General features: G+C 64.9%; 211 protein-coding genes, 2 pseudogenes and 1 riboswitch (2 of these 214 only partly in view). Of the genes and pseudogenes, 107 read left to right on the plus strand and 106 right to left on the minus strand.

The features are described from left to right. Window positions 1–205, minus strand: the 5' portion of a protein-coding gene (locus QCE63_RS30230; RefSeq protein WP_309838194.1) for an alpha/beta hydrolase. The gene continues 614 nt to the left of window position 1, outside the view; only the first 205 of its 819 coding nucleotides appear in the window; its start codon is at window positions 203–205; its stop codon lies beyond the left edge, outside the window. 218 nt (window positions 206–423) lie between these two features. Between QCE63_RS30230 and QCE63_RS30235 the strand changes: the two genes are divergently transcribed. The 3 genes from QCE63_RS30235 to QCE63_RS30245 all read left to right on the plus strand — a co-directional run bounded on the left by QCE63_RS30235 (window position 424) and on the right by QCE63_RS30245 (window position 2,210). Next, window positions 424–1,434 (plus strand): LysR family transcriptional regulator, encoded by a 1,011-nt coding sequence (locus QCE63_RS30235; RefSeq protein WP_404990208.1) that lies wholly within the window; start codon window positions 424–426, stop codon window positions 1,432–1,434. 243 nt (window positions 1,435–1,677) lie between these two features. Next, on the plus strand, window positions 1,678–2,028 hold the full coding sequence (locus QCE63_RS30240) for a DUF4148 domain-containing protein (protein ID WP_309838195.1): 351 nt from the start codon (window positions 1,678–1,680) through the stop codon (window positions 2,026–2,028). Window positions 2,029–2,060: 32 nt separating this feature from the next. Then, entirely contained in the window at window positions 2,061–2,210 is a 150-nt protein-coding gene (locus QCE63_RS30245) for a hypothetical protein (protein WP_309838196.1), read from the plus strand. Between the two features lie 49 nt (window positions 2,211–2,259). On the opposite strand, the gene QCE63_RS30250 is transcribed toward QCE63_RS30245, so the two are convergent. Continuing rightward, window positions 2,260–4,782, minus strand: coding sequence for an adenosylcobalamin-dependent ribonucleoside-diphosphate reductase (locus tag QCE63_RS30250; RefSeq protein WP_309838197.1), 2,523 nt, complete (start codon window positions 4,780–4,782; stop codon window positions 2,260–2,262). A 161-nt stretch (window positions 4,783–4,943) separates the two neighbouring features. On the opposite strand from QCE63_RS30250, the gene mobB reads away from it, so the two are divergent. Then, window positions 4,944–5,468: a molybdopterin-guanine dinucleotide biosynthesis protein B gene (mobB, locus tag QCE63_RS30255; protein WP_309838198.1), complete on the plus strand. Its 525-nt coding sequence runs from the start codon at window positions 4,944–4,946 to the stop codon at window positions 5,466–5,468. Here mobB and QCE63_RS30260 read toward each other — a convergent pair. Beyond that, window positions 5,465–5,665 (minus strand): DUF2783 domain-containing protein, encoded by a 201-nt coding sequence (locus tag QCE63_RS30260; RefSeq protein WP_309838199.1) that lies wholly within the window; start codon window positions 5,663–5,665, stop codon window positions 5,465–5,467. The two genes, mobB and QCE63_RS30260, sit on opposite strands and share 4 nt — an antisense overlap. An 8-nt stretch (window positions 5,666–5,673) precedes the next feature. Further along, window positions 5,674–7,352 (minus strand): annotated as a pseudogene (locus QCE63_RS30265) (FAD-dependent oxidoreductase). Between the two features lie 250 nt (window positions 7,353–7,602). Between QCE63_RS30265 and QCE63_RS30270 the strand changes: the two are divergent. Beyond that, window positions 7,603–7,818: a YXWGXW repeat-containing protein gene (locus QCE63_RS30270; RefSeq protein ID WP_309838200.1), complete on the plus strand. Its 216-nt coding sequence runs from the start codon at window positions 7,603–7,605 to the stop codon at window positions 7,816–7,818. Window positions 7,819–7,860: 42 nt separating this feature from the next. Here the strand turns inward: QCE63_RS30270 and QCE63_RS30275 are convergent, their stop codons facing one another. Both QCE63_RS30275 and QCE63_RS30280 read right to left on the minus strand, forming a co-directional pair. Next, window positions 7,861–8,643: an IclR family transcriptional regulator gene (locus tag QCE63_RS30275; RefSeq protein ID WP_309838201.1), complete on the minus strand. Its 783-nt coding sequence runs from the start codon at window positions 8,641–8,643 to the stop codon at window positions 7,861–7,863. A 56-nt stretch (window positions 8,644–8,699) separates the two neighbouring features. Next, a complete protein-coding gene (locus QCE63_RS30280) occupies window positions 8,700–9,206 on the minus strand; it encodes a cupin domain-containing protein (protein ID WP_309838202.1) in 507 nt (168 codons plus the stop codon). A gap of 143 nt (window positions 9,207–9,349) precedes the next feature. On the opposite strand from QCE63_RS30280, the gene QCE63_RS30285 reads away from it, so the two are divergent. Then, window positions 9,350–10,081 (plus strand): ABC transporter substrate-binding protein, encoded by a 732-nt coding sequence (locus tag QCE63_RS30285; RefSeq protein ID WP_309838203.1) that lies wholly within the window; start codon window positions 9,350–9,352, stop codon window positions 10,079–10,081. A 23-nt stretch (window positions 10,082–10,104) separates the two neighbouring features. Continuing rightward, the gene (locus QCE63_RS30290) at window positions 10,105–10,545 is read left to right on the plus strand and encodes a GNAT family N-acetyltransferase (RefSeq protein ID WP_309838204.1); all 441 of its coding nucleotides are present in this window, start codon (window positions 10,105–10,107) and stop codon (window positions 10,543–10,545) included. Between the two features lie 186 nt (window positions 10,546–10,731). Here QCE63_RS30290 and QCE63_RS30295 read toward each other — a convergent pair whose 3' ends face one another. Together QCE63_RS30295 and QCE63_RS30300 are read right to left on the minus strand one after the other, a co-directional pair. Further along, window positions 10,732–12,474, minus strand: a complete 1,743-nt coding sequence (locus QCE63_RS30295; protein WP_309838205.1) for a hypothetical protein — start codon at window positions 12,472–12,474, stop codon at window positions 10,732–10,734. Between the two features lie 673 nt (window positions 12,475–13,147). After that, window positions 13,148–13,837, minus strand: coding sequence for a DJ-1/PfpI family protein (locus QCE63_RS30300; protein ID WP_309838206.1), 690 nt, complete (start codon window positions 13,835–13,837; stop codon window positions 13,148–13,150). 133 nt (window positions 13,838–13,970) lie between these two features. Here QCE63_RS30300 and QCE63_RS30305 point away from each other — a divergent pair, with 133 nt between their 5' ends. Then, a complete protein-coding gene (locus QCE63_RS30305; protein ID WP_309838207.1) occupies window positions 13,971–14,969 on the plus strand; it encodes a helix-turn-helix domain-containing protein in 999 nt (332 codons plus the stop codon). A gap of 171 nt (window positions 14,970–15,140) precedes the next feature. Further along, window positions 15,141–18,062 carry an EAL domain-containing protein gene (locus QCE63_RS30310; protein ID WP_309838208.1) on the plus strand — a complete coding sequence of 974 codons (2,922 nt, stop codon included), beginning with the start codon at window positions 15,141–15,143 and terminating at the stop codon, window positions 18,060–18,062. Here the strand turns inward: QCE63_RS30310 and QCE63_RS30315 are convergent. Next, window positions 18,059–18,295: a hypothetical protein gene (locus tag QCE63_RS30315; RefSeq protein WP_309838209.1), complete on the minus strand. Its 237-nt coding sequence runs from the start codon at window positions 18,293–18,295 to the stop codon at window positions 18,059–18,061. The two genes, QCE63_RS30310 and QCE63_RS30315, sit on opposite strands and share 4 nt — an antisense overlap. Window positions 18,296–18,418: 123 nt before the next feature. Here QCE63_RS30315 and QCE63_RS30320 point away from each other — a divergent pair, with 123 nt between their 5' ends. Further along, a complete protein-coding gene (locus QCE63_RS30320; RefSeq protein WP_309838210.1) occupies window positions 18,419–18,652 on the plus strand; it encodes a DUF2795 domain-containing protein in 234 nt (77 codons plus the stop codon). 425 nt (window positions 18,653–19,077) lie between these two features. Then, window positions 19,078–19,152: a pyrroloquinoline quinone precursor peptide PqqA gene (gene pqqA / locus QCE63_RS30325; RefSeq protein WP_008353049.1), complete on the plus strand. Its 75-nt coding sequence runs from the start codon at window positions 19,078–19,080 to the stop codon at window positions 19,150–19,152. Between the two features lie 69 nt (window positions 19,153–19,221). Here pqqA and QCE63_RS30330 read toward each other — a convergent pair whose 3' ends face one another. The 9 genes from QCE63_RS30330 to QCE63_RS30370 form a co-directional block, all read right to left on the minus strand. After that, a complete protein-coding gene (locus QCE63_RS30330) occupies window positions 19,222–19,455 on the minus strand; it encodes a hypothetical protein (RefSeq protein ID WP_309838211.1) in 234 nt (77 codons plus the stop codon). Between the two features lie 81 nt (window positions 19,456–19,536). Continuing rightward, on the minus strand, window positions 19,537–20,955 hold the full coding sequence (locus QCE63_RS30335) for an aspartate aminotransferase family protein (protein WP_309838212.1): 1,419 nt from the start codon (window positions 20,953–20,955) through the stop codon (window positions 19,537–19,539). A gap of 37 nt (window positions 20,956–20,992) precedes the next feature. Continuing rightward, window positions 20,993–22,471 carry an NAD-dependent succinate-semialdehyde dehydrogenase gene (locus QCE63_RS30340; RefSeq protein ID WP_309838213.1) on the minus strand — a complete coding sequence of 493 codons (1,479 nt, stop codon included), beginning with the start codon at window positions 22,469–22,471 and terminating at the stop codon, window positions 20,993–20,995. 163 nt (window positions 22,472–22,634) lie between these two features. After that, complete coding sequence (locus QCE63_RS30345; protein WP_309838214.1) at window positions 22,635–23,117, minus strand: Lrp/AsnC family transcriptional regulator; 483 nt, start codon at window positions 23,115–23,117, stop codon at window positions 22,635–22,637. Next, window positions 23,114–24,142, minus strand: coding sequence for a N(2)-acetyl-L-2,4-diaminobutanoate deacetylase DoeB (gene doeB / locus QCE63_RS30350; protein ID WP_309838215.1), 1,029 nt, complete (start codon window positions 24,140–24,142; stop codon window positions 23,114–23,116). The genes QCE63_RS30345 and doeB overlap by 4 nt, the downstream gene beginning before the upstream one ends. 3 nt (window positions 24,143–24,145) lie before the next feature. Further along, entirely contained in the window at window positions 24,146–25,363 is a 1,218-nt protein-coding gene (gene doeA, locus QCE63_RS30355; protein WP_309838216.1) for an ectoine hydrolase DoeA, read from the minus strand. 11 nt (window positions 25,364–25,374) lie between these two features. Next, a complete protein-coding gene (locus QCE63_RS30360; protein ID WP_309838217.1) occupies window positions 25,375–26,379 on the minus strand; it encodes a cyclodeaminase in 1,005 nt (334 codons plus the stop codon). 3 nt (window positions 26,380–26,382) lie between these two features. Beyond that, window positions 26,383–27,348: a hydroxyectoine utilization dehydratase EutB gene (gene eutB / locus QCE63_RS30365; protein ID WP_309838218.1), complete on the minus strand. Its 966-nt coding sequence runs from the start codon at window positions 27,346–27,348 to the stop codon at window positions 26,383–26,385. Window positions 27,349–27,427: 79 nt separating this feature from the next. Beyond that, the gene (locus QCE63_RS30370; protein WP_309838219.1) at window positions 27,428–28,825 is read right to left on the minus strand and encodes a PLP-dependent aminotransferase family protein; all 1,398 of its coding nucleotides are present in this window, start codon (window positions 28,823–28,825) and stop codon (window positions 27,428–27,430) included. 243 nt (window positions 28,826–29,068) lie between these two features. On the opposite strand from QCE63_RS30370, the gene ehuB reads away from it, so the two are divergent. The 6 genes from ehuB to QCE63_RS30400 all read left to right on the plus strand — a co-directional run bounded on the left by ehuB (window position 29,069) and on the right by QCE63_RS30400 (window position 34,254). Next, on the plus strand, window positions 29,069–29,923 hold the full coding sequence (gene ehuB, locus QCE63_RS30375) for an ectoine/hydroxyectoine ABC transporter substrate-binding protein EhuB (protein WP_309838220.1): 855 nt from the start codon (window positions 29,069–29,071) through the stop codon (window positions 29,921–29,923). 61 nt (window positions 29,924–29,984) lie between these two features. Beyond that, window positions 29,985–30,677, plus strand: a complete 693-nt coding sequence (ehuC, locus tag QCE63_RS30380; RefSeq protein WP_309838221.1) for an ectoine/hydroxyectoine ABC transporter permease subunit EhuC — start codon at window positions 29,985–29,987, stop codon at window positions 30,675–30,677. Next, window positions 30,674–31,342 (plus strand): ectoine/hydroxyectoine ABC transporter permease subunit EhuD, encoded by a 669-nt coding sequence (ehuD, locus tag QCE63_RS30385; protein ID WP_309838222.1) that lies wholly within the window; start codon window positions 30,674–30,676, stop codon window positions 31,340–31,342. The genes ehuC and ehuD overlap by 4 nt, the downstream gene beginning before the upstream one ends. 26 nt (window positions 31,343–31,368) lie before the next feature. Beyond that, window positions 31,369–32,193, plus strand: coding sequence for an ectoine/hydroxyectoine ABC transporter ATP-binding protein EhuA (ehuA, locus tag QCE63_RS30390; protein WP_309838223.1), 825 nt, complete (start codon window positions 31,369–31,371; stop codon window positions 32,191–32,193). Window positions 32,194–32,274: 81 nt separating this feature from the next. Further along, on the plus strand, window positions 32,275–33,837 hold the full coding sequence (locus QCE63_RS30395; protein WP_309838224.1) for an FAD-dependent oxidoreductase: 1,563 nt from the start codon (window positions 32,275–32,277) through the stop codon (window positions 33,835–33,837). 27 nt (window positions 33,838–33,864) lie between these two features. Then, the gene (locus tag QCE63_RS30400) at window positions 33,865–34,254 is read left to right on the plus strand and encodes a DUF3175 domain-containing protein (RefSeq protein WP_309838225.1); all 390 of its coding nucleotides are present in this window, start codon (window positions 33,865–33,867) and stop codon (window positions 34,252–34,254) included. Between the two features lie 44 nt (window positions 34,255–34,298). Here the strand turns inward: QCE63_RS30400 and QCE63_RS30405 are convergent, their stop codons facing one another. Then, on the minus strand, window positions 34,299–34,466 hold the full coding sequence (locus QCE63_RS30405) for a hypothetical protein (RefSeq protein WP_309838226.1): 168 nt from the start codon (window positions 34,464–34,466) through the stop codon (window positions 34,299–34,301). Window positions 34,467–34,630: 164 nt separating this feature from the next. On the opposite strand from QCE63_RS30405, the gene QCE63_RS30410 reads away from it, so the two are divergent. From QCE63_RS30410 to QCE63_RS30420, 3 genes are all read left to right on the plus strand, one after another. After that, window positions 34,631–34,798 carry a hypothetical protein gene (locus QCE63_RS30410; RefSeq protein ID WP_309838227.1) on the plus strand — a complete coding sequence of 56 codons (168 nt, stop codon included), beginning with the start codon at window positions 34,631–34,633 and terminating at the stop codon, window positions 34,796–34,798. 89 nt (window positions 34,799–34,887) lie between these two features. After that, window positions 34,888–36,165, plus strand: coding sequence for a sorbosone dehydrogenase family protein (locus QCE63_RS30415; RefSeq protein WP_309839339.1), 1,278 nt, complete (start codon window positions 34,888–34,890; stop codon window positions 36,163–36,165). Next, the gene (locus tag QCE63_RS30420) at window positions 36,166–36,645 is read left to right on the plus strand and encodes a hypothetical protein (protein ID WP_309838228.1); all 480 of its coding nucleotides are present in this window, start codon (window positions 36,166–36,168) and stop codon (window positions 36,643–36,645) included. It begins immediately after the preceding gene. A gap of 13 nt (window positions 36,646–36,658) precedes the next feature. On the opposite strand, the gene QCE63_RS30425 is transcribed toward QCE63_RS30420, so the two are convergent. Both QCE63_RS30425 and QCE63_RS30430 read right to left on the minus strand, forming a co-directional pair. Next, the gene (locus QCE63_RS30425; RefSeq protein ID WP_309838229.1) at window positions 36,659–38,872 is read right to left on the minus strand and encodes an ATP-binding protein; all 2,214 of its coding nucleotides are present in this window, start codon (window positions 38,870–38,872) and stop codon (window positions 36,659–36,661) included. Window positions 38,873–39,041: 169 nt separating this feature from the next. After that, a complete protein-coding gene (locus tag QCE63_RS30430) occupies window positions 39,042–40,244 on the minus strand; it encodes an ammonium transporter (RefSeq protein ID WP_309838230.1) in 1,203 nt (400 codons plus the stop codon). Window positions 40,245–40,559: 315 nt separating this feature from the next. On the opposite strand from QCE63_RS30430, the gene QCE63_RS30435 reads away from it, so the two are divergent. Then, window positions 40,560–41,210, plus strand: a complete 651-nt coding sequence (locus QCE63_RS30435; protein ID WP_309838231.1) for a phosphoribosyltransferase — start codon at window positions 40,560–40,562, stop codon at window positions 41,208–41,210. Here the strand turns inward: QCE63_RS30435 and mdeB are convergent. Then, window positions 41,207–43,921, minus strand: coding sequence for an alpha-ketoglutarate dehydrogenase (gene mdeB / locus QCE63_RS30440; RefSeq protein WP_309838232.1), 2,715 nt, complete (start codon window positions 43,919–43,921; stop codon window positions 41,207–41,209). The genes QCE63_RS30435 and mdeB overlap by 4 nt on opposite strands. A gap of 158 nt (window positions 43,922–44,079) precedes the next feature. Here mdeB and QCE63_RS30445 point away from each other — a divergent pair, with 158 nt between their 5' ends. After that, a complete protein-coding gene (locus QCE63_RS30445; protein WP_309839340.1) occupies window positions 44,080–44,604 on the plus strand; it encodes an Lrp/AsnC family transcriptional regulator in 525 nt (174 codons plus the stop codon). A gap of 153 nt (window positions 44,605–44,757) precedes the next feature. Next, entirely contained in the window at window positions 44,758–45,570 is an 813-nt protein-coding gene (locus QCE63_RS30450) for a mechanosensitive ion channel family protein (RefSeq protein ID WP_309838233.1), read from the plus strand. Window positions 45,571–45,588: 18 nt separating this feature from the next. Here the strand turns inward: QCE63_RS30450 and QCE63_RS30455 are convergent, their stop codons facing one another. Further along, window positions 45,589–46,491 (minus strand): LysR family transcriptional regulator, encoded by a 903-nt coding sequence (locus QCE63_RS30455; RefSeq protein ID WP_309839342.1) that lies wholly within the window; start codon window positions 46,489–46,491, stop codon window positions 45,589–45,591. A gap of 168 nt (window positions 46,492–46,659) precedes the next feature. Further along, window positions 46,660–47,424 (minus strand): ParA family protein, encoded by a 765-nt coding sequence (locus tag QCE63_RS30460; protein WP_309838234.1) that lies wholly within the window; start codon window positions 47,422–47,424, stop codon window positions 46,660–46,662. 155 nt (window positions 47,425–47,579) lie between these two features. On the opposite strand from QCE63_RS30460, the gene QCE63_RS30465 reads away from it, so the two are divergent. After that, entirely contained in the window at window positions 47,580–48,464 is an 885-nt protein-coding gene (locus QCE63_RS30465; protein WP_404990209.1) for a phosphorylase, read from the plus strand. 54 nt (window positions 48,465–48,518) lie between these two features. Beyond that, entirely contained in the window at window positions 48,519–49,556 is a 1,038-nt protein-coding gene (locus tag QCE63_RS30470) for a trypsin-like peptidase domain-containing protein (protein WP_309838235.1), read from the plus strand. Between the two features lie 48 nt (window positions 49,557–49,604). Here the strand turns inward: QCE63_RS30470 and QCE63_RS30475 are convergent, their stop codons facing one another. From QCE63_RS30475 to QCE63_RS30485, 3 genes are all read right to left on the minus strand, one after another. Beyond that, window positions 49,605–49,895 (minus strand): hypothetical protein, encoded by a 291-nt coding sequence (locus QCE63_RS30475; RefSeq protein ID WP_309838236.1) that lies wholly within the window; start codon window positions 49,893–49,895, stop codon window positions 49,605–49,607. 193 nt (window positions 49,896–50,088) lie between these two features. Next, a complete protein-coding gene (locus QCE63_RS30480; RefSeq protein WP_309838237.1) occupies window positions 50,089–50,310 on the minus strand; it encodes a hypothetical protein in 222 nt (73 codons plus the stop codon). 54 nt (window positions 50,311–50,364) lie between these two features. Beyond that, window positions 50,365–50,739, minus strand: coding sequence for a hypothetical protein (locus QCE63_RS30485; protein ID WP_309838238.1), 375 nt, complete (start codon window positions 50,737–50,739; stop codon window positions 50,365–50,367). 262 nt (window positions 50,740–51,001) lie between these two features. Between QCE63_RS30485 and QCE63_RS30490 the strand changes: the two genes are divergently transcribed. Next, entirely contained in the window at window positions 51,002–51,436 is a 435-nt protein-coding gene (locus QCE63_RS30490) for a hypothetical protein (protein ID WP_309838239.1), read from the plus strand. Between the two features lie 5 nt (window positions 51,437–51,441). Here the strand turns inward: QCE63_RS30490 and QCE63_RS30495 are convergent, their stop codons facing one another. From QCE63_RS30495 to QCE63_RS30525, 7 genes are all read right to left on the minus strand, one after another. Further along, window positions 51,442–51,642 carry a hypothetical protein gene (locus QCE63_RS30495; RefSeq protein ID WP_309838240.1) on the minus strand — a complete coding sequence of 67 codons (201 nt, stop codon included), beginning with the start codon at window positions 51,640–51,642 and terminating at the stop codon, window positions 51,442–51,444. Window positions 51,643–51,751: 109 nt separating this feature from the next. Continuing rightward, the gene (locus QCE63_RS30500) at window positions 51,752–52,126 is read right to left on the minus strand and encodes a fimbrial protein (RefSeq protein ID WP_309838241.1); all 375 of its coding nucleotides are present in this window, start codon (window positions 52,124–52,126) and stop codon (window positions 51,752–51,754) included. An 18-nt stretch (window positions 52,127–52,144) separates the two neighbouring features. Continuing rightward, on the minus strand, window positions 52,145–52,759 hold the full coding sequence (locus tag QCE63_RS30505; protein WP_309838242.1) for a hypothetical protein: 615 nt from the start codon (window positions 52,757–52,759) through the stop codon (window positions 52,145–52,147). Between the two features lie 38 nt (window positions 52,760–52,797). Beyond that, a complete protein-coding gene (locus tag QCE63_RS30510; RefSeq protein ID WP_309838243.1) occupies window positions 52,798–53,757 on the minus strand; it encodes a fimbrial protein in 960 nt (319 codons plus the stop codon). Window positions 53,758–54,160: 403 nt separating this feature from the next. Continuing rightward, complete coding sequence (locus QCE63_RS30515; protein WP_309838244.1) at window positions 54,161–56,713, minus strand: fimbria/pilus outer membrane usher protein; 2,553 nt, start codon at window positions 56,711–56,713, stop codon at window positions 54,161–54,163. 198 nt (window positions 56,714–56,911) lie between these two features. Next, on the minus strand, window positions 56,912–57,658 hold the full coding sequence (locus tag QCE63_RS30520) for a fimbria/pilus periplasmic chaperone (RefSeq protein WP_309838245.1): 747 nt from the start codon (window positions 57,656–57,658) through the stop codon (window positions 56,912–56,914). An 89-nt stretch (window positions 57,659–57,747) separates the two neighbouring features. Then, window positions 57,748–58,317 (minus strand): fimbrial protein, encoded by a 570-nt coding sequence (locus QCE63_RS30525; protein ID WP_309838246.1) that lies wholly within the window; start codon window positions 58,315–58,317, stop codon window positions 57,748–57,750. 459 nt (window positions 58,318–58,776) lie between these two features. On the opposite strand from QCE63_RS30525, the gene QCE63_RS30530 reads away from it, so the two are divergent. Then, a complete protein-coding gene (locus QCE63_RS30530) occupies window positions 58,777–59,718 on the plus strand; it encodes a DMT family transporter (RefSeq protein WP_309838247.1) in 942 nt (313 codons plus the stop codon). Window positions 59,719–59,749: 31 nt separating this feature from the next. Here QCE63_RS30530 and QCE63_RS30535 read toward each other — a convergent pair whose 3' ends face one another. Further along, a complete protein-coding gene (locus tag QCE63_RS30535; RefSeq protein WP_309839346.1) occupies window positions 59,750–60,058 on the minus strand; it encodes an XRE family transcriptional regulator in 309 nt (102 codons plus the stop codon). Window positions 60,059–60,633: 575 nt separating this feature from the next. On the opposite strand from QCE63_RS30535, the gene phaP reads away from it, so the two are divergent. After that, a complete protein-coding gene (phaP, locus tag QCE63_RS30540; RefSeq protein ID WP_309838248.1) occupies window positions 60,634–61,200 on the plus strand; it encodes a TIGR01841 family phasin in 567 nt (188 codons plus the stop codon). A 100-nt stretch (window positions 61,201–61,300) separates the two neighbouring features. Here phaP and QCE63_RS30545 read toward each other — a convergent pair whose 3' ends face one another. Together QCE63_RS30545 and QCE63_RS30550 are read right to left on the minus strand one after the other, a co-directional pair. Further along, window positions 61,301–61,669 carry a DOPA 4,5-dioxygenase family protein gene (locus tag QCE63_RS30545; protein ID WP_309838249.1) on the minus strand — a complete coding sequence of 123 codons (369 nt, stop codon included), beginning with the start codon at window positions 61,667–61,669 and terminating at the stop codon, window positions 61,301–61,303. Window positions 61,670–61,746: 77 nt separating this feature from the next. Further along, window positions 61,747–61,872 carry a hypothetical protein gene (locus tag QCE63_RS30550; RefSeq protein WP_309838250.1) on the minus strand — a complete coding sequence of 42 codons (126 nt, stop codon included), beginning with the start codon at window positions 61,870–61,872 and terminating at the stop codon, window positions 61,747–61,749. Between the two features lie 151 nt (window positions 61,873–62,023). Between QCE63_RS30550 and QCE63_RS30555 the strand changes: the two genes are divergently transcribed. From QCE63_RS30555 to QCE63_RS30575, 5 genes are all read left to right on the plus strand, one after another. Then, window positions 62,024–63,439: a PLP-dependent aminotransferase family protein gene (locus QCE63_RS30555; protein ID WP_309838251.1), complete on the plus strand. Its 1,416-nt coding sequence runs from the start codon at window positions 62,024–62,026 to the stop codon at window positions 63,437–63,439. 31 nt (window positions 63,440–63,470) lie between these two features. After that, a complete protein-coding gene (locus tag QCE63_RS30560) occupies window positions 63,471–65,810 on the plus strand; it encodes an ATP-dependent DNA helicase (RefSeq protein WP_309838252.1) in 2,340 nt (779 codons plus the stop codon). Window positions 65,811–65,904: 94 nt separating this feature from the next. Beyond that, the gene (locus QCE63_RS30565; protein ID WP_309838253.1) at window positions 65,905–66,408 is read left to right on the plus strand and encodes a hemerythrin domain-containing protein; all 504 of its coding nucleotides are present in this window, start codon (window positions 65,905–65,907) and stop codon (window positions 66,406–66,408) included. An 88-nt stretch (window positions 66,409–66,496) separates the two neighbouring features. After that, window positions 66,497–67,228, plus strand: coding sequence for a 2OG-Fe(II) oxygenase (locus tag QCE63_RS30570; protein WP_309838254.1), 732 nt, complete (start codon window positions 66,497–66,499; stop codon window positions 67,226–67,228). 191 nt (window positions 67,229–67,419) lie between these two features. Then, entirely contained in the window at window positions 67,420–68,637 is a 1,218-nt protein-coding gene (locus tag QCE63_RS30575) for a Fic family protein (protein WP_309838255.1), read from the plus strand. A 42-nt stretch (window positions 68,638–68,679) separates the two neighbouring features. Here QCE63_RS30575 and ribA read toward each other — a convergent pair whose 3' ends face one another. Continuing rightward, entirely contained in the window at window positions 68,680–69,348 is a 669-nt protein-coding gene (gene ribA / locus QCE63_RS30580; RefSeq protein ID WP_309838256.1) for a GTP cyclohydrolase II, read from the minus strand. 169 nt (window positions 69,349–69,517) lie between these two features. Next, the gene (locus tag QCE63_RS30585; RefSeq protein ID WP_404990210.1) at window positions 69,518–70,330 is read right to left on the minus strand and encodes an NADPH-dependent F420 reductase; all 813 of its coding nucleotides are present in this window, start codon (window positions 70,328–70,330) and stop codon (window positions 69,518–69,520) included. A 97-nt stretch (window positions 70,331–70,427) separates the two neighbouring features. Here QCE63_RS30585 and ahpC point away from each other — a divergent pair, with 97 nt between their 5' ends. Together ahpC and ahpF are read left to right on the plus strand one after the other, a co-directional pair. Further along, window positions 70,428–70,991 carry an alkyl hydroperoxide reductase subunit C gene (gene ahpC / locus QCE63_RS30590; protein ID WP_309838259.1) on the plus strand — a complete coding sequence of 188 codons (564 nt, stop codon included), beginning with the start codon at window positions 70,428–70,430 and terminating at the stop codon, window positions 70,989–70,991. 142 nt (window positions 70,992–71,133) lie between these two features. Next, complete coding sequence (ahpF, locus tag QCE63_RS30595) at window positions 71,134–72,720, plus strand: alkyl hydroperoxide reductase subunit F (protein WP_309838261.1); 1,587 nt, start codon at window positions 71,134–71,136, stop codon at window positions 72,718–72,720. A gap of 95 nt (window positions 72,721–72,815) precedes the next feature. On the opposite strand, the gene QCE63_RS30600 is transcribed toward ahpF, so the two are convergent. Beyond that, a complete protein-coding gene (locus tag QCE63_RS30600) occupies window positions 72,816–74,051 on the minus strand; it encodes a HAMP domain-containing sensor histidine kinase (RefSeq protein ID WP_309838262.1) in 1,236 nt (411 codons plus the stop codon). 319 nt (window positions 74,052–74,370) lie between these two features. Between QCE63_RS30600 and tam the strand changes: the two genes are divergently transcribed. Beyond that, window positions 74,371–75,150 (plus strand): trans-aconitate 2-methyltransferase, encoded by a 780-nt coding sequence (gene tam, locus QCE63_RS30605; RefSeq protein ID WP_309838263.1) that lies wholly within the window; start codon window positions 74,371–74,373, stop codon window positions 75,148–75,150. 12 nt (window positions 75,151–75,162) lie between these two features. Here tam and QCE63_RS30610 read toward each other — a convergent pair whose 3' ends face one another. Continuing rightward, window positions 75,163–76,098, minus strand: a complete 936-nt coding sequence (locus tag QCE63_RS30610) for a LysR family transcriptional regulator (RefSeq protein ID WP_309820628.1) — start codon at window positions 76,096–76,098, stop codon at window positions 75,163–75,165. A gap of 181 nt (window positions 76,099–76,279) precedes the next feature. Here QCE63_RS30610 and QCE63_RS30615 point away from each other — a divergent pair, with 181 nt between their 5' ends. The 4 genes from QCE63_RS30615 (at window position 76,280) to QCE63_RS30630 (ending at window position 83,299) form a co-directional block, all read left to right on the plus strand. Further along, complete coding sequence (locus QCE63_RS30615; protein WP_309838264.1) at window positions 76,280–77,863, plus strand: aldehyde dehydrogenase (NADP(+)); 1,584 nt, start codon at window positions 76,280–76,282, stop codon at window positions 77,861–77,863. A 786-nt stretch (window positions 77,864–78,649) separates the two neighbouring features. Beyond that, window positions 78,650–80,701, plus strand: coding sequence for a zinc ribbon domain-containing protein (locus QCE63_RS30620; RefSeq protein ID WP_309838265.1), 2,052 nt, complete (start codon window positions 78,650–78,652; stop codon window positions 80,699–80,701). Between the two features lie 375 nt (window positions 80,702–81,076). Continuing rightward, on the plus strand, window positions 81,077–82,225 hold the full coding sequence (locus tag QCE63_RS30625) for a TAXI family TRAP transporter solute-binding subunit (RefSeq protein ID WP_309838266.1): 1,149 nt from the start codon (window positions 81,077–81,079) through the stop codon (window positions 82,223–82,225). Window positions 82,226–82,516: 291 nt separating this feature from the next. Next, entirely contained in the window at window positions 82,517–83,299 is a 783-nt protein-coding gene (locus tag QCE63_RS30630; protein WP_309838268.1) for a hypothetical protein, read from the plus strand. Here QCE63_RS30630 and QCE63_RS30635 read toward each other — a convergent pair. From QCE63_RS30635 to QCE63_RS30645, 3 genes are read right to left on the minus strand one after another with little or no spacing between them, the layout of a single operon-like run. Further along, on the minus strand, window positions 83,283–84,746 hold the full coding sequence (locus QCE63_RS30635) for a PLP-dependent aminotransferase family protein (RefSeq protein WP_309838269.1): 1,464 nt from the start codon (window positions 84,744–84,746) through the stop codon (window positions 83,283–83,285). The two genes, QCE63_RS30630 and QCE63_RS30635, sit on opposite strands and share 17 nt — an antisense overlap. A gap of 58 nt (window positions 84,747–84,804) precedes the next feature. Continuing rightward, window positions 84,805–85,065: a helix-turn-helix domain-containing protein gene (locus tag QCE63_RS30640; RefSeq protein ID WP_309838270.1), complete on the minus strand. Its 261-nt coding sequence runs from the start codon at window positions 85,063–85,065 to the stop codon at window positions 84,805–84,807. Then, complete coding sequence (locus tag QCE63_RS30645; protein ID WP_309838271.1) at window positions 85,062–86,501, minus strand: PLP-dependent aminotransferase family protein; 1,440 nt, start codon at window positions 86,499–86,501, stop codon at window positions 85,062–85,064. Before QCE63_RS30645 ends, QCE63_RS30640 begins: the two co-directional genes overlap by 4 nt. A 160-nt stretch (window positions 86,502–86,661) precedes the next feature. Between QCE63_RS30645 and QCE63_RS30650 the strand changes: the two genes are divergently transcribed. Both QCE63_RS30650 and QCE63_RS30655 read left to right on the plus strand, forming a co-directional pair. Then, entirely contained in the window at window positions 86,662–88,980 is a 2,319-nt protein-coding gene (locus QCE63_RS30650) for an FdhF/YdeP family oxidoreductase (RefSeq protein ID WP_309838272.1), read from the plus strand. A 56-nt stretch (window positions 88,981–89,036) separates the two neighbouring features. After that, the gene (locus QCE63_RS30655; protein WP_309838273.1) at window positions 89,037–89,198 is read left to right on the plus strand and encodes a hypothetical protein; all 162 of its coding nucleotides are present in this window, start codon (window positions 89,037–89,039) and stop codon (window positions 89,196–89,198) included. Between the two features lie 160 nt (window positions 89,199–89,358). Here QCE63_RS30655 and QCE63_RS30660 read toward each other — a convergent pair whose 3' ends face one another. The 3 genes from QCE63_RS30660 to QCE63_RS30670 form a co-directional block, all read right to left on the minus strand. After that, window positions 89,359–92,097: an MGH1-like glycoside hydrolase domain-containing protein gene (locus tag QCE63_RS30660; RefSeq protein ID WP_309838275.1), complete on the minus strand. Its 2,739-nt coding sequence runs from the start codon at window positions 92,095–92,097 to the stop codon at window positions 89,359–89,361. 209 nt (window positions 92,098–92,306) lie between these two features. Beyond that, window positions 92,307–94,262, minus strand: a complete 1,956-nt coding sequence (locus tag QCE63_RS30665; RefSeq protein WP_309838276.1) for an amylo-alpha-1,6-glucosidase — start codon at window positions 94,260–94,262, stop codon at window positions 92,307–92,309. After that, on the minus strand, window positions 94,259–94,744 hold the full coding sequence (locus QCE63_RS30670; RefSeq protein WP_309838277.1) for a nuclear transport factor 2 family protein: 486 nt from the start codon (window positions 94,742–94,744) through the stop codon (window positions 94,259–94,261). Before QCE63_RS30670 ends, QCE63_RS30665 begins: the two co-directional genes overlap by 4 nt. 231 nt (window positions 94,745–94,975) lie before the next feature. Between QCE63_RS30670 and QCE63_RS30675 the strand changes: the two genes are divergently transcribed. After that, on the plus strand, window positions 94,976–96,112 hold the full coding sequence (locus tag QCE63_RS30675; protein ID WP_309838278.1) for a hypothetical protein: 1,137 nt from the start codon (window positions 94,976–94,978) through the stop codon (window positions 96,110–96,112). Between the two features lie 41 nt (window positions 96,113–96,153). Here QCE63_RS30675 and QCE63_RS30680 read toward each other — a convergent pair whose 3' ends face one another. The 6 genes from QCE63_RS30680 to QCE63_RS30705 all read right to left on the minus strand — a co-directional run bounded on the left by QCE63_RS30680 (window position 96,154) and on the right by QCE63_RS30705 (window position 106,855). Continuing rightward, the gene (locus tag QCE63_RS30680; RefSeq protein ID WP_309838279.1) at window positions 96,154–97,395 is read right to left on the minus strand and encodes a DUF445 domain-containing protein; all 1,242 of its coding nucleotides are present in this window, start codon (window positions 97,393–97,395) and stop codon (window positions 96,154–96,156) included. Window positions 97,396–97,442: 47 nt separating this feature from the next. After that, window positions 97,443–97,862 carry an ACT domain-containing protein gene (locus QCE63_RS30685; RefSeq protein WP_309838281.1) on the minus strand — a complete coding sequence of 140 codons (420 nt, stop codon included), beginning with the start codon at window positions 97,860–97,862 and terminating at the stop codon, window positions 97,443–97,445. Beyond that, window positions 97,852–103,683: an excinuclease ABC subunit UvrA gene (uvrA, locus tag QCE63_RS30690; RefSeq protein ID WP_309838282.1), complete on the minus strand. Its 5,832-nt coding sequence runs from the start codon at window positions 103,681–103,683 to the stop codon at window positions 97,852–97,854. The genes QCE63_RS30685 and uvrA overlap by 11 nt, the downstream gene beginning before the upstream one ends. Window positions 103,684–103,859: 176 nt before the next feature. Continuing rightward, a complete protein-coding gene (locus QCE63_RS30695; protein ID WP_309838283.1) occupies window positions 103,860–104,750 on the minus strand; it encodes an alpha/beta hydrolase in 891 nt (296 codons plus the stop codon). Between the two features lie 204 nt (window positions 104,751–104,954). Then, window positions 104,955–106,082 (minus strand): M14 family metallopeptidase, encoded by a 1,128-nt coding sequence (locus tag QCE63_RS30700; protein WP_309838284.1) that lies wholly within the window; start codon window positions 106,080–106,082, stop codon window positions 104,955–104,957. A gap of 2 nt (window positions 106,083–106,084) precedes the next feature. Next, window positions 106,085–106,855, minus strand: a complete 771-nt coding sequence (locus tag QCE63_RS30705) for a transporter substrate-binding domain-containing protein (RefSeq protein ID WP_309838285.1) — start codon at window positions 106,853–106,855, stop codon at window positions 106,085–106,087. Between the two features lie 118 nt (window positions 106,856–106,973). Between QCE63_RS30705 and QCE63_RS30710 the strand changes: the two genes are divergently transcribed. Beyond that, window positions 106,974–107,906 (plus strand): LysR substrate-binding domain-containing protein, encoded by a 933-nt coding sequence (locus QCE63_RS30710; protein ID WP_309838286.1) that lies wholly within the window; start codon window positions 106,974–106,976, stop codon window positions 107,904–107,906. Here QCE63_RS30710 and QCE63_RS30715 read toward each other — a convergent pair. Next, the gene (locus tag QCE63_RS30715) at window positions 107,891–108,394 is read right to left on the minus strand and encodes a DUF6496 domain-containing protein (RefSeq protein ID WP_309838287.1); all 504 of its coding nucleotides are present in this window, start codon (window positions 108,392–108,394) and stop codon (window positions 107,891–107,893) included. The genes QCE63_RS30710 and QCE63_RS30715 overlap by 16 nt on opposite strands. A 430-nt stretch (window positions 108,395–108,824) precedes the next feature. Between QCE63_RS30715 and QCE63_RS30720 the strand changes: the two genes are divergently transcribed. From QCE63_RS30720 to QCE63_RS30780, 13 genes are all read left to right on the plus strand, one after another. After that, window positions 108,825–109,007, plus strand: a complete 183-nt coding sequence (locus QCE63_RS30720; protein WP_309838288.1) for a Flp family type IVb pilin — start codon at window positions 108,825–108,827, stop codon at window positions 109,005–109,007. A gap of 95 nt (window positions 109,008–109,102) precedes the next feature. Then, window positions 109,103–109,612 (plus strand): prepilin peptidase, encoded by a 510-nt coding sequence (locus QCE63_RS30725; RefSeq protein WP_309838289.1) that lies wholly within the window; start codon window positions 109,103–109,105, stop codon window positions 109,610–109,612. A 12-nt stretch (window positions 109,613–109,624) separates the two neighbouring features. Further along, window positions 109,625–110,578 carry a Flp pilus assembly protein CpaB gene (gene cpaB / locus QCE63_RS30730; protein WP_309838291.1) on the plus strand — a complete coding sequence of 318 codons (954 nt, stop codon included), beginning with the start codon at window positions 109,625–109,627 and terminating at the stop codon, window positions 110,576–110,578. Between the two features lie 46 nt (window positions 110,579–110,624). Further along, the gene (locus tag QCE63_RS30735; protein ID WP_404990211.1) at window positions 110,625–112,100 is read left to right on the plus strand and encodes a type II and III secretion system protein family protein; all 1,476 of its coding nucleotides are present in this window, start codon (window positions 110,625–110,627) and stop codon (window positions 112,098–112,100) included. Between the two features lie 7 nt (window positions 112,101–112,107). Further along, a complete protein-coding gene (locus QCE63_RS30740) occupies window positions 112,108–112,482 on the plus strand; it encodes a CpaD family pilus assembly lipoprotein (protein ID WP_309838292.1) in 375 nt (124 codons plus the stop codon). Between the two features lie 37 nt (window positions 112,483–112,519). After that, the gene (locus QCE63_RS30745) at window positions 112,520–113,737 is read left to right on the plus strand and encodes an AAA family ATPase (RefSeq protein WP_309838294.1); all 1,218 of its coding nucleotides are present in this window, start codon (window positions 112,520–112,522) and stop codon (window positions 113,735–113,737) included. After that, the gene (locus tag QCE63_RS30750) at window positions 113,737–115,140 is read left to right on the plus strand and encodes a CpaF family protein (protein ID WP_309838295.1); all 1,404 of its coding nucleotides are present in this window, start codon (window positions 113,737–113,739) and stop codon (window positions 115,138–115,140) included. Before QCE63_RS30745 ends, QCE63_RS30750 begins: the two co-directional genes overlap by 1 nt. Continuing rightward, window positions 115,137–116,111, plus strand: a complete 975-nt coding sequence (locus QCE63_RS30755) for a type II secretion system F family protein (protein WP_309838297.1) — start codon at window positions 115,137–115,139, stop codon at window positions 116,109–116,111. The genes QCE63_RS30750 and QCE63_RS30755 overlap by 4 nt, the downstream gene beginning before the upstream one ends. After that, window positions 116,108–117,070 carry a type II secretion system F family protein gene (locus tag QCE63_RS30760; RefSeq protein WP_309838299.1) on the plus strand — a complete coding sequence of 321 codons (963 nt, stop codon included), beginning with the start codon at window positions 116,108–116,110 and terminating at the stop codon, window positions 117,068–117,070. The genes QCE63_RS30755 and QCE63_RS30760 overlap by 4 nt, the downstream gene beginning before the upstream one ends. Then, entirely contained in the window at window positions 117,067–117,954 is an 888-nt protein-coding gene (locus tag QCE63_RS30765; RefSeq protein WP_309838301.1) for a tetratricopeptide repeat protein, read from the plus strand. The genes QCE63_RS30760 and QCE63_RS30765 overlap by 4 nt, the downstream gene beginning before the upstream one ends. Next, window positions 117,951–118,424, plus strand: coding sequence for a pilus assembly protein (locus QCE63_RS30770; protein ID WP_309838302.1), 474 nt, complete (start codon window positions 117,951–117,953; stop codon window positions 118,422–118,424). Before QCE63_RS30765 ends, QCE63_RS30770 begins: the two co-directional genes overlap by 4 nt. Next, the gene (locus tag QCE63_RS30775) at window positions 118,421–119,077 is read left to right on the plus strand and encodes a TadE/TadG family type IV pilus assembly protein (protein ID WP_309838304.1); all 657 of its coding nucleotides are present in this window, start codon (window positions 118,421–118,423) and stop codon (window positions 119,075–119,077) included. The genes QCE63_RS30770 and QCE63_RS30775 overlap by 4 nt, the downstream gene beginning before the upstream one ends. Window positions 119,078–119,100: 23 nt before the next feature. Next, entirely contained in the window at window positions 119,101–120,939 is a 1,839-nt protein-coding gene (locus QCE63_RS30780) for a VWA domain-containing protein (RefSeq protein WP_309838305.1), read from the plus strand. A 4-nt stretch (window positions 120,940–120,943) separates the two neighbouring features. Here the strand turns inward: QCE63_RS30780 and QCE63_RS30785 are convergent, their stop codons facing one another. After that, window positions 120,944–121,387 (minus strand): low affinity iron permease family protein, encoded by a 444-nt coding sequence (locus QCE63_RS30785; protein ID WP_309838306.1) that lies wholly within the window; start codon window positions 121,385–121,387, stop codon window positions 120,944–120,946. 59 nt (window positions 121,388–121,446) lie between these two features. On the opposite strand from QCE63_RS30785, the gene QCE63_RS30790 reads away from it, so the two are divergent. Next, on the plus strand, window positions 121,447–122,019 hold the full coding sequence (locus QCE63_RS30790) for a DNA-3-methyladenine glycosylase (protein ID WP_309838308.1): 573 nt from the start codon (window positions 121,447–121,449) through the stop codon (window positions 122,017–122,019). Window positions 122,020–122,023: 4 nt separating this feature from the next. Here QCE63_RS30790 and QCE63_RS30795 read toward each other — a convergent pair whose 3' ends face one another. Genes QCE63_RS30795 through QCE63_RS30810 form a run of 4 tightly spaced genes read right to left on the minus strand, consistent with a single transcriptional unit; the run spans window position 122,024 to window position 126,630 of the window. After that, window positions 122,024–123,235: an ABC transporter substrate-binding protein gene (locus QCE63_RS30795; RefSeq protein WP_309838309.1), complete on the minus strand. Its 1,212-nt coding sequence runs from the start codon at window positions 123,233–123,235 to the stop codon at window positions 122,024–122,026. 43 nt (window positions 123,236–123,278) lie between these two features. Further along, a complete protein-coding gene (locus QCE63_RS30800) occupies window positions 123,279–123,992 on the minus strand; it encodes an ABC transporter ATP-binding protein (protein ID WP_309839350.1) in 714 nt (237 codons plus the stop codon). Next, the gene (locus QCE63_RS30805) at window positions 123,983–124,753 is read right to left on the minus strand and encodes an ABC transporter ATP-binding protein (protein WP_309838310.1); all 771 of its coding nucleotides are present in this window, start codon (window positions 124,751–124,753) and stop codon (window positions 123,983–123,985) included. Before QCE63_RS30805 ends, QCE63_RS30800 begins: the two co-directional genes overlap by 10 nt. Next, entirely contained in the window at window positions 124,750–126,630 is a 1,881-nt protein-coding gene (locus tag QCE63_RS30810) for an ABC transporter permease (RefSeq protein ID WP_309838311.1), read from the minus strand. Before QCE63_RS30810 ends, QCE63_RS30805 begins: the two co-directional genes overlap by 4 nt. Before the next feature lie 209 nt (window positions 126,631–126,839). On the opposite strand from QCE63_RS30810, the gene QCE63_RS30815 reads away from it, so the two are divergent. From QCE63_RS30815 to QCE63_RS30825, 3 genes are all read left to right on the plus strand, one after another. After that, entirely contained in the window at window positions 126,840–127,034 is a 195-nt protein-coding gene (locus QCE63_RS30815; protein ID WP_309838312.1) for a hypothetical protein, read from the plus strand. 132 nt (window positions 127,035–127,166) lie between these two features. Beyond that, complete coding sequence (locus tag QCE63_RS30820) at window positions 127,167–128,498, plus strand: glutamine synthetase family protein (RefSeq protein ID WP_309838313.1); 1,332 nt, start codon at window positions 127,167–127,169, stop codon at window positions 128,496–128,498. A gap of 17 nt (window positions 128,499–128,515) precedes the next feature. Next, entirely contained in the window at window positions 128,516–129,892 is a 1,377-nt protein-coding gene (locus QCE63_RS30825) for an aspartate aminotransferase family protein (RefSeq protein WP_309838314.1), read from the plus strand. Here the strand turns inward: QCE63_RS30825 and QCE63_RS30830 are convergent. Together QCE63_RS30830 and QCE63_RS30835 are read right to left on the minus strand one after the other, a co-directional pair. Further along, window positions 129,876–130,772, minus strand: a complete 897-nt coding sequence (locus tag QCE63_RS30830; RefSeq protein WP_309838318.1) for a LysR substrate-binding domain-containing protein — start codon at window positions 130,770–130,772, stop codon at window positions 129,876–129,878. The genes QCE63_RS30825 and QCE63_RS30830 overlap by 17 nt on opposite strands. A gap of 65 nt (window positions 130,773–130,837) precedes the next feature. After that, a complete protein-coding gene (locus tag QCE63_RS30835; protein ID WP_309838320.1) occupies window positions 130,838–131,791 on the minus strand; it encodes a 2-hydroxyacid dehydrogenase in 954 nt (317 codons plus the stop codon). Between the two features lie 318 nt (window positions 131,792–132,109). Here QCE63_RS30835 and QCE63_RS30840 point away from each other — a divergent pair, with 318 nt between their 5' ends. After that, window positions 132,110–133,492 (plus strand): MFS transporter, encoded by a 1,383-nt coding sequence (locus QCE63_RS30840; protein WP_309838321.1) that lies wholly within the window; start codon window positions 132,110–132,112, stop codon window positions 133,490–133,492. 25 nt (window positions 133,493–133,517) lie between these two features. Here the strand turns inward: QCE63_RS30840 and QCE63_RS30845 are convergent, their stop codons facing one another. Beyond that, a complete protein-coding gene (locus QCE63_RS30845; protein WP_309838324.1) occupies window positions 133,518–134,153 on the minus strand; it encodes a TetR/AcrR family transcriptional regulator in 636 nt (211 codons plus the stop codon). Between QCE63_RS30845 and QCE63_RS30850 the strand changes: the two genes are divergently transcribed. From QCE63_RS30850 to folE, 4 genes are all read left to right on the plus strand, one after another. Beyond that, window positions 134,128–134,724, plus strand: a complete 597-nt coding sequence (locus tag QCE63_RS30850; protein WP_309838326.1) for a nuclear transport factor 2 family protein — start codon at window positions 134,128–134,130, stop codon at window positions 134,722–134,724. The genes QCE63_RS30845 and QCE63_RS30850 overlap by 26 nt on opposite strands. 14 nt (window positions 134,725–134,738) lie before the next feature. Further along, entirely contained in the window at window positions 134,739–135,191 is a 453-nt protein-coding gene (locus QCE63_RS30855; RefSeq protein WP_309838327.1) for a VOC family protein, read from the plus strand. 63 nt (window positions 135,192–135,254) lie between these two features. Continuing rightward, on the plus strand, window positions 135,255–135,458 hold the full coding sequence (locus QCE63_RS30860; RefSeq protein WP_309838329.1) for a hypothetical protein: 204 nt from the start codon (window positions 135,255–135,257) through the stop codon (window positions 135,456–135,458). 95 nt (window positions 135,459–135,553) lie between these two features. Continuing rightward, window positions 135,554–136,207: a GTP cyclohydrolase I FolE gene (folE, locus tag QCE63_RS30865; protein ID WP_309838331.1), complete on the plus strand. Its 654-nt coding sequence runs from the start codon at window positions 135,554–135,556 to the stop codon at window positions 136,205–136,207. Between the two features lie 74 nt (window positions 136,208–136,281). Here folE and epsC read toward each other — a convergent pair whose 3' ends face one another. Both epsC and QCE63_RS30875 read right to left on the minus strand, forming a co-directional pair. Next, a complete protein-coding gene (gene epsC / locus QCE63_RS30870) occupies window positions 136,282–137,274 on the minus strand; it encodes a serine O-acetyltransferase EpsC (protein WP_309838332.1) in 993 nt (330 codons plus the stop codon). A 143-nt stretch (window positions 137,275–137,417) separates the two neighbouring features. Continuing rightward, complete coding sequence (locus QCE63_RS30875) at window positions 137,418–137,651, minus strand: hypothetical protein (RefSeq protein WP_309820740.1); 234 nt, start codon at window positions 137,649–137,651, stop codon at window positions 137,418–137,420. A gap of 281 nt (window positions 137,652–137,932) precedes the next feature. Between QCE63_RS30875 and QCE63_RS30880 the strand changes: the two genes are divergently transcribed. Beyond that, a complete protein-coding gene (locus QCE63_RS30880) occupies window positions 137,933–138,553 on the plus strand; it encodes a DUF3005 domain-containing protein (RefSeq protein ID WP_309838335.1) in 621 nt (206 codons plus the stop codon). A gap of 65 nt (window positions 138,554–138,618) precedes the next feature. Here QCE63_RS30880 and QCE63_RS30885 read toward each other — a convergent pair whose 3' ends face one another. Continuing rightward, window positions 138,619–138,768 (minus strand): hypothetical protein, encoded by a 150-nt coding sequence (locus QCE63_RS30885; RefSeq protein WP_309838337.1) that lies wholly within the window; start codon window positions 138,766–138,768, stop codon window positions 138,619–138,621. A gap of 166 nt (window positions 138,769–138,934) precedes the next feature. Between QCE63_RS30885 and QCE63_RS30890 the strand changes: the two genes are divergently transcribed. From QCE63_RS30890 to QCE63_RS30900, 3 genes are all read left to right on the plus strand, one after another. Continuing rightward, window positions 138,935–139,390 (plus strand): hypothetical protein, encoded by a 456-nt coding sequence (locus tag QCE63_RS30890; protein WP_309838338.1) that lies wholly within the window; start codon window positions 138,935–138,937, stop codon window positions 139,388–139,390. Between the two features lie 121 nt (window positions 139,391–139,511). Beyond that, complete coding sequence (locus QCE63_RS30895) at window positions 139,512–140,114, plus strand: short chain dehydrogenase (protein ID WP_309839351.1); 603 nt, start codon at window positions 139,512–139,514, stop codon at window positions 140,112–140,114. Between the two features lie 89 nt (window positions 140,115–140,203). After that, window positions 140,204–140,629 (plus strand): GNAT family N-acetyltransferase, encoded by a 426-nt coding sequence (locus QCE63_RS30900; protein ID WP_309838340.1) that lies wholly within the window; start codon window positions 140,204–140,206, stop codon window positions 140,627–140,629. A 6-nt stretch (window positions 140,630–140,635) separates the two neighbouring features. Here QCE63_RS30900 and QCE63_RS30905 read toward each other — a convergent pair whose 3' ends face one another. From QCE63_RS30905 to QCE63_RS30925, 5 genes and pseudogenes are all read right to left on the minus strand, one after another. Then, a complete protein-coding gene (locus QCE63_RS30905) occupies window positions 140,636–141,574 on the minus strand; it encodes an SMP-30/gluconolactonase/LRE family protein (RefSeq protein ID WP_309838341.1) in 939 nt (312 codons plus the stop codon). A 38-nt stretch (window positions 141,575–141,612) separates the two neighbouring features. Continuing rightward, window positions 141,613–142,953: a type II toxin-antitoxin system HipA family toxin gene (locus tag QCE63_RS30910; RefSeq protein ID WP_309838343.1), complete on the minus strand. Its 1,341-nt coding sequence runs from the start codon at window positions 142,951–142,953 to the stop codon at window positions 141,613–141,615. Then, window positions 142,953–143,216: a helix-turn-helix transcriptional regulator gene (locus QCE63_RS30915; RefSeq protein ID WP_309838344.1), complete on the minus strand. Its 264-nt coding sequence runs from the start codon at window positions 143,214–143,216 to the stop codon at window positions 142,953–142,955. The genes QCE63_RS30910 and QCE63_RS30915 overlap by 1 nt, the downstream gene beginning before the upstream one ends. 129 nt (window positions 143,217–143,345) lie before the next feature. After that, window positions 143,346–144,919 (minus strand): annotated as a pseudogene (locus QCE63_RS30920) (aldehyde dehydrogenase (NADP(+))). Between the two features lie 346 nt (window positions 144,920–145,265). Next, window positions 145,266–146,795: an MFS transporter gene (locus QCE63_RS30925; protein ID WP_309839353.1), complete on the minus strand. Its 1,530-nt coding sequence runs from the start codon at window positions 146,793–146,795 to the stop codon at window positions 145,266–145,268. 277 nt (window positions 146,796–147,072) lie between these two features. Between QCE63_RS30925 and QCE63_RS30930 the strand changes: the two genes are divergently transcribed. The 3 genes from QCE63_RS30930 to QCE63_RS30940 all read left to right on the plus strand — a co-directional run bounded on the left by QCE63_RS30930 (window position 147,073) and on the right by QCE63_RS30940 (window position 149,793). Then, window positions 147,073–147,546, plus strand: coding sequence for a universal stress protein (locus QCE63_RS30930; RefSeq protein ID WP_309838346.1), 474 nt, complete (start codon window positions 147,073–147,075; stop codon window positions 147,544–147,546). 102 nt (window positions 147,547–147,648) lie between these two features. Further along, a complete protein-coding gene (locus QCE63_RS30935) occupies window positions 147,649–148,368 on the plus strand; it encodes a helix-turn-helix domain-containing protein (RefSeq protein WP_309838348.1) in 720 nt (239 codons plus the stop codon). A gap of 138 nt (window positions 148,369–148,506) precedes the next feature. After that, complete coding sequence (locus QCE63_RS30940) at window positions 148,507–149,793, plus strand: SUMF1/EgtB/PvdO family nonheme iron enzyme (RefSeq protein WP_309838350.1); 1,287 nt, start codon at window positions 148,507–148,509, stop codon at window positions 149,791–149,793. Between the two features lie 12 nt (window positions 149,794–149,805). Here QCE63_RS30940 and QCE63_RS30945 read toward each other — a convergent pair whose 3' ends face one another. Together QCE63_RS30945 and QCE63_RS30950 are read right to left on the minus strand one after the other, a co-directional pair. Beyond that, window positions 149,806–150,489 carry a response regulator gene (locus tag QCE63_RS30945; RefSeq protein WP_309838351.1) on the minus strand — a complete coding sequence of 228 codons (684 nt, stop codon included), beginning with the start codon at window positions 150,487–150,489 and terminating at the stop codon, window positions 149,806–149,808. Next, window positions 150,486–151,925 carry an ATP-binding protein gene (locus QCE63_RS30950; protein WP_309838352.1) on the minus strand — a complete coding sequence of 480 codons (1,440 nt, stop codon included), beginning with the start codon at window positions 151,923–151,925 and terminating at the stop codon, window positions 150,486–150,488. The genes QCE63_RS30945 and QCE63_RS30950 overlap by 4 nt, the downstream gene beginning before the upstream one ends. Window positions 151,926–152,054: 129 nt before the next feature. On the opposite strand from QCE63_RS30950, the gene QCE63_RS30955 reads away from it, so the two are divergent. Genes QCE63_RS30955 through QCE63_RS30965 form a run of 3 tightly spaced genes read left to right on the plus strand, consistent with a single transcriptional unit; the run spans window position 152,055 to window position 157,873 of the window. Next, a complete protein-coding gene (locus QCE63_RS30955; protein ID WP_309838354.1) occupies window positions 152,055–153,242 on the plus strand; it encodes an efflux RND transporter periplasmic adaptor subunit in 1,188 nt (395 codons plus the stop codon). Between the two features lie 12 nt (window positions 153,243–153,254). After that, window positions 153,255–156,416, plus strand: coding sequence for an efflux RND transporter permease subunit (locus tag QCE63_RS30960; RefSeq protein WP_309838356.1), 3,162 nt, complete (start codon window positions 153,255–153,257; stop codon window positions 156,414–156,416). Next, complete coding sequence (locus QCE63_RS30965; protein WP_309838358.1) at window positions 156,413–157,873, plus strand: efflux transporter outer membrane subunit; 1,461 nt, start codon at window positions 156,413–156,415, stop codon at window positions 157,871–157,873. Before QCE63_RS30960 ends, QCE63_RS30965 begins: the two co-directional genes overlap by 4 nt. Window positions 157,874–157,879: 6 nt before the next feature. Here the strand turns inward: QCE63_RS30965 and QCE63_RS30970 are convergent, their stop codons facing one another. The 3 genes from QCE63_RS30970 to QCE63_RS30980 all read right to left on the minus strand — a co-directional run bounded on the left by QCE63_RS30970 (window position 157,880) and on the right by QCE63_RS30980 (window position 161,306). Beyond that, window positions 157,880–158,824, minus strand: a complete 945-nt coding sequence (locus QCE63_RS30970; protein ID WP_309838360.1) for a helix-turn-helix domain-containing protein — start codon at window positions 158,822–158,824, stop codon at window positions 157,880–157,882. 177 nt (window positions 158,825–159,001) lie between these two features. Beyond that, a complete protein-coding gene (locus QCE63_RS30975) occupies window positions 159,002–159,988 on the minus strand; it encodes a protocatechuate 3,4-dioxygenase (protein ID WP_309838362.1) in 987 nt (328 codons plus the stop codon). 37 nt (window positions 159,989–160,025) lie between these two features. Beyond that, entirely contained in the window at window positions 160,026–161,306 is a 1,281-nt protein-coding gene (locus QCE63_RS30980) for an MFS transporter (RefSeq protein ID WP_309838364.1), read from the minus strand. 346 nt (window positions 161,307–161,652) lie between these two features. Here QCE63_RS30980 and QCE63_RS30985 point away from each other — a divergent pair, with 346 nt between their 5' ends. The 3 genes from QCE63_RS30985 (at window position 161,653) to QCE63_RS30995 (ending at window position 165,577) form a co-directional block, all read left to right on the plus strand. Next, window positions 161,653–163,485, plus strand: a complete 1,833-nt coding sequence (locus tag QCE63_RS30985) for a sulfatase-like hydrolase/transferase (protein ID WP_309838366.1) — start codon at window positions 161,653–161,655, stop codon at window positions 163,483–163,485. Window positions 163,486–163,726: 241 nt separating this feature from the next. Then, the gene (locus QCE63_RS30990) at window positions 163,727–165,163 is read left to right on the plus strand and encodes a methylenetetrahydrofolate reductase C-terminal domain-containing protein (protein WP_309838368.1); all 1,437 of its coding nucleotides are present in this window, start codon (window positions 163,727–163,729) and stop codon (window positions 165,161–165,163) included. A 3-nt stretch (window positions 165,164–165,166) separates the two neighbouring features. Further along, complete coding sequence (locus QCE63_RS30995) at window positions 165,167–165,577, plus strand: cupin domain-containing protein (protein WP_309838370.1); 411 nt, start codon at window positions 165,167–165,169, stop codon at window positions 165,575–165,577. Window positions 165,578–165,596: 19 nt separating this feature from the next. On the opposite strand, the gene QCE63_RS31000 is transcribed toward QCE63_RS30995, so the two are convergent. The 6 genes from QCE63_RS31000 to QCE63_RS31025 form a co-directional block, all read right to left on the minus strand. After that, window positions 165,597–166,478, minus strand: coding sequence for a LysR family transcriptional regulator (locus tag QCE63_RS31000; RefSeq protein WP_309839355.1), 882 nt, complete (start codon window positions 166,476–166,478; stop codon window positions 165,597–165,599). 119 nt (window positions 166,479–166,597) lie between these two features. After that, window positions 166,598–166,993 (minus strand): dihydroneopterin aldolase, encoded by a 396-nt coding sequence (locus QCE63_RS31005; RefSeq protein WP_309838372.1) that lies wholly within the window; start codon window positions 166,991–166,993, stop codon window positions 166,598–166,600. Next, complete coding sequence (locus tag QCE63_RS31010; protein WP_309838374.1) at window positions 166,986–167,849, minus strand: bifunctional methylenetetrahydrofolate dehydrogenase/methenyltetrahydrofolate cyclohydrolase FolD; 864 nt, start codon at window positions 167,847–167,849, stop codon at window positions 166,986–166,988. Before QCE63_RS31010 ends, QCE63_RS31005 begins: the two co-directional genes overlap by 8 nt. A gap of 7 nt (window positions 167,850–167,856) precedes the next feature. Further along, window positions 167,857–168,714, minus strand: coding sequence for a formyltetrahydrofolate deformylase (gene purU, locus QCE63_RS31015; RefSeq protein WP_309839358.1), 858 nt, complete (start codon window positions 168,712–168,714; stop codon window positions 167,857–167,859). Between the two features lie 77 nt (window positions 168,715–168,791). Continuing rightward, window positions 168,792–170,159 carry a hypothetical protein gene (locus QCE63_RS31020; protein WP_309838376.1) on the minus strand — a complete coding sequence of 456 codons (1,368 nt, stop codon included), beginning with the start codon at window positions 170,157–170,159 and terminating at the stop codon, window positions 168,792–168,794. A 210-nt stretch (window positions 170,160–170,369) separates the two neighbouring features. Further along, window positions 170,370–170,642: a hypothetical protein gene (locus QCE63_RS31025; RefSeq protein WP_309838377.1), complete on the minus strand. Its 273-nt coding sequence runs from the start codon at window positions 170,640–170,642 to the stop codon at window positions 170,370–170,372. A 295-nt stretch (window positions 170,643–170,937) separates the two neighbouring features. Here QCE63_RS31025 and QCE63_RS31030 point away from each other — a divergent pair, with 295 nt between their 5' ends. Continuing rightward, the gene (locus QCE63_RS31030) at window positions 170,938–171,963 is read left to right on the plus strand and encodes a porin (RefSeq protein ID WP_309838379.1); all 1,026 of its coding nucleotides are present in this window, start codon (window positions 170,938–170,940) and stop codon (window positions 171,961–171,963) included. A 39-nt stretch (window positions 171,964–172,002) separates the two neighbouring features. Here the strand turns inward: QCE63_RS31030 and QCE63_RS31035 are convergent, their stop codons facing one another. Continuing rightward, a complete protein-coding gene (locus QCE63_RS31035; protein ID WP_309838380.1) occupies window positions 172,003–172,857 on the minus strand; it encodes an NAD(P)-dependent oxidoreductase in 855 nt (284 codons plus the stop codon). 86 nt (window positions 172,858–172,943) lie between these two features. Here QCE63_RS31035 and QCE63_RS31040 point away from each other — a divergent pair, with 86 nt between their 5' ends. Beyond that, window positions 172,944–173,543 (plus strand): TetR/AcrR family transcriptional regulator, encoded by a 600-nt coding sequence (locus tag QCE63_RS31040; protein ID WP_309838381.1) that lies wholly within the window; start codon window positions 172,944–172,946, stop codon window positions 173,541–173,543. A gap of 17 nt (window positions 173,544–173,560) precedes the next feature. Here QCE63_RS31040 and QCE63_RS31045 read toward each other — a convergent pair whose 3' ends face one another. Then, window positions 173,561–174,349, minus strand: a complete 789-nt coding sequence (locus QCE63_RS31045; protein ID WP_309838383.1) for an alpha/beta hydrolase — start codon at window positions 174,347–174,349, stop codon at window positions 173,561–173,563. A 112-nt stretch (window positions 174,350–174,461) separates the two neighbouring features. Between QCE63_RS31045 and QCE63_RS31050 the strand changes: the two genes are divergently transcribed. Then, window positions 174,462–175,358 carry a LysR family transcriptional regulator gene (locus QCE63_RS31050; RefSeq protein WP_309838385.1) on the plus strand — a complete coding sequence of 299 codons (897 nt, stop codon included), beginning with the start codon at window positions 174,462–174,464 and terminating at the stop codon, window positions 175,356–175,358. A 3-nt stretch (window positions 175,359–175,361) separates the two neighbouring features. Here QCE63_RS31050 and QCE63_RS31055 read toward each other — a convergent pair whose 3' ends face one another. Beyond that, window positions 175,362–176,270 (minus strand): LysR family transcriptional regulator, encoded by a 909-nt coding sequence (locus QCE63_RS31055; protein WP_309838387.1) that lies wholly within the window; start codon window positions 176,268–176,270, stop codon window positions 175,362–175,364. A 121-nt stretch (window positions 176,271–176,391) separates the two neighbouring features. Here QCE63_RS31055 and QCE63_RS31060 point away from each other — a divergent pair, with 121 nt between their 5' ends. The 3 genes from QCE63_RS31060 to QCE63_RS31070 are packed head-to-tail and all read left to right on the plus strand — an operon-like array spanning window position 176,392 to window position 180,197. Further along, on the plus strand, window positions 176,392–177,819 hold the full coding sequence (locus QCE63_RS31060; protein WP_309838389.1) for a M20 family metallopeptidase: 1,428 nt from the start codon (window positions 176,392–176,394) through the stop codon (window positions 177,817–177,819). A gap of 9 nt (window positions 177,820–177,828) precedes the next feature. Next, window positions 177,829–179,121 (plus strand): MFS transporter, encoded by a 1,293-nt coding sequence (locus tag QCE63_RS31065; RefSeq protein WP_309838391.1) that lies wholly within the window; start codon window positions 177,829–177,831, stop codon window positions 179,119–179,121. 20 nt (window positions 179,122–179,141) lie between these two features. Beyond that, window positions 179,142–180,197 carry a serine hydrolase gene (locus QCE63_RS31070; protein ID WP_309838393.1) on the plus strand — a complete coding sequence of 352 codons (1,056 nt, stop codon included), beginning with the start codon at window positions 179,142–179,144 and terminating at the stop codon, window positions 180,195–180,197. Window positions 180,198–180,201: 4 nt separating this feature from the next. Here QCE63_RS31070 and QCE63_RS31075 read toward each other — a convergent pair whose 3' ends face one another. The 3 genes from QCE63_RS31075 to QCE63_RS31085 all read right to left on the minus strand — a co-directional run bounded on the left by QCE63_RS31075 (window position 180,202) and on the right by QCE63_RS31085 (window position 184,823). Then, entirely contained in the window at window positions 180,202–182,259 is a 2,058-nt protein-coding gene (locus tag QCE63_RS31075) for an ATP-binding protein (RefSeq protein ID WP_309838395.1), read from the minus strand. 201 nt (window positions 182,260–182,460) lie between these two features. After that, a complete protein-coding gene (locus QCE63_RS31080) occupies window positions 182,461–183,426 on the minus strand; it encodes a 2-hydroxyacid dehydrogenase (RefSeq protein WP_309838397.1) in 966 nt (321 codons plus the stop codon). 41 nt (window positions 183,427–183,467) lie between these two features. After that, window positions 183,468–184,823: an MFS transporter gene (locus QCE63_RS31085; RefSeq protein ID WP_309838399.1), complete on the minus strand. Its 1,356-nt coding sequence runs from the start codon at window positions 184,821–184,823 to the stop codon at window positions 183,468–183,470. Between the two features lie 131 nt (window positions 184,824–184,954). Here QCE63_RS31085 and QCE63_RS31090 point away from each other — a divergent pair, with 131 nt between their 5' ends. After that, on the plus strand, window positions 184,955–186,106 hold the full coding sequence (locus tag QCE63_RS31090; RefSeq protein WP_309838401.1) for a citrate synthase family protein: 1,152 nt from the start codon (window positions 184,955–184,957) through the stop codon (window positions 186,104–186,106). Between the two features lie 86 nt (window positions 186,107–186,192). On the opposite strand, the gene QCE63_RS31095 is transcribed toward QCE63_RS31090, so the two are convergent. The 4 genes from QCE63_RS31095 to QCE63_RS31110 all read right to left on the minus strand — a co-directional run bounded on the left by QCE63_RS31095 (window position 186,193) and on the right by QCE63_RS31110 (window position 191,435). Then, the gene (locus tag QCE63_RS31095) at window positions 186,193–188,328 is read right to left on the minus strand and encodes a TonB-dependent siderophore receptor (protein ID WP_309838403.1); all 2,136 of its coding nucleotides are present in this window, start codon (window positions 188,326–188,328) and stop codon (window positions 186,193–186,195) included. 352 nt (window positions 188,329–188,680) lie between these two features. Beyond that, complete coding sequence (locus QCE63_RS31100; RefSeq protein WP_309838405.1) at window positions 188,681–189,901, minus strand: PepSY-associated TM helix domain-containing protein; 1,221 nt, start codon at window positions 189,899–189,901, stop codon at window positions 188,681–188,683. Between the two features lie 181 nt (window positions 189,902–190,082). Continuing rightward, complete coding sequence (locus QCE63_RS31105) at window positions 190,083–190,457, minus strand: H-NS histone family protein (RefSeq protein WP_309838408.1); 375 nt, start codon at window positions 190,455–190,457, stop codon at window positions 190,083–190,085. Window positions 190,458–190,562: 105 nt separating this feature from the next. After that, window positions 190,563–191,435, minus strand: coding sequence for a LysR family transcriptional regulator (locus QCE63_RS31110; protein ID WP_309838410.1), 873 nt, complete (start codon window positions 191,433–191,435; stop codon window positions 190,563–190,565). Between the two features lie 136 nt (window positions 191,436–191,571). On the opposite strand from QCE63_RS31110, the gene QCE63_RS31115 reads away from it, so the two are divergent. Continuing rightward, complete coding sequence (locus QCE63_RS31115; RefSeq protein WP_309838413.1) at window positions 191,572–192,816, plus strand: MFS transporter; 1,245 nt, start codon at window positions 191,572–191,574, stop codon at window positions 192,814–192,816. A 10-nt stretch (window positions 192,817–192,826) separates the two neighbouring features. On the opposite strand, the gene QCE63_RS31120 is transcribed toward QCE63_RS31115, so the two are convergent. Next, the gene (locus tag QCE63_RS31120; protein WP_309838415.1) at window positions 192,827–193,318 is read right to left on the minus strand and encodes a YbaK/prolyl-tRNA synthetase associated domain-containing protein; all 492 of its coding nucleotides are present in this window, start codon (window positions 193,316–193,318) and stop codon (window positions 192,827–192,829) included. After that, window positions 193,318–194,286: a threo-3-hydroxy-L-aspartate ammonia-lyase gene (locus QCE63_RS31125; RefSeq protein WP_309838417.1), complete on the minus strand. Its 969-nt coding sequence runs from the start codon at window positions 194,284–194,286 to the stop codon at window positions 193,318–193,320. Before QCE63_RS31125 ends, QCE63_RS31120 begins: the two co-directional genes overlap by 1 nt. Window positions 194,287–194,474: 188 nt before the next feature. On the opposite strand from QCE63_RS31125, the gene QCE63_RS31130 reads away from it, so the two are divergent. Next, window positions 194,475–195,107, plus strand: coding sequence for a PAS domain-containing protein (locus QCE63_RS31130; RefSeq protein ID WP_309838420.1), 633 nt, complete (start codon window positions 194,475–194,477; stop codon window positions 195,105–195,107). Between the two features lie 14 nt (window positions 195,108–195,121). Here the strand turns inward: QCE63_RS31130 and QCE63_RS31135 are convergent, their stop codons facing one another. Next, window positions 195,122–196,006: an NAD(P)H-binding protein gene (locus tag QCE63_RS31135; protein WP_309838422.1), complete on the minus strand. Its 885-nt coding sequence runs from the start codon at window positions 196,004–196,006 to the stop codon at window positions 195,122–195,124. Window positions 196,007–196,111: 105 nt separating this feature from the next. On the opposite strand from QCE63_RS31135, the gene QCE63_RS31140 reads away from it, so the two are divergent. Next, window positions 196,112–196,531 (plus strand): helix-turn-helix domain-containing protein, encoded by a 420-nt coding sequence (locus QCE63_RS31140; RefSeq protein WP_309838425.1) that lies wholly within the window; start codon window positions 196,112–196,114, stop codon window positions 196,529–196,531. Between the two features lie 7 nt (window positions 196,532–196,538). Here the strand turns inward: QCE63_RS31140 and crcB are convergent, their stop codons facing one another. Then, window positions 196,539–196,931: a fluoride efflux transporter CrcB gene (gene crcB / locus QCE63_RS31145; RefSeq protein WP_309838426.1), complete on the minus strand. Its 393-nt coding sequence runs from the start codon at window positions 196,929–196,931 to the stop codon at window positions 196,539–196,541. Window positions 196,932–196,988: 57 nt separating this feature from the next. Beyond that, window positions 196,989–197,050, minus strand: a riboswitch (Fluoride riboswitch). Between the two features lie 208 nt (window positions 197,051–197,258). Between crcB and QCE63_RS31150 the strand changes: the two genes are divergently transcribed. Then, complete coding sequence (locus QCE63_RS31150; protein WP_309838428.1) at window positions 197,259–198,170, plus strand: sterol desaturase family protein; 912 nt, start codon at window positions 197,259–197,261, stop codon at window positions 198,168–198,170. Between the two features lie 85 nt (window positions 198,171–198,255). Here QCE63_RS31150 and QCE63_RS31155 read toward each other — a convergent pair whose 3' ends face one another. Beyond that, window positions 198,256–198,456, minus strand: a complete 201-nt coding sequence (locus QCE63_RS31155) for a hypothetical protein (RefSeq protein WP_309838429.1) — start codon at window positions 198,454–198,456, stop codon at window positions 198,256–198,258. Window positions 198,457–198,730: 274 nt separating this feature from the next. Then, window positions 198,731–200,233 carry an MFS transporter gene (locus QCE63_RS31160; protein ID WP_309838431.1) on the minus strand — a complete coding sequence of 501 codons (1,503 nt, stop codon included), beginning with the start codon at window positions 200,231–200,233 and terminating at the stop codon, window positions 198,731–198,733. A gap of 167 nt (window positions 200,234–200,400) precedes the next feature. On the opposite strand from QCE63_RS31160, the gene QCE63_RS31165 reads away from it, so the two are divergent. Next, window positions 200,401–200,892 carry a hypothetical protein gene (locus QCE63_RS31165; RefSeq protein WP_309838433.1) on the plus strand — a complete coding sequence of 164 codons (492 nt, stop codon included), beginning with the start codon at window positions 200,401–200,403 and terminating at the stop codon, window positions 200,890–200,892. A 29-nt stretch (window positions 200,893–200,921) separates the two neighbouring features. Then, on the plus strand, window positions 200,922–201,548 hold the full coding sequence (locus QCE63_RS31170) for a superoxide dismutase (RefSeq protein WP_309838435.1): 627 nt from the start codon (window positions 200,922–200,924) through the stop codon (window positions 201,546–201,548). A 40-nt stretch (window positions 201,549–201,588) separates the two neighbouring features. Here the strand turns inward: QCE63_RS31170 and QCE63_RS31175 are convergent, their stop codons facing one another. Both QCE63_RS31175 and QCE63_RS31180 read right to left on the minus strand, forming a co-directional pair. Then, a complete protein-coding gene (locus QCE63_RS31175; RefSeq protein WP_309838437.1) occupies window positions 201,589–202,089 on the minus strand; it encodes a hypothetical protein in 501 nt (166 codons plus the stop codon). A 112-nt stretch (window positions 202,090–202,201) separates the two neighbouring features. Next, the gene (locus QCE63_RS31180) at window positions 202,202–202,825 is read right to left on the minus strand and encodes a TetR/AcrR family transcriptional regulator (RefSeq protein ID WP_309838439.1); all 624 of its coding nucleotides are present in this window, start codon (window positions 202,823–202,825) and stop codon (window positions 202,202–202,204) included. Window positions 202,826–203,141: 316 nt separating this feature from the next. Here QCE63_RS31180 and QCE63_RS31185 point away from each other — a divergent pair, with 316 nt between their 5' ends. The 4 genes from QCE63_RS31185 to QCE63_RS31200 all read left to right on the plus strand — a co-directional run bounded on the left by QCE63_RS31185 (window position 203,142) and on the right by QCE63_RS31200 (window position 210,478). Next, window positions 203,142–204,221 (plus strand): efflux RND transporter periplasmic adaptor subunit, encoded by a 1,080-nt coding sequence (locus QCE63_RS31185; RefSeq protein WP_404990234.1) that lies wholly within the window; start codon window positions 203,142–203,144, stop codon window positions 204,219–204,221. After that, entirely contained in the window at window positions 204,218–207,349 is a 3,132-nt protein-coding gene (locus tag QCE63_RS31190) for an efflux RND transporter permease subunit (RefSeq protein WP_309838441.1), read from the plus strand. The genes QCE63_RS31185 and QCE63_RS31190 overlap by 4 nt, the downstream gene beginning before the upstream one ends. After that, entirely contained in the window at window positions 207,346–208,815 is a 1,470-nt protein-coding gene (locus QCE63_RS31195) for an efflux transporter outer membrane subunit (protein ID WP_309838444.1), read from the plus strand. Before QCE63_RS31190 ends, QCE63_RS31195 begins: the two co-directional genes overlap by 4 nt. Window positions 208,816–208,903: 88 nt before the next feature. After that, complete coding sequence (locus QCE63_RS31200) at window positions 208,904–210,478, plus strand: methyl-accepting chemotaxis protein (RefSeq protein WP_309838446.1); 1,575 nt, start codon at window positions 208,904–208,906, stop codon at window positions 210,476–210,478. Here QCE63_RS31200 and QCE63_RS31205 read toward each other — a convergent pair. Beyond that, complete coding sequence (locus QCE63_RS31205; protein ID WP_309838448.1) at window positions 210,475–211,794, minus strand: chloride channel protein; 1,320 nt, start codon at window positions 211,792–211,794, stop codon at window positions 210,475–210,477. The two genes, QCE63_RS31200 and QCE63_RS31205, sit on opposite strands and share 4 nt — an antisense overlap. A gap of 166 nt (window positions 211,795–211,960) precedes the next feature. Here QCE63_RS31205 and QCE63_RS31210 point away from each other — a divergent pair, with 166 nt between their 5' ends. After that, complete coding sequence (locus tag QCE63_RS31210) at window positions 211,961–212,467, plus strand: AraC family transcriptional regulator (protein WP_309838450.1); 507 nt, start codon at window positions 211,961–211,963, stop codon at window positions 212,465–212,467. After that, complete coding sequence (locus QCE63_RS31215; RefSeq protein WP_309838452.1) at window positions 212,464–212,880, plus strand: VOC family protein; 417 nt, start codon at window positions 212,464–212,466, stop codon at window positions 212,878–212,880. The genes QCE63_RS31210 and QCE63_RS31215 overlap by 4 nt, the downstream gene beginning before the upstream one ends. Before the next feature lie 16 nt (window positions 212,881–212,896). Here the strand turns inward: QCE63_RS31215 and QCE63_RS31220 are convergent, their stop codons facing one another. Together QCE63_RS31220 and QCE63_RS31225 are read right to left on the minus strand one after the other, a co-directional pair. Continuing rightward, window positions 212,897–213,907, minus strand: a complete 1,011-nt coding sequence (locus tag QCE63_RS31220; RefSeq protein ID WP_309838454.1) for a sulfate ABC transporter substrate-binding protein — start codon at window positions 213,905–213,907, stop codon at window positions 212,897–212,899. A gap of 90 nt (window positions 213,908–213,997) precedes the next feature. Further along, window positions 213,998–214,630 (minus strand): alpha/beta hydrolase, encoded by a 633-nt coding sequence (locus QCE63_RS31225; protein ID WP_309838455.1) that lies wholly within the window; start codon window positions 214,628–214,630, stop codon window positions 213,998–214,000. 178 nt (window positions 214,631–214,808) lie between these two features. Here QCE63_RS31225 and QCE63_RS31230 point away from each other — a divergent pair, with 178 nt between their 5' ends. Then, window positions 214,809–215,588, plus strand: a complete 780-nt coding sequence (locus QCE63_RS31230; protein WP_309838456.1) for a GntR family transcriptional regulator — start codon at window positions 214,809–214,811, stop codon at window positions 215,586–215,588. 9 nt (window positions 215,589–215,597) lie between these two features. On the opposite strand, the gene QCE63_RS31235 is transcribed toward QCE63_RS31230, so the two are convergent. Both QCE63_RS31235 and ilvD read right to left on the minus strand, forming a co-directional pair. Further along, complete coding sequence (locus QCE63_RS31235) at window positions 215,598–217,412, minus strand: ATP-dependent DNA helicase RecQ (protein ID WP_309838458.1); 1,815 nt, start codon at window positions 217,410–217,412, stop codon at window positions 215,598–215,600. 160 nt (window positions 217,413–217,572) lie between these two features. Further along, on the minus strand, window positions 217,573–219,432 hold the full coding sequence (gene ilvD, locus QCE63_RS31240; protein WP_309838459.1) for a dihydroxy-acid dehydratase: 1,860 nt from the start codon (window positions 219,430–219,432) through the stop codon (window positions 217,573–217,575). A gap of 309 nt (window positions 219,433–219,741) precedes the next feature. Here ilvD and QCE63_RS31245 point away from each other — a divergent pair, with 309 nt between their 5' ends. The 3 genes from QCE63_RS31245 to QCE63_RS31255 are packed head-to-tail and all read left to right on the plus strand — an operon-like array spanning window position 219,742 to window position 222,697. Then, window positions 219,742–220,872, plus strand: coding sequence for a hybrid-cluster NAD(P)-dependent oxidoreductase (locus QCE63_RS31245; protein WP_309838461.1), 1,131 nt, complete (start codon window positions 219,742–219,744; stop codon window positions 220,870–220,872). 45 nt (window positions 220,873–220,917) lie between these two features. Next, window positions 220,918–222,102, plus strand: coding sequence for a Xaa-Pro peptidase family protein (locus QCE63_RS31250; protein ID WP_309838463.1), 1,185 nt, complete (start codon window positions 220,918–220,920; stop codon window positions 222,100–222,102). Between the two features lie 4 nt (window positions 222,103–222,106). Further along, window positions 222,107–222,697, plus strand: coding sequence for a dimethylsulfoniopropionate lyase (locus QCE63_RS31255; protein WP_309838464.1), 591 nt, complete (start codon window positions 222,107–222,109; stop codon window positions 222,695–222,697). 13 nt (window positions 222,698–222,710) lie between these two features. Here the strand turns inward: QCE63_RS31255 and QCE63_RS31260 are convergent, their stop codons facing one another. Continuing rightward, complete coding sequence (locus QCE63_RS31260) at window positions 222,711–223,997, minus strand: diguanylate cyclase (RefSeq protein WP_309838467.1); 1,287 nt, start codon at window positions 223,995–223,997, stop codon at window positions 222,711–222,713. A 409-nt stretch (window positions 223,998–224,406) separates the two neighbouring features. Here QCE63_RS31260 and QCE63_RS31265 point away from each other — a divergent pair, with 409 nt between their 5' ends. Both QCE63_RS31265 and QCE63_RS31270 read left to right on the plus strand, forming a co-directional pair. Further along, window positions 224,407–224,610 (plus strand): cold-shock protein, encoded by a 204-nt coding sequence (locus QCE63_RS31265; RefSeq protein ID WP_309821213.1) that lies wholly within the window; start codon window positions 224,407–224,409, stop codon window positions 224,608–224,610. A 44-nt stretch (window positions 224,611–224,654) separates the two neighbouring features. Next, window positions 224,655–225,041, plus strand: coding sequence for a hypothetical protein (locus QCE63_RS31270; RefSeq protein WP_309838469.1), 387 nt, complete (start codon window positions 224,655–224,657; stop codon window positions 225,039–225,041). Window positions 225,042–225,072: 31 nt separating this feature from the next. On the opposite strand, the gene QCE63_RS31275 is transcribed toward QCE63_RS31270, so the two are convergent. After that, on the minus strand, window positions 225,073–226,059 hold the full coding sequence (locus QCE63_RS31275; RefSeq protein ID WP_309838471.1) for a LysR family transcriptional regulator: 987 nt from the start codon (window positions 226,057–226,059) through the stop codon (window positions 225,073–225,075). 256 nt (window positions 226,060–226,315) lie between these two features. Between QCE63_RS31275 and QCE63_RS31280 the strand changes: the two genes are divergently transcribed. The 3 genes in view from QCE63_RS31280 to QCE63_RS31290 are tightly spaced (each overlapping or abutting the next) and all read left to right on the plus strand, a layout consistent with a single transcriptional unit that may run on beyond the window. Beyond that, window positions 226,316–227,059 carry an ABC transporter permease gene (locus QCE63_RS31280; RefSeq protein WP_404986073.1) on the plus strand — a complete coding sequence of 248 codons (744 nt, stop codon included), beginning with the start codon at window positions 226,316–226,318 and terminating at the stop codon, window positions 227,057–227,059. Then, window positions 227,056–228,243 carry an ABC transporter ATP-binding protein gene (locus tag QCE63_RS31285; RefSeq protein WP_309838473.1) on the plus strand — a complete coding sequence of 396 codons (1,188 nt, stop codon included), beginning with the start codon at window positions 227,056–227,058 and terminating at the stop codon, window positions 228,241–228,243. The genes QCE63_RS31280 and QCE63_RS31285 overlap by 4 nt, the downstream gene beginning before the upstream one ends. Then, window positions 228,240–228,304, plus strand: the 5' portion of a protein-coding gene (locus tag QCE63_RS31290) for an ABC transporter permease (RefSeq protein WP_309838475.1). The gene runs 652 nt beyond the window's last position; only the first 65 of its 717 coding nucleotides appear in the window; its start codon is at window positions 228,240–228,242; its stop codon lies beyond the right edge, outside the window. The genes QCE63_RS31285 and QCE63_RS31290 overlap by 4 nt, the downstream gene beginning before the upstream one ends.

The raw sequence follows: 228,304 nt of genomic DNA on the forward strand, positions 1-228,304 counted from the left end.
GGGCAATGGTCGCAGCGGCGATGTCCGCATCGTCCAGCGTGCCGCCGATGAAACCGCCGCCGTGAAAATAGAGCACGATGGGCACAACCGTCCCATCCGATGCCGGGCGATAGCTGCGCACCGTGATGGGCTGCACGTGTCCCGTGATGCGCACATCCTCGATGCACAGCCGGGGGCTCGACTCCAGTTCCAACAGTGTTGCCATGGTTATTCGTAGTGCGGGGCCCGTGCTGCAAGGCCTGCGCGCATAAGTTGCGATGCTGCGAATTTTGGGGGCCGCGCCTTTCTGGATAAATGCCTATAATCCGGCAACACAATTCGGTCGCCCCGAACAATCGTGGTTATCCCTTGCGATTATTCGACCGGTCTTTCTTTGGCGTCCGCTTAATTCATGGCGGCGCAAAGCATTCAAGGTGAGAGAACATGGATCGGCTTCAAGCAATGCAGGTCTTCACTCGAGTCGTCGACACCAACAGCTTTTCCCGCGCCGCGGACACGCTCAATCTGCCGCGCGCCTCGGTCACGACGATCATCCAGAACCTCGAAGCGCATCTGAACGTGCGCCTGCTCCAGCGCACCACGCGCAGGCTCAATCTCACGCCCGACGGCGCCGCGTACTACGAGCGTTGCGTGCGCATCCTCGCGGACATCGAGGAAGCCGAAGGTTCTTTCTCGAACAACGGCAAGGGTCCGCACGGCAAATTGCGCGTGGACATGCCGGGCGCGATAGGGCGTCTCATCGTGATGCCGCAGCTATGTGATTTCCATACGCGTTATCCGGACATCGAGCTGATGATGGGATTCGGCGACAAGCCGGTCGATCTGATTCAGGAAGGCGTCGATTGCGTGATTCGCGTGGGCACGCTGCAGGATTCGAGTCTCGTGGCGCGGCGCATCGGCGTGTTCCAGGGCGTGACCGTGGCCGCGCCCCAGTATCTCGAACGGCACGGCACGCCCAGGACCATCGACGATCTGCAGGACCACACCGCCGTCAATTATTTTTCGAGCCGCACGGGCCGCGTGATGGACATGGACTTCGTCGTCGACGATAAGACCATTGAAGTGAAGATGCGCGGCATGATCGCGGTGAACGATGCCGAGGCCTATCTCAGCTGCGGCCTGAAGGGCGTGGGCATTATCCAGGTGCCGCGCTTCATGGCGCTGCCGCATCTGCGCGCGGGTGAACTCATCGAAGTGCTGCCGCAGTGGAATCCGCTGCCGATGCCGATTTCCGCCGTGTATCCGCATAACCGGCATCTGTCGCCGAAGGTGCGCGTGTTCGTCGACTGGGCGGCCGAGTTGTTCGAGCGCTGCCCGCTTCTGCAAGGGCAGAAGGACGCGGAAGACCGCTGCCTGCCGACGAGCACCGCATCGCCGAAGGTCGTGCGTCATGGCACGCCGGAAGTCGCCGGTACTGAAGATGTGGTTGCATAGCTAATCAATTTGCTGACCGGCGCGGCGCCTATCGCTTCGATAGGCGTCGCTCAACACCCCCGCTCAAGCCCGCCCCACAAGCCTCAGCGCGATTGTTCACCGGATTCGATAAATCTTTTCGTCGATCCGGCATTTATCCCCGCCCCGCTGTCCGACTAAATTGTCCTGAACGCAACGTGCCTCAGGCGCAGATTGCAATCCGCAATTGCCCGCACGCTGCATCGGAACGAAGGAGTCGCAAGCATGAAACAGCTCATCACGGGGTTCTCTCTGGCCGCCATCTCCGCAGTCGTCACGACGACCGCATTCGCGGAGGGCGGCCAGGGCATCGGGCGCGCAGGCACCTATCAGATGTCCACGCAAGTTCAGCAAAGCGCGAGCGAAACACCCAAGACACGCGCGCAAGTGCGCGCCGAACTCGTCGCCGCCTATTCGAACGGCTCCCTCCCCGCATTGAACCGCAATAGCTATCCGGACCGCAGCATGCTCGGCGATGCCATCGCCGCGCAGAACGCGCAGGCCGAAGCGCATAACCGCGAGATCGTCGAGTACGCCAACGGGTCGTCGGCGCGTGGCGCCGTGACGGCGCGCTGAGCGCATCGGCATTAAGGAATCACGAGGTCATCATGTTCGAAAACACATCACTCGATCAATTCTCGGCTCTGGAAGAGCTCTCGGCCGTGACGCCGGTCTGGCGTCCTTTCGTGGACCACAGCGCGCGTGAGCAGGCTGTCTCGCAGGACTCGCAGCCGCGCTCGGCGGAATGCGCACACTGAGCCCAAACAAGCGGGCGCGATGTTCGCGCCCGCTTCCTTCAACCGCTTCTTAACCGCACGCGCCGATTTCTCCGCACGACGTGCAGAAGTCGCAACCGTCCTTGCGAATCACCGCATTGGCACCGCACGTCGGGCATTTGCGGCCGTGCATCTGGGGAAGACCATGAGGATCGATCTCGCCTGGCGCGACAGCCTCGGTTACTTCTTCGCGCTCATCAGCTATGGCTACCGCATGCGGCGCGTCATCGGGGCGTTTGCGCGCAAGCGCGCGCGACGGTACTTGCTCGCCTTCTGCGTCGAGAAATCCGCGACGATGAAGAATCTGCTGGATCGCATACGCTAGCGCTGCAACTTCCGAGTCATGCCAGCGCGGACTGCGATGACCGTCGAGCCGTTCGACATCGCCCAGACGCACCTGGCCGCGATCCCACGACACCTTGCGCATGTCCTGCAAGGTACGCGCCGCGAAGCCGCCGCGTGCGGCCAGTGACAGCGAGCGCATGGTCGCGGTGATCCACTGCTGCGACTCGTCGCGCTGCCCTGACGGAATGAAGAACTCGATGGGCCGCTCGATGGTGACGTCCTCACCGCCGACGCGTCCCGTCACCTCGATGAACGACACCGCGAGATAGAGCGACTTCTTGCCGGCTTGCGTCAGGTACTCGACCTTCTCGATGATCGCGGGCAATGCGCCCTTCGGCCGATGATCGATTGCAATGCGCAGCGGATCGAGATCGAGTTCGGGGTCGGCAGAATCGCTCGGTGTTTCCGCCGGTGTCACCGAAAGCACGGCGCCGAGCGTCTCGTTAGGCCGATACGTCGCCAGCCCTTTCAGCCCGCGCCGCCACGCTTCGAAATAGAGATCCTGGAACTTGTCGAACGGATAGTCGGCGGGCACGTTGACGGTCTTCGAGATCGACGTGTCCACGAACGGCTGGACCGCCGTCATCATTTCCATGTGATCCTGCGCAGACATGTCGAGTGCGCTGACAAAGTAGCCGGGCAAGGCGTTCACATCGCCGCCCATCTCGCGATACAGGCGATAGGCATGATCTTCGACAGCGAAGGTCTGCCGTGAGCCGTCGGCCATGCGCTTGGTGCGCTGATAGGTCCAGGAGAACGCGGGCTCGATGCCGTTCGACGCATTGTCCGCGAAGGCGAGGCTCACCGTGCCGGTCGGCGCAATCGACAGCAGATGGCTGTTGCGGATGCCATGCTCGCGGATCGCGCGCTTGATGTCGTCGGGCAGGCGCGACGCGAACGTGCCGTCTTCCAGGTAGCGCTTCGCGTCGAAGAGCGGAAACGCGCCCCGCTCGCGAGCGAGTTCCACGGAAGCGCGATACGCCTCGTCACGCATGGTGCGCGCAACCCGTTCCGCGAAGTCGCGCCCTTCTTGCTTGTCGTAGCGCAGGCCGAGCATGACGAGCGTATCGCCCAGGCCCGTGAAGCCCACGCCGATGCGCCGTTTCGCTTCCGCTTCGCGCGCCTGTTCGTCGAGCGGCCAGAGCGTCACGTCGAGCACGTCGTCGAGGAAACGCACTTGCGTGCGGGTCGTGCGGGCAAGTCCGTCCCAGTCGAACGCGGGTGTGCCACCGCGCATCTGCGCGAACGGTTCGCGCACGAAGCGCGTGAGGTTGAGCGGTCCGAGGTTGCAGCAACCGTAGGCGGGCAAGGGCTGTTCGCCGCAGGGATTGGTCGCGCGGATCGCTTCGATGGCGCGCAGGTTGTTGTCGTCGTTCATGCGCGACATGAACACGACGCCGGGTTCCGCGACATCGTAGGTGGAACGCATGATCGTGTTCCACACGTCGCGGGCGCGCACCTCGCGATACACCCACAGGCCGTCGTCACGCTGCCGCATGTCTTCCGCCGCGCGCTGGGCCGGCGATGGCTCGGCCTTGTGCACGAGCTCCCAGGCGGCGTCGTCGGCGACGGCCTGCATGAATTCATCCGTCACCGCGACCGACACATTGAAGTTGTTCCAGCGCCCTTTCGTGTGCTTTGCCGCGATGAATTCCAGCAGGTCGGGATGCGAGCAGTCGAGAATGCCCATCTGCGCGCCGCGCCGAGCGCCCGCGCTTTCGACCGTGCGGCACGAGGCGTCGAATACGTCGATGTAGCTGCACGGCCCCGACGCCGCCGAGCCGGTGGAGTGCACTCGCGCGCCACGCGGACGGATGGCCGAGAAGTTATAGCCGACGCCGCCGCCGCGCCGCATCGTCTCGGCGGCCTGCAACAACGCGACGTAGATGCCCGGCAGACCATTGCTATCGACGCCCTGAATCGCGTCGCCCACCGGTTGCACGAAACAATTGATCAGCGTCGCGTCGATGCCCGCGCCCGCCGCGCTCATGATGCGTCCCGCGCCGAGCGCGCCGCGCCTGAAGTTGTCGACGAACTCCGCCTCGATCTTCGCGCGCAGTTCCTTCGGCTCGGCAAGCGCGACACCTCGCGCCACGCGCCGGTGAATATCGTCCACGTGCGTCTCGTCGCCTTTTGCATACTTCTCGAGCATCACGTCAATGGAAAACTGCTGCGGTGCGAGAGCGGTGCTGGGATTGTCTTCGGCCATGTCGGATCCTGTGTGTGCTGGGCGGTTCGCGCGTGGGCGAGGCATGCGTCACGCGCATCGGCTGAACGTGCCGCAAAAGCGATGCCCGACGATAGCGCGAAATCACCCTGCCCGCCATCGAGCCGTTACACTCCGGGGATCTCATCAGCCGATCACTTCGCATGATTACGCGTCATCCGCCGCTCTTCGGCATCGCGGGCCGCTCGGGCCAGGGCAAGACCACGCTGATTGAAGGGCTGCTGCCGTGGATGCGCGCGCACGGTCTCGTGGTCAACGTCATCAAGCACAGTCATCATTCGATTGAACTCGAACCGCCCGGCAAGGACAGCGCGCGTTTTCGCCGCGCGGGCGCGGGCGAAGTGCTGATCGCATCGCCGTTTCGTTATGCCATCGTGCGGGAGCTGCATGACGCGGATGAACCGCCGCTCGCCGAGCTTGCGGCGCGACTCTCGGATGCGGACCTCGTGATCGTCGAAGGATTCGCGCGCGAGCCCATTCCACGGCTCGAAGTGGTGCGGCCTTCCACGGGCCGCGAACCACTCTACAAAACCGATGTCGCCCTCCTGGCCATCGCCACTGATGCGCCCGACGCCATCGAATCGACCCTGCCGATGCTCGATCTGAATGACATCGCGAGCATTGGCGCATTCATCTGCGAGACCATCGGCTTGACACCGGAACGCTAGCGCCCGGCGATGCCGCGACGCGCCATCGCCAGCGCTTCCTTCAGGACTTCGCCATCGCCGATGTGATTCGCCAGCAGCAGGATGAGCCGTGCGTTGAGCATCTGGCTTGCTTCGTCCGGGAGGCCGTCGTGTGTCTCGATGAGGCGCTCATAGAACGCATCGTGATCCGCGATATTCAGTTCGAGATTGAGCTTCATGCGCGTCGTCATCCGTTGCAGGTTGCGCGGTCGAGCGCGGCCGTCACGCGGGCGGCATCGAAGCGACGCCAGCGTGCGCACACGTGTTGGTCGGGACGCAGCAGATAGAAAGTGCCTGGCTGTGCGTCAAAACGATGTGCAACCATGCCTTCGACATCTTCCACCACCGTCACGCCTTCGACGCTGCACGCCATGCCTCGCGGCACCACGAGCAGCAGACGTACCGGCAGCCTTCCGCGCTGCAGCGCCGCGAGGCTCTGCAAGCAGGCGTCGGGACCATGGTTGAGGCCGCAGAAGTAAAGCCCCGCAAACGCGCCGCCGTGCGTCTGCGCAAGCAGCCATGCCGGATGGCCATCGACCTGTACGGGCGCGTCCGCACACGGCGCGCCGGGCACCATGGCGCTGTCGAACGCGTCATCGGCGTCATCGGGCCTGTTCAACGGCGATTCACGCAGCACCGCCGGCACGGACAGCCGCCCGCTGTTCGCCAGGCGACGCGCGAACGGACAGTCCTTCGCGAGTTCCAGCGTCGCGTCACGAAACAGCCGCGAGACCGCGCTCTTGGGCGTGATGAAGTCGGTGGCGCGGGTCGAGTTGAGGATGTTTTCGTCGGCGGCGTACTCGCGCTCGGAGGCGTAGGTATCGAGCAAAGTATGCGGTGCAGCGCCCTTCAGGACGAGCGCGAGTTTCCACACAAGATTGTCCGCGTCCTGCACGCCGCTGTTCGCGCCGCGTGCGCCGAACGGCGACACGCCATGCGCCGCATCGCCCGCGAAGATCACGCGGCCATGCCTGAAATGCTCCATCCTCGAGCAGGAAAATGTGTAGACGCTGACCCACTCCAGCTCGAACTCGGCGTCTTCGCCAAGCAGCGCCCGCACCCTGGGAATCACGCGCTCAGGCGCTTTCTCCGCCACCGGATCGGCATCCCAGCCCAGTTGAAAATCGATGCGCCAGATGTCGTCCGGCTGACGATGCAGCAACACCGACTGGTTACGATGAAACGGCGGATCGAACCAGAACCAGCGCTCGGTGAGGAACGGCGCTTTCATCTTCACATCGGCGATCAGAAATCGATCCTTGAAGGTGCGGCCCTGACTGTCGAGGCGCAATGCATGACGCATCGCGCTGCGCGAGCCGTCCGCCGCGACCACGTATTGAGCCTTCAGAAGGTAAGCGCCATCCGGCGTATCGACGCGCAACTCGACGTGATCGTCATGTGCGTCACGCCGGACACGCTGCTCTTCCAGCGCAAGTCCAGGTTGTCGAGTCGTGTCGCCCGTTCGGCAAGAAAGCCTTCAACGTAGTATTGCTGCAGGTTGATGAAGGCCGGCCGTGCATGACCGGTTTCGGGTAACAGATTGAAGGTATAGACCAGGTCCTCGTGCAGGAACACCTTGCCGACGTTCCAGCTCACGCCTTTCTCCATCATCCGGTCGCCGCAGCCCAGGCGGTCGAAGATCTCCAGCGTGCGCTTCGCGAAGCAGATAGCGCGCGAGCCCGTCGAGACGGTGTCGTCGTTATCGATCAGCACAGTGCGCACGCCTTGTTGAGCGAGATCGACGGCCGTCGCCAGGCCGACCGGACCGGCGCCGATTACAGCCACCGGATACGGCTTGGACGCGGGTGCATCGTGATCGGGCGCGCGTTGGTATTCAAAACGCAAAGTGCCGGAATTCGCGGGCATTGAATCGTCTCCATCGGCAGACCTTCGCACTGTCGAGCATTTTCTTGGCGGTTCATTATTGTAGAACTCGTTTTATATTATTGAATTTACGTTTACCCGCACCTATGGGCTGGGCGCACGCGGGCGATATTCAGCTCACGCTTACATTCATTTACACCCACGTGCGACGGGTTTGTCCTCGCCCGACGTTCAACAGGAACTCCGGCCGCGAGATCGCCGGTTCTGTTGCATGAATCAAGGGAGACAAGAAATGAAGACGAAGGCTTCGATATTGCTGGCCGGTGCGATCGCGTCGGGTGTGTTGCTCTCGGGCTGCGTGGTCGAACCTGCGCGGCCGCCCGAGCCAGCGCCGGTGGCCGAAGTGATGCCGCCGCCGCCGGCGCAGGGCTATCGGTGGGTGAAGGGGCACTACCGCTGGGAAGGCAACCACTGGGCGTGGGTGCCGGGGCATTGGCGTCCGGTCTGACGCGCGTTGCGTTCAGTCGCGTTCAGTTGCGCTGAGTTGCATTCAGGCGGCGACGAAGCCCAGCATCTTCGACACGCGTCGCGCACAATCGCGCAGCGCGTGAGCGATGTCGCTGTCCCACGCGCCGTCGAACGAGCCGCTCGGCCCGATCGCCGTGATCGCGAGCACGATATGACGGGCGCGATCGAACACCGGCGCGCTCATGGCGCTGATGCCGGCAACGGGTTCGTCGAAGGCCCGCGCGATGCCGCGTTCGCGCACTTCGGTCAGCATTGCATCGATTTGCCCGCGCGTGTAGTCGCGCCGCTGCGCGCCGATCTGCAAGGCCCCGGCCCGCTCGATGGCCACCAGCGCATCCACCGTCGAGGGCGGCAGCCAGGCGGCGAAGACGCGGCCGGTTGCGGTCTGCAATAGCGACATCACGGTGCCGGTGCGCATGGTCACGTGGATCGGCACGCTGGCCTGCTGGATATGGACGATGGTCGGTCCATAGCTGCCGGCGCTGGCGAGCGCGACCGTATGTTCCACGGGCGGCCGCATGTTCGCCACTTCGGCGATCGCGACGCGCACCGGATCGACGCGTTGCAGGCTGATGAGTCCCATCTGCAACGCGAATGGTCCCAGCTCATAACGGCCGGTGGCGGGATCCTGCTGGATCAGGCCGAGGTTGCCGTAGGACACGAGGTACGGATGTGCCTTCGCCGATGACATGCCCGCCTTCTTCGCGAGATCGCCCAGCAGCATGGGCCCGCCATGATCCACCAGCGCGCGCAGCAGCGCGCCGCCTACTTCAATCGATTGAATCCCGCGGCGCACTCCGCTCATGCCGGCCCTCGTTCAGATAGTCGAGATGCGCGATGATAACCGCACGCACAGGCGCGTCAATTCGGTCCGAGACGTGCGATCAGTTCGCGGTGTTGCGGATAGCGGGCTTCGAGAGCGCCCGCCTCGGCCAGTTCGAACTCGCTGAACTCAAAACCTGGTGCAACCGTGCAGCCGACGAGCGCCGCGCCGTCCGCATCGCGGCACTCGGCCGCGAACCAGTCGCCGGCTGCGACCACGGCCTGGAATGCCGCGTCCGGATGCAGCACCGCGTTGCCGAGACGATGGGTGGTCAGCACGCCGTGTTCATCGACGACGTGGACATCGACAGGATCGCCTGCATAGAAATGCCAGACTTCGTCGGAACGAATGCGATGCCACGCGGAATGCGCGCCATCGCAGAGCAGGAAGTAAATCGCGGTGGACGCCGAGCGTGGCTGTGACTCGCGATCGCGCGTTACGTTGCCCGCCGCGCGATAGGTCTCGCGGAAATAGCCGCCGTCGGGATGGGGTTCGAGTTGAAGACGTCGAATCCATTCACGCGGGTCGATGCGGTCATGCTGCATGGGGGTTCCTTTGTCCTTGCGTTTTGCGTTTTGCGTTTTGCGTTTTGCGTTTTGCCAGCGCGGTCGCGGTTCGCGTATTCTGCATGCAAACGACCGTCTCGTTCGAGTCCTCTCTTTCTTCACCTCCTTGAACTGCCGCCACCATGACCTTGTCCTCATCGCTGCTGAACGCTCTCGCCCCGACCGGCACGCTGCGCGCGTCGATCAATCTCGGCAATCCGATCCTCGCGCATCGCACGGAAGGCAGCGAGCCGGGCGGCGTGTCCGTCGACATCGCGCGCGAACTCGCATCGCGTCTCGGCGTGCCCGCGGCGTTTACGTCGTTCGACCGGGCGGCGGAGTCCGTCGAGGCCGTCACGAACGAAGCCGTCGACGTCGGCTTCTTCGCGATCGATCCGCTGCGCGGCGCAGGCATTGCGTTCACGGCGGCCTATGTGTTGATCGAAGGCTGCTATCTGGTGCGCGAGGACTCGCCGATCACACGCAACGATGAGGTGGATCGCGAAGGCAACCGGATCCTGGTCGGCAAGGCCAGCGCCTACGATCTGTTCCTCACGCGCGAGATCAAGCATGCGCAGCTGGTGCGCACGGCGTTGTCGCAAACCGTGGTCGAAGAGTTCCTGCGCGATGATCTCGAAGTCGCGGCCGGCGTCAAGCAGCAACTGCAAGCCGATTCCGCCCGCCACCCGGGCGTGCGTCTGCTGGACGGCCGCTTCATGGTGATCCAGCAGGCCATGGGCTTGCCGAAGAACCGCGGCGACGAAGCCTTAGCCTTCCTGCGCGGCTTCGTGGAGGACATCAAGCGCTCGGGATTCGTCGCCGCCGCGCTGGAGCGGCATGGCATCGAGGGCGCGTCGGTGGCGCCGGCCGCCTGAACGCGTTCCTGCGCGAGCCGCTCATGCAACAGGGCGATCAGGGCAAGATCACGCTCGCCGTGACCGACTGGATCGACGCCACGTTCGAACAGGATGTCTCGGGCGGGCTTGCGGCATTCAATCGCACGCAGCTTGGACCGAGCCGGCAACGCGATCTCGCGGTGTCGCTGTATCGCGGCGACGATTTCATCGGCGGACTCGCGGGCTACACCGCGTGGGACTGGCTCTTCGTGAAATGGCTGTGGATACGCGAAGACGCCCGCGGCCTGGGCTGCGGGACGCGCGCGCTCGAAGCCGCTGAGAGCGAGGCGCGGAAACGCGGCTGCCGTGCCGCCTGGCTCGACACGATCAATCCCGCGGCGCGCGCGCTCTACGCACGCTGTGGTTATGCTCCGTTTGGCGAGATCGCAGATTTTCATGCGGGGCACGCACGGTACTTTCTGCAGAAGCGGTTTTCGGCGTGAGGGCTTCGCCTGACCGCGAAGCAACTCCGCGCAGGTTGGTGGTATTTTTCATCACCTATGCGGAATGCCATTTTTCGCCTTGAATAACAATGGCGCCCTTCAGAATCGAACGGCGCCAACCAGCTGATTTTGAGGTCAAGCCTTTCTGTTCAGTCTGCAGAAGTCAAGGCGAGCACCCGACTCAGATCATCGATATGCCGCCACGGTCGAAGAAAACTCATTCATAGCCCGAACAGCATCGAATTTATCCGGGATTCCCATCGGAATCCCGTAGTCGGCTGTGTAGCGATTCGGCGTCGAATAATACGGAATCGCATTTCCAGCCATGATAGTAGCTAGTGGACGATAGCCTTGGTTATAGGATTTGCTCTCGCCGCCATGTTGCAGGCCCATGTTATGACCGAGCTCGTGACGCATGACCGTCGTTCCACAATTGATGGATCCAGTCGCTATCATATTAAATGCATCCGCTCGTAGCCAGGCCAGACCGCAGCCATCTTCCGTCCCTTCATAGTAGATTCCATCTGCTTTCATACCATCTCTCCAACCCTGAACAGTCGGATCGCTACGTAGATCGCGTAGAGGATCGATCAAGGCCTTCCATTCGGGCTTTGCCGTCACTTCTTTAATCCCGCAACAACGGTAACGAAAGTTGGCGCCGGAATTTTCCAATGCCTGATTTGTCAGCGTAAATCCCTCGATGAGGCGAATGCGCATGGTATCCGCGCCCAGGCGAGCCGCGGCCTTATCGCTGTAAAGTAGCAGGAGATCGATCGTGATGGTTTCCCTGACCCACGTGCCCTGTGGATCTACCTTGAAAGCTACGGATTCTCCGTTGGAAACCACGTAGCTCGTTCCATTCGCCAATACTGAAAAACTCAGTTCGGCTTGACTCTGCACGATGACGCGAGTCCCCATCTGTTGCGCCGAAGGTAGTTGCAGTGTCGGCTGCCAACTCGCACTGGAAAAATTGATTATCGTTCGGGGTCGACTCAAATCTGAAAGTTTGCCGCCTACGATGTCTCCTGCCTGAATGATCGTGTCTGGTGAATGCATCAATTGCCAGGTCTTGTTCTCGTCGATAAAGAAGAAATCATACTGTTCGCCGGTGTGAAGCTTCATGATCCCAGGCATGTTGACGTTTGACGGATCGATAACTGCTGTATAAAGCGCCGACGACTTGATCGATATCTTGTCGCGATTACCGGCCACATCGGGAAGGCGGACACGTTCAATCCAGTTTCCGTCTGAAAAGCAGATGCGGGTAGTCTGCGAAGTTGGCGGCGGGATCTGAAGGTTCAGGCTAGCCGCATTGAGCGTCCTGACCGGCGCAGAGTCAATGACCCAACCATTGAAACTAGCCAAAAACTTGAATACATACTCATCGCCGGTTTTGATTTGCGTCGTGCTCGCGTACAGCATGTGAAGATCGCTCACTTTTGCGGAGTAGGTCGCACGCGAGCGAATGACGATGTATGCCTGATCGACAGCCTTCTCGGGTAGTTTTATTTGCGGCACCCAGTTGGCATCTGCCATTGCGTAAAATGTGAAAGTGCCTGGCTGCTCCGGAATCGTGTCGCCTACTTCTCGCGGCGAGAAGTAACTGACACCCGTTCCGCTGATGGACCATTTTTTCATCGCCTGCATGTATTGAAATTTGTACTCGCAACCGCCGGCGATGGTCAGCGAGTCTATTGGAAGATCCACATAAGCAACATCCAGTTCGGCGGAATACGTCGCCGACGAGCGAATCACGACCTGATCTCCGGCGCCTGGCTGCAGCGGCAATGTGATGTTTTTAGTCCAATTTCCGTCCGAAAGGACAAAAATCAATTCGCTGTATCCCGATGGCAGGTTTCCACTACCGAGTTGGTTGGGACTGGTCACAATTATTTTCTCGTTCATCTTCACACCGTTTTGTATATGCATGCGGACACAAAAATGCCGCTTCTCTTCGCGCCACGCAGATCGCCTTGATAAAATAAAAATACAATCCTGAAATCCTTCGCATGAATCGAGTCTTGATTTACTGAAACACACAAAGGACGATTTAAATTAAATTCAACGCAGCGTGAAAACCATAGTTCCGCGCTGAAGATTGGCGACGGAGACACGGAAGATTTATTTTCTACCCCATAGATTCCTCAGCCCACGCCTCCCATATATCATCGATCGTCTTTCATTGAACATTTATGATTTGATTTATTCCATCTCACCCATTTAAGGCGCATTTGATAAAAATGGGCATCGTCATTCAGCCAGGTAAATAAAGTGGGGAATTTCGCCCCCCTAAAAAGAGACTGAAGCGAGTCACACCAGGGGCTTCCATCTATATAAGGGATGCGAGTAACCGCTCGTTCCGGGATCGTGGTAACGACGCCGCATCGCGATAAGGACTTGCTGGCATCGCTCGATGACATGCGCAGCACGATCACGGGAGGGAAAGGAGCAGTGCGCACAGGGCGCGACCGCTGTGACATCGAAGAATTTCGGTCGATTCAGCCGCTCAGATCTGAGCAAGCGTCCAGCAATCCAACAGAAAGGCGAAAGTCCCGCTTTGCATTACGCACGCAGGACTCCATCTGGCATTACGCATGTTGCATTACGTATTCATTTTCAGACGATCTACCACTCGTGCGACGATCGCGCTCCGCGCCGCCAGCGACGGCGCGGAGCGCTGGCGCACTCGCTCCAGCACTGAAGCGGGCGCCAGTGCGGGATCGCCGGCGTCGAACGGTGGTGCCGGCGCGTACTCCAGTTGCAGTTGAATGGCCTGGGCCTCGCTTTCGCCGACCAGCTCGGCAACGAGCGTCAGCGCGAAATCGATACCCGCCGTGACGCCGCCGCCCGTGAACAGATTGCCGTCGCGCACCACGCGCGCCTGCACCGGAACCGCGCCCAATTCCGCCAGCAGCGCGTGATAAGCCCAGTGCGTAGTCGCGCGCTTGCCGCGCAACAAACCCGCCGCACCGAGCACGAGCGAGCCCGTGCAAACCGAAGTCACATAGCGCGCGTTAGCCGCCTGGGTCCGGATGAAGCCAAGCGTTGCCTCGTCTTCCATCAGATCGCCGACACCAGCCCCGCCTGGAATACAGATCACGTCGAGCGGCGGGCAATCATCGAAGGTCGTGTCGGGCGTCAGGATCATCCCCGCGCTCGACGTCACCGGCTCCCGCGTCTTCGCGATGAGATGAACCCGGGCGTCGGCGATCTGCGCGAACACGTCGTATGGGCCGGTCATGTCGAGTTGCTGCACGCGCGGAAACAGCAGCAGGCCAAAGTTGAGCGTCATCGTGATCTCCTTGGGAGTAAGCCTTTCGAGTATCGAATGAGTCGATGGTATGCTTCCTCAATTTGGCGGAAATGACATATCCCCCACTTTTTACGCCAGACAGTCGCACGGACTTTGGTATATCGAACGCAAAATGCCTCATCCCACCGCTCATATAGTCGACATCCTCGCGTTCCCCGACGTCCAGTTGCTCGACGTCGCCGGCCCGCTCCAGGTGTTCGCCACCGCGAACGATCTGACCCGGGCAGCCGGTCTGCCGCCGCCCTACCTGCCACGCGTGGTCGCCCGGGAAGGCACCGTGAGCGCATCGGCTGGACTCGGATTGGTCGCCTGCCCGCTTCCGCCAGCGGATCAACCCTGCAACACACTGATCGTCGCGGGCGGCTGGGGCGTGCATGAAGCGGCGCGTGACCCGCAGCTCGTCGAGTGGGTAGGAACCCGCTCCATGCATGCGCGCCGCACGGCTTCCGTATGCACCGGCGCATTCCTGCTGGCCGCCGCCGGTCTGCTCGACGCGCGCCGGGCTGTCACCCACTGGACGCGCTGCGCGGAACTCGCCGCGCGCTTTCCCGCAGTGCATGTAGAAGCCGATCCGATCTTTATCCGTGACGGCGACATCTGGACCTCGGCAGGCATAACGGCCGGCATCGACCTGGCGCTTGCGCTGGTCGAGGAGGATCTCGGACGGGCAATGGCGCTCGACGTTGCCCGGCATCTGGTCGTATTCCTCAAGCGCCCCGGCGGACAGGCGCAATTCAGCACCGCGCTGTCTCTCCAGCGCGCAGGCGACCGCTTCGGCGAACTGCATGCCTGGATCGCCGAACATCTCGCCTCCGACCTGACCGTGAGCGTGCTCGCGGAACGCGTGGGCATGAGCGAACGCAGCTTCGTCCGCCACTACCGCGCCCAGACCGGCATGACGCCCGCGCGCGCTATCGAACGCATGCGGCTCGAAGCGGCGCGCAGCTTGCTGGGCGATACGCGCCTCTCCGTCAAGCGCGTCGCCGCGCGCTGCGGCTTCGGCTCGGAGGAAACCATGAGGCGTGGTTTTTTGCGTGCACTTGGCGTACCGCCGCAGACGTATCGGGACAGATTTACCGGCTCCGAGGGCGCGCAGGCCGAGCATTCGTAACGGATTCCTGTGCCGCGGCTTTTTTTGCTTTGCCTACTCAAGCCTGTATGCTCGATGCCGTTAGCACTAAAAGTACGTTTGCTTGATACGCGCGGCCTGAGCGCGGCGCGCGGGCACATGTCGCTGAACGAGAACCGCCCGTCGCGGGCGGCACCAGGGCCTGGAGCGCCGATGACCGTGTTACCCGCGTACGACGTGCAGGAAGGTTGTGCGAGCGCCTTCGCCGCAGCCACCGCAACGGCAAGGGAAAAAAACAATTTGGCAAGCGCCGCGCCGTCGATCGAATTCCTGCTGCGTCATTTCGCTGCGTCGGGCTGCCCGCAGCAATGGGCCTGGTATCGCGCGGGTGAGCAATTGCATCTCGAGCGGCGCGGAGACACTCCTCCATCCGAAGGCCAATGCTGGCCGCACAGCCTCCCCGAGGACCGTCTCGCCGAATGTTGCACGACGCATGACTGGCATGCATGGCCCACCGGAAGGGGTGAAAGCGTATTGGGCTGGCTGCTCGCCCCGGCTGCACTGCGTGATGACGCGCGTCTCGCCGAACTCGCACGCACGCTCGGCGAGCGGGTCCAGGCCGACGTGCTCGCCCGCGCCCAACTCACTCAGCGTGTGCTCTATGAGATTGCCAATCTGGCAAGCTCGGTATCCGAGCGCGCCGACTTCCTGCGCGGCGTGCATGAACGGCTCGCCACCCTGATTGACGCCGAGAACTTCTATCTCGCGCTGTATGACCGCAAGACCGGCAAGATCACGTATCCGTACTACGTCGATGTGATCGACACTGACGTGGTTGCTGCCGAGAACTACGACATCCTGAATCCGGCACGCCTCTCGATGACCGGGCAAGTGCTGACCAGCGCCCAGCCCTTGTTCATCACCACCGAAGACATCTGCACCGCGGAACGCGAAGGCCGCTTCTACTGCATCGGCGACCGTCCCGAGTTCTGGATGGGCGCGCCGCTCAAGAATGCTTCCGATGAAGTCTTCGGCATGCTGGCGATGCAGGTCTACGACGTCTCGCGCATCTATACCGCCGAAGACCGAGCGCTGTTCCTCGTGGTCGCACGGCACGTCGCCATGGCGCTCGACCGGATCCTGCATCGCGCCGATCTCGAAGAGCAGGTCGCGCGACGCACCTCCGAACTCTCCAAGCTCAACGCCGCGTTGCGTCACGGCATTGCGGAGCGCGAGCGGTCCGAACACTTGCAGGCGGCGCTTTATCAGATCGCGGAGCTGTCGAGCCGGCCCGGCGACACGATGGAGTTCTTTCGCAGCCTGCACGGCATCGTTGGCGAGCTGCTCTACGCCCGCAACTTCTACATCGCGCTGTTCGAAACCGACACGGGCGAGGTGTCATTCCCGTATTACGTCGATGAGATCGTGCAGGAGCGCCCTGCTCCGCGACGCGGGCAGCGTGGCTTGACCGAATACGTGATCCGCGAGCGGCGCGCCCGCCTCATCGATCATCAGGAAGCACGGCGACTCATCGAAGATGGCGCGTTCGAGATCGAGCATAGCGAAGTGCGGCTGCGCTCGTGGCTCGGCATTCCACTCTTCGACGGCGATGTCGTGCGCGGCGTGCTGGCCGTGCAAAGCTATTCCCCGCTCGTGCGTTATTCGCTGCGCGATCAGGAGCTGCTCACGTTCGTCTCGCGCCACATCGACACCGCGCTCTCGCGCCGTCGCGACGCCGAAGCGCTGCACGCCGCCAATCTCGAACTGGAAGCGCGCGTGCAGGCGCGCACGCGCGAACTCGACGACGTCAACGCGCGCCTGCTCTACGAGAACTCGCATGATTCATTGACTGGCCTTCCGAACCGCAGCCATCTGATGCACAAGCTGCGTTTTGCATGGACCGAGTATCAGAGCCACGCCAATGACCTCTCGGTGATGTTCATCGACCTGGACCGCTTCAAGGTCGTGAACGACAGCCTGGGCCATCACTTCGGCGACATGTTGCTGGTGCAGGCCGCAGCCCGTTTGCGCGATTGCCTGCGCCCCGGCGATCTGCTGGCGCGGCTGGGCGGCGATGAGTTCGCCGTGCTCTCGCCGGATGCGCCGGTGCGCGAGGCCGTCGCCATCGCGAAGCGCATTCTCGCCGCCTTCGACCTGCCGTTTCACATCGAAGAGCACGTGGTGTTCTCGTCGTGCAGCATCGGCATCGTGAGTGCGGACGGCGAATTCCACACCGAGCCCGCCGACCTTCTGCGCGACGCCGATACTGCGATGTACCGCGTCAAGAACGCGGGTCGCGATAGCTTCGTCGTGTTCAATCAGGAACTGCGCCGGCAGGTATCGGATCAGGTGGAACGGGAAGGCGCGCTGCGCAACGCGATCAAGCGCGATGACGAACTACTGCCTTATTTCCAGCCTATCGTCGATGTAAAGAGTGGCGAGGTGGTCGCGCTCGAAGCGCTGATCCGCTGGCAGCAACCGGACGGCCGTATCGTGGCGCCTGGGGAGTTCCTGCCATCGGTGGAGGGCCTGAGGCTCATCGGACGGCTCGATCTCTACATGCTCGAACGCGTCGCGGCCATTCTCTCCCATGCAAGCTTCGCGCACTGGCCGCCCGTGCATGTGAACTGTTCCAGCTACAGCATGACGCGCCCGGAATTCGCCGACGACGTCCTCGCGCTGCTGCGGCGCTATCGTGTGTCGCCGTCGCGCATGTGTCTCGAACTGACGGAAGGCGCACTCGTCGCCGAACCGGATCTCGCACGACGCACGATGCAGCGGCTGGCGGACAATGGCATGTCCGTCGTGCTCGATGATTTCGGCGCGGGTTTCTCGTCCTTGAGCTACGTCCACCAGTATCAATTCACCGGCCTCAAGATCGACAAGTCGTTCATTCTCGAATTGACCGAAAGTCCGCGCAGTCGCGCGATTGTTCGGGCGATCGTGCGCATGGCGGAATCGCTCGATCTGACGCTTGTGGCTGAGGGCGTTGAAGACGCGGCAACCCTCGCCGTGCTGCGCGACATGGGCGCCGCGCAGGCGCAGGGCTACTTCTTTGACAAACCCATGCCACTCCAGGCGCTCACGCGCGCATCGCTCGCACCGCGCTCAACGACCATCAGCGCCACGCTTTAAGGCATGCCGCCAAGCGACGGCGAAATGATGCTGCCCGGTTCACCCTGCGGCTCGCCGCTCACCTCATGCACTACCCGTGTCTTCACGGGCGCATGATTCATCGCACACGTTTCGACTGAATCGTTCAACAGGCACTGCTGGAAGGCATCGGCCCTGATCTTTGCGTCGAACGAATAAATGGTGTCTTCTATCTTTACCTCGGTATCCGAGAGGCGCTCTGCTGTGATGGTCATGGTGCCGATTCCTTGTCACGGTTGATTCCCTTCTTCGACAAGCATCAAGCGCTCCCGCCAGACGCGCAAGACGGGAACGGCTGTTGCTGAACCATAAGAGAGCGATAAACAAGGAGGTGAACCATGGCACAGCATCCGGCGCATGCGCAGAATTATCGGCATCCCGATGAACCGCGCCCCGACGAAATCGAGCGCGCATTGAAAGGCGCAGCCTATCCACTGAGCAAGGAAAAATTGCTGACGCTCGCGAAAAGCAATGGCGCCGACGGCGAAGTCATGGCCGTTCTCACGCGGATGAACGACCGCAACTTCGACAGCGCGGATGCGGTCATGCGCGAGGCCATGCGCGTCGAATGATCGTTCCTGCGGCAATGCAAAGCGTTGGCGACAGGCTTTCAGACCTGGCCGCAGCGTGGCGTCGCATCGAGGAAACCGTAATCGCACAGAATCAGCAGTAGGAACCGCCGCGCACGCCAGGCGGCAATAATCTGAGCAATGTCGACGAGACGAGATAGACAGGGTAATCCCGCAGCCGGGCGAAACGCTTGTGAACGCACCTGACAAATCGGGCACGACGCCTGAAAATTCCGGAAATCGCCCTCGCCCTCTATAAAAAATTTAAATGGACGCTCGGGCAAATTCCAATCGTTTCACCCTGAAAGTCGCGTTAGCATCAAGAGTGCGTCGATTGGGGTGCGCGGCTATGCACGGCGCTCGGCAAGAGTGGAACCGCGCAATGGCCCCGGCATCCGCCGGGCCAGTCCATTGCACAAGGAGGCTCTATGAAGTGGGAAACACCGAGTTTCACCGATATGCGCTTCGGCTTTGAAATCACGATGTACATCGCCACGCGTTAAGTCGGAACCCGAATGACAAAACGGCCACGCAAGTGGCCGTTTTGCTTTGATGCCATCGATACGACAGACTTACTTTCGCGGTATCGATTCGGTATGCCGCTCGGCGGAATCAGGCTTTGCAGCGGCTTCAGGATCCAGCCCGCCATGACCCGCAATCTCCGGCTGATTACCGGATCCATAAGGCACCTCCGCCGTCTGATGCGGATGTTGATCCAGACGCCTGTTATCCGGCTCGATCTCCGCCGCATTCGGATGCGGTGCGGAATACGGCTGCTGATGCCGTTTCTCTTCGCTCTCGCTCATCTTCAATCTCCTTTCGACGGTGCATTGAATGACGAGCGAGCAACCCGCGTTCCCGTGCGTGCGAGATAACGGCACCAAGCCTCAGATCGCCTGCGTCGACAACGCCGAGCCGATCACCTCATTCGAAACAGCATCCACTGCCTGTTTCACGATGCCCACGATCTCGTCCACCTCATTGCGCGTCGTCACGAGCGGCGGCGCAAAGCCGAGAATGTCGCCGTGCGGCATCGCCCGTGCGATCACGCCACGCTCCAACGCCGCAGCCGACACCTTTGGCCCCACCTTCAGGCTTGCATCGAAGGGCTTGCGGGCATCCTTGTCGGCCATGAACTCCAGAGCCGCCAGCATGCCCGCGCCGCGCACTTCGCCGACCAGCGGATGCGCATCGAACGCCGCGTGCAGTTGCTGCTGAAGATACGCGCCGACATCGGCAGCATTCTGCGTGAGGTTCTCGCGCTGCAGAATGTCCAGATTGGCGATGGCGGCGGCAGCGCAGATCGGGTGTCCCGAATAGGTCCAGCCATGACCCATCGGGCCGAATTCGCGCGAACCCTTCTCGATTACATCCCACACTTTTTCGCCCACGATCACGCCCGACAGCGGCGCATACGCGCTCGTCAGTCCCTTCGCGACCGTGATCAGATCCGGCTTGATGCCGAAGTGTTGCGCGCCCATCTTCGAGCCCAGACGGCCAAAGCCGCACACCACTTCATCGGAGATCAGCAGGATGTCATGCTTGCGCAGCACGTCCTGAATGGCTTCCCAATAACCTTGCGGCGGCGCGATGATACCGCCCGTTCCCATTACCGGTTCGGCGATGAAGGCGGCGATGGTGTCTGCACCTTCCTTCGCAATCAGCTTTTCGAGTTCCTCGACGCAGTACGCCGTGAACTGCGCTTCGCTCATGCCGGCTGGCGCCTTTCGATACCAGTGCGGACAGACCGTGTGCTTGACCCGTTCGATGGGCAGGTCGAAGTTCTGATGAAAGCTCGCGAGGCCGGTCAGACTGCCCGTGACAATGCCGGAGCCGTGATAACCGCGCTCGCGCGAGATGATCTTCTTCTTGTTCGGACGCCCGAGCACATTGTTGTAATACCAGACGATCTTGATCTGCGTTTCGTTGGCGTCCGATCCGGACATGCCGTAATACACTTTCTTCATGCCTTCGGCCGACCAGTCGATGATGCGCGACGACAATTCAATGATCGCATCCGTCGAATGACCGACATAGGTGTGGTAATACGCAAGCTTCTTCGCTTGTTCATAGATGGCCTCGGCCACCTCCGTGCGGCCATACCCGATGTTCACGCAATAAAGGCCCGCGAACGCATCGATATAGCTTTTGCCCTGATGATCCTGGATGCGAATGCCCTTCGCGCCCGTGACGATCTTGCCGGGCAGCGCGCCGCTTGCGTGATCGTGCGCGTGTGTGGACGGGTGCATGAAATGAGCGCGGTCTTCCGCGAACAACTGGTCGAGCGATTGATTCTGCTGGGTCATGTGCTTCTCCTTGATGCAGGGTTGTCCGGGGGATGGTTCAGGCCGCGCTCGTGAGCGGCAGGCCTAGATTGCCGAGGCAAAAGTATTTCGTTTCGACGAAGGGCTCGAAGCCTTCCGCGCCGCCTTCCCGCCCGAGGCCCGATGACTTCATGCCGCCGAAGGGAATCGGCGCACCGGTGAACTTCACGCCATTGACCGAGACCATCGCGAAGTCGAGACGTCGGACGAGCTGGAAGATGGTGTCGATGCGCGTTGCACAAACATAGGCAGCGAGGCCGTATTCGGTATCGTTGGCGCGTGCGACGGCTTCGTCGAGCGTGTCGAACGGGGAAACAGCGGAGATCGGCGCGAAGTTCTCTTCGTCGTAGATACGCATGCCCGCTTGGGCATCCGCAACCACGGTCGGTTCATAAAACCAGCCGCCAAGCGCATGCGGACGACCGCCCGCCGTCACGCGCGCGCCTCGTGCTTTCGCGTCTTCGACGCGTGCCACAGTGGCGTCGAACGCGGCCTGATGCATCAACGGTCCGACATCCACGTCCGCTTCGAATGCGCTGCCCACCCTGAGCGCGCGCACCGCCGCCGAGTAATGTTCGACGAATGCCTCGTAAAGCGGCCGCGCCACGAGAATGCGGTTCGCCGCGCAACAATCCTGTCCGGAGGTCTGGAACTTCGCGCCCATCGCGACGCGCACGGCCTGTTCCAGATCGGCGTCTTCCGTCACGATGAACGGCGCATTGCCACCCAGTTCGAGCGCGAGCTTCTTGATGCCCGATGCAGCAGCCGCCTGTGCCACCAACGCGCCGACACGCGTCGAGCCGGTGAAACTGACGGTCCGCACGCGCGTATCGCCCACGAGCGTTTCCATGGCCATCTGCGGTTCACCGAGAACGACGTTGAACACGCCAGGCGGAAAGCCCGCTTCTTCCGCGAGCTGCGCCAGCGCGATGGCCGAGAAAGGCGTTTCGTGCGCGGGTTTCACTACTACCGTGCAACCCGCCGCAAGCGCGGCGGCGGCCTTGCGCGTGATCATCGCGGCCGGGAAATTCCACGGCGTGATGAGCGCGGCGACGCCGACCGGCTCGATCACCGTGCCGAGATGCGCGCCGTCGATGTGCGTCGGAATCGTGCGGCCCGCAAGCCGCTTCGCTTCGTTCGCGAACCATTCGATGAAACTCGCGGCATAGGCGATCTCACCCTTCGCTTCCGCGAGCGGCTTGCCCTGTTCGAGCGAAAGGATGCCCGCGAGATCCGGCAGATGCCGCACGATGAGTTCGTGCCAGCGCAGCAATAGCGCGCTGCGCTTCTGTTGCGGCATCCAGCGCCACGACTGAAACGCGCGATCGGCGGCATCGACTGCGCTGGTGATCTGCGCCTGGTCGAGCATCGGCACATGACCGATGATCTTTTGATCCGCGGGATTGTTCACCGCGATCGACGCGGCGCTGTCGCTATGAACCCAGCGGCCGTCGATATAACAAAGCGATTTGAAGAGAACGGGATGACCGAGCAGCATGCTTGTCTCCTTGCTCAAAGCGTGCATTTGTTGAAGTGATCCGATGCATTCACTTTAAGCCTCATGCACGTCACGAATTTTTTGTTATGACCCTGGGCGCATGCCGTTTTTTCTGTTCATTGCAGCCGTTTCCTGAAGTTATTCGCGCGCTGCGCGCCTTGCTTCAAAGGACATCGTCAGCCCAATCCGGCGGACCTTCCGCGCTGTTCTTGACCACCTTGGTGACGATATACGTGAAATACCTTTCGATGCCGAGTTCCTCGACGAGCAGCGAATCAATGAAGCGCTGATAGTGATCGATGTCGCGCGACACGACATGCAGCACATAGTCCACGCCGCCGCCGGTCGCATAGCACTGCACGATCTCCGGCGCGGCGTTGACGCGTTCCTCGAAGCGCCGCATGTCCTGCGCCGTATGCCGCGACAACGTCACTTCAACGACAATCCGGCTGCCCTTGAACGCCGCCGTCCAGTCGATGTCCGCGCGATAGCCGCGCACGAGACCGCTCTCCTCGAGCTTCTTCACGCGCTCCCAGGCGGGCGAGATCGACAGGTTGACCTCTTCCGCCAGACGCGACTTGGTGATGCGGCCATCCCGCGCGAGGATGCGCAGGATGGCGAGGTCGTAGCGGTCGAGCTTGATCAACTCAGACCCGCAGGAAGATTGCGCTCGATCACATCCGCGAGCACCGCCACGGTGTCGCCGGTCTGCACGAGGCCCGGGAAATGACGCGCCGCAAGCAGGCCGTCGCGCTTCGCCCGGTATTCGAACGGCGCCGCGCCGGTCCGCGCGATGTCATGCACGCGCGCGAGCACGTCGCCCGCCTTCACCTGCTCGCCGAGATCGCGGCACATTTCGAGCAAGCCGCTGTGCTCGCTCGTCGTGTAGCAGGAGCCATCGGGCATGTCGAGCAGCGTCGTGGTGCGCGGCTCGCCCGCCTGCGCCGGCGCTTTCTCCACGATGCCCGCATAAGCAAGAAAGCCATGCACGCCGCGCTCGGCAATAGCCACGCTCTTCGCTGTGGACGTCCCGCCGCCGCCCAGTTCCGTCGACACGAACACCTTGCCCGCATCCTCGGCGGCACTGTCGTACAGACCGATGCTGTCGAGTTCGAGCATACGCATCGAATACGGCGCGCCGAACGCCCGCATCGCGGCTTCGCAACGCGCTTGCTGTGTCGCGTCGTTCAACACGTGAATGGCCGCGAACGGCAGGAAGTCGAGCGTGCGGCCGCCCGAATGGATGTCGAGCACGAAGTCGGCGAGCGGCAGCAGATGACGCTGGAAGTAATCCGCGATCTTCTCCGTCACCGTGCCGTCTGGCTTGCCGGGAAAGCTGCGGTTCAGGTTGCCCGCATCGACCGGTGAAGTGCGCGTACCGGCGCGAAACGCCGGGTAGTTCATGAACGGCACGATGATCACGCGGCCGTTCACGTCCTCCGCGCGCAGCGTCGAAGCCAGTTTCGCCAGCGCGATCGGCCCTTCGTACTCGTCGCCGTGATTGCCGCCCGTGAGCAACGCCGTGGGCCCGTCGCCGCGCCGGATCACGGTGACGGGCATCATCACCGCGCCCCATGCGGAATCGTCACGCGAATACGGCAGCTTGAGGAAGCCGTGCTGCACGCCGTCGGCGTCGTAATCGACGGTCGGGCTGATCGGTGACGCGCGCATCGGCTACTCCTTCACGAACAGTTTGCGAGGCGTGTTGCAGAAGGTCTCGACGCCAGTGTCCGTAATCAGGATGCTCTCCGTGATTTCAAGGCCCCAGTCGTCGAGCCACAGCCCCGGCATGAAGTGAAACGTCATGCCGGGTTCGAGGACAGTCTTGTCCCCGGGACGCAGGCTCATGGTGCGCTCGCCCCAGTCGGGCGGATAGCTCGCGCCGATCGGATAGCCGCAGCGGCTGTCCTTCTCGATGCCGAAGCGCCTCAACACCGCGAAGAACGCATTGGCGATATCCTCGGTCCGGTTGCCCGGCTTCGCCATGGCAAGGCCCGCTTCGATCCCTTCGACCACCGCCTTCTCGCCTTCGATGAAATGCTGCGGCGGACGGCCCAGATACACCGTGCGCGAGAGCGGGCAGTGATAGCGCCTGAAGCAGCCGGCGATCTCGAAGAAGGTGCCGGCGTTCGCGGTGAAGACCGAGTCGTCCCAGGTCAGATGCGGCGCCGCCGCGTCCGATCCCGTGGGCAGCAGCGGCACGATCGCCGGATAGTCGCCGCCATGTCCTTCGACACCCGTGATGCCCGCTTCATAGATCTGCGCGACGAGATCGCTCTTCTTCATGCCGGGCTCGACCGCATCGAGAATGCGCGCATGCATCTTCTCGACGATGCGCGCCGCCACGCGCATGTATTCGATCTCGCGTGCCGACTTCACCGCGCGTTGCCAATTGACGAGCGCGGTGGCATCGACGAAACGCGCCTTCGGCAAGTGCTGCGTCAGCGACGCATAGGCCTTCGCGCTGAAGTAATAGTTGTCCATCTCCACGCCAATGCGCTTGCCATCCCAGCCGCGCGCGGCGATGACTTCGGCGCACAGGTAGTCCATCGGATGGCGCACGGTCGATTGCACGTAGTGATCCGGATAGCCGACGATATTCTCGTGCGCCATGAACACCGTGCGCTTCGCGCCGTTCGCATCCTGGCCGCGCCCGTACCACACGGGTTCACCGTCCATGGCCAGCAGCACGCACTGATGCACGTAGAACGACCAGCCGTCGTAGCCGGTGAGCCAGCCCATGTTGGTCGGATCGGTCACGATCAGCAGATCGATACCCGCCTGCTCCATGGCGCGCCGCGTCTTCGCGATGCGCGCGTCATATTCGCTGCGCTCGAACGGCAGGCGTACCACGGGCGCCGTGCCTTGCTTCTCTTGCGTGATCTCGGACATCGTCCCCTCTGTCAAGCGGTCACATCGTTGTGGAAAATGGTCCCTGCATGCGACGCCCGCGCGCGTTGCAGCGCAAGCGTCGCGATCGCCGTGTCCTGCGCGCCCGTGCCGGTCAGGTCGCACACGGTCACTTCATCATCGTTCGTGCGGCCGGTCGCCTGTTGCGCGATCACCTGCCCCAGTTCCGCAAAGCTTGCATCCGCGCCGATCACACCCGCCTCGATCGCGTGATGCAGTTCGCCCAGCACGCGCACCTGCTGCAAGCGGTCGCAGACGTAGCGCGCGTGCGCGAACACGTCCGGCGCGAGTTCGTTCTTGTGCTCGGCGTCCGAGCCCATCGCGGTGATGTGCAGGCCCGGATGAAGATCGCGCGCATGAATCAACGGCTCGCGGGACGGCGTCGTGGTGACGGCGATGTCCGCTTGCTTCAGCGCGTCGTGTACGCTGTCCGCGACCTCGCAGGGCAGTTCCGCGCAGTCACGCGCGAAACGCCCGGCGCTTGCCGCATCGCGTGCCCACACGGTGACGTGTTCGATCTCGCGCACCATCCGCAAAGCCTGCAATTGCAGACGCGCCTGCTCGCCCGCGCCGATGATCGCCACGCGCTTCGCATCCCGGCGCGCCAGCCAGCGCGCGGCCACCGCGCCCGCCGCGGCGGTGCGCACGGCGGTGAGATAGCCGTTGTCGAGCAGCACGGCTTCCGTGAGACCCGTCTGCGCGGACAACACCAGCATCAGGCCATTGAGACTTGCGAGCCCGAGCGACGGATTGTTGAAGAAACCCGGACTCACCTTGATCGCAAAGCTCGCAAAGCGCGGCAGATACGCGGTCTTCACATCGACTTCGCCGGCATGCTCGGGAATGTCGAGGCGCAGGATGGGCGGCATCGCGACCGCTTCCGTGGCAAGCGAACGGAACGCGGCTTCGACCTGCTCGATGGCGTCGCGATCGAGCGGCACGAGCTGGCGCAGTTGCGCCTGGCCCAGCAGCACGGTGGATCGATCGATGTAAGACATGATTCAGGCGGCTCCAATCAGACGGCGATGCGTTTCGATATCGATGTTGCTGCCGCTCACGACAATCACGATGGGTCCGCCACGAAGGGGCACCACGCCGTCGAGCAGCGCCGCGATGCCGACCGCCGCCGCGCCCTCCACGACGAGCCGTTCTTCGCGATAGGCATGAACGATGCCGCGCGCGATCGACATTTCATCGAGCAGCACGACTTCATCGATTAGCGCGCGCGTCATCGCGAAGGTATGCCGGTTATCGAGGCCGATGCCGCCACCGAGCGAATCGGCGAGCGTGTCGAGTTCATCGACGAAGACCGGTTCGCCCGCCGCGAGGCTCGCATGCATGGCTGCACCGCGCTCCATCGAGACGCCGATCAGTTTCGTGTCAGGTCGAATACTTTTTGCCGCGAAGGCCACGCCGCTGAACAAGCCGCCGCCTGACAGCGGCACGACGATGCTCGCCGCGTCGGGCAATGCTTCGAGGATTTCAAGTCCGATGGTGGCCTGCCCCGCAATCACACGCGGATCGTCGAAGGGCGGCACGAACACGTAGCCTTCCTCGCGCACCAGACGTTGCGCTTCGCGTTGCGCATCGTCCTGGCTCTTGCCCGAGATCACGACGCGCGCGCCGAGCGCGGCAACGGCTTCGACCTTGTTCTTCGGTACGAGCGATGACATGCACACGGCGGCTTCCATGCCGAGTTCGCGCGCGGCATGCGCGACGGCACGGCCATGATTGCCCGTTGAAGCGGTCACCACGCGCGTGCCGCCCGCTTCGGCCACTTGCGCCAGCGCGTTGGTCGCGCCGCGCAGCTTGAAGCTGCCGGTAGGTTGCAGCGTTTCGAGCTTCAGATGAACCGGCACGCCCGCGACGCGCGACAAGCTCAGCGAATGAACCAGCGGCGTGACGATCGCCCGCCCTTCAATGCGCTGGCGAGCGCGGTAGATATCGGCGAGCGTGAGTGAGGACATGTGATCCGGCTTGCATGGCGAGCTTCGATGCAGACCAGTCTAATGTCCTAAAAAATCCTTTTCGATTGTCCTAGTTCATTTAGTTGAAGTCGTGCACGTGCGGGAACTGGCCGAACACCTCACGCATCGTCTCGACGGCCGCGCGGAACGTACTCTCGCCCACTTCCGCGCCCACGCACAGACGCACGGCATTCGGCCGCACCGCGCCGCGCACGAGGAACGGATCCGGCGAAGTCACCGCAATATTGCGATTGCGCAGTTCACGCGTGATGCGCTCCGCCTCCCATTCGTCGGGCACGCGCAACCACACGGACAGCGCGTTCGGATGGCTGCCCAGCACGTAATCGCCGAGCACTTCGCGCACCACGCCCTGCCGCGCCGCCAGACGTTCGCGCTGGATCTGCACGAGCCGCGCCGCCGTGCCGTCCGTGATCCAGCGCGCGGTGACTTCCGCGATCGGCGAGGTCGCCATCCAGCAACTCACGCGCAACACGCTCTCCGCACGCAGCGCCAGCCGGCGCGGCACCGTCATGAAGCCCGTGCGCAGCCCGCTCAGCACCGACTTCGTCATGCTCGTGCAATAGAACGCCAGCTCCGGAATCAGGCTCGCGATGGGCGTCTGCGTCTTCGCGGGCAGCGCGCCGTAGACATCGTCCTCGATCACATACACGCCATAGCGCTCGGCAATCCGGGCGATGGCGCGGCGGCGTGAATCCGGCATCATCGCGACGGTGGGATTGTTGAGCGTCGGCGTGCAGACCAGCGCGCTCACGCGTTCGCTGTCGCACATCTCCTCGAAGTGTTCGGGGCGGATGCCGTGTTCGTCGAGTTCGAGCCCCTTCAGCGTGAACCCCAGCACGTTCGCCGAGCCGATCACGCCGTGATCCGTCAGGCTCTCGCACAGGACCGTGTCGCCGGGACCGACGATCGACGCCAGCGCCAGGAAGATGCTGTGCGCCACGCCGTTCGTGACCAGCAAGGTGTCGACGTGCGCCGGCATGTTGAGCGAGGCAAGCCATTCGACGCCCGCCTGGCGATGATTCTCGAAGCCCGCGATAGGCCGGAATGCGCGTATCCACGGCTGGTCCTCGATGGTCGAGAGCGTTGCGCAGACCTTGCGCCACATCGCGTCGTGCTCGGGGGTATGCACGATGCGCGCAATCGAGAAATCGACCACCGAGCGCTCGGCGGTATCGAGCATGTAGTTGGACATGGTCTCGGTCACGCGCGCCGCAACAAAGCTGCCACGCCCCACTTCGCAGCGGATCAGGCCCTGGCGCTCCAGTTCCTTGTAGGCATTGGTCACGGTCTGCACGCTGATTGAAAGATCGGCGGCGACTTCGCGCTGCGGCGGCAAACGTTCGCCCGATGCCAGCACACCGCTTTCGATATCGGCGGCCATGGCCTTCACCAGCCGCTTGTATTTGGACTGCACGCCCTGCACAGTGCGCACGGCGTCGCGCCATGTTTCGTTCACACGCGTTTCCTCACATCCGGGTTGGCAAACGGGTTGGCAAGCATGGCCATGCGCCATAGTGGCGCAAAAGCGCACCCGAAAATAATTGTCCTAGAGCAATCGGAACAAATATATGGCTTTGTATTCTGCGTTGGTGGCTGCGCGGTGAATTCCTTTCGACACCTCTGTGGCAAGGGTTTCCACGCACTCCCGCATGAATGCCCATCTCCGACCACGCTTGACGAACCACACTACGGAAACGATATGAAGACGAAGCGACTGTCTGGATTGCTGGCAGCGGCGTGTGTCGCGGCAACTGTCCTTGCCTCTGTTGCGACGAGCGCAAGCGCGGAAACCACGTTGCAGCGCATACAGCGCACGGGCGAGGTGCGCATCGGCTACGCCAACGAAACGCCCTTCGCCTACACGACGGCCGACGGCACCGTGACCGGCGAATCGCCCGAGATCGCGAAAAAGATCTTCGCCAAGCTCGGCGTGAAAAAGGTCGATGCGGTCCTGACCGAATGGGGCGCCTTGATTCCGGGCCTGAAGGCTGGCCGCTTCGACGTCATCGCGGCGGGCATGTACATCACGCCGGAGCGCTGCAAGCAGGTTGCGTTCGCCGATCCGCAGTACCAGATCCCCGACACGCTGCTGACGATGAAGGACAATCCGAAGAAGCTGCACAGCTATGCCGATGTCGCGAAGCAGCCCGACACGAAGCTCGCGGTCATGGCCGGCACGGCTGAACTCGGCTATGCGCGTCAGGCTGGCATCAAGGACGATCAGATCCTCCAGGTTCCGGACACGACCGCGCAATTGCAGGCCGTGCGCGCGCGCCGCGCCGATGCCGCAGTCGGTACGTCGCTGACCATGAAGGGCCTGGCATCGAAGGGCGGCCCGCAAGTCGAGGCCGTGAGCCAGTTCAACGACGATCCGAAGCACACGGGCTATGGCGCGCTTGCCTTCCGCCCGGAAGACACGGACCTGCGCGATGCCGTCAACAAGGAACTGCATCAATGGCTCGGCACGGACGATCATCTGAAGACCGTAGGGCCGTTCGGCTTCGACAAGTCCAATCTGACGACGAAGAAGGCGCCGGAGTTGTGCGCGGGCTGAAGCGCTTCCCGTCTGGCTGCGGCAATTCACATCGTTTCATCCACTCGCGAGGACCATCGTCATGAGTGACCTCAATGAGCTCCTGCCCCTGATGTGGAAGGGCACGCTCGTCACGATACAGATAGCCGTGGTCAGCATCCTGCTTGCCGTTGTCATGGCGAGCGTCGCTACCACGCTGCGCGCCGCGCCTTATCGCATCGTGCGGTGGGCCGGCAATGCATACGTGGAAGTGTTTCGCGGCACGTCACTGCTGGTGCAGCTGTTCTGGCTGTTCTTCGTACTGCCGCTGCCGCCCTTCGACCTGAAGCTGACGCCGTTCACGGTGGCTGTCGTCGGGCTGGGGCTGCACTACGGCGCGTATGGCTCGGAGATCCTGCGCGGCGCGCTGCGCTCGGTGCCCGGCGGCCAGTATGAAGCGGCGCTCGCGCTGAACCTGCCGGCATCCGCGCGGCTGCGTCGCATCATCCTGCCGCAAGCGATGATCAATGCGCTGCCGCCCGCCACCAACCTGATGATCGAGTTGCTCAAGGGGACCTCGCTCGTCTCGCTGATCACGCTCTCGGACCTGACGTTCCGCGCGCGCCAGCTCGACGAAGCAACCTTCAAGACAGCCGAGATCTTCGGCCTCACGCTGCTGATCTACTTCGTGCTCGCGCAGATCATTGTCGCGGTGATGCGCAGCTTCGAACGCCGCGTCAGCAGTCATGTCGCCGTTCGCAAGCCGGCGCGTGCGCTTCCGGGAGCCGCATCATGAATGCGCTCGGACAACTCTTCGATATCAAGTACGCGCTGCAGATCCTGCCTGAACTGGCGCGCGCGGCCACCTATACCATCGGCATCACGATCGTTGGCTTTGCCATCGCCCTCGTGCTGGGTCTCGTGCTCGCGATCCTGCGACGCAGCGAGATCGCCGCCGTATCGCGGCCCACCGCGCTGTTCATCGAGTTCATCCGCAGCACGCCGCTGCTGATCGAGGTGTACGTACTCTTCTACGTCGCGCCGCTCTACGGGCTCACGATGTCCGCGCTGACCGCGGGCACCATCGGCATCGCGGTGCATTACGCGTGCTATGTGTCCGAGGTCTATCGCGCGGGCCTCAACGGCGTGGCGCGCGGCCAATGGGAAGCCTCGTGTGCGCTGTCGCTCTCGCCGTGGCGCACCTATGCCGGCGTGATCCTGCCACAAGCAATTCGTCCGGTTATTCCCGCGCTCGGCAACTATCTCGTCGCCATGTTCAAGGACACGCCGGTGCTGTCGGCCATCACGGTGGTCGAACTGATGCAACAGGCCAAGAACCTCGGCTCCGAAACCTTCCGCTATCTCGAACCGATCACGATGACCGGGATCTTCTTCCTCATCATCAGCGTGACGTTCGCCTCGGGCGTGCGTCATCTCGAACGGCGCGTGAGGCTGCCATGACCGCAACTCATCTTCAGGAGCAGCAGATGAAACGTGATCTCGATCCCGCGCTCGGCGCGGCCGCCGAAGTCCGCGCGAACGTCCCGATGGTGCGCTTTCGCAACGTGACCAAACGCTATGGCGCGCTGACCGTGCTGGACGGCCTCGATCTCGATGTCGCGCGCAACGAGAAGGTGGCGATCATCGGGCCGAGCGGCTCGGGCAAGTCCACGCTGCTGCGCGTGTTGATGACGCTCGATCCGCTCACCGACGGCGTCATCGAAGTGGACGGCGAGCCGCTCACGCATGAACGGCGCGGGGGCGCGCTCGTGGCTGCTTCGCCGCGCCATGTGCGGCAGGTGCGCAGCAAGATCGGCATGGTGTTCCAGAGCTTCAACCTGTTTCCACACATGACGGCGCTCGCGAACACCATCGAGGCGCCCATGAGCGTGCTCGGCCTCTCGAAGAAGGAAGCCACCGAACGCGCCCGCGAGCTGCTCTCGCTGGTCGGACTCGCCGACAAGAACAATCACTATCCATCGCAGTTGTCGGGCGGTCAGCAGCAGCGCGTCGCGATTGCGCGTGCGCTCGCCATGCGGCCGCAAGTCATGTTGTTCGACGAAGTGACCTCGGCGCTCGATCCCGAACTGTGCGGCGAAGTGCTCAACGTGATCCGTCGGCTTGGCGAGGAGCACAATCTGACCATGTTGATGGTGACGCACCAGATGGGCTTCGCGAAGGAATTCGCCGATCGCGTGTGCTTTTTCTCGCAAGGGAAGATCATCGAACAGGCGCCGCCGCAGCAGTTCTTCTCCGCGCCGCAGCATGAGCGCACACGGCAGTTCTTGCGGGCGGTGACCGAAGCGCTATAACGCGCCCAAGCGGTCCGCGAATTGCTTCGCGCTCTCCAAACGCAAAACGTGCTTTGATGCTCGAAGCTACCGGAGAGTGCGATGTCCCCCATTCAGCATAAGGTTGCGCGTGTCACGGAAGTATCCGCCGACCGCGGCAAGCGCGTCTGCATCAAAGGAAGCGAGCCGGACGCGAAGGAAACGCCCATCTTGCTGGTGCGCGACGGCGACGAGATACGCGCCTATACCGCCGAATGTCCGCATGCAGGCGGGCCGCTCGACGAAGGCGCGATCTGCAACGGCCGTATCGTATGTCCATGGCACAAGGGCACGTTCGAAGTACGCGACGGCAGTCTCGTTGAACCGCCCGCGCTCAAGTCGCTGACCCGCTATGAAGCCACCATAAGCGACGGCGATGTCTATGTTGCACTGCCCGCCATCGATAGCAACGAGGCTGCATCGAAAGCGCAGACGAATGCGCGGACCATGCTTGTCGTCGGCGCAGGTGCAGCCGGCGCCGCTGCATGCGCCGCGCTTCGCGAGGCCGGCTTCGACGGCCGCTTGGTCCTCGCGGGCGGCGACGCGCGCGAGCCCTACGATCGCACGTCGCTGAGCAAGTTCACGCTCGCGGGCGACATGCCGCCAGACGACGTGCCGCCCCTGCTTGACACGGATTTCTTCGAGAAGCATGACATCGAGCGGATCGAGTCGGATGTCATGCATCTGGACGCCCGCGCGCGGCACGCCGATTTCGTCGACGGCAAGAAGCGCGACTATGACGCCGCGCTCATCTGCACAGGCGGCGTGCCCAAGCCGCTGGCAATGCCCGGCGCGAATCTTGACCATGTCCACCTGCTGCGCACGCGCGAGGATGCACGCGCCATCCTGGCCTCGCTCGAAGGACACAAGCGCGCGGTGATCGTGGGGGCGAGTTTCATCGGACTCGAAGCGGCGTCGTGCCTGAGGAAGCGCGGCGTGGACGTGACGGTTGTCGCGCCCGGCAAGGTGCCCTTCGCGAAGCAGTTCGGCGAACGCATCGGCGACATGTTCAGGAAACTGCATGAGAAGAACGGCGTGGCGTTTCACATGAATGCACGCGTGAGTTCGCTCGTCGGTGGCAATGCGGTGCGCGAAGTGATGCTCGATTCCGGCGAGAAGATCGCGGCCGACATCGTCATCGCGGGAACCGGCGTCGAGCCCGCCACCCAGTTCCTGTCAGGTGTCGCGCGCAACGAGGACGGCAGCCTCTCCGTCGATCCAGCCATGCTTGCCGCACCCAACCTTTATGCCGCCGGCGATATCGCGCAGTTTCCGCTGCCGCGCTCGGGGCAATCCGTGCGTATCGAACACTGGCGCGTCGCGCAGCAGCATGCGCGCGTCGCCGCTTACAACATGGCGGGACAGCCACGCGAATATGACGGCGTGCCGTATTTCTGGACCTTCCACTACGACAAGACCTTCGACTATCTCGGGCATGTGACCGAACCGGACAGTGTAGAGATAGACGGCGAACTCGACGCCCAGCACTTCATCGCCTTCCTGATGAAGGATTCGCACGTGGGCGCGGTGGTGGCCTGCGAACACGATGCAGCCGTGTGCAGGCTCGCCGAAGCGATGCGCGAACCGCTCACGCTGGAAGAGGCGCGGCGCATCGCGCAGGGCTGACGCGACGAAAAGGAACAGGAACCTCACATGGCCACCGCTGGAAAATCGTCGAAGACGCCTCGGCGCAAGTCGGGCGGCAGCAAGCGCCCGAGCACGCGGCAGCGTCATTCGCTTGCCACTGCCCGCAAGAAGCCCGCGCGCTCGACTCACCGCTGGTCCCATCACGTCATGGAGACCAGCGACGCGATGGATATCCAGCGCGACATCTTCACGACCGGCAATGCGCAGGAAATCGCCGATTCGCTCAAGCGATCCTCCACGCACAGCACGCGTCGCAAGGGTTCGCCTTTCCAGTCGGCGATGTCGATGCTGAACTTCTACATCAATCGTGCGGGACGCAATCTGCCGAAGTCGCGCAAGAGCACGCTGGAGCGCGCGAAGAAGCGGCTGCGCGAAGCGTTCGGACGCAAGCCCTGAAGCGCGCGGCTACGTGTAGTACATAGTCGCCCGCCTCGAACCGCTCAAGGTTGCCGCTGACCACCCTGATGCTGCGGCAGCGGCTGGTTCTGCTGACGCTGACCGCTTTGATTGTCCTGCTGTGGTTGTGCGGGTGGCGGCGTCTGCTGGCCATGTTGACGCTGTGTCGGGTCCGACGGCTGATTGCCCATCTGCTTTTGCTTGTCGCTCATGAAGCCCTCCTGCGCTCTTTGACTGAACCTCAGTGCGGCCCCAAAGCCGCTCACAGCATTCAGCATCGCGCATACCCGGACGAGGCAAGGAACGCCGCTTGCTCGCAGTGCACGTGTCATGCGCGAGCAATGCCGCCCGCGCACGTTCAGCCCAGGAGACGGCGATGGCCCAGCAACCTCCTCTCAATCCCGGCGACGAAGCCGAAGCCGGCGCACCCGGCTCAGGCGAGGATCTGTGTCCGGACTGCAACGGCTCCGGCAAGCTCGACGGTTCGACGTGCACCACCTGCGGCGGAACCGGCAAGGTAACGCAGGGCATCGGCGGCGGCTGAGCGCCTCGAAGACTGCGCTCGTCACACCTCAGGAGTCAGGCTTGAAGAAACCAGCACAACATCTCGCGTGCGTTGCCGCAGGCGTGTCGATGCTCGCATGCGGCAGCGCCTTCGCGGCAGACTACGCCGCCGGCTTCGGCCCCGATCCGGAATTGCCCGCGCCGCACAAGAGTTTGATGCCGACCGTGAACATCGCCCCAGCCAAGCCGTGGCAAGCGGGAGAAAAGCCAGAGGCGGCGCAAGGCTTCCAGGTGACCGCGTTCGCGAGCCAGCTCGATCATCCGCGCTGGCTCGCCACGCTGCCCAATGGCGACGTGCTGGTCGCGGAAAGCAATGCGCCCGCGCAGCACGACGAAAACGCCGGCATCAAGGGCTTCGTGATGAAGAAGGTGCAGAAGCGCGCGGGGGCGGGCGTCGCGAGTCCGGACCGCATCGTGTTGCTGCGCGATACCGACGGCGACGGCGTCGCCGACACCCGGACCGTGTTCATCGACAAGCTGCATTCGCCGTTCGGCATGGCGCTCATCGGTGACGAGCTCTATGTCGCGGACACCGACGCGATCATGCGCTTCAAGTACGAGCCCGGCATGACGCAGATCACCACGCCCGGCGAGAAGTTCATGGATCTGCCCGCCGGCGAAATCAATCATCACTGGACCAAGAACATCATTGCGAGCCGCGACGGCAAGAAGCTCTATGTGACCGTCGGCTCGAACAGCAACGCGGCGGAGAATGGCATCGATGCCGAGAACGGCCGCGCGCAAATCATGGAGGTGGACATCGCGACCAGGCAGTCGCGGCCGTTCGCCACCGGTCTGCGCAATCCGAACGGCATGTCATGGCAACCGCAGAGCGGCGCGCTGTGGACGGTCGTGAACGAACGCGACGAACTGGGCAACGAGCTCGTCCCCGACTATCTCACCTCGGTGAAGGACGGCGCGTTCTATGGCTGGCCCTACAGCTATTACGGCCAGCATGTCGATGAACGCGTGAAGCCGCAGCGCGCGGATCTCGTGCAGTCCGCGATACTCCCCGACTACGCGGTCGGCGCGCATACCGCATCGCTCGGCCTGACGTTCTACGACGGCAGCGCCTTCCCGGAGCGCTATCGCAATGGCGCGTTCATCGGCCAGCATGGCTCGTGGAACCGCAAGCCCCGCAGCGGCTACAAGGTCGTCTTCGTGCCCTTCCAGGACGGCAAGCCCTCGGGTCCACCGGAAGACATTCTCACCGGCTTCGTGTCGTCGGATGGCCATGCGCGCGGACGGCCCGTCGGCGTGGCGGTGGATCATGCGGGCGGCCTGCTCGTCGCCGATGATGTCGGCAACGCCGTGTGGCGCGTCGCGCCCGCCGGGAAGCCGCAGTAGATGGCCGCTTCCAGGTCCCAACCCAAGCCCAGGCCCAAACGCGGACCGGGCAGCCTGTTCGCGCTCGCGGAGCGGCAGATCGTCGGGCTCTATGACGCCGGCGTGATGTCGCCCGCCGTGCTGCATCATCTCGTCGCGGCCTATGCGGAGAGCGGTATCGACTGGAACGGGGACGGCACGCTGCGCACCGTGGACGGCCATGGCGTGCAGGAAGCGGTGGTCATCGTGATGATGCCGGGACGCGCGCTGAAGACGGCGCGCAAGGACTTCATTTCGGTGGTCGAGCATCTCGCCGGCGCTTCGTCAGTTGCGGAACAGGCCGACGATGCACCCGATGACGAAGATCTACTCAGCCAACTGAGCGGCGACGGCACGCGCTCGTCCACGCGCGCGGCAAAGAAAACCGGGTCTCCGTCGAAACGGGCCGGCTTCAATCCGCTAGTCGGCGCGCGCTCGGTGCCGGGCCATGGCAAACGCTGAACTTCAAAAGCGGTCAATGCGCCACGCCCGGCGCGATCAGTTCGAGCAGATCGTCCATGTCGAACGGCTTCGCGAGGATCGGCACGCCGAGGTGCTTCGCGCGTTCGAGTTCATCGGCGTAACCGGTCATCAGGATCAGCTTCTGCGCCGGCAGCCGCTTCGTGATCTGCTCGGCCAGGTCGATGCCGTTCATGCGGCCCGGCATCTGCACGTCGGTCAGCACGAGATCGAAGCCATAGCCCTCGCCCAGCAACGTGAAAGCGCCATCGGCGCTGTCCTCGTGATGCACCGCGCAGCCGAACACTTCGAGTACGGCCATCACGCCGGCCGCTACATCCTGGTTGTCCTCGACCAGCAGCACCGACGTGCCGCGCAGCGGATGCGCCTCGTCATTGGCGTCGGTGGTTGAGCGGGCCGCGGGCAACAGCGGTTCGATCTCGGTCTCCGGCGGCATGTAGGCCTTCGACGCGACCGGCGCCGGCCCGTGATGGCGCGGAAGGTACAGTCGAACCGTCGTCCCCGATCCCGCCACGCTGGTGATGCGCGCGGTGCCCCCGGCCTGTTCGCAGGCCGCCAGCACCTGCACCAGACCGAGGCCCGTGCCCATGCCACGGACTTTCGTCGTGAAGAGCGGCTCGAAGGCGCGCCGCAGCGTCTCCTCGTTCATGCCTTCGCCGTTGTCCGTGATCGAGATCAGCAGATACTCGCCATCCGGGATATCGGTTTCGGCGCCCCGCACCCGCGCGTTCTGGCAGCGGATCAGCACGCGCCCGCCATGCGGCATCGCCTCGCTGGCGTTGACCGCGACATTCACGAGCGCCAGTTCGAGTTCCACCGGATCGGCCGACACCCTCCACAAATCGGGCGACAGTTCGAGCGTCACCGACACCGACGGATGCACCGAAGTCTTCACGAGGCCGAGCAGGTTGCGCAGCCAGGCCGCCGGTTCGATCAGTTCCTGCTTGAGCGGCTGCTTGCGCGCGACGCTCATCAGGCGCCGCGCCAGCGATTCGGCGCCGGAAGTGGCGCGCTCGACCGCCAGCACCTCCGGCTCGACGCCGTTGAAATGCTTGCGCCGCGCCAGTTCCATGTTCGACGACACCACCATCAGCAGGTTATTGAAGTCGTGCGCGACGTTGGCGACGAGGTTGCCGAGCGCGCCCATGCGGCGCAACTGGCGGCTCGACGCCTCGATGGACAGCCGGGTGGCCACCTCCGCGCGCCAGCGTTCCCACGCGGCCTGTTCGGCGTTCAGGCGGCGAATGGAGAACAGGATCAGCAGCCAGACGGCGATACACGGCCCCAGCGCGGCCGCCGCCGCGAGCGCCAGGCCGTTGAGCCAGTTCGCGTAAATCGCGGAGACCGCATAGCCCACGGCGACATAGAGCGGGTAGTCGCCCACGCGGCGGAAGGCCAGCAGCCGCTCGACGTGATCGACGCTCGACTGCACGCGCATCCGGCCATACAGCTCGTTATTGCGGAAGGCGTTCGTAAAGGGTGTGTTGGAGGCGGGCTCGGCGTCGTCCGGCTTGGCGGGATAGCGCGCGAGAATGCCGCCGTCGCGCCGGTACAGCCCCACCACGGCCGCCTGATCGCCGCCGACGAGCTCGTGATAAAAGTCGACGAAATAGCCCCGCTTCACCGCGATTGACACCACGCCGAGAAAGCGTCCATTGCTGGCGATGCGGCCCATGGTCGTGGTGAAGACATCCGAACGCGCCACCTTGCCGCGCAAGGGCAAGGAAAAGTACGTAACAGGCGCCACGGAGCGCGCGGACTGGAAGTCGTCGCGCTCGGCAATCGAGACGGGCGGCGCCGGGAAATAACGGCTGTTCACGAGCAGGTTGCCATGCTCGCCGAACACGGAGATGGCCGCGATCTGCGCGAGCGTGCTGTCCATCTCGTCGAGCGTGTGATGGAGCGAGGCCTCGCGGCCACGGATGGCGTCGTCGTTGCTGTCGCCGAGCAGATCGACGATGCGGGTTTCGAGTTGCTGATTCAGGTCGATGACCTTCAGCGCATGTTCGTCCGCCACGCGCGTCAGGCGCTCGGTGAAGTCTTCCGCGTCGGCGAAGCGGCGCTGCAGGTCGTAGTAGCCGTACAGGGCCAGGCATGCCAGCGGAATGACGATCGACGCGGCCAGCACGAGCAACAGCATCTTTCGCGTTGAAGCGAAATTGCGTGCGGGCAGCGGCAGATCGTATGTCGCGGTCTCGGTGGAGTCCAAGCGTCGCGCCTCCGGGGATGTCGACCGATATATCGTAACCGGCGCGCGCTCGAGACGGCACAAGATCCTGAAAGACGCCGGGCGGGGCATTCTCTGTCAATGCCCGAGGCCCGTCAATCGGCGCGCCTGTGTTGCGTCGCGCCACACGCGAAGAGGCGACAAAGGCGAGTCAGCCCGCCAGATCCCGCTCCGGGGTCGCCGAGATGCGATGGATGGCCAGATCAGCGCCGTTGAACTCCTCCTCGCGATCCAGCCGCAGCCCCACGGTCAGCTTGATTGCGCCATAGACGGCCGCGCCGCCGGCCAGCGCGAGCGCCACCGCGCCCACCGTGCCGATCACTTGCGACACGATCGACACCTCGCCGATACCGCCGAACGCCTTCTGCCCGAAGATGCCCGCCGCGATGCCGCCCCACGCGCCGCACATGCCATGCAGCGGCCACACGCCGAGCACGTCGTCGATGCGCCAGCGGTTCTGCACGCACGTGAACATCTGCACGAACAGCACGCCCGCGATCGCGCCGACGATCAGCGCGCCGAGCGGATGCATCAGATCCGAGCCCGCGCACACGGCGACCAGGCCCGCGAGCGGTCCGTTATAGGTGAAGCCCGGATCGTTGCGGCCCGCGAACCAGGCAGCGAGCGTGCCGCCGACCATCGCCATCAGCGAGTTGACCGCGACGAGGCCGCTGATCTTGTCGACAGTCTGCGCGCTCATCACGTTGAAGCCGAACCAGCCGACCGCCAGCACCCATGCGCCCAACGCGAGGAAGGGAATCGACGAGGGCGGATGCGCGGCGATGCGCCCGTCCTTGTGATAACGCCCATGACGCGGCCCGAGCAGCACGACAGCGGGCAGCGCGACCCAGCCGCCGAACGCATGCACGACCACCGAGCCCGCGAAGTCGTGGAACGGCGCGCCGAAGGCCTGCGCGAGCCAGGCCTGGATGCCGAAGCGCTCGTTCCACGCGACGCCTTCGAGCAGCGGATACAGGAAGCCGACGATCACGCAAGTCGCGAAGAGTTGCGGATTGAACTTGGAGCGTTCGGCGATGCCGCCGGAGACGATCGCCGGGATCGCGGCCGCGAAGGTCAGCAGGAAGAAAAAGCGCACGAGCGCATAGCCGTTGTGTTCGGCAAGGATATCGGCGCTGTGCATGAACTGCACGCCATACGCGATGTTGTAGCCGATGAAGAAGTACGCGAGCGTCGAGACGGCGAAGTCCACCAGGATCTTGACCAGCGCGTTCACCTGATTCTCGCGCCGGACCGTGCCGAGTTCGAGGAAGGCGAAGCCTGCGTGCATCGCAAGCACCATCGCGGCGCCAAGCAGCAGGAAGAGTGTGTTGGTACCGGACTGAAGTGCCTGCATAGTCGAGCGGACGAAATGACGAAAGGCGCTCAATTTGCAAGTTTCGGGCCAAGTTGGCGCATGGAGCATCGAAACGGTGCGTATGCGTTGCTCGCAGGCGAACAAGGTGGTGCGGCGTGCGCCTTGAACGGTCATCCGGCATGGCTCGAACTTGGTGCAATGCGCTCTCATGTCGCATGACGCGCACCGATTTCGTGCTCATCTTTCAGCATGAAGGCCAGTGAAGGATTATTGAAAGTACTGTATCAAAGCGTTCGGCATGGTCGAGCCGCGAGTATCCTGAAAGCGCGCGGCAACGTTCCAGAGGCATCCGGGATGGACTCGACATTCGACAATCGAAGGCACGCCGGCCGCGATCTCGCGACGCATCTCCGCCATTACGCCTATCGTGACGACGTCGTCGTTCTCGCGCTCCCGCGCGGCGGCGTGCCGGTCGCGTTCGAAGTGGCCCGCGCGCTTGCCGCGCCGCTCGACATCCTCGTCGTCCGCAAGCTCGGCGTGCCGGCGCAGCCGGAGCTCGCCATGGGCGCGATCGCCTCGGGCGAGGCGTTCTTCCTGGACCGGAGCATCGTGGAGTACGCGGGCGTGTCGCAAGATCAACTCGATAGCGTGATCGCGGAAGAGCGCGCCGAGCTGCTACGACGCGACCGGCTGTATCGCGGCGCACGTCCGCCGCCCGACGTGAGCGGCCGCGTGGCGATTCTCGTCGACGACGGCATGGCCACCGGCGCGACGCTCAAGGCCGCCGCGATGTCGCTGCGGCGCGCGCATCCCGCGAGGATTGTCGCGGCGCTGCCGGTCGCGCCGCTCGATTCCGATGCGCGGATAGAACACGTGGTGGACGAGTTTGTCTGCGTGCTCCGACCGCATGCCTTCTTCGGTGTAGGCCAGTTCTACGCCGACTTCGACCAGACCAGCGACGACGAAGTACGCGACCTGCTCGACGCCGCGCGGCGCGACGTCTAACGCGTCCAGGGCGCGCCGGAAGCTTCGTTGCTGCGGCCGTAACGCTCGCGCGCGGCCTTGAGCACCGAGCGTTCGATCACGCCGTCATCCACGAGCGCCTTCAGCGCGGCCAGCACGATCGACACGCGGTCCACCTCGAAGAACGCGCGCAGCGCCTGCCGCGTATCGCTGCGGCCGAAGCCATCGGCGCCCAGCGTCACATAGCGGCGCGGCACATAGGCGCGAATGAGTTCCGGCAGCGCGCGCACATAGTCCGTTGCCGCGATCACCGGTCCGCGCGTGCCTTGCAGCGCGCGGGTAGCGAATGGCTCGGGCGCGTCGTCGTCGCTCAGGCGCGCGAGCCGTTCGCATGCCGCGCCGTCGCGATGCAATTCCGTGTAACTCGTCACGCTCCATACCGCCGCTTCGATGTTCCAGTCCTCCGCGAGCATCGTGCGCGCCGCGAGCGCTTCGTTCAGGATCGCGCCCGAGCCGAGCAGCTGCACCTGCGCCGCGCTTTCGGAAGCATCGCCGAGCCGATGCATGCCGCGCAGGATGCCGTCGCGCGTGGCATCGCTCAGCGTGCCGCCGGGCGCGGAGGGCTGCGCATAGTTCTCGTTGGTCACGGTGACGTAATAAAACACGTCGTTCTGCCGCTCCATCATCTCCTGCATGCCTTCGTCGACGATGGCCGCCACCTCATACGCGAACGCGGGATCGTAGGCGCGGCAGTTCGGGATCGTCGATGCGCTCAGATGGCTCGTGCCGTCCTGATGCTGCAAACCCTCGCCGCCGAGCGTCGTGCGCCCCGCCGTCGCGCCGATCAGGAAGCCGCGCGAACGCTGGTCCGCCGCCGCAAAAATCAGGTCGCCGATGCGCTGGAAGCCGAACATCGAGTAGTAGATATAGAACGGCAGCATCGGCAGGTCGTGCACGCTGTAGGACGTCGCCGCCGCGATCCACGACGACACCGCGCCCGCCTCCGAAATGCCTTCTTCGAGAATCTGGCCGCGCGTGTCCTCGCGGTAATAGAGCATCGAGCCCATGTCCTCCGGCTCGTACAGCTGGCCGAGCGGCGAATAGATGCCCACCTGCCTGAAGAGGTTCGCCATGCCGAAGGTGCGGGCCTCATCGGCGACCACCGGCACCACGCGCGGCCCGAGCGTGGGATCCTTCAGCAGGCTGCCGAGCATCCGCACGAAGGCCATCGTCGTGGACATTTCCTTGCCGGCGGCAGTCAGCGCGAATTGCCCCCAGCTTGACAGCGCGGGCGGCGTCACGCCCTGTGAGGCCTTCGCCCGGCGGCGCGGCAGATAGCCGCCCAGCGCCGCGCGCCGTTCGTGCAGATAGCGCATCTCCGGCGCATCGACGGCGGGTTTGTAGAACTTCACTTGCTCGACGTCCTCATCCGACAGCGGCAGGCGGAAACGGTCTCGAAACGCCTTGAGGTCGTCGAGATCGAGCTTCTTCTGCTGATGCGTCGTCATGCGGCCCTGGCCCACCGCGCCCATGCCGAAACCCTTCATGGTCTTGGCGAGGATCACGGTCGGCTGGCCCTTGTGCGCGAGCGCCTTCGCGTAAGCCGCGTGCAGCTTGCGCACGTCGTGGCCGCCGCGGCGCAGGCGGTCGATGTCCTCATCCGACAGATGCGCGGCCAGCGCCGCCAGTTCCGGGTTCTGGCCGAAGAAACGTTCGCGGTTGTAGCGGCCGTCGTTGGCGGAGAAGGTCTGGAACTGGCCGTCGACGGTATGAGCAAAGGCGCGCAGCAGCGCATTGTTGCGATCGCGCGCGAACAGCCCGTCCCAGTCCGAGCCCCACAGCACCTTGATGACGTTCCAGCCCGCGCCGGTGAATTGCGCTTCGAGTTCATCGACGATCCGGCCGTTGCTGCGCACGGGACCGTCGAGCCGCTGCAAGTTGCAGTTGATGACGAACACCAGATTGTCCAGCTGCTCGCGCGCCGCGAGCGACAGCGCGCCGATCGACTCCGGCTCGTCCATCTCGCCGTCGCCAAAGAAGCCCCACACCCTGCGGCCTTCGGTGACTTGCAGGTTGCGGTTCTGCAAGTAACGCATGAACCTCGCCTGGTAGATCGAGTTGATCGGCCCGATGCCCATGGAACCGGTCGGGAACTGCCAGAAGTCGGGCATCAGCCACGGATGCGGATAGGAACACAGGCCCGGCCCCGCGATCTCGCGCCGGTAGTGCTTCAGGTGTTCCTCGTCGAGAAAGCCTTCGAGAAACGCGCGCGCATACACGCCCGGCGACGAATGCGGCTGGAAATACACCAGATCGCCGCCATGATTCGCGCCGGCCGCGCGGAAGAAGTGATTGAAGCCCACTTCGAACAGATCCGCCGCCGATGCATAGCTGGCGATATGACCGCCCAGCTCGCCATAGGCGCGGTTCGCGCGCACGACCATCGCCAGCGCGTTCCAGCGCAGCACGGCGGCGAGCCGCTCTTCGACGTCGAGTTTGCCCGGATAAGGCGGCTGCTGCGCAACGGGAATGGTGTTGGTGTAAGGCGTCGCGCGCGCCCGCGCCGATTCCACGCCCACGGACAGCGCATGCTCCGCGAGCCGGTCGAACAGATACTGCGCGCGCTCCCGGCCGACGTGCTCGACCACGGCATCGAGCGCCTCCAGCCATTCGGCGGTTTCCGCGGGATCGACATCCTCGCGGCCTTTCGCGATGGAAAGAAGCTGGGTGGTTCCGCTCGACAAATCGGTCATGGCGACTCCGCGCGCTGGCTGATGGTGGGTGGCTGATGGATCCCACAAGCATATCCACGCTTGCGCAGAATGTGCGTCTCATTTGGCTGTTTCTGCGCTTTGAGATAGTGTATTTATTCTTGCAAACCGCCCAAAACCGGAATTTCTCGACCATGAGCATGACGACCCGGCAACGCCTCGACCGCATCGACATCGGCATCCTCAACCAGTTGCAGCACAACGCGCGCATCACCAACGCCGAGCTGGCGCGGGCGGTGAATCTCTCGGCCACACCGTGCTTCAACCGCGTGCGCGCGCTGGAGAAGGCCGGCCTGTTCCGCCAGCATGTCACGCTGCTCGATCCGGAAGCGCTGGGTCTCTCCATCAACGTGTTCATCCAGGTGAGTCTGGAGAAGCAGGTCAAGGACGCGCTGGCGCGCTTCGAGCAGGCGATCAGCGAACGTCCCGAGGTGATGGAGTGCTATCTGATGACCGGCGATGCGGACTATCTGCTGCGTGTGGTGCTGCCGGACATCGCCGCGCTGGAGCGCTTCATCCTGGACCGTCTGACGAGCTTGCCGGGCGTCTCGAACATCCGTTCCAGCTTCGCGCTGAAACAAGTGCGCTACAAGACAGCGCTGCCCTTGCCCGCCTCTGGCTTGACGCTGCGCGATCCGGATGCCGCCGAAACGGAATGGACCTGATTGTTTCTCGAAAAAGGTCAATTCTTCCGATTAAATCCACGGCAAGCGTAACTCTTGCCATGATTCGGAGTGTCATCTATAACTCGTGTGCCACGCGGCCGCACCACCGCGAAGCCGTGTTTCTTCAACGAAGCGCCACGCGAGAACAAGAAAATGAACCTCGAAACGGTACGTGTATTCATCATGACGCGCGGCGTCGATCTGGCGATCATGGTCGTCGGCGCCATCGCGCTGTGGATCATCGGACGCTGGCTCATCAGTCTCGTCACTGGCGGCATGCGCAGACTGCTGTCGCGCAACGGCCGCGTCGATCCGACGCTCGCCCATTACCTCGGCTCCATCGTCGGCGTCATTCTCAACCTGCTGCTGATCCTCGCGATCCTGCAGATCTTCGGCGTCCAGACCACCTCGTTCGCGGCGCTGCTCGCGGGCCTGGGCCTCGCGATCGGTACGGCCTGGGGCGGTTTGCTCGCGCACTTCGCCGCCGGCATCTTCATGCAGGTGCTGCGGCCCTTCAAGGTCGGCGACTTCGTGACGGCGGGCGGCGTCACCGGCACGGTGACCGAACTCGGCCTGTTCGGCACGACCATCACGACGCCCGACAACGTCGCGGCCATCATCGGCAACAACAAGATCTTCTCCGACACGATCTGGAACTTCAGCCAGCTGCCGCACCGCCGCGTGGAGCTGACGGCGAAGATCGCGAACGGCGTCGATCCGCTCGACGCCATCGCGCGGCTGAAGGAAGCCATCGCCCGGATTCCGAACGTCGCGACGACGCCGCCGCCGGATGTCGAAGTGCTGTCGTTCACGCCTGAAGGCCCGTTGCTGTGCGTGCGCCCTTACACCAACACGAGCGATTACTGGCAGGTCTATTTCGACACCAACCGCGCGATCATCGAGACCTTCAAACAGGCTGGCTATCCGACGCCGGAAACACCGCTCGCGCGTCGCGTCATCGGCTAGACGCGGCGCTTCCATTGCTCAAGCCGCACGGACGCGCGCACCGTGCGACGGCAAGCCCCCGAGGCGCGCCGCAACGTGATCGATAAACGCCCGCAGCCGCGGCGCTTCATGACGGCTCTGCGGCCACACGATCTGGAACGTCCCTTCCGTGCTTACGTGCGCGCCGAGCACCGTCCGCAACAGACCCGCCTCCAGCGCAGTCTTCGCGACAAAATCGGGCACGCAAGCGAGACCGAGCCCTGCGATGCACGCAGCCAGCACCGCTTCCATGTCGTTGAAGGCGAGGATGGCGTGGGGATCGAGCGCATAGCTGTGATCGTCCCGGGCGAAGCGCCACGGCTCGGGCCGGCCGCTGGTCGGCGAGCGGAAGCGGATGCAGGCGTGGTCCACGAGCTCCTCGGGCGTCGCCGGCTCGCCGTGTGCCGACAGATAAGCAGGCGCCGCCACGATCACCGGCCCATATTGCGCGAGCGGACGCGCGAGCAATTGCGAATCGGCGAGACGCCCGGTGCGGATGACCGCGTCATAGCCTTCCTGCGTGACGTCCACCAGACGGTCGCTGAAGTCGATTTCCAGCTCGATGTCCGGATAACGCCGCCTGAACTCGGGCACCAGCGGCAATAACAGACGGCCGCCGAGCGACGGCGCGCTGATGCGCAGGCGTCCGCGCGGCGATGCGGTGGAATGGAACAACTCGTTTTCGGCGTCTTCGAGATCGGCGAGCATGCGCTTGCAGCGCGCGAAGAAGCGGGCGCCTTCGTGCGTGAGGCCGATGCGGCGCGTCGTGCGGTTGAGCAGTTGCACGCCGAGCTTCGCCTCCAGCCGCATCACGCTCTTGCCCACCGCCGACGCCGACAGCCCCAACGCCCGGCCCGCCGCCACGAAGCTGCCGGTTTCGGCCGCCCGCACGAAGGCCACCATGCCGGACAGGCTTTCGGTGGAAAGAGAACCGTGCGTGACGGCTGCGGCCGCCGCGGGAAGATGAGTCATGTGCGTGATCCAGCGAGAAGAAGAGGCGCGACGATTGCGCCCTGTTCTCTGCATGAACGTGCACGCACGGTTTTTATTCCCCTACGCCGTCACGATGCTTCAGCCGTTCAGTTCCTCATGCAGGGCCACGTATTCCTGCGCGAGCTTGTGACGCGGTTCAAGGTAGATCATCGGCCGCGCGTGCTGATGGCTCTCGCGAATCTTCACGGACGAGGACAGATGGGACTTGAGCACCGGCAGGTCCTCGCCGCGCAGTTCGTCGACGAGTTGCTGCGGCAGGCTCGCGCGCGGCTGGAACTGGTTGATGACGATGCCTTCCACGCTCAGGTCCGGGTTGTGATCGTGGCGGATCTCCTGCACGTTCTCGAGCACCGAATAGAGCGCGCGACGCGAGAAGTCATCGCAATCGAAGGGAATCAGGCAGCGCTCCACCGCGATCAGCGCGGAACGCGTGAAGAAGTTGAGCGCGGGCGGCGTGTCGATGTACACGGCGTCGTAATGTTCGAGATTCCTGAGCGCGTCGCGCAGCTTGTAGATCTTGTAGCGCGATTCGAGCTTGCCTTGCAGCGCGTCGAGAGTCGGGTGCGACGGCACGATGTCGAGATGCTCGAACGGCGTTTGATGGATGAAGGACTCGAAAGCGGGCTCGCGAAAGCTGTAGCTCAGCGCGGACTCGAAGAAGCTGGCGAGATTCGGCTGGGCTTCGCCGGCATGCGCGCCGAGCAGATACTGGCTGGCATTGCCTTGCGGATCGAGATCGATGACGAGCGTGCGCAGGCCGCGCGACGCGCTGATGGCCGCCAGATTGCAGACGATGGTGGACTTGCCCACTCCACCTTTTTGATTGAAGACCACACGGCGCATCGGCTTATTCTTCCTCGGTTTGTGAACGGTCGTTTGTTCATTGGGTCGTTCGGCTTTCGAGTGGGCCGACCAGTGCCCGGTGGCAAATCTTAGCGCATCAAAATGACCGCTCTTCGACGCTGCACGCCACGCCGGCCTGTGCGACGATGTTCCGCATGCCCGCATACCCACGGAACCTGGTGCATCCTGACGCCCCTTCATGGCAAGACGTTGTCATGCAGACCGAACGCGCGCTTGCGTGCGGCGCGCTGCGCTCCTTCGACACCACGCAGAGCGTGATCGAAGACGGCGGCGTGCGCTTTCTGATCCGGCAGGCGGCGAACCTCCGGCGCAAAGACGAAGCCGCGAAGCGCTCGGCCACGCCGACCAGCGCAACGCGCGATCCGTTCTCGCCGTGCGAGGCGGCGTTGCGGGTCGGCGACATCGGCGCCCGGCACTTCTTGCTGCTCAACAAGTTCAACGTGCTTGCGCATCATCTGCTGATCGTGACGAACGACTTTGAAGCGCAAGCGTCGCTCATCAACGAAAGCGATTTCGCCGCACTGTTCGTGTGTCTCGCGCGCTTCGACGCGCTGGGCTTCTACAACGGCGGCACGATCGCCGGTTCGAGCCAGCCACACAAGCATCTGCAACTGGTGCCATTGCCACTCGACGGCCACGCCCTGCCTGTCGAACCGTCCATCGAAGCCGCGCGCACGAACACAGTCTTCCAGGCGCCGCAGCTTGCGTTCAGGCACGCGGCCGCCTGGCTCGCCGACGACGATCCCGCCCGCGCCCACGCCGTGTATGTGCAATTGCTGAAGGCCATCGGCGTCGAGCGGATCGAGATTGCAGGCGTCGCGCAGCAGAGTGCGCCGTACAACCTGCTGGTCACGCGCCGCTGGATGCTGGCCGTGCCGCGCAGCGTGCCGGACGTGCGGGGCGTCGCAGTGAATGCGCTGGGCTTCGCAGGCTCGCTGTTCGTTCGCGACGACGCCCAGCGGCGCATCGTCGAAACGCTCGGACCCATGCAATTGCTTGCGAACGCAACTATCTCTTGAAATCGGTCGACGTGCCCCGCATGTCCGCATCCAGACATCTGGAGTCATGCCAACATGGGAAGCCGGCCACAATTCATCGATGACCTCGGGCGCGCGCCGCACGTCGCCGCGTCATCCACACACGCCGCGCCGCTCGACGACACCGCCCTGCTCGACGCCTATTCGCGCACCGTGATCGGCGCGCTCGAACGCGTGCAGCAGGCGGTCGTGTTCATCTCGGTGGAGCGCGAGCTTGCCGACCCGCGCGGTGCGCGCCGCCAGACGGGCGGCACCGGATCGGGTTTCATCTTCACGCCCGACGGTTATCTGCTGACCAATAGCCATGTCGTACACGGCGCCACGCATCTTGCCGTCACGCTCGCGGACGGCACGCGTTTCGACGCCGATCTCGTCGGCGACGATCCCGCCAGCGATCTCGCGGTGCTGCGCATCGGATCGCCGGAGCCGCTGCCGCATGTGGAACTGGGCGATTCGGGCAGCTTGCGCGTCGGGCAGATCGCCATCGCCGTGGGCAATCCGCTGGGCCTCGCGCAGACGGTCACCACCGGCGTCGTGTCCGCGCTCGGGCGCTCGTTGCGCTCCACCTCGGGCCGCCTGATTCACGACGTGATCCAGACCGACGCCGCGCTCAATCCCGGCAATTCGGGTGGACCGCTGATCAATTCGGCGGGACAGGTGATCGGCGTCAACACGGCGATCATCTCCGGCGCGCAGGCCATTTCCTTCGCGACCGCGATCGATTCGGCCAAGTGGGTCATCATGCAGATCTTCACTCACGGGCGCGTGCGGCGCGCGTACATCGGCGTGGCGGGCACGACCACGCCCATCTCCCGGCGCGTGCAGCGGTACTTCGGGCTGTCGTCGGCGAGCGGCGTGCATGTGATGGAAATCGTCAAGGGCAGCCCGTCCGCAATCGGCGGATTGCGGACGGGCGACCGCATCGTCGAAGTGGATGGCATCGCCGTGGACAGCGTCGACGGTCTGCAGCGCACGCTGGATGCGTCGCGCATCGACAAGCCCGTGAAGGTGGCCGTGCTGCGCGGCACGCAGAAGGTCGAGATCGACCTCACGCCGGTCGAGCAAACCCCTTGACGTGTTTGGATGCGTACGGCGGCACCCGCCGCCGTACGCAGCTTCACTTCATTCTTCCCGGCTGGTCTCCCGAGCGGCCTTATCCCCGTCCCCCGTAACCGGTCGCGCGACAGCAGCGCAGACAGTCGCCAGACGCTCGCGCAACGCGACGGCATCGCGTCGCAAGGGCTCGTTGGCGGTTGCGTCGATCAATGCATCGATGCGCCGCCGCCAGTACTCCGGCCGCATCACCACAGGGTGCGCCGGCACGCAGCGCCCGCTCGTCGCGACACGCGCCAGTTCGGCAATCATTCGCCCGATATGCACGAGTTCCTGATGCGCGTATTGATCGACGCTCACGGCTGATATGTCCTCCACGGTTCCCTCTTGCTGAACGCAAGAACCGAAAGGTTTATTCCATTTCGAAAGCTTTTATGTCGAACCGGTCAGGCCCGCTCATTGCGCTTGACAGAGACATCCTGGCGGCTATGTGCGGCAACAGCCGGTAGGCGCGCCGCCGCTACGGTTCAATGCGAGGCAGAAGGCAGCGCGCTCACGGGTCGCCCCGTTGAACGATCCTGCCCTGTCGGGGGAAGGTCCTGGAAAAAGGATTGCCATGAACACGTACAAGAAAAATCAGGCTGCGCCGCGACGCGCAGCTTTCCGTTGCACGGGCCAGCAGCTGGACGCCATCATGCGCTTCGCAGAGGAGCGCAGGCTCGATCAACAACCGCTGCATGTCGTCGTCGAAGCCTTCTGGCGCTTCCAGGCGCATGCGAAAGCCGCCTGACGCCATGACATGCGTGCTCGGTGATGCGGCGCCCTGCCGTCACTGACTCGACAGCACACGCTGCTTGAGCACCCAGATCGCGGTAGGCACCGCGTAGTAGCTGCTGACGTTGCCGGTGACGAGCTTGCCCGTCAGCTGGATGCGAGCGTTCTCAGCAGGCGTGGCGTCGATGATCTGCACCGCCGATATCGTCGACTGCTGCCGCGCGCCCTGCCCCGTACCCGCGCTGGACACGCATACCGGACTCGCCAGCGAGAGCACCCATGCGGGCTTGGCCGAGCCATCCGCCTCATGCGGCGCCTGCCGCGTGGCCGTGCCTTCGAGCGTCACGACATCGCCGTCGTTGTAGCACGGCGCCGCCGACGCTGCACGCGCCACCAGCAAGATCGTCAATGCGCAGGCTTTCGCAATCATTCGGACCTCGTGGGAGACGCGTCGGCCGACGCGCTGGGTTGGCCGGGAAGCACTGTCACTTTAGGGTATCGGCCGTGGGGTCGCAACCCGGTGAAATCTCGTGGCGCTGCCCTGCGCACCACCTTTCAGACCTGTCATGCGGGAACGGGTGTTGCTGCGGATCATATGAGGATTACACCAGCGCGCTTTGCTCACCGAAGCAGCGCGGGACGATATCTGAAGCTCGGATCGCGTGAAGACGATCCATCCACAGGGGGCGACGATGAATCAGGTCATAGTAGGTGTGTTCGGTTCCTATCGCGACGGACACGAAGCGCTTCGCGCATTGCAGCTCGCGGGCTTGCGACGCGATGACGCCCATCTTTACCAGGCGCGGCGCGGCGAGGTCGACATCGACACGCCGTGGCAACCTGCGCACGATGAAGACGAGGCCGAGTATGTGGCACACGGCGAGCATCAGGGCGTGATTGCGCGCAATCGCTTCGCGCCCAACGAACCTTTGCCAAGGCCCGCGCCTCCGCTGCCCACCGAAGCCGATGCCGCGCTGCTGCAGCGCACCTTGCTCGTGATTCGGATCACTGGCGAGATCAAGCCCGCTGCCATTGGCGAGCTGATGCACGAACACGGCGCGATCGCCGTCAAGGATGCCAGCGGACACTGGCGCTTTTCACCGTACCGGAACGCCGCCCGGGTTTGAACGCATCAATGGACGCCTGAGCGCGGTGCTGCGGCATCCGTCGCGGAATCGGCGGGGTCGTCATCTTCAGGCGGGGCCGCCGATGCCACTTCGTTCGCCAGATCGCGGGCGGCCTGCGCGGCCGAAGCCGCCCGCAAGCGTCTGCAATGAGCAGAATGCCTGAGCGTGGCGAGCATGCGCACAACTTCCCGGGTTCGGGTTCTCATCGACGTCTCCATCTCAATAATGTTGAGAAACTACTTTAAGTTTAGGCGCCCGGATGGTGATGGCAAGGTGCAAGCGTGAAACAATCGCCCGGCGAAAGTGGTGCGCCCGCTACTGGTACGACAGGGTGAAGGTCGCCTTAGCGTGAGCGCTGCCGGGCACCAGCGCGCTCGCCGTGCGCACGTAGCGCGCCGCCAGCGGAATCTGCATCACGCCGCCCGCCGACGTCCCCGCCGACCATTGATTCAGCGTGCCCGCCGCCCGCGAGTCGGGTCCGAACGCAATCGGGTCCGCACCGTTCAGGATCTGGATGCCCACGCCCGCAGCCGTCGAACCCGGCGCGAGCGCGAGTTCGGTGGAGCGGTTTCCCGGATCGATGGCGTCGGTCATCGTGAGGTAGACCCTGATGCCCGGCTGGCAATCCAGTCCCAATGGCACGAGCGTGTCGCCGGTGCTGTCGCCTTCGTTCGCGAGGTCGCTCGTCAACGCATTGGGCAGCGGGAACTACAACGCGTGCGTCAGCAGCTTGCAGGTGTTGCCGCTGACGGTCGTCGAGCCGGTCAGAGTCTGGGTGGCCGTCACCGTTTCGAAACAGCTACCCGAGAAATTCACCTTCATGCTCGGCAGGTTGCCCGTGACGCCGCTGCTGACGGGGCCGGTGACCAGAAGCTCGGCCTTGGTGTAATGAACGGCGCGGCCATCGGGGCGCGAGAACGACTGTGACAGCGGCGCCTCCGCCAGACCGCCGGAGAAGTTGCTCGTGATGTAGAAGCGCACGCCGAGACCTGGTACGCCGCTCTCATACACATTCGTATAGCCCGGCACGAGTGTTCCGTTCACCGTGACGTCCTTCTGGATCGGGCAGTCGACGCCGCTCGTGGCGATGCCCGCGTTGCCGCTCACGCTCGCGAGATTGGTCCCCACGGCCGTGTCCTGTCCGATCGACACGCTCGCTGGAAAGCTCAGCACGGGCATGTTGCCGGCGGCCGGAAACGTGAGCGTGCCCGCGATGGCCTGACAGGCTGGAAGCATCAACGCGATCAGGCGGAGTGCGTTGCGGTTGAACTTCAGAAGGGATGCGCACAAGCGCCTTGCGAGCGCGAACAGGAGAATGTTCATTGCACGCTCCGCATGCCTCGATGGGATCCGGCGGACGCTCATTGATACGACATCGTGAAAGTGGCCTTGCCGTTGACGCTGCCCGGCACCAGCGTGGTCGACGTGCGGACATAGCGCGCCGTGAGGGGCACCTGCATCGCGCCGCCCGTCGATGTCCCCGCGATCCATTGATTCACCGTACCCGCCACGGCTGAATCCGGACCGAAGGATAGGGGCGTCTCGCCGTTCACGATCTGCAAGCCCACGCCCGCCGCCGACGAGCCTGGCGCAAGACTCAGGGTGGACGAACGGTTCGCGGGATTGACGGCATCCGTGAGCGTGAGGCCGACTTTCACGCCTGCGGGGCAGTTGAGCCCTAGCGACAACGTGGTGTCGCCGGTGGTGGCGCCTACGCTGGGCAGATTCTTGGAGAAGGCCCTCGGCAGATCGAAAGCGAGCGTGGGCGTCGTCACGCTGCAGCTGTTGCCCGTGACGGAGGTGCTGCCGGTCAGGGTCTGGGTGGCGGTGACGGTCTCAATACAACTGCCGGAGAATTTGATGAACATGGAAGGCAGGTTGCTCGTGGTACCGCTACCCACGGGCCCCGTCACGACGAGGTCCGCCCGGGTGTAGTGCGGTGTCTTGCCGTCGGGTACGTTGAATGATTGCGATGTTGGGACATCGGTCCAGGTGTCGTTGAAATACGCGGTGATGTAGAAATGGACGCCGATTCCCGGCACGCCGGTCTGATAGACGTTGGTGTAACCCGGCACGAGCGTTCCGTTCACGGTGACATCTTTCGTGACGGTGCAGTTGGCGCCGCTCGTGGCAAGTCCCGCATTGCCGGACGCTACGGACAGCACACTTCCTGGCGCCCTGTCGCGACCTACCGACACGCTGGCGGGAAAGCTCAATACCGGCATGCTGCCCGCAGTGGGGAACGTGAGCGTTCCCGCAAGGGCTGGGCACGCTGCGACGATCAAGACGATGCACAACATCGCGTGCAGTCGGATGAGCATCGTTCGTCCCGTCGCACGTGCGCGCGTCCAGGCAAGAAGGGTGGCCGATCTCACCACGAGTGATCCCAGGAAATGACTGTTCACGTGGAAGCGCACGCCAACGCCCTCCCCCCTGACTGATCCATGTTCGTATAGCCGGGCACGAGCGTTCCGGTTACCGTGACATCTTTCTGGACCGTGCAGGTCACATCGCTGGTCGCGACAGCTGCATTGTTCATCTGCTGCCAGAGCGTCATTCCAACAGGGATGTCCCGACCGACCGAAAGACTCGCGGGCACTTTCGGTATCTGTATTCCATGGCTGGGATACGTTAGCGTCCCGGCTTGGGCTTTCAACATCGGCCACATGATCGCGACGAAGCCCAGCAAGCGGCTCCATCGACCGCGGACCATCCGTACATCCTTCATTTGCTCACCTGATTCGATTCCGTGCTCACCGCCACCGGCGCATCCATGCAATGCGTCTCCACCGACGCATACAGCGCGTTCTTCTGCGTCGTCCGTGGCGGCAGCGTATAGCTCACCATGCATCGCCCGGATGCCTGCTCGCCCCACGTCACCGCGAGACTTCCCTGATCGTCGAGGCCCCGCGCGAAGATGCGGCTGTCCTGCGCCACGACGCCCACCACCTGCCCTTTGCCGTCCGTCACTTCGGCGCCGAACGGCAGCGATTCGCCGTTGATGCGCGGCGCGCGGATCAGCACCGCGCGGCCCGTCATCGTGCGGTACTTGAGCATCACGATGGAGCCGAGGTGCGGCGCCGCCTGATCCGAAGTCGATTCGAACTCCACATCCGGCGACGTACCCTTCGGATCGATGTCGATGGTGTTCATGTCATAGGGCGTCAGATACGGCACGACGGCATAGCCGCGTCCGTCGATCTTCGCGCCCGACGTGCCCGCCACTGTCGCGCCTTCGGCGCCGTGCGCCTCGACGATCCCGAAGGTCTCGCCGACGGTCTGGGACAAGGTCACGCCGCCCGGATGCGCGACGATCGAGCCGCTCACGCCCGCCGACACCTGCGACGTGTGCGCACTGCCGCTCGCGGAGGCCGTGATCTGCGCATACGGCGCGCGATAGACGCCGCTCGCGCCGCCGTTGCCGCTGATGCTCGCGCCGTTGGCGCGGGTCTGCGCCCCGTAGAGGTTGTAGGACATCTCGTTGCGCTCGCCCGCGGAGCCGCTCACGCTTTCCTGAAGACTCGTGACGTCGTCGCTGGTGTTCAGGTTGACGCTCAACAGCGGCGCATGCGGCGAGCGGCCGAGCGGAAGCGTCACGCTCACCATGATCTCGTCCGAGGTCTCGCCGTCCGTCGAAATGGTGCGGCCCGCGCTCACGCTGTAGCTCCCATAGCGAAAGCTGTTCGAATAGCCGAGCTGATAGAACGTGTCGTGCCCCGGACGGTTCCAGTAGTTCTGCGAGGTCAGCGTGCCGAATACCGTGCCGTAGTGCTGCAGAGGCTGATTGACCGTCAGTTGCAGACGCCCGCGCTGACGGTCGCTCACGGCGCCGCCGTTCATCGCATAGTCGCGCGCGCGCGCCGCGTCGGCGAAGCTCAGGTAGCCCGAACTGGAATAGCGGTACGCACCGAGCGTGAAATTGGTATTGGAGTAATCGATCAGCTTGCTGTAGGCAATGTGCATGCTCCGCCCGCTCATCGTCCCGTAGCCGGGAATCTCGGTGCGCGCGGCGGTCAAGTCAGCAGCGAACGCGCCCAGTGTCGTGTTCAACGCGGCGCCGAGGTTTGCGGCCACATAGCCGCTCGCCGCAATCGCGCCGCCATACGCCGTGACCAGATTCGTCAGGCCGCGCTGCAGCGTGAATTGCGTGAAGGTGGGCCGCGAATGCAGTGCGTCGTCACGCAACTGGCCCGCGGTGAACGCGAAGCGCGTCGTGCCCGGACGCAGCGACTGCGCCACCGCCGCATAGGGCACGCTGAACGACTTGGCGCGTCCGTCGGCCTCCGTGACGGTCACATCCAGATTGCCGCCATAGCCCGTCGGGTACAGGTCGCGCACTTCGAACGGCCCGGGCGGCACGCTCGTCTCGTAGATCACCTGGCCGTTCTGGCGCACCGTCACGCGCGCGTTCGATGCCGCCGTGCCGCGTACCACCGGCGCATAGCCGCGCAGCGACTCCGGCAGCATGCGGTCGTCGGTCGCGATCTGCGCGCCGCGAAACGCGACGCTGTCGAACACGTCGCCGGTGGTCTGGCTTTCACCCAAAGTCACCTGGGCCTGGAGGCGCGGCACGTCGTGCTGGGCGTAGGTGGAGATATCGTCGAACTGGGTCGGCTGGCCGGTGGACGAGGTCAGCGACGACTGATGCCGCAGATGCCATCCGCCGAGATTCACGCCCGCGTTCAGGCCGAGATAGCTCTGCGTGGAATGCATGCCGTCGTTTGAGGTCTGATAGACATTCGCGCCATAGCTCACGAAGGCCGCGTTCACGCCCTTGTCCCAGAGCTCGGGCGGCACGTAGCCGCGCGCCTGATTGCGCATGTATTTCTGCGGAACCGAGACCGTGAGCTTCTGCTCGCCGAAGTCGAAATCGACGGCCGCCTCAGGCACGAGCGCGCGCAGGTCAATGCATGAGTCGGCCTGTGTCTCCCGTGCGCCGGCAAGCTTCGCGAAGTCGACGCCGGCCCGCTCCAGCATGCCGCGCGTCAAACAAGGCGCGGCGCTCACGTCGCGGCCCTGATCGAGGAAGCGCACCGTGTCATGCACGACGCGGTTGCCGTTCATCCAGACATCCACGGGATACACGCCCGGCGACACATAGTTGCTGCGGGCAAGCCGCGCGATATCGACACGCTGGGGATCCACACGCAGATAGGTCGTGTCGAACTCGACGACCGGCTCCGCCGGAACCGCCGGCTCCGTTGCCGCGGCGGCGAATGACGACAGCACCAGCGCCATCGCCGGCGTGAGCTTGAACACGCTGTACCGGGCGTGCAAACGAAGCCTCCGGCGCAACGTGCCCCGCTTCACACTGCATGTCTCCTGCATCGAATTTGAAATCCATGGTTGTCGGCTCGATGTCCGGCGCGCACGCGAGCGCCCGCCGCACGCCGGCGGCGCAGCGCGTCGATCTCGTATGTCGGAACTCGAACCCGTTGACGGGCGGGATGCGCTCAGCCGGCGCGCGGAGGATGACTAATCGGCTGCGTCGGCATCGCCCTCGATGGGACTGCCGAGATCGCTGATCGCCATGTAATGGACCTTGCCGGCATGCACCCCGCTCATGTGCGGCACCGCTATGATTTCGGTGCCCCGCGGCGCGACCATGCCGCCCATCTCGTTCTTGTAGTGCCTGCCTTGCGCCTCGACCTCGAGCTCGCTGAACGACACGTAATAGGCAGTCGGATTCGAGACGGCGAGCGCGTCGCCGCCTTGCGGCGCGGGCACGATCTTCCAGGCCAGCGCGCGCGGCGCATCCTCGGGCACGCCCGGCAGCTTCACCGGCCGCACGAACACCTTGATGCGCGTGCGGTAGGCCAGTTGCAGCGTGTTCTGATCGGCCTTGGGCTGCACCTTCGGCGGAACGTCGAGCACGTTCAGCCAGTACACCGACTCGCGGTCCTGCGGCAGCGCGTCGCCGCCGTACATCAAGCGCAGCGTCTGCGACTTGCCCGCGTCCATGCGGAAGATCGGCGGGGTAATCACGAAGGGCGTCTTGACTTCGCCGGGCGCGGCGTCGGCGCGGCCGTCGTCGATCCACACCTGGACCAGCGAAGGACTGCGGCTGTCGTTGTTCAGCTTGACCGTGACTTCACGCTGATCCAGCGGATAGACCACCCGCGTGCCGCCGATCGTCACGCTCGCGCCCGCCCTGCCCGCCGCGCTCGCGAAGCAGATGACGAGACACGCGGCCGCTGCGATCCGCCGCTTGTTCCTGTTCATGTCGATTGCCTGTTTCATGACCACGCTTTGACTGACTCATGCCGGGCGCGGCCCACGCGCGCGCCCGGGTGCTGCATGCCGCGACGCGATTACTGATAGGTCATCGTGTATTGCGCCGAGGTGGTCACGTTGCCCGCCGTGACCTTGCCGGTCGCGTAGTACTGCGCGAAGTAGTTCAGCGTGGCCGCGCCGCTGGCGATCGTCGCGCCGTTCGTGGCCAGGCCGTTGTTCGCGTTCGTCAGGATGTTGATCGGCTGCATGTTCGCGTTCAGAAGACGGACCTGGAGGTTGGTGGCCGGCGTCGTCGCGGCCTTGTTCACCAGATCGCCGCTCGACTGATCCACCGTCGGGCCGTTTTCGAAGCGGGCGACGGCCTTGGTTGCGGTGCCCGTGCAGCCGCTCAGCGTCATCTTGATGTCGCCGAGATTGGACGTGCCGGCCGTCGCGCCGGCCGCCGCCAGCGAGCCCGCCGTCACGGTCGGCAAGGTCACGGCGATGTCCGCCGACGCGCCGCTTGCCTTGCCGTTGATCGAGCAAGTGGTGTCGGTGATGACGCCGTTGATGGTGATGGTGCCGTCGGCGGCTTGTGCGATCGTCGACGAAAGAGCGATGAACGCTCCGGACAAGATCGCGGCTGCGACGGAAATGCGCTTCTGCATGGTGTGCTCCACAACTGGGACGGGTGAGTTCTTGTGCGATCGGCACGCGCGGCTCGCGTGCCATATCGCTGCTTCTAACGCCAGATGTTTGCCGAGCAACTTTGTTATCGATCGACTGGTTGCGTGACATCTGACGTCCAGTGAATCGTAGAGACAGCGAAATAGGATTGATCTAGTCGAAGTCTGAAAATGACGAAAGCGTCATCAGACATGAACGATTTCCGCGCGCGCGAAGAGTCGCTTCTCCGGCCGTCTCGCGTGTGTGTTCGAACCGTCTAGTTAATTTTTTGGGTTCGTGACCGTCACGCAACAAGGCTTGAAAGAACATGACTGTCTTCTTGCAGCCCTCTTACGATGACTGGAAAATAACGTGAGGCCCGAAAGGCCATTCATTTTTGGAATCCCGCTCCAGGATCCGCAGCGACGCGGCGAAAGACGGTCCAACCCCACGGACACTCGATGGCAAGCTTGGAGAGCAAGGCACGTTACCGCATTGATACCGGGAGCACCGGCGCCGGCATCGCCATCATGATCCTGACCACGGCCACCTTCGCCGCCAGTGACTCGACGGTGAAGGTGATCGGCACGGCGGTTCCGCTGCTCGCGCTCTTGTGGGTCCGTTACTTGTTCCAGATGGTCGTGCTGGGCGTGTGGCAGGTGCGGCGTGGCGCGTTCGGCCTGTTCCGCACGGGCAGCGTGAAGCTGCAGACCGTGCGCGCGGTGCTGCTGCTGACCAATTCGGCGTGTACCTTCGCGGCCCTGCGGCATCTGCCGCTGCCGGTGACCACGTCGCTCGCGATGCTGGCGCCGCTGATTTCCACGCTGCTCGCCGCGCTCGTGCTGAAGGATCACGTCCCGCGCAGCAAGTGGGCGATGGTCGTGCTCGGTTTCATCGGCATGCTGCTGGTGGTGCGTCCGGGCGGCAGCCAGTTCAACTGGAATATCGTTTATCCGATCGGCTCGGCGACGACCTTTGCGTGCTTCCAGGTCATCTCCAGCCATCTCTCCCGGGTCGACGACGCCATCACCACCAACTTCCTCACGGCGTTTGTCGCGACGCTGGTGCTATGCGCGCTCGTCTGGATGGATCAGGCGGAGACGCTGCCCGCGATTGCACGCGTGCGGCCCGGAAGCTGGCTGCTGGTGGGATTGATGGCGACCTTTGCGACGGTGGGCCAGTTGCTGATGCTGCAGGCGTTACGGCGCGCGCCGCTTGCCGTGCTCACGCCGTTCTCGTATGGCCAGTTGGCGTTCGCGGCATTTTTAAGCTGGCTGCTGTTCGGACAGGTGCCGGATGGCTGGATGGCGTTCGGCATGTGCGTGATCGCGGCGAGCGGCATCGGCACCGTACTGCTGCACGGGCGCGGCCAGACGGCGTCTGCCGTGACGCCGGAAGCGTGATGATCCGGAAGATGCAGCGGGGACAGTGCGGTCAGTTGACTGCCTGAGGTTGAACCTGTGATTGCACCGGCGCCTGGTGACTTTGACCGGTGCACAGCCAGTGCACGTCGAGGTCGAGCGCCCGGGCGATGCGATTGAACGCCGCCAGCGGCGGCACCGTGATGCCGCGACGCCAGAATTGCACGTCGTGCTCGCTCACGTCGAGCCAATTGGCGGCTTTTGCGGAACTGATGTTCGCCTTGTGCATGGCCCGGTCCAGACGCGCGGCCATGGCGCGCCGCAGGGCATTGTCTTCTTCGCTACGTTCAAGGTGGCCCAGGGTTTGAGAATGTCGCCCCATTTTCTTCAAGTCTCTCGATTTATATGTATGCCGTTCAGCGCCGGCTGATTTGCGCGAGGGTGAATCCTATAGAGGCTAAGTGACGGGCTGGTGACACAAATTGCGTCGAATTCCTTACCCGGCATTACGCCCATTCCCTCGTTTGCTGCGGTGCGTGATTTTTCCAATTCAGGCATCAATGCGTCAACTAGGGAAACATCGCATTCGGTAATAATTGGCTTAGGTGTTTACCAGCGAGTCCGCGCAGAACGCCACGGGTCAAGGCATTGCGCGAACGAACGTGCGTTCCGGACAAGCTTGAAGATTTTGTCCACCGATGAAATATTGTTCATATTTCAAGAAAGGCTTTTGCGTGTCCATCGTATGACGTGATGTGTGATCAAACCGTCTATATCGCGCACGTGCATTTGCTTGTTTCCCTGCGATTACTTTGACGAATATCGGAATGGTTTAATGTCTGGTGGGAAACACGTAATTGACACGCGAAGCAGTTTCATTAGAATGAGTCGTTCGCTGCACCGCACCAATCATTGCGCGCCCTGCGCCATCACGCATCAACCCACCTGGAGTCGAGAATGAGCAGTCTTGCGCCGGAAAAGGTAGTCGAGTCGCAGAAAGCGGGAGTAGACGCCACGTTTGGTCTCGCCACGCGGGCCGTCGGTGGGTTTGAACAACTGGTCGATCTGAACACGCGCACCCTCAGAACCGCGCTCGACGAACAACAGGCGTTCGTCGTGCGTGCGCTGTCGGCGCGCGGTCCGCAGGAATTCTTCACGCTGCATAACCAGAATCTGCAGGACGCAGCCCAGCGCACGCGGGCGTACTGGACGCAGGTCTACGAAATCGCCGCGGGCGTGCGCGGCGACTACATCGAGGCCGCGCAGGATCAGATCGGCAAATCGCAGCGCAACGTCCAGGCCTTTGTCGAGAGCCTGGCGAGCCATGCGCCCGCTGGCAGCGAAGCCGTGGTGAATGCGTGGCGATCCGCCATCGATGCCGCGACGGAATCCGCCAACTCCACGTACGAAGCCGCCAGGAAGGCCGCCAAACAGGTCGTGGATGCCGCGCAGAGCGACGCGGAAGTGGCCAGCGGCGCCGTCGTGCGCGCGGCGCAGCCCAAGGCGGCCAGCGCGAAGAAGTAAATTTCAGAGCGGGTTTCGAGACGCCGCGAAACACGGCGAGTCACCAGACAAAGGCGGGTATGACCCGCCTTTGTTGCATCTGCAAGGGCTGCCTGGAAGCTCAGCCGCCCAGCGTCTTCAACACGAGTTCATGCGAACGCCCGATCCACACCGCTGCGTCGCGATGATCCGCCAATGCGTCGCCGGTATTGGGATGCATGAAAACATCGAGCGCGCCGTGGTTGAGCGTCAGCCATTCGAGCATCGGCGCGAGCAGTTCGCCGCCGAAGGCGAGCTGGAACGACCATAGCGGATGCGGTCCGACCGGCCGCTCGTGGAAACGGCCCAGACGCAACCCGCCGCCCTGGAGCAGAGCGGAGAAATGCTCCTCGATGACAAGCCGGAGATGCCAGGCGGCATCGCGTGTGTGTGCATCGAAATAGACGTGGGCGTGCCAGTCGGTGATGCTGCGGATGTGCTTCGCGTCCATCGTTTCGTCCCTGCGCGGCGTCATGCGGAACGGCGATTCTATCCTCCGAGCCGTGTCCGCCTCGCGGACCGGCGGCCCTAGTATCGGCCGCTGCTGCTGCCTGTGGACGAACCCTGCGACATGCCGCTGCCATCGCTTTGACAGCCCGCGAGCAGACCGGCGAGCAAAGCGAGAACGATCGCGGCGATTCTGGTGCACTTCATGACACACCTCCAGACGAGTTGAAAAACGGGCGCGGCGCAGGGGCCGCTCCTTCATCAAACGCGCGACCCCGCCGCGATATTCCCCGTGCCCGCCGTGCGACAATTTCGCGCCGCGCATCCGCCGATGCGCGTCCAACCGAGCACACACGCGATGAAGCGCTACCAGGCCCTGGCCGACACGATGGCCGCCGAGATTCGTGCGGGCCGCTTGCCTGTCGGCGCGCGCCTGCCTTCGGTGCGGCATCTGACGACGCAATACGGCGTCGGCCAATCGACGGTGTTCCGCGCCTATTACCTGCTTGAGGAATGGGGACTCATCCGCGCTCGCGAGCGCTCGGGTTATTACGTCGCGCCGGGCGCGATGCTGGACGCGCCGCGCGCCGGCCACGTGCAGACGGTGCTGGCCGAACCCGCGCCGCTCGACGTCAGCAGCCTCGTGTTCTCCGTGCTCGACGCGCTCAAGCGTCCCGATGTCGCGCCGCTTGGCTCGGCGTTCCCCGCACCGCACCTGTTTCCGCTGGCGCGGCTCGCGAAGTCGCTCGCACACGCGGCGCGCAGCCTCGATCCGTGGAGCACGGTCGCCGACATGCCGCCGGGCAATGAAACGCTGCGGCAGCAGATTGCATTGCGGTACGTCGGCATGGGGATCGCGCAGCCGGTGGAGACGCTGATCGTGACGAATGGCGCGCTGGAGGCACTCACGCTCTGCCTGATGGCCGTGACGAAACCGGGCGACGTCGTCGCGATCGAATCGCCCTGCTTCTATGCCGCGCTTCAGGCGATCGAGCATCTGGGCCTGCAGGCGGTCGAGATTCCCGTCGATCCGGAAGCGGGACTGGATCTCGCCGTGCTTGCCGAAGCGCTCGACCGGCATCCGGTGCGCGCGTGCTGGTTCATGACGAATTTTCAGAACCCGACCGGCGTGACGCTGTCGGTCGCGAAGAAGCGCGCGCTGGTTGAACTGCTCACGCAGCATGACGTGCCGCTGATCGAAGACGATGTCTACGGCGAGCTGCATTTTGCGCAGGACCGGCCGCCGCCCGCGAAAGCATTCGATACCCAGGGCCTCGTGATGCACTGCGCCTCGTTCTCGAAGACGCTCGCGCCGGGCTACCGGCTCGGCTGGGTCGCGGCGGGCCGCTACGCGCAGGCGGTGCGCCGTCTCAAGCTGATGACGACGCTGTCGACCAGCATTCCGGTTCAGGCGGGCATCGCCGACTATTTGCAGCATGGCGGCTTTGACCGGCATCTGCGCAAGCTGCGCGGCGCCCTGCTCGCCCAGCGCGGCGCGATGGAAGCGGCCATTGCGCGATGCTTGCCGCCCGAGGTGTCGTTCGTGCGGCCGGAGGGCGGCTATTTTCTGTGGCTCAAGCTCGCGGAAGACGTCGATGCGATGCAATTGCACCGGCGCGGGCTGGAGCACGGCGTCAACGTGACGCCGGGACCGATCTTCTCCGCACGTCATGCACATGGCAATTACGTGCGGATCAACTTCGGGCATCCGTGGTCGGGGCAGATTGACGGGGCGGTGAAGAAGCTGGGGGAGTGGGTGCGGGGGGCGTTCTGAACGTCGTTCGCCCCATGCTAGACTGCTGTACATGCATACAGTACCCGAGCCCGCCTACACCGTTGCCGTTCGCGCGCTATGCGAATTCACGGCAAAGCAAGGCGATCTCGATCTGCGCTTCACGCCCGCACCGAGCGCGCAGGAAGGCATCGCGGGGCATCTGACCGTCACCGGACGGCGGCCCGCGGGTTATCAGAAGGAAATATCCCTCGCGGAAATGCACGGCCCGCTCAGCGTGCGCGGCCGCGCCGACGGCTACGATCCCGCGCTGAACCGGCTCGAAGAGATCAAGACCCATCGCGGCAAGCTCGATTCGATGCCAGCCAATCATCGTCACCTGCACTGGGCGCAGGCGCGCGTCTACGGACATCTGATGTGCCGCAAGCTCGGGCTTGCCGAAATCGAGATTGCGCTCGTGTACTTCGACATCGTCGATCAAACCGAAACCGTGCTGGTCGAGACCCAGACCGCGCCCGCGCTCGCCGCCCATTTCGACGCGCAATGCGAACGTTTCATCGCGTGGGCGCGGCAGGAAATAGCGCACGCAGCGGCCCGCAATCAAACGCTGGATTCGCTCAAATTTCCCCATGCCGATTTCCGGCCCGGCCAGCGCACGCTCGCGGAAGCGGTGTATCGCGCGGCCGTGTCGGGGAGGCGGCTCGTCGTGCAGGCGCCGACGGGGATCGGCAAGACGGTCGGCACGCTGTTTCCGCTGCTGAAGGCATGGCGCGGGCAGCAACTCGACAAGATCTTCTTTCTCACCGCCAAGAGCGCCGGCCGGCAACTCGCGCTCGACGCGCTGACCGCGCTCGCCGCGCGTCCGTTGCGCGTCGTCGAACTCGTTGCGCGCGACAAGGCCTGTGAGTATCCGGGCCGCGCCTGTCACGGCGAAGCATGTCCGCTCGCGCGCGGCTTCTACGATCGCCTGCCTGCCGCGCGCGCCGCCGCGCTCGACCGGGCGCTGCTCGACCGCGCGTCGATCGCCGACGTGGCGCGGGCGCACGAAGTGTGTCCGTACTATCTGAGCCAGGAGCTGGCGCGCTGGGGCGACGTGATCGTCGGCGACTACAACTATTACTTCGACACCAGCGCGATGCTCTTCGCGCTCGCGGAGGCGAACCGCTGGCGCGTCGCGGTGCTCGTCGACGAGGCGCATAACCTCGTCGAACGCGCGCGCGGAATGTATTCGGCGACACTCGATCAGCGCGCCTTCGACGCCATGCGCCGCGGCGCGCCTGCGTGGCTGAAGAAGCCGCTTGGTCGCGTCGCGCGCAGCTGGAACGAGACGACGCGCGCACAGCGCGAGGCCGATACTGACTACTTGGCCTACGCGCAGGCGCCTGCGAATCTGCTGGGCGCGCTGGCTCAGGCGGTCTCGCAGATGACCGAGATGCTCGCCGAACAGCCCGACAGCTTCACGCCCGAGATCCTCCGCTTCTATTTCGACGCCATTCACTTCGCGCGCATCGCGGAACGCTTCGGCGCGCATTCGATCTTCGATATCGCGCTGGAGCGCTCGCACGGCGGCAAGCATCCGGCCGTGCTGTGCCTGCGCAACGTGGTGCCCGGACCGCATCTCGCGCCGCGTTTCGCGCGCGCTCACAGCGTCGCGCTCTTCTCCGCGACGCTCACGCCCGCGCACTTCTACGCCGATACGCTCGGCCTGCCCGAAGCGTGCGTGCGCGTGGACGTCGAGTCGCCGTTCGACGCCACGCAGCTCGACGTGCGCGCCATCGCCGATGTCTCGACGCGTTATCGCGATCGCGCGGATTCCGTGGCGCGCATCGCCGATCTGATCGCGGCGCAGTTCCTCCGGGCCGAGGGCAACTACCTCAGCTTCTTCAGCAGCTTCGAGTATCTGGCGCAGGTAGCGACGGCGCTGATGCAACGTCATCCGTCGATTCCCTGCTGGCAGCAATCCCGCGCGATGAGCGAGGCAGAGCAGCACGCGTTTCTCGCGCGCTTCGTGCCGGACGGACGCGGCGTCGGCTTCGCGGTGCTGGGCGGGGCATTCGGCGAGGCCGTGGATCTGCCGGGCACGCGGCTGGTCGGCGCGTTCGTCGCGACGCTCGGCCTGCCGCAGTTGAATCCGGTCAACGAACAGATGCGGGCGCGCATGCACGAAGCCTTTGGCGAAGGCTACGCCTATACCTACCTGTTTCCGGGCTTGCAGAAAGTCGTGCAGGCGGCCGGGCGCGTGATCCGCGGCCCGCTCGATCGCGGCGTGCTCTATCTGATCGACGATCGCTTCGCACGCGCCGAGGTGCGGCGCCTCTTGCCCGCATGGTGGCAGGTAAAGGTGCTGCGGCATCGTGACCTCGCGCGGATCGACAGCGACCATTTAGACCCGCGCGATGCCGCCGTTAACTGATGCAATCGCGGGCATTTGCTTTGCTTCTCTTCGGCACCTCGGGGACCTACGTCATCCCTACCAGGCCGCAGAGCCCTTATCTGGAGAACCCCCCATGTCCACCGTTCATTCCCCGCGAATGCCGGACGCGCTCGACATGCTCGAAGCCGATCATCGTGCGCTCGAACAGTTGTTCGACGCCTTCGATCACGCCGGCGCCGCCGCGCCGGAACACAAGCAATCGCTGGTGCAGCGCGCGTGCGAACTGCTGACGATCCATGCGATCGTCGAAGAAGAACTGCTCTATCCGATGGCTCAGGATGCGCTCGCCGCACAGCGGAACATCGACGTCGACGAAGCGTATGTCGAGCATTTCCTGATGACTTCGCTGATCGATCGTCTGGTGTCACTGACGGCCGGCGACGACGGCTTCGACACCACCTTCAGGATGCTGAAGGAACATGCCGGGCGTCATGTCGCCGAAGAAGAAGCGACGCTCTTTCCCGAATTGCGCCGCATGCAACTCGATCTCGTCACGCTCGGCGCCCGGATGAGTGTGCGCCGGGACGCGCTGCGGGGGCGTATCGCCGAGACGGCCATGACGGCGCTGCCACACTGACCCATCCACGTCTTTGAATGGCGGCGCAAGGTCCGGAGTGTGTGACGCGCGCGTGGCGAGCACACTCACGCTTTTTCGGAGATTCAGCATGAACTTGCCTGTATCAACGGCGCCTGCGGTCAGCGAGCGCATCGACGCGCTCGACTGGGCCAGCCTCGAAGCAGAACTCGATGCGTTCGGCTCAGCGACGGCGCCCGGCCTGCTCGCGCGCGCGGAGTGCGAAGCGCTGGCCGCGCTGTACGATCGCGAAGACGGCTTTCGCAGCCGCGTCGTGATGGAGCGATACGGCTTCGGGCGCGGCGAATACAAGTATTTCGCGTATCCATTGCCCGATCAGATCAGCGATGTGCGCCGCGCCGTGTATCCGCATCTCGTGCCGGTGGCGAACCGGTGGAACGAGATCATGGGGATCGACACGCGCTATCCACGCGAACACGATGCGTTCATCGAGCGCTGCCATCGCGCCGGGCAGACGCGCCCTACGCCGCTGCTGCTGCGCTACGTGCCGGGCGACTACAACTGCCTGCACCAGGACCTGTACGGCGAGCACGTATTCCCGATCCAGATGGCCATTTTGCTCTCAGCGCCGCAACGCGATTTCACCGGCGGCGAGTTCGTGATGACCGAGCAGCGGCCGCGCATGCAATCACGCGCGGAAGTGGTGCCGCTCAGTCAGGGCGATGCGGTGCTGTTCGCTGTGCATCATCGGCCGGTTCAGGGAACGCGCGGGCCGTATCGGGTGAACCTCCGGCACGGCGTGAGCCGCCTGCGCTCGGGACGGCGGCATATGCTCGGGGTGATTTTTCATGATGCGAGTTGAGCGGGCTTCGTCCGCCTTTTCGCATTTCGCTTCGACACAAACGGAGCCGATTGTCTGAAAAACAACCGTCAGTCTGCCAACCATTCGCCATTGCTCGAAAATAGTCTGAAATTCTTGGACTCATTTCAGGTAGCAATCGCCCGATGCGCGCAAGTAACACGGTCCCGCCAGCCTTCCCAAACGACGGAGAGATGGTCGAAGTTCTCGACAAGGTCGCGGATCTGCGGGCTGCGGCAGCGCATCTATCGGCCGGTGCCGGTCCGGTACCGCGCGCCGTTCTGGCGCCGTTGCTCCGCGCGATGAATTCTTACTACACGAACAAGATCGAAGGACAGCAAACCTACCCGGCCGATCTCGAAGCGGCAATCGAACAGAACTTCTCCAAGGAGCACGAGACGCACCGGCGGCAACAGCTTGCCCTCGCTCACATGCGGCTGGAAACCGAACTGGAGCCGCTTGCCCGCCAGTTGTCATGGGCCGAGCAGTTCAGCCGCGACTGGATTGACGGTATCCATCAAAAACTCTACGAGCAATTGCCGGAACAGTCGCGTGTCATTCTCGACGCAAAGGGGCAAGCGCGCGGCGCGCTGGTCCCCGGAGCGCTGCGCGAAATCGACGTGACCGTAGGCGGACATCTCGCGCCTCCCGTTGCCTTACTGCCCGATCTGCTTCGTCACTTCGCTTTTCGATACGGCGTCGAACAGTATTCCGTCAGCAGGAAGATGGTCGCTGCCGGTGCGTCCCTGCATCGCCTGTCCTGGATTCATCCGTTTGCTGACGGCAACGGACGAGTCAGTCGCCTGCAAAACCACCTGCTGCTCGTTCACCTGGGCTTGACTGACGGTCTATGGTCGCCCATGCGAGGACTCGCCCGTCGACAGGACGATTACTACGCAGCACTCGGCGCGGCGGATCAGCGGCGTCGCAACGACACCGATGGCCGAGGCAACCTGAGTTCCAGCGGCTTGACGCATTTTTTGACTTTCTGGCTCGACGTTTGCATCGATCAGGTCAAGTTCATGTCCAGCCTGCTCGACTTTGCCACGCTGGAACAGCGATTCAACAGCCTGGCCTTGCAGGTCACGCATGATTTCGGCCGCAACATGTCGCACTCGCGCGCTGCCATTCAACCTGAGCAGCTAGGCCGCGCGCTTTACCGTCTGTTCCAGATTGGACGGCTCGAGCGTGGGGAATTCAAGGCGCTGTTGGGCTCGGCCGATCGCACTGCATCGCGGGCCATCGCGCAACTGCTTGACCTGCGGCTGGTGAAGACCACCAGCCGGGTCGGCTCCATCGAGCCCGCGCTGCCGTTTTTCAGCCTGCGCTTCCTGTTTCCAGGGCTTTGGCCCGAGAGTGAAAGCGTCCCTCTACCGAATGTTCCCACGGTCGAAGCACGCAAGCCTGAATGACCATTGCGGTCACGTCATGCTGAGTCAGAATCCAGGCCCGCCCTACTCATTCTCTTCAAAGTAGTGCCCAAAGCGCGCCTGCTTGGTCTTGATATAGCGCTCGTTCTCCTCACGCATCGGAATCGCCAGCGCGACGCGTTCGCATACAGGAATATCGTGCTTGAGCAGCGTGTCGAATTTCGACGGGTTATTGCTCATCAAGCGCACGGACTTCACCTTCATCGCGCGCAGGATGGCGGCGGCGGAGTCGTATTCGCGGGCGTCGTCCGGAAGACCGAGATGTAGGTTCGCATCGACAGTGTCGAGTCCCTGTTCCTGCAGCGCATACGCGCGAATCTTGTTGGCCAGTCCAATGCCACGCCCCTCATGCCCGCGTAGATAAAGCAGGATGCCGCGGCTTTCGGCGGCGATGTAGCGCAGCGCGAGATCCAGCTGCTCGCCGCAGTCACATCGATACGAGCCGAACACGTCGCCGGTCACGCATTCGGAATGCAGCCGGGTCAGCACGGAATCGTCGTTGCTCACGTCGCCCATGACGAAGGCGATGTGCTCGACGTTCGTATGCTTCACGCGATACACGTAGGAACCGAAGGTGCCGTAGCGGGTGGGAATGGTGGCGGTGGCGACGAGTTCGACATCCGCGCACGCGTCGCACTCGCCGAAACGGGGTTGGGGATCCTGCACGTCCTGCGAGGGAGAAGCGGTTTTCATAGTCAATCAGCAAGTCCACGACGCCCGGTCAGACACAACGCGCCAGCCGGGGTTGCCATGGTAAAGCCCATCAGGAAAGTTTGCTGATTGTCTCATGAGGTGCACCGTCTCCCGCACTAATCCGTACGAACGTTCCGACGCACGAAACACCCTCCACGCCCGCCCGGCCTCAGGCGGGCGCGTCGAACGTGCCGGGGCTCGCGTCGGTGGCGCGCCAGTCGGGCTTGCGCAGCGGGTCCGCCTGCTGCAGCCCAGCCCGCACGCCGGCGGCGTCAAGATCGGCGGTATAGACGGGCGTGGCCGGCTGCTGGCGCCAGGACTCGTCGATCGTTCCCGCATCCACCGCATCGAAGCCCATCTCTTCCACCAGCCGCATGACGAGCGTTTTCGCCTGGGCATCGTCGCCCGCAACCGGCAGCGCGATGCGCCCCGCCGCGCCCGCCGGCTTGCCGCGATTGCGCAGATGCTCCGCATAGATGTTGTTGAACGCCTTCACCACCGGTCGGCCAATCTGCTGCTCGACCCAGCGGCTCTCCGTCAGCCCTTGTTCAATCCCGTCGATACGTCCGTCACGCTGCCGCGGATAGTAATTGCCCGTATCGATGACCACGACACCTGCCGGCACGCCCGCGAACAAGTCTTTCGGCAGATTCGGCACCTTGGCTTCCGGAATCGTCACCACGATGACTTCAGCGCCCGCTACCGTGTCACGCGCCTCGGAGGCCGTCGCGCCGGTCTCGCGCGCCACGTCGGCCAGTGTCGCGGGGCCGCGCGAATTGGCGATGCGCACGTCGTGCCCCTTCTCGCTCCAGCGCAGCGCCAGTACCGCCCCGATATTCCCCGCCCCGATGATGCCGATTTTCATGACGCCTCCTTGAATAAATTGACAATGTAAAAAGCTGCTAAAAAGGAACCGCGGACGATGCGCGCAATCAGAATGCCGGATGCGGAAAAACGTCCAATATCGGCCCGATAGGCTCACCCTATCTCGACAATAAAATCAATCCACTTCGCAGCGACGATAGCTTTACTGTATAGTTCAGTGACTTCTTCAACACCACTCCAAAAGGAAACTGGTAATGCCCATCATCAACAGCCAAGTCAAGCCGTTCAAAGCAACCGCCTACCACAATGGCGATTTCACGACCGTCACCGAAGAAGACCTGAAGGGCAAGTGGTCGGTGTTCGTCTTCTACCCGGCGGACTTTACGTTCGTGTGCCCGACCGAACTGGGCGACCTGGCAGACCGCTACGCAGAGTTCAAGAAGCTCGGCGTGGAAATCTACTCGGTGTCGACCGACACGCATTTCACGCACAAGGCATGGCACGACACGTCGGACACGATCAAGAAGATCGAGTATCCGATGATCGCCGATCCGACGCTGGCCATCTCGCGCGCGTTCGACGTGCTGATCGAAGAAGAAGGCCTGGCGCTGCGCGGCACGTTCGTGATCAACCCGGAAGGCGAGATCAAGCTGTGCGAAGTGCACGACAACGGTATCGGCCGCGACGCTGGCGAACTGCTCCGCAAGGTTCAGGCTGCCCAATACATCGCCAAGAACCCGGGTCAAGTGTGCCCCGCCAAGTGGACGCCGGGCGCTGAAACGCTGACCCCGTCGCTCGACCTGATCGGCAAGATCTAAGACCCGCGCCTCTAGCGAGTCGAATGGGACGCACCGCGCGCAAGCGGCGCGTCCAGCAATACCCCAACGCTTACGCTGCGGCGCTGAAAACTTCAGCGCCGTATCGAAGCACGCCTGTACCAGTCACGGAACGGACCTCGCCATGCTCGACGCCAACCTCAAGAATCAGTTGAAAGCCTATTTGGAAAAGGTCACCCGGCCGATCGAACTCGTCGCCTTCCTCGACGACGGCGACAAGTCGCGCGAGCTGAAAGGCCTGCTCGACGACATCGCCTCGCTGTCCTCGCGGATCAGCGTCGTCCAGAAAGATGATGCGGACGCACGCCGGCCGTCGTTCACCATCGGCGAACCCGGCAAGCCCGCGGGCATCCAGTTCGCCGGCATCCCGATGGGCCACGAATTCACGTCGCTCGTGCTGGCGCTGTTGCAGACCGGCGGCCATCCGATGAAGCTCGACGACACGACCGTCGAACAGATCCGCAATCTCGATGGCGACTTCGCGTTCGAAACGTATTTCTCGCTGACGTGCCAGAACTGCCCGGAGGTCGTGCAGGCGCTGAACATGATGGCGCTCATCAATCCGCGCATCAAGCACGTGGCCATCGACGGCGCGCTCTTTCAGAAGGAAGTGGAAGACCGTCAGGTCATGGCCGTGCCGACGATGTTCCTCAACGGCACAAGCTTCGGCTCGGGCCGCAGCGGCGTGAAGGAAATCCTCGCCAAGCTCGACACCGACGCGCCTGCCCGCGCCGCGAAGGAAATGGAAAACAAGCCGGTGTTCGACGTGCTGATCGTCGGCGGCGGCCCTGCTGGCGCGGCGGCCGCGATCTACGCGGCGCGCAAGGGCATTGCAACGGGCGTCGTCGCGGAACGCTTCGGCGGCCAGACGCTGGACACGATGGCCATCGAAAACTTCGTCTCGGTGAAGGAAACCGAAGGACCGAAGTTCGCCACCGCGCTCGAACAGCACGTCAAGAGCCACGAAGTCGACGTGATGGACGTGCAGCGCGCCGACAAGCTCGTGCCGGGCCGCATCAACGAGATCCATCTCGCGAGCGGCGCGGTGCTGAAGGCGAAGACCGTGATTCTCTCGACCGGCGCGCGCTGGCGCGAAATCAACGTGCCGGGCGAGCGCGAGTATCGCGGCCGCGGCGTGGCCTACTGCCCGCATTGCGACGGCCCGCTCTTCAAGGGCAAGCGCGTCGCGGTGATCGGCGGCGGCAACTCGGGCGTGGAAGCGGCCATCGACCTCGCGGGTCTGGTCGCGGCGGTGACGCTGATCGAGTTCGGCACCGAGCTGCGCGCCGACGCCGTGTTGCAGAAGAAGCTGCGGAGCCTGTCGAACGTGACCATCGTGACGAACGCGCAAACCACGGAAATATTCGGCGACGGCAAGAAGGTCAACGCGCTGGCCTACACGGACCGCGCGTCGGGCGACAGCCATCGCGTGGAACTGGAAGGCGTGTTCGTGCAGATCGGCCTGGTGCCGAACACCGAGTGGCTCAAGGGCACGGTGGAGCTGTCGAAGCACGGCGAGATCGTCGTCGATGCGAAGGGCGCGACCTCGCTGCCGGGCGTGTTCGCCGCCGGCGACGTCACCACGGTGCCGTACAAGCAGATCGTGATCGCGGTCGGCGAAGGCGCGAAGGCATCGCTCTCCGCGTTCGACCATCTGATCCGCTCGTCGGTGGACGATGAAGCCGTGGTCGAAGAAGCCGTGACGGCGTAATGCTCGCGGCCCGCATGCCTCGCATGCGTGCCGTTGTCACGAAGATTGGAAGCGAACGGGGCAACCCGTTCGCTTTTTTGCATTGAGGCTTGAATTCAGGAGGCCGCGTTCTTCGGCGGCTTCGGTTTGAGCACCAGCGGAAACGTCACCTCGAACACGCTGCCGCGACCTTTCGCCGAGTCGAAACGCAACTCGCCATCGAGCGCCCGCGACAGTTCCTTGACGATCGCCAGGCCGAGTCCCGCGCCGGGAATGTCGTCATCGGCGGCGCGCTCGAACTCCTCGAACACACGCTCCTGATCGTCCGGGCCAATGCCGACGCCCGTGTCCGCGACCAGCAGCTTCCAGCGCTCGCCCGGCACGGCGGTCATGGAGAACACGATCTCCCCCGCCGACGTGTATTTGATCGCGTTCGACAGCAGATTCAGCGCGACCTGCTTCACCTTCAGGCGGTTCGACGTCACCGCGCCGAGTTCGGCATCGAGCTGGCCGATGAGCTTGAGCCCCTTCGCCTCGGTGGACACGCGGCAGGACTGCATCAGTTCGTCGAACAGGCCGACGGGATCGAACGGCTCCACCGTCAGCAGCGAATCGTCGCCGAGAACCTTCGAGTATTCGACCATTTCGTCGACGAGCGTCGCCATGTCGGCGACTTGCCGGTTCGCGAGTCCGAGCGCCGTGTCGCGCTTCGCCGGGGAACGCGATGCCAGCTGCAGCGCCGTGGAGAACACATTGAGAAAATTGCGCAAGTCATGCGCGACGCGGCGCGTCACCTGCATACGCGTTTCATACAGTTCGCTGATGAGCTTCTGCCTGAGCGTCAGCTCATAGTTGGCGCGTTCGAGCATGCCGGTATATTCGTCGAGCTTGCGGTCGCGCTCGCCCACCGCCTCGCGGATCGATGCCAGCGTGACGAAGCTCACCACTTCGTCGGTCATCAGGCGCGCGTGCTCTTCGTCGGCGCGCGAGAAATCGTCATGGGTGGTCGCGTAGTCGCCGATCGCGAGCAGCAACACCTGGCGGAACAGATCGAGTTCGCGCACCAGCTCGTCGACCCGATAGCCCTGCTGCCAGCGCCATTGCCCATGCTGGCGCGCATTGCGTTCGATGGCGCCTTCCTGGTCGCGCATGTTACGCGATTCCAGCACGATGCAGATTTCGTTGAAGATGTCCGGCAGATGATCCGCGAGCTGCCGGTAGGTGAGCTGGTCGGAGTGCTCGACTTCCTGATCGCCGAACACGAGCTTCATCCATTGCTCGGTAAGCGTCTGCTGCTGTGCGCGCAGCGCGGCCACGAGGCCGTTCGAGCTGCCGACTGACGTGTCGCTCATCTGCCGATTTCCGTTTTGAGGGCGCCGCATGAAGCCGCGCAAGGTGGCCTTGATTTACAGTCGAAAGCACTGCGCCGGTGCGGCTTGCCTGTCATCGCCGGCCGCCCGCGAACGCCACGCCAGTATAGGACGATGCCTGTTCGCGAAGGGGTAATCCCGAGCGATAACGTGAGCTTTACGATGAGCGTATCGGTAAGCTGTACGTGCGCCGGGCAAGCATGCTCTCGAAGAGCAACGGCGAGCATCAGGTGAGGCCCGTGTACGGATCTGTATCCTTTCGGATGTCGCCATCTTCCCACCCACATGAATGGAGCCTGACATGACGACGCCATCGGCGGACTGGCAAGCCGCGCAATACTCAGTGTTCGAGGAACAGCGCACGCGCCCCGTGCGCGACCTGCTCAGTGCCACGCATGCCGCGACGGCGCGCACGGCCGTGGACCTCGGCTGCGGCCCGGGCAACTCGACGCAGACGCTGCTCGACTTCGCGCCTGACGCCCGCATCACCGCCATCGACAACTCCGCCGACATGATCGCCGCCGCGCGCAAGCGCCTGCCGCAGATTGCGTTCGAGCTTGCTGACATCGGCGCATGGCGCACCGACAGCCTTTACGACCTGATTCTCGCGAACGCCTCACTGCAATGGCTGCCCGATCACGCGACGCTGTTTCCTTCGCTCGCGGCCAGGCTCACGCCGGGCGGGCGGCTGGCGGTGCAGATGCCCGACAATCTCGACGAACCCGCGCACCAGGCGATGCGCGCAGCCGCCGCCGACGGCCCCTGGCGCGGCAAGCTCGAAGGCGTCGAGCGCACGGCGCGGCACGGCGCCGACTGGTACTACATGCGGCTCAAGCCGCACTGCGCGCAGGTCGACGTATGGCGCACCACGTATCACCATCCGCTCGAAGGCGGCATTGAAGGCATCGTGGAATGGTTCAAGGGCAGCGCGCTGCGGCCGTTCCTCGCGAAGCTCGACGCAGACGAAGGCATGGCCTTCCTCGAACGCTATCGCGCGGGCCTGCGCACGGCTTATACGGTGCAGGACGACGGCACCGTGCTGCTGCCCTTTCCGCGTCTGTTCATCGTCGCCACGCGCTGAGAGCGCTGAACTTCACTGCACGCGGCTCTGTTCGCGCAACATCTGCGCGAACTGCCGCGCAGCCGGCGACAGCGCTCCGCCCTTGCGCGTCACGATGCCGAATGTCTGCGACTTGGACTTCATCCGCACCGGCAGGATGCGCAGCATGCCGTGGCGCTCGAACTCGCGGGCCACGCTTGCGGGCAGGATCGACACCAGTTCGGCGCTTTGCTTGAGCAGGCTCACCGTCAGCAGCGGCGAGGCCGTGGAGATGGGATTGACCGGCATCGGCAGGCCGGCGAGGTCCAGTTCGCGTTCGAGCAACGCGCTCATCGGCATGTAGGTGGGATAGGTCACCCAGCGGTAGTGCGCGAGATCGGCGAAGCCCACTTCGCGCGCGCCGGTGCGCTCGTGCCCCTGCCCGACGACGATGCACAACGGTTCGTCCATCAGCGGCTGATAGTGATATTTCGACGGCTGATCGGACACGCTGGAGCGGCCGATGACGAGATCGACACGGCCGTCGTCGAGCATCGGCAGCATGCGCGCGCTCGTGTCCTCGAGCACTTCGATGGCGAGATCGGGATGTTTCGCATGCATCTCGTTGACGATCGGCGCGACCACGCCCGGCACCGCGCCCATGATGGTGCCGACCGTCAGGCGTCCGCCCGTCCCCGCGCGGATCTGCGCGAATTCATGACATAGCGAATTCAGATCGGCGGCCAGCACGCGCGCATAACGCACCACGCAGCGGCCGAAGGGATTCGGAATCAGCCCGGTCTTGGCGCGCTCGAACAGCGGCGCTTCCAGCATCGATTCGAGTTCGGCCAGCGCCTTGCTGGCGGCGGACTGCGTCATGGCCATCGCGCTCGACGCCTTGTGCAGCGATTTGTGGTCGTCCAGCGCGATCAGCAATTGCAGCTGCTTCATGCGCAGCCGCGACATCAGCACGTCCAATGTGTTCTTCATGGTCTGGCGCCCCGCCCGACGCGTCCCGCGCGTCCGGGGTGATTCCTGAAAGCGATCATGCGATGGAAAGGTTTCACTATACAGCCCGGCTCCGGAGGCCGTATAGTCGCCGCAGGGAGCGGTCATCGTACAACCGGCGACAACGACCGCCATGAATCCATTCCAGCAAGGACGAGACATCATGCAACTCACAGGCAATCTGCTCATCGGCCAGGAATCGCGCTTCGGCTCGAACGGCTCCATCAAGGCCGTCAATGCATCGACCGGCGCGGCCATCGAACCGGCTTTCGGCGGCGCCACGGCCGACGACCTCGAACGCGCGTGCGCGCTCGCATGGACCGCGTTCGATCAATATCGCGAAACCTCGCCCGAAGCCCGCGCCACCTTCCTCGAAACCATCGCGCAGAACATCCTCGACATCGGCGACGACCTGATCGAGCGCTGCATGATGGAAAGCGGCCTGCCGCGCGCGCGTATCGAAGGCGAGCGCGGCCGCACCGTCGGCCAGCTGCGCATGTTCGCGGGCGTCGTCCGCAACGGCGATTTCCTCGGCGTGCGCATCGATCCGGCCCAGCCGGAACGCAAGCCGCTGCCGCGCGTCGATCTGCGTCTGCGTCATATCGGCGTGGGTCCGGTCGCCGTGTTCGGTGCGAGCAACTTCCCGCTCGCGTTCTCGGTCGCCGGCGGCGACACCGCATCGGCGCTGGCCGCCGGCTGCCCGGTCATCGTGAAGGCACACTCGGCGCACCCGGGCACCTCGGAACTCGTCGGCCGCGCGCTGCAAAAAGCCGTGAAGGATTGCGGCATGCCCGAAGGCACGTTCTCGCTGCTGTTCGACAGCGGCCGCGACATCGGCCAGGGTCTCGTCAAGGACAACCGCATCAAGGCAGCCGGCTTCACGGGCTCGCGCGGCGGCGGCACGGCGCTGATGAAGCTCGCCGCAGCACGCGCCGAACCGATTCCCGTCTACGCTGAAATGAGCAGCATCAACCCGGTTGTGCTGTTCCCGAGCGCGCTGAAGAACCGCGCGGAAGGCATCGCCAAGGCGTTCGTGGGTTCGCTCGTGATGGGCGCCGGCCAGTTCTGTACGAATCCGGGCCTGGTGCTCGCCATCGACGGTCCCGACCTCGACGCGTTCATCGCCGCCGCCGCGACGGCGCTCAAGGAAACGGCCGCGCAGACCATGCTGACGCCGGGCATCTGCAAGGCCTATCAAGGCGCCGTGACGCGCGCCGCCGAGCACGCGGGCGTGACGACCGCCGCGCTTGGCGTCGAGCAGAAGGGCGAGAACCAGGGCCAGTCGGCGCTGTTCGTGACGACCGCCGATGCGTTCCGCAAGAGCCATGAGTTGCAGGAAGAGATTTTCGGGGCGTCGTCGCTGGTGGTGCGCTGCCCGGACCTCGCCGCGATGCGCGAGCTGATCGAGTCGCTGGAAGGCCAGCTGACCGCGGCGCTGCATATCGATGATGCCGATCACGCCGACGCACGCAGCTTCCTGCCCGCGCTCGAACGCCGCACCGGCCGCATCCTGGTGAACGGTTTCGGCACGGGCGTGGAAGTCGGTCACGCGATGGTGCACGGCGGCCCGTATCCGTCGACGGCGGACGGCCGCTCGACCTCGGTCGGCAGCCTCGCCATCAATCGCTTCCTGCGTCCGGTCAGCTATCAGGACCTGCCTGACGCACTGCTGCCCGACGCGCTCAAGACGGAAAATCCGCTGGGCCTGAACCGCCGTATCGACGGTACGCTGCAACTGGCGAAGTAAGGTCTTTCAACGCTTGGGCACGGGCCGCCGCGCATCATGCGCGCAGCGGCCCGTGTTGTTTTGGGGCAGCGCGTTGAGCAATAACGATCGCCTTCCGGACAATGCTTCGGAACCCTGAGAAAGCCGTTTTGCGCTGCGGCCGCAAGGGTCTCGAGCGACGCGTCGGCGAGATGCAACAAGACGTTTCAGATGTCGCCAGCCATGACACGCGCGATTTGCTTTGCCATCAGTGGTTTATCCTTCAGTCACGCCCCCTTGTCGGCAAACGGCTAAGGAATGGCGGCTCAAAACCGCCGGGCCGATCCCAAAATGTCAGAAACATAGTGAGCGAGAGAGCGAGACGTATCGCGCGATGCCTGCTCGGGCGCCGCCCATCCGTAGCGATCCGACGCTTTGACATCCATATCCGGGCCATGTGCCGGACACCGCGTGACGTGTCCGGGCACGATACGAGGCAGCGGGACGGCCAACAGACCGTTTCGCCGCGTGAGTCACTCTTGATTCGACGGCCCGAGATAGGTGCGAAAGGCAATTGACGTCCGAAAGCGGTTGAACCATATTCGGGCTGACGTTTCCACTCGCGGTATGCCACGCGAGGAAACCGTACGAAGGATTGCTGCTGCGGGACTTGGGTCCCGATGTTGAGATGCCGCTTGAGCGCGCATCCGGCGGCCACGCGAACAGGCAACCTCACGCACATGTCCTTCGAGGGCTTCAAGCATGACCACGCGTTTGACGTTTCCTGCATCAATGTTCTCTGTCGTCTGCCAGCGGTGTGGCAGCACGATGCGCAAGAACGCTGACAGCTGTCCCAATTGCGGCGCGGACCGCACTGCCGCGCGCGGCGCCAGGCGCGCCGCTGTTCCGGCCTCGGCCAATGCCGGCATGTTCGAGCAGACGGCTTCGGCTTCGGCCTCTGCGGCAGCCTCAGCTTCAGCCGGTGCGTCCCTCGGCGGCGCTGATCGTGCCGAGCCCACGCTGCGGCCCGGCTGGCCGGCTTGGGATGCGAAGCGCGCCAGCGAACGCATCGCGCAGAAAGCGGCGGAGTACCGCACGCGGCGTGCCGAGATGCACGCCCGCAGCACCTACGCCGATTCCAGCAACGACCCCGACGCCATGCCTGGATCCGACCGCTGGAGCCGCAACAAGACGCTCGTCGCGGCTGCCTGCGCCGGCGTGCTGCTGGCCGGCGCGGCGTTCTATCTGCAAGAGTCCGGCACCTCGGGCGGCGACAATGCCGCCTCCGCCGATCACAGCGTCTCCGGCGTGATCGATTCGAAGATGGGTTCGCTGGCGCGTGGCGCCATTGACACGGCCAACACGTTGAATAACGCCATCGTTCCCGCCACGCCTGCCCGGCGCGCTCCGTCCGCCCCCCGCGCGCTGGCTTCCGGCGATCCGCTGAGCGGCGCGCGTACTGCCCTCGACCAGCACGATCTCGGCGCCGCCCGCGCGCGCCTCAAGGCGCTTCCCGTGCAGCAGCAGGCGCGCGAGGAATATGAAACGCTCAAGGACGAACTGGTCAAGCGCGAACTGCAACGCGATGCCGCGCTGCAACTGGCGCGCGCCTGCGAACGGACGTCCGCATGGGCATGCGTGCAGCAGAACGCGGGCGAGGCGCTGGCGCTCGACGGCGGCAACGTCGAATCGCAGGCCATGCTGGAGCGTGTGATCTCGCACGCGGGCTGGCTGGCGCCGAGCGCATCGGCGGCGCTGGCGAAGAGGACGCCGGCCGTCCCTGCGGCCAATGCAACCGCCCCTGCACCCTCCGTGAACGCCGCCGACACGACGCCCAGACCGGCCGTCGGCGTTCCTGCGCAGGCAAACGTTGCAGCAGCGTCGCCCGCGACGAAGCCGGGCAGCAGCGCGCAGAGAGCCGCCGAGCGGCAGCGCGCGGCGCAACGCAGCGCGGCCGCGCGCGCGGCTGCGGAAGAAGCGCGGTCCGACACAGCCTACGATTCGCGTGCGGAGAAATTCGCGCGCGGCCAGGTGGCGACCAATGCGATCACGGCGGCGACGGTCGCGCCGTCGCCCTCGGTCGTCACAAAGGTGCCCGCGCCTGCGGTGGTCGCGCCTCCGGCACAGGTCCAGGCACAGACGCCCGCGCAGACGCAGGCAGCGGTCCAGGCGCCCGCGCAGCCGACTGTCAGAACCACCCCGGCTCCGGCCGCGCAGGCTGCACCGCCCGTGCAGACGCAGGCCGCCGCACCGGCACAGGCGCCCGCGCAAGCGGCTGTCAGAACCGCCCCGGCTCCGGCAGCGCAAGCGGCAGCGCCGCGCGCGCCTTATTACCTCGGCGAGGAAGAGCCGAAGTCCTCCGTACAGTCCGGACAGTCCGCTCAGCCCGCCGCGCGCGCCGCCAGTCCGCGCACGCCCTACTACCTCGGCGAAGACCCGCCGCAACAGCAACAGGCGGCGCCCGCCGTGCGGTCGGCGGTACCGCGGCCACCGCAATCGACGGGACAAAGCAGTTCGATTGAGCCGTCCGCGCTTACCGTCCCCACACCGGCCGCGACGACACCGGCCGCCATCTCGGCCGCCGTGCCGAGGCCGCCGGTGGCGGTCGCCCAGCCCATGCCGAACGTCGTCGCGCCGCGCTCGGCGACCACCGCGGCAACGGCGACAGCGACGGCAACGACCGCCAGCCCCGCCACGACGCCGGCCGTCGCGACGCGCAGTGCGCAGCCCGTCGCGACGGCGGCCTCGCCGCAATTTGGCGCCATGCCAGCGGGCACCCATCTCGACTCCGACAAATCCGAGGAGCTCGAACGCGCCATCAAACAGTATGGCTGGAGCAGCAGCGGCGACTCGAGCCGAAGCCAGAAGCCCTCGCAATAAGCGATCAGCACAGAGCACAGAGCAAACAACGGCAAACAGCAGCAAGCAACAACACACCAGACACGACGAGAGATCAGCAGCAAGCCTGATCGGCGCACAAGAAAAAAGAATCACGAGCGCCACGCCAAGAACGAGCAGCAGAAAAAAAGAGCAGAGACAGCGGAAGCATCCGTAGCAGCCAGACCAGCAGAGACAGCACCTAAAGCACCGACAACGACGACGCACGGCACACACCGCCTCTCGCGCAACGCGCCTCGGGCCGCATGTGAGTGACCGCGCACGACCGGATTGCGCGCCAGGCGTACGCGAGACTTTCTTCGTAGCGGCCACGCGCGAGTTTCAGAGCAGCCGTCCAACACCGACCAAGGGACCATCATGTTCATCCAACAACGCATGGGCAATGCCGCGCGGGGCCTCCTTGCGCTCGTCGCCATCACGGGGATCACCGGGTTCGCCGGCGCGTCAGCCAGTTTCGCGGCCGATCCCATCCCCTACAAGATCACCACGGGTCAGGAGCGCGGCACCTATATCCAGATCGGACAGGATCTGTCGAAGTACGTGGCCGAACCAGCGGGCATCGAACTCGACGTGCTGCCGTCGAAGGGCTCGGCCGAAAACGTTCAGCGCATGCGCTACGAGCCGGGTGTGAAGTTCGCGCTGGTGCAATCGGACGTGTATCAGGCGTACATGGACATGGCGACCTCCGGCAACGCGGAAGCCGGCAAGATCATCAAGCCGCTGCGGCTCATCATGCCGCTCTACGACGAGGAGATCTATTTCGTCGCGCGGGCCGATTCGCCGATGAAGAACATCCAGGAGATCAAGGGCAAGAACATCAGCGTCGGGCCGATCGGCAGCGGCACGGCGCAGTCGGCCGAGACGCTGTACCGGCTGATGTTCGGCGAACCGATCGCCGATGCCAACGAGCAGCATCTCAACAACGAGGATTCGCTCGCGAAGCTGATCGTCGGCAAGATCGACGTGGCGGTGATCGTCGCGGGCCAGCCGGCCAAGCTGTTCCAGGACATGAACCCGGAATTGCTGAAGCAGATCAAGCTGCTGCGTCTCGACGCCAGCGCCCCCGAAACCGCGCGCGCGAAGCAAACCTACTTCCCTGCCACGATCCGCACGTCCAGTTATCCGAACTGGATCCAGGAAGACACGCCGACGCTCACCGTCAAGGCCTTTCTCGTGACCTACGACTATGGTCTGCGCGGTACGGTCGGCGCGCTGTCGAAGTTCGCGGATTCGCTGTGCACCAACTTCGACACGCTGCAGGCACAAGGTCATCCGAAGTGGAAGCAGGTGCATCTCGAACTGCCGCCGCTCACCCGCGGCTGGAAATACTATCCCCCGATGGAAAAGCACCTGCGCGCCTGCATCGCGCAACGCACGGCGGCGGCGGAGCAGTCGCAGAATCCGACACGCCAGGTGTCGGCGCGTCAGCAGGATGGAACGGTGCAGCGCGTGAAGAAGGCGTCGTGTTCGGCGCAGGAGAAGCTGCTGCTGTTGTGCGATCAGTGACACGCCGCGACGCCGACGGAACCGGCCACCGTGATCGACGCGCGTGGCCGGCAGCGCATGGAGAATGATCCGAAGGCGCGTGCATCGCAAACGGAAACAGTCGCGGCCATGCGTGCGCATCGCCAGGAAAGCATTTTTTGAGACATGGTTTCAGGGTACAACCTGCACACGGGTTGGCGATGACCCGAAGGAGCCGTGACCGTGCCCAGATCCTGCTATTGCCTGCCGTTGAGCCGCGCCTCGCTCAGCAGGAAGAAGACTGCCGCACCAGGAGTACGCACGCGCCGAAGCATGCTCGAGCCGGAGATCCTGGCCACCCATACACCGCCGTTGCCGGACGTTCCATCGGCGGATCTGGAGGCGTGGGACGACTCGGCATTTTCAGATCCCAAGACACTCGAAAACAGCGATTACGCGGCGTTTCGCCTGCTCGTGCACACGGTCCACTGCGGCGAACTCGAACGCGAAAACGGCATGCAGCTTTTTCGCGAGGGGACGATGGCGTTGAATCAGTGGGACACGATCAGCGCCAGCGTCATCGACGAGAACAACTGCTTCACCTATGCAACGGTGGGTTTCGCGTTGCGCGTTCCGAAGCAGAACATCCTGCTGACGTCGTTCAGGGACATGGATTTCGATGGCAACAACGGTAATCTCGATCGTCAGCGAAACTGGTTGATTCCAAGTCTGGCCGCCCGAATCAAGGCCATGCCCGCGCATGGACGCAACGGCCTTCTGATGCGGCATATTCTCGACCAGGCGGACCGCTATCCCATCATCTCGCCCGAGGACGTGCTCGAACACACTCGCAGACTTCATCAGGAACACAACGAAGTCATCGTGATGACGCGTCCCGATGTCTTCATCCAGCGTGGCTCGTTCGGCAGCGAACGGCTCCTCAAGACCGCGCCGGTCGAAATCGCGGCAATCTTTCGCGCCCGGGGTGAGAGCAAGGCGGTGTTTCCGAATACGAACAAGGAGGCGCTCATCGCCGAAGCCATACGGCTGGCGAGGGACAACCTGGGCGACCTGCCGGTGCTCGAGATTCCCGGCATGGTCACGAACGTCGATTGACTCCTCCGGCGCTCATCAACGCCGCAAGCCGCGTCATCCCGTCTTCGATGACCGCTTCCGCCGTTCCGCCATAACCCAGCAGCACGCCTTGCTGCGTCGGCTGGCCTGCATGAAAGCCGCGTATTCCGGCAATCCCCACCGACACGCCCCGCGCCGCCGCGACCACCTCTTCCTCGCGCCACGGCGCCTTGAGCCGCGCGACCAGATGAATGCCCGCCGACGCCGGCAGCGGCTCGAACCACGGCGCGAGCGCGCCATTGAGATGCGCGAGCAGGCGAGCGCGGCGCCCGGCATAGGCCTTGTGCATGCGCCGCAGATGCCGCGCGAAGTCGCCGTCGAGCATGAATGCGCCGAGCGCCGTCTGCGTCAGCATGCAGCCGTGCCAGTCGCAGATCTGCCGGGCCTGCCATAGCGGCACTGACAAGCTCGGCGGCGGCACCACGTAGCCGAGCCTCAGATCGGGAAAGAGCGTCTTCGAAAAGGTGCCGACATACGCCACCACGCCCGCATGATCCAGACTCTTGAGCGACTCCATCGGCCGTCCCTCGAAGCGGAACTCGCCGTCGTAGTCGTCCTCGACGATCACCGCCCCGCGCCGCGCCGCCCATGCGAGCAACGCGACGCGCCGTTCGAGACTCATCGGCATGCCGAGCGGGAACTGGTGCGACGGCGTCACGTAGACGAGCCGCGTGTTGCGCGGCAGCCTGCTCACGACGATGCCCTCGCCGTCCACCGGCACATGCGCGAGCCGCGCGCCCATCGACGCGAACAGTGCGCGTGCCGGCGGATAACCCGGTTCCTCTACCGCGACGACATCGCCCGGACGGATCACGACGCGCGCCAGCAGATCAAGCGCCTGTTGCGCGCCCTGCGTGACCAGCACGTCCTGCCAGTTGCAGGCCACCGCGCGGCTGAACGCGAGATAGCGCGCAATGCCCAGCCGCAATTCCTGCTCGCCGCCCGGATCGCGATAGCCCGCCACGCCGCCGCCCGCACGCGCCTGCGCGCGCAGCGCGCGGTTGACGCAGCGGCGCCAGGCGTCGTGCGGAAACAGCGTCCGGTCGGTCACGCCGCCCTTGAAGTCGCATTCGAGCGGTTCGCCGGCGGGCGGCATCGGCATGGTCATGCGCTCGGGCAGCTGGCGCCAGATGCCGGCGGCACGCGCACGGGCCGACTGCGGTTCGGCGCGCGCGCCGGGCAGGCGTGCGAGGCCATCGGCGACGAAGGTGCCGTCGCCCGCGCGGGTGCGCAAAAAACCTTCGGCGATCAGGCGCTCGAAGACGTCGAGCGTGGTCTTGCGCGACACGCCGAGCTGGGCCGCGAGATCGCGCGTGGACGGCAGGCGCGCGTGCGCGGCGAGCCGTCCTTCGACGATACCCGCGCGCAGTTGCGCATAGATCTGGCCGGTGAGGTCGCGACGGCCGTGCAGTGTGATGTGGATGTCCACGGTTTCGAGAGAGCGTACGGTGTTGAACGGGCTTGCGACGAACTTGCGCCGACCCGCTTCATCCCGCCCCGAACGCCGCTTGGCACAAGGTCTCGCCCTGCTCGCTGAGCCACGCGCTGCCGGTGCCGTCTTCGTTCATGTTCATCTGCGCCAGCCCCGCTTCTTCGAGCCCGGTCAACTGACGTCTGAGCGCGCTCATCGGCAGCCCGGCCTGCTTCGCCAGTTTTGCCAGCGACCAGGCGCGCTGCGGCGTGCCTTCCCGCGCGCGCCACAGTTGTTCCAGCACGGCGACCAGCGCCGGATCGATGTCGTCGCTCATATTCTGTCTCCTTTCTCACCATGCGCCGCGAGCTCGCCGGCCAGCGCCCCCAGCCGCCGCAACGCGGCTTCGCTCTGCGCCGTCCACGGATAACTGTAGTTGAGCCGGATGTAGTGGCTGAATGCATTGCGTGTCGAAAACATATAACCCGGCCCGACCGTGATGCCGCAGTCGAGCGCCGCGCGATAAAGCCGCATCGAATCGACGCGCTCCGGCAGTTCCACCCACAGCACATAGCCGCCCTGCGGCGCCGAGGTGCGCGTGCCCGCCGGAAAGAAGCGCTCGACCAGCGCGGTCATGATGCGCGCCTGCTGCCGGTAAAGCCGCCGCACGCGCCGCAGATGGCGGTCGTAGCCGTCCTGGCGCAGATAATCGGCGATGGCGATCTGCGGCACGGACGGCGTCGTCAGCGTGTTGAGGAACTTGAGCTTCTCGACCTGCGCACGGTAGCGCCCCGGCATCGCCCAGCCGATCCGGTAGGACGCCGTCAGGCTCTTCGAGAACGACGCGCAATGCAGCACGAGACCCTTGGTGTCGAAGTTCTTGAGCGTGGTCGGGCGCGTGTCGCCGTAGTAGAGCTCCTGATAGACATCGTTCTCGATGACCGGGATGTCGTGCTCCGTGAGCAGGTCGACGAGCGCGCGCTTGCGGTCGTCGGGCATCTGGAAGCCGAGCGGATTCTGGAAGTTCGGCATCACCATGCACGCGGCAATCTTGCGCTTCGCGATGATCTGCGCCAGCGCCTCGACATCGATGCCGTCGACGGGATGCGTCGGCACTTCGATCGCACGCATGCCGAGGCGCTCGATTGCGTGCAGCATCGCGTAATAGGTCGGCGACTCGACCGCGACCGTATCGCCCGGCTTCGCGACCGCCTGGAGGCTCAGGTTGATCGCCTCGGTCGCCCCGACCGTGATGACGACCTCCTCCGGATTCACCGGCACGCCGTTCTCCGCGTAACGCCGCGCAATCTGCCGGATCAGTTCGGGATTGCCGGGCGGCAGGTCGTCGATCAGATTCCAGCTCGAATGGCGCCGCGCGATGGCGTTCGCATACTGGTTGATGCGCCGCCACGGAAACGGCTCCGGGTCTGGATACGGCGAGCCGAACGGCACGGCGTCATGTGCGCGGATGCTGCGCAGCGTCGAGAGCACCAGCCGGCTGACATCCACTTCCGACGCCGTGGCGCTCACCCGCTTCGGCGCGGCATGCGCCACGCCCGCCGGCGGTTTCGTGCGCACGAAATAGCCGGACTGCGGCCGCGTCTCCAGCACGCCGCGGCTTTCGAGGATCGCGTAGGCGTGCAGCACCGTCTTGATGCTCACACCGTGCTGCTGGCTCGCCTGCCGCACCGACGCGATCTTCTCCCCCGCCGCGAATACGCCGCGGCGCACGGCTTCCTCGATTTCGTCGGCGAGCTTTTCGTAGAGTTTCACTGGGCGCTGTTCCTTGGAGACTTCGCGGCGGGCCTGACTTCGCAGTCTAGGGCAAAATGCCGCAACTGTATCCCTCGGATTTCTCTTTTTCTGTGCGCCGCGTTCGTTTCGGGACACAGTAGGCTTCTTCTCATTGCATGCTCTGCCTGATCCGAACGCCATGAAGAAGCCCGAAGCCCGCATCGAACCTTATACGCACCCTGCCGCGGGCTGGGGCGCGTTGAAGCAGGTTGCCATCAACCTCGTCAAGGAGCGCGTGGCGGGCGGGAACTACCGGACACTCTTCAAGCAGAATCAGCCCGACGGCTTCGATTGCCCCGGCTGCGCATGGCCCGACCGCGAGCACGGCTCGACTTTCGAGTTCTGCGAGAACGGCGTGAAAGCCGTTGCCGCCGAAGCGACCAGCAAGCGCGTGACGCCTGCGTTCTTCGAGCAGCACACGGTGAGTGCGCTGATGGCGCAGACCGACTATGAACTGGAGCAGCACGGCCGCCTGACCGACCCGCTCGTCTACGATGCGAAGCGCGACCGTTACGTGCCGATCGAATGGAACGATGCGTTCGAACTGATCGCGTCGCACCTGAAGCAACTCGACGATCCCGATCGCGCCGCTTTCTACACCTCGGGCCGCGCCAGCAACGAAGCCGCGTTCCTGTACCAGTTGTTCGTGCGCATGTACGGCACCAACAACTTCCCCGACTGCTCGAACATGTGTCACGAGGCGACGAGCCGCGGCCTGCCGCATACGGTGGGCGTCGGCAAGGGCACGGTCACGCTCGACGACTTCGAGCACGCCGACACGCTGCTGCTGTTCGGCCAGAATCCCGCGACGAACCATCCGCGCATGCTCGGCGAACTGCGCGAGTGCGCGAAGCGCGGCGCGACCATCGTGTCGATCAACCCGCTGAAGGAGCGCGGTCTCGAACGCTTCGCGAGCCCGCAACACACGCTCGACATGCTGTCGCCGAAGGGCGTGAAGATCAGTTCGGTGTTCATCCGCCCGAAGGTGGGCGGCGACTTCGCGCTCATCAAGGGCGTGGCCAAGCGCGTGATCGAACTGGATGACGCAGCCGTCGCGAACGGCGGCGAACGCGTGCTGGATGTCGCGTTCATCGCGGAGCACACGGTGAATTTCGACGCCTTCGCCGACGACCTGCGCGCCGAAAGCTGGGACGCGATCCTCGCGGAATCGGGCGTTGAGCGTGACGACCTGCTGAATCTCGCCGATATCTACGTGAAGGGCCGCGCCGTCATCTCGACCTGGGGCATGGGCCTCACGCAGCACAAGAACTCGGTGCCGACCATCCAGTTGCTGTCGAACCTGATGATGATGCGCGGCAATATCGGCCGGCGCGGCGCGGGGCTGTGCCCGGTGCGCGGCCACTCGAACGTGCAGGGCGACCGCACGGTAGGCATCGAAGAAAAGCCGACCCAGGATTTTCTCGACCGGCTCGGCGCGGCCTATGACTTCGAGCCGCCGCGCGAGCATGGCTACGATGTGGTCGAAACCATCCACGCGATGCTCGAAGGCAAGGTGAAAGTGTTCATCGGCCTGGGCGGCAACTTCTCGATCGCGACGCCCGACACGCCGCGCACCTGGGAAGCGATGCGCGCGTGCGACCTCACCGTGCACATCACGACCAAGCTGAACCGCAGCCATCTGGTGCATGGCCGCGACGCGCTGATCCTGCCGACGCTCGGCCGCACCGAAATCGATCTGCAAAACGGCGTGCCGCAAGGCGTGTCCGTGGAGGACTCGATGAGCATGGTGCACATCTCCTACGGCATGAACAAGCCGGCCTCGCCGAACCTGCTCTCCGAGGTGGCGATCGTCGCGCGCATGGCGCAGGCGACGCTCGGTTCAAGGAAGGTGGACTGGCTCGCGCAAGCGGGCGACTACGCGCTGATCCGCGACGGCATCGAAAAGGTGATCGACGGCTTCGGGCGCTACAACGAGCGCCTCAAGCAACCGGGCGGCTTTCATCTGGGCGTGGCCTCGCGCGAGCGGGTGTGGAAGACGCCGAGCGGCAAGGCGCAGTTCATCGTGCATGCCATTGCGCACGACACGCCGATTCACCGTGCCCGCGCGCGTCACGGCGAGCGCCTGATGACGCTGATGACGACCCGTTCGCACGATCAATACAACACGACCATCTACGGACTCGATGACCGTTATCGAGGCGTGTACGGCCAGCGTCATGTGTTGTTCGCGAACCGCGAGGACATCGACCTGCTGGGCTTCGAGCCGGGCGAACGCGTGGACATCACGAGCGTGTGGGACGACGGCGTGGAGCGCCGCGTGAACGGCTTCACACTGGTGGAATACGACATTCCGCGCGGCTGTCTCGGCGCGTACTACCCGGAGACGAATCCGCTCGTGCCGCTGTCTTCAGTTGCGGATGGCGCGGGTACGCCGACCTCGAAGTCCATTCCGGTGCTGCTGAGCCGCTCTGCTGCCATGGCTGCCGTCTCTGCCTGAGCGCCACGCGGCGGATGCGTCTCTCGAACGCCCGCGTGCCGCTGAAACGGCAGTGGATGAACCCGCCCAGCGCGGCGAAGATCGCCACGCCGGCAATCCAGCCGCCGGCGAAACTGTGGAGCCTGCCGCTGAACCAGACGATGCCCGTCATGGCCGAGCCGAACACCGTCATCACGATGGCGAACGGCGGGCAATGCTCATGTTCGATCCTGACCTGACTCCAGGCGCCCAGCCGCTGGCGGTAGCCGCTCACGGAGTGCCGGTTGATGGCATGACTCATCGTGTTCTCCGTGGTCTCGCTTCGATTGCCTCGAAACAACCATACGAAAACGAAGAACCCGCTGCCATCGGACGATTCCGAAACTGCTGCGCGCCGCCTTACTTGGCCCCGGCGAACTCCTGGACTTCGGCATCGGCTTCGCCGGCAAGCGGCACCACGCCCGACGGCCCCGACGCATGCGGATGCAACAGCAGCGCGACCAGTCCGCTCCAGCCCGTTTGATGCGAAGCGCCGACGCCGCGCCCATTGTCGCCATGAAAGTATTCGTGAAACAGCACGAGATCGCGTGAACGCGGATCCGCCTGCAATTGCGGATAGGCACGCATCACCGGACGCTCGCCATTCGCATTGAGCAGGAACAGCGTGCTCACGCGGCGCGCGAGTTCATCGGCGATCTGCGCAAGCGAGAACTTCTGGCCTGAACCGGTCGGGTATTCGACCTGGAAGTCGTCGCCGTAATAGCGGTGGAACTCGCGGATCGATTCAATCAGCAGGAAGTTGACCGGCATCCACACCGGACCGCGCCAGTTCGAATTGCCGCCGAACACGCGCGAGTCCGACTCGCCCGGCAGATAGCGGATGCTGAAGCTTTCGCTGTTGTGATAGAAGACGAACGGGTTGTCGAGATGGACGCGCGACAGCGCCCGCACGCCGTGATCCGAGAGGAACTCGGTTTCATCGAGCATCCGCTTGAGCAGCGCCTTCATGCGATGCCCCCGCAGCAGCGACAGCAGCACGCTGTTGCCGCGCCCCGCGATGTTCCAGCGCGATACGAGCTTGGCCAGGTCCGGACGATGTTCGAGGAACCAGTGCATGCGGTCGCGCAGTCCCGGCAGCGAGCCGTGCACGCGCGGCTCCAGCACATGGACGGCAAACAGCGGACTCAGCCCGACGATCGAGCGGATGCGCATCGGCACGTTGCTGCCGTCCGGCAGGCGCAGCTTGTCGTAGAAGAACTCGTCTTCCATGTCCCACAGGCCGGTATCGCAATCGTCTTCACAGCTCACGGCCTCGGCGATGTACAGGAAGTGCTCGAAGAACTTCACCGCGATGTCGATGAACACCTTGTTCGCGTAGGCCAGTTCCAGTGCGATGCGCATCAGGTCGAGCGCATAGGCGGCCATCCACGCGGTGCCGTCGGCCTGATCGATGTGACCGCCGGTCGGCAGCGGCGACGAACGATCGAAGATGCCGATGTTGTCCAGCCCGAGAAAGCCGCCCTGGAAGATGTTCTTGCCGTCGGCGTCCTTGCGGTTGACCCACCACGAGAAGTTCAGCAGCAGCTTGTGGAACACGAGTTCGAGGAAGTCGCGGTCGCTCTTGCCGGTGATCGCGCGGTCGATCTCGTAGACCCGCCACGTGGCCCACGCATGCACGGGCGGATTGGCGTCGCCGAAAGCCCATTCGTAGGCAGGCAGTTGTCCGTTCGGATGCTGATAGCGGTCTTTCACGAGCAGCAGCAATTGCCGCTTGGCGAATTCCGGATCGATCAGCGCGAAGGCCGCCGCGTGGAACGCGAGATCCCACGATGCGTACCACGGGTACTCCCATTTGTCCGGCATCGACACGATGTCGGCATTGCACAGATGCCGCCAGTCCACATTGCGCCCGAAGCGCCGCTGCTTCGGCGGCTCGGGCTGCAAGGGATCGCCGTCGAGCCAGCGGGTGACGTCGAACTGGTAATACTGCTTCGACCACAGCATGCCGGCCAGCGCCTGCCGCTGCACGAGCCGCTGATCCACGCCGGCGATATCGTGCTGAAGCGCGCCGTAGAACTCATCCGCTTCGGCGATGCGGCGCTCGAACAAGGCATCCGCGTCGAGCGGCACAGCGTCGGGCGCCGACTCGGGCCGCCAGCGCAGATACACCACAGCGCGCCCGTGCGGCTCCAGCGCCAGATGCACATGAGCCGCCGCGCGCGTGCCGGAAGCGCGACGAATGGCGTTCTCGTCGCCGTTCACGAGGTAATCGTTGAAGCCGTCCTTGAAAGGCCCTTCGCCCTCCATGCCGTGCAGGCGCCGGACATTGGTCTCGTTTTCGCAGAAGAGCCAGTCCACCGCCGCGCCGTCCGCCGACCACGCCGTCACCACCATCGGCACGTGGCCGGTCTGTTCGGCGAGCACATAGGTGCCTTCGCCCTCCACCGTCTCCTGCGTCAGCGACGGCTTCACCGGCGTGGGCCGCCACGACCAGCTGTTGCGCGCCCAGATCTGCGGCAGCACGTCGAGTGCGGCCGGCGCCGCGCCGCGATTCTCGACGGTCACGCGCATCAGGATGTCGTCGGGCGTGTGCTTCGCATATTCGACCTGCACGTCGAAGTAGCGCTCGCCGTCGAAGACGCCGGTGTCGAGCACTTCGTACTCGGGCAGTTCGGCGCTGCGCCGGCCGTTTTCATCGACGAGATCGGCATAGGGAAACGCCGCATGCGGATACTTGTAGAGCATGCGCATGTAGGAGTGCGTCGGCGTGCCGTCGAGGTAGAAGTACAGTTCCTTGACGTCCTCGCCGTGATTTCCCTCCTGGTTCGTCAGGCCGAAGAGCCGCTCCTTGATGATCGGGTCCGCGCCATTCCACAGCGCCAGCGACACGCACCAGTTGAGCTTGTCGTCGCCGAAGCCGGCGAGACCGTCTTCGCCCCAGCGATAGGCGCGGCTGCGCGCGTGGTCGTGCGGAAAGTATTCCCAGGCGGTGCCGAACTCACTGTAGTCCTCGCGCACCGTGCCCCATTGGCGTTCGCTCAGGTACGGTCCCCAGCGCTGCCAGTGCGCGCAATCGGCGGAATGGAGCCGTGAGCCCTCGACGGTGTCGATCTGATTGACGGGGCGCGATTTCGGCATGAACGTCTCCTGGTGTGCGGTCGCGCAAAACTTCGCCTGGAGCTTGTCCAGGCCATGCGCGAACCCTCGGGCAAGAGCCGTAATTTAGCGCGTTTGGGCACGCGGCGCGCGCGCCCTGTTCAGTTCATGCCGAGCCGTTTCCCGATGCACAGCAACGCCGCGAGCGGCCACGCCTGGCACGGCGTGTGCGCACGCGGCGCGCGCCATGCTCAATCCGCGCCGAGCAGTTTCTCGATGCGCAGCAACTCTGCGAGCGACCACGCCTGGAACGGCGTGCCGCCGGGCGTGTGAGGCGCGTCGCCGTCGGCGACTTCGCTGATGTGATCCAGCCCGTAGCGGTCGAGATGCGCGTACAACGGCGTCAGGAAGCGCTCGCGCGCGCCCGCCGCGCCATGCACGCGCACCCACGCCTCGACGAACGGCCCGAGCAGCCATGGCCACACGGTGCCCTGGTGATATGCGCCGTCGCGTTCCAGCACGCCGCCCGCGTAATGCGGCCGGTACGCCGGGTCCGAGGGCGCGAGCGTGCGCAGGCCGAGTGGCGTCAGCAGTTGTGCTTCGACCTGGGCGACGACCGCGCGCGCCACCTCGTCCTCCATCAGCGCGAACGGCAACCCGCCCACCGCGAAAATCTGGTTCGGACGCACCGCGCGATCCACCTTGCCGGGCTCGTGATCGACGTCGACGACATCGTAGAGCGTGTGCGTGGCCGGATCGACGAAGCGCGCGGCGAACGCGCTGCGCGCCTGATCGCGCAATGTCTGCCACTGCGCGCTCCACGCCGAGCCCGCCGACAGCGCGTTGATCCACAGCGCCTGCACCTCGACCGGCTTGCCGATGCGCGGCGTCACGACCCAGTCGCCCGCCTTCGCGTCCATCCAGGTCAGTTGCACGCCGGGCACGCCCGCGCGCAGCAAGCCGTCGCTGTCGGCGGCGATGCCGAAGCGCGTACCGCGCGCATAGCCGTCGAGGATCGCGCCGACCGCGCGTTGCAGGCGGCTCGCCGTCGCGGCATGCGCGCGACCCGTCGCCAGATAGTCGTGCACGGCGACGACGAACCACAGCGACGCATCGACGGAGTTGTATTCCGGCAAGCCGCCGCTGTCGGGAAAGCGGTTCGGCACCATGCCTTCGGAAATCGTATCGGCCCATTCCAGCAGGATGGACTCGGCTTCGTCGTGGCGGCTCGATGCCAGCAGCAGGCCGCGCATCGAGATGAAGGTGTCGCGGCCCCAGTCCGTGAACCACGGAAAGCCCGCGATGATCGTGCGGCCGTTGCTGCGGTTGACCACGTAGGCATCGGCTGCGCGCGCGAGCCGCGAGCCGGACGCCGCGCGCCGCTGCGTTTCGGTCGCGGCGAGACGCGTCGCATGCGCGAGCGCGGCCTCCGCGTCCGGCCGCTCCGATCCTGTGTGGGCATGCAGGATCATGACGGCGTCGGCGCGCGCGAGATCGAAATGGAAGACGCCCGGCGCCGCGAGGTCTTCGATGAAATCGAGACCGCGCTCGCGTTCGCGCGCATAGCAGAAGTTGCGATACCAGTCGGGCGCATGCTCATACGCGCCATTCGCTTTCACGTCGATGACGGGCAGATCGCCATAAGGACGCCACTGCACGCGCTCGCCCTCGACGGTGGCATCGAAGGTGAATGCGGGGTTCTCGTGATGCAGCGCGTGGTAGTCGCGTCCGGAGACCAGGGGCCGCACGTGCAGATGCGCGTTCCCGTTCTGCCACGCGGACGGCGGCGCGCCCTCGACACGCCAGCGCAACACGGTCTCGCGGCTCTCCTTCGCGACGAACACCTCCGCCACGATCACCGCGTCCGCTTGCGCACCCACGCGAAAGCGCCACGTAGGCCAGGGCGATGTGTCGAAGGAAAGCAGGCTGGCGCGGACATCGGGATAACGGACGTCGGGCGCATAGTGCTGCATCGTCAGCGGAAAGCGCTGGCCGTCCACGTCGAGCCATGCCTCGACGCCATTGACGAGCGTGACGCGGCCCGCCGGCGGCTGCGTCGCCGCGAGCAGCAGCGCGTGATAGCGCCGCGTGCGCAGGGTGCCCACGGTGCCCGATGCAAAGCCGCCAAAGGCATCCGCCTCGAGCCATTCGTCTTCGAGACGCGCGTCGTCGAGGGGCGCGGGGCCCGTGCTGTCGATGCGTGTCATGGCGCGGCCTTGCGGTACTTCAGGCGATAGTCGTTCAGCGTGTGGCGCGCGCGACTCTGGATGGCGTGCTGCATCTGCGGCGTCCAGCCCAGCAGCCAGCCGCTCGGCCCGAGCGCCTGCCGGCTCCAGCGCCAGAGATCGAAGACATCGGTGTGTTCGGCGATGAGGCCGTCGCGGATCGCGAAGCGCGCGTGGATCTCGTTGACGACGAGCCTGCCGGTCGCGGAATACGTGTAGCGCGCCACGGCCCGCGCGCTCGCCACCTGGCCGATGGATTTGATGCTGTCGAAGGACAGCGAGAAGTCCGCCGCACGGCCGAGCAGCATGCGCCACATGTCGCCGGCTTCCCTGCCGCGCAGCACGCCGAACGCAGGGTCCTGGAACAGGATGTCGGGCGCGTAGCAGGCGGCCATCGCCTCGGCATCGAGATGCTGGAACGCAGTGTAGAACCGTTCGATCAGGGCGTTGTTGGGTGGGGCCATGGGATACGTTGCGCGCGCAAGAGGTTGAAGTGCGACGTCCGGCCGGCTGATGCTCACGGGGCCGGATGCACACATCATATCGCTCGCGGCCGCGGCGGTTCGGTGAAGGGTCCGCGAGATATCCCCTTACCGCCCGGGCAGTGGCTCCGCAGGGAATAGTGCTCCAACCGCGCACTTTCTTTCGCTGGCTCATTGGCGCGGCCAGATGAGCCGGGCACACCAGGAGCCCGCATGGCCATACAACCGATAACCGGCAAGGAGTCGTACTGGGGCGACGTGAAGCCGACGGACCGGCAGGTCTCGCTGATCAACCTGAGTCCGACGTTGCAGGGCGATCTCAATGACTACGGCAAAGCAGTTGCCGCCGGCGAGGTCAAGCCTTTCACGATCGGCCAGGACGACGGAAGTTACTTCGACCGTGGGAACCAGCAACGGATTGTGCTCGGCCACGACTTCGTCAATATGGACGACAACAACTGGATCGGGGGACTGTCGCACGAACTCGGTCACTTTGAAAATCGTCAGACCGATGAAGCCATGGCCGCTCGCTACAGCATTGCGGCACGCGACCCGGAGGCGTATGACACGCAGGCGATGATCGGCATGCGGGGCGAGGGCGAGGCGCTCTACAACAACTGGAAAGTCGAGCATGAGATTCTCGACCACACCGCGGGCAATGGTCAGCCGGGCACGCGCATCGGGATCTATGGCGATTGGCGCAACGGCACCATCGAGCGCACGCTCCAGTCCACGCATGAGGCCGACGTGCAATCAGGCCAGTCCGATGAACAGGACAGGAACCGGTTGATCGATAAGGCGGCGGGGTTCAACGCATTGCAGCGCCCGAGCGACCAGCCGTCGAGCACTTATTTCGAGTACTACGGCGGCGGTGACAAAAACGTCGTGCCGCCCGGGCTGGGCTCGCCGACTGCCGTGCAATTGAATGATCCGGCCGGTGACGGCAAGATCACGTCGATGAACGAAACCTACGCGTCCGGCATGCGGGGCACGCAGAATTTTGGCCCTGACGGCAAGCTCACCTCCGCGGACATCACGGATGCAAACGGTAACGTGCAGAGGCGTATCGGATATGCGCGGCAAATTGACGGCGCCTACACCGCCACGATTTACAACGGTCAAGGCGGTGTGACGGAGAGGGACGCCTTCGACAAGGGCGGCGCGTCGGTCGCCTACACGTTCAACAGAGACGGCACGCAAACCGCGCAAGCCTATGATGCTTCCGGCGCGCCGAAGGGCGAGGCGGTCGCGTCAAGCTCACCGCCCGCCGTAGCCGCACTGCCGGAATCGACGCAAACGGCGCAAGCCTATGGCAGCGCAGAGGCGAGCGACGCCGGCGAATCCGCATGAATCGCAGGCGCCGACATCCCCATCGGCGCCTGTTGCTGCCCTCACAGCAGCGTCGTGACCGCGTGAATCAGGATGCCCACCGCGCCGCCCACCAGCGTCCCGTTCACGCGGATGAACTGCAAGTCCCGCCCGATGTTCAGCTCGACGTCGCGCACGAGCGTCGCGTCGTCCCATTGCTTGACCGTCGCGGCGATATGCTTCGCGATGCCGTCGCGCAACTCCGGCGCCAGCGCCTTCAGCGCGTCGCGCATGTGCTCGTTGATTGAATCGCGCAGGGCGGGATCGTTGCCGAGCGCCGCGGCGAAACCGCCCGCCATCGCGACCACCTTCATGTGCAGCGCCGAGTCGGGCCGCTTGATGTCGGCATCGAGCCACGCGACGAATTCGTCCCAGAGACCGTTCACATAGTCGCGCAGTTCCGGCCGCTCGAGCCATTCGCGCTTGTGCTCGTCGATGCGCGCCTTGAACGCCGGGTCCGTGCGCAGACGTTCGACAAAGCGTGCCACGGCGGCATCGAAGGCCAGGCGGCGTTCATGCTCCGGATCGCTGCTGACGTCGTGCAGCCACTGGTTCGCGCCGCGCACGAGACCCGCCGCGAACTTGCTGCCGAGATCCTCGGCGTTCAGTCCGACGAAGCCCAGCATGCCCACCAGCTTCGGATACTCCTCGCCCGCCACCGCGACGATGCGCGCCGCGAGCATCTCCTGCACTTCGGGCTTGTCGAGCCATGCGGCCAGCTGCGTGAGCCCTTCGTCGAGCAGCAACTGATGCCGCCGGTCCGAGGTCAGCGACGCCAGCACGCCACCCGCTGCGCCGGCCAGATCGAACTGGTCAGCGCGGCGGCGCAGCGTGTCGTGCAGCATGGTCTTGATGCGGTCGTCATCGGCGAAGGACAGCAGCTGGCCCACCGCCGTTACCGCCTTCTTGCCGAGCAGCTCGGCGTTCTTCGGCTCGGCAAGCCAGAGCGACAGGCGGCTCGCCGGATCGAACGCGTTCACGCGCGCCACCAGCGCATCGGTGCCGAGAAAGCGGTCGCGCACGAACGCGGCGAGGTTGTCGCCGACGCGCGCCTTGTTCGCGGGCAGGATCGCCGTGTGCGGAATGGGCACGCCGAGCGGATGGCGGAACAGCGCGACCACCGCGAACCAGTCGGCGAGCGCGCCGACCATCGCCGCTTCCGCGAACGACGATACCCACGCCCATAGCCCCGCATCGTGCCGGCTCTTGGCGAGCGCGAACAACGCGCCGGCCGCGATCAGCAGCGCGAAGGCGAACCACTTCATTCTTTTTAGCGCAACGGCTTTGTCCTGCGTTTCCATCGGGTGTGCTTTCAGGGTTTCGACGAGGCCGCCAGCATACCAGCCCGCTTCTGCAAGGAAAGCAGCGCGTCCATGGCACGCGCGGCATCGTCGGCGGGCACGAAGAGGTGATCGTGATACGCGGCCGCCATCACGTTGCAGCTGATGCCCGCTTCGCCGAGCGCCTGCGCGAACGCCGCCGTCAGCCCCACCGCATGCAGGTCCGAGTGCACGGTCAGCGTGATCCACGCCGCGCGGAACAGCGGCGTCAGGCCCGCCGCCTGCGCCGCGTGTTCCTCCATCACCACCGTCAGGCCCTCGCGTTCGCGAAAGGTCGCGATGACGTCAGCGCTCGCGGGCGCGCTTTCAAGCGCGACCGATGCGAACACATACACGCCCGGCTGAAGCTCGGGCTCCATCGAAGCGATGAGCGCACCCAGGTCACGCAGCATTTTCAGCGGGCCTCGCACGTGCCAGCACCGGCCGCAACGCCGTGCCCGTGTGGCTGCGCGGATGCGTCGCCAGCGTATCCGGGTCCGCCGCCGCGACGATCGTGCCGCCGTTCACACCGCCTTCCGGACCGAGATCGAGCACCCAGTCGGCTTCGGCGATCACGTCGAGATCGTGCTCGATGACGATCACGCTATGCCCGCCGTCGACCAGCCTGTGCAGCACGCGAATCAGCTTTGCGACGTCGGCCATGTGCAGGCCGACCGTCGGCTCGTCGAGCACGTAGAGCGTGTGCGGCGGCTTCTGGCCGCGCCGCGTGATGTCGTCGCGCACCTTCGACAACTCCGTCACGAGCTTGATGCGCTGCGCCTCGCCGCCGGAGAGCGTCGGCGAAGGCTGGCCGAGCGTCAGATAACCGAGGCCGACATCGCGCAGCAATTGCAGCGGGTGCGCGATGCTTTGCATCGACGAGAAGAACTCGACGGCCTCGTCGATTTCCATGGTCAGTACTTCGCCGATGTTCTTGCCGCGCCACGTCACCGCCAGCGTTTCCGGATTGAAGCGCTGGCCGTGGCACACGTCGCACGGCACCTTCACGTCCGGCAGGAAACTCATCGCGATGGTGCGCACGCCCTGGCCCTCGCAGGCCGGGCAGCGTCCCTCACCCGTGTTGAACGAGAAGCGCGACGGCGTATAGCCGCGCGCGCGGGCTTCGAGCGTATCGGCAAACAGCTTGCGGATCGTGTCCCACATGCCGATGTACGTGGCCGGACACGAGCGCGGCGTCTTGCCGATCGGCGTCTGATCCACTTCGAGCACGCGGTCGATCGACTCGAAACCGGTCACGCCGCTGCAACCCTGCCATGCATGCTTGACGTCGAACTTCGGCCGCGGCGCTTCGCGCGCAAGCACGCTGGCGCGCGATCCCGGCGCCGGCTTGTCGGCCTGCGCCGACTTGCGCGCGCGCCGCACCGCCGGCGACGACAGCACCGAGCGCCCGACCGCGTCGAGCAGGTTGGTCATCAGCACATCGCGCGCGAGCGTCGACTTGCCGGAGCCGGATACGCCCGTGATCGCGACCAGCCGGTTCAAAGGCACGCTCGCGGTCACGTTGCGCAGGTTGTGCAGCGTCGCGCCTTCGACCGTGAGCCATTGCTCCGGCACGGCGGCGCGCTTCGCGGTGGCGGCGCGCACTTCGCGGCGCGGCTGCAGCGGATGCACGATCGGGTTGGCGAGGAACTGGCCGGTCAGCGACGCCTTGTGGGCCGCGAGATCCGTCACGTTGCCCTGCGCGACCACGGTGCCGCCGCGCTTGCCCGCGCCCGGCCCGATGTCGATGATGTGATCCGCGTGGCGGATGGTGTCCTCGTCATGTTCCACAACAACGAGCGTGTTGCCCTTGTCGTTGAGCTTCTTGAGCGCGGTCAGCAGGATCAGGTTGTCGCGCGGATGCAGGCCGATGGTCGGTTCATCGAGCACATAGCACACGCCTTGCAGGTTGCTGCCAAGCTGCGCGGCAAGACGGATGCGCTGCGCTTCGCCGCCGGAGAGCGTCGGCGCGGCGCGGTCCAGGCTCAGATAACCGAGTCCGACTTCTTCGAGGAATTGCAGACGCCCTTCGATCTCGCTCACCACGTCACGCGCAATGTCAGCGTCACGGCCCTTGAGCTTGAGCGTCGAGATCCATTCGCGCGTATCGCTGACGGTCCAGCGGCCCACTTCCGTGATCGGATAGTCGCCGAACGTGACTGCCCGCGCGACGTCGTTCAAACGCGTGCCTTCGCAATCCGGGCACGGCTGATCGACGATGTCGTCCGGCTCCTGATCCACCGAGCCGATGGTCTGCTCGCGGCCGCGATCGTCCTGCGCGAAGAGGGTGTCGTCGAACGCGGCGCGCTGCTCGCGCGTCAGCTTCACGCCGGTGCCCACGCAGGTGTTGCACCAGCCATGCTTGCTGTTGTACGAGAACATGCGCGGATCGAGTTCGGGATAGCTCGTGCCGCATACCGGACAGGCCCGCTTGGTCGAGAACACGCGCATTGCTTCCGCGCCACGACGCTTGCCGTCGGCCCAGGAACCGTACAGATCATCGAGCGGCGCGAGCAGATGCATCACGCCCTTGCCGATTTCAAGCGTGTCGTCGAGCAGGCGGCGCAACTCGCCTTCGTTTTCCGGCGTGACGATCAGATCCGCCACCGGCAGTTCGATCGTGTGTTCGCGGAAACGGTCGAGCTTGGGCCACGGACTGACCGGCAGGAACTCGCCGTCCACGCGCAGATGCGTGTTGCCGCGCGCCTTCGCCCACTTCGCCAGATCCGTATAGACGCCCTTGCGGTTCACGACGAGCGGCGCAAGCAGCCCGACATGCGCGCCCTTGAAATCGCGCATGATCTGCGCGGCGATCGATTCCGAACTCTGCGACTGCACCGGCGTGCCGTCGTGAATGCAGTGCTGGATGCCGAGCTTCACATACAGCAGGCGCAGAAAGTGCCAGACTTCCGAGGTCGTCGCAACCGTGGACTTGCGCCCGCCGCGCGACAAACGCTGCTCGATGGCGACGGTCGGCGGAATGCCGTACACGGCATCCACTTCCGGGCGGCCCGCCGGCTGCACGATGGAACGCGCATAGGCATTCAGCGATTCGAGATAACGGCGCTGGCCTTCGTGGAACAGGATGTCGAAGGCGAGCGTCGACTTGCCCGAACCCGACACCCCCGTCACGACGTTGAACTTGTTGTGCGGGATATCGACGTCGAGCGACTTCAGGTTGTGCTCGCGCGCGTTGACGATGCGCACTACGTCCTCGCCCTGCAACGCGCGCCGTGCGCTCGCCACTTCGGCGGCGAGTTGCAGCGGCACGCCCGCGCGCCTGTCCGCCGCGCCCGGCGCCATGGCTTCTTCGTAGTCCAGCAGCGCCCGGCCGGTATGCGAGTGCGCGCAGGCGGCCACGTCGTCCGGCGTGCCGACGCATATCACCTGACCGCCGCCGTCGCCGCCTTCGGGACCGAGATCGATGATCCAGTCAGCCGCACGGATCACGTCGAGATTGTGCTCGATCACGATCAGCGAATGGCCGCGCTCGAGCAGCCGGCCGAGCGCGCGCATCAGCTTGGCGATGTCGTCGAAATGCAGGCCGGTGGTCGGTTCGTCGAACATGAAGAGGCGGCTTTCCGGCGCATTGCCCTTCTTGCCCTTCGTGCCGTCCGACGTCTCCGCGAGAAAGCCCGCGAGCTTCAAACGCTGCGCTTCCCCGCCCGAGAGCGTCGGCACCGGCTGACCCAGCTTCACGTATTCGAGCCCGACATCGACGATCGGTTGCAGCACGCGCAGTACTTCGCGGTCGTCGGCGAACAACTCGACCGCTTCGCTGACGGTCAGTTCGAGCACGTCCGCGACGCTCAAATGCCGCCCGCCGCGCTCGATCTTCACTTCGAGAATCTCCGCGCGATAACGACGGCCGTCGCAGTCCGGGCAACGCAGATAGACATCGCTCAGGAACTGCATCTCGACATGCTCGAAGCCCGAGCCGCCGCAGGTCGGGCAACGGCCATCGCCCGAATTGAAGCTGAACATGCTCGCGCTGTAGCCGCGCTGGAGCGCGAGCGGCGCCTTCGCGTAGAGCTTGCGGATTTCATCGAACGCGCCGACGTAACTCGCCGGATTCGAGCGCGCCGTCCGGCCAATCGGCGATTGATCGACGAACACGACATCGCTCAATTGCTCCGCGCCCTTCAGGTCGCGGAACGCGCCGGGCGCATCAGTCGCCTTGCCGAAATGGCGCATCAGCGCGGGGGCGAGCACGTCCTGGATCAGCGTCGATTTGCCCGAACCCGACACGCCCGTCACGCAGACGAGACGCTGCAACGGAATCTCGACGGTGACGTCGCGCAGATTGTGGTCGCTCGCGCCTTCGAGCACGAGGCGCGGCGTGTTCTTGTCGACGGCACGCCGTTTCCAGTTCGACGCATGCGCCACCTGCTTGCGGCCGCCGAGATAGGCGCCGGTGAGCGTATCGGTGGACTGGATTTCGCCGGGCGTGCCGTCATAGACGATCTGCCCGCCGCGCTCGCCCGGACCGGGCCCCATGTCGATCAGACGATCCGCCGCCAGCATCACCGAAGGATCATGCTCGACGACGACGAGCGTATTGCCCGCATCGCGCAGCCGGTGCATGGCCTCAACGATACGGTTCAGGTCGCGCGGATGCAGCCCGATGCTCGGTTCATCGAGCACGAACAGCGTGTTCACCAGCGAGGTGCCGAGCGCGGTGGTCAGGTTGATGCGCTGCACTTCGCCGCCGGAGAGCGTGCGGCTCTGGCGATCGAGCGTCAGATAGCCCAGGCCGACATCGCACAAATATTTGAGGCGCGTGCGCACTTCGGCGTGCAGCAGCTTGAGCGCTTCGTCGAGCAAGGTGGACGGCAGCGTCAGCGCATCGAAGAAGCGGCGGATGCGCTCGATCGGCATCAGCATGAGGTCGTGCACGGTCAGGCCGGGCAGCGCTTCGAGTTGCGCGCGCGTCCATTCGACGCCTTCCGGCATGAAGCGATTCGCCGGCGGCAGCACCGCATCCGCCTGCTCCTTTGTACCGAGACGCCACAGCAGCGATTCGGTCTTCAGGCGCGCGCCAGCGCAGACCGGGCATGTGGTGTAGCTGCGGTATTTCGACAGCAGCACGCGAATGTGCATCTTGTAGGCTTTCGACTCCAGATAGTCGAAGAAGCGCTGCACGCCGTACCACTGGTTCTGCCACTTGCCGGTCCAGTCGGGCGAGCCCTTGATGACCCAGTCGCGTTCCTGTTGCGTCAGCTCGTTCCACGGCACGCCGAGCCGGATGCCCGCCTTCGCGCCGTAACGCACGAGATCGTCCTGGTTTTCCTTCCACGCGGGCGTTTGCAGCGTCTTGACCGCGCCTTCGCGCAAGGTCTTCTTCTCGTCGGGAATCACGAGCCCGTAATCGACGCCGATCACCCGGCCGAAGCCCCGGCAGGTTTCGCACGCGCCATAGGCCGAGTTGAACGAGAACAGCGCCGGCTGCGGGTCCGCGTAGCGCAGGTCGCTTTCCGGGCTGTGCAGGCCCGTGGAAAAGCGCCAGATGTCTGGGTCGCCCTCGTCCTTCAGCACGTAGACGTCCACCCGGCCAGTGCCGCGCAACAGCGCGCTTTCGATCGCCTCCAGCGCACGCGAGCGTTCCGTGTTCTGCAGCCGGAAGCGGTCCGCGACGACATCGAGCATCTGCCGTTTGCCGCTCGCGGTTTCGATGTGGCGCTTCGCCTGCACGCGTGTATAGCCGCTTGCGGACAGCCATTGCTCGACTTCCGCGTCGCTGGCGGTGTCGGGCAACTCGACCGGGAACGTGATCGCGAGACGCGGATCGTCGGCGCGCGTGCGTTCGAGCAGTTCGGCGTAGATCGTCTCGGGCGTGTCATGGCGCACGCGGTGCGAGGTTTTTTTGTCGAACAGCTCGGCAGCGCGGGCGTAGAACAGTTTCAGATGGTCGTTCAGCTCGGTCATCGTGCCGACGGTCGAACGCGAGCTGCGCACCGGATTCGTCTGGTCGATGGCGATGGCGGGCGGCACGCCATCCACGCGCTCCACCTGCGGACGGTCCATCCGGTCGAGGAACTGACGCGCGTAGGCGCTGAAGGTTTCGACATAGCGGCGCTGGCCTTCGGCGTAGAGCGTGTCGAACACGAGACTTGACTTGCCGGACCCGGACGGGCCGGTCACGACGGTCATCTGGCCGGTGTGCAGGTCGAGGTCGAGATTCTTGAGATTGTGCTGACGTGCGCCGCGGATGCGGATTGCGTTGTTCGATGCCAATTTGTCAACCGGTTCAAAGAGTTAGGCGGCCAATCACGGCCTCGGGCGAGGTGAGCGCGTGTTCGGAAGCGCACACCGGCCGCAGCGAACAGTACTGTACACGCATACAGTGGTTGTCGCCAAACGTGTCGGGAGTGTCTGCCTGGGGTGCGCAAGACACTCGCCTGATCGACAGGTCACTCCAGATGGTGGAGCACTTCGGCAGCCACGGCGTCGGGGGCTTCGCGCAGTGGAAAATGCCCCGCCCCGTCGATCACGACGCGCCGGTAGCCCGCCTCGAAATGGGTTTCCTGGCCCTCCGAGCTGGCCGGTTCATCGCAGGCATCGGCGCCGCCCTGGATCATCAGCGCGGGCACGCCGATGCGCTCGATCGTCCCGAGACGGGCGTACAGGTCGGCCAGCGCCGGATCGGACGGCTGATCGCCGCGCCAGCGCCGCCGATACGCATTGAGCGTGATCGGCACCCAATCGGGATTCTCGAAGGCGCGTGCGGTGATGTCGAATTCGGACTCGTCGAACCAGCCGGGCGGCGACCAAGTGTCCCACTGGAAGCGCGCGAAGCCCTTCGGATCGGCGGCGACGGCGTCCGGGCCGCCGTCGAGCGACATGAACCACTGGTACCAGAAACGCCGCGCCTGGGAAAAATCCGGCAGGCGGAACGCGCCGCGCGGCTGGTAAGCCAATGCGAGCGCGGCCATGCGGCGCACCCGCTGGGGAAACAGCGCGGCGAGCGTGTAAGCGGCGCGCGCACCCCAGTCATGACCGACGACATCGAATTGCGCGATGCCGAGCGCGTCGACCAGATCGATTGCATCCTGGGCAAGCGCGACGCCGGAGCCGTCGCGAACCGTGTCCGGCGAGAGGAAACGCGTGCCGCCCGCGCCGCGCAGCTCCGGCACGATGGTGCGGCGGCCGGCGTCGTTGAGGCGCGCGGCGATTGGGTTCCAGGCGCGGGCGGCGTCGGGCCAGCCGTGCAGCAGAAGGGTCACAGGACCGTCGCGGGGGCCGGAATCGGCGTAGGAAATGTCGAGCGTCGGTGTGCGGGCGTGGAGAGCGAAGTCAAGCATGGCGAGACTCCTCAGCGGGAACGCGAAGGGGGAAGGTCATTCTAGCGACGCGGCGGGGGGCGTGCTTGGCGGGGATTGGCATGCGCGGCGGCGGCCTGCGCGGCGGCCTTGGCGTGCGCCGCGGGCCAGGCATGCGCAGCCCGCTGAGCAGGCTGGGTGCGCTCGACGTACTTCGCACACCGGTCGCGCCCCGCCCTTCCCCGCTCAAGCCCCGATCAACACCCCGCTTCGGATCGGCGTCTCGCCCGTCACGCGCCCCATCGCCGCGCCGGCGGGCACGAAGCGGATCGCGCGCCGCATGTAGAACACGCCGTCGTTCCGCGTGGTGACAGTCGTGACGACGTCCGTGATCGGATCGACGATATCGAACACCGGATCGCCCGCCCGCAACCGCGCGCCCACCTTCGCCCGATACACGACGATGCCGCTCACCGGCGCCGTCAGCTGCTCGCTGCCCGCGAGCGGCGTCGCAGGCTGAGCGAGCAGCGGCGGCGTGCGCGCTTCACCCTCGATCACGCCGCGCCCGATCAGGAACTGGACGATCGCCTCGGCATCGTGCGCAGCGGTGTCGTAATCGACGTCGCGCTGGCCGCGGTATTCCACCGTCGCAGCAAGATTCGGCGCGGCCAGCGGCACGGCGTCGCCCAGACGCTCGCGAACCTGGTTCCACAAGAGCGCGTGGGCTTCATCGAACGATTGCCCGCCGGAATCCGTCGCGAGCAGCACGCCATTGGCGCCGAGATGGCGCGCGAGCGGTTCGAGCGCCGGCCAGCTCGACGGACTTGTATACAGATGCACGGTAGCCTCGAGCGAGCAGTGCAGATCGAGCACGATATCCGCCTGCGACGCGAGCCTGAGCAGCACGAGCCGCACGTCTTCGAACTCGTTTTTCACTTTCGTCTCGCCGAGCATCGCGAGCAACGCAGCGCGCACGAGACGCGCGTTGTGCGCCCCATCCTGCGGCGAGAATGGCTCCGCCACACGCTCGATGAGCGCCGCCGCGGTCGGCAGCGGAAAGCCGCGGTTGAAGTTCTGGCCGCTGTTCGCCTCGAAGCGCCCAAGGAATTGCCCGAGCACATGCTGCGACAGCCCGATGGGATTCGCCACCGGCACCAGCACCACGGCGCCGCGCATGCGTCCCTGCGCCTCCAGATCGGCGAGACGCTTCTTGAGGGTCCAGGCGGCGAGCATCGCGGGCGTTTCGTCGGCGTGCAGCGATGCCTGGATGTATACCCGCTCGCCCGCCGCCCGCGCGTCACCGAAATGAAAGCTGACGAGTTCGCGGGTCGTGCCGAGGGTGGTCGAGAGAAGAGCGTCGCGTCGGATGTGCATGATCAGTCGCCGTAGACGTCGAAGTCGAAATACTTGCGGGCGATCTTCTGGTACGTGCCGTCGGCGCGCATGTCCTTCACCGCGCGATCGACCTTCGCCTTGAGCGCGGCGTCGTCCTGCCGCATGCCCATGCCGACGCCGTGATCGCCCATCGAGAGCGGCTCGCCGACAAAGCGGTAGCCCGCGCCGCGCGGCGTCTTCAGGAAGCCGTGTTCGGCCTCCACCGAGCCGAGCAGCGCGGCATCGATACGGCCTGCCGTGAGGTCGTTCAGCACCCCTTCCATGCTCTGATACGGGACCACCTCGACGCCGCCCGGCGCCCAGTTCTTCATCGCATAGGTCTCGAACTGACTGCCGCTCTGCACGCCGATCCGCTTGCCGCGCAAGCCCTCGGCGCTCGCCGTGAGCGGCGCGCCCTGCTTCGCGATCAGACGCGAGCGGAACTGGAACAGCTTGGTGGAGAAGGCGATCTGCTTCATGCGCTTGTCGGTGATCGCCATCGACGACATGATCCCGTCGATCTTGCGCGCCTGCAGCGCCGGAATCATGCCCGAGAATTCAAGCTCGACCCACTGGCAGTGCATCGCGATACGGCGGCAGATTTCGTCGCCGAGATCGACGTCGAAACCCGCGACGTGGCCGTCGGGCGTCTTGACGTCCATCGGCGGGTAGCCGGGGTCGATGCCGAGCCGCAGGGTGTCGGCGTCTTTGGCATGAGCCGGTGCGGCTGCCGCGAGGACAGCGGCCAGCATGAGGGCGTGGAATCGGGGCATGGGCGCGGAGGTGAGGTTATCCAAGCCTCGATACTACGAGCGCCGGATGCTCACCAGAAGAGGCATTTTGCTTATCATGTTCACTTTTTGTGATCGCCCCCGCGGCGCGCCTCAGCCAATGGAACTCACTCTCACCCAATTGCGCATGTTCATCGCCGTGGCGGACGCGGGCAGCGTGCGCGCGGCGGCGCGGCGGCTCGACGTCGCTCAGAGCGGCGTCACGCAGCACATGCGCAAGCTGGAAGCCCAGGCAGGCGGCCCGCTGTTCGAGCGCGACGTGCGCGGTGTGCGCCTGACGCCGGTCGGCGAGCGTTTGCGCGTGCGCGCGGAACTGATTCTCGGCGAGTGCCGCAAGACCGAAGACGAGATGCGTCAATTGCAGGGCGACCTGACCGGCCGCGTGGCGCTCGGACTCGCGGCCGACGCCACGATGCGGCTGTTTCCCGCGTTGCTGGAGAGTTATCGCGAGCGCTGCCCGCGCATCGACGTACATCTGACCAGCGCGACTTCACGGATGCTGACTTCATGGGTTCGCGAAGGCCGTCTCGACTTCGCGCTCGCGCTGATCGCCCCGGACGCGGACGTTCACGACATGGAAACGACCCCGCTGTTCGAATCCGAAGTCGCGGTGATCGCGCGCCGTGATCATGCGCTCACCCGCGCCCGCACCCTTGCCGACCTGTGCGACGCGCAGTGGGTCAGCACGCGGCAACGCAGCGGCGAGACAGCGGGCAATCGCTTGTCCGCGCTCTTTGAAGACGCGCGCTTGCCCGCACCCCGCATCGCCGCAACGACCGAGGCCGTGTTCGATACGCTGCATTGCATCGCCGGAAGCGACTATCTCGGCCTGGAACCGGCGGGCCTCGCAACCCACCGGTTCTTCCGCGACCACGTGATGGTGCTCAAGATTGCCGAGCGCGCCGCGAGCACGCCGGTCTGCCTGGTGCGGCGCGCGGGCGTGCCGCTGACGCCCGCCGCCCAGGAACTCGCGACGATGGCCCTGTCGTACTCGCGGATCGCCCGCAAACGCCGCGCTCAGCGCGACGCGTGACGCGCGCGCGATCCCTTCGAGGCCGAAGCGGCCTTGGCCCGGCGCGTTGCCCAGCCCTTCTTCGCAGCCGCCGAACGATCCGCGGCCGAGCGCCGGCTCGACGCCGCATGGGTCTGCCGCGACAGCGTCTGGGGCGAGGCGGCCTTCGTGCTCTCTCGCTTCAGCGCGCGGGTGGACGCCGCCGACCGCTTCGCCGTCGACTCGGTGCTCGGGCTTTTCTTCGTGCGATGCGCGGCCTTCGTGTCCTGAGCAGCCTTCTTGCGGGTGGCGGCGGAGGTCGTGCTCTTGCTGGGCGCCTTCAGCTTGACGCCGGAGCGGCGCGCCTCGGACAGCCCGATCGCGATGGCCTGTTTGGCCGACTTCGCGCCGTGCTTGCCTTCGCGAATATGGTCGATCTGCTCCTTCACGAACGCCCCTGCCTGGGTGCTGCCGGACTTGCCTGAACGCTTCGCTTGCGAAGCGCGCGCGAGGGTTTTCTTTTCGGGCATGTCGGACCTCCTTGAGTGATGTGGAATTGCGCTGATTAAGCGAGCAACGCCTGTGCCCGCAAACGTTTCGCGCGACGCCGCGGCTCGACGATACTCACACGCCTTTCCATCCCCCGACACGCATTCCCGGCGTCGCCTCACGAAGCCAAACGTTTGGCTCGCCGCGCCGCCGTGACAGCCCTTGTCTTCGACCCGCTGACGCCTCCATGCAGACCGAACCTTGCGTTCGGACCTTTTTCACCAAATAGGTTAAAGCCGCTAAGGCACCCGCCGTTAACGGGCTTATCCATAGCACCCAAGTCGAGTTGAATTGAGGCCTGTTTCGCCTTTTGTTCCAGCGATTGGCCAGGGCCGCCGTGGATATGATCCAAATCGGTAAGCATCCCCTTCGGTACTGCAAGCCCAAATCTCACTCATCAAGGAAAGCAACATGCAGAAATTCATCAAGGCCTTCGTGCGCGACGAGCGTGGTGTCAGCGCCATGGAATACGCGATTCTCGCCGGCATCGTCGTGATCGCCCTGGTCGCCGCAGGCTCGTCGTTCTCGACCGCCATCGGCAACCTCTGGTCGGGCATCACCGGCGCGATGACCAGCGCCACGCCGTCGCACTAACGCGCGGCTCGCACGAGATGACGGAGATCCGGAACAGACTTTCCCGGATCTCCTTCTCTCCCCAACGTCCCGTTCGACTTCATGCCCTCACCATCGTGCCGACCCTGTCCGTTGTCATCCGTGTCCTCGTCCTCTGCGCCCTTGTCTGGCTCGCGGTGTATGACGTGCGTGCGCGACGCCTGCCGACGAGCATCGTCCTCACGATCGGCGCGCTGTTCTTTGTCGATGCGTTCATCGCGGGCATGCCGCTCGACGATGTCGTGTCGCACCTGACGCTCGCTGTCATCGTCTTCCTCGTGTGCGCGGTGCTGTTCATTGCCCGCATGCTCGGCGGCGGCGACGCCAAGCTCGCCTCAGTCATTTTCCTGTGGGTGGGATTCGGTCTCTCGCTGGCCACGCTGACGCTCATCTCCGTGATCGGCACGGTCGTGTCGCTCGTGAGCCTCGCGACCCGCAACATGAATCCGGCCCAACGTTTCATGCCGATGCGCGCACTGGCGATGTTCTCCGCCGCGCGCGGGGTTCCCTACGGCGTAGCCCTCGCTGCCGGCGGCGGCCTCGTCATCGTGCTGCCTGCCCTGCTGCATTTCATCTCGACGCGATAGGACGGCGTCCCTATGTCCAACATCATCAAATTTGCCGTTTTGCTGGTCGGCGCGCTGCTGATCGCGCTCATCGTGCGGGTCGTGCTGGCGGGCGCCTCGCGTTCATCGACGCCGGTCGTCACGACCCAGAAGGTGCTGGTCAGTGCCGCCGCCCTGCCGCAGGGCCTGCTGCTGCGCGACGAAGATCTCGCGTGGAAGCAGATTGAAAAGGCGCAGACGCCGCCCAACGCCATCATCTCCGGCGACGCCAACGCGCCCGACCTGAAGGGCGCGCTCTTGCGCCACCCGGTCGAGAGCGGCGCGGTGCTCGTCGCCGACGACGTCTTCCTGCCGAGCGCGCCGGGCTTTCTCGCCGCGACGCTCAAGCCGGACATGCGCGCGGTGTCGGTGGCCGTCGACGACGTCTCCGGCAACGCGGGCCTCATCCAGCCGGGCGACTACGTGGACCTGCTGCTGACCCAGCAAATGGAGCGCCGCACCGAGTCGCCGGATCTCGCGGTATCGAGCGAAACGGTGGTCGAGCACGTGCGCGTGCTGGCCGTGGGCTCGGAAATCAAGCGTCCCAAGAATTCCGGCGAGGGCGACGTCGCCATCAGCCGCGCCCGCACCGTGACGCTCGAAGTCACGCCGCGCATGGGCGAAGTCGTCGCGGTCGCCGCCCGTCTGGGCAGCCTGTCGCTCGCGCTGCGCAGCTTCGCCACCGTCAGCCGCGATCCGGCCTCGCCCGCGTCGGCCCCGGCGGCCGAGGCGCGCGCGCCCATCTGGGCTGGCGACATCTCGCGCGCCGTGCGCGAACTGCCGCGCCAGCGCACCGCGCCGAGCGGCGCGCCTGTCGCCGCACCGGCGCAGCCGCGCACCGTGACCATCTACCGTGGCTCGGAAAAGTCCGACACGGCGAGCGTCGCGCAGGCAGGCGGTGCCGGTCAGGGCGTGCCGCCCTTGCCGACCGTGCCCGAACAACGATAACGCCATGCCCAGGTTCGAAAGCGTGTCATCGCCAGGATTCACATTCATGAAAATGCAGTTCAGCTCGAGTCGCATCGTCCGCGAGAAAGCCGTGTCGATCGTCATGGTCGCCGCGGCGCTGGCGGGCGCCAGCGCCGCCGCACAGGCCGCCCAGCCGGCGAAGCTGCCGCCGGCTTACGGCGCGCAGGCGGGCATGACGGAATCCTCGCTCCAGGGCTCCCTGACGCTCGACGCCGGCAAGGGCACGATGCTGCAACTGGGCGAGAACGTGACCTCGGTGTTCGTGGCGGACCCGACTGTCGCCGACGTGCATGTGCCGTCGCCGCGCGCCGTCTTCGTGCTCGGCAAGAAGACCGGCACGACGACGCTCTACATCATCGGCGCGAACAACAAGCAGCTCGCGCAGCGCACGGTGGTCGTGTCGCGCGACATGATTTCGCTGCGCAACATGCTGGCCGCGCGTTTCCCGAACTCGAACATCCAGGTCGGCACGAGCCAGGGCTCGCTCCAGATCACAGGCCAGGTGCCGACCGCCGCCGATGCCGACGCCGTGGTCCAGGCGGTGTCGCCGTATCTCGCCGAGCGCGAAGTGCTGGTCAACCGCATGACGGTGGACCGTCCGTTGCAGGTGCAACTGCGCGTGCGCATCACCGAAGTGGACCGCAACGTCACGCAGCAGCTCGGCATCAACTGGCAGGCGATGGGCAACGCCGCCGGCAACTTCTACAGCGGCCTGTTCAGCGGCCGCTCGATCTACAACCTGAGCCAGCCGATCACGAGCGCCAACGGCAGCGTGACCTACCCGGTCAATCTGCCGAGCAACAACGCGTATTCGATCCTCGGCGCCTTCAAGACGAACAACGTGGACATCCGCGCGCTCGTCGATGCGCTGAACCAGGAAGGTCTCTTGACCGTGCTGGCCGAGCCGAACCTGGTCGCGCTGTCGGGCCAGACCGCGAGCTTCCTCGCCGGCGGCGAGTTCCCGATTCCGGTGTCGCAGACCAATGGCGCGATCAGCGTGGAATTCAAGCAGTTTGGCGTCAAGCTCGACTTCACGCCGACCGTGCTGTCGGACCGGCGCATCAGCCTGAAGGTGCGCCCGGAAGTCAGCCAGATCGACACGACCGCGAGCGTCACGACCGGCGGCATCACCGTGCCGGGCCTTTCGGTGCGGCGCGCCGACACCACCGTGGAATTGGCGAGCGGCCAGAGCTTCGCGATCGGCGGCCTGCTGCAGAGCAATACCACCGACGTCGTTTCGCAGGTGCCCGGCCTGGGCTCGATCCCGGTGCTCGGCAAGCTGTTCTCGTCGACCAACTACCAGAACAACAAGACCGAGCTCGTCATCATGGTCACGCCGTATCTCGTCGAGCCGACCGACCCGGGCCGGCTGCGCACGCCGCTCGATTCGCTGATCTCGCCGTCGAGCGATGTCGAATACAGCTTCCGGCGCCAGAACGGCGGCGCGCCGGCGCAGGCCGGACAGCCGCGTCTCGTCGGCGCGGCCGGCTACGTCTATTGAGCCCGTCATGAACCACACACGACTGCTTTCCCTTCTCATCGCCGGCGTGTTCGCCGTCGCCGCGAGCGGTTGCTTCAAGCCGCCGCGCAACATGCCGAACGAGTCGGTGATCGGCTACGACGGCCTGAACGCCGTGCCGCCGGACTGCGACAGCCTCGCGCGCCCCTCGCTGCTGACGGACGCCGGCATCCGCCGCCCGAGCATGCAATGGGGCTGCGCGACCTACACCAATCTGGCGGCCCAGCTTGCGCGTCCGGAAGATGCGGTCCATCCGCAAACCCTCGACGGAGCGAATGCCGCGGTAGCGGCGGGCGCGGTGCGGCGCTATGAGACGGGCAAGGTAATCCCGCTCGACAAATCGACCTCGCGCGACAGCAAGTGATGCAACGCAATCCAGCCAAAGGCAGACCAGGCCAGCCATGAGCACAGAGCTTTCCTTTTCGAAGACCAAGTCGAGCGCGCGCAATGCCGACTTCATCGCCTTCGTGTCCGATCGCAAGACCGAGCAGATCGTGAAGAGCTTCGTGCTCGAACAGGCGATGCCGCACGCCCATATCGTCATGGGCAACGTGGACGACGCCATCGCGCACCTGGCCCGCGTGGACCGCTCGCCGCTCTTCCTGCTGGTCGACCTGCAGGAATCGGTGATGCCGCTCTCCGACCTCGGCCGTCTCGCCGAGGTGTGCGAGCCCTCGGTGCAGGTCGTGGCGCTCGGCGAGCGCAATGACGTGGGCCTGTTCCGCAGCCTGCTCAAGATCGGCGTGCGCGACTATCTCGTCAAGCCGATCACCGTCGAGCTGCTCAAGCGCACGGTGAACGTCTCCGAAGGCAAGGTCAGCCCGGTGATGCTGGCGCGCGCCGGCAAGACCATCGCGTTCGCGGGTTCGCGCGGCGGCGTCGGCGTCACGACGCTGGCGCTCAACGTGGCGCGGCACCTGTCCGAAGACACGCACCGCCGCGTCGCCTATGTCGATCTGAACCTGCACGGCGGCGCCGCCAACTCGATGCTCGGCTTGCAAAGCAACAATGGTCTCGTCGACGTGCTGCAGAACGTGCATCGTCTCGATCCGCAATACGTGGAGCGCACGCTCGTCGCCAAGGGCAGCCGTCTCTTCATGCTTTCGGCGGAACTCGAATACGGCGCCGCGCGGCCGTTCGGCGCGGGTGCGCTGCCACGCGTGCTCGAACTGCTGTGCGACAGCTTCCACTACGTGATTCTCGACATCGGCCCGATGAACGACGCGCTCGCGCAGGAAGCGCTGGATCACGCCGCGCGCGTCTACCTGATCGCCGACCGCTCGGTGCATTCGACCCGCGAAACGATTCGCCTGCTGCGCCACATCGAGGATCGCGACAACAATCCGCCGACCTCGCTGCTGGTCAACAACCCGAGCGCCGTCACCAGCGGCAAGGTGCAGATGAACGACTTCATGGCCGCGGTCGGCCGCAACGTGCTGTATGAAATCCCGTTCGAGGCCAAGTCGCTCGCGACCGCCGAGAATCTCGGCGAAGCGCCGAAGGACAAGACCGCGAACGGCTTCAACCAGATGGTCACGCGCATCGGCGGCGACCTGACCGGTCAGCAGATGAACGCCGAGCGCTCGTTCTTCCAGAAGCTCAGGCTCAGGAGAGGCTGATGTTCGGACAGAAACAGGTTCCCCGTCCGGCGCCCGACGCGGACACGGCGCCCGGCGCCGAAGCCGCGGTCGCGGCCGTTGCCCCGGCGCCCGCCCCCGCGCCGCCGCCGCCGCGCCCGCACGCGCCGGAAGGCAACGACGTGCTCGTGCGCTCGGACCTGTTCAAGATGATCCGCACCGGCGTGTTCGCCTCGATGAATGCATCGGCGGCCGTCGGCAAGACGCGCGAACAGATGAAGCCGGGCGTCGAACAGCTCGTGCTCGAAGTCGCGGAGCGCGAGCGGCTCAACATCACGATCTCGGAACAGGCGCAGATCGTCGGCGAACTGCTGAACGACATGTTCGGCCTTGGTCCGATCGAGCCGCTGCTCGCCGACGACACCATCACCGACGTGCTGGTGAACGGCCCCGATCAGGTCTGGGTGGAGCGGCACGGCCGTCTCGAACTCACCAACTGCAAGTTCCGCGACAACACCCACGTGACCAACGTGGCGCAGCGCATTGCCGCGGGCGTGGGCCGTCGCGTCGATGAAAGCAGTCCGATGGTCGATGCCCGTCTGGCCGACGGCAGCCGGGTGAACGTCGTCCTGCCGCCGCTCGCGATCCACGGCGCCTCGATCTCCATCCGGAAGTTTTCCAAGCGCAACATCACGCTGCACCGCATGGCGCAGCAAGGCAACCTGTCCGCCGCGATGGCCACCGTGCTCAAGCTCGCGAGCACCTGCCGGCTCAACGTCATCGTGTCGGGCGGCACGGGCTCGGGCAAGACGACGCTGCTCAACGCGCTGTCGCACTTCATCGGCCATGGCGAACGCACGGTGACGATCGAGGACGCGGCCGAACTGCAGCTCGTGCAGCCGCACGTGGTCAGCCTGGAAACGCGGCCCGAGAATGCCGAAGGGCTCGGCGCGGTCACGCAGCGCGATCTGGTGCGCAATGCGCTGCGGATGCGCCCCGACCGCATCATCCTCGGCGAAACCCGCGGCTCCGAAGCTTTCGACGTGCTGCAGGCGATGAACACCGGCCACGACGGCTCGATGACCACGATCCACGCGAACACGCCGCGCGACGGCATCACGCGTCTCGAATCGATGGTGATGATGGCGAACGGCAACCTGCCGTTGCTGTCGATCCGCCGGCAGATTGCCAGCGCGGTGCACATGATCGTGCAGATCGAGCGGATGCGCGACGGCATGCGCCGTGTCACGCGTATTACCGAACTGGTGGGCATGGAAGGCGAAGTGATCATCACGCAGGACCTGTTCGCGTTCCACTACGACGCGAGCGCCTACAGCGAAGAAGTCAAAGGCGTGTTCGAAACGGGCTCCGTGCGTCCCGCGTTCGCCGCCCGCGCCGCTTATTACGGCCTCGAAGACGCGCTGCTGGAGGCGATGCGCCCATGAGCCGCGTCGACTTCATCACCTTCGGCGCGTTCGCCGTCGTTCTCCTGGCCGGCATCATGATGCTGGTGCTGCAGGACATGCGCAAACAGCAACCCGACGCGCGCATCCAGGCGCGCGTGAAGGCGGATTTTCCCACCACCGGCCAGCTTGCTCGCGACGCGCGCCATGACGTGTCCGACCTCTTCACCGTCAGCCGCAACGACAATGTGATCTCGCGCTGGTTCGGCCCGAAGATCGCGCGCCTCAAGACCGTGGCGGGCGCAAAAGGCTTGCGCATTGTCATCATCACGGGCGTCGTGGCGGAGATCGTCGCGCTGCTGATGGCGAATCTCCTGCCGCTGCCCGCGCTCGTCAAGCCCGCGTTGCTCGCCGGTTTGCCCCTGCTCGGCGTGGTGCAGTCGTACCGCTTTCTCGTCGAGCGCTTCAAGCGGCGCTTCCTCGAAGGCTTCCCCGATCTGATCGACCTGATCGTGCGCGCGGTGCGCGCGGGTGTGCCGGTGACGCACGTGATGGGCGTCGCCTCCAACGAGTGCGCCGAGCCGCTCAAGAGCGAGTTCCGTCGCATGGGCGATGCGCTGAAGGTGGGCCTCGATCTCGAAGAAGTGCTGGATACGGCGGTGCTGCGCATCGGCATCGCGGACTTCTCGTTCTTCTGCGTCTGTCTGCTGTTGCAACGCGAAACCGGCGGCCAGCTCGGCGAGACGCTCGAAAACCTCGCGGGCATCGTGCGCCGGCGCCGCGAGATTCGCCAGAAGACCCGCGCCCTCACCGGCGAAGCGCGCATCACGACCAAGATTCTCGCCTCCGTGCCCTTCGTCATCCTGGGCAGCATGTTCCTGCTCAATCGCGCCTATCTGATGGTGTTGTTCGATACCTCGACCGGCCAGAAAGTGCTGATGGGCGCCGCCACGTGCCTGGTGATCGGGTTGAGCGTCGTTCACAAGATGTCGAAACTGGATACCGCGCGATGAGCCAGGCGAACCTCGAAAACCTCATCAACCTGTTGATGCTGCTGGCGCTCGTCATGGCGATCCTCGTCTGGTGGGCGACCAAGCACGGCGGGCAGCGCGGCCGCATCGCCGAGCGCACGCGTCAGGCGGCCGTCGTGCAGCGCAATGAAAGCACCCTGGCCGCCGAGGAAGAAGACGACGACAGCCTCACGACGCGCGTGCTGCATCGTCTGGCGCGGCTCGGCGACCGCCTGCCGCTGTTCGATGCCAAGTACCGCGCCAAACTGCGCACGCAGATGATCCGCAGCGGCTATCGCAGCCAGTCGGCGGTGTCGATCCTGCTGGCGGTGAAGTTCGTCGTCGGGCTGATCTGCGCGGCGTTCACCGTGATGCTCGGCTCGCGCATTCCCGTGGTGGGCGGCTATCCCGCCGTGCGCGGCATCATGATGCTGCTCGTGTTCGTGGTCGGCATGATCCTGCCGGAATACGTGCTCGCGTTCTTCGCGTCGCGCCGCCGCAAGGCCATGGCTTCGTGCCTGCCCGACTCGCTCGACCTGCTCGTCATCTGCACGAACGCGGGCAACAGCCTGGGCGTCTCGATCCGCCGCGTGTCCGATGAAATGAAGACCATCTGCCCGCCGCTGTCGAGCGAATTCAAGCTGACCGCCGACGAACTCAAGCTCTCCGGCGACAGCGCGCGCGCGTTGCAGGCGCTGGCGGACCGCATCGACCTGCCGTCGATCCGCGCGCTCATCTCGACGCTCACGCAGTCGATGCGCTACGGCACCCCGATCACCCAGGCGTTGCGCACGCTGTCGCACACCGAGCGGCTCGCGCACATCGTCTCACTCGAAGAAAAGGCCGCCAAGCTCGCTCCCAAGATGGCCGTGCCGATGATGATCTTCATTCTTCCCGCCGTGATGCTCATTGCCGCGGGCCCGGCCGTCATTCAACTCATGAGCGTCTTTGCAACGCGATGAACACCCGACACATCTCACTCCGCGGCATGCGCCGCCTCGGCGCGGCGCTCTGCTGCGTCGCCATTGCGGGCGCGCTGGGCGCCTGCACGACCACCCGTCAGACGGTCGATACGCGTCCCCTCACGCGCAACTCAGCGCCGACCACGATGAGCGAACTGCGCATCGCGGACACGGCGCTCGAGTCGGGCAACATGGAACTCGCGACCTCGCTGTACGAGAAGGCGGTGCAGGCCGATCCCCAGTCGATCGCCGGCCTCACCGGGCTCGGCAACACGCTGTATGCGGTGGGCGACTTCACGCGCGCGGGCGTCTTCTACGAGCGCGCCAGCCGGGTCGACGGCAACGCAGCCGCGCCGCTGATGGGCCTGGCCCGCGTGGCCATGCGCCAGCGCCGCTTCGACGACGCGATCGCGACCTACCGGCGCCTGCTCGTCATCACGCCCGATGAGCCGCTGGCGTCCGCCGGGCTCGGCGCGGCCTACGACATGAAGGGCGATCATGCCGCGGCGCAGGCCGTGCTGCGCACCGCGCTGAAGAAGAATGCAGGTGATCCGCTGATCTCCGTGAACCTCGGCCTCTCGCTGACCCTCGGCGGCGATCCGCGCGAAGGCGCGAACGTGCTGCTGGACGTGACGCGCTTCCCGGCCGCGCCGCCGCAGGCTCGCCAGGATCTCGCGCTCGCCTACGGACTGCTGGGCAACCGCGAGGCCGCCGCCGAAATCCTGTCGCGCGATCTGCCCAAGGCATCGGTCGAGGACAACCTGCGCTACTACGACCTGCAACGCGAGCTGATGTCGCAGCGCACGTCGGCCGTTTCGTCGTCGCAGCCGGGCGCGCCCGCCGCCATACCGACGGCGCAGGTGCAGACGACTCGCCTCAAATGAAATCCCTGGCGCGGCAGTTCCTGCGTGACGAACGCGGCATCGCGTCGATCGAGTTCGCGGTCGTTGCGTTCATGTCGGTCATCCTCATCGTCGGCACGGTGGAACTGGCGCTGGAGATGATCGTCGATGCCAGCGTGCAGATGGCCGCCCAGGAAGCGTCGCGCGTCGGCCTGACGACGACGGCACCGAGCACCGGCACGCGCCAGGCCGCGGCGCAGGCGACCATCGACCAGATACTCGGCGGCTGGAAGAAGATTGGCGCGACCGTGTCGATCACCGAACTGAACTACGGCACCTACGGCAACCTCGGCAGCTCGACCTACAAGCCGGCCGCCGACATGGGCGGCTACGGCGACGTCATCGCCTACAACATCCAGCTCAAGATGCCCGGCATCACCGGCATCCCGAAGATGTTCGGCATCAACCAGCTGACGTTCGAGCGCAACTACATCGTGCAGAACGAAAAATGACCACGCTCATCGGAACATGGCGCGCCCTGGCGGCGAAACTGCGCGGGCTGCTGCGCTCGGAGCGCGGCAGCGTATCCATTGAATTCGTCATCATCGTGCCAATGATGCTGCTCGTGATGCTCGGCTTCACCGAGGTCTACATGTACATGCGCGCAGTGAGCGCGGTGGACCGCACGGCCTTCACGCTGGCCAATTCCATCGGCCAGATGACCTCGATCATCGCCGACAGCACCGACACCACGGATGCCAACAGCTACGGCTCCATCTGGCAGGACGCGCTGCTGCTCGCGGCGCCCTATGAGCTGAAAGCGAACGGCATGGTGTACGTCTCGTTCGTGTGCGATCCGGATTCGACGAGCAAGTGCAAGAACATCGATACGAGTATGACCACGGCCACGCCCAAGATCCAGTGGACCGCCTATCCGACCTCATGGACCAACACCAGGAGCACGCTGCCCTCGCGCGTGACGAGCTCGGCCCCGCTGCCGAGCACCTGGCCGTTCCGCACCGGCGATTCGGCGATCATCGTGGAAGTGTTCCTGACCTACAACCCGTTTCTGATGACCTCGCACTTCATGTCCGGACTGCCGGGCCAGCAGACCGTGTATCGCCGCGTGTATGTCCGGCCGCGCGCCGCACGCGCCTTCTATTGACGCTCGCGAGTCCAGGAACGCACATGACAAGCCAGCAGCGCACGTTCAGTACACGGTCCTTGGCGGCGCGCATCCGCGCGTGGCGGGCACGGCTCCAGAAAGGCGATGCCGGCGCGGTCGCCATGCTCTTTGCGATGTGCGGAAGCCTGATGATCGGGTCCATGTGCATGGCGCTCGATGCAATCGACTACGCGATGACCCAGGGCCGCATGCAGATGGCCCTCGACGCGGCCACGCTCTCGTCGGGCGCGAACCTGCAACGCTACGGCTCGCCGGCCGGCACGAACCTGCAATCGTGGCAGAAGGATGCGCGTGCGTACTACGACGCCAACAATCCCACCGGCATGATGGGCTTCAGCATGCCGGACGCCAACTTCAGCGCGACCCTCACGGGCGCGCCCGCCACGGGACAGACCATTGCGCTGTCCGCATCCGGATCGCTGCCGCTGCTCGCGCCGAAGTTCCTCAGCACCAAGGCCAATAATTCGTCCGGCGGCAGCGGCGGCGGCACGACTACGCCGGACACGTCCACCGTCTCGGCCAGCAACACCGCACTGCGCATGCCGCAGAGCACGCTCGAACTCGTGATGGTGCTGGACAACACCGGCTCGATGAACGATCCGGCCAACGGGGTCAGCGGCGCCACCAAGATGAGCGGCCTCCAGACCGCGGCGAACTCGCTGATAGGCGATCTGTTGCCGTCCGGCACGACCAGCACGACCAACAAGAACTACATCGGACTGGTGCCGTTCGCGAGCACCGTCAACACGACCGGCGCCCTGCCCGCGACCGGCAGCTGGCTCAGCACGACGCTGCCCACATACAACACATCGAACATCTCGACCAGCACGTGGAATGGCTGTGTGATCGAGCCGCGCACCGGCGGCAATCTGTCGCCCGAACCCTACTCGCCGACGGACACGCGCAAGTTCCAGCGCTATTACTACAACGTCCCGCCCACCAAGCTGAAAATGATCACCTACAGCTCGAGCAGCCGCTACCGAAGCTGTACCACGACCAGTTCGACCAGTTCGACCAGCTCGTCTGTGCCGGTGACGCTCGGCTCATCGGGCGCGGCGAATCAATGCTCGTATCCGTCGACGGGACAGGGCACCGGCATCGGCTATCAGTTCGATCAGACCAACAGCACCGGACAGACGCTCACGCAAAACTCGGGCTGCCTCGCCACGTCGATGACCTTCCTCACGCAGAGTTCGAGCACGCTGACCGCCGCCGTGAAGAAGATGACGCCGTCCGGCTCGACCATCATTCCGACGGGATTGCTGTGGGGCTGGCGCATGCTGGAACCGTCGTGGTCGCAGAACGTGGCCGGTACCAAGAACGGCTGGACCTCCACCGACGCAAGCCTGCCGAAGCCCACCGACGGCTCCGTGCAGAACCTCCAGCGCGTGATGATCGTGCTGACGGATGGCCAGAACCAGATCGGCGCGGCGGGGTCGATTCCGAACACGCTGTATTTCAATGGTCTCTCGGGCGTGGGCACCAACAGCCTCGCCGCGCCCACGGTCCTGCGCGCCGACGGCTCGAAGATGAGCAACGCGCTCACCGACTCGTCCGAGCTTCACGGAGGCAATCCGATCGATTCCTCGAGCGGCAACAATGCCGGCTGGCCCGACGACGCCAACTCGTATCAGCAGGCCATCTGCACGGCGATCAAGGCGGAAGGCATCACGATCTATGCGATCACGTTCGGCGCGTCGGCGTCGAGTTCGAGCGCGAAGGTCAACATGCAGAACTGCGCGAGCCCGGGAAATTACTACAACGCACCCGACAACACGACGCTCGACAATATCTTCCAGCAGATCGCCGGCAATCTGGGCGTGCTGCGCCTGACCCAATGACGCTCTACCGCTCCGGTTCGCCGGAGCGTTTCTGGCCGCGCTCGAACGCCGGCATGTCGATATCGCTATCCGCCGAACGCAGATCGTCGCGCGCTTCCTGCGCGAGCTTCTCGTAACGCTTGCGGAACACCGCGAGTTCCTTCTCGTCGAGTTCCTCCAGATCCAGCAGCGCGTTGTGCGCGCGGTCCATCGCGCGGATCAGTTCGTCGAGCTTGATCTGCATCGCGGCGGTATCGCGGTTCTGCGTGTTCTGGATCAGGAACACCATCAGGAACGTGACGATGGTCGTCGACGTATTGATGACGAGCTGCCACGTATCGCTGAAATGGAACATCGGGCCCGAGATCGCCCAGACGATCACCAGCACGACCGCAATGACAAACGTCGATGCGTGGCCCGCCACCTGCGCGAGCGCATTCGAGAATCTGAGGAACCATGAGGTCTTCATTCGGCATCTCCTGAGTCGTTGGCGGACGCGGCGTCCACGCACGACTTAGAATAGCGCTCGTGAACATCCAGCCCACTCCCATCGATTTCTACGCGCCTTCCGAGATCGTCGCGCAACGCCTGATCGGCGCGATCGTGACGGTGGACGGCGTCGGCGGCCGCATCGTCGAGACGGAAGCCTACGACCGCGAAGATCCCGCGTCGCATACCTTCTCCGGCCCGACACCGCGCAATGCAGCAATGTTCGGGCCGCCCGCGCACGTGTATGTCTATCGCTCGTATGGGATCCACTGGTGCATGAACTTCGTGTGCCGCGAACCGGGCCACGGCGCGGGCGTGCTGATCCGTGCGATCGAACCGCTGACCGGCCTCGATGCCATGCGCCAGCGCCGCGGGCTCGAACCCGTGAAGCTGCTCTGCTCGGGACCGGGACGTCTGGCACAGGCGCTCGCCATCACGCACCGGAACAACGGCATGTCGCTGTTCGAGCCGCCGTTTCACATCGAGCCGCCCGAGGAAGACTTTGCCATCGTGAGCGGCCCGCGTATCGGCCTGACCAAGGCCATCGACGTGCGCTGGCGCTTCGGGCTTGCCGGCTCGACATTCGTCAGCAAGCCCTTTCCGAAGTCCTGACGCGTTATTCCGCCGGACGCAGCTTCTTCACCTCGGCATCCGAGGGCTGGACGCTCGCGCCATCCACGTAGCGGAACGAGGTCATCACGCCCTTGCCGTCCTTCTGCCCCGTCACGCCCACATACGCGCCCATGGTCGACTGGTTGTCCTGCGGGCGGTAAGTGACAGGCCCGAACGGCGTGTTCACGGGCAGGCCCTTGAACGCGGCCGCGAGCTTGTCGGCATCGGGCGAACCGGCTTTCTTCAGGCCGCTGGCAATCGACATCATCGCCGTGTAGCCCACCACCGAGCCGAGCCGCGGATAGTCGTGATACTTCGCCTCGTAGGCCGCGACGAACTTCTTGTTCTCGGGCGTATCGATCGAATACCACGGATAACCCGTCACGATCCAGCCCACCGGCGCTTCCTTGCCCAGCGGATCGAGATAGTCCGGCTCGCCCGTCAGCAGCGACACCACCGCCCGGTCCTTGAACAGGCCGCGCGTATTGCCCTCGCGCACGAACTTGCCCAGGTCCGCGCTGAACAGGACGTTGAAGATGGCATCGGGCTTCGCGTCGGCGAGCGCCTGCGTCACCGCGCCGGCGTCGACGTTGCCGAGCGGCGTCGCCTGGTCCGCGACGAACTCGACATCCGGCTGCGCGGCCTTCAACAGCCGCTTGAAGGTCGCCACCGCGGATTGCCCGTACTCGTAGTTCGGATACACGAGCGCCCAGCGCTTCTTGTGGAGCTTCGCCGCTTCGGGCACCAGCATCGCCACCTGCATGTAGGTGGACGGCCGCAAACGATACGTGTACTTGTTGCCGTCCTGCCAGACGATCTTGTCCGTCAGCGGTTCCGCCGCCAGGAAGAAGATGCGCCGCTGCTTCGCGTAGTCCGCGAGCGCGAGACCCGTGTTCGACAGATAACCGCCGAACAGCAGCTTCACCTGCTCGCGCGTGACCAGTTCCTGTGCGACGCGCACCGTGTCGCCGGGATTGCCGTTGTCGTCGCGCGAGACGACTTCGAGCTTATTGCCGTTGACGCCCCCCGCCGCGTTGATCTCGTCGAGCGCGAGATTCCAGCCGTTCCTGTAGGGCATGAGAAACGCCGGCTGGGCCTTGTAGCTGTTGATCTCGCCGATCTTGATGGTGTCGGCGCGCGCGGCGCCGATACTCGCGGCAAGCACCGCGGTCGCGGCAAGCGTCAGGCGCAGCGGGATGCCCGCACGAATCGTCATGGATGCTTCTCCTCTTTTGGATAACCGGTTCGGGCGAATGGTGTCATACGCCCAGGAATTCACGGCGCGCGGCGTCGTCGCGCGCGAATGCGTTCATCGCGCCCGCATGGCGCACCTGGCCTTTCTCGAGCACATACACGCGGTCGCTGACGAGTTCCGCGAAGTGCAGGTTCTGCTCGGACAGCAGGACGGCCAGGCCTTCCTGTTTCAACGTCAGGATCATGTCGGCCATCTGTTCGACGATCAACGGCGCCACCCCTTCCGACGGTTCGTCGAGCAGCACCAGACGCGGATTGCCCATCAGCGTGCGCGAGACCGTGAGCATCTGCTGCTCGCCGCCGCTCATGCGGCTCGCGCGGCGCCCGCGCATCTCGCCAAGATTCGGAAACACGCGGAACAGCTTCTCCGGCGTCCATTGCGGCGCGCCTTCGCGCGGCGGCTGACGTCCGGTATCGAGATTCTCCATCACGGTCAGATCGCCGAACACGCGACGGTCTTCCGGCACGTAGCCCAGTCCCTTGCGCGCGATCCGGTGCGGCGCCATGCCGGCGATGTCCTCGCCCATGAACGAAACCGCACCCGACACACGCGGCAACAGTCCCATCACAGCCTTCATCGTGGTGGACTTGCCCGCGCCGTTGCGGCCCATCAACGCGACGACCTCGCCGCGCGCTACTTCGAAGCCGACGTCGAAGAGGATCTGCGCGCGGCCATAGAACGCATTCAGTCCGGCAACCTTCAGCAGACTCATGCCGATTCCCCACGCGGCGTGAACGACGCGCCCGTGCCGAGATACACCTCGCGCACGCGGGCATCGTTGCGGATGGTGGCAGCGTCGCCCTGCGCGATCAGACGGCCGCGCGCCAGCACGATCAGGCGGTCGGCATGCGCGAAGACCACGTCCATGCTGTGCTCAGTGAACAACACGCCGATCATGCGCTCCTTCGCGAGCCGCGCGGTCAGCGCCATCAGCGCATTGCGTTCCTGCGGCGCCATGCCGGCGGTCGGCTCGTCCATCAGCAGCAGCTTCGGCCGATGCGCCAGCGCGATGGCGAGTTCAACGCGCTTCACGTCGCCATAGGCCAGCACCGCGCAACTGCGTCGCGCATGCCCGGCCATGCCGACGAGATCGAGCAGGTCCAGCGCGTCCTGCTCGCGCCATGACGCCACCCGACCGAACGGGCTGAACAGACGCCGCTCGTGCGAGAGCAGCGCCATCTGCACGTTCTCGAGCACGGTCATCGAGTTGAAGGTCGCGGCGATCTGGAACGTGCGGCCCACGCCGCGCCGCCAGATTTCGCGCGGACGCAATCCGGCGATATCGTCGCCATCGAAACGGATCGCACCCGAGGTCGGTTTCAACTGGCCGTTGATCATGTTGAAGCAAGTGGACTTGCCCGCCCCGTTCGGACCGATCAACGCAAGCAACTGGCCCGCTTCGAGGTCGAAGGAGACGTCGTCCACGGCCTTGACGCCATCGAAGGACTTCGAGAGACGCGCGACGCTCAGCAGGCTCATGCGGCATCCCTCTCAAAGCGCTCGCGCACGAAGCCGGCGATGCCCTGCGGAAACGCAATCACCAGCACCAGGATGGCCGCGCCGAGCAGCGCCTGCCAGTAGTCGGTCTGGCGCGCGACCGTGTCCTGCAGCCACGTGAACACGCTCGCGCCGACGAGCGGCCCGGCGAGCGTCTGGATGCCGCCCAGCAGGACCATCACGAGGCCGTCCACCGAGCGCCCGACGCTGATGACTTCAGGCGAGATGTTGCCCTTCGAGAACGCATACAAGGAACCGGCGAAGCCGCACACCAGCGCGGCCGCGACGAACGCCGCCCATTGCACGCGCGCCACGTTCACGCCGATGGCTTCGGCGCGCAACGGCGAGTCGCGGCCCGCGCGCATCGCGAAGCCGAGCGGCGCGAACAGCATGCGGCGCAACAGCCACACGCCGAGTACCGCGAACCCGAGCGTCAGGTAATAGAACGCCACCGGCGACGACAGCCAGGGCGCCGGCCAGATGCCGAGGATGCCGTTGCTGCCGCCCGTCACCGCATCCCACTGGAACACCACGGACCAGACGATCTGCGCGAACGCGAGCGTGAGCATCGCGAGATAGACGCCTGACAGCCGCACGCAGAACCAGCCGAAGACCAGCGCGCCGATCACGGCGAGCAGCGGGCCCAGCACGAGCGCGAGTTCCATCGGCAACGCGAACAGCTTGAGGACGAGGGCCGCGCCGTACGCGCCGAGCCCGAAGTACGCCGCATGCCCGAACGAATGCATGCCGCCCGGACCCATGATGAAGTGCAGGCTCGCGGCGAACAATACGGCGATCATGATCTCGACAAAGAGCACCGGCATGTAGGGGAAAGCATCGGCGGCAAGCGGCGCGGCTGCCAGCGCGAGCACCACCGCAGCGGCGATGAACTTCATCGCTCGCGTGGCGGGAACGAGCGGCCGCTCGGCGGGCGCCGCTGAACGCGCAATGCTTGGAGGACGTCCGAGCAGTCCCCAGGGACGCAACACCAACACCACGGCCATCACGACGAACTCCGCCACCAGCGTGAACTTCGACAGCGAGAAGTCGATGCCCGCAATCGACACATGGCCGATGCCGATGCACAGCGCCTTGATCTCGGCGATCAGCAGCGCCGCGACGAACGCGCCCGGAATCGAGCCCATGCCGCCGACCACGACAACCACGAACGCATTGCCGATGGTATCGAGGTCCAGCGACAGGTTCGCCGACATGCGCGGCGCCTGCAACGCGCCGCCGAGCCCGGCGAGCATTGCGCCGACACAGAAGACGCCGGTAAAGAGCCACGCCTGATTGACGCCCAGCGCGCCGAGCATTTCCCGGTCCGCGCTTGCCGCTCGCACGAGCGTGCCCCAGCGCGTGCGCGTGAGCGCATACCAGAGCGCGAGCAGCACGAGCGGGCCGATCACGATCAACGCGAGATCATAAGTGGGCAGCGCGTGGCCCAGCCATTGCACCGCGCCTTCGAGATGCGGCGCACGCGGGCCGAACAGGTCTTCGGGACCCCAGAGCCACAGGGCTGCATCGCGGATGATGAGCACCAGCGCGAACGTGGCGAGCAGATGAAACAGCTCAGGCGCGCGATAGATGCGCCTCAGCACCGTCACCTCGATCGCCGCGCCCAGCAGGCCGACCGCCAGCGCCGCGCCGACGAGCGAGGCCCAGAAGCCCGCGACGGTCGCGCCGAAGCGGCTGGTGAGGCTGTACGCGAGATACACGCCGAGCATGTACAGCGAACCATGCGCGAAGTTGACGATGCGCGTGACGCCGAAGATCAGCGAGAGTCCCGAGGCGACGAGAAACAGCGCGCAGGCGTCGGCGAGGCCGTTGACGAGTTGGACAAGCAGGTTCGAGAGCATCAGGCTCGATGACGAAGGGCGGATGACGGACCAACGGAGCCGACATTATCGATGAATTGGGCAACGACGCCTGAACGAAGCAAAAATCCGCCGTTGCGGACGAATGGAAAAACCGGGGTTGACGGCCTGCATGGCTCGTATATGCTCGCTGCAGGGTCATCGTCAGCCTGGCGATGGCGCCTGACTCAACTCGCCCAACGAGTGTCATCGTGAAAGTCCAAAGCTCTCTGGCACGCCGGCCCTTGCGCCGCGCCTGCACCGATCGCTGCGGCATGCTTCCCGACTGCCGCTTCCTGTCGGATCTCACCGCCCTGTCCCGCCGCGGGGTTCGGCGGCGCAACGCCATCGCCGCGCGCGCGTTCATCGCCGTGCATTGCGTCGGCGCGGCCTCGCTGCTGCCGTAGCGCCTCTCTCCTTCCCCTTCACCTGAACTGACCGCTACGCACGCGCAATCCGCGCGCGTCGTTGCCTTGCGCGCCCGCGATGCTTCGCGAGCGCCGGGGACGCGTGCGCCCTGAATCTACGAGAGCACACCCATGGACCGCATCGACGAATTCCTGCGACACCATCACATCACCGAAGTAGAGGCGATCATTCCCGACATGGCGGGCACTGCGCGCGGCAAGATCATTCCGCGCAGCAAGTTCGAGTCAGGCGAGCCGATGCGCCTGCCGCAAGCCGTGATGCTGCAAACCGTGACGGGCGATTACCCCGAGACCGGCATCACCGGCGTCACCGATCCCGACATGATCTGCGTGCCCGATCCCGACACGATCCGCCTGATTCCCTGGGCCACCGATCCAACCGCGCAGGTGATCCATGATTGCGTGCACTTCGACGGCACGCCGGTTGCCATTTCACCGCGCCGCGTGCTGCGTCAGGTGCTGCAACAGTTCGCGGCGAAGGGCTGGCGTCCGGTGGTCGCGCCCGAACTGGAGTTCTTTCTCGTCGACATGAACCGCGACCCGGACCTGCCGCTCAAGCCGCCGGTCGGCCGGACCGGTCGCGCGGAAACCGGACGCCAGGCGTATTCCATCGACGCCGTCAATGAATTCGATCCGCTCTTCGAAGACATCTACGAGTATTGCGAGGTGCAGGAACTGGACGTGGACACGCTCATCCATGAAGTGGGCGCGGCGCAGATGGAAATCAACTTCATGCACGGCGACGCGCTGAATCTCGCGGACCGCGTGTTCCTCTTCAAGCGCACCGTGCGCGAGGCGGCGCTGCGTCACCAGATGTACGCCACCTTCATGGCCAAGCCGATGGAAAACGAACCCGGCTCGGCCATGCATGTGCACCAGAGCCTCGTCGATGCCGAAACCGGCCGCAATCTCTTCTCCGGCCGCGACGGCGAACCCACCGGTCTGTTCTACAGCTATATCGCCGGCTTGCAGAAGTACACGCCCGCGCTGATGCCCATTTTTGCGCCGTACATCAATTCGTATCGCCGGTTGTCGCGCTTCATGGCCGCGCCGATCAACGTGCAATGGGGCTACGACAACCGCACCGTGGGCTTTCGGGTGCCGCATGCCGCACCGCAGGCGCGGCGCATCGAGAACCGCATTCCCGGCGTGGACTGCAATCCGTATCTGGCGATGGCGGCCACGCTCGCGGCGGGTTATCTCGGCATGACGCAGCATCTGGAGCCCACCGCGCCGCTCGCGAGCGACGGTTATCGCCAGCCGTATCAGCTGCCGCGCACTCTCGACGAAGGCCTCGCGCTGATGGGCGCATGCCAGCCGCTGGCGGACCTGTTCGGCGAGACCTTCGTGCGCGCCTACCTCGCGCTGAAGGAAACCGAGAACGAAGCGTTCTTCCGTGTCATCAGTTCATGGGAACGCAAGCATCTGTTGCTGCACGTTTGACTCAGGGAGACAACGACATGAACGATCGTATCGACTGGACCGCTCACTATCAGGCGCTCGACGCCGCGCATCATCTGCATCCGTTTTCCGACATGGGTGCGCTCAATCGCACGGGCAGCCGCGTGATCGTGCGGGGCGAAGGGGTGTATCTGCGGGATTCGGAAGGCGTGCGCATCATCGACGGCATGGCGGGGCTGTGGTGCGTGAACCTCGGCTATGGACGGCAGGAACTCATCGACACCGCCTGCCGGCAGATGCACGAACTGCCCTACTACAACACCTTCTTCAAGACGACGCATCCGCCGGTGGCGGAACTGTCGGCGTTGCTCGCGGAACTCATGCCCGCGCGCTTCAACCGCTTCCTGTATTGCAACAGCGGCTCCGAAGCGAACGACACCGCGTTGCGCGCCGTGCATCGCTACTGGGCCGTGCAAGGCCAGCCTGAAAAGCGCCATGTGATCGCGCGCCACAACGCGTATCACGGCTCGACCATCGCGGCCGCGACGCTCGGCGGCATGGCCGGCATGCACGAGCAGATGCCGTCGAAGCTCGAACACGTCGCGCATATCGGCCAGCCGTACTGGTTCGGCGAAGGCGGCGCGATGGACCCGCACGCCTTCGGCCTCGAATGCGCGCGTCAGCTCGAAGCGAAGATTCTCGAACTCGGCGCGGACCATGTCGCGGCGTTCATCGGCGAGCCGTTTCAAGGCGCGGGCGGCGTCATCTTTCCGCATGCGAGCTACTGGCCGGAGATCCAGCGCATCTGCCGCGAGCATGACGTCTTGCTGATTGCCGACGAAGTGATCGGCGGCTTCGGGCGCACCGGTGAATGGTTCGCGCATGAGCACTTCGGCTTCGAGCCGGATGTCATCACGATGGCCAAGGGCATCACGAGCGGCTATGTGCCGATGGGCGCCGTCGCGCTCTCCGATGCCATCGCGGACGCGATCATCGCAGGCGGCGAGTTCAATCACGGCTTCACGTACTCCGGGCATCCGCTCGCGGCCGCGGTGGCCGTCACGAATCTGAAGCTGCTGCGCGACGAGGGCATCGTGACGCGCGTCAAGCACGATACCGGGCCTTATTTCCAGCAACACCTGAGAGAGGCGCTCGCGGATCATCCGATCGTCGGCGAGATTGCGGGAACGGGACTCGTCGCGGGCATTCAGCTCGCGGAGCATCCGGCCACGCGCAAGCGCTTCGATGACATCGACGCCATCGGCACGCTGTGTCGCGACTTCTCCTTCGAAGGCAATCTCGTCATGCGCGCGAGCGACGACCGCATGTTGTTGTCGCCGCCGCTGGTGGTCACGCATGCCGAGATCGACGAGATCGTGCAGAAGGCGCGCGACGCCATCGACGCGACTGCACACGCCATCAAGCGCGCCGCTTGACGAAGTAGTCCGCCGCCATGTGCCGGAAGGCTGTGACGGCGGGATTGTCCTGATCCGTGCGCCACGCCATGCTCATTTCCGCGTGAACGGTATGGCCCGCGATCTCCCTGAACGCGACGTTGTCATAGTGAAAACGCTGCGACGATGCCGGCAGGATCGACACGCCCAGACCCGCGCGCACGAGCGAAAGAATGGTCGGCGTCTGGTCGATGTATTGCGTGAAATGCGGCGTCACGTCCTCGGCCGCGAGGAGGCCCATGATGCGGTCGTGGAAGTATTTGCCATGCGCGGGCGAATGCATGATGAACGCCTGCTCGTGCAGTTGCCTGAGTTCCAGCTGCGGGAAGGCGCACAGTGCGTGTCCGGCGGGCAACGCGACGATCATCGGCTCGCGCTCGACCAGCATGAACTCCACTTTCTGCCGCGACGGCAACGGCCGCAGAAAACCCAGGTCGATGGCATTGGCCTCGAAGCCCTCGATCTGCGCCACCGAGATCATCTCCAGCAACACGACATCGATATCCGGCAAGTGCTGCCTCGCCGCGACGAGCAAGCCGGGAATCAGCTCGTAGCCCGCCGCGCCGGTGAACGCGATGCGCACCCGCCCCGTCTTGCCCGTGCTGGCGCGCCGCACCGTGCTCTCGGCCTGCTCGGAGAGATTCAGCAGACGCGTGGCGTCGGCGAGAAACACGCGGCCTTCCGTGGTCAGCCTGACCGTGCGGCCGATGCGTTCGAACAGCTGCACGCCGAGGTTCTCTTCGAGCAGATGAATCTGCCGCGAGAGCGGCGGCTGCGTCATGTTGAGCAACGCAGCGGCGCGCCTGAAGTTCAGTTCAGTCGCCGCGGCAACGAAACAACGTACTTGTCCGAGATCGAGCATTCGTCATCGACGTTGATGGAGGTGCCGATCATTATAGGTTCGTCGCGGCGCGGCTCATGCACGCATCAGGTCGTCAGGCTGCCTTCCGGGCGCTGTCCCGCCAGCGCCTGCGCGAGACTCGCGAGCACCATCTCGCCCATCGCCGTGCGCGATTCCACCGTCGCGCTCGCGCGATGCGCCTGCAATACGACGCGCTCGCTCGCCAGCAAGGCGTCCGGCACGTTGGGCTCGTCGACGAACACGTCGAGGCCCGCGCCCGCGATCGCGCCGCGCGCCAGCGCGTCGCACAGGTCGCTTTCCACCACCAGCTTGCCGCGCGCGATGTTGATCAGATAACCGTCCTTTCCCAGCGCATCAAGCACGGCCGCGTTCACGATGCCCTGCGCCTTGTCCGCGGCCGCGGCGAGCACCAGGATGTCGCTGGCCCGCGCCAGCGACAGCAGGTCCGGCACGTAGTCATACGCGACGTCGTTCATCTCGCGCACGTCGGTATAGGCGATCGGACAGCCGAACGCTGCGGCGCGCTGCGCGATCGCGCGGCCGACCTTGCCGAGGCCCACGATGCCCACGCGCTTGCCGCTGAAGCGGCGCGACAGCGGAATCGCCGCGGGGCTCGGGTTGGCGGGCCACTTGCCGGTCTTCACGAAGTCATGGCCGGAGCAGATCTCGCGCAGTACCGTGAGGATCAGTCCGATGGCGAGATCGGCGACGTCTTCAGTCAGCGCGCCGAACGTGCCCGTCACCGGCAGGCCGCGCGAACGCGCGAAGGCAAGATCGACGGCATCGGTGCCGACACCGTTCACCGCGATCACCTGCAAACCCGGCAAGCGTTCGATCATGTCGTTCGATATGCCCGTATGACCGCCGGTGATCACGCCGCGAATCGCCGCGCCATGCTCATGAATATAAGCGTCCTTGTCATCCTGCTCATACAGCCGGTGCATGACGTAGAGCGCATCAAGCTTCTGGTTGATCGCGGGAACGAGGATGGGATTGAGTTGCAGAATATGCGGCTTCATGTGATGCGTTTCCTCTCATTCGATGACCGATGTGGAGCGCATCATGCGTGCTTTGCGCGCACGCGTCCAATCCCAAAACGCTATCAGTTGATCCACTCCTGGATGCAACGCCCATCGATTCAATCCGGGAATCACGTAATAGCAATAAAAGATTGGACGCTCTTGCAGGGCGTCTCCACAATTTGAAGCATCACGAGGCATATCAATAAAAAAGCCTTGATAACGACTCGGAGACAACAGCGTGAGCCTGCGCCCTGACTGCCCTTCATTTCCCCCTTTCCTGAATATCGCTGCGCCGTCCGGCAAGGAGGCAGCACGATGAGCAACGCCGACGGCATCGTCGCTTCGTCGAATGCGGACGCCACCACGGAAAAGCGCACGAAGCATCGCTGGGTCGTGATGGGCCTGATCTTCTGCATCTGGGCCATCGCCTGCGCGGATCGCGCGAACTTCGGCATCGCATTGCCTTATCTCAAGAAGGAATATCACATCAGCAACACCGAGGCCGGCCTGATCGTCAGCCTGTTCTCATTCGCCTACGGCCTCGTGCAGATTCCGGTGGGCCTGCTCTACAAGCGGCTCAGCGAGCGCACCACCGGGCTGCTGTTCTCGGTCTTCATGATCATGACCTCGGTGTTCACGGGACTGATGGGCACGACCTCTTCAGTGTTCCTGCTGATGAGCTATCGCGTGGGGCTGGGCCTCTCGGAAGGACCGCTCGGCATCGGCTGCACCAACGTCATCAACCGCTGGTTTCCCAAGCGCGAGAAAGGCACGGCCGCCGGCCTCTGGATCGCCGCGTCCAAGCTCGGGCCGTTGATCGTGCCTTCGGTGTGCATCATCGTGATCAATCTGTGGGGCTGGCGCGAGATCTTCTATGTCTTCGCGATTCCGGGCATCGTGCTGGCGCTCGTGTGGCTCGTGCTGGTGACCAACTCGCCCGATGAAAACCGCTTCTGCTCGCCCGCCGAGCGCCGCTATATCGCCGATGAATCGAACGACGGTCAGCACGGCGGACGCGCGCCCATCCGCACGCAGATGACGCCGATGCCCAAGCTCGACGCCATCAACCGCACGAAGCGCGTGCCGCAACTCGAAACGATCCGCCAGGTGTTCGGTTCGTGGAATATCTTCGGCATTGCGCTGGGCTATGGCTGCATGATCGGCATCAGCAACATCTTCATCTCGTGGATTCCGACCTATCTGGTCACGGTGAAGGGCTTCGCCTCGGTGAAGATGGGCTTTCTCGCGTCGGCGCCGTTCATTGGCGCAGTCACGGGCAACATGCTCGGCGGCATCATCTCGGACCGCCTGCTCGGCGGCCGCCGCAAGCCGATGATGATGCTCGGCGCGCTCGGCACGATGATCATGACCTTCCTGCTGATCGACGCACCCGACAGCGTCGCCTATCTCGGCGGCGCGCTGATGCTCGCGGGCCTCATGCTCGGCATCGGCTTCGCGGGCTATTCCGCCTATCCGATGGGACTCGCGACCAAGGCCACCTATCCCACCGCGTTCGGCATCGTGAATTCGCTGGGGCAGATTGGCGGCGCGTGCGCACCGCTTGCCGTCGGCCTGTTGCTCGACCGCTATAGCTGGACCGCCGTGTTTCTGTACATGGTGGGCACCGCGCTGCTGTGTCTGCTGCTGCTCTTCAGCGTGGTCGAGCCGGTTGCGGGCGAGGAACCCTCCGCGAAGTAGACTCGCGCAGCGCGCCGACGGCGTTTCAAAGACCGTGCTCGACCATCGCGAGCAGGCGCTCTGCAAGCGGCCCGATCTGCGCGGCGTCCATGCCCTGCAGCGGCCCCTCGATCAACAGCAGCGCGAAGCCATGCACCGCGCTCCACGCCAGATATTCCGCTCCGCCGCGGCGGGTTGCATCGAGTGCGCCGGTCGTCACCATGTCGTCGAGCGCGCGGCTCAGCAACTGGAAGGGGTCGAGTCCGCCCGGCCCCGCGCCGTACGCTTGCGCATGCTCGCCCCATTCCGTGCGCGACGCCGCAAAGGCCGTGCGGAACAACCCCGTTTCTGACTGCGCGAATCGCAGATAACCGGCGCCGACCGCCCGCAGCCCGGCGCGCGCCGCATCCGCGCGGCTGCGCTTCCTCGGCCGCGCCGCCAACTCCTCTTCCATGGCCTGCGCGACGCACGACAGCGCCGCCGAGCGTACCGCCGACAACAACGCCTGACGGCTGTCGAAATGCCGGTACGCCGCGTTCGGCGCGACGCCCGCGCGACGCGTGGCTTCACGCAGGACGATGGCATCCGGGCCGCCTTCGCGAGCGAGTTCGATACCTGCATCGATCAGCGCGCGTCGCAAGTCGCCGTGCCGATAAGTGCTGCGCTGCATTCCGTTTGTCATGGGCGGCATGTTATTTCAGATTATTCAGGTGTTTGCCGATGTGGACACTGTCCATTATCTCTGCTACTTTTTGTGGACGGTGTACACAAACAAAAATAAATCCGCGTCGAATGGCAAACGCAGAGGAAAGGAGACGCTCATGAACCTGTCGAACGATCGTGCGCAGGAAACGGAAGATGTCCGGCACATTCGCGGTTTGATCGAAGCATGGCGGCAAGCCGTGCTCGCCAAGGATGTCGACGCCCTCGTGCGTCATTACGCAGAAGATGTCGTCGTGTTCGATGTCGTTCCGCCTGCATCAGTGAGAGGCATCGAGACTTATCGCGAGCACTGGCAGCGCTGGTTCGACAGCATGAAAGGTCCGCTTGCCTTCGAGATGCGGGACCTGGAGGTCGCGGCAAGCGGCGACCTGGCCTTCGCGCACACCGTCAACCGCGTCGCCGTGGGCGAGCAGGAAGACATCGTGCGCGCCACCGTGTGTTTCAGGAAGACCGGCGGCGAATGGCGTGTCGTGCATGAACACGCCTCCGTGCCGCTGACAATGGATATGGACCCGGACGAGAAGTCATAACCCAAGGAGCGGACATGCAAGTGCAACCCTATCTGTTTTTCGAAGGCCGCTGCGAAGAAGCCATCACGTTCTATCGCGAGAAACTCGGCGCGCAGGTCGTCATGATGATGCGCTACAGCGAGAATCCCGAAGCCGAAAAAGATCAGGGCAGCGACGGCGGCTGCAACATGCCGCCCGGATCGGAGAACAAGATCATGCACGCGGCGCTGACCATCGGCGACTCCGTCGTCATGGCCTCCGACGGCTGGTGCAACGGCAAGCCGGAATTCAAGGGCATTTCACTCTCGCTGACCGCCAACGACGAGCAGCAGGCCGAGCGCTACCTCAACGCGCTGTCGGACGGCGGCCAGGTGCAGATGCCCATGGCGCCCACTTTCTTTGCCAAGCGCTTCGGCATTGTCGCGGACAAGTTCGGCGTGTCGTGGATGGTGCTCGGCGGGCTCGAACATCCAACCGCTCAACGCTAGACGCACACCGCGGGAACACGGCTTGCGCGCCTTTCATTGCCTCAAACCGAAAGGAGAAGCGACATGAGCAACTACGCCGGACGTTCGCAGGAAGACCGCATCGCGCAACGCAAGGGCAAGCAGCAAACGTCGCAGGAGCAGCCAGGCGGCTCCATGGCGCAGCCCGGAACCGAGCCCGACCGCGACCGCAGTTGCGGCGAACTGACCGAGGAAGGCAAGCAAGTGTGGCGCACGGGCTCGGGCATCGACGGGGGCGGAAAGACCTGACCCGCGTAGCGGCCATCGTAAACGTGGAACAATGGTGGCGTGCCGGTCCTCTTCCATGACCGGCGCGTCTCGCATTCGACCGACAGGAGTTTTCGATGAGCGCCCCGCGCAAGAACCATCTTTCAGGCTCGGGCATCCCCGCTGACAAGGCCGATGATCGTCCAAGCCGCGAGGAAGCCGAAGCCGCCGTGCGTGTGCTGTTGCGCTGGGCCGGCGACGACCCCGCTCGCGAGGGCCTGCTCGACACCCCGGGCCGCGTGGTACGCGCCTACGAAGAGTTCTTCGCCGGCTATACGCAAAATCCGCATGAGATTCTGGCGCGCACGTTTTCCGAAGTGCAAGGCTACGACGAGATGATCGTCCTGAAGGACATTCGTTTCGAAAGCTACTGCGAACATCACATGGTGCCGATCATCGGCCGCGCGCACGTGGCGTATCTGCCGAAGGAACGGGTCGTCGGCATCTCCAAGCTGGCGCGGCTCGTCGATGCCTTCGCCAAGCGTCTGCAGATTCAGGAAAAGATGACCGCGCAGATCGCCGACACACTGAACGAAGTCTTGCAGCCGCTCGGCGTCGGCGTGATTCTCGAGGCCGCGCATCAGTGCATGTCCACGCGCGGCGTGCACAAGGCCGGCGTCTCGATGGTCACGTCGCGCATGCTCGGCTCGTTCCGCGACGACCCGTCCACGCGGCGCGAGTTTTTGTCCATCGTCGGCAATCAGAACGCGTTCAGCGTCTCCAACACCTGATCGGCCGCGTCTGCACGTAACAAGGGCCTCGCTTGTTGCGAGGCCCTTGTCGTTTCATCGCCCACGTTGCGGGTTCACGCGCCGTAGCCATTGTCCGGCGCATCCGCGCCCGACCCTTCGCGCACCTTGCCCTGCGACACATTGCTGCCCGGCGGCACGCTGTGCGTGAGCCACACATTGCCGCCGATCACCGAACCCTGGCCAATCGTCACGCGGCCGAGGATCGTGGCGCCCGCATAGATCACCACATCGTCCTCCACGACCGGATGCCGCGCGTTGCCCTTGACGAGCGAACCGTCGCTGCTCGAAGGAAAACTCTTCGCGCCAAGCGTCACGGCCTGATACACGCGCACGTGCTGGCCGATGATCGCCGTCTCGCCAATCACGACGCCCGTACCGTGGTCGATGAAGAAACTCGGCCCGATGGTCGCGCCCGGATGAATGTCGATGCCCGTCAGCGAATGCGCGATCTCGTTGATGAAGCGCGCCAGCAAGGGCACGCCGAGCTTGTGCAGCGCGTGGGCCAGACGATGATGCGTCATGGCCCAGATGCCCGGATAACACAACAGGATCTCGGTGATGTGCTGTGCCGCCGGGTCGCCGCTGAAGGCCGCCTGAATGTCGCTGACGAGCAGCGCGCGGATGGCCGGCAACTGCGAGCCGAACTCGCGTGCGATCGCGAAGGCGCGCGCGCTGACTTCGGCGTCGGCGGTGTCGCGATGCTCGGGCAGGAAACGCAGCGCGCGGCGAATCTGCTCGTGCAGCAGACGCAAGGTGCTCTCCAGCGTCTGGCCGACGTAATAATCGACGCTTTCGTCGGTCAGATCAGGCGCGCCGTAATGTGTGGGAAAGAGCGCGGAACGCAGGCCGTTGACGATCCTGATGATAGCCTCGCGCGACGGCAGTTCGCGTATGCCCAGCGGATGACGCGTGCGATGCAGTTCCTCGCGCGACTGGCGCAGGTCAGCGACGATTCGCGCCAAGCCCCATTCCTGGACGGCGTCGCGGGAGATCTCGTGAGAAGGTTCGAGCGGCGATACGGCGCCGAACTTGGGCGTGTTCTGCATGGGCTGGCATGGATCGAGGGAAAACCGCCGCCGTGACACGCGATGCGACGCGCACCACGGATGAAAGATCAAGCGTAACCGGTTTTGCCCAGGCTTGCCGCACGCAGCCTTACGTGACGTTCCGCCGTGTTACACGGACACCGTCACACCGTTACGTTACTGGCATCGATCCAGCGCACGGCCCAGTCGCGCGCGTGCGCAATGGCCTCGTGTTCGTCGCGGAAGCGCAGGTCGGTGGGAAAGAAGCGGTTCGCGACGAGTTCACCGTCGCTGGATCGCGAGATCACCACGTAGGGCTGGTAGCTGCCGTCTCCGGCCCGGGCGGGCGCGCAGTTTAAAAGGTAGCCTCGATGTGAAAAGGCTGCATCGTGTTGCATGAGTCACCTGTGTGAAAGTGCCCTGCTCGTTCGAATGGCAATGCGCTGGGTGGGCGGCGCGTGGGATGCGTCCTCCTGATTGCCCGCATCCCGTCTTGCAGTTTGCTGCCGACAGGTTCCAAATAATACTTGCTGGAAATCGGCTTGGGGTTGAAAAAAAATCCTGAAATTTTTTGCTTGCTTGCAAGGCGCGCTACGACAAGGGCGGCGGTTCCGTCGCCAAAAAGCCGGAACGAACCTTGCGAGACAACCGGATGGTTCAGATCCAACGGAGCAATGCGATGAACAACGCTGAAGCAAACGAGCCGCAGGACAAGCAGACCCAGCGCACCGCCGACAGCCCGATCAAGACGCCGGGCACCGAGACCGCGCACGTGCGGATGGACGATGCGCAGAAGGCCGCCGCAGGCGGCGAGGCGCATGCGGGCGCCGGCGCAAAAAGCGGCGTGCGCGCGGAGACGACCCGCGAAGGCATGCACATCGGACCGCAAGGGACGTATGAGAAGCCGCCGCGCGGCGTTGATGTCGCCAACGACGACGGCCCCGACGACACCGTCGACGCCGACGGCAAGAATCGCGAAGCGCAGCGCGATATGGAAATGCGTGCGCGTCAGCCGGACGCGGTGATCAATTCGAACGCGACGCCGGTGAACTATGTACCCGAACCCGGCGACGGCCTCGGCGGCTTCGATAGCCGTCCGGCGCGCAACGGCCTGCTGCTGGCGCTGGAGCGGGGTTATCGGCTGATCGATCGCGGCATGGTCGCGCCGACGGTTCCGGAAGTGGAAGACCGCGTGCGCTTCGAAGGGCGCGATGCGCACGGCCATACCTTGCGCGGGCGCAAGCACTACGCGCTCAATCACCTGCGACCTTCACGGCTGTTCGAGATCGAACGGGGTTGATGATCAAGACAAAGCCGCGTCGATGACGCGGCTTTGAACATGTCATTGCAGGTCGGGCCGAAGCCTTACTTGTTTTCCTTTGACCCCTCGTCGGACTCGATGCGTGTCACGCCTCCCGTCGCGGGGGGATCGCTCGCAGGGAAGGTATCTTCAACGGCCTTGTCGACGTCTTCCTCGTCACGTTCCGAATGCGGATGCTGTTCCTTGGTGTTCATTGCTCGCTCCTCAGGTTGTGGCGCATGCTCAAGGTAGATGCAACGCGCGTGCCTCGCCCTTGGATCGAGTCGCGGCAGCAGGCACGATGGTTGCGCAAGCTCCCTCGCGACAATGCGCCGCACAAAAACAACGCGACTGACCGTAGATCGATAAAGGGGAAGGCCAATGACCACGATCCATGCCTACGACGGCTATCAGGACGACACCGAAGACCTTCAGGCACTTCCTGTAACACAGCAGCCGCGGACCGCGGCGGAACAACGCTTCACCTCCGCCATGGCCTGTCTCGGCGCCGCCTACGCGCTGTCATGGGCCGAATTCGCGCTGGCGCTCGCTCTCGGCCTGCCCGGCGATGCGTCGAGCCATCCGGTGGCGGCGTCGATCGTCTCGCGCGTGCTCATCGGCATGCTGTATGTATGCGTCGCGTCGCGGCTGCAATGGGCGCGCTGGCTCACGGTCGCCATCGGCATTCTTTCGGTGGCGCTGGTGGCGCCGACCATCGGCATGCAATGGCACGCGTTTCCCGCCGCCGCACTGGTCTGCGGCGCCGGTCTGGTCTGCAAACTGGCGGCGTCCCTGTATCTCGTCTCGCCAATGCCGCCGCGCATCGCGAAACGCTGAAACATTCGAAACCACACGTTTGTAATCCATGAAACAGGCGCGGCTTTTTCGTGCACGCGCCGGCTCGCACAATGCAAGGCGGTTTATCGTTGTTATTCACGCCCCAAGCTTGCGAGCCCACATCATGAAAATTGCTGTCATCGGCGCGACCGGCACGGTCGGCCAGGCTGTCTCCACCGAACTCAAATCCCGTCACGAAGTCATCGAGATCGGCGCGACGCGCGGCGCGCATCGCGTCGACTTGCTGGACCTGAACAGCATCAAGCGTCTGTTTGAATCGATCGGCCGGGTCGATGCGATCGTCGCCGCCGCCGGTCATGTGCACTTCGGCGAACTCGTGAAGATGACGCCGGAGCAATTCCGCCTCGGTCTCGACGACAAGCTGATGGGTCAGGTCAACCTCGTCCTCACCGCGCGCGATCATCTCAACGACGGCGGCTCCTTCACGCTGACGAGCGGCATCGTCGGTGCGGAACCCATCCTGCAAGGCGCGAGCGCGGCGGCTGTGAATGGCGCGATCGAAGGCTTCGTGCGCGGCGCGGCAATCGAACTGCCGCGCGGCCTGCGCATCAACGCCGTCAGCCCGACGATGCTCGAAGAAGCGCGCGAAAGCTTCGGCCCGTACTTCCGTGGCTTCGAGGCCGCCAGCGGCGCGCGCGTGGCGCTGGCGTACAGCCGCAGCGTCGAGGGCGCCGAAACGGGCCGCGTGTATTGCGTCCACTGAGCGACACCCGCTGTCAGGCGCAAAGTGTGCATGGAGCGTAACGCGGCAATCGCCTAAGCTCGGCGCTTCATGACGAATGGAGCCGCGCCATGCAGTGGACCCGGGACGACTATCGCGTCAGCACGGACATCGACAGCTTCGACTTCGATGTCATTCATCGCTACCTGAGCGAAGAGGCGTACTGGTCGCCCGGCATCGCGCGCGAGAAGGTGGAGCGCGCGGCGCGCCATTCGCTGGCGTTCGGGCTGTTGCTGCGCGACGAGCAGATCGGCTACGCGCGCATGATCACCGATACCACCACCTTCGCCTATCTCGCCGATGTCTTCGTGCTGCCCGCGCATCGCGGCGCGGGCCTGGGCGTCTGGCTGATCGACTGCGTGATGGCGCATCCCGACCTGCAAGGGCTGCGCCGCATGATGCTGGTCACATCCGATGCCCACCGTCTCTACGCGCGCCACGGCTTCGCGGCCAGCGCGCATCCGGAGCGCATCATGGAGAAGATTGGACGCGCGTGATCGCTTTCAGCCGCCCTGCACACCTTGCGTGTTGACGTAAAGCGCATAAAGGCCATGGCTCGCCGCCATGAACAACCGGTTGCGATGCCGTCCGCCGAAACACACGTTCGCACAGCGCTCGGGCAAGTCGATATGGCCGAGCGCTTCGCCTTGCGGCGAGAACACGCGCACGCCGTCGAGTTCCGCGTCGCCCATGCCCCAGCCGCACCACAGGTTGCCGTGGATATCCACACGAAAGCCGTCCGGCGTGCCCGGTCCCGCATCGATGACCAGGCGCGGCTCGCCAAGCCGGCGGCCGCCGTCGAGCACGTCGAAGGCAAAGATCTTGCGCGGCGCGGAGCGCGACTCGACCACATACAGCACCGATTCATCCGGCGAGAACGCCAGGCCGTTCGGCCCGATGAAGTCGTCGATCATCACCGTGATCTCGCCGATCTGGCCATCCACGCGATAGACGCACGGCTTCAGCTCCGCCGCGGCCTTCTCGCCTTCATAGAAACCGTCAATGCCGAATGCGGGATCGGTGAACCAGATCGACCCGTCCGACTTCACGACGACGTCGTTCGGCGAGTTCAGCGGCTTGCCCGCGTAACGGTCCGCGAGCACGGTGATGGAGCCGTCGTATTCCGTGCGCGTCACGCGCCGCGTCAGATGCTCGCAGGTCACGAGGCGTCCAGCGCGGTCGCGCGTGTTGCCGTTGGCGTTGTTCGACGGCTTGCGAAACACGCTCACCTGGCCGCTCTCTTCGTCCCAGCGCAGGATGCGGTTGTTCGGGATGTCGCTCCACAGCAGCGCGCGGGCATCGCCGAACCAGACCGGTCCCTCAGACCAGCGCGTTCCCTGATAAAGACATTCGACCGATGCCGCCGCCACGCGCAACGCGTTGAAGCGCGGATCCAGCACACGTATGGCGGGGTCGGGGTAGCGGCGCGAATCACTTGACATGGTTGTTCGTCTCCTTGAATGCGGTTATGAACGCGGCATCATGCGGGCGGCATGGCGTCGAGCGCGGCCACGGAGCGGCGCAGTCCGTCGACGATGCGCTGCGCGACCCGCGCTGGAAAGTCGCCGGGCAACTGCGCCGTGACTTCCTCGATGACGGCCGGCGTGCGCTCGATGATCCTTTGTATGACCGGCTCGGCGCTCTCGCCGAAACCGCACTTGAGCGCCAGCGCGTTGAAATGCCGCCGCCGGATGTCGCGAAAAGCGTAATGCCGGCTCTTGCCCGGCAGCGCCATCGCGAGCCTGGCCTTGTGCCACGACCACTGGTTCGCGCCATCGCCTTCCACTGGCCAGATCGACATCACGTCATACAGCGGCGTCAGGCGATACAGCCCGCCGCGCAGCAGATGCAGGCTGAAGTTTTTCGCGTGTCCGTCCGGCGCGGCGAGCAGCCAGAACAGCAGTTGCGTGGTCAGCAAGGTTTCGAGGTCGCGCCGCGCCGCGTTCGAGTGTTGCAGCACACGAGCCAGATCCAGCACGCCAGGGCCGCCGTCGTGCTCGTATTTGCGGTGCGGCGGCAGGCCGGTCGCCTGGCAGAAATCCTCCTGCGGCAAGCGCAGGATCCAGGCGCCGTCGGGATGCGTGCGACGGTCGAAGCGCTCGACCACCAGCACGCGCCGCGCGCCGAAGGTCGCGATCTCCACATGCGCTGCCGGCAAACCAAACGCGCGCAGCAGGCGCATGCAGAGCCACTCGTTTTCGACAGACGTGGTCAGGTCCGCGCGGCGATTGCCCACCAGGCCGAGCGGCAACTTCAGGATGTGGGTGGTGGGCGTCGCGCCGTGCGGCTTGAGCCAGCGCCCTTCGTGACGCAGCAGCGCGGTCTTTTCCTGCGCACCGGCGAGCGAGATGCGAAAGTCGTCTTCATCGTCGGCACCCAACGACAGGCCGCCCGCCACCTGGTTCAGCAGTCGCTCGATGTCCTCCTCGCCGAGCGTCTCGCCTTCGATGCGCTCGACGCCCTCAGGCGCTTCGTCTTCGCCGAGCAACTGCACCGCACCCACGCAATCGCGCCCGATGGCCTGCAGGAGATCGAAGGCATCGAGACTGCCGGTCTGGAAGCGCTGGGCGATGCGCCGGCGGATCGCTTCGCTGTCGGGGAGCAGGTTGTCGAAGTAATTCAGCACGGCCTCGCCGCGCAGCGGCGCGCCGTCCAGCGGCACCGGCAGCGAGAGCGACAGTGCGCGCGCTTCATCCGAGCGCAGCCAGGCATCGTCGTAGAGCAGCTCCGCCGGGCCGCGCGCGGGCAGACGCCAGGTGGCCATGCGCTGGCCGTTTGCCCAGATGGACAAGGCCCTGGAATGCGGCCGGCGTCCGGCCATTACCAGTTTCCCCCGCCCGGCTCGCGCGCTTCGAGCAGGCCCGCTTCCGGCCGGTCCTGAACCTGCAATTGCAGGCCGTAGACGCCGAACATGGCCAGCATCTGATCCAGCGTCAGAGCACGGGCGTCCCGTTCGAGCGTCGACACCCGGCTCTGGCTGATGCCCAGGCGCGCCGCCGCTTGCGCCTGGGTCAGGCCGGCGCGCCGGCGGCCGGCGGCGAGCACATGGCCCATGTGCCCTACGGTTGCGATGACTTGGAACATGACGAGGATATCTGCGAGAAGAATAAACGCAGTTTATGCGTCACGCAGATATGCGTCAAATTCGATCTTTATCTGTGTCGCGCATAAACGCCGTTTATTTGCAACAAAGATAATCTTCCTTTCCTTGCGTCAGTTTGGCCCGAGTTCGCCGTCCCTGAGCCGCCACAAGGACAGCGGATTGTCGTCCGCGAGCGCGGCGGGCAACAGCGCCGCGGGCAGATCCTGATAGCACACCGGACGCAGGAAACGCTCGATCGCCATCGCGCCGACCGATGTGGAGCGGCTGTCCGAGGTCGCCGGGAACGGGCCGCCATGCACCATCGCGTATGACACCTCGACGCCGGTCGGGAAGCCGTTCGCCAGGATTCGTCCAGCCTTGCGTTCGAGCACCGGCAACAGCCGCCGTGCGAGATCGATGTCGTCCTTGTCCATCAGCAGCGTCACGGTCAGCTGGCCTTCGAGATGGCGCGCAACGGCGCTCATCTCCGCTTCGTCGCGGCACACGACGATCACCGAAGTCGGCCCGAAGATTTCCTCGGCAAGTTGCGGCCGCGCGAGAAACTCGTCCGCGCTCACGCGATACAGCGCCGGGAGCGCGCCGCTGTGTGCCTCGTTCTGTGTACCCGTGGCAATGCGCGTGGCGCTTTCATCGCGCTTGCCGACGCCGTCCGCATAAGCCGCCGCGATGCCCGCGGTCAGCATGGTCTGCGTGCCCTTCTTCTCCAGCGCGGCCGAGGCGCTGTCGATGAAATCATCGAGACCGGCGCTGTCGAGGCCGATCACGAGGCCCGGATTGGTGCAGAACTGGCCGACGCCAAGCGTGACCGAATCGATGAAGGCGGCCGCCAGCGTCGTGCCGCGCGCATCGAGCGCAGCGGGCAGCGCGAACAGCGGATTGACGCTGCTCATCTCGGCGAAGACGGGAATGGGCACGGGACGCTTCGCCGCGATATCGACGAGCGCGAGCCCGCCGCGCCGCGAACCGGTGAAGCCGACGGCCTGGATCGCCGGATGCGCGACGAGCGCCTCGCCGATCGCATTGCCTTCGCCGACCACCAGCGAGAACACGCCTTCGGGCAAGCCGCTGTCGGCGACCGCCTTCTGCACCGCGCGCCCGACGAGTTCGGCCGTGCCCAGGTGCGCCGGATGCGACTTCACGACGACGGGACAGCCCGCCGCGAATGCCGATGCGGTGTCGCCGCCCGCCACCGAAAACGCCAGCGGAAAGTTGCTGGCGCCGAACACGGCGACCGGTCCGACAGGAATCTTTTGCAAACGCAGGTCGGAACGCGGCAAGGGCTTGCGCTCGGGCTGCGGTGAATCGAGCGTCGCGCAGAGCCAGCGGCCCTCGCGCACGAGCGATGCAAACAGGCGCAATTGCCCGATCGTGCGGGCCCGTTCGCCTTCGAGACGCGCCTTCGGCAGCGCGGATTCGGCCATGGCGCGCTCGATCAGCGGATCGCCGAGCGCGATGATGTTGTCCGCAATCGCCTCCAGAAACTGCGCGCGCGTTTCGAACGGGGCGTTCCGGTAGGCGTCGAAGGCGGCTTCAGCGAGTTCGCAGGCGCGCGCGACTTCCGCCGCGCCGCCGCCGCCGAGCTTGGCTCCAGGTCGGCGTTGCGCGCGGGGTCGAACGCGCGGAGCGTGGCATTGGTGCCCCGCACGGCCGATGCGCCGATCAGCATCTCTCCGGTGATCTTCATGTCAGCTCCTCATGGTGATGGGCAGTGGGAGCGGCCAGCCTGCGCTCGCGCCGCCCGCTAATGCGAAGACTCGCGGGTTGCGCCAAGCGTTCCATGCAAGTCGCGATGAAAAGGCGTGAAGCAAACGGGATGCACGGTCGTGGCGGGCAGGCGTGCGCACGTGCACCAGGCAGAAGCTACAGGCCTGGCGGACGGCGCGTCAATGCAGCCCGCAGCAATGACTCAAGGCTTCGCCGCCGGCTTGCGGAACGTGATGTGCGCGATGCGCCGCACCAGCAGCACCGCGATGGCCGTCAATATCACAGGCCTGACCAACGCGTCTTCAATGCAGCCCCGCAGCAATGACTCAGGGCTTCGCCGCGGGCGCCGCCGGCTTGCGGAACGTGATGTGCGCGATGCGCCGCACCAGCAGCACCGCGACCAGCGCGGCGACGGCCGTCAGCATCACGCCGATGTGAATGGACTGCACGAGGGCATCGCGGGCGGCGTCGAGCAGCGCGGGCGCGTCGAGACCCGCGGCAGTGAGTTCGCCGAGCAGATGTTCGCGCAGCGCTTCATCGACGAGAATGCGCGGATCGGCCATGCGCGGCAGCCATTGTGCCGAGACCTGCGGACCCAGCACGCTGACCGTGCGCTCGACGACGCTCGCGTAATGATGCGCGACGATCGTCCCGACAATGCTCGTGCCCATCATGCCGCCGACCATGCGGGTCGATTGCAGCAGCGCCGTGGTGATGCCGAAGCGCTCGCGGCCCGCAATCTCCTGCCCGAAGATGTTCATGTTATTGAGAATGAAGCCCAGTCCGATGCCGATGGCGGCCATCGGCAACTCGATCCAGACATGCGGCGTCGAGATGCGCGCGAACGCCAGCGCCACGGACGCGACCAGCAGCAGCGTGAAACCGATCGACAGGATGTTCACCGGCTTCTTCATGTGAATCACGATGCGCGTGTTGATGAAGCTGCCGAGCGCGATGCACGCGGCGATGGGCGTCGCGAGCAGGCCCGCCTGCTGCGGCGATAGCCCGAAACCGCCTTGCAGCAGCAGCGGCGCGAAGAAGATCAGCGAGAACATCACGAAGCCCGCCAGGAACGAGAGCGTGAACAAGGTGTTGAGCTGGGCGTCGCGGAAGATGTCGAGCGGGATGATCGGATGCGTCGCGCGCCGCTCGCAGATCAGGAGCGCCACCGCGCACACCACCACGCCCGCGCCCAGCGCGATGTTGCCGGTCGTGAAGCCGTCCTTCGGCAGCGCCTCGATCAGCGCCTGGAAGCCGCCGAGCACGAGCCCGACGAGCGCCGCGCCGGTCCAGTCGATCTTCACGCCGCCCGCGCGCGGCCGGTGCAGGTTCGGCAGGTGCGACCAGATGAAGTACAGCGCCCCGATGCCGACCGGCAGATTGACGAGGAAGGTCGAGCGCCAGCCCCAGTGCTCGCTCATCCAGCCGCCCAGCGAAGGCCCGGCCGCCGTGCCGATGCCGTAGGCCGCCGCGAGCACCACCTGCCAGCGCACGCGGGTGCGCGGATCGGGGAACAGGTCGGGAATCGACGCGAACGCGGTGCCCACCATCATGCCGCCGCCCACGCCCTGCAGGCCGCGCGCCAGCACGAGGAACAACATGTTCGGCGCGAGTCCGCACAAGACCGAGGCCAGCGTGAACACGATCACCGCCGCCACCACGAAACGCTTGCGCCCGAAGTAGTCGCCGAGCCGGCCGAACACCGGCACCGTCACCACCGACGCCAGCAGATACGCGCTCGCGATCCACGCGTAGAACTCGAAGCCGTGCAGCTCCGCCACGATCGACGGCAAAGCCGTGCTGACCACGGTCTGGTCGAGCGCGACCAGCATGTTGACGAGACCGATGCCGAGCATCGCGTAAAGGGCGGTTCTGAAAGCGAGAGCGGGTGCGGCGGGCGGTGTCTGGGTCACGGTGAGTCAGGCAGGCAGGCTGAAGAAATGCTACAAGGAGATCGCGGCCGCGAGAATTAAGCAGCCGCTGATGCCGAGAAGGACGAATTGTACGGCCTGCCTTGCGCGGGATCGACCTTTCGCCAAAAAGCCGCACGGCACGGCAAGACGCGCGCCTTATCATCCGAGGCACGGCGGCTAGCGCCGTTCGCCACTCGATCGTCTTCAGGGGGAAATCGTCATGTTCCAACGCATTCTTGTCGCCATCGACGGCAGCCGCACCTCGCAACACGCGTTCGATGCCGCGCTCGATCTCGCCGCCACGCATCAAGCGGTCATGCAGCCGTATTACGTCGTGGAGACGGGTCCGATGTACATGGACGTGCCCGGCTACGATCCGACCTCGCTGCAAAAGAGCCTGATGGAGCAAGGCGCGGAACTGGCGCGCGACACGGCCGCCGCGATGAAAGCGCGCGGGATCGCCGGCGACGTGGTGACGGTGGAAGCCACCGCCGGCGACGACGTAGCGACCCTCATCATCCAGGCGGCCGGGACCTTCAACGCCGACCTGCTGGTCATGGGCACGCACGGTCGCAAGGGTTTCCGGCGACTGATTGTCGGCAGCGTGGCCGAGCGCTGCCTGCGCCAGGCGACGCTGCCGGTCTTGCTGATTCCCTCCGCCGCTGGAACCGACGAGGACGCCGCGGACGCCTGATGTAAAAAATGCTGTATCGGTTGCAGCCTGCGTCAATTTTCCACGGTGAGCACGGAAAACACCGTGGGAAAATCGTTTGTCATTCATCAACAAACGAAGCCCATGAGTGCACTGTCCGACACCCACCGCGCACGGCGCAACGCGGCGAATTGCTCCACCTGCGCGATGCGGCATCTCTGCATGCCTGAAGGACTCTGCGCCAGCGACATCGCCAAACTGGAAAACATCATCTCCGTCACGCGCAAGGTGAAACGGGGCGAAGCCCTGTTTCGCGCCGGCGACCGTTTCGACGCCCTGTTCGCGCTGCGCGCCGGCTCGCTCAAGACGGTCGTCACGCAGGACGGCGGCCGCGAACAGGTGACCGGCCTGCTGCTGGCGGGAGACGCGCTCGGCTTCGAGAGCATCGAGGAAGGCGTGCATACCTGCGACGCCGTCGCGCTGGAGGACAGCACCGTGTGCGTGGTGCCCTACCCGCTGTTCGAGCGCATGTGCCGCGAAACCGATGCCTTGCAAAAGCGCCTGCACCGCATGATGAGCCACGCGCTGAACCGGGAAGTGAATCACGTCGTCAGGCTCGGCATGCTGCGCGCCGACGAGCGCGTCGCGCGTCTGCTGCTCGACATTTCCTCGCGGCTCTCGCGGCGCGGCTACGCGGCGTCGGAGTTCACGCTGCGCATGACGCGCGACGACATGGGCAGCTACCTCGGCATGACGCTCGAAACCGTCAGCCGCACGCTGTCGCGCTTCGACCGCTCGGGGTTGATCGAAACGCAGGGCAAGTTCATCCGCATCCGCGACTTCGACGGCCTGCGCGCCGTCTGATCGCGGCCCCGCCCGGCGTGGATCCGCCGGCGATTATTTCCAGTCGGAGAATAATCAGCGCTCATTTTTCAGTTGGCACGCCGCTCGCTACGCATTAGGCTCTTTAGCCTAGCTGGCCTGCCAAGGAGAATGAGCGAGATGAATCGCGACCCTTCACTGCGTCACCCTCTGCTCGAACGCCTCGCCGAGGCGCGACGCGTCACGGACGAACTCTTCGGCGTCATCAAGCCTGAACATCTGTACGACAGGCCGATTGCCGAACGGCATCGCATCGTGTTCTATATCGGGCATCTGGAAGCCTTCGACCGCAATCTGTTCGATCAGCGGCTGTTCGACCTGCCGAGCCCCAACCCGGCTTATGACGATCTGTTCGCGTTCGGCATCGATCCGGTCGATGGCGGCCTGCCCACCGACCAGCCCGCCGACTGGCCCACGCTCGACGAAGTGCGCGCCTATCGCGACACGGTCCGCGCGGCGATCGACGCCTGTTTCGATCCAGTCGACCTCGCCACGTCCCCGCTATCTCCGGATGAATCGCCCGCGCAACTGCTCGAAGTCGCCATCGAGCATCGTCTGATGCATGCGGAAACGCTCGCGTACATGCTGCATCAATTGCCGGTCGATAGAAAAATTGCCCCGTCCGATGCCTTGTCTGAACGCGCTTCCGACCTTTCGCTCGCGCAGGAAACCGTGCGCGTGCCGGCCGGTTCGGTGACGCTGGGTCTGGCGCGCGAAAGCGGCCTGTTCGGCTGGGACAACGAATTCGGTGAACAGCGCGTCGACGTGCCCGCGTTCGAGATCGACCGCCATATGGTCACGAACGGCGACTGGCTGCGTTTTATCGAAGCAGGCGGTTATGCGAATCGCGCGCACTGGCACGATGCCGACTGGGCGTGGAAGGAAGAACAGCGCATCGCGCATCCGGCTTTCTGGATTCCGTCGAGCGGCACGTGGACCCTTCGCACGATGTTCGACGAGATCGCACTGCCGCTCGATTGGCCGGTCTTCGTGAGCCATGCTGAAGCAAAGGCGTACGCCCGCTGGGCCGGCAAGCAACTGCCGACCGAGGCGCAATGGCAGCGCGCGGCGTCAGGCGCGCCGCATGTCGCGGCAGGCAACTTCGATTTCCGCCGCTGGGACCCGTCGCCGGTGCAGGCGCATCCGGACAACCGCAGCGAGTTTGGCGTGGAAGGCCAGTTCGGCAATGGCTGGGAATGGACCTCGACGGAATTCGCGCCGCTCGACGGTTTCGAGCCGTTTCCGTTCTACCTGGGCTATTCGGCCAATTTCTTCGACGGCAAGCACTTCGTCATCAAGGGCGGCTCGCCGCGCACGGCCGCCTGCATGCTGCGGCCGAGCTTCCGCAACTGGTTCCAGGGGCATTACCAGTACGTGTATGCCGGGTTCAGGTGCGTCAGCGCGTGATCAGCGGCTCGTCTACAGGACGAGCTTGAACCCCGCCCCGTACACCGACTGCACCACGTCCTCCTCGGGCGCTATCGCTTCCAGCTTGCGCCGGAGCTTGCGCACGTGGCTGTCGATGGTGCGGTCTTCCACGATGCGCCCGTCCGTATAAAGCCGATCCATCAGCTTGTTGCGCGAGAACACTTGCGCCGGCCGGCTCGCGAGTGTGGCGAGCAGGCGGAATTCAATCGGCGTCAGGTCGAGCGCCGCACCGCGATACGTGGCCTGCAGACGCGCTTCATCGAGTTGCAGCGGGCTCGTTTCCGGATGCGCATGAATGCGCGCGCGCCGCAGGATGGCCTTGACGCGCGCCACCAGTTCCAGCGGGCTGAAGGGCTTGCAGACGTAGTCGTCCGCGCCGAGTTCCAGTCCCAGCAGCCGATCCACCTCCTCCGCCTGCGCCGTGACCATGATGATCGGCACGTCGCTGATGCTGCGCAGGTCGCGACAGATATCGCGTCCATCACGGCCCGGCAGCATCAGGTCGAGAATGATCAGATGCGGCATGTGCCCGGCCACGGCCGCGGCAACCTGCGCGCCGTTCGCGACCCAGCGCGGCGCATAGCCGGCGGCGCGGATGAAATCGACCATGACGGACGCCAGCTTCGGTTCGTCCTCGACGATCAGCACGTCGATATCAACACTTGTGTCGCTCACGAATCCTCGCTCTGGCGTGGAAGAACAATGGCGATCCACAGACCGCCCTGCGGCGCCTTCGCGGCCGAGATACGTCCGTCGTGCGCCTGGATGATGCTGCGGCAGATCGGCAAGCCGAGACCCGCGCCGCCGGTCGCGCGGCTGCGCGAACTCTCGACGCGATAGAAGCGCTCGAACAGCGCGGCCAGCGATGCCTCCGGCACGCCCGGCCCGCTGTCCTGAAAGTCGACATGCACCCGTCCGCCCTCCGCCCTCACGCCGACGCTCAGCGCCGCGCCCGCGGGCACGTAGCGCACGACGTTCTGCAGGATGTTCGAAAACACCTGTTGCAGACGTCGTTCGTCGCCGTACACGAGCGGCGCGGTGTCGGGCAATCGCGATTCCAGCGTGATGCCCGCGTCCGCGAGGCGTCGGCTGAACAGGCGCAGGATTTCGTCGAGCGCGTCGCTCACGTCCACATCGCCGAAGTGATACTGCAACGCGCCGACATCGGACAGCGAGAGGTGATAGAGATCGTCGGTGAGCCGGCTGAGCCGCTCCAGTTCCAGCGACAGCGAACGCATCGCCTCGACGTTCATTTCGCGCACGCCCACTTCCAGCGCCTCGACTTCCGCGCGCATCACGGCGAGCGGCGTGCGCAGTTCGTGCGAGACATCGGCGACCAGCGCCGCGCGCATCTGTTCATTGCGTTCGAGCGTCTCGGCAAGGTTATTGAAGTCCGCTTCGAGTTGTCCGAGTTCTCCGCCCGAGACCACGGGCACGCGCTCGTTGAACTCGCCGCGCGCCAGCACGTGCGTTGCGCGCGCGATGCGCTGCAAGGGCAAGCCCAGGCTGCGCGCGATCCATAGCGAGATCAGCACGGCGATCAGCGTGGCCGCCACGGCCAGCACCCAGCTCGCCTCGCGCTGCGTTTCCTGAAGGCGCAGATCGCCGGGCTCCATGACGTCCTGCACGGGCGCGATGAGCAGCCAGCCCACCGTCTTGCCCTCGACGACGACCGGCTTGCGCGGCGCGCCGTCGAACATGCGGCGATTGCCGGCCAGATAGACGTTGTTTGCATCGACCAGCGTGAAGCGCAGATTCGCGCCGATCAGGTCGGCAAGCGGCGGCACCGGGAACGGCGCGTTGTCCGGCGACGGCGTGAAGGAGCGGCCGCTCGGCAGCATCAGCATGTGCCACAGATGCCGGTCCTGGCGGATGAAATCCCAGTTGCCGTGTTGTTGATAGGCATTGGCGAGCGGCGCGACGCTGTCGTCGAGGCGCTTCTGGTCCTGCTGCGTCAGATAGCCGAGAAAGCCGCGCTGGAAGCTGATGCGCGCGCCGATGGACATGGCCCCGATCAGCACGATGTTCACCGCCAGCATGGCGACGAACAGCTTGGCCGTGAGGCCAAACGTCTTCTTTGCCGCCTGGGTGCGCGTGGTGGGGGTCGTCATGCAGCGGATTCTACTGCCTGGGTCGACGTCGCCAACATGCCGGGCCGAACTTCCTAATTTCTTGCGAAATTGCTTCGGATAATCGGCTCATCTGGCATATGCCGCGCTTGTCGCATCGAGGTCGACCCCATGAGAGTTCCGCGTTCCGTGCTGTACAGCATGGCTGTGCTGTCGTTCACAGGTTCATTGACGGCCTGCTCGCCGGCTTCGAAGAAAGAGCAGAAGAAGGTGCAGAGCGTCAACGTGATGACGGTCCACACGACGCGATACGCGCAGTCGGTTTCGCTGCCGGGACGCACGACCGCCTTCCTCACGTCGCAGGTCACGCCGCAGGTCAGCGGCATCATCCAGAAGCGGCTGTTCGAAGAAGGCGGCGAAGTGCGCGCGGGACAAGTGCTCTATCAGATCGATCCCGCGCCCTATCAGGCCACCTATGACGCCGACAAGGCCGACCTGGAGAAGGCGCAGGCGGCCTTGCTGTCGGCACGGCCGATCGCCGAGCGCGACAAGTCGCTCGCCGCCATCGATGCGATCAGCAAGGAAACCCTCGAACAAGCCGAGGCCACGCTCAAGCAGGATGAAGCGACCATCGACGCCGACCGCGCCGCGCTCGAAAGCGCGCGCATCAACCTGGGCTATACGCGCCTGACCGCGCCCATCAGCGGGACGATCAGCGCTTCGACCTACACGCCCGGCGCGCTGGTCACGGCCGATCAGAGCACCGCGCTCGCCACCATCTACGCCTATGACCCGATGTATCTCGACGTGACGCAGTCGAGCACGGCGGTGCTTGCGTTGCGCAAGAAGCTCGCGGACGGCAGCCTGAAAACCGATGCGGCCGGCAACGCGAAAGTGCGGATCACGCTGGAAGACGGCACGACCTACAAGCATGAAGGCACGCTCAAGTTCGCGGGCGTGGGCGTCGATCAGACCACGGGCACCATCACGCTGCGCATCGTGGTGCCGAATCCGGAGAAGATGCTGCTGCCCGGTGAATATCTGCATGCGGTGGTGGATCAGGGCATCGACGAAAACGCGATCCTGGTGCCGCAGCAGGCGGTCACGCACGACCAGCGCGGCGATGCGAGCGCGCTGGTGGTCGGCGCGAAGAACAAGATCGAACAGCGCACGCTGACCCTGTCCGGCACCGCCGACGGCAATCAATGGGTCGTGACGGGTGGGCTCGCCTCGGGTGATCGTATCGTCGTGGAAGGCTCGCAGTACGTCGATGCCGGCGAGACCGTGAAAGCGGTCGAGATGCCTGCCTCGGCCGTGGCGGCGACGCACCCGCCGACCTCCACCGCCTCGGCTGATTGAAGGAGCCGACGCATGCGCATTGCTCACTTTTTCATCGACCGGCCTGTCTTCGCCTGGGTGCTGGCGATCATCGTCACGCTGACCGGCGCGTTCACGATCACGCAGTTGCCGCTGGACCAGTATCCCGACATCGCGCCGCCGACCATCCAGATCGCCGCCACCTACGACGGCGCGTCCGCGCAGACCAACCAGGACGCGGTGGTGCAGGTGATCGAGCAGCAGATGGTCGGGCTCGACAACCTGATGTACATGTCGTCGAGCGCGAACTCGCAGGGCAGCATCTCGATCAAGCTCACCTTTGCGGCGGGCACCAATCCCGATACGGCGCAGGTTCAGGTACAGGATCAGTTGCAGTCGGCGAACGCGCTGCTGCCTTCGGAAGTGCAGCAAAGCGGCGTGACCGTGAGGAAGGCATCGCCGGATACGTTCCTGGTCTTCAACCTCGTGTCCGAAGACGGCAAGATGAGCAAGTCGGCCATCGCCGATTATCTCTACAGCCAGCTCGAGGAACCGATCGAACGTCTTCCGGGCGTCGGTCAGGCGCAGCAGTTCGGCTACCAGTACGCGATGCACATCTGGCTCGATCCGAACAAGCTGCAAAAGTATGCGCTGATGCCGGCGGACATCGTCAGCGCGATCAACACGCAGAACGTCGATATCGCCGCGGGGGAAGTCGGCAAGACGCCGTCGGTCAAGGGCCAGGAACTCGACGCCACCATTACCGCGCGCAGCCGCCTCACCACGGCGGAGCAGTTCCGCAACATCGTGCTCAAGACGCAGACCAACGGCTCGCAGGTGCTGTTGGGCGACGTCGCGCGCGTGGCGCTCGGGCCGCAGGAATACACGGTCGAATCGAACTTCAACAACAAGCCCGCCGCTGGGCTCGGGCTGCAACTCGCGATCGGTGCCAACGAAGTGCAGGTGGACAAGGAAGTGCACGACTTCCTCGAAAAACGCGCGTCCTCCTTCCCTGCCGGTTTGAAGGTCGAATATCCGTACGAGATGGTGCCCTTCATCAAGACGTCCATCGAGGAAGTGGTGAAGACGCTGCTCGAAGCCATCGTGCTCGTGGTCGCGATCATGTTCCTGTTCCTGCAAAACTGGCGGACCACGCTGATCCCGGCCATTGCGGTGCCGGTGGTGCTGCTCGGCACGTTCGGCATCCTCGATCTGTTCGGCTACTCCATCAACATGATGACGATGTTCGGGCTCGTGCTCGCCATCGGCTTGCTGGTGGACGATGCGATTGTCGTGGTCGAGAACGTCGAGCGGCTGATGTCGGAGGAACATCTGTCGCCGCGCGAGGCCACGCGCAAATCGATGACCGAGATCAGCAGCGCGCTCGTGGCGATCGCCATGGTGCTGTCCGCCGTGCTGTTGCCAATGGCCTTCTTCGGCGGCTCCACGGGCATCATCTATCGGCAGTTTTCGGTGTCGGTGGTGTCGGCGATGGCGTTGTCCGTGCTCGTGGCGCTGACCTTCACGCCCGCGTTGTGCGCCACCTTGCTCAAGGAAGGCCACGTCAAGCCGAAGGGCTGGTTTTTCACGCGCTTCAACCGCGGCTTCGACAAGACCGACCACGCGTACCGCCGCACAGTGGACAAGATGCTGCATCACCGCAAGCCCGCGATCATCGTGTATGCGCTGCTGGTGATCGGCGGCGGCCTGCTGTTCATGCATCTGCCCACCTCGTTCCTGCCGCTCGAAGACCAGGGCAGACTGATGGTCACCGTCAAGGCGCCGGTGGGCGCGACGCGCGAACGCACCGAAGCGATCATGCAGAAGGTGGAAGACTATCTGCTGAAGCAGCCGGACATCACCGAGGTGTTCAACGTGGCCGGCTATGCCACCGGCAGCAACGGCCAGAATGTCGGCATGATGTGGGTGAAGCTCAAGGACTGGGACCAGCGCAGCAGCGCGAACGACTCGGCGGAAAGCCTCGTCACGAAAGCATCGCGCGACCTGTCGCGGACCATCCGCGACGCGAAGGTGTTCATCTTCCAGCCGCCGACGGTGCGCGGCATGGGCGTCAGCTCCGGCTTCGACATGGAACTGGTGGACCAGGACAATGTCGGACACACGGCGCTGGCAGCCGCGCGCGACAAGCTGATCGCCCAGGCAAACCAGAGCGGCCTCGTGCGTCAGGTGCGCTTCAACGGGCTTAGCGACACGCCGCAACTCTCGCTCGCCATCGACGACCGCAAGGCCAGCGCCATGGGCCTCAACATCGGCGACGTCAACGCGACCATCGAGGGCGCGCTCGGCAGCCAGTACGTGGACGAGTTCCTCGACCAGGAGCGCATCAAGAAGGTCTACGTGCAGGGCGACGCGCCGTTTCGCATGACGCCTGAATCGCTGTTGCAATGGTACGTGCGCAACGCCTCCGGAACGATGGTGCCGTTCTCCGCGTTCGCCACGTCGCACTGGACCTACGGCCCGCCTGAACTCGACCGCTACAACGCGCAGTCGTCGTTCGAGATCGTCGGCGATCCGGCAACGGGCGTCAGTTCCGGACAGGCCATGCAGACGATGGAACAACTCGTCGCCCAGTTGCCGAAGGGCATCACCTCCGCGTGGACCGGACTGTCGTATCAGGAACAGCTCTCGGGCGGACAGGCGCCGTATCTCTACGCCGTGTCCGTGCTGTTCGTGTTCCTGTGTCTCGCCGCGCTCTACGAGAGCTGGTCGGTGCCGTTGGCGGTGCTGCTCATCGTGCCGCTGGGCGTGCTCGGCGCGTCGCTCGCCACGAGCCTGCGGGCGCTCTCCAACGACGTCTACTTTCAGGTCGGCCTGCTCGTCACCGTGGGGCTGGCGTCGAAGAACGCGATTCTCATCGTCGAGTTCGCCGTGATGCTCGAACGCGAAGGCAAGTCCACGATGAAGGCCATCGAACAAGCGGTCGCGCTGCGGATCCGGCCCATCATCATGACGTCGCTTGCCTTTCTGCTCGGCGTCGCGCCGCTCGTCGTCGCCACCGGCGCGGGCGCGGCGGCGCGGCATTCCATCGGCACCGGTGTGTTCGGCGGGACGCTCGTCGGCACGCTGCTCGGCATCTTCTTCACGCCGCTCTCTTATTTCATGGTGCGCAAGTTCTCGAGCAAGCGCTCGCATCCGGGCGGCCAGGGCGGCGACTGGAGCACGCGGGATGCGGATTCGAACGGAGGTGAAGCATGAAGGCAGCATGGCGTTGGCTGCCCGTCGCGGCGGCGGTCGGCGGGCTGGGCATGCTCGGCGGCTGTATCAATCTGGCGCCGGATTACCAGCGGCCCGCCGCGCCGGTGCCCGCTTCATGGTCCGGTCAGCCCGCAACGGCCGCGACGGACACGCTGGCCGCCGACATCGGCTGGCGTACTTTCTTCGTCGATCCGCGTCTGCAACGGACCCTTGCCCTGGCGCTCGCGAACAACCGGGATCTGCGCATCGCGGTATTGAACATCGAGAAGGAGCGCGCGCAGTACCGGATCCAGCGCGCGTCGCTGCTGCCGGAGATCGATGTGGGCGCGAGCCAGGACGCGGGCCGCACGCCGAACTCCGTGCGCCGTGCCGAGTCCGGCTCGGGCAGCACGACAGGCAACGGCAGTGGCACGACCTCGCATATCTACAGCGCCGACCTGGGCTTCACGGCCTATGAGATCGACCTGTTCGGCCGGGTGCGCAACCTGAGCGATGCCGCTTTGGAAACCTTCCTCGCCACGCAGGAAACGCGCCGCAGCACGCAGATCAGCCTCGTCTCGGATGTGGCGAGCGACTGGCTGACGCTCGCCACCGACAAACGTCTGCTGGCGATCGCGCGCGACTTGCTCGACAGCCAGCAACGCACCTTCAAGCTCGTGCAACGCGAACATGCGCTGGGCGCCACGAGCGGCCTCGACTACGAACAGGCGCGCAGCAGCGTGCAATCGGCGCGCAATGCCGTCGCGCAGGCCATGACGACGGTGGCGCAGGCACGCAATGCGCTCGACCTCGTCGCGGGCGCGCCCGTGCCCGAAGCCGATTTGCCCGATGCGAGCATCAACCCGGTCACGAGTCTCGCGGCCATTCCCGCCGGCGTCCCTTCTTCCGTGCTTCAGCAACGCCCCGACGTGCTCGCGGCGGAACATGCGTTGAAGGCGGACGACGCGGACATCGGCGCGGCGCGCGCCAACTTCTTCCCGACCATCAGCCTCACGGCCGCGCTCGGCTTCGAGAGCCCGGCGCTGGCGTCGCTGTTCAGGGGCGGCAACCGGAGCTGGTCGTTCGAGCCGTCGGCGTCGTTGCCCATCTTCAATGCGGGGGCGAACCGGGCCACACTCGACGCCGCGAAGGTAACCTATCGCATCGATGTCGCGACCTACGAGAAGACCATCCAGACCGCGTTCGAGGAAGTGGCGAATGCGCTCGCGACGCGTGCGACCATCGGCGAGCAGCTCGATGCCCAGACCCAGACCGTCGATGCGGACCAGCATGCGTACGATCTGTCGATGGCGTTATACCGGCAAGGCAGCGCCAGTCTGCTCGATGCGTTGACGGAGCAGCGGCTGCTGTACGCCGCTCAGCAATCGCTCGCGACGACGCAGCTTTCCGCGCAGACGAGTCTCGTCACGCTCTATGCGGCGCTGGGCGGCGGGCTGGACGAAGCCGCGAAGCGATGAGGCGGCTCAGGACGTGACCGACTTCGGCGCGTGCTGCAAGCGCGCGGCGGCACGGAACTGACTGGGCGCCTGTCCGGTTTCGCGGCGGAAGAAGCGGGTGAAGTACGCGGCATCGGCGAAACCGAGGCCGAACGCAATCTGTTCCACCGAGAGATCGCCGAAGATCAGATTGCGCTTGGCTTCGGTGATGATGCGCGCGTGAATGAGCTTGGTCGGACTCTGCTCGGCCGCCGACGCGCACGCCGTGCGCAGTTGCACGAGCGAGATCGCCATCATCGACACATAGTCCTGCAGCGCGAAGTTATCGCGGAAATGCTCGTCGATGAGTTTCCGGAAGCGCTCCACCACGCGAACGTCGTTGCGTGTGCCCGATTCGGCGGCGGTCTCGTCGAGGCGGGCTTCGCGCACGAGTTCGAGCAACAGCAAGGTCAGGCGCGACTCTGTGCCGACGATATGCCCCATGGCATCGGATTCGGCTTCTTCCTTGAGACGCCCGACGAGGCTGTGAAACTCGGCGCCGCCGTCGCGCGTGCCCGCGAATGAAATGACGCGGGGCGCCGACCACAGCGCGATAAAATCATCGAGCCGCGCATTGACCTGGGCGAGGTAGGACACCTCGATCGTCACTACCCAGCGGTCAGCATCGTGCTGATAGTCGAGACCGTGTACGCATTCGGTGGGCAGCAACAACGCGCAGGGGCCTTCGAACGGCACATTGCGGCCTTCGAGATTCATCACGCCGCAGCCGCTGCGCACGAAGATCAGTTGCCCATACTCGGGATGCGCGTGCGGCTCCGTACGCCAGCGGCCGCGGTCCGTGACGTGGCCCACATGGACGAACCACTGCTTTTCTTCAGGCCGCTCCACATAGAGCCGCACCTTCGGAACGGTCTTGAGCGTTGGGTCGGCGAAGGTCCTGGCGGGCGGTTTCCCCGAGGCACCCTGCGTCATCGATGTCTCCTTGCGGGCCGGCCATGCCCTGGCCGGCCTCGTGTTCCAGTTCCGCGCGCAGGTTGCGGCGGTGGCCATGCCTTTCGTCCGACTGGATCAGACGAAGAAGGTTCGCGCAGGGCTGAAGTGTCGCACGGATCGCCTCGCCGGGCGCCTGCGGCTTACCCGGCCCGCGCGTTATTCCACGCCCTTCCAGTACATGAAGCCCATGCCTTCGCCGGTGCCCGCCGCCGTGCGCCAGCAGGGCACGTAATCGACCAGCGTCATCGCCGCGCCGGTTTCCTCGACGGCCTTCATCACGCTCACGTAGAGCTTGATCTCCGACGTGCCCGACTGATACGAGCGGTCGTCCACGGCGGCGAGACCGTCGTAGTCGTAGGCGGCCAGCATCTTCATGATGCGCTGATCGAATTCCTCGTCGTTCACGAAGTGCGACAGGCCGCCCGACGCGAAGATGCCCACGCGCACGTCTTCCGGCCATGCGGCGATCGCATCGCGCAGCACGCGGCCGAACTCGATGCAGCGCGACATGGAAGGCTGCGTCGGCGGATAGAAGCAGTTCATGATGACGGGCACGTGCGGCGGCGGCTCGTCGCCCATGATCTGGTGATAGACGAAGCTATAGGCATGCGGCGCGACGGGATAGTCGGGCAACGGCTTCATCCAGACGTTGTCGGGCCACGCGAACAGGTCGGTCAGATCGAAGTTCTCGCGCTGGAAGTAGTCGATCAGGTAAGTCGCCAGCGTCGGATGGCATGGATGCACGACATGATGATCCGGCGCATACACCGAGCGCTGCGGCGGACCGTTGTGCACTTCCGCGCCGCTGTAGATGGCAATGGAGGGCGAAAAGTCCGTGAAGATTTCCTTCTGGTCCTTGCCGAGAATGATGGCGACGTCGATGTTCGCTTCACGGTAGGCCGCCGCCATCTTGTCGAGCGCGACGCGGCAGCGCGCTGCGCGCGCGGTGCGCTCCTCGAGCGTCAGGAAGGGCTCGAAAGCCGCTTCGCGATGCGCTTCGAGTTCGGGATACGTCCACGTGCGGTTGCGGAACCAGAGTTCCGGATTGTTGCGGTCGCGCTCGCCGTTCTTGAGCCAGTCTTCCGGCGCCTGCCCGAGCATGCCGCTGTGCGGCACGGCCATTCCGAATACGATTTTCGCCATGAATGCCCTTTCTGTGAATTGACGATCTTGTGTGTGTTCAAGCCTGGTGCAGCTCGCCTTCAGGTTCGCTCACCCGGGGCGCCCATTCGGGGCGATAGAGGAAGGCCGTCGCCAGTGCGCCGACGACGAGGAAAACGAGAATGATGAGCATCGGCAGGCGATAGCTTCCGCTGACCTGAAGGAGCCAGCCGGACAGGCTCGCGGTGACGCCGCCGGCCAGGCTCGTCGCGACGCCCTGAATGCCCGTGACGAGGCCGATAGCCTGTTTCGGAATCAGCGTGAGCCGCGACAGCACGAGATTGTTGGCGGTGACGAGTCCGAGCAGCGACAGCGACAGCACGTTCCAGAACAAGGCCATCTGCACGGTGTCCGCATAGGCGCCGAGCAGCACCGTGCAGCCGCCGAGGAAACCGGTCACCGTGAAGACCTTGCGGACGAGAATCGGATTGCGGCCGGCCGCGATCACGCGGTCCGCGACCCAGCCGGCCACCAACGCGACGATGGCGATGCCCGCGAAGCTGAAGAACGTGAACACGCCGGAACGGGAGATCGACAGATGGCGCTGTTCGACCAGATACGCGGGCATCCACGTCATGCAATAGAACGTGAAATAGCCGTAACAGAAGTTGGTGATGATGCCGCCCCACACCACCGGGCTGCTGAGGATATTGCCGAGCGTCACGGTGCGCGCGCTGATATGCGAGCGGATGACTTCCGGTTTGGCCGGATAGTCGCTGCGCACCATCGTGAGCCATGGCAGCAGCCACATCAGCCCGACCAGCCCGGTGCCGATGAACATCGCCTGCCACGAGTAATTGACGATCATCCACGCGCCCAGCGGCGCGCCGAACGCGGGGCCGAACTTGTTGCCCATCGCGAGCAGGCCGACGGCGAGGCCGTTCTGGCTTTCGTCGAAATTGTTGCGGATCCAGCGATAGCTGGCCGGAATCACGATGGCTTCAGCCGCGCCGATGATGAGCCGCATCACCACGAGACTGGCCAGCGCGGTCACGGCGCCCATCAGCGCGGTTGCGACGCACCACAGCGCGAAGCTGATCGCATACGGCCATTTGACGCCGTAGCGGTCGGCGACCCAGCCCATCGGCACCTGGAACACGCCGTAGGACCAGAAGAATGCCGCGTTGATCCAGCCGCGATCGAGGTCGTCGAGTGCAAAGTGGCGGATGAAGTCCGGATGCGCCAGCGTGGCCGAAATGCTCGTGCGATCGATATAGGCGATCAGCACGCCCAGCGCCAGCAGCGCGAGCACGCTGAAGCGGTACGACACGCCTGATCGACCGGGGTCGGTTGTCTCCATATGCTTTGTCTCTTATGTTTGATTGAAACTTCGCGCGTGGCTGCCGTAGGGACATGTCACGCCTGAATCGCGGGCCTGGGCAGGGTTTGCGGCCCGGCATCACGGAAAGCGTCAGGATAGATGACGTCGAATGTGCCCAGCATAGGGAAGGCCACGGTGGCTGTCCCTACACAAAAGTGAGTTTCGATGGCACTTTTTGCGCGCGTCGCGGTTTCACGAGCAATCCGGAGGCGGTGACCAGAAAAATCCTGGCGAACCCTGCTTTCGTGCAGGGACGGCCGCTGCTGCATCGACTATGCTCGCTGGTCGTTCGCGCCGACTCAGGCGCCAGATCAGGGAGACACGCTTGTCCAGAAAGCCAGCTTCCGGCCGCATGCAGGCCACACTGCCGCCGGAGGACGCCACGTCCCGGCGCGGTTTCCTCAAGCTCACCGGCTCGGCCCTGGCGCTGGCGGGCATGAAGCACGGCATGGCTGCCGCGTCTCCGTCACCGCCTGGCGAACACGCCGCGTTGTCCGCACCGGATACACCGCCGCCCGGCTTCAATATTCTCTTCATCCTGACGGATCAGGAACACTACTTCGAGCGCTGGCCGTTCGCCGTGCCGGGACGCGAAGCCCTTGCACGGCGCGGCACGGTCTTCGCCCAGCATCAGATTGCATCGTGCGTATGCTCGCCGTCGCGTTCCACGCTCTATACCGGTCAGCACATCCAGCATACCGGCGTGTTCGACAACGCGGGCTTGCCCTGGCAGCCGGACATGACGACGGGCATCCGCACGGTCGGCACGATGCTGAAGGACGCGGGCTACGCCACGGCGTATCTCGGCAAGTGGCATCTGAGCGGGAGCCTGCACAAGACCCGTTCGCCGTATGACGCGCCCCTCGCCGATTACAACGCAACCATGAAGCGCTACGGCTTCGACGATTACCTCGGCGTCGGCGACCTGATTGGCGAAGAGCGCGGCGGCTACACCTACGACGGCATGACGACCGAATCCGCCGTCACCTGGATGCGCACGCGCGCCCCGGCGTTGCAACGCGAGGGCAAGCCGTGGTTTCTCGCGGTGAATCTGGTCAATCCGCACGATGTGATGTTTCTCGACACGGACCCGCCCGGCTCGTCGCTGCAGAACACGCCAAAGCCTCTGCGCGGCAACCGGCGTCCGCCGCGCGACGCGCTCTATGAAGTCAGCTGGAACCGCGTCCCGCTGGCCGCCTCGCGGCGTCAGCCCTACGACGAACCCGGCCGGCCGGACGCGCACCGCATGTATCTGGCCGCGAGCGGCAACACGGTCGGCCGGTTTCCGTTCACGGATCAGCGCGTGCGGACGTATCAGGACTATTACTTCAATTGCATGCGCGATTGCGACACGCATATCGTGCGCTTGCTCGACACGCTGAAGTCGCTCGACCTCGATGACCACACCATCGTCGTGATGACGTCCGATCATGGCGATCATGTCGGCGCGCATCAACTGGTGGGCAAGGGGGCGAGCGCGTACCGCGAGCAGAATCACGTGCCCTTCATCATTGCGCATCCGGCGTATCCCGGCGGCAGGCGTTGCGAGGCCGTGACCTCGCATATCGATGTTGCGCCGACCCTGCTCGGGCTCACCGGACTGCCTCAAGCGGAGATTGCGCGCATGGCCGGAGCGGAGGCGAAAGGGCACAGTTTCGCGCACCTCCTGAGCCGTCCCGAAGCGGCCGAGGCAAACACGCTGCGCGAAGCGGCGCTGTTCAACTATTCGATGCTCACGTTCTACGACAGCGAATGGATGTTCAACGAGCTCAAGACGCTGCACGACAAGGGCATGACGCAGGAACAGCGGGAAGCGCACGCGCGCTCGATGACACCGGACTTCGCGTTGCGTGGCGCGATTCGCAGCGTATTCGACGGCCGCTACCGCTTCAGCCGCTACTTCTCGCTGATGGCCTTCAACGAACCAACCTCGCTGGAAGCGCTGTTTGCGAGGAACGATGTCGAGCTCTACGACCTCGCGGACGATCCCGGCGAAATGCGCAATCTCGCGCTGGACCGCGTGCGCCACGGCGAACTGCTGCTCGCCATGAACGACAAGCTCAATCGCGCGATTGCACGGGAAGTCGGCATCGATTCGATCGATAGTCTGCCCATTCGCGACGGCAAGATCCAGATGCATTTCAGCAAGCACGCCTGAGCCGCATCGGCGCACTGAAGCGGCTGCGATTCAGCCGATTTGCGCAAGCTAAGTGTGCGGCTCACGTGCTTTTTCCCCATGCGGCCGAGGCATAAGATCTTGAAGGCTCCTCCGAACGCGATGCCATTCGCGACCGTGGAGCAAGACGATCCGAAGACTCGTATGGGGGACATGCAATGACCGATTCACCTCGTGAACAGCGCGCCGGTAACGCTCGCCGGCTTTCGTCGACGAGTCCGCGATGAAGACCTTGCGCCGCTGGTCGTTGAAGCATGCGCGCGGCATGCGCGGACTGTATGGCCTGTTCGAACGGATGGCGCCGCGGCTCGCGCCGGTAGCGGAGAAGATCGGCGTTCAAAGACTCGAAGCGGTCGTCCTGCCGATCGAACGTGCCGCCAAGCGCGCGTTCTTCGACTGTCAGATGTGCGGTCAATGCGGCCTCTCAGTGACGGGCATGGCGTGTCCGACGGGCTGCGCCAAGGGCATGCGCAACGGACCGTGCGGCGGCGTGCGCCTGGACGGTCAATGCGAAGTCCGCCCCGAACGCCGCTGCACCTGGGTCGATGCAACCGAAGGCGATGCGCGCATTCTTCCGGGACACACGAGCACATGGACCCGGCGTGCGGCGCCGCGCGACTATCGCCTGACTGGCAGATCGACCTGGATACCGATGATCGCGCCGCCCAAGGCCATGCCAGTTCCGGCCGCTGCATCAGCGACGCAAGCGCCGCGCGTTCAGGACGATCCCGTCGACAACCCGTTTGCGACGCTGTGCCGCGAGCGCAGCCGCTTCATCGTCACGGTCGAAATCTCGCCGCCCGACTCCGCCGATCCCCGCGCGCTGCTGGACCGAGCCGCCGTGTTCCGCGGCCTCACGGATGCCATCAACATCACGGACGGTGCGGGCGCGAACTGCCACATGTCCAGCGCGGCCGCCAGCGCCCTGCTGCACGCCGCCGGCTACACGCCCGTCAGTCAGGTCAGTTGCCGCGACCGCAACCGCATCGCGCTGCAAGGCGACGTGCTCGGCGCGGCGGCGCTCGGTATCCGCAATGTGCTGTGCCTCACCGGCGACGACGTCTCCAAGGGCGATCATGCCGGCGCGAAACCCGTCTTCGATCTCGATTCGGTCAATCTGCTGCACACGCTGAAGGGCATGAGCGAGCGCGGCGAATATGCATCGGGCCGCAAGCTCCAACACGCACCGCGCCTGTTCCTCGGCGCCACCGCAAACCCCTTCGTGCCGCCGTATGCCGAACGCATTGCCAATCTGGAACGCAAGGTGGACGCCGGCGCGCAGTTCATCCAGACGCAGTTCTGCTTCGATATCGAACGGCTCGAGCAGTTCATGCACGCCGTGCGCGCACGCGGACTGCATCGGCGTGCGGCGATCATCGTCGGCGTGGGGGTGTTGTCCACGGCCAAGGCGCTACGCTGGATGGCCGATCACGTGCCCGGCGTGAACGTGCCGCTGTCCGTGACTGAGCGCATCGGCGCGGCCGCCGATCAGCGGCTCGAAGGGAAGCGCTTCTGCATCGAGACGATTCAGCGCATACGCGGTATCGAAGGCGTGGCCGGCGTTCATCTGATGGGCTACCGGAACGAGGACGTGCTGGCGCAGATCATCGTGGAAGCCGGACTGCGCACGCCGGCGCGCGATGTGGAAGCGGTGTCGTAAGGCATGAACAGCCTGCGCGACATCATCCGGTTGTTCGGCATGGAGCGGCATCATCTGGCGGGCTGGTACGCCCCGCACTATGCCGACGGCGAAGCGTGGGGACCGCCCCGGCTGTCCTCGATGTACGTCCTGCTGGCCGGCGACGAACCCGTGCCGCTGCACAAGCTGGAAGGCATCGAGGTCTGGCATTACTACCTGGGCGCGCCCGCCGAGATGATCGTGACGAACGGCAGCCGCATGCATGAAGTCAGTCTGCTCGGCTGCGATCTGTCGGCAGGTCAGCGCCCGCAGCTCGCCGTGCCCGCGCATTTCTGGCATGCCTGCCGCAGTCTCGGCGACTGGACCTTGTTCGGCTGCACGCTCTCGCCGGGGTATTCGCCGCACAGTCCTTTCGTGCTCAACGCGAGCGATTGAGTGCAGGCTTCGGCCAGGGCTACAACGGATGCTTGCCGAACCATTCGACGACGAAGTTCATCAGGAGCGTCACCTTCGCAGGCACGCCGCTGCCCGGCGCGATTGCCACATACAGAGTCTGCCCGAACGGCGTCCATTCGGGCAGCACGGCACGCAGCCGCCCTTGCGCGAGGTCGTCCCGAACCAGCGGCACCGGCAGCAAGGACAGCCCGAGGCTGTCGACTGCGGCGTCGCGCAATGCGGAGAATGTGTTGGTGGAGAAAGCGGGCGTCGGCTGAAAGCGTTCCTCGCGTCCACCCTGCTCGAACTGCCAGGTGTGGTAAGCGAAATGCACCAGTGCGGCATGCTTCGCGAGATCCGTCGGATGCGTCAGCGGCGCGGCGGTCGCGAGATAGTCAGCGGAGCCGCACAGGCAATAAGGTATGTCCGCGATGCGCCGCGCGATGATGCGGCTATCCGGTATGGGCCGCGTATGCAAGGCGATATCGCAGCCCTGCTCCAGAAAGCCATACGCCGTTTGCGCGACCCCGCCGAGCACGAGGCGCGGCCGGATCTCCGTATGGCGTTTGGCGAACGCGGTCAGCAGATGGGTGATGGGCGCCTGCAGCCACTTCGGCGCGAGCACCGAGATTTCACCGCGCGCCTCCGCCGCTTCCGACGATATCTGCCGGTCCATTTCCTCGACGCGCGTGAGGATGTCGTCGCAGAAGTGGTAGTAGCTTTGTCCTGCTTCGGTCAGGGACAGGGAGCGCGTAGTCCGGTTCATCAGGCGCACGCCGAGTTCGTCTTCGAGTGCCTGGATGTGACGGCTGACGAGCGTTCGCGAGATGCCGAGGTGCTGCGCCGCGCCGCCGAGGCTGCGCTGCTTCACCGCCTCGACAAAAGCCTGCATTGCATTCATCCGATCCAATTCTTTCTCCTGAAGCCGGCATGGATGCGGCAGGCTCCGTGAACCGGGATCGATTGAATCGAAAGACCGTGGGCTACCGCCTTCTTTCCAAGCAAGCGCCTTGCATGATACTAAAACCGGCGCTTGTCCTTGCGCAGCGTCACGCAGGTGCTGGCGAGGCAACCGGGCACGGCGCGCGGCTTGCCGATCCGCACCTCGGCCTGAAGCACGCCGTGCTCGGCCAGGCACAGGCGCGCGAGCCGCAACGCGAAGGTCTCGATCAGCGCGATGCGCTGCCCCGCGAGTTCGAGCGCATAGGCCCGCACGCGCGTGTAGTCGAAGGTATGGGACAGATCGTCCCGCGAAGGCGGCAGCACGGTTACGGCAACGTCGATCAGAAGCGGCTGCGGCATGCCCTGCTCGCTTTCATAGACGCCGATGTCGGCCATGACTTCCATATCGTTGAGCCGGACCTGACACGACGCCTCGGCTTCCTCCACGCACGGCGCGCACACGAGTTCATCCATGAGCGAGCCTCCGTGCCGCCTTCAAGGTGTTGCTCAACAAACAGGCAATGGTCATGGGACCGACGCCGCCCGGCACCGGCGTCACCGCGGCTGCATGATCCATCTCGTTCGCGGCGCAGTCGCCGACGAGCCGCGTCCTGCCATCCGGTCCTTGCTGGCGCGTGATGCCCACGTCGATGACCACGGCGCCCGGCTTGATCCAGTCGCCGCGCACGAGCCGGGGCGCGCCCGCCGCCGCGACGACGATATCCGCGCCGCGCACGATCTCGGGCAGGCCCTGCGTGGCGATATGCGTGACGGTGACCGTGCATTCGCGTTCGAGCAGCATCAGCGCCACCGGCTTGCCGACGATGTTCGACTTGCCGATGACCACCGCGTGCTTGCCGCGCAGTTCGTCGATCACGGTATCGAGCAGCATCATGCAGCCGAGCGGCGTACACGGAACCAGCCCGTCGCTGCCCGTCGAGAGGCGGCCTACATTGACCGGATGGAAACCGTCCACGTCCTTGTCCGGTGCGATGGCGTCCAGCACGCGGACGGCGTCGATATGTTCCGGCAACGGCAGCTGGACGAGGATCCCATGCACCTTGTCGTCCCGATTCAGCCGCCCGATGAGTTCAAGCAGCTCCGTCTGCTGCGTTGAACCCGGCAGCCGGTACTCCTCGGAGCGAATCCCCGCCTTCCCGCATTCGATCACTTTCTGCCGGACATAGACTTCGCTCGCCGGATGATCGCCCACGAGCACGACGGCCAGCGCAGGCGGAAGATCGTGCTCCCACCGAAACGCCCCGGCCTCGCGCGCGATCGTGTCGCACAGCTCGCGTGCGATCTGCTTTCCCTGAATGATGACAGCCACGTTCGCCTCAGTCCCGGAACACGATGGTCTTGCTGCCGGACAACAGCACGCGGTCCTCGACATGCAGCCGCACGGCCTCCGACAGCACGCGCCGCTCGATGTCGCGGCCCTTGCGCACGAGGTCATCGGGTTCGTCGGCATGCGTGATGGGCTCGACATCCTGATGGATGATCGGGCCTTCGTCGAGATCGGCGGTCACGTAATGGGCCGTGGCGCCGATCATCTTGACGCCGCGCGCGTGCGCCTGATGATAGGGCTTGGCGCCCTTGAAGCCCGGCAGGAACGAGTGGTGGATATTGATGCAGCGGCCCGCGAGAAAGCCCGCCATCCGGTCCGAGAGCACCTGCATGTAGCGCGCGAGCACGACGAGCTCGGCACCGGTTTCCTCGACGATCCCGCGAATCTGCGCTTCCTGCTGCGGCTTCGTGTCCCGCGTGACCGGCAGATGGTGATACGGCACGCCGCTGCTCAGCGAGATCGTGACCGCCTCGCGCGGATGATTGCCCACGATGCCGACCACATCCATCGCCAGTTCGCCGATGCGACGCCGGTATAGAAGATCGCCCAGGCAATGATCCAGCTTGCTCACGAGGAACAGCACCTTCACGGGCGCGGCCTTGCGGCGGAGCTTCCATTGCATGCCGGCAGGACGCGCGATGCCGCCAATATCACGCTCGATCGCACCGAGGAGGTCCGCATCCGGAACGTCGAATTCCGTGCGCATGAAAAACCGGTTCGACGCGCGGTCGTTGAATTGCGCAGCCGCGACGATGTTGCCGCCGTGCGCGGCCAGGCACGCGCTGACCGCCGCGACGAGTCCCGGACGGTCATCGCATTGAAGGGTAAGGATGCAGGTTTCAGTCACAACAGACTCGCTCATCTCGAAGGTGATCGTCGCATTGACGGCCCGGACGCGCCGGGCCGTCATGCCGCTCGTCCCGCTTACTTGCGGTACGTGTTGCGCGCATGCGCGCCATAGGGCGCGGGTGCGACGACTGCCTTGATCGAGGTCTGCTCGTGCGGCTCGACCTGCGGCTTGGTGGAAACGGGGTTCTCGCCCCATAGCACGGTCACCTCGGCGCCCGTCTCGGCGTAGGCCTCGTCGATCACGGCCAGCGACACGATCTTGCGTTCGTTCGCGATATAGCCGCAGTCCATCGAGATGCCCACGCGCTGGCCGCCCACTCGCACTTCATCCATCTGATACAGGCCGTAGCGCGCCTTCGGCATGTTGAAGTGCTTGTGCTTCGGGCCATCCGTCCATGCCGACGACACCACGCGCGCCATGTCCTGCGCATCCCACACGAGCGTGACCTTCTTTCTGCGCCTGCCCTTCGCGTGCTCCTTCAGTGCCTCGGCGCCGACGAAGTCGTGATCGAACGCCACCATGCGTTCATAGCCGAGATCGAGCGGCGTCACGTAGTAATCGGCGATGTCCTTTGAATCGAAACTGCCCGCGAGACTGCCGGCCGCTCTGGCAGGCAGCCACTCGCGATAGCCCTTCAGTTCGTCCTGGCTGAAGATCGCGGGCAGCGGGCCGGGGATCCAGCCGGATTCGAGATTGGCCGTGGAGTAGGCAGTCGAGCCCACGCGCAGCAGGCCGAACTCTTCTCCGCCCGCGAGAATCGCGTCGCGAATCGCTTCGCCTTCGGCCCATGGCCCGAAGATCTCGAAGCCCACCGCGCCCGCCATGCCATGACGCAGCGCGCGCACGCGATGCCCCGCGATCTGGAAGTCCGTCATGCCGAAGAACTTGACGTCGGGAAGCGGCTGGCCCGTCAGTTTCTCGACCAGCGGGCCGGCAAGCGGTCCCTGAAGCTCGTAGCGGTACACGACCGGCGGGCGTCCGCCGCGGTCCATCGACTGCGGATCGCGCTCCGTCGTGACGTCCCACTTGCCGGTCTCGACGTGATACTGGACCCAGTCGAGCGCCGTCGGACGACCTACGAGATTGAACAGCTCTTCTTCGAGATAGAACAGCACGCAGTCGCCAAGATAATGGCCGTCCGGCGTGGTGGCGATGAACTGCTTCGCCATGCCGGGTTTGAAGTTCTTGAAGCTGTTGACCGCGAGGCTGGACAGCAGATCGAACGCGCCGGGTCCTTTGACGTAGTGGTCGACCATGTGATGCGACTGATCCATGAAGCCGACGCCATCACGCCATGCATTCACTTCGCTCTGCCAGTTGGTGAACTGGCCGGACACGGTGCCATGCGAAAACGCGCGACGCTGGCTGTTGCGCAGCAGTTCGACGGCGCTGCCGGCACGCTGGATCGCCGTTTCCAGGCTCTCGGTCTTCGATTCGGTCATGTGATGATTTCCTTGGTCGTGGAGGGATTTCGTCTCGCCTGTCATGCATTGCCATGCTGCTGACAGCGAGTCGACGCCGTAGCACAGCGCTTGACGAGATCTTACGAACAAGGGAATCGCGGAAAAAGCGTGCGGGACGCACACTTAGCTTGCGGAAATCGATCGAATCGATCCGCGCGGGGTCGGGGGCGGGTTGAGCGAGGCGCTACGTCACATCCGGCAGCGTTGATTGACGCGCTGCTGCGCCGCCTGATAGGACTCGGGATAAGTATCCATCTCGGACACCGGGTCGTAGCCGACATCGGCGAGCGCCGCGAGTTCGCTTTTCAGACGCGCGCGTTCCGGCGGCATGTTTTCGCCGATGGCGGCGAGATCCTGACACTGCACGGCGCTCAGTTGCGAACCCGGCAGCGAAGCCGTGGACGGTCCGGCGCACGCCGCCAGCCAGCCTGAAAGAGTCAACAGCACAATGGTCGCCCTCATCTTTCTTCTCCTTCTTCCGAGAGGCCAGACGCCTTATACAGCTTAGACTTCGCGTGCTTGCGTCAGGCTGACGGCGGCCTGTCAAAGCCGCCATGCCGCGCCGCGCAACGTTACATCCCCGTGTATTCCCTAGGTCAAGACAAAAGTACCAGCGAATCCATGCTTTGTGCAGGGACCGCAGCAGGCGCACCGAATAACCTCCTTACATGTGCATTGCTGCGGAACCGGCGAGGCACGAGACAGAACCGCATCGAACGGTTCGCTTGCCCAATGACGATAAAAACTCCGGAGACAAATGAAAAAGGCTCTTCTCGCGGCTTCTGCGCTCGTTTCCCTCGGCGCGCTGCATGACGCCCACGCGCAAACCTCGGTGACGCTCTATGGCGTCGTCGATAACGGCATCGAGTATCAGGATGGCGGCGCGGGACATGTCGTGCGCGCGTCATCGGGCGGCCTGTTCGCGACGGTGTACGGCATGATCGGGCATGAGGACATCGGCGGTGGAGTCCATGTCAACTTTCAGCTGGAGCAAGGCTTCTCCGCGTTCACCGGCGCTCCGCAAGTTGCGGGCGAAGCGTTCAACCGCCTCGCATGGGTCGGCATGTCGGGTAACTTCGGGGAATTCCGCGTCGGACGTCAGAAGAAGCCGCAATACCTGTTTCTCGATGGCGAACTCGACCCGATCGCCGGCAAGTCGATCGCCTCTTCATTCAGCGATCTGGCCGACGTCTCGGTGCGCGCCAGCAATGCGCTCACCTACTTCACGCCGAAGTACCGGGGTTTCGAAGCGCAGTTCATGGTGGCCATGCGGGACTCGACCACCAAGCCATCCAACGGACTCCAGCTGTACAACGCGGTGTTCAAGTACATCAACGGTCCGTTGCACCTCGCGGCAGGCTACGAGCAGCAGGCCAACGCAGCGGGTACGTCCATTCAGCGAAACTTCACGCTGGCTTCATCGCTGCGCTTCGATGCCGCGCGCTTTCACCTCGTCTACACGACCGAGAAGCAGTCCGATCACAGTCTGGACGTCGCCATCTATACGGCGTCGGCGTCCGTGCTGCTGAATCCGGCGAACGAAGTCGCGCTGATGTATGGCTATTTGCATGATCGCAGCGGCAACGGCAACAACGCGCAGCAGGTCGGCCTCGGCTATATGTATTTTCTGTCGAAGCGCTCGACCCTCTACGCGCTGGCCGGTCTCGTCGATAATCGCAACCAGGCGACGCACGGACTCGAAGGCACGGAATACTCAGGCATCCCGGTGACGCCCGGTGCGACGGCACGCGGCATCATCATCGGCATGACGCACAAGTTCTGATGGCGCGCCCTGGGCGTTGATGCAAGCCGCCCGCTTCGATCACTTACCCGCCGCAGCAATCGTGAATGCCGCCATGGCCGACCAGTCCCGCTCGCCGAAGCCCGCCTCGACGGTCTCTCGCATGCGGCCATGCACGGCGGCCAGCATCGGCAGCATGCGGCCTGCATCGTCCGCGGCTTCCGATGCAAGCCGCAAGTCCTTCAACCCGAGCGTCGCCTTGAAGCCGGGCTCGTAGTTTTCGTTCGCGATGTTCGCCGAATAGACCTGATACGAACGGCTGCCGAACAGTGTATTCAGGATCACGTCGAAGAAGCGTTCGCGCGGCAGTCCGTTGGCCTCGGTCAGCACGACGGCTTCGGCCATCGCTTCGATCGCCATCGTGATCATCATGTTGCAGGCAATCTTCGCGGCGTTCGCGGTGGGGGCGTGATCGCCCATGTCCCAGATGCGTCCGCCGATCACTTCGAGCAGCGGACGCACTTTCGCCAACGCATCCGGCGGTCCGCCGGCCAGCACGTTGAGCTCGCCTTTCGCCGCCACGTCCGGACGTCCTAGCACCGGCGCGGAAACATAAGCGATGCCCGCTGCCTCGTGCGCCGCGACCAGCTCGCGCGCGAATGCCACCGAGATCGTCGATGAGAGCACATGCACCAGCCCGGGCCTTGCGTGAGCAAGCACATTGGGAGCGAGCAGTGTGGAGCGGATGGCGTCGTCGTCGGCGAGCATGGTAAACACGGCGTCGCTCTGGAAGGCTTCAGCGGGCGATGCCACCATCGTGACGTCGTCAACCGATCCGCCCGAACGGTTCCACGCCTTCACTGTGTGTCCCGCGCGCGCCAGATTGCGCGCCATGGCGCGTCCCATCGCGCCCAGTCCGATCATGCCGATTTCCATGGCTTGGCTCCTGTTGGTCGAGCAGCTTGAATTAAACTAGTGCTCACTATATATTTCACAAAACCGGTCTGCAAGGAGTTTTGATAGTGACCACTATTTTAAAAAGGGAAGCGAAGCCGGGGCGGGGACGTCCACGCGCCTTCGATCCCGACGCGGCGCTAGAGATGGGTCAGCGCATGTTCCATGCGGCGGGCTACGATGCCGTCGGCCTGAGCGCGCTGACGGATGCGCTCGGCGTCACGCCGCCGAGCTTCTATACCGCGTTCGGCAGCAAGGCGGCGTTTTTCGAGCACGTGCTTGCGCGCTATGCGGACAGCGAACTCGCGCTGACGGAGATCCTGCGCGAGGACCGGCCGCCTGCCGAGGCCCTTGCGGACCTGCTGGAACGCGCGGCCCGGCGTTATGCACGCGATCCTGAATGCACCGGCTGCCTCGTGCTGGAAAGCGCGCGCGGCAACGGCGACAGCGAAAGCGCCGCGCTTGCGCGACAGGCTGCTGAACGTCGCCGCGCGCAGATCCGCAAGTTTGTCGCGAAGACGCATCCGCGTCAGGCGAATGCCGCGACGGACTATGTGTCGGTGGTGATGTCGGGCTTGTCGGGATGCGCGCGTGAGGGCATGAGCGCGACGCGGCTCGTGAAGGTCGCGAAGGCGGCTGCGGCGGGACTGCACGCGTTGCTCACGTAACCACGCCGGCGCGTGTGCTAACGGCTGTCCTCGACCGCTTCCGCAAAACTCGCGATGATTGCCGCCAGTTCGGTGGGCGCTTCCAGCGGCGAAAGATGTCCCGTGCCCGGCAGGATGTGCATCGTGGCCTGCGGGATGCGGGGCATCAGTTCCTCGCGCAGCGTGTCGGGGCGGTCCACTTGATCGAGTTCGCCGCACACGACGATGACCGGCACATCGATCGCACCCGCCGTCACACCGATGTCCTCACGCATCGCCACGTTCGGCCACGCCAGTTTGGCCTGCCGCGCGCCCTTCAGGCTGTCCTCGATGACCTGCTCGCGCTGCGCGGCATCGAGCGGTCTTGCGGTCAGCACGTGCTCGATCACGAACTCCACCGCTTCGCGCGACTGATACGCGCCGGCCAGGGTCGCGCGCTGTTCGTCGGGGAGAATGGTCGGCGTCGGCGGAGAAGGTGCGACGAGCACCAGGCCTTCGAGCCCGCGCGGCCTGCGCGATGCGATCAGTTGCGCAACCTTGCCGCCCATAGAATGGCCGACGATGACGTAGCGTTGCAGGCGCAGCGCGTCGATGACGCCTTCTGCGTCGGCCGCCAGGTCGGCGATGCGATAGCCGTCGGCGGGCGCGCCGGAAGCGCCCCAGCCGCGATGATCGGTCGCCACGGTTCGAAAGCGCTTGCTCAGTTCGCCGGTCACCGCATCCCAGGTGCGCGACGAGCCGCCGTAGTAATGCAGGAACACCAGTGCGAACGCACCGTCGCCCTGTTCCTCGACGTGAATTCGCACGCCGTTCGTGTCGATGTCCATGATTCGATCCTTTTTCAGACGTTGAGCTTGCATTCTGGAATCAATCGTCCGGCTTGATAATTGCCGCTTCCAGATCGGTAGTCGATAATGATGCTATCGAATGGGAGCGCAAATGGACCGGCTCATGAGCCTCGGCGTATTCGTCGCTGCGGTGGAGGAAGGCAGCTTGGCTGCGGCTGCGCGCCGTTTTGGCTTATCGGCGGCGATGGCGGGCAAGCACGTCAGCGCCATCGAAGCCGAACTGAACGCGCGCCTGCTGCAACGGACCACCCGGCGCCTGAGCCTGACCGACATCGGCCAGACTTACTACGAGCGTGCCCGGCGCATTCTCGAGGCCTACGACGAGGCGAATAGCGAAGCCAGCGACGCTCAAGGCCACGCGCGCGGCGTGTTGCGCGTGGCCGCGCCCGTGAGCTTTGGCGCGCTGCATCTGAGCGGCGTGCTGGCGCGCTTTCTGGAGACTCATCCGCACGTCAGCGTGGAAGTGCAGCTGGCGGATCGCTACATCGATCTGATCGAGGCGGGCGTGGATGTCGCCATCCGCATCGGACGTCTGCAAGATCCGCAACTCGTGACGCGCAAGCTCGCGCCGTGCCGGATGGTGGTGTGTGCTTCGCCGGCGTGGCTCAGGCAGCACGGCACGCCGCGCCATCCCGACGATTTGCGGCAAGCGCCGCGCCTTGCCTTCAGCGAAGCCGTGTCGGCGAACGACTGGACGCTGCTCGATGCGGACCAGCGCGCGCATGTCATCGACGGCCCGTGCCGCATGGCGGCCAACGACATGCAGATGCTGCTGGCGGCCGCGCTGGCCGGTGCGGGCATCGCGTATGGTCCGGCCTTCGTATTCGGCGAGGCGATTGCGCGCGGCGATCTGATCGCGCTGCTGCCGGACTATCACACGTCCGATCTCGCGATCCAGGCGGTCTATCCGAGCGCGCGGCGCATACCGGTCAAGGTCAGGCGCTTCGTCGACTGTCTTGCTGAAACGCCGTGGGAGCGGTGGGCGTGAAGTTCACGCCCCAACCACCTCCGGTTTATCGATCGCCTCCTTCAGCAACTCGACGAACGCCTGCACCGGCTGCGGCAGAAGCCGTCCCGCCATCGTCTGCACTTGCAGACTGCGCTGATGCAGTTCGGGATTGCTCAACGCGATCGCCGCGAGTCCGTCGGTATCCAGCCGGCCGCGCACCGTGACGTACCCCGTCAGCGTGATCGCATCGGTACGCCGCACGAAGCTCTGTAGCGCCACGTGGTAATTGCTGGTGAACACCGGCTCGAACACCAGTCCTTCGAGACTGCATGCAATGTCGAACAGTTGCCGCAGCGTGACGCCCTGACTGTGCATCGCGAGCGGCCACTTCAGCAGATCGGCAAGCGACAGCATCGACTGCGAGGCCAGCGGATGACCCCGCCGCATCAATGCATAAACCGGCGCGCGCTGCGCATAGTGAACCTGCACGTTTTCTTCGGGCGCCATGCTGAAGCACACGGCAATGTCGTGCGTGCCGTCGCGCACGCGCTGGGTCGCGATGGACGGCGCCGAGACATCGAGCGCGAAGTGCGCACGCGGATGCGTAGTGCGGAAATGCGCGAAAAGCTGCGGCAGGAAATCCGGCGCGACGCCCTCTGAAGCCGCGATCCGGATGGTCGCGCGGCCGCTGGCGCTGAGTCCCATGATCTCCTCGACCACGCGTTCTTCCTCCAGTTGGCTGCGCCTTGCGTGATTCGCGAGCAAACGTCCTGCGTCGTTGAGCACCATGCCGCGCGGACGCCGCTCGAACAGCGGCGTGCCCACTTGTTCCTCCAGCTTGCCGATCTGCCGGCTCAACGCCGAGGTCGCCACGAACAATCGCTCGGACGCCTTGCTCAGCGAACCGCTTTTGACGACTTCGAGGAAATAGCGCAAAGCAGTCTGATCCATGAGCTTTCAGAACGTAATCACCTTGCCGAAATGGCAACGGTCGCAGTGAAATATTGTAATTGTTCAGAAATATCGGCGAGGTCAGCATGGCTCGTCATCGAACCTACTGGACAGAGACGACGTGAGCCGCGATACCGCCATTCAGCTTGCCGCCCGCCATTTCGACTCGGGCGCGTTCCTCGAAGACCTGCAGCGCCGCGTCGCGCATCGCACCGACAGTCAGGAGGCCGACAGCGACGCACGTCTGCGCGCTTATCTCAGCGACGACCTGATGCCGACGCTCGACGCATGGGGCTTCACCTGCCGCATCGCCGAGAATCCGCACGCAGGCGCCGGGCCGTTCCTCATCGCGCACCGGCACGAGAGCGACGAACTGCCCACTGTGCTGAGCTACGGGCACGGCGACGTCGTGCGCGGCTACGACGCGCAATGGCGCGCGGGCCTCTCGCCATGGGAGGTGAAGGTGGAAGGCGAGCGCTGGTACGGACGCGGCACCGCCGACAACAAAGGCCAGCACAGCATCAATCTCGCCGCCCTGAAGGCCGTGCTCGACGCACGCGGCGGCAAGCTCGGCTTCAATCTGAAGCTCTTGTTCGAGACCGGCGAGGAAGTCGGTTCGCCGGGGCTGTGGGCCCTCTGCGAGCAACTGCGCGACGAACTCGCGTCCGACGTGCTGATCGCCTCAGACGGTCCGCGTCTCGCCGCGCATCGGCCGACGTTGTTCCTCGGCTCGCGCGGCGTCCTCAATTTCCGGCTCGACGTGAAGCTGCGCGATGGCGCGCATCATTCGGGCAACTGGGGCGGACTGCTGCGCAATCCGGCGGTGGTGCTCGCCAATGCGATCGCCTCGATGGTCGATGCACGCGGCAAGATCCTGATCGAAGGACTGCGTCCGCCGCCGATTCCGGATTCGGTGCGGCGCGCGTTGCAGGACATTGAAGTGGGCGGCAATCCGGGCGAACCGGAAGTCGATGCCGATTACGGCGAGCCCGGACTCACGCCCGCCGAACGCGTGTTCGGCTGGAACAACATCGAAGTGCTGGCCTTCAAGACCGGCAACCCCGAGAAGCCCGTCAACGCGATTCCCGACCGCGCCTTCGCGCACATGCAGATCCGCTTTGTCGTCGGCACGGACTGGCTCAATCTGCGCGACATCGTGCGCCGCCATCTCGACGCGCACGGCTTTCCGATGGTCGAAGTCGAGATCGAACGCGGCATGCCCGCCACGCGCGTCGATCCCGACAATCCCTGGGTGCAGTGGGCGCTGCGCTCGCTCACCGAGACCACGGGTGCTACGCCCGTGCTGCTGCCCAATCTTGGCGGCACGCTGCCCAACGACGTCTTCGCCGACATCCTCGGCATGCCCACACTCTGGGTGCCGCATTCGTATCCCGGCTGCTCGCAGCATGCGCCGGACGAGCATCTGCTTGGACCCGTCGCCGCCGAGGGCCTGCGCATCATGGCCGGTCTGTTCTGGGATCTCGGTGCGCGCGAAGGCGACGCAGCCGCGATCAATCCCGCGTTTCATCTTCCCCGCCAAGCGAAGTGAGGCTTCTTCATGAGCACTGATTCCGTCGGCATGACCCAGGCCGCCTCCAGGCAGGCCGAGCAGAGCAAGATTGCGCGGCTCATCGTCGCGACCTCGATCGGCAATGCGCTGGAGTTCTATGACCTCGTCGTGTACGGCTACTTCGCCGGGATTCTCTCGAAGCTGTTCTTTCCCGCGCAGAACCATACGGTCTCGCTGCTGCTGACGCTCGGCACCTTCGCGCTGTCGTATCTCGCGCGGCCCGTCGGCGCGCTCGTGCTCGGCTCGTACGGCGACCGCCACGGCCGCAAGGCCGCGCTGACGTTGTCCATCGCGATGATGACGGTCGGCACGGGCATTGTCGCGCTGATGCCGCCGTATGCGACCATCGGCATCGCGGCGCCGATCCTCGTGTTCGCATCGCGCCTGCTGCAAGGCTTCTCGGCAGGCGGCGAGTTCGGCAGTTCGACAGCCTTCCTCGTCGAGCACAACCCGAAACGCAGCGGCTTCATGTCGAGCTGGCAGTTCGCCAGCCAGGGCGCGAGCACGCTGCTCGCCTCGCTGTTCGGCGCGGTCCTGACAAGCACGCTGACGCCCGCGCAACTCGAAGGCTGGGGCTGGCGCATTCCGTTCCTGTTCGGCATGCTGATCGGTCCGATCGGGCTGTATATCCGCCGCCGCATGGACGAGACGCCGGAGTTCGAGCAGGCGGAGAAGCTCGCCTCGCCGGTGCGTGAGATGCTCGCGACGCAGAAGGAGCGGCTGCTCGTCTCGGTCGGCTCGCTGGTCCTCACGACCACGGCCAACTACATGCTGCTCTACATGCCGACCTACGCGACGCGGCAACTCGGGCTGTCGCCTGCGTCGGGCTTCATCGCGACGCTCACGGCAGGCTTCATCATGATGGTGCTCGTGCCGGTGGTCGGGCATCTGTCGGACAAGTATGGGCGCTATCGCATCATGATCACGACCGGCGTGGTCTTCTTCCTGACCGTGTATCCGGCCTTCGTGTTCATGAATGCGCATCCTTCGCTGCCGACGCTGATCGCCGCCGTCGTCTGGGTCGCGTTGCTCAAGGCCACCTACTTCGCGCCCATCCCCGCGCTGATGGCCGAGCTGTTCCCCACCGCCACGCGCACGACCGGCATGGCCTTCGGCTATAACATCGGCACCACGGTGTTCGGCGGCTTCACGCCGCTCGCCGTGGCCTCGCTGATCGCCGTGACGCATAACAATCTCGCGCCCGGCCTGTATCTGATGATCGCGGCCGTGCTGAGCCTGTTCACCCTGGTGTGGGCAAAGCGGCGCCTGAACATTCGTTGAGTATTGAAGGAGTCAGCAGCATGAATGAGGCTTTGCAACGCGCGATCCGCTTTTCGATCGACCATGAATCTACCTGGGATCGCAAGGTCAACGGCAACTGGGGCGTGCATGTCAACGATCCGCCGCCGTGGAACCGGCTGCTGGGTCCCGTGCACGATCGCGGCGGCGTGTCGGGGGCCATCGCCCTCGATGGCAAGCTCATCGCCAGCTGGGGCGAGCCGGATCGCGCGGACCTCACGTTCAGCATCGCCAAGACCTACCTCGCGCTGCTCGCGGGCGTCGCGTTCGATCGCGGCCTGCTGCCCGATCCCGATGAACCCGTGCGCGAACGCATTCGCGGCGTCGGCTTCGACGATGCGCACAACGCGCAGGTCACCTGGACGCACTTGCTGCAACAGACGAGCGAATGGACCGGCGAATGCTTTGGTCTCTCCGATCAGGCGGACCACTATCGCGCGGTCACGTTCGGCGACCCGCCCGCCGGCAAGAAGGGCGAGCGCCGGCCGTTGAACACGCCGGGCACGTATTGGGAATACAACGACGTGCGCATCAACCAGCTTTCGCTGGCGCTGCTGCATCTGTTTCGCGAGCCGCTGCCGGAAGTCTTCCGTGCGGCCATTGCGGAGCCTTGCGGCCTCTCCGGCAACTGGAACTGGGCGGGCTACGACCACGCGTGGACCGAGATCGACGGCAAGCGCATGCAGTCTGTGCCCGGCGGCACGCATTGGGGCGCGGGGGTGTCGATCAGCGCGAACGATCAGTTGAAGATCGCGCAGATGCTGCTCGACGAAGGCGTCTCGAACGGGCGGCGCGTGCTGTCGGCGGAATGGATCGCGCGCATGCGCACGCCGGTGGCGCTCGCGCCTTACTACGGCTATCTCGTGTGGCTCAACAGCGGGCAGAAGATGTTCCCGCGCGTGCCGGCATCGAGCTATTTCGGCGTGGGCGCGGGCAGTTCGTTCATGTGGATCGAGCCGCAAAGCCGCCTCGCGCTCATCGTGCGCTGGCTCGACTCCGCGCACGCCGGCGAATTCTTCGGCCTCGTGCATGAGGCGCTGGAGCCGCTGCGCCGATGACGCTTCAGTGCGCGGCCTCGCGGACCGGGCAACGCGGGATGTCGAAGTAAAAGCGGGCGCCTTCCTGGCAGTTTTCCGCATTGATCATGCCGTCGTGTTCCTGGACGATGGATCGGCAGATGGACAGACCCAGGCCGATCCCTTCGGGTTCGGTCGTGAAGAAGGGCTCGAAGAGATGCTGTCTCGCATCCACCGAAAGCCCCGCGCCCGAATCCGTGACCGCGACCCTGAAGTAGCTGTCGCCGACGGTATCCAGCGTGATCAGGATGTCCTTCCTGGCGCCTGACGCACGCTGGATCGACCGTATGGCGTTCGTGATGAGGTTTATCAGGACCTGCTGCATCTGGATGTTGTCGGCGCAGACCATCGGCGTATGCGATGCGATGGCGGTACGCAAGGTAATGGCGTGACGGTCGAGTTCCTGACGCACGAGCGGCAGCACGTCATGGATGGTATCGGCGAGATCGATCATCTTGCGTTCCGCGCGGCTCTTGCGGGCGACCGAGCGAATGCGGTTGATGACGCCATTGGTGCGCTGCGCCGACTTGACGATTTCATCGAAGCTGCGGCTCGCGTCGCCGACCGAAGGCGACAGCCGGTCGAGCCAGCGCAAGCCCGCTTCGCCATTCGCGATGATGCTCGCGAGCAGCTGCTTCATCTCGTCGGCGATGCTGGCCGTCAGTTCCGTCAGCACCGACAGGCGCGTCACATGCGTGAGGTTGGTCTGCGCTTCCATCAGCGCGTTCTGCGCGTTGCGGGACTCGGTGACGTCGGCGAGCGCCCCGACATAGTCGACCGCCCCGCTCGTCGATCGAATCGATCGCGCGACCATGCGCAAATAGCGCAGCCCGCCTGATTTGACCGTCAACCGGAACTCCTGCTGGATCGTGTCGTCGCTGGGTTCGTTGCGGAAGAACGCGGCCGCGACGCCTTCCATGTCTTCCGGATGAATCCGCGCGAGGATATCCGCGATCTCGATGTCGGTGCTATCGTCCACGTCGAGAATGCGGCGGCACTGGGCGGAACAATGCAGGATGCGTGACTCGACCATCCAGCTCAGGCTGCCGATATTGCTCAGGCGCTGAGCCTCCGAGAGATGCGCCTCGCTGCGCTTGAGCGCGTCTTCCGCCAGCCGCCGTTCCGTGACATCCGCCGTGGTGCCGATGTAAAGCCGCGGGCGTTCGCCGGGCCGGCTCCATGGCCGCAACACGATCTGCAGGCGACGCCATGCGCCGTCGGGCCGGTCGATCGAAAATTCGGTCGTGTAGATTTCGTCCTTCACTTCGCTGATGATGGCGAGCGCATGCAAGCCGATGACCCGCTCGCGGTCGGATGCGTGGACGCGCTGCATCAGCGCTTCGAAGGTGGGAGTGCCGTCGGCTGCACGTAGACCCCAGATGTCGTAGACCTGTTCCGACCACTGCATGTCGCCGGAGTCGGCGTTCCAGGTCCACGCGCCCGTCTTGCTGATCCGCTGGCCTTCGGCGAGCAGCGCCTCGCTGCGCCGCAAGCGTTCGGCGGTCAGCGTGCGCTCGCGATTCTCCTGCTTGAGCGCGTCATACAGCCGGGCGTTTTCCATCGACACCGCGGTCTGCGCCGCCAGGATTTCAACCAGCGAGATCTTTGCGCGGTCGATCGGCGCGGACGTCGAACGGTTCTCCGCGTACAGGATGCCGGCCAGACGGTCTTGCCTCAGTACCGGCAGAAACAGGCCCGCCTTCGGATGATGGGCCTGCACATAGGGATCGTCGGGAAAGGCTTCAGGTTGCTCGATCAGCAAGCGCTCACGGCTGTTCATGACCGTGTGAGCGATCGTCATCGGCAGCAAGGCACTGAAGATTTCGTTCGCGCGACAGCTGACTTCCACGCCCTGCGGCAAGGTCACAGCCTCCGCCACCACTTCGGCGATGCCGTCGATCAGCAGGATCAGGACCGCCCTTTCCACGCCCAGTTGCAACACCGCGATACGCATGAACTTCTTGATGAGCTGTGCGCGGTTCAGTTCGCACGACAGCTCGCGCGACATCAGGATGGCTTCGGCATCGGCGCAATCCCGGGGCACGGGAATCGATTCTGGAGATCGTCGATCGCTCGTGTCCATGGTTTCCACCCGGTCAGGGTTCATCAGGCGTTGGGCGTGACGAGGCCGGCGAACAACGTCGAAGCGGAGCGGGCGATGTCAGGCAGCCCGCATGTTAGGGCGAATGTCGCGCGCCTTCTTTCCAAAGCGCACGGCATTTGCAAGCGGCCACGAAGCCCTGCGTTACGTGGTTTGCAGCGAAGCCGCCCTTGTTGCGCGGGTGCGCGGCCCGTCGATGCCGAAGTGTCTGGCGAGCGCATCCACGACGTGCTCCGCCATTGCGTGACGCGTTTCCTGCGTGCCCGAACCGATATGCGGCGTCAGCACCAGTCGGCGGTCACGCAAGAGCGCCTCGGGAACCTCGGGTTCATGCTCGAAGACATCGAGCGCGGCGCCCGCGAGTCCGTCCGCCGCCAGCGCTGCTACCAGCGCGCGTTCATCTACTACCGGACCGCGCGCGATGTTCACGAGGAAACCATCCGGCCCAAGCGCGCGAATCACGTCCGCATTCACGAGATGATGGGTCGCGGGCGAAAGCGGGCACGTGAGGATCAGCATGTCGCTGTCGTGCGCGAGCCGGGTCACGTCGTCGTACCAGGGCAGTTCGACGGCCTTGCGGCTCGGCCCGAAATACGCGACTTGCGAGCCGAAGGCATGCAGGCGTTTCGCGATCGCCGAGCCGATGGTGCCCAGCCCGACAATGCCGATCTTCATCCGCGAGATCGAGCGCCCCAAGCGGTATTGTCCCTGCACGGGCCATTGACCCGAGCGCACGAAGGCATCGGCGTTCACGAAGTCGCGCGTAAGCGCCAGCGCCAGGCCCACCGCCGCGTTCGCCACGTCTTCGGCCAGAATGTGCGAAGTGTTCTCGATGCTCACCCCCCGCGCGCGCACCGCGCCGATGTCCACGTTATCCAGTCCCGCGCTGTAACTCGAGATGATTTCCAGTGAGGGAAGCGCATCGAGGAAAGCGGCATCGATCTTCGTCTTGCGCAGTGCAATGCCGCGAATCCGGCTTCCTTGCTCTTGCAGGAATGCGCGTGCGGCGGCGGGATCGTCGGGCAGGTCGAGCACCGTGAAGAGCGTTCTCAACTCCTCATGAGTCCACTCGGGCAGGTCGGCCGCATTGAGAATGATAGGTCGGGTCATGGTTCGGAATGAATGTTGAAGGCGCTGCTTGCCACGGCGATTCAAGCCATTTTCACGCGCTCGATCTTGCCCATGAAGAACAGGTAGACCACAGCGGCAACGAGGCAATGCGCGGCGACGAAGTATAGTCCGGCCGTATAGCCGCCCGTCGCCTGGACGATGTAGCCGAAGACGATGGGGGTCACGATGCCGCCGATGTTGCCGATGCAGTTGAAGATCGCACCGGCGAGCCCGACGGCTTCGCGCGGCGCCGTATCGCTGACGATAGCCCAGGTGCCCGCGCCCGCCGCCGCGCCCTTGCCGAAGAAGGCCAGCGTCATCAGCAGGATGATCACGGCGTTGCTCTCGACGACCGCCGACAACACGAGACTGCACCCCAGCCCCATGCCGACGATGTACGGCGTCTTGCGCGCCCACGAGACACTCCAGCCGCGACGGATCAGCCAGTCCGAGATCGTGCCGCCCGCAATGCCGCCGACAAAGCCCGCGATGGCCGGAACCATCGTCGCGAAGCCGGCCTGCATGACGTTCATGCCGCGCGCCTGCACGAGGTAGATGGGAAACCAGGTGATGAAGAAATAGCTCAGCGCGATGGTGCAATACTGCCCGACATACGCGCACCACAGCATGCGATTGGCGAGCAGCATACGCATGACGCCACGTGAAAGCGGCGGACGCGCGTTGAGCGACTGCTTCGAATCGATATCGATCATCGCGCCGCCCGCGATGATGTGCTCGAGTTCGCCGCTGGACACGCGCGGATGGTTACGCGGCTCATGCATGACGACAGCCCACGCGCCCGCCGCCGCGATCCCGATCACGCCCAGCGCGATGAACGGCGCGGGCCAGCCGAACTGGGACGTGAGCCAGCCGGCGAACGGCGAGAAGATCGCCACGGCGAAATACGATGCCGAGGCGAACAGCGACGTCGCCAGCCCGCGTTCCTCCTTCGGAAACCACATGACCGCGACGCGGCCGTTGGCGGGAAAGCTGGGCGCCTCGATCAGCCCGAGTGCGAAACGCAGCGCGAACAGCAGGCTCAGCGCCACCGAAAGATCCGACGTGAAGTTGCCGATGAACCCGACCAGCATCGTGGCGATGGACCACAGGATCAGCGTCGCGCCGTACATGGTCTTGGTGCCGAAGCGGTCGAGCAGCAGACCGCCGGGAATTTGCCCGACGACATACGCCCAGCTGAACGCGGACAGCACGTAGCCCAGTTGCACGTGGTTCAGGCCGAACTCCTTCGAGATGCCGGGGCCGGCTATCGAGAGAATCGCGCGGTCCGCGTAGGCGACGGTCGCCAGCAGCAGGATCATCGCGAGAATCGAGTAACGCGTGCGCGTCGTGCGGGCCGTCGTGCCCGCTATATACTGGGTCGTCCGATCTGTTGCCACTGTCATCTCCTGTTTCCATGTCCCTGAAGCGGTCGCTTGAACGCGCCGCCCGTGCCCTTGTTCGAACTGCCGGGTCTTTTCGGGGTGGTGTGTTTAGTCGATTAAACCGGCGTGGTGCATGAGCGTCAATCTTGATTGATTCGATCAACGTGAAGAACTGGATCACGCAGGAAGAAGCCTGCGAAGCCCTCGGGGTGCGCAAGCAGACGCTGTACGCCTATGTCAGCCGCGGCCAGATCGAGGTGCGGGACGACCCGCAGCAGGCGAACCGCAACCTCTATCGCGCGACGGATATCGCCGGGTTGCTGAAGAAGCGCAGCCTCGGACGCGGCCGCAAGAAGATCGCGGCCAGCACCATGGCCTGGGGCGAGCCGATCATCGATACGCGCATCTCCACCATCGCACGCGGCACGCTCTATTACCGCGGCAGGGATGCGGTGCAACTGGCGGCATCGGCGAGTTTCGAGGACGCCGCGCAGCTGCTGTGGGACACGTCTGCGCCTCCGCACTTTCCTTCGTTCGAGCCGGTCGCGTTCGCCGGGCCCGCCGAAGCACGGGTCTATGCGGCACTGGCACATGACGCCGCCCGTCTCTCGCGTGACCATGCCGACCGCTTCGGCGAAGCCGCGCGGCTCGTGGGACTGCTCGCGAGTCAGTTCTACACGCCGCGTTCGGATGAAGGACCGCTGCACGAGCGCATCGCGGATGCGTGGGGCGTGCCGCGTCATGCCGATCTGTTGCGCCGCGTGCTCGTGCTGCTCGCCGATCAGGAGCTGACGAGTTCGTCGTTCGCGGCGCGTGTTGCGGCATCGACCGGGGCTTCATTGGGTGCGAGCATGATCGCCGGACTGGCCGCGTTCTCGGGACCGATGCACGGCAACGCCATCGTGCGCGTGCGCGCCTTCATGGACGACGCACAGCGCGCCGGCACCGAAACCGCCGTGCAGGAACGCATCGCGCGCGGCGAGCCGTTGCCGGGTTTCGGACACGAACTGTATCCGCAAGGCGACCCGCGCGCCGTCAATCTCCTGTCCGCCTTCGACGTGCCTCACGCCGCGCGCGAATTGATCGAATGCGTCGGACGCATGACGGGCACGCCGCCCGCCATCGACATCGCGCTCGCCGCGCTCGTCGAGCGTTGCAAGTTGCCGGAAGGCGCGGCGTTCGCGCTGTTCTCCATCGCGCGCAGCGTGGGCTGGATGGCGCATGCCATCGAACAGATCGAGGAAGGCACGCTGTTGCGGCCGCGCGCGCATTACATCGGGCCGGCCGTCGTCGATTGAAGCGGAAAGTCCCGCGTCAATACAAAACACCCCGAACGCCGGATCGGAATCCGGCCTTCGGGGTGTGCTTGCAGTTCAGGCTACGCTTAGAAGTCCGTCGTCATCGAGAGCAGCAAGGTCCGCGGCGCGCCCTGCGTCAGATAGCCGCCGATCGTCGAGGCCCAATACGACTTGTTCGCCACGTTGAGCACGCTGGCGCGGAAGGTCGTCGGCTTGCCGAACACCACGGTCGCATAGCGCGCGCCCAGGTCGAAGCGGTTCCAGTGCGGAATCGACAGCGTGTTGGTCGTGTTCAGATACTGCGAACCCGTGTAGATCCAGCGCGCCGTCAGCGTGAGGCCTTGCAGCATCGGCACGTCGTATTCCGCGTTCACGTTGAACATGAAAGTCGGCACGCCAATCGGCTTGTTGCCGTCCGTCGTCCCGCTGCCGGTGTCGAGCTGCGTCGCGTGGATGTACGTGCCGCCCGCGATCAGGCGTACGCCCTTCACCGGCTCGCCGAACACCGACGCCTCGATGCCGCGATGACGCTGCGTGCCGTCCGCGACGAAGAAGTTGGCCGCGTTCGTGAAGGTCAGCGGCTTCTCGATCTGGAATGCCGCGACCGTTGCGCCGTACTGGCCGTTGTCGTACTTCGCGCCGACTTCCCACTGCTTCGACTTCTCAGGCGGCAGCAGTTGTCCCGTGTTGGCCGCGGTGGACGGCGCCGAATCGCCGATGGTCAGCGCCTCGCTGCGGTTCGCGAACAAGGAGACGTTCTGCCACGGCTTCACCACGAGGCCGAACAGCGGCGTCGTGACCGAATCGTTGTACGCCTCGGTCTGCGTGCCCGTGTAGCTGAAATTGTTCGCGTGCAAGTCCTGATGACGCACGCCGACCGTGAACAGCACGCGGTCGTTCAGGAAGCCGAGCGTATCCGACACCGACACGCTGCGCAGCAGGCTCAGCGAGACGGTCTGCGGATCGCCGAGATCGCCCGCCGAACCGACGGTCGCCGGATAAGGCACGCGCGGCGTGTCGTAGATGCTCGACGGGAACGAGCCGCTGAACGTGTAGGCGGACATCGAGTCGACCCGCACGATCGACGCGCCTGCCGTCACGAAGTGCGACACCGGGCCGGTATTGAAGCGGCCGCGCACGCCGGCTTCTGCCGAGCTGCCGTCTTCCTTGTGCGGCACGCCGAGGCGCGACTGCGTGATGCCGTCCGCGTTGATGCTCGGCGACGCGTACTCGCCGTGCTCGTCCGTGTGGCGCATGCCACCGGCGACATAGGCGGTCCAGCCGGGCAGGAAGTCGTACTCGGCGCGCAGGATGCCGACCGTGTCCTCGATCGAGCTGTAGCCCCACGACTGGCCGTAGTTGTAGGTCGCGGCGGGCGGCGCCGGAACATAGTTGGCGTAGTCATAGACGGTAGAACGCCCGCCGTTGATGCGCTGCCGCTGATACAGGAAGTCGGCGTACAGACGCAGCTTGTCGCCGCGCCAGTCGAGCGAGACGGCCGTGGTGTTGTCGCGCCTGTGCTCGCCGTCGATCGCGGTTTCACCGTCGTGATTCGCCTGATTCACGCGAATGCCGAACTGGCCTTCGCTGCCGAAACGACGGCCCACGTCCACGTGCGCGCCAAACATGCCGGACGCTTCGCCGTCTACCGTCACGCGCGTGAGCGGCTTGTCGTCGGCACGCTTCAGTTGCAGGTTGATGCCGCCGCCCACCGCCGATCCGTTCGGCGACGCGCCGTTCAGGAACGCGTTGGCGCCCTTGAACAGATCGACGCGTTCGAGCGCATCGGTGGCCACGAGCTGGCGCGGCGTGATGCCGTACAGGCCGTTCAGCGAGATGTCGTCGCCCTGGAGTTCGAAGCCGCGGATCACATAGGTTTCGGCGAAGTTGCCGAAGCCGAACGCCGTGCGCACCGACGGATCGTTCGCCAGCACGTCGCCGATCGTGCGCGCCTGCTGGTCCTCGATCAGCTTCGAGGTGTACGTCGTCATGCTGAACGGCATGTCGAGGTTCTTCTGCTTGCCGAGCACGCCGTAATCGGCGCCGCGCGCGACCTGGCCGCCGGCGAAGGTCGGCGAGAGATCGCCGGGCAGTTGTTCCTTGCTTGCCTGCACCTTGACGGCCGGCAGCGCGCTGTCCTGCGGCGCGGCGGCTGCGGCGCCGGTGCTGCCGGTGCTGCTGGTATCAGCCGATTGCGCGTGAGCCGACAGGGAGAAAACCATCGCCACGGCGGCGACGATCGCGGCGCTGCGCCAGCGCAGGCGTGGCCTGCGAGGTGTTGGAACGGAATGCGGACATGAATCAGGAAAGGGCGTCGATGAAGGTCGGTCTTCCGTCCCGGGGCATGCTCTGGAATCCGGGCGGCATTGTTCTGCGTCGCAAGACCGGTCGCGCACGAGGCGCGACGGATGAGACTGGTGTTGTGCGCCGGATTATAGAGTGAATGCGAGTCGTTATCATTTATTGGTTGCGCGATTTGCATCCGCGCAACATTCGACTCGGCAGGAACTACCGTGTCGAGCTTTATTCGAGGGTTCGGCGCTGGCTTGGAGAGTGTCGCCAGCGCTTAAAAGTTCAGGAAGCGACTGAGCGGCCGCGCGCCGCCCGGTCGCTGGACGCCGCCGATTGCCGGCGTGCGGCGCGCTTGCGGATCCAGATCATCAGGCCGGTGATGCTCAGCACCGCTACTGCGATCCCCACTGCGGTGATGAGAATGCGCCCGCCGATGCCCACAATCCGCCCGGAATGCAACGGAAACTGCGCCTGCATGAAGATGTCGCCGGCCGAGCCGCGTCCGGGAATGGTCGAACCGGCCAACGCGCCCGTCTGCGCGTTGTAATAGAGCCAGGCGTTGCCCAGGCCCATATCGCCATGATCATGGCCCGGCGCGAAGAAGCCGACGCCATACGCCTTGAACATCGGTGCGTAGTAGAGCGCGCCCATCGGCTGGGTGAGGTTTTGGCGTTGCGCGTCCTGTGCGGCCTTCTGGAGAATCTGTTCGCGCGTGGCCAGCGGCTGGCCGGGCGGGCCGGCGCGCACCAGCGCGGGGTTGTCGAGGAACGACGGCGAGAGCTTCGAGAACGCCGAGACGACCGGACGCACCACCGGCTCGGAGAGGTTCATCGAGATGGAGGTCAGCGCCATCATCAACAGCAGGCCCCAGATCCAGACGCCGCCGGAGCGGTGCAGGTCGAAGGTCAGCGCGTAGCCGCCGCGCTTCACGCGGAAGGCAAACGATTTGCGCCAAGCCTTCACGCTCGGGAACGACAGGATCAGCGCGATGCCGCTGTCGAAGAACCACAGGATCCCGACGATACCGAGCAGCCAGGTGCCCACGTCGATCCCGCCGACGAACGGCAGATGCAGCGTGTAATGCAGCTTGTAGAGGAACGGCATCAGGTCGATGCGCGCGAGCGACACGGCGCCCCACATGCGCTGCGCCTGCACCTGGCCGGTTGCCGGATCGACGGCGATCTGGTTGTACGCGACATCGAACGGCGCATGGGTGGCCGGATTCGTGCGCGGCATGACCATCATCTGCGCGGTGTGACCCGGCTCGATGCCGAGCGGCATGTAGGTCACTTCCACGCGCGGATCGGCGGCTTCGACGCGGCGCGCGAGTTCGAGCGGCGGCAGCGCCGGGCCGTCCGTGCGGGCGTGGAAGAACGCGGGATTGAGCCACGCGTCGATTTCGTGATCCCACGCGATGATGGCGCCCGTGAGGCCCGAGACGAACAGGAACAGCGCGGTGGCAACGCCAAGCCAGCGATGCAGGCGAACCATGACCGGCCTCATGCCTGCGGGCCCTCGAAACAACGGTCGTGCGCGATGGGATTCATCGAAATCTTGCGACGTAAATAGGAATTGTTCGCAAGTTTATCGACGACAAGCCTGATTCACAAGGCTTTCGTAAGGTACTGAAGAAATTTTCGTGGCGTACGCCGCGCGTGAAACCCGTGCTGCGCCGCCCGATACCTCAATGACCTTCCGGAAACAGCGCTGCCTGAACCATCGCGCGTGCCGCGGCGTGCCTGTCCGCCAGGAATTCGTCGCGGTTCTTGCCTGCGATCCACATCGGGGCGCGGCCACGGCCGCTCCAGGTGGCGCCGCTGACCGGATCGCGATATTTCACTGAAGGTTCGGACGCCGGGGTTTGCTCGGTGTGCTCGGACGGTTCCGAAACCGTCTTTCGTCCCATCAATTCGGCCAGCGAAATGCCGTATTCGCGCATTTTCTGCACGATTTCCCGCAATACATGCTGAGTTTCCTTTTCTTTCGCTTCGGCCAGTTGTTGGTCCAGGGCTTCTTGCTGCGCCCTCAGTTTGGCGATTTCAACGCTTTGATATGCCATGGTCTTCTTGAAGATTCGCCGCGTTCCGGCGACTGTTGTGTTGTGTTCGGCGTTCGAAATTCTACGACATTCGCGCATGGACTTCGAACACCCCTCCGGCGCACGTCAGGCGAGCTCGAGAAAGTTGCGCACCACGGACGAGGGATCGTCGCGCCGGGACGCGATAGCCAGCCGCGCCCGCAAGCCGCGCGCCAGCAGCGGCCGATACACCACGCCTCGCACGCGCACCTGCGTGATCGATTTCGGCACGATGGAAATGCCCAGCCCCGCCGCCACCAGTGTCACCGCCGACGCCATCTGCGGCGCGGGCTGCGCCAGTTGCGGCTGGAAGCCCGCGGCGGCGCACGCGGTGACGATGTCGTCGAACAGCGTGCCGCCCGCGACGCGCGGCACTTGCACGAAGGGCTCGTCGGCGAGATCGGCCAGCGCGATGCGCGTCTTCGACGCCAGCCGGTGCGCGACCGGCAGCGCCACCAGCATCGGTTCCTCGCGCCAGTCGCTTTGCAGCAGCGAATCGGCGACACGCCGCACCGGCCGAATGATGCCGACGTCCAGCTGACCCGCTTCGAGCAGGTCCAGCAGCACGCCCGAGGCCGCCTCGTGCAGCGCCAGTTCGGCTTCGGGATAGCGTTCGCGAAAGCGCCGGATCAGACCCGAGACGTGTTCATTGAACGCGGCGGTGCCGGTGAAGCCGACCCGCAGATGGCCGGTTTCCCCGCGCGCGGCACGCTGCGCCGCCCGCGCTGCGCGCTGGGCGTCGTCCAGCACGCGCCGCGCTTCGTCCGCGAAGACTCTTCCGGCCTGCGTGAGTTCGGCGCCCCGCGCGCTGCGCTTGAACAGCTCCACGTTGAGCTCCTGTTCGAGCGCCTTGATCTGCTGGCTGAGCGGCGGCTGGCCGATGCCCAGCTGCTCGGCCGCCTTGGTGAAATTCGACGCCTCGGCAACGGCGAGGAAATAGCGTAAGTGGCGAAGCTCCATTCTTTCCGGTTCCAGATGCCGCTTCAGGGTGCAGGGTCAGTGCTGAAACATATCGCTGCCCATACTTTCATATATTGGACATATGGCTCGACATTGGCAAGAATGAAGTCAACTTTCTTCTTCAAGCAATCAGGCGATGTCCTCCCCTTCCCTCACATCCCCGGTGGATGGCACGCGGCGCGACGCGCCCTCGAACGGCATCCTGCCCAGTTCGTCCGCTTACCGGCGCATCGCGCTCGCGCTGTTTCTCGCCGGCTTCTCCACGTTCTCGTTGCTGTACTGCGTGCAACCGTTGCTTCCCGCGTTCGCGCGCGAATTCGGCATCGGCGCGGCGGCGAGTTCGCTGTCGCTGTCGCTCTCCACCGGCTTCCTCGCGGTGTCCATCCTGTGCGCAGGCGCGCTGTCCGAACGCGTCGGGCGGCGCGGGCTGATGTTCGTATCGATGACCTCGGCGGCGCTGTTCAACCTGCTGGCCGCCAGTGCGTCAAGCTGGGATCTGATGCTCGTCTGGCGCGCGCTGGAAGGCTTCACGCTCGGCGGCGTGCCGGCCGTCGCCATGGCCTATCTCGCCGAGGAAATCGCGCCTGAAGGACTCGGCTTCGCGATGGGTCTCTATGTGGGCGGAACGGCCTTCGGCGGGATGATCGGACGGATCGGCATGAGCGCGCTGGAGCAATATTTCTCGTGGCGCACGGCGATGTCGACGATCGGCGTCATCGATCTGCTCGCCGCCCTCGCCTTCGTGATGCTGCTGCCGCCTTCACGGCGCTTCGTCAAGCGCACCGATCTGACGCTGCGGCATCACCTGCGGCTGTGGCAGGCGCAACTGCTGCACACGCGTCTTCCGTTCGTCTTCGCGATCGGCTTCCTCGTGATGGGCGCATTCGTGACGGTCTACAACTACGCCGGTTTCCGCCTCATCGCGCCGCCCTTCAATCTCGACTCGACCCAGTGCGGGCTCATCTTCGGCGCGTATCTGTTCGGCATGGTGTCGTCGTCGAGCGCGGGCGCGCTGGCCGACAAACTGGGCCGCGCGCCGGTGCTCATCAGCGGCGTGGTGGTGCTCGCCGCCGGACTGGCGCTGACGCTGTCGGCGTCGCTGATGGCGGTCATCGCGGGCATCGTGCTCGTGACGATTGGCTTCTTCATCACGCATTCGGTCGCGAGCAGCTGGGTCGGACGGATGGCCGGCTCGGCGAAAGGTCACGCGGCCTCGCTCTATCTGCTGGCGTATTACCTCGGGTCGAGCGTGCTCGGGTCGATCGGCGGCGCATTCTGGCAGCACGGCGCATGGCCCGCCGTGGCGGCCTATGTTGCCGTGCTGCTCGCGCTGTGCCTGTGCGTGGCGCTGCGCGTCATTCGACAGCCCGCCGAAGCGTGATTGACGCGCATCATGCGGACAACGGCCTGACGAGCGGCCGCGCGATGCGCAGATAGTCGGCGCAAGCGAGCAGCATCGAGCGGTCGAGCCGGCCTGCGTTGAACGCGATTTCATCGAAGCGTTCGATCAGTTCCGGATCCACGATCAACTTCACCGCAGGCGAGAACGAAAACGGCGGTATCGCGCCGATCACGCAGCCGGTCTCGCGCTGCGCTTCTTCCGGTGTGGCGAGCGTGGCCTTCCTGATGCCCGCTGCCGTCGCCACCTTTTTGAAGTCCAGCTTACGGTCGCCGGGGAGAATGGCCAGGATCATCTGGCCGTCTGCGTCCTTGCTCTTGCAGAGCATGGCCTTGGCGCCTTGTCCGGGCTCCGTGCCGCGCAACGCCGCGACGAGGTCGCAACGCCCTTCCTCCGGATGCTCGAGCACGCGATAGCGCGCGCCCTCCCGCTCCAGCGTGTCGATCAGCTGATCGAACGGCGTATTCACCGCGGACGTAGCCATCACGCCGCCGCCAGCGAGCAGAAACGTTCCAGGTCGATGTTGCCGCCGCTGATGATCACGCCCACGCGCTTGCCCGCAAGCTGCTCGCGCAGGTTCAGCGCAGCGGCAAGGCCGAGACAGCCGGTCGGCTCCACCAACATCTTCATGCGCGTGGCGAAGAACTTCATCGCTTCGACCAGATCGGCATCCGACGCGGTGAGGATGTCGTTCACATCGCGTTTGATGATCCCGAAGGTGAGGTGCCCGAGATGCTGCGTCTGCGCGCCGTCGGCGATGGTGACCGGCGTATCGATATGGACGATTTCGCCCGTGCGGAAGGAACGCTGTCCGTCATTGCCCGCTTCGGGCTCGACGCCATGCAGCACGCATTGCGGCGCCAGCGCACGCGTGGCCAGCGCCGTGCCGGACAGCAGGCCGCCACCGCCGAGCGGCACGAACAGGTGATCCAGCGCGCCGGTCTCCTCGAACAGTTCCCGGGCCGCCGTGCCCTGTCCCGACAGGATGTCCGGGTGATCGTAAGGGGGAATCAGCGTGAGACCGTTTTCTTCCGCGAGCCGGCGGCCGATCGCTTCGCGGTCTTCCTTGTAGCGGTCGTAAGCGACGACCTGCGCGCCATAGCCCTTGGTGGCGGCGACCTTCGCGGCGGGTGCATCGTGCTGCATGACGATGGTGGCCGGAATATTCAGCAACTGCGCGGACAGCGCGATGCCCTGTGCGTGATTGCCTGACGAAAACGCCACCACGCCGGCCTTGCGCTGCTCGGCCGAAAACTTCGACAACGCATTGAACGCGCCGCGAAACTTGAACGCGCCCATGCGCTGGAAGTTCTCGCACTTGAAGAAGAACTCGGCGCCGGTCAGCGCATTGAGCGTGCGGGAAGTCAGAACCGGCGTGCGATGCGCGACGCCCGCAATACGCGAGGCGGCGGCCTCGACGTCGGCGTAGGTGGGGAGGCTTGGGGTCGTCATGTCGGAGATGCCATGAAAAGAGTGGGCCAGAGTCACGCGACGCACGGCACGTCACGATTTCGTGCTCTCGCCGCGCATTTTCAACATTATGTCTATTTTTGTACAAAAAATCAATGCGCGCGACGGCTTGAAATGGCATGCTTTGTACTCGTTGACGCAACGCGACACGACCGACCCGTCCAGACACCATGACCCAAGCCAAACTCAACGTCGAACAGCGGACCATTCTCGAACAGGTCAAGCAGATCGCCGCGGGTCTGGGCGAAACCCTGGCGCCGTTCACCGAGGTCGTCGTGCATGACCTGCGCTCGCCGAAGCACGCGGTGCTCGCCATTCACAACAATCTGTCGGGCCGCAAGGTCGGCGATCCGGCAACGGAACTGGGCCTCGCGCGCATCGCCGACGACGCCTATCCGCAGATTCTCGCGAACTACGCCAACCGTTTCGCGGACGGCCGGCAAGCCAAGAGCACGTCGATCGGGATCAAGGATTCGGATGGCCGCTACATTGCGGCGCTGTGCCTGAATGTCGATGTCACGCTATTCCGCAGCCTGACGAACATGCTGGAACAGTTTTCGTCGCTCGGGACGGACGGCGTGAGGGAATCGCTGGATCCGTCCAGCGCGGATTCGCTGCGCGAGCGCATCGACCGCTTCGCCGTGAGCCAGGCGACCACGCCGCAGGCCCTGCGCGCCGACCAGCGCCGCGCGCTGATGCAGGCGCTGAAACAGGAAGGCTTCCTGGATTTGCGACGGTCGATGGAAACGGTCGCGCAACATCTCGGCGTGTCGCGCGCGACCGTTTATAACGACGCCAAGTAAAGCAAGCGGGTGCGTCAGCCCGCGTATCCGGCGCCGACTTCTTCGAGATGGTGCGCCAGGCGTCGCGGCGCGCGGCCGATCAGCGATTCGAGATGATCGGTCACGATGGAAAGATTGCCCGCCCGGGTTTCCACATCGGCCGACACGAGGACATCGACAAATACATCCGGCACGCCGGCCGCTTTCAGGCCCGCAGCGAGCTGTTCGTCCGATACGTCCACAACCGCCAGCGCCTTGCCCGTCGCCCGCCGCGCGAGTTCGGCGATCTCTTCGCGGTTCAGCGCTTCCGCGCCCGTCAACGTGTATGTGTGGCGCCCGGCGTCCGGCGTGGCGAGCGCGGCCGCGATGGCCTCAGCGATGTCCTCCCGCGCCACATAGGACGTTCTGCCACCGCGCGCAGCCGAATGCCACGCGCCGCTCGCGAACGCGCCGGGCAGCGCCATGTGCAAGTTTTCCTGATACCAGCCGTTGCGGAAAATCGCGTACGGCAGGCCAGTCTCTTTGATGGCCCGTTCGGTTTCGAGATGATCCGGCGCGAAGCTCAACAGCGAACTGTCCGGATTGGGAAGCGACGTATAGGCAAGCCGTCCGGCACCCGCCGCGACCGCCGCCGCCACTGCATTGCGATGCTGCTTCTGTCGCGTATCGCCGCCGTCGAGCGCATCGGTCGAGATGATGAGCACGGTGCCGGCGCCTTCGAAGGCATCGGTCAGGCCGGCTGGATCGTCGAAGTCGGCGCGGCGGACGTCGATGTTCAGCGCGGCGAGATCGGCGAGCTTGTCCGGGCTGCGGCTACCCGCGATGATGCGCTCCGGCCCGACGCCGTGCGCCAGCAGATGCTTGATGACCAGCCGTCCAAGTTGACCGGCTGCACCGGTCACGAAAATCGTATCGCTCATAGTCCTGCCTCATTCCGGGTGATACTCTCAATTTGAGAGCGCCTCGATGATCGGGCGTCGATCGTCTTCCGTAAAGAAGGCAGTTTTTGAGGAGATAGGCACCGAATGGGAACCACCAAGGCCGCCCCCAGCGCAGTCAAGACGATGCTGGATGCCGCGCGAACCGAGTTCGGCGATGTATCGAACTGTCCGGTGAGAGATGTCATCGACGTGATCGACGGACGATGGACTTCATTGCTGATGATGGCGCTGGCCGAGCAGCCGTACCGCTTCGGCGAACTGCGGCGGCTCGTGCCGGATATCTCGCAGCGCATGCTGACGCAGACGCTGCACGAGCTTCAGCGCGACGGCTATGTCCACCGTGAGGTGTTCCCGACCAAACCGCCCGGCGTCGAATACAGCCTGACTGAACTGGGCCGCTCGATGTACGCCGCGCTGCATGTGCTGCTGCGCTGGGCCAACGAGAATCATGCGGCGGTCAAGGCGGCGCGCGAGGTCTTCGATGCGGCGAGGCAATCCGCGTAGCGGCCCTTCAGCCGCCCAAGACAGCGCGTACGAGCGCGAGCCCGCCGAAGATCCCGACGAAACCGAGCAACAGCGTGCCGCCAACATAGAACATGACGGACAGCACGTCGCCGCGCTCCCAGAGCAGCGCGGTTTCGAGCGAGAAGGTGGAATACGTGGTGAAGCCGCCGATGATGCCCGTGGTCAGGAACAGGCGCACGCTCTGATCCGCGTGGCCGCGCAGCGCGAACCAGCCGGCCACCAGGCCCATGGCGAACGAGCCGAGGACGTTGATGCCGAGCGTTCCATACGGAAATGACGGACCGAAGAGCGCGAGGGACGCTCGCCCGGCCAGGTGCCGCGCCATCGAGCCGAGGCCGCCGCCGACAAAGACCAGAACGAGGGAAAGAAGCGATTGCACGAGGACACTCCTGTCGGACGTGCGCGCACCCTTGCAGGCAACGAGGCCGCGCAACGCAATTCAACAGGAGTCATCAGCCGGACGGCGGTTATCGGGGGTACCCCATCCCCATCGAGCGAGACTTTAGCATCTCTTCCGGCAACGTTGCGGCCTTCCCATGCCGCGCCTGACACTCCATGACATGACTCGCCGGAAACGCTTGTCCCCCAAGCCACGCGGGGTCGAGCGAACGCGCTGACATGCGGTGAAATAGTTTGCGCGTGGATTTTGATCAGGCCGCTCGCCACAATGGGTTCATTCGCAATCCACCCACCAAGGCGAACCATCATGGAACTGGAACTGCTTGGAAAAATCTCGCTGTACGCGATGGGCGTTGTGCTCACCGCATCGCTGCTTGAAGCGCTCGTCCTGCACTTCAAGCACAAAGGCACCGACCGCGCCTTCGACTGGCATGAAGCCTGGCTCTCTCTTGCCGATCTCGTCGGCCGCAAGCTGCTCGCGTTCGTGCCGATCTCGCTGGCCACGCCGGTCTTCAACTTCGCATGGGAACACCGGATCCATACGGTTACGAGCAACACGGTGCTCACGATCTTCCTGCTCTTCATCGGCCAGGAATTCTGCTACTACTGGTACCACCGCGCCTCGCACACGATCCGCTTCTTCTGGGCGAATCACGCCGTGCATCATTCGCCGAATCAGTTGACGCTGTCTTCAGCCTACCGTCTCGGCTGGTTGACGAAGATTGCCGGTTCGGCGCTGTTCTTCACCCCGCTCGTGTGGTTTGGCGTGAAACCCGACGTGGTGCTGGCGGTGGTGTCCATCAACCTGCTGTATCAGTTCTGGCTGCACGCCACCTGGATTCCGAAACTCGGCTGGCTCGAATACGTGCTCAATACGCCTTCGGCGCACCGTGTTCACCACGCCTCGAATGCAACCTACCTCGATGCCAACTTCGGCGGCGTGCTGATTGTCTTCGACCGGCTATTCGGCACCTATGTGGAGGAACGCGCCGAGGAACCCTGCGTCTACGGCCTCACGACACCGACGACTTCGCATAACCCGATCGTCGTGGAACTGGAGCACTGGGCGAGTCTCGTGAAGGATGTGGTGCAGGCGAAGAGCATCTCCGATGCAATCGGCTTCGTGCTGCGTCCTCCCGGCTGGCTGCCGAACGGCGCAGGGCACACGACGGAAGAACTTCAGAAGCGCTCCAGGGCGCTGGAACACACGAACGCCTGAGCACGGGTGACAGACTGACAGCGCGGCACCGGCACAACGTGGGCGGAACGCATGTTCCGCCCACGTTGCATTTCGGCGGCGAAGCTTAGAACGTGATCGACTGGCTGCTCACTTCCTTGCCGTTGACGAAAATGGCCGAGCTTGAGCTACCGGTGATGCCCGTGGCCGGCGCAGTGGTGGAACTGGGAACGGTCGGCACTTCGATGATGGTTGTCGTGGTGGACTGCTTCCGCGCGCCGCCGGCAACCTGGGCCAGGCCCAAAGCGTTTCGTTCGATCTTGATCATGTTTTTACTCCTTAGTCAGATAAACACGGCCGATATGCCGTTGACCCGAAACTCGGGATCTTTTTGCCTCCACACTCTTGATCGTTCAGGAACTCGAAGCATCAGGAATGTGAATTCATTGTAAGGTGCAAGTCGAACGATTAACTTCGTGAAAACTCTCAAAAAACCCCGTGTTTTTATGTCATTTCGTTATCCAACGCAATTCTCGAAGTGATCGGAAACCGCCTATTGTTAGTGCCGTGCGAGTCTGCTAAATCAGCTCGACCCGGCGTGTTCAAGCGCGTTTGCGTATCGTTGCCGCCGCCACACCCGCCGCCGCGAATGCACACATCGCGGAAAGCAGTGCGACAGCGCGCAGGCCATCGGCAATGGCATCGGCCTGCGTGCCGCCCGCGCGCAACACGGCGTCGCGCGACCATACGAACGCAATGCCGAGCACGGCAATCGCCAGCAGGCCCGCCACGCGCGCCACCGCGTTGTTGATGCCTGACGCGATACCCGCGCGCCCGCCCGGCACCGACGCCATCACGGTGGTCGTCAACGGCGCGACGGTGATCGTCATGCCGAGCCCGAGTACCACGAGCGCGGGAAAAAATCCCCCCCAATAACTGGCCGGCGCGAATCGCAGCGCCAGCATCACAAAACCAGTGCCCGCGATGCACGGCCCCACGGTCAGCAACGCCCGCGCGCCATGGCGGCCCGTCAGCCCGCCCGTGAAGCGCGACAGCAGGCCGATGATGAGCGGCATCGGCAGGAGGGCGGCGCCGGCTTGTGCCGCGCTGAATCCATAGGCGCGAATCAGCGTGAACGGCAGGAAGAACAGCACGCCGCCCAACCCGAAGTAGAGCAGCAAGGTGACGACGTTGGCGCCGGAGAAATCGCGGGAATGGAAGATGTCGAGGGGAATCATCGGATCGCGGCTTCTTGCCTCGATGACCAGGAACACGGCGAGCAACAGCACGCCCGCGCCGATCATGCCGAGCACCCGCGCAGCGCTGAACCCGTGCGCGGGCGCTTCGGTCAGCCCGTAGGTCAGCGCGGCAAGTCCTGCGGCCGCGCTCGCCGCGCCTGGCCAGTCCAGCGTCGACGGCGCGTCGGCCTTCTGGCTGTCGGGCACCGAAAGCCATGCCAGCAGGATCGTCACGGCGGCCAGCGGCAGGTTGAGGAAGAAGATCGCGCGCCAGGAGAACGCATCGACGAGCCAGCCGCCCGCCGCCGGACCCACCGACGATGTAATCGCGCCCACGCCCGCCCACGTGCCGATCGCGCGGCCGCGCTCGGCGCCGTCGAACACGGCGCCGATGATCGCGAGACTGCTCGGCACCAGCAGCGCGGCGCCGATTCCCTGCACCGCGCGCGCTGCGATGAGCCAGCCCGTGTCCGGCGCGAAGCCGCACGCCGCCGACGCCGCCGTGAACAGCGCGATGCCGGCGACGAAGATCGTGCGCCGTCCGAGCTTGTCGCCGAGCGAACCGCCGACCAGCACGAGCGCGCCGAGGAACAGCAGGTACGCGTTCACGACCCACTGCATCGCCGCGATGCTCGCGCCGAGTTCGGTCTGGATCGACGGCAAGGCGACGTTCACGACCGAGCCGTCGATGAACGCCATGCTCGACCCGAGAATCGTGGCGGACAAGGCGAGCCGTTTGCGGGTACACGGCGCGTCGTTGGCGCACGGCTGCACGCGGATGATGCCTTCGTCGCAAGGACTCGCCTGTGCTGCGACCGCGTGCGGACGTTCGCGGTTTTCGCGGACTTCAGAGCGTGCGCTGGCCAAGATGCCTTCCTCGTCGGGTGGACACCGCTCAAGTAGAGGCCAAAGCCGCGTGTATGTCCACGTCGGGAACGGGGTTGGCAAGGCCAAATGATAATGGTTATCATTGACCCACCCGAGTACGCAGACGCAAGGTCGACGCAAAGGGCGATGGAACAGGAGCCCTCGCCATGTATCAGCAGATTGCCGACCTCTCATCGGACACGTCCGTTCCCTGCCAGCCGACCCTCGCGCTGTGGGAAGCCGAAATGCGTCAGGCCGTCCAGGCCGAGCGCGACGGACGCGCCGCACTGGCGCTCGCCGGTTACGAGCGGGCGTTGTCGATTGCGCATCGGCTGGTCGAAGCGCCGCCCGCCGGCCGCGTGGACGATTGCCTCGCCGCGCTGGTCGTCGCGCATCACAATCTCGCGGACCTGCATGTCGCGCAAGGCGCGCTCGATCGCGCGGCGCCCTTGCTATGCCGCGCTCACGCCCTCCTGACCGCACTCACGCAGGCCGCCGACCGGCCCGCATCGATGCGCCAGGCCGCACTGCGTCACAGCCGCGAAACCTATGTCGCGCTGATTCGCCATCTCGCCCGTCACGGGCCGCATCCGCTCATTACACGCGCCATCGCCGACGGCGACGCCGCGCTTCACCCCAGCCACCCCGCGCGGCACTGATCCCCACTTCGAACCGAAAGGAGCAATCGATGCCTTACACCCTGCCTCCCCTGCCTTATGCCTTCGACGCACTGGAACCGAACATCGACGCCCGCACGATGGAGGTTCATCACACGAAGCATCACCAGACCTACGTGAACAACCTCAACGCGGCGCTGGAGAAGTCCGACCGCAAGGACGAGCCGGTTGAAAGCCTGATCGCGGATATCGACGCGTTGCCGGAAGCGCTGCGCGGGCCCGTGCGCAACAACGGCGGCGGCCACGCGAACCACAGCCTGTTCTGGACCGTGATGTCGCCGAAGGGCGGCGGCACGCCGGACGGCGAACTGGCCCAAGCGATCGACTCGGATCTGGGCGGTTTCGATACCTTCAAGGAAGCCTTCACGAAGGCCGCACTGACGCGCTTCGGCAGCGGCTGGGCGTGGCTCGAAGTCGACCAGCAAGGCAAGCTCGCGGTCAGCAGCACGGCGAATCAGGACAATCCGCTGATGAGCGGCATCGCATCGGGCAATACGCCGATTCTCGGCCTCGATGTCTGGGAACACGCCTATTACCTGAAATACGAGAATCGCCGGCCGGAATACATTGCGGCTTTCTATAACGTGATCAACTGGCCTGAGGTTGCGCGGCGCTATGCCGAAGGGCGCGGCAAATAGCCGGTTCTTTCAGGGACACTGACGCCGGGAATGGAGAGAATCAGAAACCCCGGCGCATCAGGAAGGTCAATCCTTTCTCATGCTCGTGATTGACGCCGAGTTGCGGATTGGCCTGAAAATGCCAGTCGTCTTCATCGCTGGCGAAATCGTTGCGCGTTTTACCGGAATTGCCGAGCGAATAGGCAGGCAATGCCTGCGGATATTGCCGATCCACGGTATTCGGATCGACGAGACTGACACCCGCGCCCGACAAGGCCGCCGTGCCTGCATGTTTCGCGGAAACGCCGTAAGAGAAGTGGGCATGCACGGTTCGAACGGTGCGCACGCCGGCGGTTGAAACCACGGCCGGATAAGGAAAGAACACCATGCCTGCGGCGGCTCGTTCCAGAGGAAACAAGCGGGCCTGCTCATTGGCTGAAACCAGACCGCTGGCTATCGTCACGACGCCGGCGATCCAGATGTTCCGGAAAACGCGTGTCATTGAATGCCTGTGAAAGGCTGAGAATGGAATCCCACACTCGGCATTCGATGATACGTCCATCAGCAGTACGGATACTGTCGATGATTACCCTCGTGGTAAATCGGCCACTTATCGAAATGGCTGGCTGCGCAAATTCGAATTGAAGCCTGAGGCCCGCTGCAAAGTTTCCGCGTTATTCCGTGCCGCCATTCAGCGCGACGCGCCGGAAAAAATGCCCGAGCACACTCTGCGCGAATTCCGCCGGCACGGATTGCGGATCCGACGAATAAAAGAACTGCACGCCGTCGCACAGGGCAATCAGTCCGAGCGCCATTTGCCCGGCGGGCATGCTCAACGGCGTGCCCACCCGCTCGGAAAACGCCTCGATGTATTCCGTCGTGGTTTGCCTGAGCTCGCGCATCAGCGCGTTGAAGCTGGTGCGAAAAGCGGCGTCGCGGCTCGCATGAAGCTTCGCCTCGACCCACAGCAGGAAGCAGGCATTGTCCTGATAGCACTCGCTGTAGTACTGGAGCACGCGCGCTTCCAGGTCCGCGCGCGACGCCTTGCCGTCCTCGAAAATGGTCGAGAGGTGCGCCATGGTCGTGTCGTGATCGCGCTTGAGCACTTCCAGCAGCAACTGCGCCTTGCTGTCGAAATTTGAATAGAACGCGCCGCGCGTATAGCCCGCCTCGGCGGCCACGTCCTCGACGCTCGCCGCGCCGAAACCCTTCCTCGTGAAAACGGCTTGCGCAGCGTCCAGCAAACGCTGGCGCGTCTGGTCACGGCTCTGTTCACGGGTGAGTCGCACGGGTTTCATGGTCCGAAGTGTAGCATCGGCCGGCTTACACATTCGGCTTTGCATTCAGATACATGTGTGTATTAGAATCCACGGCAGTCTCTTTTCGGGATGACCAGAGCCCTTTCCGGGCGGCCCTGACAGACACATGGAATAAGCCATCCGTCGCGACAGGTTTCTACGGACATCCCGGCTCTTTCCGGCTTTTGCTTCGCCACCAAGCGGCGCGCTTCGTTCGTTGCGGCACGCGCGCACTCATGCCCCGACGGGCGCCGAGGTTCCTGTGAAGCGCTTCTCCTTGACCACGCCGGCCTTCTCGCGCGCGGCAGCCGTTCCGATCATCTGCACGGCCCTCTGCGTCACGCTCGCCGCCTGTCAGCGCCATGAAAGCGCCGCGCCCGCGCCCCGTCCCGTGGTCGCGGTCGAAGCCCAAGCGGATAACGCCGCGCCGCTTGCCACGCTGCCCGGTCAAGTGCAGACACGCTATTCGACGCCGCTGTCCTTCCGCATCAACGGCAAGATTCTCGAGCGGCGTGTGCGTATCGGCGATACGGTGAAGGCCGGACAGACCGTCGCCCGACTCGATTCCGCCGATGTCGAAAAGAACAGCGCCAGCGCCCGTGCGCAACTCGACGCCGCCTCGCATCAACTCGTCTACGCCCAGCAGCAGCTCGACCGCGACCGCGCCCAGGCCGCTGAAAACCTGATCGCGCCCGCGCAGCTCGAACAGACGCAGAACGCCTATGCGTCGGCGCTGGCGCAGCGCAATCAGGCGCAACAGCAGGCCGCGCTCGCCGGCGACCAGCTGCGCTATGCGACGCTCGCCGCGGATCACGCCGGTGTCATCACCGCCGAGCAGGCCGACACCGGCCAGAACGTCAACGCGGGCCAGGCCGTCTATACGCTGGCATGGAGCGGCGATATCGACGTGATCTGCGACGTCCCCGAATCCGCGCTCGGCGCTTTTGCGGTCGGCCATGAAGCGGACGTGAAGCTCACCGCGCTCCCCACGAGCACCTTCAAGGCGCGCGTGCGCGAACTCTCCCCGGCCGCCGACACGCAGAGCCACACCTGGCGCGCGAAGCTCACGCTCGAAGCGCCGACGCCGGAAGTCCGGCTCGGCATGACGGCCGACATCGCGTTCACCCCGGCGCAGGCGGCCGGCGGCGCGTTCACGCTGCCATCGACGGCCCTGTTCCACGACAACGGTCACCCCGCCGTATGGGTCGTGACGAAACCCGGCAACGCACTCGAACTGCGGCGCGTGGAGATCGCGCGCTTCGGCGAACGCACCGTGACGGTGGCGAGCGGCATCCAGGCGGGCGAGCGCGTCGTGTGGCAAGGCGTGCATACCGTCTCGGCGGGCGAAAAGGTGCGCGTGGTCGCGCCCTTGCATCCCGAGGACTTCGCTTCATGAGCGCGCGCGACTCCACGTCCGGCGAAGACGCCGCGCAGCGCCACGAGGAAGGCCGTTTCAATCTGTCGGCATGGGCGCTGCGGCATCGCGCGCTGGTGATCTTTCTGATCGCGATGTCGACGCTCTTCGGCATCCTCTCGTACACGCGCCTCGCGCAGTCGGAAGATCCGCCGTTCACGTTCCGCGTCATGGTCATCCGCACCTTCTGGCCGGGTGCGACCGCGCGTCAGGTGCAGGAGGAAGTGACCGACCGCATCGCGCGCAAGCTGCAGGAGACGCCGTACACGGACTTCATGCGCAGCTACTCGCGCCCCGGCGAATCGCTGCTGTTCTTCCAGATGAAGGACTCGGCGCCCGCGAAGGACGTACCCGAGGAGTGGTATCAGATCCGCAAGAAGGTCGGCGATATCGCCGCGACGCTGCCGCCCGGCGTACAGGGCCCGTTCTTCAACGACGAGTTCGGCGACGTCTATACCAACATCTTCGCGCTCGAAGGCGACGGCTTCTCGCCCGCACAACTGCACGACTACGCCGATTCGCTGCGCACCGTGCTGCTGCGCGTGCCGGGTGTCGCGAAGGTGGACTATTTCGGCGACCAGGAAGAGCGCATCTACATCGAGATTCCGAACACGACGCTCACGCGTCTGTCGCTCTCGCCGCAGCAGATCGCGCAGGCCATCGACGGACAGAACGCCGTCGCGCCCGCCGGCGTGATGAACACGCCGAACGACCGCGTGTTCGTGCGCCCGAGCGGCCAGTTCAAGAGCATCGACGCGCTTGCCGACACGCTCATCGCGGTGAATGGCCGCTCGTTCCGGCTCGGCGACATCGCGAAGATCACGCGCGGCTACGTGGATCCGCCCGCCACGCAAATGCGTTCGGCCGGTGCGCCGGTGCTGGGCATCGGCGTGACGATGCAGCCCGGCGAGGACGTCGTGCGTCTCGGCAAGTCGCTCGATGCCGAGATGACGAAGTTGCGTGCGCAACTACCCGCGGGGCTGAAGCTCACCGAAGTCTCCAGCATGCCGCATGCGGTGTCGCATTCCGTCGATGACTTCCTCGAAGCCGTCGCGGAAGCGGTCATCATCGTGTTGATCGTGAGCCTGGTGTCGCTCGGCGTGCGCACGGGCATGGTCGTCGTGATCTCGATTCCCATCGTGCTCGCCGTCACTGCGCTCTTCATGTATCTGTTCGACATCGGCTTGCACAAGGTCTCGTTGGGCACGCTGATTCTGGCGCTCGGCCTGCTCGTGGACGACGCGATCATCGCCGTCGAGATGATGGCCGTGAAGCTCGAACAGGGCTGGAACCGCACGCGCGCGGCGGCCTACGCGTACACCAGCACCGCGTTCCCGATGCTGACCGGCACGCTCGTCACGGTCGCCGGCTTTCTGCCGATCGCGCTCGCCAAGTCGAGCACCGGCGAATACACGCGTTCGATCTTCGAAGTCTCGGCCATTGCGCTGATCGCGTCGTGGCTGGCGGCGGTCGTGCTGATTCCGCTGCTGGGCTACAAGCTGCTGCCCGAGCGCAAGAAGGAAGCGCATCTGCCCGACGATCACGAGCACGACATCTACGACACGAAGTTCTATGGCCGCCTGCGCCGCTGGGTGGGCTGGTGCGTGCGGCGGCGCTTCGTGGTGCTGGCGGTCACGGTGGTGCTGTTCGTCATCGCGATGGCGGGCTTCACGCTCGTGCCGCAACAGTTCTTCCCGAGCTCCGACCGCCCCGAGCTGCTGATCGACGTGCGCTTGCAGGAAGGCGCGTCGTTCGATGCCACCTTGCGCGAAGCGAAACGCCTCGAAACGGCGCTGAAGGGCCGCGCGGAAATCGATCATGTCGTGAGCTTCGTCGGTACCGGCGCGCCGCGCTTCTATCTGCCGCTCGACCAGCAACTGCCGACGCCGAACTTCGCGCAATTCGTCGTTACCGCGAAATCGGTGGAGGCGCGCGAGCAACTGGCGCGCTGGCTCGATCCGATGCTGCGCGAGCGCTTCCCGGCCGTGCGCACACGCCTTTCGCGCCTGGAGAACGGGCCGCCGGTCGGCTATCCGGTGCAGTTCCGCGTCAGCGGCGACGATATCGGCACGGTGCGGCACATTGCCGAACAGGTGGCCGCCGACATGCGCGCCGACACGCGCACCACCAACGTCCAGTTCGATTGGGACGAGCCGTCGGAGCGCTCGGTGCGCTTCCAAGTGGATCAGCAGAAGGCGCGCGCGGCGGGCGTCACGTCGCAGGACATCGCCAGCTTCCTCGCGATGACGCAAAGCGGCACGACCGTCACGCAGTATCGCGAGCGCGACAAGCTGATTGGCGTCGATCTGCGCGCGCCGCGCGAGGAACGCGTGGATCCGGCGCGCCTCGCCACGCTCGCGATGCCGACGCCGAACGGGCCGGTGCCGCTGGGCGCGCTGGGTCGCGTCGTCGATACGCTCGAATACGGCGTGATCTGGGAACGCGACCGGCAGCCGACCCTGACCGTGCAGTCCGATGTAACGGGCACGGCGCAAGGCATCGACGTGACGAAGTCCATCGACGGCAAGCTCGACGCCATTCGCCGCGCGCTGCCGGTGGGCTATCGCATCGAGGTGGGCGGACCGGTGGAGGAAAGCGGCAAGGGCCAGGCGTCGATCAACGCGCAGATTCCAGTGATGGTGATCGTCGTGCTGACGCTGCTGATGATCCAGTTGCAGAGCTTCTCGCGCGTGATGATGGTCGTGCTCACCGCGCCGCTCGGGCTGATCGGCGTGGTCGTCACGCTGCTCGCCTTCGGCAAGCCGTTCGGTTTCGTCGCGATGCTCGGTGTGATCGCCATGTTCGGCATCATCATGCGCAACTCGGTGATCCTCGTGGATCAGATCGAGCAGGACATTGCCTCGGGCCACAAGCGTTTCGACGCCATCATCGGCGCGACCGTCCGACGTTTCCGCCCGATCACGCTGACCGCCGCAGCCGCCGTGCTCGCGCTGATCCCGCTTCTGCGCAGCAACTTTTTCGGCCCGATGGCCACCGCGCTGATGGGCGGCATCACGAGCGCGACCGTGCTTACCCTGTTCTACCTGCCCGCGCTGTATGCCGCGTGGTTCCGCGTGAAGCTCGACGAACGCGAGGGAGCTTCATCATGAACCGCACATGTACGCTGATCTTCGCCGCGAGCGCCGCGCTCGCCGGCTGTGCGTTCGGCCCGGACGGCAAGCCGCCCGCGATGCCCACGCCGGCGCATTACGGCGCCCAACCGCAAGCTGATGCCACCGTGACCGCAGAGGGCGCGTCGCAGCGTTTCGTCGCGGGCGCGCGGCCGGTGCCCGAGTGGTGGAAGGCGTATCGCTCGGCGACGCTGAACGCGCTCGTCGATGAAGGCCTGCGCAACAGCCCGAGTCTCGCCGCGGCGGACAAGACGCTCGTGGCGGCGCGCGAGCAATTGCGGGCGCAAGTCGGCTCGTCGCTGTTGCCGTCCATCGATGTGGGGGGACAGGCCACGCGCCAGCGCGCCCTCACCATCCCCGACTTCGGCCCGCCCACCGCGCTGTACAACCTCTTCGTCGGACAGATCCAGGCGCAGTACACCTTCGACCTGTTCGGCGCGGCGCGCTTCGCGAACGCGTCGCTGGCGGCGCAGGTCGACCAGCAGGCCTTCCAGCTCGACGCCGCGCGGCGCGCGCTCGCGGCGAACATCGTGACGGGCGCGATCGGCGCGGCCTCGCTGCATGCGCAGATCGACATCACGGAACGGCTCATCGCGCTCGCGGGCGACGATGCCCACGACGCCGAGCGCCGCTATGCGCTCGGATCGGCCTCGCGCGCCGACATGCTCACGGCCCAGCAGAACGCGGCCTCGCTCGCGGCGCAGTTGCCCGGCTTGCGCGCGCAATGGCTCGCGAACCGTCATGCGCTGGCCGTGCTGCTCGGACGAACGCCCGACCGCGCCCCCGACGATCTCGATCTCGCCAGCCTCACCGTGCCGCCCGACGTGCCGCTCGTGCTGCCTTCGGAACTGCTGCAAACGCGCCCCGACATCCAGGCCGCCGACGCCGCGTTGAAGGCGGCCGCCGCGCAAGTGGGCGTCGCGACGGCGCAGCTGTTTCCGAGTCTGTCGATATCGGCGTCGATGGGCCGGGGCGGCTTCAGCTGGCCGACGGCGCTGTCCGGCGCGGGCGCGTTGTGGAGTATCGGCGCTTCGCTGTCGGCGCCGATCTTTCACGGCGGCGCGTTGTTCGCGCAGCGGCGCGCGGCCATCGCCACGTATGACGCCGCCGTCGAGCAATACAAGCAGACGGTGCTGGCCGCCTTCCGCAACGTCGCGGATACGCTGGCGGCGCTGGAAAACGACGCCGAGGCGCTCGCCTTCGCGGACAGCGCGAGCAGCAAGGCGCGCGACGCATCGGCCGATGCGCTCGCGCGCGTGCGGCTCGGCGCCATTCCGCCTCGCGCCGCGCGCGGCAGCGAGCAGCAGTCTCTGAACGCGCGCCTGACCGCGATCCAGGCCGGCAGCGCGCGCATGAGTGACACGGCCGCGCTGTTCCAGGCGATGGGTTCGCCGCTCGCAGCGGCGCAAAACGTGACGAATATGGACGCTAACGCTCTAAAGTAAAACGAATCTTCTCCGTAAACAGTTTGAAAGCATAGGATTTGCTCGCGAGCGCGAATCCGCGTCAACCCGTCCACGGAGAAGTCGAAACATGAAGGTCGTCACCAAACTCAGTCTGGGCTTTGGCATCGTGCTGTCGATGCTGCTTGCCGTGCTCGCTTACGGACTCTTCAGCATGGCGCAGATCCAGGCGCGCTTCGACGAAGTGGTCGAGGTGAACAATGAGGAAGCCCGGCTCGCGCACGAACTGACGTTCTCGATCAGCGACCGCATGATCGCGCTGCGCAACGTCGCGCTGATGAGCGACACCGCTGCGATCGAAACCGAGAAGCAACGCATCCGCACGCAGGCGCAAGGCTATGCCGAGGCCTTCGACGCGCTCGGCAAACGTTTCGCGCAGAATGACAAGACCGAAGCCCGCGAACGCGCGCTCTACGACACGTTGCGCACCCAGGCAGCCGCTGCCGCGCCGGTCATCGAGCGAGCGGTGGCGCTTGCCGAGGCGCGCGACCAGCAGGGCGCCACGCGCGTGCTGATCGACGAACTGCGTCCCGTGCAGCGCAACTGGATGAACGCCGCGAAAGAGCTGGTCGCGTTGCAGGACCAGCAGAACGTGAGCGCCAATCGCGATGCCGACGCCGCCTACGCTCGTGCCAAAGCCATCATGATCGCGCTCGGCGTGCTGGCTACGCTAAGCGGCGCAGCGGCCGCGCTGCTCATCACACGCGCGCTCACTCGTGCGCTCGGCGGCGAGCCGGGCGAGGCCATGGCGCTGGCGGCGCGCATCGCGCAAGGCAATCTGCGCGAGCCGGTCGCCACCGCGCATCGTCATCCCGACAGCCTGATGGTCTCGCTCGAAAGCATGCGCGCACGCCTCAATGCCATCGTGCTCGGCATCCAGTCGTCGAGCGTGACGATTGCCGGCGCGGCGCGCGAGATCGCACAGGGCACCGTGGATCTGTCGCGGCGCACCGAATCGCAGGCGGCTTCGCTCGAAGAAACCGCAGCGAGCATGGAGGAACTGGCGAGCACCGTCGCGAAGAACGCTGACAACGCCGCCCAGGGCACGCACGCCGCCACCCAGGCGTGCGGCGACGCCACGCAGGGCGGCGCGAACGTCAACGAGGTCGTCGCGACCATGCGCGGCATCGCGCAGGGCTCGTCGCACATGGCGGACATCATCGGCGTGATCGAGGGCATCGCGTTCCAGACCAACATCCTGGCGCTCAACGCCGCGGTGGAAGCCGCCCGCGCCGGCGATCAGGGACGCGGCTTCGCGGTCGTCGCCGGCGAGGTGCGCGCGCTGGCCCAGCGCAGCGCCGTCGCCGCGAAGGAGATCAAGACGCTCATCGACGATTCCACCACGCGCGTGGCCAGCGGCTCGGCGCTCGTCGAACATGCGGGCAGCGCGATCGAAGGACTGGTGGCTTCCGTGAACCGCGTGACCGCCATCATGAGCGAAGTGGCCGCCGCATCCGGCGAGCAGCGCACGGGCATCGATCAGGTCAATGTGGCGGTCGCGCAGATGGACGAAGTCACGCAGCAGAACGCGGCGCTCGTCGAACAGGCTTCGGCGGCCGCCCAGTCGCTCGCCGAACAGGCCGAGTCGCTGCGGGAAGCGGTGTCGGTGTTTCAGGTCGAGCGCAACACGCCTCAATACGCTTAATCCGACACCCCGTGCAATCCCTGCGCGGGCGCAGGAGCCGGAGCAACCGCAGGCGCAACCGCCGACGCCGGACGCCTCTCGCCAAGCGCACGGAAGGTCAACATGGCGCCCGCGATCGCCAGCGCCAACGGAATCAGGAAGCCCTGCTCGATGTTCGTGAATTCGAGCGTCAGCACGAGCGCCGTCAGGGGCATCTGCATTGCCGAGGCCAGGAAGGCCGCCGCGCCGATCACCGCGAACGCGCCGAGCGGCGTGCCCGGCCAGAAGATATTCCAGAGGCTGCCGAGCACCACGCCGAGCAGCGCGCCGTTCGTCAGGCTCGGCGTCAGCAGGCCGCCTTGCGCGCCCGCACGCAGCGAACTCACCTCGATGATCACCTTCAGCACCAGCAGCACGCCCGCGAGCGCGAAGCCGAGATGGTCCTCGAAGGACAGCCCGGCGGCGCTCTTGCCGTTGCCCGCGAGCTGCGGGTAATAGATGACCAGCACGCCGACGAGCATGAAGTTCAGGATCAACAACACCGGCAGCGACGTGCCGCGCGCCGCGTTCGCGCGCGCCGCCTTGGTGAACTTCACGAAGAGCCGCGCGGCCGCGCCGAACAGCGGACTCGTGACGACGGCCCAGACGATCAACTGCGCATCGAGCGAATAGACCGGCAAACGATAGGTCTGCGCATCGCCCAAACCGATCCACGCGACGAACGCGCCGATCGCCGACGTCAGCAACGCGGCGACGACGATGCGTGCTTCGAACGTGGCGAGCAGCACTTCCAGCACGAACACCGCGCCGCCGAGCGGCACGTTGTAGACCGCCGCGAGCCCCGCGCCCGCGCCGCACGCCACCATGATCCGCGCTTGCGCCGGCGTGAGCTTCGCGTAGTGCGCGAGCCAGCCGGCCCACAGCGCGCCGATCTCGCGCGGCGCGACCTCGCGGCCGAGCGGCGAGCCCATCGCGACGGTCACGATCTGCAACAGCGAATTGGCGACGGTGCTGGCGGGCGGCATGCGCGGACCGTCCGCCTTGATGGCGTCCGCGACGCTGACGAGCGGCTTGCCGAAGCGGTACAGAAGCCACCAGCCGCCGCCCGCGATCACGCCGCACAGCGTCAGGACCATGAAGCGCCGTTGCGGCGACGCGCTGCTGATGCCTTGAAGGAAACTTTCCTTGCCGGGCAGCGCGTCGACGCTGTAGCCGAACGCGATATGCTGGACCGCATGCAGCAGTAACGCCAGCAACATGCCGCCCAAGCCCGCCCCCACGCCGACGAGCACCGTGACGACAACGAGTTTCGCGGCCGGATTCGACGTCGTGGGCATCGCGTTCGCCTTGAACAGTAGGATGAAGGATCAGCCTGGGGCCATTCGAACGTGCGCCGTTTCGCGCGCGTGCCGTGCTTGCGGAATCGCACGGATACATGCTCATGCTCATACGCGGTGGCGTTCGCGCCTACACTAAACGAAATTCGCCTGACGTTCCGGATTCATGCCACCTCGTCCGCTGCCGCCCGCCGCTCCGCTCGAAGACCCCGCCCTGCTGCGCCGCCTGTTGCGTGCGAAGGATCGCATGGACGCCGCCTCGCACGAAGCCTGGCCGGTCGCCCGGCTGGCCGCCGTGAGCGGCGTCTCCGAAGCGCATTTCGCGCGTTCCTTCAAGCGCGCGTTTGGGCTTCCGCCGCACCGCTATCTGCTGACGCGGCGCATCGAGCAGGCCACCAGCCTGCTGCGCGATACCGGACTGAGCATCACCGAGATCGCCTTCGCCACCGGCTGGGAAAGCCTTGGCACCTTCGGCCGCGTGTTTCGCGACATCAGCGGCAGCAGTCCCGGCGCGGTACGCGCCGCGCTGCGCGCCGAAGACAGTCCGCTGCGGCAGGTGCCCGCCTGTGTCCTGAAGGCCGCATTGCGTCCTGATCTGACGATGGCAGTTTTGGAGAAGCGCCGCCGGTCAGCCAGGTCTACAGTGCGCTCATCAACCGAGGAGGAAACATGAGCGACGGTATCAATGTGGTGGGCGTGTATGTCGACGATCAGGACGCGGCGCTGGATTTCTATGTCGACAAGCTCGGATTCCGCGTCCATACGGACGTGCGCAACGGCGACTATCGCTGGCTCACGGTGCAGCATCCCGATCAGCCTGCGTTTCAACTGGGCCTGTTCGCGCCCGGCCCGCCGATTCACGACGACGCCACCGCGCAAACCCTGCGCGCGATGGTCGCCAAGGGTGCGATGCCGCCGCTCGTGCTCGCGGTCACCGATTGCCACGCGACTTACGCCCGGCTCAAGGCGCGCGGCGTGGAGTTCACGCAGGAGCCGGTGGAGCGCTACGGCAGCGTCGATGCGGGTTTTCGCGATCCCGCCGGCAACGGCTGGAAGATGATCCAGGCGCCGCGCGGCGGGCAGTAATCAGCGTGCAGCGCGCTCAGTTCTTGTCGGCGACGACCTGATCGAAGGTGCCGCCGTCGGCGAAGTGGATCTTCTGCGCGTTTTGCCAGCTGCCGAACAGCTGTTCCACCGTGAAGGTCTTCAACGGCTTGAACTCGCTCGCATGTTTCGCCAGCACGCCGGGATCGCGCGGACGCAGATGATGCTGCGCGATGATCTCCTGCGCCGCCGGCGTGTACAGGAAGTCGAGATACGCCTGCGCCTGCTTGCGCGTGCCGCGCTTGTCGACCACCTTGTCGACGATCGACACCGGCGGCTCAGCCAGCAGGCTCACCGACGGATATACCGCCTCGAAGTCCTTCGCGCCCGGTCCCGCGCTCATCAGGCCCACTTCGTTCTCGAAGGTGACCAGCACATCGCCGATGCCGCGCTGCGTGAAGGTGGTCGTCGCGCCGCGTCCGCCGGTGTCGAGCACGGGCACGTTCTTGAAGATGGCTTTTTCGAAGGCCTGCGCCTGCGCGTCGGTGGCGCCCTGCTGCTTCTTGTAGCCCCACGCCGCGAGATAGGTGTAGCGGCCGTTGCCCGAGGTCTTCGGATTGGCGATCACGACTTGCACGCCGTTGCGCGCCAGATCGCTCCAGTCGTTGATGTTCTTCGGATTGCCCTTGTGAACCAGGAACACCATCGTCGTGGTGTAGGGCGCGCTGGCGTCGGGCAGACGGCTGCGCCAGTTGGCGGGCACGAGTTGCCCGCGTTCGGCAAGCAGGTCGATGTCGTTGGGCTGGTTCATCGTCACGACGTCCGCCCGGAGACCCTGCGTCACCGAGAGCGCCTGCGCGCTCGATGCGCCATGCGACTGCCGCACCGACACCGTTTCGCCGGTCTTCTTCTTGTAGTCCGCGACGAACGCGGAATCGATGTCCTTGTACAGCTCGCGCGTGACGTCATAGGACACGTTGAGGAGCGTCGTGTCCGCACGCGCGACGCCGGTCATGCCGAGGGTGACACCAACTGCGGCTGCGATCAGCAGCTTCTTGTGTACCGCCATTCTTGTTCTCCAGTGACAGGGTTTCGATACTGCACAACACACGAAGGCCGCTCGAAGGCGGCCATTTTTATACGACGGGATCAGTCGCGCTTATCCGTACGCGCGCTGTTGCTCCGTCTCGTCTTCATGTTCTTGTCCATCGCCGGACGGCGCGCGCCGCGCGAGCGTCTCGACGAAATGCTTCGCCAGCGGCCACGGCCCGAAACCCGCCGCCGTGTTCACGTGCCCCGCGTCGCCGAGATTGATGAACGCGCTGTTCCAGTGCTGCGCCAGGGTGCGCGCTTCGTCGAGCGGCATCCACGGGTCGGTTTCGCTGCCCACGACGAGCGATAGCGTATCCAGACGCCGCGCGCTGAAGGCGCCGGCAAAGCGGAACTTCGCCGGACTCGCCGGCGCGACGAACAGCACGCCCCGCACCCGCGCGCCGGCCGGCTTCAAGTGGGCAAGCGCATGCGCGGTGGCAAGGCAGCCGAAGCTATGCGCCGCGATGACCACCGGACCGTCGATGTCCGCCAGTTCGTCGCGTACCGCGTCGCTCCAGGTATCGAGATGCGGCAGATCCCAGTTGCGCTGCTCGACGCGCCGCGCCGACGCCACCTCGCCTTCGAGCCAGCTCTGCCAGTGCGCGTCCTCGCTGCCGTACAGACCCGGCACCGTGACGAGCGTGACGCCCGCCCCCGACGATTCCGCTTTCCGTGCCCCACCCGCGCTGCGTTCGCTCATGTTCATCCTCGCTGCGACCCGAATCGATCAGGCTTCATTCTCAGCGAGCGCACCGCGACGGCTAACCAATATTTCGTCATTTCTTTATGGCTCGCGGGGCGGGCGGCAGGCGCCGCTATAATCGCTGCACGCCGCGTCCGGACGCCTGCGAGCGCCCGCCATCTGCCCCGCCACCTCTATGCCGACCCGCCGATCCGCCGCTCTCCCCGCCGTTTTCCCGGACTCGCCGGTGCCGCTGTATGCGCAGATCAAGGACACGCTGCGCGCGGGGATTCTCGACGGACGCTATGCGCCGCACAGCCGCATGCCGTCGGAAAGCGAGCTCCAGGCGATGTTCGACGTGAGCCGCATCACCATCCGCCAGGCGCTTGGCGATCTGCAAAAAGAAGGCTTGATCTTCAAGGTGCACGGCAAGGGCTCGTTTGTCTCCCAGCCGCGTGCATTTCAGAACGTGACGTCGCTGCAGGGCTTTGCCGAGGCAATGTCGGAAGGCGGCCATGACATCCTCAACCGCGTGCTGCGCTTCGACATCGCGCCGGCGCCCGACGAAGTCGCTGCCCGGCTCGGTCTTGCGCCGGGCAGTCCGGTGGCGGAGATTCATCGCGTGAGGTTGTTGAATCGCGCGCCGGTGTCCTACGAGATCAGCTTTCTTCCCGAACACTTCGCGCGACCGCTCGCGCGCGCGGACCTCGTGACGCGCGACATCTTCCTGATCCTGGAGAACGACTGCGCCGTGCCGCTCGGCAGCGCGGATCTCGCCATCGACGCCATCGCCGCGCCGGTTGAGATCGCGCAATCGCTCGATGTGAAGAAAGGCGCGCCGCTGTTGCGCATCGAGCGGCTGACGCACGGCGCGGACGGCACGCCGGTCGATTTCGAATATCTCTATTTTCGCGGCGACACGTTTCAGTACCGGCTGCGCATCGACCGCGAGCGCCTGGCGAGCACAGCCCGCTGAAACCGTGCGTCAGGACGCCTTGCGGGCGCGCTTCACATACTCGCCGATGAAAGTACGCACTGCGTCATCCGCGAAGCGCACTGCCACCTGCTTGCCGCTGATCATCTCGACCACGCCCTCGCCATAGCGGCGCACGCGCACGCGCTCGCCCTCCTTGAAGCGCGCTGCTTCCGGACGCAACGACTCGCTCTGATCGGCGCGTTCCTGTTCACGCTGTTCGCGCGAACTTTCGCTCACTTGCGGCGGATGCAGGCAGTTGTCGCAGGTGCCGCAGCGCTCTCCGCCGAGTTCGTCCTCGGGCTTGCGATAGCGGATCTCGCCCGCGTGCCGAGGCGCTGCTGTCCGCGTCGCCTCGATGTCTGCCGCGAAGTAATCGAGCAGCGTGCGCCAGCGGCATTGCGCGCCCTGCGCATAGCCAATCATGCGTTCGAGCACGGCGCGATCGCGCGCCGAGCGCGCCGTGTATTCCTCCGCAGCGGCATCGAGACGGGATTCGTCGAAGTGTTCGTCGTTCAGTTTCAGGCCGCCGCGCCGCGTGCGCCGCGTCATGCCGATATCGCCGAGCAGCGCCGCCGCGACCCGCAGCTTGTTTGCGCCGATGTCCGGCAGCGCTTCACGCAGTCGTGCAAGCGGCTTTTCCAGCGTCCCGCTGCCGCTTTCCTGCGCCAACTCCCGCACCTTCAGCGCCACGCGCGCGATGGTCTCCCGGCTCGGATAGCGGCCGCTCATGAAGAACTGCTGCACGTGCCGGTCCTTCATTTCGAACAGCAGCGTGCAGCGCGCGGGCTGTTCATCGCGGCCAGCGCGGCCGGCTTCCTGATAGTAGGCATCGAGGCTGCCCGGCATCTGCGCATGGATCACGAAGCGGATGTCGGGCTTGTCGATGCCCATGCCGAACGCGTTGGTCGCGACCATCACGCGCACGCGGTCCTCCATGAACGCATCCTGCGACGCCGAGCGTTCCGCCGACGACAGCTTCCCGTGATAGCGCCCCGCCTCGACACCGGCCTCGACGAGCGCGGCATGCAGCGCCTCGCATTCAGCGATGGTCGCGCAATAGACGATGCCGCTGCCCTGCGCCTCACGCACGCATTCGATCGCGCGCCGCCGCTTGTCTTCCGGATTGGTCAGCTGTTCGACGCTGAAGTGCAGGTTGTCGCGATAGACGCCGGTATGAATCACGCGAGCGCGCCGCATGGCCAGCTCGCGCACGATGTCCTCGATGACGGCCGGCGTCGCGGTCGCGGTGAGTGCGAGCACGGGCGGGTGGCCGAGCGTCTTGATCGCATGCACGAGTTCGACATAGGCCGGGCGGAAATCGTGGCCCCACTGCGAGATGCAATGCGCTTCGTCGATCACGACGAGCGCAATCGCCGGCATGCCGGGCGCGGCGAGTTCGCCGGTGAAGTCGGCGTTGGAAAGCCGCTCGGGCGTGACGAAGAGCATGCGCACCGCGTGCCCGGCGACGGCTTCCATGGCCTCGCGCGCTTCGGCCGCCGTCAGTGTGCTGTTGAGCACGGCGGCGGCGATGCCGGCGTCCGCGAGCTTCGACGCCTGATCGCGCATCAGCGAGATGAGCGGCGAGACGATCACCGTCATGCCGTCGAACTGGAGTGCGGGAAGCTGATAGCACAGCGACTTGCCCGCGCCGGTGGGCATCACGGCGAGCGTGTCGTGTCCGTCGAGCACGCTGCGGATCACCTCGTCCTGGCCCGGCCGCAGGTTCGGAAAGCCGAAGACGCGACGCAATGCGCTTTCGAGTTCGTCGTCGAGCGGTTTGCGCTTTCGTGCGCTGCGTGCTTTGTGGGCGTGCGGGTCGTTCATGTGTGCGGCTTATATGCCCGTCCGCCAGGTGCGGCCAGCGCGCAGGGCTTCGAGCAAACACCATACCTTGCGGCAGGCCGAACCGCATCGCCGCCGCAGCAGGCGAAAAAAAACCGCTCCCGAAGGAGCGGCTTGTGCGCTTGAACGCGAAGAAACGCAATCAGTCGTCGAGCAATGAAAGATCGCGCACCGCGCCCTTGTCCGCCGACATCACGAACTTCGCATACGCCTTCAGCGCCCCCGATACCTTGCGCGGACGCGGCTTCGCCGGCTTCCAGCCCTTCGCGTTCTGCTCCTCGCGGCGTTGCGCGAGTTCCTCGTCGGAGAGCAGCACGTCGATACGGCGATTCGGAATGTCGATGCGAATGCGGTCGCCGTCGCGCACCAGGCCGATCGCGCCGCCCGCTGCCGCTTCCGGCGAACAATGGCCGATCGACAGCCCCGACGTGCCGCCCGAGAAACGGCCGTCCGTCAGCAGCGCGCAGGACTTGCCCAGTCCTTTCGACTTGATATAGCTCGTCGGGTAGAGCATTTCCTGCATGCCCGGGCCGCCCTTCGGGCCCTCGTAGCGCACGATCACGATATCGCCCGCCTTGACCTTGTCGTTCAGGATGTTCTCGACCGCCTCGTCCTGCGATTCCGTGACGTGCGCGCTGCCTTCGAACACCAGGATGCTTTCATCGACGCCCGCGGTCTTCACCACGCAGCCATCCAGCGCGATGTTGCCCGTCAGCACCGCCAGACCGCCTTCCTTCGAGAACGCGTGCTCGTACGAGCGGATGCAGCCTTCCGCGCGGTCGCTGTCGAGGCTCGGCCAGCGCGTGTTCTGGCTGAACGCCACCTGCGTCGGAATGCCGGCCGGACCCGCCATGTAGAAGGTCTTCACGGCTTCGTCTTCGGTGCGCTTGATGTCCCACTGCGCGAGGGCGTCGCCAAGGGTAGGCGCGTGCACGGTCGGCACGTCCGTGTGCAGCTTGCCCGCGCGTTCCAGTTCGCCCAGGATCGCCATGATGCCGCCCGCGCGATGCACGTCCTCGATGTGGTACTTGTTCGTGTTCGGCGCGACCTTGCACAGCTGCGGCACCGTGCGCGACAGACGGTCGATGTCTTCCATCGTGAAGTCGATCTCGGCTTCGCGCGCAATCGCCAGCAAGTGCAGGATGGTGTTGGTGGAACCGCCCATCGCGATGTCGAGCGTCATCGCGTTTTCGAACGCCTTGAAGCCCACGGAACGCGGCAGCAGACGCATTTCTTCCTGTTCGTAGTAACGCTGCGCCAGCCCGACGATCTCGCGGCCCGCGCGCTTGAACAGCTGTTCGCGGTCGGCATGCGTCGCGACCACGGTGCCGTTGCCGGGCAGCGAGAGGCCGAGCGCTTCGGTCAGGCAGTTCATCGAATTGGCTGTGAACATGCCCGAACACGAGCCGCACGTCGGGCACGCGGAGCGTTCCACTTCGGCCACTTCGGCGTCCGAGTACGTCTGGTCCGCCGCGATCACCATCGCGTCGACCAGATCGAGTTTCTTGAACTCCATGGCCTTCGTGACGGGATTCGCGAGGCGCGTCTTGCCGGCTTCCATCGGGCCGCCGGACACGAAGATCACCGGAATGTTGAGGCGCATGGCGGCCATCAGCATGCCCGGGGTGATCTTGTCGCAATTGGAGATGCACACCATGGCGTCGGCGCAATGCGCGTTGACCATGTATTCCACCGAATCCGCAATGATCTCGCGGCTCGGCAGCGAGTACAGCATGCCGTCGTGACCCATGGCGATGCCGTCATCGACCGCGATGGTGTTGAATTCCTTGGCCACGCCGCCCGCGGCCTCGATCTCGCGCGCGACCAGCTGTCCCAGATCCTTCAGGTGCACGTGGCCGGGCACGAACTGGGTGAACGAATTGACCACCGCGATGATCGGCTTCGAGAAGTCTTCGTCTTTCATGCCGGTGGCGCGCCACAGCGAGCGCGCCCCCGCCATGTTGCGGCCGGCGGTGGAGGTTTTGGAACGGTAAGTGGGCATCGTGGGTGGCTTCGGAAAATTGTCGCGAAAATGAAAGCGGGCCACGAGGATAAAGGCCCCTTGCCCTTGCCTGAACGGCCAGCGGCAGGCCTTTTGGGCGCCGCTTTTGAGCAAAGGCTGAATTATCCCACAGCGGCGCGGAGCGGCCCTGAGCCGCTCACGCGGACGCATAACCTCAGGTAATGAGAGCGCGAAATTAAAGCGCATTGACGCTGTCCGGACGCAAATCGATACTCGATGCCAGCTCCTCCCGGCCCCGCGCCGCCCCGCAAAGCGCGCCAGACATGGCGCTCCCACCGAACCGACGCCATGAACATGCCTGAGAGAAGCCTCGCCCCCGCGCCGGACGCCGACAGCGGTTTTTCGAGTTCCGGCACCTGGGAGCGCGGTGGCGAGCCGTGGGCCAGCAGCGAGCAGCGCACGCTGACGTGCTGCCGCGTCATCGACGAGACCCACGACGTCAGGAGCTTCGAATTCCGCATCGGCGACGGCGCGCCCGTTCGCTTCGAACCGGGCCAGTTCCTGACTATCCGGGCCAATGTCGCAGGCACGCCGGTGGAGCGCTGCTACACGATTTCCTCGCCGCCGACGCGCCCCTGGCTCGTGTCGATCACGGTGAAGCGCGTGCCGGGCGGGATCGTTTCGAACTGGCTGCACGACACGCTGAAGCCGGGCCATGCGCTGCGCGCCTACGGGCCGTCCGGAAGCTTCACCGCGACGGCCGCTGCGTCGGCCAAGTCGCTCTATCTGTCCGCCGGGTCCGGCGTGACGCCCTTGATGTCGATGACCCGCGCCGCCCTCGACCTCGGACTCGATCGCGACGTGATCTTCATCCACAGCGCGCGAACCCCGGCCGACATCGTCTTCCGCGAAGAACTGCGACGCCTTGCCGCCCTGTCGTCGCGCCTGCGGACGTTCTTCGTGTGCGAGAGCAGCGGCGACGAAGCGGACTGGAGCGGGCCCATCGGCCGGCTGAGTCTGCGCTTGCTGTCCGAGTGTGCGCCTGACTACGCCGAGCGCGAGGTCTTCACCTGCGGTCCCGCCGGCTATATGAACGCCGTGCGCGACCTGCTGCGCGAAGGCGGGCACGACCCGGCGCACTATCACCAGGAAAGCTTCGACCTCGGCGCGGGTGTCGCGCCGGAACCGGCGGACGAAGCGCCGTCCATTGCACAGGCAAGCTTCACGGTGAAGCTGTCCCGCTCGTCGAAGAGTTTCACGATGAACCCGTCCGAGACCGTGCTGGCGGCGGCGCGCAAGGCGGGCGTGGCGATTCCGTCGTCGTGCAGCCAGGGCGTATGCGGCACCTGCAAGACGAAGCTGCTGGACGGCACGGTCGATATGAAACACAACGGCGGCATTCGCGAGCGCGAGATCCAGAAGGGCTTCCGGCTGCTGTGCTGCAGCCGGCCGACCTCCGACCTGACGCTCGAACTCTGACGCTGCGCCGCCATTCACGAATACGCTTTTACGAGGGGGAACAGCATGGCGGTCGAAGCGAACATGCGCGCCGTGCGGGCCTACCGGCTCGCGCGCGTGCTGGAGCAGATGCGCGCGCAGGCGCTGCCCGCGCTGCTGCTGTATGACCCGGTGAACATCCGTTATGCGACGGATACCTCCAACATGCAGGTGTGGTGCGGACGCAATCCCGCGCGCTACGTGATGATTTTCGCGGACGGCCGCATCGTCGCGTGGGAGTTCCACAGCAGCGAACATGTATGGGACGGGCTCGATCTCGACGTGGAATTTCGCGGCGCCACCAGCTGGACCTTCTTCAATGCCGGCCATGAAGCCGAACGCCGCGCCGAGCGCTGGGGCGCGGAGATCGTCGATGTGTTGCACGCTCATGCGCCCGGCGAGAAGCGGCTTGCCGTCGATCGCCTCGATCCCTTCGGCACCGCTTGTCTCGATCAACACGGCATCGCGCTATCCGACGGCCAGCTTCTCATGGAGAGCGCGCGCCTCATCAAGTCGCCGGACGAACTCGTGCTGATCGGCGCATCCTTGCGCACCGCCGAGAAAGGAATCGAGCGCATGCGGGAAGCGTTGCGGCCGGGCATCACCGAGAATGAACTGTGGGCGCATCTGCATTTCGAGAACATCCGCCATGGCGGCGAGTGGATCGAAACCCGGTTGCTCGCTTCCGGCGAGCGCACCAATCCATGGATGCACGAATGCTCGGCGCGCGTGCTGAAGAACGGCGATCTGCTTGCCTTCGATACCGACATGGTCGGTCCGCATGGCTACTGCTCGGATATCTCGCGCACCTGGCTTGTCGGCGATGGACGCCCGTCCGACGAACAGCGCTCGCTCTACGAACAGGCCTACGCGCAAGTCCACACCAACATGGACGTGCTGAAGCCCGGCATGACGTTTCGCGAGTTCTCGGAGAAGGCGTGGCGCATTCCCGAGCGCTTCATCAAGAACCGCTATTGCTGTCTCGCGCACGGCATCGGCATGGTGGATGAATATCCGTCCATCGCGCATCAGGTCGATTGGGACAGCGCCGGCTATGATGGCCATTTCGAGCCGGGCATGACGGTGTGTGTCGAGAGCTATATCGGCGCCGATGGCGGCACGCAGGGCGTCAAGCTCGAACAACAGGTGGTCCTGACAGAGCATGGCTGCGAGCCGCTCACGGCCTGCCCTTTCGAAACCGACTGGCTATAACATCATGACGAAACGCCTGGACACCGTATCGACCTTCCTTGTCATCGCGGAACGCCTTTTCCAGTCCACGCAGCTTCCCGAAGGCGGACGCGTGGTTGCGTCAAAGGTGTTTGAAAAATTGCGCACGCCGTCCGACGACGGCGCGCGGCATGTAGACCGCTACCCCGCCTGCGCATGGTTCGATGCCGCGCTCGCACCGCGCCTCGGCGAAGACACGGACATCGGCGCGGCCGCGCGCGCGCTCAAGGCGCTGGAACCCGCACTGGGCTGGTCGCGCCGGTCTTCGGGTGAGAACGGCAGCGACAATTACATCGAAGGTCACGTGCACGGCATGATCTGCGGAACGGGCGGCGCCGAGAGCCGTCATGACGTGCGGCTCGGCTTCTCCGTCATGGCGCCCGAGGTCCGCTATCCCGATCACTCGCATCCGCCGGAAGAAGCCTATGTGCTGTTGAGTGCCGGCGAGTTTCGTCAGCGCGACGGCGACTGGTTCAATCCCGGCATCGGCGGCGGCATTCATAACCTTCCGGGCAGCCGCCATGCGATGCGCTCCGGCCGCGATCCGTTCATCGCAATCTGGTGTCTGTTGCCGTAAGCCGTACGCCTCGCTATCCCACCTCGACGCGGTTGCGCCCCCGCTCTTTCGCCTGATACAGCGCGCGGTCGGCGCGCCGCATCAACGCATCGACGTCCGATTCGCCCGGCTCGCGCGTCACCACGCCGATGCTCACCGTGAACGGAATGGGCTTCACGCGCCACGCATGCTCGAAGTCCTGCTGCTCGAAACGCCGGCGCAGCGCATCCGCGATCTGACACGCAAGCCGTGCATCCGCGCCCGGCAGCGCCGCGACGAACTCCTCGCCGCCCCAGCGCGCGAACACCTTCGATGCATGCGGAATCGACATGCCAGCCTGCGCCAGCACGCATAGTACTTCGTCGCCGATATCGTGGCCGTGGCTGTCGTTGATCTTCTTGAAGTAATCGATGTCGAGAATGAACACGGACAGCACCTGATCCGTGCCCAGCACCTTCTCGACGAAATCCAGGAACTCGCGACGGTTCGGCAAGCCGGTCAACACATCGGTCGCGGCCTGCTTCCTGAGCAATTCCATCAGTTGCGCGCGCTCGGTGATGTCGCGGATCACCGCCGTGAATTCGATCACGCCATCCACCTTGATCTTGGAGATAGCAATCTCCACCGGAATGATCCTTCCGTCGCGATGCAGTCCGTACACGCTATTGCTTTCGTCCATGCGCGGCGGGGTGATCGAGCGCAGGTTCAGCTTGTCGGAGTCGGCGAACTGTTTGACGTTGCGCGAATGGTTCGCGCGAAAGCGTTCGGGCAGTAGCGTCTCGATGCGTCGGCCGAGCACTTCGTCCGAGCGGTAGCCAAACAGATTTTCAGCCGCGCGATTGAACAACGTGATGTTGTGCTGCTCGTCAATCGTGACGATGGCGTCGTAGGCCGAATCCACCACCGCTCGAAAACGCGAGTCGCTGACTTCGAGTTCATGGGTCAGATCGCGCTTCGGTGGATTGACGAAGCCCGTCAGCAGAATCTCCTTCGCGCCCGCGCCGCCGAGCGGCTTGAGCGTGAGGCGCCAGAGCGGTTCATTCGCGCCGCGTGTCGCGGGATGCTCCAGTTCCTGCATCTGGCCTGTCGCAAAGCTCGCCCGTAGTGTCTCGCGCAATGCGGACCATCCGTCACCTGGAATCAGCGTGTCGAACGCGAAGGGAAAGGAAAGCGGCTCCGCATGCGCTACGCCCGCCATCGCGAGGAACGCGTCATTGCAAGCGTTGATGACGAGGGCGCCGCGCGCATCACGCGCAATGACCGCTACGCAGATCGTCACGCCGTCTGCGGGCTCCTGAATTGTGTTGGGCAAACCGGACATAGTCTCACCTGGGCGGCACCGCCTTACGGTACCGAAAGCAAAAAGCACGTAACGCTGTTGCGGGCGTTACATCGCCCATGGTTATCGGCGCGGCGTCATGAGCCTTGAGCCTGAATCGATGATGATCGGCATGGCAGGCCGCTATTCAGTCGCACTCGAACGGCTTGCCTCTCAGCCGAGACGACGCGCAAGAACCGTGCTTCGTCCGGCAAGGCCTACGGACATTCGTTCGAAAATTGTTGACCAATTCACTGGGGATTTGGCATAATGCTCGTCGGAGTACAAGAAGTCGATTGCTGTTCATCAATAGTCCGTTGCCTCTTGCGGTATTCGTTGTCCATTCCCTCCTTGATGCTTCACCCGCTCACTCGAGCACTCTCTTTTCAATTTATTCAAATTCAGGATTTTCATGGACACCGGTATTGTCAAGTGGTTCAACGACACCAAGGGTTTCGGTTTCATCACGCCGGACGCTGGCGGCGATGACCTTTTCGCGCATTTCTCGGAAATTCGCGCTGACGGTTTCAAGACGCTGGCCGAAGGCCAGAAGGTCAGCTTCGAAACGAAGCGCGGCCCGAAGGGCATGCAAGCTTCGAACATCAAGCCGCTGTAAATCTGCCGCTGTAGCGCTGTAGATTTGCCGCTGTAGTTCGCGGCATGCCGGAAGCCTCCAAGACAAGGCTTCCGGCCTCCTCCGGTTCACCTTCGCGTCTCCGCGACACTCATTCGGCCTGGCCCTGGTTGCCGCCATCTTTCGATCGCGTCATTACGCGAATCGCCTCGTGTTCTCTGGTTGCGCCGGAAACACTCACTCTTAAAATTAAAATGACACAACTCAATCAATACCGCGGTTATGCGGTACACGCCTTTACGCATCGCCTGCACGACACATCGTTTTCTGCGAATGTCATGCTGGAACGTCCCGAAACGGATTCGGTCGAATCCACTTATCGCTTCTTCTCGCTGGATTACTTCTCCAAGGAATCCGAGGCGATCGAGTACTCGCGCCGCTGGGCGCGCGACTGGATCGACACCCGAGGCTGACGGCCACGGCAACACGTGCAAAGCACTGGACTCAGCGCAACGCATCGTCCGGCAGCGTCGGCACGGCGCGCACGAGCGCTGGGCGAATCAGGTGATCGAGCACACGGCGCGTGAGCGTGACAGTCTCGTCGACGAAACTGTCCCACTCTCCCTGCCGATGCAACACAAAGAACTCGCGCCGCGCAAGCCGTCCTTCGGGCAGCGGCAACACGGCGATTTCGTCGAGATAGTGCCGCGCCTGCCACAGACACAGCGGCGTCGAGATGGCGAAGCCGAGCTTCGCGCTGACAAGGCTCAGCAGCGGATCGGTGGCGTCGAACTCGTAGCGGCGCGGGCTTTCGATACCCAGATGCCGCGCAAACCGATCCACCTGCTGGCCGATCACCGAACGCGCCGTGTAGCGGATCAGCGGCAACTCGTCCGCGAGCGTGCGCCAGTCGGGCGCGCTGCTTTGCTCGTGTTCGGACGCACGTTCCTCCAGCCAGCGACGCGACACCACTGCGACGAACGCCTCCGAGAACAGCGGCACTTCGACGATGCGCGCATCGGTCAATGGGGTCTGCGTGCAGACCACGATGTCCACTTCGCGCGCGTGCATCTGCGCCGCCAGACCGGGCGTCAGGCCCGACCATAGTGCGATCTGGCGCGCCGGACCGGACATCGCGCGGATCAGTTCGGGGCCGACCGTCGCCGCGAAGGAATCGACGCAACCGAGCCTCAGCGGCAACGTGCCCGCAAGCGATTCAGCATTGATCCGCGCGCTCACCGTCTGCGCGTGCTCCAGCAGCGGTCCCGCGAGTTCGAGCAGCGCGCGCCCGGCGCGGTTCGGACGCGGCGGACGGCTGTCGCGGTCGAAAAGATCGGCGCCCTGCTCGCGCTCCAGCGCGGCAATCGACTGGCTCACCGCGCTCTGGCTCAGGCCGAGGCGACGCGCGGCGGCCGTCATCGAACCGGTCTCGCAAACCGCGACAAACGCCTGCAACGCGCGCAGATCGATGGGGACTGGGGTACGTCTCATCAAGGCTCCGTCAATACTTGCCGCTCATCTTGCCCGCGCCTCGCGTGATGCATCGCATCATCGCACCAGCGTGGCAACGACCATCAGTTTGCCTTATGCAAAATCACTGCGCGCAGGTTCGACGCCCGCCCAAGCTTTGATGCACCTGCACAGCCCCGGTCGGTTTAGTGACAGTTGATGTCGAGTTTGTGTTGCTTCAGGCGTTATTGGCCCGTTACATTCGATCCACACTCGCATCGGGTGCACGGAGGCCGCATTGGATACGCTGGTTTTCATCTGGAGTAATGCGGCATCGATCGGCCATATGCTGGTCGATCACGTGCTGATCGTGCTGGCCGGCGTCGGCTGCGCGATCGTGACGGGCGTCACGCTCGGCATCGTCATCACGCTCAACGAGCGGCTCGCCCGCGTCGTGCTCTATACGGCCGCCATGCTGATGACCATTCCGTCCATCGCGCTGTTCGGCCTGCTGATCCCGGTGCTGTCGCTGATCGGCCAGGGCATTGGTTTCCTGCCGGCGGCCATCGCGCTGTTTCTCTATTCGCAGTTGCCCATCCTGCGCAACACCTATGCGGCCATCCGCAACCTCGATCCCGCGCTGCGCGAAGCCGCGCAAGGCATGGGCATGACCTCGTGGCAACGGCTGCGCCGCGTCGAAATGCCGATTGCCGTGCCGATCATCATGGCCGGCGTGCGCATGGCGGTGGTGATGAACATCGGCATCGCGGCGATCGCGACTTACATCGGCGCGGGCGGACTTGGGCGGCTCATCAGCCGCGGCATCTCGCAGTCGGACCCGCGGCAACTGGTGGCGGGCGCGCTGATCGTCGCGCTGCTCGCCATCCTCGCCGATCTCGGCCTGGCCGCGCTGCAATGGCGGCTCACGCCGGAAGGCATGCGGCCGCGCCGGGCGCGCTTCCTGTGGCGCCGCGCCACGGCCCGTCCGCCGCTCGCGGCGCCTCTTGCACACACGCCTGCCACTCCGGCGGAGGGACGATGATCGAGCTTCGAAACCTGACCAAGCGCTTCGCTTCACGCGGCGACAAAGCGGTCGTCGACGATATTTCGATGACCGTCGAGGAAGGCGAACTGTGCGTGCTGCTCGGACCGTCCGGCTGCGGCAAGACCACCACGCTCAAGATGGTCAACCGGCTCGTGCAGCCGACTTCGGGCCGTATCCTGATCGGCGGCGTGGATACGGCGGGCTTCGATATCGTCGAACTGCGGCGGCGCATCGGCTATGCGATCCAGCAGGTGGGCCTGTTCCCGAACATGACGGTGGCGGACAACATCGCGCTCGTGCCTGAGATGCTCGGCTGGACCAAGACACGCATCCGCGAGCGCACGGAACAGCTGCTGGCGATGGTCTCGCTCGATCCCGCCACCTTCATGCCGTGCTATCCGCGCGATTTGTCGGGCGGGCAGCAGCAGCGCGTCGGCGTGGCCCGGGCGCTCGCCGCCGATCCGCCGGTGATGCTGATGGACGAGCCGTTCGGCGCGATCGATCCGATCAACCGCACGTCGATCCAGGACGAGTTCCGGCATATCCAGAAAAGCCTGCGCAAGACCGTGATGTTCGTGAGCCACGACATCGACGAAGCCATGAAGATGGGCGACAAGGTCGCCATCTTTCGGGACGGCAAGATCGAGCAGATGGCCAGTCCCGACGAGTTGCTGGCGCGTCCGGCGAGTGCGTTCGTCGCGGATTTCGTCGGCACGGACCGGGCGCTGAAGCGCCTGCGCCTGATGCGCGCCGCCGATGCCGCGCTGGAACCGGCACGCGTCGCGCGGCTGGGGTACGCGAACGCGGATGCACGTGCGCTCCTGCGCGATCACCTGGCCGACACGTTGGTCGTGCTCGACGCGCAGAATCAGCCGGTGGGCCATGTCGGACCGTTGGAGCTCGCCGCGGCAGGCGCGACGCTGGAGGCCGCCCGGGTACGTCCGCTGCCCGCCGTGTTGCGCGCGACGGACGACCTGCGCTCCGTCATGTCGATGCTGCTCGCGCACGGCGTGACGTGGCTGCCGGCCGTGGATGCCGAGGGTTGCTTCATCGGCTACGTGACGCACGAGCGCATTGCCTTGATGGCGCGCGCAGCCTGCGCTTCGGGCGAAGCGTCGCCGCAGGTTGCCGTCGCGCCGCCCGCGGACGAAGCCGCGCTCGCCGCCGGAGTCGTGCGATGAAGCCGCGCGGCGTCCGCCTCGCCTGTGCGCTGCTCATCGCATGCGTCAGCGCCTCGGCCCA

This window comes from Caballeronia sp. LZ065, from assembly GCF_031450975.1.
Taxonomy (GTDB): domain Bacteria; phylum Pseudomonadota; class Gammaproteobacteria; order Burkholderiales; family Burkholderiaceae; genus Caballeronia.

Bases quoted from the DNA above. Each gene is read 5' to 3' on its own strand.
- ribA (WP_309838256.1), bottom strand. From the start codon at position 69,348: ATGAAAACCGCTTCTCCCTCGCAGGACGTGCAGGATCCCCAACCCCGT.
- QCE63_RS30740 (WP_309838292.1), top strand. From the start codon at position 112,108: ATGAACCACACACGACTGCTTTCCCTTCTCATCGCCGGCGTGTTCGCC.
- QCE63_RS31230 (WP_309838456.1), top strand. From the start codon at position 214,809: ATGCCGACCCGCCGATCCGCCGCTCTCCCCGCCGTTTTCCCGGACTCG.
- QCE63_RS31275 (WP_309838471.1), bottom strand. From the start codon at position 226,059: ATGAGACGTACCCCAGTCCCCATCGATCTGCGCGCGTTGCAGGCGTTT.
- QCE63_RS30820 (WP_309838313.1), top strand. From the start codon at position 127,167: ATGGACCGCATCGACGAATTCCTGCGACACCATCACATCACCGAAGTA.
- QCE63_RS30405 (WP_309838226.1), bottom strand. From the start codon at position 34,466: ATGAGCGACAAGCAAAAGCAGATGGGCAATCAGCCGTCGGACCCGACA.
- QCE63_RS30735 (WP_404990211.1), top strand. From the start codon at position 110,625: ATGAAAATGCAGTTCAGCTCGAGTCGCATCGTCCGCGAGAAAGCCGTG.
- QCE63_RS30620 (WP_309838265.1), top strand. From the start codon at position 78,650: ATGCGCAAGAACGCTGACAGCTGTCCCAATTGCGGCGCGGACCGCACT.
- QCE63_RS30295 (WP_309838205.1), bottom strand. From the start codon at position 12,474: ATGCATATACAAAACGGTGTGAAGATGAACGAGAAAATAATTGTGACC.
- QCE63_RS30660 (WP_309838275.1), bottom strand. From the start codon at position 92,097: ATGCCGAAATCGCGCCCCGTCAATCAGATCGACACCGTCGAGGGCTCA.
- ehuC (WP_309838221.1), top strand. From the start codon at position 29,985: ATGAGTGACCTCAATGAGCTCCTGCCCCTGATGTGGAAGGGCACGCTC.
- QCE63_RS30545 (WP_309838249.1), bottom strand. From the start codon at position 61,669: ATGGACGCGAAGCACATCCGCAGCATCACCGACTGGCACGCCCACGTC.
- QCE63_RS30695 (WP_309838283.1), bottom strand. From the start codon at position 104,750: ATGCTTGACTTCGCTCTCCACGCCCGCACACCGACGCTCGACATTTCC.
- QCE63_RS31200 (WP_309838446.1), top strand. From the start codon at position 208,904: ATGAAGGTCGTCACCAAACTCAGTCTGGGCTTTGGCATCGTGCTGTCG.
- QCE63_RS31135 (WP_309838422.1), bottom strand. From the start codon at position 196,006: ATGAGCGATACGATTTTCGTGACCGGTGCAGCCGGTCAACTTGGACGG.
- QCE63_RS30840 (WP_309838321.1), top strand. From the start codon at position 132,110: ATGAGCAACGCCGACGGCATCGTCGCTTCGTCGAATGCGGACGCCACC.
- ahpC (WP_309838259.1), top strand. From the start codon at position 70,428: ATGCCCATCATCAACAGCCAAGTCAAGCCGTTCAAAGCAACCGCCTAC.
- QCE63_RS30685 (WP_309838281.1), bottom strand. From the start codon at position 97,862: ATGCTGCGTGACCTGGGTGCGCTCATCGCTTCGATGGAGCCCGAGCTT.
- QCE63_RS31055 (WP_309838387.1), bottom strand. From the start codon at position 176,270: ATGGATCAGACTGCTTTGCGCTATTTCCTCGAAGTCGTCAAAAGCGGT.
- QCE63_RS30940 (WP_309838350.1), top strand. From the start codon at position 148,507: ATGAATCGCGACCCTTCACTGCGTCACCCTCTGCTCGAACGCCTCGCC.
- QCE63_RS30875 (WP_309820740.1), bottom strand. From the start codon at position 137,651: ATGCAACACGATGCAGCCTTTTCACATCGAGGCTACCTTTTAAACTGC.
- QCE63_RS30835 (WP_309838320.1), bottom strand. From the start codon at position 131,791: ATGAAGCCGCATATTCTGCAACTCAATCCCATCCTCGTTCCCGCGATC.
- QCE63_RS31285 (WP_309838473.1), top strand. From the start codon at position 227,056: ATGATCGAGCTTCGAAACCTGACCAAGCGCTTCGCTTCACGCGGCGAC.
- QCE63_RS31115 (WP_309838413.1), top strand. From the start codon at position 191,572: ATGTCCTCCCCTTCCCTCACATCCCCGGTGGATGGCACGCGGCGCGAC.
- QCE63_RS30905 (WP_309838341.1), bottom strand. From the start codon at position 141,574: ATGTCAAGTGATTCGCGCCGCTACCCCGACCCCGCCATACGTGTGCTG.
- QCE63_RS30470 (WP_309838235.1), top strand. From the start codon at position 48,519: ATGGGAAGCCGGCCACAATTCATCGATGACCTCGGGCGCGCGCCGCAC.
- mobB (WP_309838198.1), top strand. From the start codon at position 4,944: ATGATTACGCGTCATCCGCCGCTCTTCGGCATCGCGGGCCGCTCGGGC.
- QCE63_RS30885 (WP_309838337.1), bottom strand. From the start codon at position 138,768: ATGAACACCAAGGAACAGCATCCGCATTCGGAACGTGACGAGGAAGAC.
- QCE63_RS30435 (WP_309838231.1), top strand. From the start codon at position 40,560: ATGGACTCGACATTCGACAATCGAAGGCACGCCGGCCGCGATCTCGCG.
- QCE63_RS30525 (WP_309838246.1), bottom strand. From the start codon at position 58,317: ATGCAGAAGCGCATTTCCGTCGCAGCCGCGATCTTGTCCGGAGCGTTC.
- doeB (WP_309838215.1), bottom strand. From the start codon at position 24,142: ATGCGCGCGTCACCGATCAGCCCGACCGTCGATTACGACGCCGACGGC.
- QCE63_RS30455 (WP_309839342.1), bottom strand. From the start codon at position 46,491: ATGGTGGCCTTCGTGCGGGCGGCCGAAACCGGCAGCTTCGTGGCGGCG.
- QCE63_RS30900 (WP_309838340.1), top strand. From the start codon at position 140,204: ATGCAGTGGACCCGGGACGACTATCGCGTCAGCACGGACATCGACAGC.
- QCE63_RS31250 (WP_309838463.1), top strand. From the start codon at position 220,918: ATGGCGGTCGAAGCGAACATGCGCGCCGTGCGGGCCTACCGGCTCGCG.
- QCE63_RS30430 (WP_309838230.1), bottom strand. From the start codon at position 40,244: ATGCAGGCACTTCAGTCCGGTACCAACACACTCTTCCTGCTGCTTGGC.
- QCE63_RS30980 (WP_309838364.1), bottom strand. From the start codon at position 161,306: ATGGAGACAACCGACCCCGGTCGATCAGGCGTGTCGTACCGCTTCAGC.
- QCE63_RS31270 (WP_309838469.1), top strand. From the start codon at position 224,655: ATGCCGGAAGCCTCCAAGACAAGGCTTCCGGCCTCCTCCGGTTCACCT.
- folE (WP_309838331.1), top strand. From the start codon at position 135,554: ATGAGCGCCCCGCGCAAGAACCATCTTTCAGGCTCGGGCATCCCCGCT.
- QCE63_RS30270 (WP_309838200.1), top strand. From the start codon at position 7,603: ATGAAGACGAAGGCTTCGATATTGCTGGCCGGTGCGATCGCGTCGGGT.
- QCE63_RS30705 (WP_309838285.1), bottom strand. From the start codon at position 106,855: ATGCCCCGATTCCACGCCCTCATGCTGGCCGCTGTCCTCGCGGCAGCC.
- QCE63_RS31125 (WP_309838417.1), bottom strand. From the start codon at position 194,286: ATGACGACCCCAAGCCTCCCCACCTACGCCGACGTCGAGGCCGCCGCC.
- QCE63_RS31165 (WP_309838433.1), top strand. From the start codon at position 200,401: ATGTATCAGCAGATTGCCGACCTCTCATCGGACACGTCCGTTCCCTGC.
- QCE63_RS30910 (WP_309838343.1), bottom strand. From the start codon at position 142,953: ATGGCCGGACGCCGGCCGCATTCCAGGGCCTTGTCCATCTGGGCAAAC.
- QCE63_RS31020 (WP_309838376.1), bottom strand. From the start codon at position 170,159: ATGACCGAATCGAAGACCGAGAGCCTGGAAACGGCGATCCAGCGTGCC.
- QCE63_RS30770 (WP_309838302.1), top strand. From the start codon at position 117,951: ATGAAATCCCTGGCGCGGCAGTTCCTGCGTGACGAACGCGGCATCGCG.
- QCE63_RS31025 (WP_309838377.1), bottom strand. From the start codon at position 170,642: ATGAGGGCGACCATTGTGCTGTTGACTCTTTCAGGCTGGCTGGCGGCG.
- QCE63_RS31035 (WP_309838380.1), bottom strand. From the start codon at position 172,857: ATGGAAATCGGCATGATCGGACTGGGCGCGATGGGACGCGCCATGGCG.
- QCE63_RS30560 (WP_309838252.1), top strand. From the start codon at position 63,471: ATGCATACAGTACCCGAGCCCGCCTACACCGTTGCCGTTCGCGCGCTA.
- QCE63_RS31070 (WP_309838393.1), top strand. From the start codon at position 179,142: ATGAATGAGGCTTTGCAACGCGCGATCCGCTTTTCGATCGACCATGAA.
- QCE63_RS30260 (WP_309838199.1), bottom strand. From the start codon at position 5,665: ATGAAGCTCAATCTCGAACTGAATATCGCGGATCACGATGCGTTCTAT.
- QCE63_RS31005 (WP_309838372.1), bottom strand. From the start codon at position 166,993: ATGGATGAACTCGTGTGCGCGCCGTGCGTGGAGGAAGCCGAGGCGTCG.
- QCE63_RS30935 (WP_309838348.1), top strand. From the start codon at position 147,649: ATGAGTGCACTGTCCGACACCCACCGCGCACGGCGCAACGCGGCGAAT.
- QCE63_RS30450 (WP_309838233.1), top strand. From the start codon at position 44,758: ATGAACCTCGAAACGGTACGTGTATTCATCATGACGCGCGGCGTCGAT.
- QCE63_RS30505 (WP_309838242.1), bottom strand. From the start codon at position 52,759: ATGAACATTCTCCTGTTCGCGCTCGCAAGGCGCTTGTGCGCATCCCTT.
- QCE63_RS30235 (WP_404990208.1), top strand. From the start codon at position 424: ATGGATCGGCTTCAAGCAATGCAGGTCTTCACTCGAGTCGTCGACACC.
- QCE63_RS30480 (WP_309838237.1), bottom strand. From the start codon at position 50,310: ATGCGCCTGGAAGCGCCAGAAGGCTTCGACGACGACATGCAGCGGTTG.
- QCE63_RS31095 (WP_309838403.1), bottom strand. From the start codon at position 188,328: ATGGTTTTCTCCCTGTCGGCTCACGCGCAATCGGCTGATACCAGCAGC.
- QCE63_RS30520 (WP_309838245.1), bottom strand. From the start codon at position 57,658: ATGAACAGGAACAAGCGGCGGATCGCAGCGGCCGCGTGTCTCGTCATC.
- QCE63_RS30250 (WP_309838197.1), bottom strand. From the start codon at position 4,782: ATGGCCGAAGACAATCCCAGCACCGCTCTCGCACCGCAGCAGTTTTCC.
- ehuA (WP_309838223.1), top strand. From the start codon at position 31,369: ATGAAACGTGATCTCGATCCCGCGCTCGGCGCGGCCGCCGAAGTCCGC.
- QCE63_RS30960 (WP_309838356.1), top strand. From the start codon at position 153,255: ATGCGCATTGCTCACTTTTTCATCGACCGGCCTGTCTTCGCCTGGGTG.
- QCE63_RS30990 (WP_309838368.1), top strand. From the start codon at position 163,727: ATGAAGACCTTGCGCCGCTGGTCGTTGAAGCATGCGCGCGGCATGCGC.
- QCE63_RS30550 (WP_309838250.1), bottom strand. From the start codon at position 61,872: ATGAAGTGCACCAGAATCGCCGCGATCGTTCTCGCTTTGCTCGCCGGT.
- QCE63_RS31255 (WP_309838464.1), top strand. From the start codon at position 222,107: ATGACGAAACGCCTGGACACCGTATCGACCTTCCTTGTCATCGCGGAA.
- QCE63_RS30315 (WP_309838209.1), bottom strand. From the start codon at position 18,295: ATGACCATCACAGCAGAGCGCCTCTCGGATACCGAGGTAAAGATAGAA.
- QCE63_RS30880 (WP_309838335.1), top strand. From the start codon at position 137,933: ATGAACAACGCTGAAGCAAACGAGCCGCAGGACAAGCAGACCCAGCGC.
- QCE63_RS30965 (WP_309838358.1), top strand. From the start codon at position 156,413: ATGAAGGCAGCATGGCGTTGGCTGCCCGTCGCGGCGGCGGTCGGCGGG.
- QCE63_RS30855 (WP_309838327.1), top strand. From the start codon at position 134,739: ATGCAAGTGCAACCCTATCTGTTTTTCGAAGGCCGCTGCGAAGAAGCC.
- QCE63_RS31265 (WP_309821213.1), top strand. From the start codon at position 224,407: ATGGACACCGGTATTGTCAAGTGGTTCAACGACACCAAGGGTTTCGGT.
- QCE63_RS30785 (WP_309838306.1), bottom strand. From the start codon at position 121,387: ATGAAGACCTCATGGTTCCTCAGATTCTCGAATGCGCTCGCGCAGGTG.
- QCE63_RS30755 (WP_309838297.1), top strand. From the start codon at position 115,137: ATGAGCCGCGTCGACTTCATCACCTTCGGCGCGTTCGCCGTCGTTCTC.
- QCE63_RS30320 (WP_309838210.1), top strand. From the start codon at position 18,419: ATGGCACAGCATCCGGCGCATGCGCAGAATTATCGGCATCCCGATGAA.
- QCE63_RS30465 (WP_404990209.1), top strand. From the start codon at position 47,580: ATGCCCGCATACCCACGGAACCTGGTGCATCCTGACGCCCCTTCATGG.
- doeA (WP_309838216.1), bottom strand. From the start codon at position 25,363: ATGTCCGAGATCACGCAAGAGAAGCAAGGCACGGCGCCCGTGGTACGC.
- QCE63_RS31235 (WP_309838458.1), bottom strand. From the start codon at position 217,412: ATGAACGACCCGCACGCCCACAAAGCACGCAGCGCACGAAAGCGCAAA.
- QCE63_RS31050 (WP_309838385.1), top strand. From the start codon at position 174,462: ATGGACCGGCTCATGAGCCTCGGCGTATTCGTCGCTGCGGTGGAGGAA.
- QCE63_RS30625 (WP_309838266.1), top strand. From the start codon at position 81,077: ATGTTCATCCAACAACGCATGGGCAATGCCGCGCGGGGCCTCCTTGCG.
- ahpF (WP_309838261.1), top strand. From the start codon at position 71,134: ATGCTCGACGCCAACCTCAAGAATCAGTTGAAAGCCTATTTGGAAAAG.
- QCE63_RS30670 (WP_309838277.1), bottom strand. From the start codon at position 94,744: ATGGCCCCACCCAACAACGCCCTGATCGAACGGTTCTACACTGCGTTC.
- QCE63_RS30810 (WP_309838311.1), bottom strand. From the start codon at position 126,630: ATGCTCTCGAACCTGCTTGTCCAACTCGTCAACGGCCTCGCCGACGCC.
- QCE63_RS30630 (WP_309838268.1), top strand. From the start codon at position 82,517: ATGCTCGAGCCGGAGATCCTGGCCACCCATACACCGCCGTTGCCGGAC.
- QCE63_RS30745 (WP_309838294.1), top strand. From the start codon at position 112,520: ATGAGCACAGAGCTTTCCTTTTCGAAGACCAAGTCGAGCGCGCGCAAT.
- QCE63_RS30300 (WP_309838206.1), bottom strand. From the start codon at position 13,837: ATGACGCTCAACTTTGGCCTGCTGCTGTTTCCGCGCGTGCAGCAACTC.
- QCE63_RS30290 (WP_309838204.1), top strand. From the start codon at position 10,105: ATGCAACAGGGCGATCAGGGCAAGATCACGCTCGCCGTGACCGACTGG.
- QCE63_RS30680 (WP_309838279.1), bottom strand. From the start codon at position 97,395: ATGAAGTGGTTCGCCTTCGCGCTGCTGATCGCGGCCGGCGCGTTGTTC.
- phaP (WP_309838248.1), top strand. From the start codon at position 60,634: ATGAGCAGTCTTGCGCCGGAAAAGGTAGTCGAGTCGCAGAAAGCGGGA.
- QCE63_RS31220 (WP_309838454.1), bottom strand. From the start codon at position 213,907: ATGGCGGTACACAAGAAGCTGCTGATCGCAGCCGCAGTTGGTGTCACC.
- QCE63_RS31030 (WP_309838379.1), top strand. From the start codon at position 170,938: ATGAAAAAGGCTCTTCTCGCGGCTTCTGCGCTCGTTTCCCTCGGCGCG.
- QCE63_RS30335 (WP_309838212.1), bottom strand. From the start codon at position 20,955: ATGACCCAGCAGAATCAATCGCTCGACCAGTTGTTCGCGGAAGACCGC.
- QCE63_RS30760 (WP_309838299.1), top strand. From the start codon at position 116,108: ATGAGCCAGGCGAACCTCGAAAACCTCATCAACCTGTTGATGCTGCTG.
- QCE63_RS30510 (WP_309838243.1), bottom strand. From the start codon at position 53,757: ATGCTCATCCGACTGCACGCGATGTTGTGCATCGTCTTGATCGTCGCA.
- QCE63_RS30765 (WP_309838301.1), top strand. From the start codon at position 117,067: ATGAACACCCGACACATCTCACTCCGCGGCATGCGCCGCCTCGGCGCG.
- QCE63_RS31190 (WP_309838441.1), top strand. From the start codon at position 204,218: ATGAGCGCGCGCGACTCCACGTCCGGCGAAGACGCCGCGCAGCGCCAC.
- QCE63_RS30890 (WP_309838338.1), top strand. From the start codon at position 138,935: ATGACCACGATCCATGCCTACGACGGCTATCAGGACGACACCGAAGAC.
- QCE63_RS31150 (WP_309838428.1), top strand. From the start codon at position 197,259: ATGGAACTGGAACTGCTTGGAAAAATCTCGCTGTACGCGATGGGCGTT.
- QCE63_RS30360 (WP_309838217.1), bottom strand. From the start codon at position 26,379: ATGTCTTACATCGATCGATCCACCGTGCTGCTGGGCCAGGCGCAACTG.
- QCE63_RS31105 (WP_309838408.1), bottom strand. From the start codon at position 190,457: ATGGCATATCAAAGCGTTGAAATCGCCAAACTGAGGGCGCAGCAAGAA.
- QCE63_RS30445 (WP_309839340.1), top strand. From the start codon at position 44,080: ATGACGACCCGGCAACGCCTCGACCGCATCGACATCGGCATCCTCAAC.
- QCE63_RS30565 (WP_309838253.1), top strand. From the start codon at position 65,905: ATGTCCACCGTTCATTCCCCGCGAATGCCGGACGCGCTCGACATGCTC.
- QCE63_RS31155 (WP_309838429.1), bottom strand. From the start codon at position 198,456: ATGATCAAGATCGAACGAAACGCTTTGGGCCTGGCCCAGGTTGCCGGC.
- QCE63_RS31215 (WP_309838452.1), top strand. From the start codon at position 212,464: ATGAGCGACGGTATCAATGTGGTGGGCGTGTATGTCGACGATCAGGAC.
- eutB (WP_309838218.1), bottom strand. From the start codon at position 27,348: ATGTCCTCACTCACGCTCGCCGATATCTACCGCGCTCGCCAGCGCATT.
- QCE63_RS31000 (WP_309839355.1), bottom strand. From the start codon at position 166,478: ATGAATGCAATGCAGGCTTTTGTCGAGGCGGTGAAGCAGCGCAGCCTC.
- QCE63_RS30845 (WP_309838324.1), bottom strand. From the start codon at position 134,153: ATGACAAACGGAATGCAGCGCAGCACTTATCGGCACGGCGACTTGCGA.
- QCE63_RS31120 (WP_309838415.1), bottom strand. From the start codon at position 193,318: ATGGCTACGTCCGCGGTGAATACGCCGTTCGATCAGCTGATCGACACG.
- QCE63_RS30485 (WP_309838238.1), bottom strand. From the start codon at position 50,739: ATGATTGCGAAAGCCTGCGCATTGACGATCTTGCTGGTGGCGCGTGCA.
- QCE63_RS30275 (WP_309838201.1), bottom strand. From the start codon at position 8,643: ATGAGCGGAGTGCGCCGCGGGATTCAATCGATTGAAGTAGGCGGCGCG.
- QCE63_RS30640 (WP_309838270.1), bottom strand. From the start codon at position 85,065: ATGAGCGACGACATCGATCCGGCGCTGGTCGCCGTGCTGGAACAACTG.
- QCE63_RS31130 (WP_309838420.1), top strand. From the start codon at position 194,475: ATGACCCAAGCCAAACTCAACGTCGAACAGCGGACCATTCTCGAACAG.
- QCE63_RS30720 (WP_309838288.1), top strand. From the start codon at position 108,825: ATGCAGAAATTCATCAAGGCCTTCGTGCGCGACGAGCGTGGTGTCAGC.
- QCE63_RS30340 (WP_309838213.1), bottom strand. From the start codon at position 22,471: ATGCTGCTCGGTCATCCCGTTCTCTTCAAATCGCTTTGTTATATCGAC.
- QCE63_RS30825 (WP_309838314.1), top strand. From the start codon at position 128,516: ATGAACGATCGTATCGACTGGACCGCTCACTATCAGGCGCTCGACGCC.
- QCE63_RS31260 (WP_309838467.1), bottom strand. From the start codon at position 223,997: ATGTCCGGTTTGCCCAACACAATTCAGGAGCCCGCAGACGGCGTGACG.
- QCE63_RS30970 (WP_309838360.1), bottom strand. From the start codon at position 158,824: ATGACGCAGGGTGCCTCGGGGAAACCGCCCGCCAGGACCTTCGCCGAC.
- QCE63_RS30675 (WP_309838278.1), top strand. From the start codon at position 94,976: ATGGCCATACAACCGATAACCGGCAAGGAGTCGTACTGGGGCGACGTG.
- QCE63_RS30955 (WP_309838354.1), top strand. From the start codon at position 152,055: ATGAGAGTTCCGCGTTCCGTGCTGTACAGCATGGCTGTGCTGTCGTTC.
- QCE63_RS30750 (WP_309838295.1), top strand. From the start codon at position 113,737: ATGTTCGGACAGAAACAGGTTCCCCGTCCGGCGCCCGACGCGGACACG.
- QCE63_RS30930 (WP_309838346.1), top strand. From the start codon at position 147,073: ATGTTCCAACGCATTCTTGTCGCCATCGACGGCAGCCGCACCTCGCAA.
- QCE63_RS30490 (WP_309838239.1), top strand. From the start codon at position 51,002: ATGAATCAGGTCATAGTAGGTGTGTTCGGTTCCTATCGCGACGGACAC.
- QCE63_RS31175 (WP_309838437.1), bottom strand. From the start codon at position 202,089: ATGGACGTATCATCGAATGCCGAGTGTGGGATTCCATTCTCAGCCTTT.
- QCE63_RS31065 (WP_309838391.1), top strand. From the start codon at position 177,829: ATGAGCACTGATTCCGTCGGCATGACCCAGGCCGCCTCCAGGCAGGCC.
- QCE63_RS30305 (WP_309838207.1), top strand. From the start codon at position 13,971: ATGCCTCATCCCACCGCTCATATAGTCGACATCCTCGCGTTCCCCGAC.
- QCE63_RS31210 (WP_309838450.1), top strand. From the start codon at position 211,961: ATGCCACCTCGTCCGCTGCCGCCCGCCGCTCCGCTCGAAGACCCCGCC.
- QCE63_RS31195 (WP_309838444.1), top strand. From the start codon at position 207,346: ATGAACCGCACATGTACGCTGATCTTCGCCGCGAGCGCCGCGCTCGCC.
- QCE63_RS30555 (WP_309838251.1), top strand. From the start codon at position 62,024: ATGAAGCGCTACCAGGCCCTGGCCGACACGATGGCCGCCGAGATTCGT.
- QCE63_RS30395 (WP_309838224.1), top strand. From the start codon at position 32,275: ATGTCCCCCATTCAGCATAAGGTTGCGCGTGTCACGGAAGTATCCGCC.
- QCE63_RS30400 (WP_309838225.1), top strand. From the start codon at position 33,865: ATGGCCACCGCTGGAAAATCGTCGAAGACGCCTCGGCGCAAGTCGGGC.
- QCE63_RS30330 (WP_309838211.1), bottom strand. From the start codon at position 19,455: ATGAGCGAGAGCGAAGAGAAACGGCATCAGCAGCCGTATTCCGCACCG.
- QCE63_RS30805 (WP_309838310.1), bottom strand. From the start codon at position 124,753: ATGAGCCTGCTGAGCGTCGCGCGTCTCTCGAAGTCCTTCGATGGCGTC.
- QCE63_RS30995 (WP_309838370.1), top strand. From the start codon at position 165,167: ATGAACAGCCTGCGCGACATCATCCGGTTGTTCGGCATGGAGCGGCAT.
- QCE63_RS31180 (WP_309838439.1), bottom strand. From the start codon at position 202,825: ATGAAACCCGTGCGACTCACCCGTGAACAGAGCCGTGACCAGACGCGC.
- QCE63_RS30830 (WP_309838318.1), bottom strand. From the start codon at position 130,772: ATGCTCGATCTCGGACAAGTACGTTGTTTCGTTGCCGCGGCGACTGAA.
- QCE63_RS30950 (WP_309838352.1), bottom strand. From the start codon at position 151,925: ATGACGACCCCCACCACGCGCACCCAGGCGGCAAAGAAGACGTTTGGC.
- QCE63_RS31140 (WP_309838425.1), top strand. From the start codon at position 196,112: ATGGGAACCACCAAGGCCGCCCCCAGCGCAGTCAAGACGATGCTGGAT.
- QCE63_RS30860 (WP_309838329.1), top strand. From the start codon at position 135,255: ATGAGCAACTACGCCGGACGTTCGCAGGAAGACCGCATCGCGCAACGC.
- QCE63_RS31100 (WP_309838405.1), bottom strand. From the start codon at position 189,901: ATGAGGCCGGTCATGGTTCGCCTGCATCGCTGGCTTGGCGTTGCCACC.
- QCE63_RS30665 (WP_309838276.1), bottom strand. From the start codon at position 94,262: ATGACACGCATCGACAGCACGGGCCCCGCGCCCCTCGACGACGCGCGT.
- QCE63_RS30775 (WP_309838304.1), top strand. From the start codon at position 118,421: ATGACCACGCTCATCGGAACATGGCGCGCCCTGGCGGCGAAACTGCGC.
- QCE63_RS31110 (WP_309838410.1), bottom strand. From the start codon at position 191,435: ATGGAGCTTCGCCACTTACGCTATTTCCTCGCCGTTGCCGAGGCGTCG.
- QCE63_RS31245 (WP_309838461.1), top strand. From the start codon at position 219,742: ATGAACATGCCTGAGAGAAGCCTCGCCCCCGCGCCGGACGCCGACAGC.
- QCE63_RS31205 (WP_309838448.1), bottom strand. From the start codon at position 211,794: ATGCCCACGACGTCGAATCCGGCCGCGAAACTCGTTGTCGTCACGGTG.
- QCE63_RS30280 (WP_309838202.1), bottom strand. From the start codon at position 9,206: ATGCAGCATGACCGCATCGACCCGCGTGAATGGATTCGACGTCTTCAA.
- ilvD (WP_309838459.1), bottom strand. From the start codon at position 219,432: ATGCCCACTTACCGTTCCAAAACCTCCACCGCCGGCCGCAACATGGCG.
- QCE63_RS30460 (WP_309838234.1), bottom strand. From the start codon at position 47,424: ATGCGCCGTGTGGTCTTCAATCAAAAAGGTGGAGTGGGCAAGTCCACC.
- QCE63_RS30285 (WP_309838203.1), top strand. From the start codon at position 9,350: ATGACCTTGTCCTCATCGCTGCTGAACGCTCTCGCCCCGACCGGCACG.
- QCE63_RS30780 (WP_309838305.1), top strand. From the start codon at position 119,101: ATGACAAGCCAGCAGCGCACGTTCAGTACACGGTCCTTGGCGGCGCGC.
- QCE63_RS30310 (WP_309838208.1), top strand. From the start codon at position 15,141: ATGACCGTGTTACCCGCGTACGACGTGCAGGAAGGTTGTGCGAGCGCC.
- QCE63_RS30600 (WP_309838262.1), bottom strand. From the start codon at position 74,051: ATGAGCGACACGTCAGTCGGCAGCTCGAACGGCCTCGTGGCCGCGCTG.
- QCE63_RS30915 (WP_309838344.1), bottom strand. From the start codon at position 143,216: ATGTTCCAAGTCATCGCAACCGTAGGGCACATGGGCCATGTGCTCGCC.
- QCE63_RS30245 (WP_309838196.1), top strand. From the start codon at position 2,061: ATGTTCGAAAACACATCACTCGATCAATTCTCGGCTCTGGAAGAGCTC.
- QCE63_RS30795 (WP_309838309.1), bottom strand. From the start codon at position 123,235: ATGACGATTCGTGCGGGCATCCCGCTGCGCCTGACGCTTGCCGCGACC.
- ehuB (WP_309838220.1), top strand. From the start codon at position 29,069: ATGAAGACGAAGCGACTGTCTGGATTGCTGGCAGCGGCGTGTGTCGCG.
- QCE63_RS30715 (WP_309838287.1), bottom strand. From the start codon at position 108,394: ATGCCCGAAAAGAAAACCCTCGCGCGCGCTTCGCAAGCGAAGCGTTCA.
- QCE63_RS30415 (WP_309839339.1), top strand. From the start codon at position 34,888: ATGCTCGCATGCGGCAGCGCCTTCGCGGCAGACTACGCCGCCGGCTTC.
- QCE63_RS30570 (WP_309838254.1), top strand. From the start codon at position 66,497: ATGAACTTGCCTGTATCAACGGCGCCTGCGGTCAGCGAGCGCATCGAC.
- QCE63_RS30655 (WP_309838273.1), top strand. From the start codon at position 89,037: ATGAACCCGCCCAGCGCGGCGAAGATCGCCACGCCGGCAATCCAGCCG.
- QCE63_RS31080 (WP_309838397.1), bottom strand. From the start codon at position 183,426: ATGACCCGACCTATCATTCTCAATGCGGCCGACCTGCCCGAGTGGACT.
- QCE63_RS30530 (WP_309838247.1), top strand. From the start codon at position 58,777: ATGGCAAGCTTGGAGAGCAAGGCACGTTACCGCATTGATACCGGGAGC.
- QCE63_RS30410 (WP_309838227.1), top strand. From the start codon at position 34,631: ATGGCCCAGCAACCTCCTCTCAATCCCGGCGACGAAGCCGAAGCCGGC.
- QCE63_RS31170 (WP_309838435.1), top strand. From the start codon at position 200,922: ATGCCTTACACCCTGCCTCCCCTGCCTTATGCCTTCGACGCACTGGAA.
- QCE63_RS30575 (WP_309838255.1), top strand. From the start codon at position 67,420: ATGGTCGAAGTTCTCGACAAGGTCGCGGATCTGCGGGCTGCGGCAGCG.
- QCE63_RS30925 (WP_309839353.1), bottom strand. From the start codon at position 146,795: ATGCTCGGCATCGGTCTCGTCAACATGCTGGTCGCGCTCGACCAGACC.
- QCE63_RS30610 (WP_309820628.1), bottom strand. From the start codon at position 76,098: ATGAAGAACACATTGGACGTGCTGATGTCGCGGCTGCGCATGAAGCAG.
- QCE63_RS30240 (WP_309838195.1), top strand. From the start codon at position 1,678: ATGAAACAGCTCATCACGGGGTTCTCTCTGGCCGCCATCTCCGCAGTC.
- QCE63_RS30710 (WP_309838286.1), top strand. From the start codon at position 106,974: ATGGAACTCACTCTCACCCAATTGCGCATGTTCATCGCCGTGGCGGAC.
- QCE63_RS30535 (WP_309839346.1), bottom strand. From the start codon at position 60,058: ATGGGGCGACATTCTCAAACCCTGGGCCACCTTGAACGTAGCGAAGAA.
- QCE63_RS30650 (WP_309838272.1), top strand. From the start codon at position 86,662: ATGAAGAAGCCCGAAGCCCGCATCGAACCTTATACGCACCCTGCCGCG.
- QCE63_RS30420 (WP_309838228.1), top strand. From the start codon at position 36,166: ATGGCCGCTTCCAGGTCCCAACCCAAGCCCAGGCCCAAACGCGGACCG.
- QCE63_RS30975 (WP_309838362.1), bottom strand. From the start codon at position 159,988: ATGGCGAAAATCGTATTCGGAATGGCCGTGCCGCACAGCGGCATGCTC.
- mdeB (WP_309838232.1), bottom strand. From the start codon at position 43,921: ATGACCGATTTGTCGAGCGGAACCACCCAGCTTCTTTCCATCGCGAAA.
- QCE63_RS30700 (WP_309838284.1), bottom strand. From the start codon at position 106,082: ATGCACATCCGACGCGACGCTCTTCTCTCGACCACCCTCGGCACGACC.
- QCE63_RS30615 (WP_309838264.1), top strand. From the start codon at position 76,280: ATGCAACTCACAGGCAATCTGCTCATCGGCCAGGAATCGCGCTTCGGC.
- QCE63_RS30495 (WP_309838240.1), bottom strand. From the start codon at position 51,642: ATGAGAACCCGAACCCGGGAAGTTGTGCGCATGCTCGCCACGCTCAGG.
- epsC (WP_309838332.1), bottom strand. From the start codon at position 137,274: ATGCAGAACACGCCCAAGTTCGGCGCCGTATCGCCGCTCGAACCTTCT.
- tam (WP_309838263.1), top strand. From the start codon at position 74,371: ATGACGACGCCATCGGCGGACTGGCAAGCCGCGCAATACTCAGTGTTC.
- QCE63_RS31225 (WP_309838455.1), bottom strand. From the start codon at position 214,630: ATGAGCGAACGCAGCGCGGGTGGGGCACGGAAAGCGGAATCGTCGGGG.
- ehuD (WP_309838222.1), top strand. From the start codon at position 30,674: ATGAATGCGCTCGGACAACTCTTCGATATCAAGTACGCGCTGCAGATC.
- cpaB (WP_309838291.1), top strand. From the start codon at position 109,625: ATGTCCAACATCATCAAATTTGCCGTTTTGCTGGTCGGCGCGCTGCTG.
- QCE63_RS31045 (WP_309838383.1), bottom strand. From the start codon at position 174,349: ATGGACATCGACACGAACGGCGTGCGAATTCACGTCGAGGAACAGGGC.